Annotated in this window: 151 protein-coding genes, 1 tRNA gene, 4 pseudogenes and 3 other annotated features (1 of these 159 running past the window's edge); of the genes and pseudogenes, 57 read left to right on the forward strand and 99 right to left on the reverse strand. The window is 35.8% G+C overall.

The window, feature by feature from the left end; translation table 11 throughout:
• On the reverse strand, nucleotides 1-403 hold the 5' portion of the coding sequence (locus AAIE21_RS08335) for a response regulator transcription factor (protein ID WP_343266324.1). Its footprint begins 269 nt before the window's first position; the window shows 403 of its 672 coding nt (coding positions 1-403); its start codon is at nucleotides 401-403; the stop codon falls past the left edge of the window.
• Complete coding sequence (locus AAIE21_RS08340) at nucleotides 400-1,371, reverse strand: YncE family protein (protein WP_343266325.1); 972 nt, start codon at nucleotides 1,369-1,371, stop codon at nucleotides 400-402. Before AAIE21_RS08340 ends, AAIE21_RS08335 begins: the two co-directional genes overlap by 4 nt.
• A gap of 330 nt (nucleotides 1,372-1,701) precedes the next feature.
• On the opposite strand from AAIE21_RS08340, the gene AAIE21_RS08345 reads away from it, so the two are divergent.
• The 4 genes from AAIE21_RS08345 (at nucleotide 1,702) to AAIE21_RS08360 (ending at nucleotide 7,067) form a co-directional block, all read left to right on the forward strand.
• A complete protein-coding gene (locus AAIE21_RS08345; protein WP_343266326.1) occupies nucleotides 1,702-2,817 on the forward strand; it encodes a CdaR family transcriptional regulator in 1,116 nt (371 codons plus the stop codon).
• 256 nt (nucleotides 2,818-3,073) lie between these two features.
• The gene (glcD, locus tag AAIE21_RS08350; protein ID WP_343266327.1) at nucleotides 3,074-4,486 is read left to right on the forward strand and encodes a glycolate oxidase subunit GlcD; all 1,413 of its coding nucleotides are present in this window, start codon (nucleotides 3,074-3,076) and stop codon (nucleotides 4,484-4,486) included.
• Entirely contained in the window at nucleotides 4,483-5,811 is a 1,329-nt protein-coding gene (locus AAIE21_RS08355; RefSeq protein ID WP_343266328.1) for a (Fe-S)-binding protein, read from the forward strand. Before glcD ends, AAIE21_RS08355 begins: the two co-directional genes overlap by 4 nt.
• A gap of 458 nt (nucleotides 5,812-6,269) precedes the next feature.
• Complete coding sequence (locus AAIE21_RS08360; protein ID WP_343266329.1) at nucleotides 6,270-7,067, forward strand: CAP domain-containing protein; 798 nt, start codon at nucleotides 6,270-6,272, stop codon at nucleotides 7,065-7,067.
• A 218-nt stretch (nucleotides 7,068-7,285) separates the two neighbouring features.
• On the opposite strand, the gene AAIE21_RS08365 is transcribed toward AAIE21_RS08360, so the two are convergent.
• The 11 genes from AAIE21_RS08365 to AAIE21_RS08415 all read right to left on the reverse strand — a co-directional run bounded on the left by AAIE21_RS08365 (nucleotide 7,286) and on the right by AAIE21_RS08415 (nucleotide 21,113).
• Nucleotides 7,286-7,891, reverse strand: a complete 606-nt coding sequence (locus AAIE21_RS08365) for a DUF1648 domain-containing protein (protein ID WP_343266330.1) — start codon at nucleotides 7,889-7,891, stop codon at nucleotides 7,286-7,288.
• Nucleotides 7,892-7,981: 90 nt separating this feature from the next.
• A complete protein-coding gene (locus tag AAIE21_RS08370; protein ID WP_343266331.1) occupies nucleotides 7,982-8,905 on the reverse strand; it encodes an RluA family pseudouridine synthase in 924 nt (307 codons plus the stop codon).
• A 100-nt stretch (nucleotides 8,906-9,005) separates the two neighbouring features.
• Nucleotides 9,006-9,422 (reverse strand): histidinol dehydrogenase, encoded by a 417-nt coding sequence (locus AAIE21_RS08375; RefSeq protein ID WP_343266332.1) that lies wholly within the window; start codon nucleotides 9,420-9,422, stop codon nucleotides 9,006-9,008.
• Between the two features lie 339 nt (nucleotides 9,423-9,761).
• A complete protein-coding gene (locus AAIE21_RS08380; RefSeq protein WP_343266333.1) occupies nucleotides 9,762-11,957 on the reverse strand; it encodes an MMPL family transporter in 2,196 nt (731 codons plus the stop codon).
• A 130-nt stretch (nucleotides 11,958-12,087) separates the two neighbouring features.
• A complete protein-coding gene (locus AAIE21_RS08385; protein ID WP_343266334.1) occupies nucleotides 12,088-12,735 on the reverse strand; it encodes a phosphatase PAP2 family protein in 648 nt (215 codons plus the stop codon).
• A gap of 226 nt (nucleotides 12,736-12,961) precedes the next feature.
• Nucleotides 12,962-14,011, reverse strand: coding sequence for a polyamine ABC transporter substrate-binding protein (locus tag AAIE21_RS08390; RefSeq protein ID WP_343266335.1), 1,050 nt, complete (start codon nucleotides 14,009-14,011; stop codon nucleotides 12,962-12,964).
• 35 nt (nucleotides 14,012-14,046) lie between these two features.
• Entirely contained in the window at nucleotides 14,047-14,847 is an 801-nt protein-coding gene (gene potC / locus AAIE21_RS08395; protein WP_343266336.1) for a spermidine/putrescine ABC transporter permease PotC, read from the reverse strand.
• 6 nt (nucleotides 14,848-14,853) lie between these two features.
• The gene (locus AAIE21_RS08400; protein WP_343266337.1) at nucleotides 14,854-15,699 is read right to left on the reverse strand and encodes an ABC transporter permease; all 846 of its coding nucleotides are present in this window, start codon (nucleotides 15,697-15,699) and stop codon (nucleotides 14,854-14,856) included.
• On the reverse strand, nucleotides 15,696-16,679 hold the full coding sequence (gene potA / locus AAIE21_RS08405; protein WP_343266338.1) for a spermidine/putrescine ABC transporter ATP-binding protein PotA: 984 nt from the start codon (nucleotides 16,677-16,679) through the stop codon (nucleotides 15,696-15,698). Before potA ends, AAIE21_RS08400 begins: the two co-directional genes overlap by 4 nt.
• Nucleotides 16,680-16,913: 234 nt before the next feature.
• Nucleotides 16,914-18,281 (reverse strand): aldehyde dehydrogenase, encoded by a 1,368-nt coding sequence (locus tag AAIE21_RS08410; protein WP_343266339.1) that lies wholly within the window; start codon nucleotides 18,279-18,281, stop codon nucleotides 16,914-16,916.
• Nucleotides 18,282-18,725: 444 nt separating this feature from the next.
• Complete coding sequence (locus AAIE21_RS08415; protein WP_343266340.1) at nucleotides 18,726-21,113, reverse strand: immune inhibitor A domain-containing protein; 2,388 nt, start codon at nucleotides 21,111-21,113, stop codon at nucleotides 18,726-18,728.
• A 378-nt stretch (nucleotides 21,114-21,491) separates the two neighbouring features.
• Between AAIE21_RS08415 and AAIE21_RS08420 the strand changes: the two genes are divergently transcribed.
• Together AAIE21_RS08420 and AAIE21_RS08425 are read left to right on the forward strand one after the other, a co-directional pair.
• Nucleotides 21,492-21,623, forward strand: a complete 132-nt coding sequence (locus AAIE21_RS08420) for an anti-repressor SinI family protein (RefSeq protein WP_343266341.1) — start codon at nucleotides 21,492-21,494, stop codon at nucleotides 21,621-21,623.
• 82 nt (nucleotides 21,624-21,705) lie between these two features.
• Complete coding sequence (locus AAIE21_RS08425) at nucleotides 21,706-22,029, forward strand: helix-turn-helix domain-containing protein (RefSeq protein ID WP_343266342.1); 324 nt, start codon at nucleotides 21,706-21,708, stop codon at nucleotides 22,027-22,029.
• Between the two features lie 89 nt (nucleotides 22,030-22,118).
• Here AAIE21_RS08425 and calY read toward each other — a convergent pair whose 3' ends face one another.
• The 7 genes from calY to AAIE21_RS08460 all read right to left on the reverse strand — a co-directional run bounded on the left by calY (nucleotide 22,119) and on the right by AAIE21_RS08460 (nucleotide 27,677).
• Entirely contained in the window at nucleotides 22,119-22,712 is a 594-nt protein-coding gene (gene calY / locus AAIE21_RS08430) for a biofilm matrix protein CalY (RefSeq protein WP_343266343.1), read from the reverse strand.
• Nucleotides 22,713-23,098: 386 nt separating this feature from the next.
• A complete protein-coding gene (locus tag AAIE21_RS08435) occupies nucleotides 23,099-23,851 on the reverse strand; it encodes a DUF4047 domain-containing protein (RefSeq protein ID WP_343266344.1) in 753 nt (250 codons plus the stop codon).
• Nucleotides 23,852-24,019: 168 nt separating this feature from the next.
• Entirely contained in the window at nucleotides 24,020-24,607 is a 588-nt protein-coding gene (locus AAIE21_RS08440; protein ID WP_343266345.1) for a TasA family protein, read from the reverse strand.
• A 53-nt stretch (nucleotides 24,608-24,660) separates the two neighbouring features.
• Nucleotides 24,661-25,236, reverse strand: a complete 576-nt coding sequence (gene sipW, locus AAIE21_RS08445) for a signal peptidase I SipW (RefSeq protein ID WP_343266346.1) — start codon at nucleotides 25,234-25,236, stop codon at nucleotides 24,661-24,663.
• A gap of 134 nt (nucleotides 25,237-25,370) precedes the next feature.
• Nucleotides 25,371-26,639, reverse strand: a complete 1,269-nt coding sequence (locus AAIE21_RS08450) for a D-alanyl-D-alanine carboxypeptidase family protein (RefSeq protein ID WP_343266347.1) — start codon at nucleotides 26,637-26,639, stop codon at nucleotides 25,371-25,373.
• A gap of 156 nt (nucleotides 26,640-26,795) precedes the next feature.
• Nucleotides 26,796-27,023: a hypothetical protein gene (locus tag AAIE21_RS08455; protein ID WP_343266348.1), complete on the reverse strand. Its 228-nt coding sequence runs from the start codon at nucleotides 27,021-27,023 to the stop codon at nucleotides 26,796-26,798.
• 117 nt (nucleotides 27,024-27,140) lie between these two features.
• Complete coding sequence (locus tag AAIE21_RS08460; protein ID WP_343266349.1) at nucleotides 27,141-27,677, reverse strand: hypothetical protein; 537 nt, start codon at nucleotides 27,675-27,677, stop codon at nucleotides 27,141-27,143.
• Nucleotides 27,678-27,889: 212 nt separating this feature from the next.
• On the opposite strand from AAIE21_RS08460, the gene AAIE21_RS08465 reads away from it, so the two are divergent.
• From AAIE21_RS08465 to AAIE21_RS08480, 4 genes are all read left to right on the forward strand, one after another.
• The gene (locus AAIE21_RS08465; protein ID WP_343266350.1) at nucleotides 27,890-28,111 is read left to right on the forward strand and encodes a hypothetical protein; all 222 of its coding nucleotides are present in this window, start codon (nucleotides 27,890-27,892) and stop codon (nucleotides 28,109-28,111) included.
• Between the two features lie 243 nt (nucleotides 28,112-28,354).
• A tRNA-Val gene (locus AAIE21_RS08470) sits at nucleotides 28,355-28,418 on the forward strand.
• 299 nt (nucleotides 28,419-28,717) lie between these two features.
• Nucleotides 28,718-29,437 carry an AAA family ATPase gene (locus AAIE21_RS08475; RefSeq protein ID WP_343266351.1) on the forward strand — a complete coding sequence of 240 codons (720 nt, stop codon included), beginning with the start codon at nucleotides 28,718-28,720 and terminating at the stop codon, nucleotides 29,435-29,437.
• Between the two features lie 274 nt (nucleotides 29,438-29,711).
• Complete coding sequence (locus tag AAIE21_RS08480; RefSeq protein WP_343266352.1) at nucleotides 29,712-30,170, forward strand: epimerase; 459 nt, start codon at nucleotides 29,712-29,714, stop codon at nucleotides 30,168-30,170.
• A gap of 92 nt (nucleotides 30,171-30,262) precedes the next feature.
• Here AAIE21_RS08480 and AAIE21_RS08485 read toward each other — a convergent pair whose 3' ends face one another.
• The 12 genes and pseudogenes from AAIE21_RS08485 to AAIE21_RS08545 form a co-directional block, all read right to left on the reverse strand.
• Complete coding sequence (locus AAIE21_RS08485) at nucleotides 30,263-30,415, reverse strand: hypothetical protein (RefSeq protein WP_343266353.1); 153 nt, start codon at nucleotides 30,413-30,415, stop codon at nucleotides 30,263-30,265.
• A 68-nt stretch (nucleotides 30,416-30,483) separates the two neighbouring features.
• Nucleotides 30,484-30,825 carry a YolD-like family protein gene (locus AAIE21_RS08490; protein WP_343266354.1) on the reverse strand — a complete coding sequence of 114 codons (342 nt, stop codon included), beginning with the start codon at nucleotides 30,823-30,825 and terminating at the stop codon, nucleotides 30,484-30,486.
• Nucleotides 30,822-32,087, reverse strand: a complete 1,266-nt coding sequence (locus AAIE21_RS08495; RefSeq protein WP_343266355.1) for a Y-family DNA polymerase — start codon at nucleotides 32,085-32,087, stop codon at nucleotides 30,822-30,824. Before AAIE21_RS08495 ends, AAIE21_RS08490 begins: the two co-directional genes overlap by 4 nt.
• A 620-nt stretch (nucleotides 32,088-32,707) precedes the next feature.
• Nucleotides 32,708-32,952, reverse strand: a pseudogene (locus tag AAIE21_RS08505) (sensor histidine kinase); the annotation flags it as partial.
• A 37-nt stretch (nucleotides 32,953-32,989) separates the two neighbouring features.
• On the reverse strand, nucleotides 32,990-34,147 hold the full coding sequence (locus tag AAIE21_RS08510; protein ID WP_343266356.1) for a serine hydrolase domain-containing protein: 1,158 nt from the start codon (nucleotides 34,145-34,147) through the stop codon (nucleotides 32,990-32,992).
• A gap of 758 nt (nucleotides 34,148-34,905) precedes the next feature.
• Nucleotides 34,906-36,237 (reverse strand): erythromycin esterase family protein, encoded by a 1,332-nt coding sequence (locus AAIE21_RS08515; protein WP_343266357.1) that lies wholly within the window; start codon nucleotides 36,235-36,237, stop codon nucleotides 34,906-34,908.
• 657 nt (nucleotides 36,238-36,894) lie between these two features.
• Nucleotides 36,895-37,389, reverse strand: a pseudogene (locus tag AAIE21_RS08520) (Y-family DNA polymerase); the annotation flags it as partial.
• 369 nt (nucleotides 37,390-37,758) lie between these two features.
• Entirely contained in the window at nucleotides 37,759-37,893 is a 135-nt protein-coding gene (locus AAIE21_RS08525; RefSeq protein ID WP_343266358.1) for a hypothetical protein, read from the reverse strand.
• Complete coding sequence (locus tag AAIE21_RS08530; protein WP_343266359.1) at nucleotides 37,890-38,984, reverse strand: response regulator aspartate phosphatase; 1,095 nt, start codon at nucleotides 38,982-38,984, stop codon at nucleotides 37,890-37,892. Before AAIE21_RS08530 ends, AAIE21_RS08525 begins: the two co-directional genes overlap by 4 nt.
• A gap of 229 nt (nucleotides 38,985-39,213) precedes the next feature.
• Complete coding sequence (locus AAIE21_RS08535; RefSeq protein ID WP_343266360.1) at nucleotides 39,214-39,852, reverse strand: hypothetical protein; 639 nt, start codon at nucleotides 39,850-39,852, stop codon at nucleotides 39,214-39,216.
• Between the two features lie 59 nt (nucleotides 39,853-39,911).
• Nucleotides 39,912-40,361, reverse strand: coding sequence for a CDI toxin immunity protein (locus AAIE21_RS08540; protein ID WP_343266361.1), 450 nt, complete (start codon nucleotides 40,359-40,361; stop codon nucleotides 39,912-39,914).
• 124 nt (nucleotides 40,362-40,485) lie between these two features.
• Nucleotides 40,486-41,622 carry a 3D domain-containing protein gene (locus tag AAIE21_RS08545; RefSeq protein ID WP_343266362.1) on the reverse strand — a complete coding sequence of 379 codons (1,137 nt, stop codon included), beginning with the start codon at nucleotides 41,620-41,622 and terminating at the stop codon, nucleotides 40,486-40,488.
• A gap of 294 nt (nucleotides 41,623-41,916) precedes the next feature.
• Between AAIE21_RS08545 and AAIE21_RS08550 the strand changes: the two genes are divergently transcribed.
• Nucleotides 41,917-42,435 carry a zinc ribbon domain-containing protein gene (locus tag AAIE21_RS08550; RefSeq protein ID WP_343266363.1) on the forward strand — a complete coding sequence of 173 codons (519 nt, stop codon included), beginning with the start codon at nucleotides 41,917-41,919 and terminating at the stop codon, nucleotides 42,433-42,435.
• Nucleotides 42,436-42,592: 157 nt separating this feature from the next.
• Here AAIE21_RS08550 and AAIE21_RS08555 read toward each other — a convergent pair whose 3' ends face one another.
• From AAIE21_RS08555 to AAIE21_RS08565, 3 genes and pseudogenes are all read right to left on the reverse strand, one after another.
• Nucleotides 42,593-42,778: a DUF3976 domain-containing protein gene (locus AAIE21_RS08555; protein WP_343266364.1), complete on the reverse strand. Its 186-nt coding sequence runs from the start codon at nucleotides 42,776-42,778 to the stop codon at nucleotides 42,593-42,595.
• A 44-nt stretch (nucleotides 42,779-42,822) separates the two neighbouring features.
• Nucleotides 42,823-43,199: pseudogene (locus AAIE21_RS08560) on the reverse strand (permease).
• 19 nt (nucleotides 43,200-43,218) lie between these two features.
• On the reverse strand, nucleotides 43,219-43,425 hold the full coding sequence (locus AAIE21_RS08565; protein ID WP_343266365.1) for a helix-turn-helix transcriptional regulator: 207 nt from the start codon (nucleotides 43,423-43,425) through the stop codon (nucleotides 43,219-43,221).
• Between the two features lie 1,010 nt (nucleotides 43,426-44,435).
• On the opposite strand from AAIE21_RS08565, the gene AAIE21_RS08570 reads away from it, so the two are divergent.
• From AAIE21_RS08570 to AAIE21_RS08595, 6 genes are all read left to right on the forward strand, one after another.
• On the forward strand, nucleotides 44,436-47,321 hold the full coding sequence (locus tag AAIE21_RS08570) for a 2-oxoglutarate dehydrogenase E1 component (protein WP_343266366.1): 2,886 nt from the start codon (nucleotides 44,436-44,438) through the stop codon (nucleotides 47,319-47,321).
• Nucleotides 47,322-47,475: 154 nt separating this feature from the next.
• A complete protein-coding gene (gene odhB, locus AAIE21_RS08575; protein ID WP_343266367.1) occupies nucleotides 47,476-48,723 on the forward strand; it encodes a 2-oxoglutarate dehydrogenase complex dihydrolipoyllysine-residue succinyltransferase in 1,248 nt (415 codons plus the stop codon).
• 320 nt (nucleotides 48,724-49,043) lie between these two features.
• Nucleotides 49,044-49,478, forward strand: coding sequence for a hypothetical protein (locus AAIE21_RS08580; protein WP_343266368.1), 435 nt, complete (start codon nucleotides 49,044-49,046; stop codon nucleotides 49,476-49,478).
• A gap of 78 nt (nucleotides 49,479-49,556) precedes the next feature.
• Complete coding sequence (locus AAIE21_RS08585; protein ID WP_343266369.1) at nucleotides 49,557-51,491, forward strand: putative thiazole-containing bacteriocin maturation protein; 1,935 nt, start codon at nucleotides 49,557-49,559, stop codon at nucleotides 51,489-51,491.
• Nucleotides 51,491-53,440, forward strand: coding sequence for a TOMM precursor leader peptide-binding protein (locus AAIE21_RS08590; protein WP_343266370.1), 1,950 nt, complete (start codon nucleotides 51,491-51,493; stop codon nucleotides 53,438-53,440). The genes AAIE21_RS08585 and AAIE21_RS08590 overlap by 1 nt, the downstream gene beginning before the upstream one ends.
• A 24-nt stretch (nucleotides 53,441-53,464) precedes the next feature.
• Nucleotides 53,465-55,033, forward strand: coding sequence for a SagB family peptide dehydrogenase (locus tag AAIE21_RS08595; protein WP_343266371.1), 1,569 nt, complete (start codon nucleotides 53,465-53,467; stop codon nucleotides 55,031-55,033).
• Nucleotides 55,034-55,127: 94 nt separating this feature from the next.
• On the opposite strand, the gene AAIE21_RS08600 is transcribed toward AAIE21_RS08595, so the two are convergent.
• The 4 genes from AAIE21_RS08600 to AAIE21_RS08615 form a co-directional block, all read right to left on the reverse strand.
• Entirely contained in the window at nucleotides 55,128-55,538 is a 411-nt protein-coding gene (locus tag AAIE21_RS08600; protein ID WP_343266372.1) for a DUF3908 family protein, read from the reverse strand.
• Nucleotides 55,539-55,688: 150 nt separating this feature from the next.
• Nucleotides 55,689-57,023 (reverse strand): FAD-dependent oxidoreductase, encoded by a 1,335-nt coding sequence (locus tag AAIE21_RS08605; protein ID WP_343266373.1) that lies wholly within the window; start codon nucleotides 57,021-57,023, stop codon nucleotides 55,689-55,691.
• Nucleotides 57,024-57,269: 246 nt separating this feature from the next.
• Nucleotides 57,270-58,508 carry a TcaA 3rd/4th domain-containing protein gene (locus AAIE21_RS08610; protein WP_343266374.1) on the reverse strand — a complete coding sequence of 413 codons (1,239 nt, stop codon included), beginning with the start codon at nucleotides 58,506-58,508 and terminating at the stop codon, nucleotides 57,270-57,272.
• Nucleotides 58,509-58,524: 16 nt separating this feature from the next.
• Nucleotides 58,525-59,304, reverse strand: coding sequence for a zinc ribbon domain-containing protein (locus AAIE21_RS08615; RefSeq protein ID WP_343266375.1), 780 nt, complete (start codon nucleotides 59,302-59,304; stop codon nucleotides 58,525-58,527).
• A gap of 186 nt (nucleotides 59,305-59,490) precedes the next feature.
• On the opposite strand from AAIE21_RS08615, the gene AAIE21_RS08620 reads away from it, so the two are divergent.
• A complete protein-coding gene (locus tag AAIE21_RS08620) occupies nucleotides 59,491-60,324 on the forward strand; it encodes a hypothetical protein (RefSeq protein ID WP_343266376.1) in 834 nt (277 codons plus the stop codon).
• Between the two features lie 14 nt (nucleotides 60,325-60,338).
• On the opposite strand, the gene AAIE21_RS08625 is transcribed toward AAIE21_RS08620, so the two are convergent.
• Complete coding sequence (locus AAIE21_RS08625) at nucleotides 60,339-61,022, reverse strand: DUF2278 family protein (RefSeq protein WP_343266377.1); 684 nt, start codon at nucleotides 61,020-61,022, stop codon at nucleotides 60,339-60,341.
• Nucleotides 61,023-61,122: 100 nt separating this feature from the next.
• On the reverse strand, nucleotides 61,123-62,619 hold the full coding sequence (locus tag AAIE21_RS08630) for an L-lactate permease (RefSeq protein WP_343266378.1): 1,497 nt from the start codon (nucleotides 62,617-62,619) through the stop codon (nucleotides 61,123-61,125).
• 161 nt (nucleotides 62,620-62,780) lie between these two features.
• Between AAIE21_RS08630 and AAIE21_RS08635 the strand changes: the two genes are divergently transcribed.
• Nucleotides 62,781-63,341: a DUF4240 domain-containing protein gene (locus AAIE21_RS08635; protein WP_343266379.1), complete on the forward strand. Its 561-nt coding sequence runs from the start codon at nucleotides 62,781-62,783 to the stop codon at nucleotides 63,339-63,341.
• 307 nt (nucleotides 63,342-63,648) lie between these two features.
• Here the strand turns inward: AAIE21_RS08635 and trpA are convergent, their stop codons facing one another.
• Genes trpA through trpE form a run of 7 tightly spaced genes read right to left on the reverse strand, consistent with a single transcriptional unit; the run spans nucleotide 63,649 to nucleotide 70,001 of the window.
• On the reverse strand, nucleotides 63,649-64,410 hold the full coding sequence (gene trpA, locus AAIE21_RS08640; RefSeq protein ID WP_343266380.1) for a tryptophan synthase subunit alpha: 762 nt from the start codon (nucleotides 64,408-64,410) through the stop codon (nucleotides 63,649-63,651).
• Between the two features lie 3 nt (nucleotides 64,411-64,413).
• Nucleotides 64,414-65,607 carry a tryptophan synthase subunit beta gene (gene trpB, locus AAIE21_RS08645; protein ID WP_343266381.1) on the reverse strand — a complete coding sequence of 398 codons (1,194 nt, stop codon included), beginning with the start codon at nucleotides 65,605-65,607 and terminating at the stop codon, nucleotides 64,414-64,416.
• Between the two features lie 2 nt (nucleotides 65,608-65,609).
• Complete coding sequence (locus AAIE21_RS08650) at nucleotides 65,610-66,218, reverse strand: phosphoribosylanthranilate isomerase (RefSeq protein ID WP_343266382.1); 609 nt, start codon at nucleotides 66,216-66,218, stop codon at nucleotides 65,610-65,612.
• Entirely contained in the window at nucleotides 66,215-66,976 is a 762-nt protein-coding gene (gene trpC, locus AAIE21_RS08655) for an indole-3-glycerol phosphate synthase TrpC (protein ID WP_343266383.1), read from the reverse strand. The genes AAIE21_RS08650 and trpC overlap by 4 nt, the downstream gene beginning before the upstream one ends.
• Nucleotides 66,977-68,002 carry an anthranilate phosphoribosyltransferase gene (gene trpD, locus AAIE21_RS08660; RefSeq protein WP_343266384.1) on the reverse strand — a complete coding sequence of 342 codons (1,026 nt, stop codon included), beginning with the start codon at nucleotides 68,000-68,002 and terminating at the stop codon, nucleotides 66,977-66,979.
• Nucleotides 67,999-68,586: an aminodeoxychorismate/anthranilate synthase component II gene (locus tag AAIE21_RS08665; RefSeq protein ID WP_343266385.1), complete on the reverse strand. Its 588-nt coding sequence runs from the start codon at nucleotides 68,584-68,586 to the stop codon at nucleotides 67,999-68,001. Before AAIE21_RS08665 ends, trpD begins: the two co-directional genes overlap by 4 nt.
• Nucleotides 68,583-70,001, reverse strand: a complete 1,419-nt coding sequence (gene trpE / locus AAIE21_RS08670; protein WP_343266386.1) for an anthranilate synthase component I — start codon at nucleotides 69,999-70,001, stop codon at nucleotides 68,583-68,585. Before trpE ends, AAIE21_RS08665 begins: the two co-directional genes overlap by 4 nt.
• Before the next feature lie 52 nt (nucleotides 70,002-70,053).
• Nucleotides 70,054-70,294: a binding site (T-box leader), on the reverse strand.
• A 49-nt stretch (nucleotides 70,295-70,343) separates the two neighbouring features.
• Nucleotides 70,344-70,582, reverse strand: a binding site (T-box leader).
• Between the two features lie 306 nt (nucleotides 70,583-70,888).
• Here trpE and putP point away from each other — a divergent pair.
• Nucleotides 70,889-72,355 (forward strand): sodium/proline symporter PutP, encoded by a 1,467-nt coding sequence (gene putP / locus AAIE21_RS08675; protein WP_343266387.1) that lies wholly within the window; start codon nucleotides 70,889-70,891, stop codon nucleotides 72,353-72,355.
• Between the two features lie 177 nt (nucleotides 72,356-72,532).
• Complete coding sequence (locus tag AAIE21_RS08680; protein ID WP_343266388.1) at nucleotides 72,533-72,931, forward strand: Ig-like domain-containing protein; 399 nt, start codon at nucleotides 72,533-72,535, stop codon at nucleotides 72,929-72,931.
• Nucleotides 72,932-73,048: 117 nt separating this feature from the next.
• Here the strand turns inward: AAIE21_RS08680 and AAIE21_RS08685 are convergent, their stop codons facing one another.
• The 4 genes from AAIE21_RS08685 to AAIE21_RS08700 all read right to left on the reverse strand — a co-directional run bounded on the left by AAIE21_RS08685 (nucleotide 73,049) and on the right by AAIE21_RS08700 (nucleotide 75,707).
• Nucleotides 73,049-73,465 carry a PH domain-containing protein gene (locus tag AAIE21_RS08685; protein ID WP_343266389.1) on the reverse strand — a complete coding sequence of 139 codons (417 nt, stop codon included), beginning with the start codon at nucleotides 73,463-73,465 and terminating at the stop codon, nucleotides 73,049-73,051.
• Nucleotides 73,466-73,893: 428 nt separating this feature from the next.
• Entirely contained in the window at nucleotides 73,894-74,283 is a 390-nt protein-coding gene (locus tag AAIE21_RS08690; protein ID WP_343266390.1) for a cupredoxin domain-containing protein, read from the reverse strand.
• 177 nt (nucleotides 74,284-74,460) lie between these two features.
• Nucleotides 74,461-74,625 carry a hypothetical protein gene (locus AAIE21_RS08695; RefSeq protein WP_343266391.1) on the reverse strand — a complete coding sequence of 55 codons (165 nt, stop codon included), beginning with the start codon at nucleotides 74,623-74,625 and terminating at the stop codon, nucleotides 74,461-74,463.
• Between the two features lie 170 nt (nucleotides 74,626-74,795).
• Nucleotides 74,796-75,707, reverse strand: coding sequence for a DMT family transporter (locus AAIE21_RS08700; RefSeq protein ID WP_343266392.1), 912 nt, complete (start codon nucleotides 75,705-75,707; stop codon nucleotides 74,796-74,798).
• 293 nt (nucleotides 75,708-76,000) lie between these two features.
• On the opposite strand from AAIE21_RS08700, the gene AAIE21_RS08705 reads away from it, so the two are divergent.
• The 5 genes from AAIE21_RS08705 (at nucleotide 76,001) to AAIE21_RS08725 (ending at nucleotide 80,542) form a co-directional block, all read left to right on the forward strand.
• Entirely contained in the window at nucleotides 76,001-76,732 is a 732-nt protein-coding gene (locus AAIE21_RS08705) for an alpha/beta hydrolase (protein ID WP_343266393.1), read from the forward strand.
• Nucleotides 76,733-76,824: 92 nt separating this feature from the next.
• Nucleotides 76,825-77,343 (forward strand): YjcG family protein, encoded by a 519-nt coding sequence (locus tag AAIE21_RS08710; RefSeq protein WP_343266394.1) that lies wholly within the window; start codon nucleotides 76,825-76,827, stop codon nucleotides 77,341-77,343.
• A gap of 1 nt (nucleotide 77,344) precedes the next feature.
• Nucleotides 77,345-77,767 (forward strand): GNAT family N-acetyltransferase, encoded by a 423-nt coding sequence (locus AAIE21_RS08715; protein WP_343266395.1) that lies wholly within the window; start codon nucleotides 77,345-77,347, stop codon nucleotides 77,765-77,767.
• 100 nt (nucleotides 77,768-77,867) lie between these two features.
• Nucleotides 77,868-79,931 carry an ATP-dependent helicase gene (locus tag AAIE21_RS08720; RefSeq protein ID WP_343266396.1) on the forward strand — a complete coding sequence of 688 codons (2,064 nt, stop codon included), beginning with the start codon at nucleotides 77,868-77,870 and terminating at the stop codon, nucleotides 79,929-79,931.
• A 143-nt stretch (nucleotides 79,932-80,074) separates the two neighbouring features.
• Nucleotides 80,075-80,542 (forward strand): CotY/CotZ family spore coat protein, encoded by a 468-nt coding sequence (locus tag AAIE21_RS08725; protein ID WP_343266397.1) that lies wholly within the window; start codon nucleotides 80,075-80,077, stop codon nucleotides 80,540-80,542.
• Nucleotides 80,543-80,791: 249 nt separating this feature from the next.
• Here the strand turns inward: AAIE21_RS08725 and AAIE21_RS08730 are convergent, their stop codons facing one another.
• Together AAIE21_RS08730 and AAIE21_RS08735 are read right to left on the reverse strand one after the other, a co-directional pair.
• Nucleotides 80,792-80,998, reverse strand: a complete 207-nt coding sequence (locus tag AAIE21_RS08730; RefSeq protein WP_343266398.1) for a cytochrome C oxidase subunit III — start codon at nucleotides 80,996-80,998, stop codon at nucleotides 80,792-80,794.
• A gap of 64 nt (nucleotides 80,999-81,062) precedes the next feature.
• Complete coding sequence (locus tag AAIE21_RS08735; protein ID WP_343266399.1) at nucleotides 81,063-81,422, reverse strand: DUF1360 domain-containing protein; 360 nt, start codon at nucleotides 81,420-81,422, stop codon at nucleotides 81,063-81,065.
• A 127-nt stretch (nucleotides 81,423-81,549) separates the two neighbouring features.
• Between AAIE21_RS08735 and AAIE21_RS08740 the strand changes: the two genes are divergently transcribed.
• Nucleotides 81,550-82,197, forward strand: a complete 648-nt coding sequence (locus tag AAIE21_RS08740) for a CotY/CotZ family spore coat protein (RefSeq protein ID WP_343266400.1) — start codon at nucleotides 81,550-81,552, stop codon at nucleotides 82,195-82,197.
• Between the two features lie 67 nt (nucleotides 82,198-82,264).
• Here AAIE21_RS08740 and AAIE21_RS08745 read toward each other — a convergent pair whose 3' ends face one another.
• Nucleotides 82,265-83,209 (reverse strand): CotO family spore coat protein, encoded by a 945-nt coding sequence (locus AAIE21_RS08745; protein ID WP_343266401.1) that lies wholly within the window; start codon nucleotides 83,207-83,209, stop codon nucleotides 82,265-82,267.
• 513 nt (nucleotides 83,210-83,722) lie between these two features.
• On the opposite strand from AAIE21_RS08745, the gene AAIE21_RS08750 reads away from it, so the two are divergent.
• Entirely contained in the window at nucleotides 83,723-84,367 is a 645-nt protein-coding gene (locus tag AAIE21_RS08750) for a hypothetical protein (protein ID WP_343266402.1), read from the forward strand.
• Between the two features lie 126 nt (nucleotides 84,368-84,493).
• Here the strand turns inward: AAIE21_RS08750 and AAIE21_RS08755 are convergent, their stop codons facing one another.
• From AAIE21_RS08755 to rfbC, 9 genes are all read right to left on the reverse strand, one after another.
• A complete protein-coding gene (locus AAIE21_RS08755; RefSeq protein ID WP_343266403.1) occupies nucleotides 84,494-85,582 on the reverse strand; it encodes a CgeB family protein in 1,089 nt (362 codons plus the stop codon).
• Nucleotides 85,583-86,036: 454 nt separating this feature from the next.
• A complete protein-coding gene (locus AAIE21_RS08760; protein ID WP_343266404.1) occupies nucleotides 86,037-86,732 on the reverse strand; it encodes a glycosyltransferase family protein in 696 nt (231 codons plus the stop codon).
• 212 nt (nucleotides 86,733-86,944) lie between these two features.
• Complete coding sequence (locus AAIE21_RS08765; RefSeq protein ID WP_336453963.1) at nucleotides 86,945-87,568, reverse strand: cephalosporin hydroxylase family protein; 624 nt, start codon at nucleotides 87,566-87,568, stop codon at nucleotides 86,945-86,947.
• Between the two features lie 185 nt (nucleotides 87,569-87,753).
• Nucleotides 87,754-88,524: a TylF/MycF family methyltransferase gene (locus AAIE21_RS08770; protein WP_343266405.1), complete on the reverse strand. Its 771-nt coding sequence runs from the start codon at nucleotides 88,522-88,524 to the stop codon at nucleotides 87,754-87,756.
• A gap of 508 nt (nucleotides 88,525-89,032) precedes the next feature.
• Nucleotides 89,033-90,016 (reverse strand): methyltransferase domain-containing protein, encoded by a 984-nt coding sequence (locus AAIE21_RS08775; protein ID WP_343266406.1) that lies wholly within the window; start codon nucleotides 90,014-90,016, stop codon nucleotides 89,033-89,035.
• Nucleotides 90,017-90,316: 300 nt separating this feature from the next.
• The gene (locus AAIE21_RS08780) at nucleotides 90,317-90,985 is read right to left on the reverse strand and encodes a glycosyltransferase family protein (protein ID WP_343266407.1); all 669 of its coding nucleotides are present in this window, start codon (nucleotides 90,983-90,985) and stop codon (nucleotides 90,317-90,319) included.
• 456 nt (nucleotides 90,986-91,441) lie between these two features.
• Nucleotides 91,442-92,302, reverse strand: coding sequence for a dTDP-4-dehydrorhamnose reductase (gene rfbD / locus AAIE21_RS08785; protein ID WP_343266408.1), 861 nt, complete (start codon nucleotides 92,300-92,302; stop codon nucleotides 91,442-91,444).
• Nucleotides 92,303-92,317: 15 nt separating this feature from the next.
• The gene (gene rfbB / locus AAIE21_RS08790; protein WP_343266409.1) at nucleotides 92,318-93,295 is read right to left on the reverse strand and encodes a dTDP-glucose 4,6-dehydratase; all 978 of its coding nucleotides are present in this window, start codon (nucleotides 93,293-93,295) and stop codon (nucleotides 92,318-92,320) included.
• Nucleotides 93,292-93,858: a dTDP-4-dehydrorhamnose 3,5-epimerase gene (gene rfbC, locus AAIE21_RS08795; RefSeq protein ID WP_343266410.1), complete on the reverse strand. Its 567-nt coding sequence runs from the start codon at nucleotides 93,856-93,858 to the stop codon at nucleotides 93,292-93,294. Before rfbC ends, rfbB begins: the two co-directional genes overlap by 4 nt.
• A gap of 679 nt (nucleotides 93,859-94,537) precedes the next feature.
• Between rfbC and AAIE21_RS08800 the strand changes: the two genes are divergently transcribed.
• Both AAIE21_RS08800 and AAIE21_RS08805 read left to right on the forward strand, forming a co-directional pair.
• Entirely contained in the window at nucleotides 94,538-94,777 is a 240-nt protein-coding gene (locus AAIE21_RS08800; RefSeq protein WP_343266411.1) for a CGEA protein, read from the forward strand.
• 28 nt (nucleotides 94,778-94,805) lie between these two features.
• Entirely contained in the window at nucleotides 94,806-95,771 is a 966-nt protein-coding gene (locus tag AAIE21_RS08805) for a CgeB family protein (RefSeq protein WP_343266412.1), read from the forward strand.
• Nucleotides 95,772-96,304: 533 nt separating this feature from the next.
• On the opposite strand, the gene AAIE21_RS08810 is transcribed toward AAIE21_RS08805, so the two are convergent.
• The 3 genes from AAIE21_RS08810 to AAIE21_RS08820 form a co-directional block, all read right to left on the reverse strand.
• A complete protein-coding gene (locus tag AAIE21_RS08810) occupies nucleotides 96,305-97,045 on the reverse strand; it encodes a sugar phosphate nucleotidyltransferase (RefSeq protein WP_343266413.1) in 741 nt (246 codons plus the stop codon).
• A gap of 483 nt (nucleotides 97,046-97,528) precedes the next feature.
• A complete protein-coding gene (locus tag AAIE21_RS08815; protein WP_343266414.1) occupies nucleotides 97,529-98,764 on the reverse strand; it encodes a surface carbohydrate biosynthesis protein in 1,236 nt (411 codons plus the stop codon).
• A gap of 252 nt (nucleotides 98,765-99,016) precedes the next feature.
• Nucleotides 99,017-101,713: a glycosyltransferase gene (locus AAIE21_RS08820; protein WP_343266415.1), complete on the reverse strand. Its 2,697-nt coding sequence runs from the start codon at nucleotides 101,711-101,713 to the stop codon at nucleotides 99,017-99,019.
• Between the two features lie 699 nt (nucleotides 101,714-102,412).
• On the opposite strand from AAIE21_RS08820, the gene pseB reads away from it, so the two are divergent.
• From pseB to pseI, 6 genes are read left to right on the forward strand one after another with little or no spacing between them, the layout of a single operon-like run.
• Complete coding sequence (gene pseB, locus AAIE21_RS08825) at nucleotides 102,413-103,378, forward strand: UDP-N-acetylglucosamine 4,6-dehydratase (inverting) (RefSeq protein WP_343266416.1); 966 nt, start codon at nucleotides 102,413-102,415, stop codon at nucleotides 103,376-103,378.
• A 55-nt stretch (nucleotides 103,379-103,433) separates the two neighbouring features.
• Nucleotides 103,434-104,627: a UDP-4-amino-4,6-dideoxy-N-acetyl-beta-L-altrosamine transaminase gene (gene pseC, locus AAIE21_RS08830; RefSeq protein WP_481858665.1), complete on the forward strand. Its 1,194-nt coding sequence runs from the start codon at nucleotides 103,434-103,436 to the stop codon at nucleotides 104,625-104,627.
• Between the two features lie 20 nt (nucleotides 104,628-104,647).
• Nucleotides 104,648-105,385, forward strand: a complete 738-nt coding sequence (locus tag AAIE21_RS08835) for a cytidylyltransferase domain-containing protein (protein WP_343266417.1) — start codon at nucleotides 104,648-104,650, stop codon at nucleotides 105,383-105,385.
• Nucleotides 105,386-105,390: 5 nt separating this feature from the next.
• Nucleotides 105,391-106,476, forward strand: coding sequence for a UDP-2,4-diacetamido-2,4,6-trideoxy-beta-L-altropyranose hydrolase (gene pseG / locus AAIE21_RS08840; protein WP_343266418.1), 1,086 nt, complete (start codon nucleotides 105,391-105,393; stop codon nucleotides 106,474-106,476).
• Between the two features lie 17 nt (nucleotides 106,477-106,493).
• On the forward strand, nucleotides 106,494-107,072 hold the full coding sequence (locus AAIE21_RS08845) for a formyl transferase (protein WP_343266419.1): 579 nt from the start codon (nucleotides 106,494-106,496) through the stop codon (nucleotides 107,070-107,072).
• A gap of 15 nt (nucleotides 107,073-107,087) precedes the next feature.
• Complete coding sequence (gene pseI / locus AAIE21_RS08850; RefSeq protein ID WP_343266420.1) at nucleotides 107,088-108,137, forward strand: pseudaminic acid synthase; 1,050 nt, start codon at nucleotides 107,088-107,090, stop codon at nucleotides 108,135-108,137.
• 252 nt (nucleotides 108,138-108,389) lie between these two features.
• Here pseI and AAIE21_RS08855 read toward each other — a convergent pair whose 3' ends face one another.
• Complete coding sequence (locus tag AAIE21_RS08855) at nucleotides 108,390-109,532, reverse strand: glycosyltransferase (RefSeq protein WP_343266421.1); 1,143 nt, start codon at nucleotides 109,530-109,532, stop codon at nucleotides 108,390-108,392.
• Nucleotides 109,533-109,781: 249 nt separating this feature from the next.
• On the opposite strand from AAIE21_RS08855, the gene AAIE21_RS08860 reads away from it, so the two are divergent.
• Nucleotides 109,782-110,012 carry a CGEA protein gene (locus AAIE21_RS08860; RefSeq protein ID WP_343266422.1) on the forward strand — a complete coding sequence of 77 codons (231 nt, stop codon included), beginning with the start codon at nucleotides 109,782-109,784 and terminating at the stop codon, nucleotides 110,010-110,012.
• A 567-nt stretch (nucleotides 110,013-110,579) separates the two neighbouring features.
• Here the strand turns inward: AAIE21_RS08860 and fabI are convergent.
• Complete coding sequence (fabI, locus tag AAIE21_RS08865) at nucleotides 110,580-111,356, reverse strand: enoyl-ACP reductase FabI (protein ID WP_001050746.1); 777 nt, start codon at nucleotides 111,354-111,356, stop codon at nucleotides 110,580-110,582.
• A gap of 312 nt (nucleotides 111,357-111,668) precedes the next feature.
• Between fabI and AAIE21_RS08870 the strand changes: the two genes are divergently transcribed.
• Both AAIE21_RS08870 and prpE read left to right on the forward strand, forming a co-directional pair.
• A complete protein-coding gene (locus AAIE21_RS08870; RefSeq protein ID WP_343266423.1) occupies nucleotides 111,669-112,829 on the forward strand; it encodes an FtsW/RodA/SpoVE family cell cycle protein in 1,161 nt (386 codons plus the stop codon).
• A 78-nt stretch (nucleotides 112,830-112,907) separates the two neighbouring features.
• Nucleotides 112,908-113,648, forward strand: a complete 741-nt coding sequence (prpE, locus tag AAIE21_RS08875) for a bis(5'-nucleosyl)-tetraphosphatase PrpE (protein WP_343266424.1) — start codon at nucleotides 112,908-112,910, stop codon at nucleotides 113,646-113,648.
• Between the two features lie 110 nt (nucleotides 113,649-113,758).
• On the opposite strand, the gene AAIE21_RS08880 is transcribed toward prpE, so the two are convergent.
• The 5 genes from AAIE21_RS08880 to AAIE21_RS08900 form a co-directional block, all read right to left on the reverse strand.
• Nucleotides 113,759-116,542, reverse strand: coding sequence for a dynamin family protein (locus AAIE21_RS08880; protein WP_343266425.1), 2,784 nt, complete (start codon nucleotides 116,540-116,542; stop codon nucleotides 113,759-113,761).
• A 346-nt stretch (nucleotides 116,543-116,888) separates the two neighbouring features.
• Nucleotides 116,889-117,776 (reverse strand): RluA family pseudouridine synthase, encoded by an 888-nt coding sequence (locus tag AAIE21_RS08885; protein WP_343266426.1) that lies wholly within the window; start codon nucleotides 117,774-117,776, stop codon nucleotides 116,889-116,891.
• Between the two features lie 15 nt (nucleotides 117,777-117,791).
• Complete coding sequence (locus AAIE21_RS08890) at nucleotides 117,792-118,589, reverse strand: NAD kinase (RefSeq protein ID WP_343266427.1); 798 nt, start codon at nucleotides 118,587-118,589, stop codon at nucleotides 117,792-117,794.
• Nucleotides 118,590-118,607: 18 nt separating this feature from the next.
• Nucleotides 118,608-119,246: a GTP diphosphokinase gene (gene yjbM, locus AAIE21_RS08895; protein ID WP_343266428.1), complete on the reverse strand. Its 639-nt coding sequence runs from the start codon at nucleotides 119,244-119,246 to the stop codon at nucleotides 118,608-118,610.
• A gap of 30 nt (nucleotides 119,247-119,276) precedes the next feature.
• Nucleotides 119,277-119,648 carry a UPF0738 family protein gene (locus AAIE21_RS08900; protein ID WP_174099340.1) on the reverse strand — a complete coding sequence of 124 codons (372 nt, stop codon included), beginning with the start codon at nucleotides 119,646-119,648 and terminating at the stop codon, nucleotides 119,277-119,279.
• A 143-nt stretch (nucleotides 119,649-119,791) separates the two neighbouring features.
• Between AAIE21_RS08900 and AAIE21_RS08905 the strand changes: the two genes are divergently transcribed.
• The 4 genes from AAIE21_RS08905 to AAIE21_RS08920 all read left to right on the forward strand — a co-directional run bounded on the left by AAIE21_RS08905 (nucleotide 119,792) and on the right by AAIE21_RS08920 (nucleotide 122,252).
• Nucleotides 119,792-120,370 (forward strand): CYTH domain-containing protein, encoded by a 579-nt coding sequence (locus AAIE21_RS08905; protein ID WP_343266429.1) that lies wholly within the window; start codon nucleotides 119,792-119,794, stop codon nucleotides 120,368-120,370.
• A gap of 187 nt (nucleotides 120,371-120,557) precedes the next feature.
• The gene (locus AAIE21_RS08910) at nucleotides 120,558-120,956 is read left to right on the forward strand and encodes a globin domain-containing protein (protein WP_343266430.1); all 399 of its coding nucleotides are present in this window, start codon (nucleotides 120,558-120,560) and stop codon (nucleotides 120,954-120,956) included.
• Nucleotides 120,956-121,849 carry a ClpXP adapter SpxH family protein gene (locus tag AAIE21_RS08915; RefSeq protein ID WP_343266431.1) on the forward strand — a complete coding sequence of 298 codons (894 nt, stop codon included), beginning with the start codon at nucleotides 120,956-120,958 and terminating at the stop codon, nucleotides 121,847-121,849. Before AAIE21_RS08910 ends, AAIE21_RS08915 begins: the two co-directional genes overlap by 1 nt.
• A gap of 229 nt (nucleotides 121,850-122,078) precedes the next feature.
• Complete coding sequence (locus tag AAIE21_RS08920) at nucleotides 122,079-122,252, forward strand: hypothetical protein (RefSeq protein WP_343266432.1); 174 nt, start codon at nucleotides 122,079-122,081, stop codon at nucleotides 122,250-122,252.
• Nucleotides 122,253-122,298: 46 nt separating this feature from the next.
• Here AAIE21_RS08920 and pepF read toward each other — a convergent pair whose 3' ends face one another.
• Together pepF and AAIE21_RS08930 are read right to left on the reverse strand one after the other, a co-directional pair.
• Nucleotides 122,299-124,125 carry an oligoendopeptidase F gene (pepF, locus tag AAIE21_RS08925; protein ID WP_343266433.1) on the reverse strand — a complete coding sequence of 609 codons (1,827 nt, stop codon included), beginning with the start codon at nucleotides 124,123-124,125 and terminating at the stop codon, nucleotides 122,299-122,301.
• A gap of 48 nt (nucleotides 124,126-124,173) precedes the next feature.
• Nucleotides 124,174-125,415, reverse strand: coding sequence for a competence protein CoiA (locus AAIE21_RS08930; RefSeq protein WP_343266434.1), 1,242 nt, complete (start codon nucleotides 125,413-125,415; stop codon nucleotides 124,174-124,176).
• Between the two features lie 434 nt (nucleotides 125,416-125,849).
• Here AAIE21_RS08930 and AAIE21_RS08935 point away from each other — a divergent pair, with 434 nt between their 5' ends.
• Entirely contained in the window at nucleotides 125,850-126,320 is a 471-nt protein-coding gene (locus tag AAIE21_RS08935) for an NUDIX hydrolase (protein ID WP_343266435.1), read from the forward strand.
• Nucleotides 126,321-126,573: 253 nt separating this feature from the next.
• Here AAIE21_RS08935 and cls read toward each other — a convergent pair whose 3' ends face one another.
• Both cls and mecA read right to left on the reverse strand, forming a co-directional pair.
• Nucleotides 126,574-128,118 carry a cardiolipin synthase gene (gene cls, locus AAIE21_RS08940; protein WP_343266436.1) on the reverse strand — a complete coding sequence of 515 codons (1,545 nt, stop codon included), beginning with the start codon at nucleotides 128,116-128,118 and terminating at the stop codon, nucleotides 126,574-126,576.
• Between the two features lie 83 nt (nucleotides 128,119-128,201).
• On the reverse strand, nucleotides 128,202-128,879 hold the full coding sequence (gene mecA / locus AAIE21_RS08945; protein WP_343266437.1) for an adaptor protein MecA: 678 nt from the start codon (nucleotides 128,877-128,879) through the stop codon (nucleotides 128,202-128,204).
• Between the two features lie 401 nt (nucleotides 128,880-129,280).
• Here mecA and AAIE21_RS08950 point away from each other — a divergent pair, with 401 nt between their 5' ends.
• The gene (locus AAIE21_RS08950) at nucleotides 129,281-129,952 is read left to right on the forward strand and encodes a TerC family protein (RefSeq protein ID WP_343266438.1); all 672 of its coding nucleotides are present in this window, start codon (nucleotides 129,281-129,283) and stop codon (nucleotides 129,950-129,952) included.
• Nucleotides 129,953-130,198: 246 nt separating this feature from the next.
• On the opposite strand, the gene spx is transcribed toward AAIE21_RS08950, so the two are convergent.
• Entirely contained in the window at nucleotides 130,199-130,594 is a 396-nt protein-coding gene (gene spx / locus AAIE21_RS08955) for a transcriptional regulator Spx (RefSeq protein WP_000258267.1), read from the reverse strand.
• Between the two features lie 610 nt (nucleotides 130,595-131,204).
• Between spx and AAIE21_RS08960 the strand changes: the two genes are divergently transcribed.
• Nucleotides 131,205-131,408, forward strand: a complete 204-nt coding sequence (locus AAIE21_RS08960; protein ID WP_343266439.1) for a hypothetical protein — start codon at nucleotides 131,205-131,207, stop codon at nucleotides 131,406-131,408.
• A gap of 32 nt (nucleotides 131,409-131,440) precedes the next feature.
• On the opposite strand, the gene AAIE21_RS08965 is transcribed toward AAIE21_RS08960, so the two are convergent.
• The gene (locus tag AAIE21_RS08965; RefSeq protein WP_343266440.1) at nucleotides 131,441-133,087 is read right to left on the reverse strand and encodes a peptide ABC transporter substrate-binding protein; all 1,647 of its coding nucleotides are present in this window, start codon (nucleotides 133,085-133,087) and stop codon (nucleotides 131,441-131,443) included.
• 875 nt (nucleotides 133,088-133,962) lie between these two features.
• On the opposite strand from AAIE21_RS08965, the gene AAIE21_RS08970 reads away from it, so the two are divergent.
• Nucleotides 133,963-135,354, forward strand: a complete 1,392-nt coding sequence (locus AAIE21_RS08970) for an MATE family efflux transporter (protein WP_343266441.1) — start codon at nucleotides 133,963-133,965, stop codon at nucleotides 135,352-135,354.
• A gap of 321 nt (nucleotides 135,355-135,675) precedes the next feature.
• On the opposite strand, the gene AAIE21_RS08975 is transcribed toward AAIE21_RS08970, so the two are convergent.
• From AAIE21_RS08975 to AAIE21_RS09000, 6 genes are all read right to left on the reverse strand, one after another.
• Nucleotides 135,676-136,611 carry an ABC transporter ATP-binding protein gene (locus AAIE21_RS08975; RefSeq protein WP_343266442.1) on the reverse strand — a complete coding sequence of 312 codons (936 nt, stop codon included), beginning with the start codon at nucleotides 136,609-136,611 and terminating at the stop codon, nucleotides 135,676-135,678.
• Nucleotides 136,604-137,647: an ABC transporter ATP-binding protein gene (locus AAIE21_RS08980; RefSeq protein WP_286116273.1), complete on the reverse strand. Its 1,044-nt coding sequence runs from the start codon at nucleotides 137,645-137,647 to the stop codon at nucleotides 136,604-136,606. The genes AAIE21_RS08975 and AAIE21_RS08980 overlap by 8 nt, the downstream gene beginning before the upstream one ends.
• A 20-nt stretch (nucleotides 137,648-137,667) precedes the next feature.
• Nucleotides 137,668-138,684: an oligopeptide ABC transporter permease gene (opp3C, locus tag AAIE21_RS08985; RefSeq protein ID WP_343266443.1), complete on the reverse strand. Its 1,017-nt coding sequence runs from the start codon at nucleotides 138,682-138,684 to the stop codon at nucleotides 137,668-137,670.
• Nucleotides 138,681-139,610, reverse strand: coding sequence for an oligopeptide ABC transporter permease (opp3b, locus tag AAIE21_RS08990; RefSeq protein WP_174099324.1), 930 nt, complete (start codon nucleotides 139,608-139,610; stop codon nucleotides 138,681-138,683). Before opp3b ends, opp3C begins: the two co-directional genes overlap by 4 nt.
• Before the next feature lie 128 nt (nucleotides 139,611-139,738).
• Nucleotides 139,739-141,373, reverse strand: a complete 1,635-nt coding sequence (locus tag AAIE21_RS08995) for a peptide ABC transporter substrate-binding protein (protein WP_343266444.1) — start codon at nucleotides 141,371-141,373, stop codon at nucleotides 139,739-139,741.
• Nucleotides 141,370-141,582 (reverse strand): hypothetical protein, encoded by a 213-nt coding sequence (locus tag AAIE21_RS09000; RefSeq protein ID WP_343266483.1) that lies wholly within the window; start codon nucleotides 141,580-141,582, stop codon nucleotides 141,370-141,372. The genes AAIE21_RS08995 and AAIE21_RS09000 overlap by 4 nt, the downstream gene beginning before the upstream one ends.
• Before the next feature lie 110 nt (nucleotides 141,583-141,692).
• On the opposite strand from AAIE21_RS09000, the gene AAIE21_RS09005 reads away from it, so the two are divergent.
• A complete protein-coding gene (locus AAIE21_RS09005; RefSeq protein WP_343266445.1) occupies nucleotides 141,693-142,073 on the forward strand; it encodes a DUF3899 domain-containing protein in 381 nt (126 codons plus the stop codon).
• A 223-nt stretch (nucleotides 142,074-142,296) separates the two neighbouring features.
• Nucleotides 142,297-142,514: a binding site (T-box leader), on the forward strand.
• Nucleotides 142,515-142,871: 357 nt separating this feature from the next.
• On the forward strand, nucleotides 142,872-143,861 hold the full coding sequence (trpS, locus tag AAIE21_RS09010) for a tryptophan--tRNA ligase (RefSeq protein ID WP_343266446.1): 990 nt from the start codon (nucleotides 142,872-142,874) through the stop codon (nucleotides 143,859-143,861).
• 234 nt (nucleotides 143,862-144,095) lie between these two features.
• Here the strand turns inward: trpS and AAIE21_RS09015 are convergent, their stop codons facing one another.
• From AAIE21_RS09015 to AAIE21_RS09045, 7 genes are all read right to left on the reverse strand, one after another.
• On the reverse strand, nucleotides 144,096-144,842 hold the full coding sequence (locus AAIE21_RS09015; RefSeq protein ID WP_343266447.1) for a YjbA family protein: 747 nt from the start codon (nucleotides 144,840-144,842) through the stop codon (nucleotides 144,096-144,098).
• A gap of 242 nt (nucleotides 144,843-145,084) precedes the next feature.
• On the reverse strand, nucleotides 145,085-145,873 hold the full coding sequence (locus AAIE21_RS09020) for a DUF2268 domain-containing putative Zn-dependent protease (protein WP_343266448.1): 789 nt from the start codon (nucleotides 145,871-145,873) through the stop codon (nucleotides 145,085-145,087).
• Between the two features lie 748 nt (nucleotides 145,874-146,621).
• The gene (fabF, locus tag AAIE21_RS09025) at nucleotides 146,622-147,860 is read right to left on the reverse strand and encodes a beta-ketoacyl-ACP synthase II (protein ID WP_343266449.1); all 1,239 of its coding nucleotides are present in this window, start codon (nucleotides 147,858-147,860) and stop codon (nucleotides 146,622-146,624) included.
• Between the two features lie 29 nt (nucleotides 147,861-147,889).
• Nucleotides 147,890-148,822 carry a beta-ketoacyl-ACP synthase III gene (gene fabH, locus AAIE21_RS09030; RefSeq protein ID WP_343266450.1) on the reverse strand — a complete coding sequence of 311 codons (933 nt, stop codon included), beginning with the start codon at nucleotides 148,820-148,822 and terminating at the stop codon, nucleotides 147,890-147,892.
• Nucleotides 148,823-148,940: 118 nt separating this feature from the next.
• On the reverse strand, nucleotides 148,941-149,114 hold the full coding sequence (locus tag AAIE21_RS09035) for a ComZ family protein (RefSeq protein ID WP_003195910.1): 174 nt from the start codon (nucleotides 149,112-149,114) through the stop codon (nucleotides 148,941-148,943).
• A 250-nt stretch (nucleotides 149,115-149,364) separates the two neighbouring features.
• On the reverse strand, nucleotides 149,365-150,225 hold the full coding sequence (locus AAIE21_RS09040; protein WP_343266451.1) for an NAD-dependent epimerase/dehydratase family protein: 861 nt from the start codon (nucleotides 150,223-150,225) through the stop codon (nucleotides 149,365-149,367).
• Nucleotides 150,226-150,282: 57 nt separating this feature from the next.
• The gene (locus tag AAIE21_RS09045; RefSeq protein WP_343266452.1) at nucleotides 150,283-151,017 is read right to left on the reverse strand and encodes a lipase family protein; all 735 of its coding nucleotides are present in this window, start codon (nucleotides 151,015-151,017) and stop codon (nucleotides 150,283-150,285) included.
• 156 nt (nucleotides 151,018-151,173) lie between these two features.
• Here AAIE21_RS09045 and AAIE21_RS09050 point away from each other — a divergent pair, with 156 nt between their 5' ends.
• Nucleotides 151,174-151,356, forward strand: a complete 183-nt coding sequence (locus tag AAIE21_RS09050) for a YjzD family protein (protein WP_343266453.1) — start codon at nucleotides 151,174-151,176, stop codon at nucleotides 151,354-151,356.
• Nucleotides 151,357-151,390: 34 nt separating this feature from the next.
• Here the strand turns inward: AAIE21_RS09050 and clpB are convergent, their stop codons facing one another.
• Nucleotides 151,391-153,991: an ATP-dependent chaperone ClpB gene (gene clpB, locus AAIE21_RS09055; protein ID WP_343266454.1), complete on the reverse strand. Its 2,601-nt coding sequence runs from the start codon at nucleotides 153,989-153,991 to the stop codon at nucleotides 151,391-151,393.
• Between the two features lie 197 nt (nucleotides 153,992-154,188).
• Complete coding sequence (locus AAIE21_RS09060; RefSeq protein WP_343266455.1) at nucleotides 154,189-154,368, reverse strand: YjzC family protein; 180 nt, start codon at nucleotides 154,366-154,368, stop codon at nucleotides 154,189-154,191.
• Nucleotides 154,369-154,862: 494 nt separating this feature from the next.
• On the opposite strand from AAIE21_RS09060, the gene AAIE21_RS09065 reads away from it, so the two are divergent.
• From AAIE21_RS09065 to AAIE21_RS09075, 3 genes are all read left to right on the forward strand, one after another.
• Nucleotides 154,863-155,672: a Cof-type HAD-IIB family hydrolase gene (locus tag AAIE21_RS09065; RefSeq protein ID WP_343266456.1), complete on the forward strand. Its 810-nt coding sequence runs from the start codon at nucleotides 154,863-154,865 to the stop codon at nucleotides 155,670-155,672.
• Nucleotides 155,673-155,772: 100 nt separating this feature from the next.
• A complete protein-coding gene (locus AAIE21_RS09070; RefSeq protein WP_343266457.1) occupies nucleotides 155,773-155,913 on the forward strand; it encodes a competence protein in 141 nt (46 codons plus the stop codon).
• Nucleotides 155,914-156,111: a DUF3813 domain-containing protein gene (locus AAIE21_RS09075; protein WP_343266458.1), complete on the forward strand. Its 198-nt coding sequence runs from the start codon at nucleotides 155,914-155,916 to the stop codon at nucleotides 156,109-156,111. It begins immediately after the preceding gene.
• A 26-nt stretch (nucleotides 156,112-156,137) separates the two neighbouring features.
• On the opposite strand, the gene AAIE21_RS09080 is transcribed toward AAIE21_RS09075, so the two are convergent.
• Nucleotides 156,138-156,995, reverse strand: coding sequence for a YitT family protein (locus AAIE21_RS09080; RefSeq protein ID WP_343266459.1), 858 nt, complete (start codon nucleotides 156,993-156,995; stop codon nucleotides 156,138-156,140).
• A gap of 107 nt (nucleotides 156,996-157,102) precedes the next feature.
• Here AAIE21_RS09080 and AAIE21_RS09085 point away from each other — a divergent pair, with 107 nt between their 5' ends.
• On the forward strand, nucleotides 157,103-157,234 hold the full coding sequence (locus tag AAIE21_RS09085; protein WP_343266460.1) for a DUF3941 domain-containing protein: 132 nt from the start codon (nucleotides 157,103-157,105) through the stop codon (nucleotides 157,232-157,234).
• Nucleotides 157,235-157,741: 507 nt separating this feature from the next.
• The gene (gene prsA, locus AAIE21_RS09090; RefSeq protein ID WP_343266461.1) at nucleotides 157,742-158,593 is read left to right on the forward strand and encodes a peptidylprolyl isomerase PrsA; all 852 of its coding nucleotides are present in this window, start codon (nucleotides 157,742-157,744) and stop codon (nucleotides 158,591-158,593) included.
• Nucleotides 158,594-158,772: 179 nt separating this feature from the next.
• On the opposite strand, the gene AAIE21_RS09095 is transcribed toward prsA, so the two are convergent.
• Entirely contained in the window at nucleotides 158,773-159,639 is an 867-nt protein-coding gene (locus tag AAIE21_RS09095; RefSeq protein WP_343266462.1) for a CvfB family protein, read from the reverse strand.
• A gap of 143 nt (nucleotides 159,640-159,782) precedes the next feature.
• Between AAIE21_RS09095 and AAIE21_RS09100 the strand changes: the two genes are divergently transcribed.
• Nucleotides 159,783-160,274, forward strand: coding sequence for a YajQ family cyclic di-GMP-binding protein (locus AAIE21_RS09100; RefSeq protein ID WP_001040142.1), 492 nt, complete (start codon nucleotides 159,783-159,785; stop codon nucleotides 160,272-160,274).
• A gap of 223 nt (nucleotides 160,275-160,497) precedes the next feature.
• Here the strand turns inward: AAIE21_RS09100 and AAIE21_RS09105 are convergent, their stop codons facing one another.
• Nucleotides 160,498-161,772, reverse strand: a complete 1,275-nt coding sequence (locus AAIE21_RS09105; RefSeq protein ID WP_343266484.1) for an alpha-amylase family glycosyl hydrolase — start codon at nucleotides 161,770-161,772, stop codon at nucleotides 160,498-160,500.
• A gap of 247 nt (nucleotides 161,773-162,019) precedes the next feature.
• On the opposite strand from AAIE21_RS09105, the gene AAIE21_RS09110 reads away from it, so the two are divergent.
• A complete protein-coding gene (locus AAIE21_RS09110) occupies nucleotides 162,020-163,282 on the forward strand; it encodes an ammonium transporter (protein WP_343266463.1) in 1,263 nt (420 codons plus the stop codon).
• A gap of 239 nt (nucleotides 163,283-163,521) precedes the next feature.
• Here AAIE21_RS09110 and AAIE21_RS09115 read toward each other — a convergent pair.
• Nucleotides 163,522-163,677: pseudogene (locus tag AAIE21_RS09115) on the reverse strand (IS4 family transposase); the annotation flags it as partial.
• Nucleotides 163,678-163,796 lie beyond the last annotated feature (119 nt).

Genomic DNA, 163,796 nt, shown 5'->3' on the forward strand with positions numbered 1-163,796 from the left:
TTGGACCAAATTGAAGCTCTTCTTGTTGTTCTTGCTTTGTATATCTTCTTAATACAGCTTCCATACGAGCGATTAGTTCTCCAGGACTAAATGGCTTTACAATATAATCATCTGCTCCCATCCGTAAGCCATTCACACGGTTCCATTCTTCTCCTTTTGCTGTTAAAAAAATAATCGGTACATCGGAGGTTTTTCGGATTTCTTTACAAACTGAAATCCCATCCATCTCCGGCATCATAATATCTAAAATAACAAAATCGTAATGAGCCGTCTCAAGCATATGAAGGGCATCTTTTCCGTTCTCTGCTTCTCCCCATTCATATCCGAAATTATCTAAATACATGCCTACAAGCTGCCTCATATCACTTTCATCATCTACAAGTAACACTTTATGTTTGTTCATTTCTCTCTCCCTTCTCTGTGCTTAAGTTGAAATGGTCCCTTTCCAACTGCAATCGTTTGTTTTATTTTCATATTCTCTATATCAATTACATACACTTCATTACTATCATAGCTTGCTATATAGCCTTCTTTCTCACTTTTCAAAAAAGCAAATGGATTAGATCCTACCTCAAGAGCTCCTACTTCTTGATATGTTCGTGTATCAAATTTTCTTAATGTATTTGATCCATGACTTAAAGCATACATCAATCTTTCATCACCCGAAATACTAACTGGCATAAATGGTGCATGTAAAGAACGAACCATCTGTCCATTTTCTAAAGAATAGACCAATACTTTCTCATTCACTTGCGTACCATCACCATGCCCACCAATCCATATTTCCTTTCCATCAGCGCTAACCATGGCCCCAGTTGATGCTGGTGGTACCATAAATGAATGCACAACTTTCTTTTGGTCTAAGTCAATCGTGGATAGCTGCGTATCATAAAAATTCAATACATGTAATTGTTTATCATGCTGCACCATTGTTAACGGGCCTTTCCCTACCGAAACACTTCCGGTCTCTTTTCCATTGATCGTAAAGAAGCGTACTTTTTGTTCATTTTGATCAGCCATAAACAATTGTTTTCCATCATTTGCTACAATGACATTCGTAATTCCTTTTCCTGTCTTCCATTTGTTCACTTGATTTCCTTCTGTTAACGAGTATATATATGCATATTCTAACTGCTTACCATATACAACCATGTCTTCCCCACTTGGAAGCAGCGCAATTCCTGTAATAGGTTCTTTTAATTCCCATGTTGTTACTATTTTTTTAGATTTTTCATCAATAAAACTAACGCTACCTTCTTTAATATTGGCTGTTATAAGGATACTTTTATTTTTAGCAATCGGTGTATATGAATTACCTTGACATCCTGCTAATAGAAACAAAAAACATAGAAGAAAAAAGTATTTCTTCAAAAGATTCCCTCCATCTTTAAATGATTTCGTTATAATTGTAAAATAGCAAATATTTGTGAGGAAAGTGTGAAATCTTCCTATCTTAATAAAACTACATATATATAAATACATTTTGATTTTTCGACATATTAGCTGCGGTTATGAAAACAAAAACAGTCCTCCACTTATTTCCTCTTTTTGTTTTCTCACGGCATGGGGCGAAAAAAGGCACTGACCGCTTCTATGCATGGCCGGATGCTCTCGCCCACCTAAAAAGAATGGTTTGATGTTAGTTTTTCAACTTGGATTTATATATAATGTACAACAAATAGAAATAGAGGTGTGCAAATTATGCTTTTCCCTGATTTGGCAAATAAGATTGTCCGTAAAGTTCGAAGGCTAATTACTGAGAATATTATTATTATTGATATAAAAGGTACAATTATTGCTAGTACAGACTTCGAGCGAATTGGAAAATTTCACGAGGGCGCTCTTCGTTGCGCGAAAGAAAAGAAAACAGTCATTATTACAAAAGAAGATGAACAGTATTTACAAGGAGTAAAGGCTGGAATGAATCTTCCCCTTCTTTTCCATGATGAAGTCATCGGTGTAATCGGTATAACAGGAGAACCCGAAAACATTTCACAATATGGAGAAATACTAAGAAAGATGACCGAATTATTAATTCATGAAAATTATTTTCTAGAACAACTAGAACTCGAACAACGCTCATATGAGGCATTTGTTTTTGATTGGCTTCAAAGCAACGATTGGTCTGCGAGTTTTCTCGACCGAGCAAAGACACTGGGCATTGATTTACATAAGAAAAAACAACTCATTTTATTTTCCTTTGATCAAGATGATACGATGCTACAACGAAAAATTTGGCAGCATATGCGTAACTTGTTAACAAAAGAGGAATTATTTGTACGCTGGGGAAATGACCGTTTTATCTTATTTACAACAACGGAAACAAAGAAAAGGACCTTTCAATTTTTAAAACGACTAAAACAAGATTGTGAAGCTTTATTTCCTATTACGCTATATATCGGTATCGGACAAACTGTTATGCCAAGCGAAATGCATCTATCCTATGAACAAGCATTACGTGCTCTTTCAGTTGCCTTTGAAACAAAGGGGATTATATTTAATGAAGATTTACGTTTAGAAATGTGTTTACAAGATATTACTGCTGAAACTCGTCAGGAATTTCTCCAGCGCACGATTTATAACTTATTATCTGCAACTGAGCTCATGCAAACACTACGCTTATTTATTGATTATAATCAATCCTATAAACAAACAGCAGAAAGATTACACATTCACATTAATACATTGCATTACAGACTAAAAAAAATCGAGGAACATACAGGACTCGATCCAAAACACTTTAAAGATTTAATTGTTTTATACTTCGCTCTCCTTTTATTAGATAATCATACAAAAAAAGATATTAAAACCAATTAATCTTCAGTTATTCATACATAGAAAGAAATCTCCTACTTTTTTATGATTATAATGAAAACACTGTTACAACGCTTTTATTCTTATTTTCTTTCATCAGCTATATGCTTTAACTATTCACGGACAATACAAGCATTATTAGCGTGAGGTAAAAATTCCACTGATGGAGATTTTGATTTATATCACAGGACTAAATGATGAAATAAACCAAATTCTTATGGATAGGATAAATAAGTTAACAGTTAAAGGGGGATTTCTAATGTTAGAACAGCGTATTATTGATTCATTCGTATCCATTGTTGGTCAAGATAATGTAGATACATCCAACATGGGACGTTTAACGTATAGTTACGATGCAACTCCAAATTTCCAAGCGATGCCAGATGTGGTTGTCGCACCACGCGATACAAACGAAGTAGCTGAAATATTAAAAGTATGTAATGAGCATAAAGTTCCAGTTTACGTTCGTGGCTCTGGAACAAACCTTTGCGCAGGAACATGTCCACTTGAAGGCGGAGTTGTTCTGATTTTCCGCCATATGAATCATATTTTAGAAATAGATGAAGAAAACTTAACAATTACCGTGCAAGCTGGTGTCATTACACTTGATATTATTAAAGCAGTGGAAGAAAAAGGGCTATTTTACCCGCCAGATCCAAGCTCCATGAAAATCTCTACAATTGGCGGTAACATTAATGAAAATTCAGGTGGCTTACGCGGTTTAAAATACGGTGTAACACGAGATTATGTGATGGGTCTTGAGATTGTCTTGCCAAATGGTGATATCATTCGCACAGGTGGTAAATTAGCAAAAGATGTCGCTGGCTATGATTTAACTCGTCTATTCATCGGCTCTGAAGGCACACTTGGTGTTGTAACTGAAGCCATTTTAAAACTTGTTCCAATGCCTGAAACAAAGAAAACAATGCTTGCATTATATCAAGACATCAATGAAGCTGCTCGTGCTGTTTCAGCAATTATTGCAAATAAAATCATTCCAGCAACACTTGAATTTTTAGATCAGCCAACAATTGAAGTGGTAGAAGAATTTGCACAAATTGGTTTACCAACAGATGTAAAAGCAATTCTCCTGATCGAACAAGATGGCTCTCCTGAAGTTGTTAACCGTGATATTGAAAAAATGGCTGAAGTTTGCCGTTCTATGCATGCGGTTGATGTTCGCGTTGCAAAAGATGAAACGGAAGCAGATGCACTTCGCACAGCACGCCGTAGCGCTCTCTCTGCTTTAGCAAGACTGAAACCTACCACAATTTTAGAAGATGCTACTGTACCACGCTCTCAAATTGCTCCTATGGTTGAAGCAATTAATGCCATCGCTAAAAAATATGATATTTCTATTTGTACATTTGGGCATGCCGGTGATGGAAACTTACATCCAACATGTATGACTGATGCTCGTAATGCAGAAGAAATGCATCGTGCTGAACAAGCCTTTGCAGAAATCTTCGAAAAAGCAATTGAACTTGGCGGTACTATTACAGGTGAACATGGCGTCGGTGCCATGAAAGCTCCTTATTTAGAGTTGAAGTTAGGAAAAGAAGGCATCGCTGCTATGAAAGGCATTAAACAAGCTTTCGATCCACATAACATTATGAACCCTGGAAAAATGTTTGCCAAGGACTCTCGTAAAAGAGTGGTGGTAGAAAAATGACAACACTAAATAAGGAACAGATTCAAAAAGAATTTAAAGAACGCCTGAATGAGGATGAATTATTAAACTGTATGCGATGTGGGTTTTGCCTGCCGACTTGTCCTACCTATATTCAATCTGGATATAAAGAGTCCCATTCTCCCCGCGGTCGTATCGCTTTAATGAAGGGCGTTGTTGACGGCTTAATTGAACCGGATGAAGATGTTGAAAATACATTAAATGTTTGTCTTGGCTGCCGCGCTTGTGAACCTGTTTGTCCATCTGGCGTAAACTACGGGCATTTATTAGAAGAAACGCGAGATATTATTAATCAAAATAAAAAGTTTTCTATGCCAGTCAAAGCTGTTCGCAAAATTGTATTTGAAGGGTTATTCCCTCATCAAAATCGCATGAGAACATTAACAGGACTAATCGGCTTTTATCAGCGCTCTGGTTTACAAACATTAACACATAAAACAGGCATTATGAGGTTGTTCCCTGACACACTTGCAACAATGGACCTCGTCTTGCCAAAAGTACCGAAGATGAAAGAAATGAAAAACCGACCTGAGTTTTTACCAGCTGAAACAACAAAGAAAAAACGTGTTGCTTTCTTTACCGGTTGTTTAATGGATACTATGTTTTTAGAAACAAATAACGCTACAACAAAGCTTCTTCAGCTTGCTGGTTGTGATATTGTAATTCCAAAAGAACAAAGTTGTTGCGGAGCACTTCATGGTCATGCCGGAGAAAAAAGCGGTGCAAAAGAGCTTGCAAAAAGAAACATCCAAGCCTTTGAAGATTTAAAAATTGATTATATTATTACAAACGCCGGCGGTTGCGGCGCATATCTCGTAGATTATGACTACTTATTAAAAGATGACCCTGAATGGGCAGAGCGTGCAAAACATTTTGTCGCAAAAATAAAAGATATTACAGCTATTTTAGTAGAATTAGATTTTCATAAAAGAACTGATCTACGCCTTCCTCCACAAATTATTACGTATCAAGATTCTTGTCACTTGCGTAATGTCATGCGGACATCTTCTCAGCCACGTATGCTGCTGCAAGCAATTCAAGGTGTAACCTATCGTGAAATGAAAGAAGCAGACCGCTGCTGCGGTTCTGCCGGTATTTATAATATTGTACACTCTGAATTATCCATGGAATTTTTAGATTACAAAATGGAGCGTGTCAGTGAAACTGACGCGGCAACCATTGTCACTGCGAATCCTGGTTGCTTATTACAAATGAAACTCGGCATTGAACGAGAAAAACTCTCTCATAAAATGAGAGGCATTCACATTGTAGATTTATTGTTAGAAGCAATTGAATACAATTCGTAATATATGTAACAATATGAAAACGGCTATCTCCTTCTTCTATGTAAAGAGATAGCCGCTTTTTTATACGCTACAAGATTAAAAATATGTTACTGTCTATAAAAAAAGAACAACAAAAAGATTACAGTTTTGTAAAAATACATCCATTATATTCCTCGAAAAAACAGAGAAACCCTTGATATAATAGGTTTCTCAAACTTCCATAAAGGTAATTTCAACCAAATTATCCCCTTCATTAGCAAGGCAGAAAATGCTGAAAATTCCTGTTACAATCTAGTTTTCTCCTATTTTATCTCTTATTTCATTCTAGGATAAAATAGGTAATTTTATAGTCTATGTATTTTTTTCCATCTTTTTTCCGGCAATTTGTATGCTACGATGAATTTGTCAGTCAGACAGGCTGTCAAAAACAAATCTGTGTGAGAACAGTTAAAAAACTTTTATATAGGGGGACACATGTCATGAAAAAACGTGTTTTATTATCTGTAGCAGCAGCAACTGCATTTACATTCGGAGCATCTACTCTTAATGCAGAAGCGTCAACAGTACAACCATCTACAACAAAGGTTCAAAATATTCAGCAAGCTAAAGTCTTTATGCAACATATGAATCAAGAAGAATTACAAAAATACTTACAATCTATGGGAATTAACTCTCTAGCACAATTCCAGCAAGGTAACTGCTTCATTCCTGGTCAACAACCAAATGTACCAGCGCCAGAAACTACGAAACCTGTAGAACAAAAACCAGCTGAAAACAAGCCTGCTGAAGAAACAGCGAAACCAGAAGCACAAAAGCCAGCTGAAAACAACAACAATACTAATAACAACGAAACACAAAAACCGGCTGAAAATAAGCCTGCTGAAGAATCAAAAGGTTCTTTAAGCGAATTTGAACAACGCGTTTTTGAATTAACAAACGCAGAGCGTACAAAACAAGGCTTACCAGCATTAAAAGTTGACGCTGAGTTAAGTAAAGTTGCACGCGCTAAATCTGAAGACATGCAAAAAAATAACTACTTCGATCATAACAGCCCAACATACGGATCTCCATTCGATATGATGAAGAAGTTTGGTATTTCTTATAAATCTGCAGGTGAAAACATTGCACAAGGCCAACGTACACCAGAAGAAGTTGTACAAGCTTGGATGAATAGTGAAGGTCACCGTGCGAATATTTTAAATAGTGGTTATACTCACATCGGTGTTGGTTATGTTGAAAGTGGAAACTACTGGACACAACAATTTATTACGAAGTAAGTATAAAAACTGATAGAAAACCTTTCTTTTTAGAGGGGAGAGAGGATCTGGCCGTGCATAGAAGCGGTCAGATCCTTTTTCTGCCTCATGCCATATGAGAAACCAAAAGGAGACAGTGAGTGCAGGTCTTCTTTTGTGCTTCATAGCCATACAACTTCTATGTTGGAACGTCAACATAGATTTATATAAAAGGAGTCTCCTATTACGGAAGACTCCTTTTATGTTTCATAATTTTCTAGTATATATGAATACAAAATACAAAACAGAAAAAAAATCGATCCGAGGCTAATCACACCAATTAGTAGATAAAATCCCCATTGTAGCCTTAAGAACAAACAAATTAATATGATAAGCGACATGCATTGAAAAATACGTTGACTAAACAAGCGTATTTTCTGTAACACAATCGGCTCCTCTTCTTTTTTTCTTCCTTTTTTAAATCCTTTACTAACCATAAAAAGAAACGCACTAATACCTATTATAAGACCGGTTTGAAATGGTATATCTATGCCCGTACCAATGGCAAGAATAAGCATATGAATAAATAATAAAAATAGCGATATATTCTCTTTAAATCTCATTACAATATAGTGATCATTCTCATTAAACTTATATACGTAACGTGAGAGTATATACAACAGACCATGAAAAAAAACAATAAGACAAGGAATAAATAATACAACAACTTGCTTCCTCGCATATTCATTTGGTTCACCAGCCTGATTCCAATGCACCGCTAGATAGTTCGGTAAATTTGGATATAGAAACAACGTAAATAGAAGGCCAGCAAGAAATATACCCATCATATATTTATATCTTACCAAGTAATCTTCACCTCTCTTTTCTATTTACGGCTTCGATTTTCACAAAAAATTTCCTGCAAAAAATATCTTTCTCAACTAAACAGAAAAACTTTATTTATTCGACATTTTAAAAGATTCCATGAGGTTATTTAAATAATTAGGAAGTGATACCTCTACTGTTATCTCTTCTTTTGTAATTGGATGTAAAAAAGCAATCCGCATAGCATGTAAGGCTTGATGAGACATATATGTTGCTTGTCCACCATATAACGTATCACCAATTAGAGGATGACCACTATGACTCATATGAACGCGAATTTGATGTGTTCTTCCTGTCTCTAATTGTAACGTTACAAGCGTTACATCTTGCTTCTTAAAGTATTTCTCTACTCTATAATGCGTTACAGCATGATCACCTTTTGGAGACACACGACGCCTCGTTGCATGATGTCGATCTCTTCCAATCGCTTCGTCAATCATTCCTTGCTTCTTTTTTACTTTCCCTTCTACCAATGCCAAATATGTTCTTTTAATGTTACGCTCCATTAATAACCGGTCCATAATAGCACCAGCTATCCCATGTTTCGCAAATACAACACCACCTGTTGTATCTTTATCTAATCGATGAATATGACGTACTTTCGTCTCTACACCTTGCATTTGTAAATGAAAAGCAACGAGGTTCGCGAGTGTTCCTGTTCCACCTTTGCTAGAAGGATGCGTATCCATATGCGCAGGTTTATTTACAATTAATACGTGGTCGTCTTCAAATATCACTTCTAAATCACCGAACTCCGGCTGGACACCATACTCTTCCTGGATAAACATATGAACTTGCAGTTTATCTCCTTCTTGTAAAGGTTCACTCCACCCTTTTCGTTCTCCATTGACGATGATACCTTTTTCCATACGAAGCCTGTGTAATAGTTTTTTTGGGACGCCCCATTCTTCTTCTAACAAAGAATCAATGCTGATATCGCTCCATTTAGCAGGAACCGTAATTTCGCACCATTCTCCCTTTCTTTTCATTTCCATACTTGATCCACCTTATTTCTATTGATTCTACTATTGTAACGGAAAATGATTCATTATGCATTGTTTAACGCAAAAGACAGTCTACATAATAGACTGCCCGCTAAGCACGTAATTTCTTCATTTCTTGTAACATCTCTTCCGCTTTCTGCTCATAAGATAAATCTTTAAAAAAGTCTGCTAGTCGCTTATAGTCGTTGTAAGCATCTAATAAATCATCTATCGTTTCTTCCTGAGGAACTTTTGGCTTTGATTTCATTTTTACTGGGTACCGATAACCGGACATCTCATGTATTTTATAATACTCTTCCTCTACTTGAATTACTTTCACAAGTTCCTCTTCTTCAGCATCCATTGTATACCCATCAAATTCCCTCAGTAGTTCATAAATAATATGAGTCCATTCATCTTTTGGGTAAAATCCTTTTTCTAGCCTATAGCCGACAATGCGATACATGTGCCCATCATTTTCTGCAAACTGTACAGTATCATTTAACTTAAATTTAAAATAGCGAAACATTGTCTTCACCTGCTTTTATATGTATTGTTCTTACCACATACTATTTGCAAAAAGAGGGTAATGCTATTCATGAAAAAAGCATTCATATATAAGAGAAACTGCGAAAAAACTTTTCTTTTTGGGTGAGAGAGAATCTAATCATGTGTAGAGGCGGTCAGTGCCTTTTTTCGCCCCATGCCGTGTGAAAACAAGGGAATGAAATGAGAGAAGATCCGATTTTGTGTTCATAGCCGCGACTGATATGCAAATAAATATATATGAAACAAATGATAGATCAAGAAAAAGCCACTGAAAAACTTCCGTTTTTCAGTGGCTTTTCTAGAAGATTAGCGCTTTTTTTCAATCCGATGATTTTACTTTTTTCTTTCGAAACGGCAGCCACCAGTTCCAATCTCCGAACATTTTCATTAAACTTGGTACAAGCATGAGCCGAATAATCGTTGCATCAAGAAAAATAGCAAGTGCCACACCAAGCCCCATCTGCTTTACTGGTAAAATATCAGTAAATGCGAATGCTCCTGTTACCACAATCATAATAAGAGCAGCTGATGTAATAATACGACTTGTTGATACAAGTCCTTCTAACGTTGCCGTATCATTATCTCCCGTCTCTTCATACAATTCATGGATACGAGAAATAAGAAATACTTCATAGTCCATACTTAAGCCGAACACAAGACCGAATATAAAGATTGGTAACACGAATAAAACTGAGCTTTCTTCCAATCCAAAATGTCCACCTTCAAATAACCAAATCACAATACCGATGGTTGCACTTAAACTAAGTACATTCATCACAATCGCCTTGATTGGAATAAGTATAGAACGGAATGCAAATAGCAAAATAAAGAAAGTAGAACCGAATATGACAGACATCCCAATCACAACTTTATCTTTAATTTCATCCTCTAATTCTTGTTGAAATGTTGTCATACCACCTAAATAATATGTAATGCCCTCATCTTTATAAGTGTCTTTAAAATCACGCACCCATTGCTTCGCCGTTTCCGTTCTTGGCTTTGTATCCAAGAAGATTTGGAGTGTTGTTTTGTTTCCTTTTGTATATGCTTCCAGTACAGGCTCCACTTGCGTACGCTGCGGAGATTGTAACAATGTAGCGAGCTGTTCGGATTTCATACCATTTAGCTCATCATATAGACTTTTTACTTTATATACATGCTTATCTTTTTTCAGTTTTTGAATAACATCTTCTAACTTCTGTAAATTTTCTTTCTCCATGACATTATTTTTCATCTCTAGTACTAGAGTAACATCAGCATGTGTTTTTACAATTTTGTTGAACGACTCTTCATACTTTTCATATGCAATTCGTGTATCACTTTTCTCTGGCAATGCTTCTACACCAGGAAATTGCAGATTAGCGGTACGGAGCGGTAACAAACAGACAATAATAAACAAAGTTACAACGATAATCATCATAATAGGATGCTTCATAACAAATTGAGCGAACTTACGCCACATATTTGAAGTGCGAGGTGCAGTTTGATTCTTTTTCAATATTCGCCTCCCTATTAACGATAACAACGCTGGAAGAAGTGTAAGCGAAAATAGAATACTCATTACAACAACAATCATTCCACTAATCGCAACAGATTGAATATAATCAATTTCAAAGAAAAACAAACCAGATAAACCAACAAAAACACATAATCCGGAAAATACAATAGCGCGCCCCGCTGTTTGATATGTGACAGCTATGGCCTCTTTTACAGTTCGATGTGCTACTTCCTCACGAAATCGATTTACAAATAACAATGCAAAATCAATTGACAACGCAAGGCCAATCATAGGTGCAACATTTAATACAAAAATCGATAACTCTTTATCTACACCAATAAAATATAAAATCCCCATTGTACTAATAACGCTAAGCGCCCCGTTGACAATCGGCAAAATCGATGCAAGCAAACTACCGAATGAAAATAGTAGTACAAGAAAGGCAATTGGCAATCCAATCATTTCTGCTACTTTCAAATCATTTTGTGTCCGCTCATTAATTTCTTCATTGATTTTTGGAAAACCTGTTGGTGATACTTTCAAAGTATCGTTACTTTCCTTTTTTATTTCTTCTGCAAATTGTAATGTCTTTTCATTCCGTTCTTTACTTGTTTTCCCGGAAAATAAAATCGTCGCATACGCAATATCGTCTCGTGACATTTCCTTATTTTCTAATGGATGATGGAATGAATCATACGTTTCTTTCGTTTGAATGTTTGTTACAATGTCTTCTATTCGTTTTTGAAACTCTTCTTTTGAAGTTCCTTTATTCTTTTGAAATACGAGAAGGAGCGTATCTTGAGACTGTTTAAAATCTTTATCTAAAATTGCTTTTGTCGTTTGATAGTCTCCTTTTGTTTGAAAACCATCCCCCCCTAATACACCTGGAAGTTTTGGTGCAAAAATACCGAGTGCTATCGCTAACACAACTAATAAGGCAATAACTGTATAGCGAAATCGATAAAGAAAAGTACCCAGTTTCCCCCATTTATCTATTTTATGTACACTTGTCTTCACACATCTTCACCTACTTTATATAATTAGTGAATCCATCTATATTTTAGCACATCTTACCATAACCAATGATAGCACATAATATAAAAAAACATCCGAAATCCCCAGTAATCTAGGACTTTTCGGATGCTTCTCACCTTTCTTGATTTGTTCCAAATCGCTCTGAAAGTAAGCGATGAAAATAAATAGCCATAATCAATAAAATACCACTTAAACAATAGCCAGCTAAAATATCAGTCGGATAATGTACAGATAAAATAACTCTACTTAATCCAATCCATATAATTAGTAGTGCCATAGCAATCGTGATAACAACTTTCGCTGCCACATTTTTTACGTTTGCAGCAATGATATAACCAAGAAACCCATATGTAATAATAGACAGCATGGCATGCCCACTTGGAAAGCTATATCCAAGAGCATCAAGTGCTTCATTTAAGCTTGGACGATCTCTTTGCACAATTTCTTTTATTCCTTTATTTATAAGGTGTGTGATTAACACAGCCGTAGGATAAACAACCATCGCTACATAATAACGCTTCTTCCAAAAAACGAAAAGACTAAGAGCAAGCGTGCTTATAATTCCAATTGCAGATCCCAGCTTTGTAAAATTTGAAAAAAATGAAAGTGAACTTTCTGTTTGTAATCCTCTTACAAGTCCTTGTACATATGTATCCATTATGGTCACACCACCAGCTTGTACCCTCCAAGCAATGATGCCAAATACAACAAGCAATAAAATACCACAAAACAACTCATATTGATGTAATTTTCGTTGCAACCTTTTTCCTCCTATTATGAAAAAATGCGATTTCTATTTAGAAACCGCATTTTATTATATATCCAATTTGTTTTTCCAACACATAAGTCACGCCCATGAAAACAAAAGGAGGTTTCCACTCATTTTCTACTTCTGTTTTCACATGGCATGGGGTTGAAAAAGGTTCTGACCGCTTCTATGCTCGGCCGGATCCTCTCTTCCACCTAAAAGATTAGGTTTTCTATCTTTATTTCCCCTTTGTTTTTAACTCCGTCCAGTAACGATCATACTCTTTTAACTTATTGTCTACATCAACAAGCCACTCTGTACGATTTAATTCATCTTGTGATAAGAAGATCATTTTATTATCACGGTATTCTTTACTGTGAAGTTCCCAAGCTTTTTCATTTGGATTACTATATCCAATGGATTCATAGTTTTTCACACTTACTTTTTCATCCATTAAATAGTTCATAAACTTCTCTGCAAGTTCTTTATGTTTCGCGCCTTTTGGAATCGCTAATGTATCCGCCCAAATTGTACCGCCTTCTTTTGGAACAACATATCCTACATCTTTATTATCTTTTGCAATAAACGCCGCATCTCCAGACCAGACTGTTCCAATCCATGCATCTTCTGTAATAAACTTTTGTTTAATATTATCTGTATCAAATGCAAGTAGGTTAGGAAGTAGCTTTTGTAAGTCAGTAGCTGCTGTTTTTAACTCTGCGTCATTTTGCGTGCTATTTGAAAATCCGTTCTTTTTTAGACCCATTCCTAATACTTCACGAGAATCATTTAATAAAGTAACATGCCCTTTATATTTCTCATTCCATAAATCATTCCAACTTGTTGGAGTTTCTTTTACATACTTTTTATTATATGCAATCCCTGTTACTCCCCAAGTATATACAAGTGAATATTTATTCTCTGGATCAAATGCAGGTGTTTTAAAGTTAGATACAAGATTCTTTACGTTCGGAATGTTGTTTTTATCTAACGGCTCTAATAAATCCATTTTCGCCATCGTTTTAACCATGTAGTCTGACGGTTGAATTAAATCATATTTTGCACCGCCAGCTTGTAATTTCGCAAGCATTTCTTCGTTACTTGCGTATTTATCATAATTAACTTTGACGTTATATTCCTTTTCAAAATCTTTTATTACTTGTTCATCAAAATTATCAGCCCAGCTATAAATATTTAACTCTTCCTTCTTTTCACCACATCCAGCTAATAGGCCCGCAGCAAGGCTGAAGCTAATCGCTGCGCCAGCTACTGTTTTCATCCATTTCATCGATTCATTACCTCCTCATTCTTTGTAATTCATTTTTATAACGGAAGATGTCCTCCGGAGTTTTCTTCACCATCGGCACCTTTATTACGGAAGATTTCTGATGCAACCATTAATCCAACAATCACAACAATTAATATTGTAGAAAGGGCATTAATTTCAGGTGTTACACCTCGTTTAACCATACTATAAATGTATAATGGCAATGTTGTTGATCCTGGACCCGATACGAAGAAACTAATCACAAAATCATCAATTGATAGTGTAAATGTTAATAATGCCGCTGAAACCACACCAGGTGCGATGCTCGGAAGCGTTACGTAACGAAACGTTTGCCACGGGGTTGCACCTAAATCATTCGCTGCTTCTTCTAAATCATGTCCCATACCAGAAAGACGTGCAGCTAAAATTACAACAACAAATGAAATACTAAATGTAATGTGCGCAATAATAATAGTAACTTGTCCAAGTTCCATTCCAAGTTGACTAAATAAAATAAGTAAAGATAATCCCATTAAAATATCAGGAATTAAAATTGGTAAATATACAAGACCATTAATTGCCCCTTCAAAACGATATTTATAACGATGTAATGCAACAGCGAAAATTACACCTAGAACCGTTGTTACAACAGTCGTCACAATCGCAATTGTAATACTATTTACAAATGCATCAATAACATCTTGCTTTTGAAATAAATCTGTATACCAATGGAATGTAAATCCTTCCCATTCTGCGTTAATACGAGAATCGTTAAAAGAATATACCATGAGAACCATCATTGGAAAATACAAGAACAATAAAATTAACCAAGAATAAGAGACTAAAAACTTCTTCATCTTCGTCTATTCCCCTCCGTTTCCGTATTTATATACTTTCGTTGCACGATAATATAAGTAAATTAACAGAACAGAGAACAGAACGACAATAATTGATAACGCTGACCCAAATGGCCAATCACGTGCACCTAGGAATTGGTTTTGAATCACGTTTCCGATTAACGCTACTTTTGATCCACCCATGACGTCTGAAACAACAAACATTCCAATAGATGAAACAAATACTAAAATCGAACCAGTAGCAACCCCTGACATTGTCATTGGCAATGTTATATGCCAAAATGCTTTCATCGGTGTCGCTCCTAAATCATATGCCGCTTCTAACTTACGTTTATCCAGCTGCTCAATTGCTGCGTACACTGGTAAAATCATAAATGGCAGTAAAGAATATACCATCCCTAATACAACAGATGGTGTATTATACAATAAATTTAACGGTTCATTAATAATTCCTAACTTGAGCAACAAGGTATTCACAAGACCTTGTGAACGTAAAATAACAATCCATGCATACGAGCGTACAAGAAAGTTAATCCAAAACGGAATCGTTGCCAATAATAAAAGAATAGAACGATATTTACGATCAACAATTGTAATTGTATATGCAAACGGATAGCCAATGAGTAAGCACAGTACCGTTGTAATAAACGCAATTTTTACTGTTTCCCATAATGTATTCATATACAGCGAGTCAAACACGCGGGATATATTATCTAACGTAAATTGCATTTCCACTGTTCCGTATGCTCCGCGCTGTAAAAATGCAAATGCTAATACGAATAAAAGCGGAAATAAAAAGAAGATTAGTAACCATGTAACTGTAGGTAATGCGAGTAGTTTCCCTTTTTTCAATTTAAGGTCACCTCATCCTCTTGTTCCCAGCCTACGTATACATTATCCCCAATACTCCACTGCGTTGCTTCTTCTGCAGTTTGGTATGCCATTAATAGTTCTGATGTTTTTTCATCACGTACATACAGCTTCTCCATATTTCCAACAAATTCGATATCTTCAATATGTCCAAGATGGTATTCTTTTAAAATTGGTTGCTCTACCGAACGTATTTTCACATTTTCAGGGCGAACTGCTACGTAGTTTTCCCCATTTTTAATAATATTATTTTCACCAATAAATGTCGCTACAAACAAAGTTTTCGGTTCTTTATAGATTTCTTTTGGCGTTCCGATTTGCTCGATATGCCCTTTATTCATAACGACAATACGGTCACTCATACTCATTGCTTCTTCTTGATCATGCGTTACATAGATGAACGTAATTCCTAAATCACGTTGCAGATTTTTCAATTCACGTTGCAAATCTTTTCTTAACTTAAAGTCTAGTGCTCCAAGTGGTTCATCTAGTAATAGCACACGTGGGTTATTAACAATCGCCCTTGCAATTGCAACACGCTGTTGTTGTCCACCAGAAAGTTTTGCTGGCTTACGATTACGGAATTCAAGAAGCTGTGTTAAACGCATCGCTTCTTCTGCACGTTCTTTTTGCTCCACTGCTGATACTTTTTGCATCTTCATACCAAAACAAATATTTTTCTCAACCGTCATATGTGGAAATAATGCATAATGCTGGAACACTAGGTTCATATGACGTTTATAAGGTGGTAAATCATTGATTCTTTCTTCATCAAGTAAAAGGTTACCTTTTGTAGGAGTTTCAAAACCTGCAATCATACGAAGTAACGTTGTTTTCCCACAACCGCTCGGTCCAAGAATTGTTAAAAATTCTCCTTCTTTAATATCTAAAGAAAGAGGTGGAATAATCACTTGATCTCCAAAATGTTTTTCTACCGCTTCAACTTTAATAATCTTTTTCATTTTCCCGTCCTATCTACCTCAAATTTTTAATCTTTATATTCATGAATAAATATTAGTTTTCTATAAACTCTTTTGTTTCGATCCAAACAAAAATGATTGTATAACAGCGCTCTTCTCTATTCTTTATGTAGTATGTTTGATTCATTTTCGCATGTACACATGTCGAACAGAAAAACCCCTTCAAGTGAGAAGGGGCTTTTATCATACGGCTACGCCTACTGATAAACACCATCATCATTTTAACAACTTTCGTATGAATTTTAAAGCACTTTTTGTAGAAGAATAACGAATTTTCATATCAAACACTGTAGATTGAGACAAAATGCTTTTATAGTGCGAAAATGTGCGAAAACTTTGTTTTCCATGATAACTTCCTAATCCACTACTTCCAACGCCACCAAAGGGTAAATATGGCGTTGCAAGGTGATACACAACATCATTTATACACCCACCACCATATGAGATATTACGTGTAATTTGTTTTTGAATGTCTTTACTCTCTGAAAATACATATAAAGCTAATGGTTTCGGCTGTCTCTGAATTCTTCCAATGATGTCTTCTACTTTCTCGTATTCTATAATCGGCAAAATGGGACCGAAAATTTCATCTTCCATAACAGAATCCTGCCATGTAATATTTGTTATAACGCTCGGCTCAATATGTAGCGTTTCTTCATTATATTTCCCGCCAATTTCAACCTTGCCATCTTGTAAAAACGAACATAACCTTTCAAAATGACGTTTACTAACGATCCGAACGTAATTTTCATTTTGCAGAGGTTTTTCTCCATATTGATTGTTAATTTCATTTCGCAGTGCTTCAACCAATTGTTCTTTTACAGAAGAATGAACATATATGTAATCCGGCGCAACACACGTTTGACCTGCATTTAAGAATTTCCCCCAAACAATGCGCCTTGCTGCTATTTCTAGTTTCGCATCATCATGCACAATACATGGGCTTTTCCCCCCAAGCTCTAACGTAAGGGGTGTCAAACTTTTAGCTGCTGCTTCCATAACAATTTTCCCTACTCCAACACTACCCGTGAAGAAAATATAATCAAACGGCTCTTTTAACAATGCTGTACTCTCATCAATACCGCCTTCAACAACCGCAACCAGTTCAACCGGAAATAACTCTTGTAACATATTTGCAAGGAGATTAGAAACATTAGGTGTCAACTCTGAAGGCTTTAATACAACCGTGTTTCCAGCGGCAATTGCCCCTACAAGCGGTGCAATCGCAAGTTGAAATGGATAATTCCACGGAGCCATTACAAGAGTAACACCGTATGGCTCTGGAACGACTTTCCCTTTCGAACCAACGTGTGTCAATGCTGTACGAACGCGCCTTGGCTTACTCCATGAAGAAAGGTGTTTTATTAAAAATGAAATTTCCTTTAATACGTATCCAACCTCTGTCGTAAATGACTCATGATCGGATTTATTTAAATCTAATTTTAACGCTTGAAAAATATCAGATTCAAAACGCTGAATCCCTTCATATAATCTTTTTAGATGTTGCTTTCTTACCTCTATATTTCTTGTGTGCCCTTTGTAAAAATATGATTTTTGCTCGTTCACAATAGAAGTCATATTCATCTGCTATCCCTCCTTCTACATTTACATTTCAATATATAAATCACTGCTATGAGAAAAAAAGTTACCTGCACTCATTCTCTCTTTTTGTTTTCACTTGGCATGGGCTAAACGCTTCTACACATAGACGGACCTCTCTTCCTTCTAAAAAGAAAGGTTTTCTATCCGTTCTTCAACTTATATAACTCTATTTTAATTTTCAACATACATGTCACTGCTATGAAAACAAAAGCAAATTTCCACTCATTTTCTCCTTTTGTTTTCACTCGGCATCGGGATAAAAAGGATCTGACCGCTTCTATGCATGATTGGATCCTCTTTCCCACCTAAAAGAAAAGATTTTCTATCCTTAAAGTTTCATTATATATGAGTTTTTATTTCATATAAAATACATTTGCTCATGAAAAAAAGCTGTTGAAAGGAAAACTTTCAACAGCTTCTTCAGAATTAACGATATAAGCGAACTGCACCTGCAGATTTATCATCAGCTTGGCCAACTACTTCAAATTTCAGGCCAAGTTTCGGTAAGATACGTCCTGCATCTGGAATTTGTTTGTTAATATAAGTTTTAGAATCGTCGAATTTCGCAACGCCTGGTAATCCATTGTATTCAAATGTTCCACGAGTTGGTGATACGACTTTCCAAGCTGGTGTTTGATCGAAAGAGAACGCAGCATCAGCAATTTGATAACGTGTGCTATCTTTAAATGTTGGCTTGCCATTTAAAGTTCCTGCAATTGCTTCAGGATGAGAGTCAACTACGCCAAGGAATCCGTATCCTGGATGTACGCCAACCCAGTTATCTGTATAGCTAGAGTCTGCATACCATACAACCATACCTGTGTTGTATACTGGACCACGAGCATGTTTAAGCGCTTCGTCCGAACCAGCATAGTTTCTCCACTCTACATAGTAGTTGTGCTTTTTCTGCTCAATTCCGTTAGAAACAACGAATCCATCTAGCTTAAATTGAGTTTCGCCTTCTGCATCATCAGAGAATACAACATTACCATCTACTGTTAGCGTTGCATTATCAAGAGTAAATCCATTTAATGCTAATCCACCATCAGTAATGTATTCAAATACAAGCTTCACTTTTTTGCCTTTGAATTGGCTTAAGTCATACGACTTGTCAACCCATTTTCCAAGAGTTGTATCTGCACCATCTTTTACATTCTTCTTACCAATCGTATCGATTAATGTTTTTGTGCCATCTTCTGCAACTGCATGTACTTCTAAGAAATCATAATCTGTTTCGATTTCATACAACGATTTGTAATCAAACTTTGCATTTGCTGCTTTTGTTAAATCAAATAAAGGTGTTTCTAATGTTGTATGAAGGTCGTCACCTTTTGTACTATAGTAGTACTTCTTACCAAATGCTGGCTCAATTCCTTTTACCTCTTTATCTGGTAAGTTAACACGAACCATGCCTGGTCGAGCTGTTTTTGTTACACTTTGATCTAAGTATGTTGCATAACCAATTCCTCGGTTTAACTTATCATAATCTACTTCCACAATATTCGCCCAGTTTCCACCAATTGTTTTTTGGAAGAACTCTTTGTTTTGTGGAGATAAACTTGTTGGTGTTGTTCCAGCAATTTTACCTGCCCAGCTACCACCACTCATAATAGACCATGATTGAACTGGTTCACCACCGCCAGAATACTTTGTATCATACTCATCTGGAAGACCTAAATCATGACCGTATTCATGTGCGAATACACCAACTGCTCCATCTTCAGGTTCAATTGTGTAGTCAAATGCTGCCATTTTACCATTCCAGTATGGTACTTTTGCTTGTGTACCTTCTATTTCATATGGTTTTTGGCCAATTGTCCAGCGGTGTGACCAAATTGCATCGTCACCTAATTTACCACCACCAGCTTCTTGTCCAACACCAGCATGGATAACCATTAAGTGGTCAATTAAACCATCTGCTTGATTTTTATTTCCATCTTGGTTTACATCATATTGATCAAATTGATCAAATTCTGATAAATCAAGGCCACTATCTACCGCAGCTTTTAACGCATCTTTGATCAGATCGCGAGGTCCTAATGGTCCTTTATTATCATGACCACCGTCTCCAGCATCTGCACCGTAATCAGCCGCTTTACCTGGAACTGTTAACCACTTTGTAACTGTTCCATCTACTGTATAGCTACCGCCAGATTGTTCTTCATAATATTTCTTAAATGTTTCAATGCTTGTCCCATCTTCTAATTTAAACGGTTCGTCACCAAATAACATTTTTTGATAATGTTCCTGATTAAAATCCTCAGAATACATATAACCAGGCTCTTTATCGATATTGTTATGTTTAAAGTCTGCATACTCTACTAGTAAAACTAGTACTTTATCTTTACGAACCTCTCCGTTATACTCTTTTGCTTTTGCAGGAGCCGTTGGTACTTTACCATTTAAGGCACCTCTAACTGGACCTGTCCCAGCACCATTTCCATTTGCTGGCTGTTCTAATTTTTCCTTTGTATCTGCCTTTGCATCTTTAACCTTCTTCAAGAAATCAGATGCTTCTTTTGTAACAGAATCACCAGTTGTTACTTCTTTCCCCGGGTTGTCACCCTTCTTTTTCTCTACATACTTTTCGACAGCTTTCTTTGTTTCTTCTTTTGAAGCTGATGAATCAATTACTCCACGTTTTTTCAGAGCATCCGCTAAACGCTCCTCTGGAATTAAATGATCATCAATTGGACTTGTAGGTGTTTTTGCAGGTGTTTCTGCATAAACAGACTGACTACCAGCCCCAAACGAGCAGCCTAGTACAGCTGCTAAAGCAAGTGTTGATAACACTTTGAATGGTTTCTTTTTCATCCCATTTCCTCCCCTAATAAGAATATGTACTAATATTTAGATAATAATAAAAATTCAGTAACTTTTCAATAATTTGTTTTATTTTGCGTTATTTTGTAAAATTCGTAATATTTTTGTAAAAATTACATATTATTCATAAAAATTTTTCTCAATGTGTCAGTCATTTCTGAAGATATTGATAATTTTTGATAAAACTATTACAATTTCTTTATAGAATGACGAAATTGTAACTTCTTTATTGGTTTTACCTACAAAATATACAATAAATTAACATTATTTTTACCAAATTAACTTTTCGAAATATTATAATGTGTTTAAAAGATTGTTTATTTTGTACGATTTATGACATGACAATTAGACATTAGGGAGGAATACACTTTGTACAAAGAAAAGACAGATACGCTAGATCAGGATTGGATTGATTTAATGCTCGAAGCTCTAGATGCTGGAATTGCGATTCAAGATATTGAACACTTTTTCCAACGTATGAACCAACCTACTGGAAACTAGCAGAGGTGTTCTTTTTAGCGAAATTTGTGTTATACTAATGACATCATAAGCCGATTACATACTTACAGAAAGGTGCGCAAAGATGATAGGAGAACGTATAAAACGCCTTCGTTTGCAAAGAGGGATTTCTTTAACAGAGCTTGCTGAAAAAGCCGGTGTGGCAAAGTCTTACATCAGCTCTATTGAACGTAATTTGCAAAAGAATCCTTCCATTCAATTTCTTGAAAAAATCGCAAATGTTCTACAGATACCAGTTGACACGCTCCTCCATGACAAAACAACATCCGAAAGCCAATTGGACTCGGAATGGACACATCTCGTCAAAGAAGCCATGAACTCCGGTGTTTCAAAAGAGCAATTCCGCGAATTTCTAGAGTTTACAAAATGGAAGCAAAACCAGAAATAGTGTATACGAGAAGGGGTGCATACTGGGGAGCACTCTTTTTTTATTTAAGAAAAAAGCGGGGAATCTCCCCGCTTTTCCGCTTAATTTTCTTATCTTTCTTCCCCATCTGTTTGGTTTGCATTAAATGTCCATTCTAGGTTTAATGCATCGCCTTGGAATTTATTTTGATCGTCTTTATTATCTACAAACTCAAATTGTACCCATAGGTAATCTTCTGTTCCAGCTTCTAAACCGCCATTTTCACCCCACTCTGGAGCAAAGATATCTTTCGCTAAAACATCTGGATCAACCTTTTGTAAATCTGCTAATGTTGTTTCATATACAGGTTCACTTTGTTTATCCCAGTTCCAAAGGAATTTCACTTTAATATGCTTACCGAAATCTTCCCCAGCATTATCGCCTTTTGCATCTTTCACTTCGTATTTCGTTGCTAATTTCACATCTTTAATTGCTAATGTACCGCTGTTCTTTAATAAGAACTCTTTCTTAACAGTATCACCTGGTTTTAAATCTTTAATGTCTACAAGTGTTTTAGGGTCCAAAGTAAGATCTAATGTACCCGCTGCAAACGTATTGTTTGATACTTCTTTGTCACTAAAGTAAGCGAATGTTCCCCCACCGATTAAAGATAATCCTAATGCTGCTGAAGCGACTCCCATACCTAATTTTTTCTTTAAACTCACTTTAAATTCCCCCTAAGCTTTTTTATTGTTATCTCTTAATGATTGGATAAGAGGTATAACTAATAGAACAACTGTTTTTTTTCTATGGTCAATGTATGTACAATACCCCTTGGATCTGTCTGTTCTTTAAAAAGCTACCTTATGTTCATTATAAAGAACACAGAGGTGTAATTGCAACCATAAAATAGATTAAATTTGTTTCTCAAATTTTTACATAATATTCAGAATAAATATCTTTTATAATGAAAAATTTCCACAATTGCCAATAGGTTCTTCCACTAATATGAAGTGAAACTTTAATCAATAGATTCCTATCACCAATCATGCTTTTACGGACAGTACTCCCTACTAAATTTTAAAATAGCAGTGTTACTGTCCGTGAATTGCTACTGTACTACTTTTGTCGATTGTTCCTTAGATTGCTCTTTTGGTTGTTGCAATACCGAATTTTCCGGTTCTACTTCTTGTGAAGGCTTTTTCTCTTCTAACTGATCCTTTTCTTGCACAGTTACTACTTCTTCTTTCTTTTCAGGCGGTACGATTTGTTCAGCTGGCTTTTCTACTTCTTTTGATTGCTCAAGTAGCTTTTGCTTTGCCTTTTCATCATCTATTTGCTTTTGGAACTCTTGAATTTGTTCATCTATTTTTTGCAAATTCACTTGCTTATCTACATTCTCACAAACTTTCTTAATAAACGCTAAACCAGCTTGTGTAGACTGAATGAGTTGTTGATTAGATTCCAAATGATTATTTTTTTCACTTTCTACTAATTGGTTATAATAACTCTCAATCTCTATGTATATATTTTGCAACGCCTCACGCTCAGGAGCAATCTTTTCACGCTGCCCTTTCCAGAGGTTCAGCTTTTTTTCAAGCGCTTCTACAGAAGTTGTTTCTGGCTCCTTCTTCATCTCATCATATGCATGCAAAATAGATTGTTCATGCTGCTGAGCATCGTTTTTTAATACATCAATTGTTTTCGGAAATACAGGTGCTGCGGAAATAACACCTTGAACCTGTTGCTCTTTTACAAAAGCAGCTTCTGTATGAGTAACGATTTGAGAGCCCATATAAAAAGCAGCCGAACACATACATGGTAATATGAGCATCGCTTTTATCCTCTTTGAAGTTTTTGACATTATACCCTCTCCCACTACGTGCATTTCACGTTCTTTATGAAGAACTTATATATTCATTATAATGAAGTTGTATTCAAATGAAAAGAAAAAGCTGTATCATTTTTCACTTCATCTAACTCTTATATCTATCAAAAAAAAGCTATCGTTTTTGATAGCTTTTTCCTCTGTTTATTTTTCCTCACCTTTTGTTTGCTGAGCATCGAATGTCCATTTCAACTCAAGTGTATCTCCTTGGAATTGATTTTGATTTTTTCCATTATCCATAAACTCGAATTTCACTTTAAATGTATCCTTGTTTCCCGCTTTAATTCCCTTCTCATCTACTCTCTCAGAAAGGGCATCGTCATTAACTGGTACCGATGGTTTTCCTGTTAATTGAGATAATTTCTTTTCTTTAATAATCGCATGCCCCTTGTCCATATTTCTTAAAATCGTCACTTTAATCTGGTCACCAAAATCTTCAGTATTGTCACCTTTCGCATCTTTCACGCTATATTCGGAGTATAATAAAACTTTTTCAATATCTACTGTTCCGCTATTTACCAATTCAAAATCGCGAATGATTGTATCACCAGGCTTAATATTATTAACATTAATAATTGCTGTCGGATTTGCAGTTAAATCAAGCGTACCTGCCGCAAATGTATTATTTGAGACTTCTTTATCGCTAAAGTACGCATATGTTCCTCCTCCAATTAACGCTGCTCCCAAAAGCGCTGATGTAATTCCCATTCCCATTTTTTTCTTTAAGGTCATGTCCATATCCCCCAATAATATTTATAATCTCAAAAATAGAGAAAATAACGGAATTACACAGATTGTCCAACATCTGTAGATTTATTTTTCTTTTCATTATCAATGCTGCGGATTGCACTAAAAATAGAAATGATAGAATACATAAGTAAGCATACGCCTGGAATAATTAAAAGTAAGGCAGCTCCTGCTTTTGAACTTGCATAATTCAACAAATATCCCACATATGGAATTGTAATATCATCATATTTTCCAATAACATTTTCCGCTAAGACTGGCTTTAAATCTGGGCCATTATTATTGTCACCTTTTGTTTCATACATAACTTTTCCGTTTACATCTTTCACGCCAATAATACGGTGAGTGACAATTTTTTTCTCATCTTCTTTAAAAGTAATTACATCACCTTTTTTATATTTAGATCCATCCTTCGTTGGTTCAATCGCAATAATTGAACCGGTTAAAAATGTTGGTTCCATCGATCCAGATAGTACCGTTTTAAATTGATATCCCATTACCGTTGGATCTCCGCCGCTCGCCTTTGATGAAATGACAACAAAGGCTAAACAAACCATGAGCGCAAATAAAACAAATGAGATAACGTTACTAATAATCTTCCAAACTAGTTTCATCCGTATCTCCTCCTTTTTATTATGTATATGCACGTAAAACTAGGATATCCGGAATTGTTCTTAACAGAGAACTTAAATCAATACTATAATGAACAATCAAAAAACGCAATAAAAAATAGGCAATTGCTCATTGCCTATTCTCCTTCTGAAACCGCATTCTTTTTAGCTCGTCTTACCATATATAAACCGATTATCATGAAAGCAATACATCCAATTCCGACACTTGCCATCAATCCAAATGGATACGTAGGCTCAGCTGGCTTTATGTTTTTTTTCGGCATTGCAAATGTAACATCTTCCTTAGAAAGAACATTAATGCTTTCGATTGTTTGATTATTTTTCGTCACATTTACTGTCCCAATGACATCTCCGCGGTGAATCCCTTTTTGATATAGTTTTTCATTATCAACCGGAGCCGCTTTAAAGACTGTTTTCACATTCTTTCCTTCATCTTTCTTTAACATCAATTCTGCACTTTTTTCAAGTTCACAGTCTATGTTTTTATCTAGATATGATGCTTTCTGATGCCAATTATTTTTATCTAACACCATTTGCTTTGTAAATTGCGCGAAGGAATGATCTGCAATTTGACGCATATCTTCGTAGATTTCTGGTCTTTGTGATGCCATCACCACATTAATAATACGATTACCATCTTTTTCATTTAATAATACAAGTGTATTGCGCGCTTCATTTGTAAAACCTGTTTTTCCCCCAATACTGTATGGGTTTTCAAAATAGGTAGCTTTATTAAAAATAGAAACCGTTTGTCTAGATGTTGTAACCGTTATCCTTTTTGTATTCATAGCTTGTAAAATCTCAGGATATTGCTGAATCCCTCTCGTAATCATTGCCATATCATATGCCGTCGTATAATGATTCGGGTCATGTAAACCATTTGGTGTTATAAAATGGCTATCTTTTGCTCCTAGTTGCTTTGCTTTCTCATTCATCATATTCGCAAAGTTCTCTATGCTTCCCCCAACACGTTCACCAATTGCATACGAAACATCATTTGCACTCAGCACCATTAAAATTGTGAGCGCTGTATTCCGATCGATCGTTTCCCCTACTTGAAATTCAAGTTGATAATTACTCTTCTCCTGATCTAATGCAGGTTGTGAAAACGTAAATTGCTCCTCCGGCTTCACATGCTCCATTAATAAAATAGCAGTCAATACTTTCGTCATACTTGCCGGAAATGCATGTTGATATGCATTTTTGTCGTACAACACATCCCCTGTTTTTGCATCGATTGAAACTGCAAACTGACCAAACACATTTGGACCTTGGCCAGGTGCCGGTACTGGTGCAGTGCTAGTTTCAGCATACAATGTCATAGGTGTTAAAAAGAATAAACAAATAACCATAATAAAAACCGAAATCTTCTTACAATTTACCATATGACTCTCCCTTTTCTATTTTCTTTTTCACCGTATGTACTAACCCTACCAATCCGGCAGGAAATTGGTATTAAAATGGAAAAATAATTACCATTTTTCACTATATCATAATTTTACAAGAAAGGACATAATCATATGTATAAAAATGAGAAGGACTCATTCTTTCTTATCCTTCTCATCAGCCAATAAATCTATTAAATTATTTCCAGCTTCCTCTTCTGTAATCTCATCAGTCATTCCCATAAAGGACCAGCCCTTTGAATCCACCCATTCAATAAACTCATCTAAAAACTCATCATGAGAAACATCAACATCAAGAATCGCGCCATTTATTGAAATTGTTCTATTTCTAGATACAAGCATCTTGAAAGATTTTCTTACCATTCGTATATGCTCCTTTAATCTATGAATATTTATAAATCTATTCTCTATTTCTGTTATATACTATTTCCATGAAATTGTAAAAAGAATATCCTACCAAAACAAATAGAAATGAAACATTTATTTGCTATATCGCTTAATATAATCATCATAAGTAGGAATTTCACTCGCATTACCAGCACCAGCTTTTGCGTTATTAAACACATCTTTCTCTTTCAATCTATTTTGTCCGATATCAAGATCATGGAAAATACGGTGAACATATAGTAAAGCTGTTGTATCATGATTTTGAACTGAAATAGCAAGCAATTTTCTAGCTCGCTCCAAATCTTCTTTCAAATCTCCTTTACATAAAGAAACCGCTTCATTTAACGTTGTATCAATTAATTTGAATCCCGATTCGTTTTTTTCCCAAGCTGGAGCATCCTTTTTCTCAAAATCCTCATACTTTTCCCAACCTGTAATCGTATTTAAATCACTATGCATTTCTCTTATCTTCATTCCAATATCTTTTGATTTATCTATCTCTTTCATTGTCTCAGTTTCTTCAACATTCATTTCTTGTTTATCTGTTTTATGAAACCACATTATGCCGCCGAGTAAAACTCCCAATAAAACAAGGCCTCCGATAACAAAACCAATCACTTTTTTAACCATTGTGATACTCTCCTTTTATTTATAGATCATAAGCTTATATCGATTTTTCAAATTAAACCGATATATATTATTTACAATAATACTGTATTACCGGTTCACACGTAATACATATAAACTTCTACCCGATTTCATTTACTCTAGTATTTATTCTGTATATAATTAAATGGAATATTTAGGAAAACAAAATGAACCAAAGGAAAAGGAGGCGTTTTATGACTCGTTGTACGAATTGTAAAGCGAAATGGAAAGCAAAAGATACATGGTCACTTCTCATGCAAAATGATGGTAAAGACTGCCCCTATTGTTTAGAAAGACAATACCTTTCAGATGATACATTTGAATTCGGTGCTCATGCTTTACCTTTTTTATTTCTTTTTCCCTTCTTTGTTGAATTAAGTAATACAAGTCCTTTATTAAAATTTAGGAAGAAATAATACAAGCGGACGTTCTTTTCTTTCATTTAAACACTTGCAATGATCACTTCTAAAAAAACCATATTCTATAAACCTTTCTGTCTTCTAACCCGTCCAACCTTTCCGTACACTTCTCATTTCCAAATAGTATATAACAGTTTACATATTACAATTAAAAACTATTGTAATGTGACACTTAGTTATGTATAATCTACTTAACAGAATTATCAGACATAAAACAACATCAATATTTATTACGACCCCGTAGCTCAGCAGGGAGAGCGCCACCTTGACAGGGTGGAGGTCGTGAGTTCGAGCCTCTCCAGAATCATACTGAACCCCCTTGATATTCAAGGGGGTTTCTTATATATAATAGTTTACTTTAATTGATGAAACAGTGCTTTTGGGGCAGAAATTTTTATTTTGTTCTTATCATGGCTTTATTCCTCCTAATTATTATTAGAGATTACTTTGTGATAATATTCTTTTTATTATTAACCTTACAAAAATGTAATTTGTTATGTAAGGTTAATAGATGGTTGATAATGATAGTAATTTGATATTATAAAACATAGAATTACACAACTGAAATTTTTATATTAAATACAGTCTTTGCGGGTGATTATAATGGGTTTAAAACGAATTACATTATTACGTGAAAATATTTCATCTTTTGATTGTTATCCTTTTTCAATACCTTCGATAAAAAATATTCATGAAATAGAGTTAGAAAGTAGTGTAACCTTCTTTGTTGGAGAAAATGGTTCTGGTAAATCTACTTTATTAGAAGCGATTGCAGATAAATGTGATTTCAATACTGCTGGAGGCGGACGAAATAATACTTATGATGTTCATGCATCTGAATCTGCTCTCAGTGATTATATAAGACTTTCTTGGTTACCTAAAATAACTGATGGGTTCTTTTTACGAGCAGAATCTTTTTACAACTTCGCCACTCATATTGATGAAATTGATAAAGAATTTAGAAGTTATGGTGGCCAATCACTTCACAAACAGTCTCATGGCGAATCTTTTTTATCATTATTTTTGCATCGTTTTAAGGAGAAATCCATCTATCTTTTAGATGAACCAGAAGCAGCTTTATCACCAGCAAGGCAGTTAACTTTATTGAGGATTATTTATGACTTAGCTTCTAAAGGTAACTCACAGTTCATAATAGCTACGCATTCGCCAATTTTATTAGGATATCCAGATGCAGATATTTTAAGTTTTGATGATGGTCAAATTTCAAAAATTGAATACGAAATGACTGATCACTATCAAATAACAAATTATTTTTTACAACATAGGGAAAAATTTTTGTTTGAAATATTCAAAGAAGATTGATATCGAAAGACCATACTAAGAACGCATAAAAGCGTTCTTTTTTATGTTACTAATATCAAAAATTAACACATAGAACCTGTATAGATTCTTATATATATCCTAACGAATAATCATTAGTTCCCTTTCTTTTATTATCAAGATCATTCACAATAAAGAAACATTTTGTTATCAGAATACACAATAAGCTCAATCCAATCACTTTATTGTGGTATTCTATATAAGATTTTTTTCAGGATATTCTTCCTTTTGATATTAATATTTTTTTGGAGGCTTTATGAATCAGCAAAATAATAACAAAACAAGTAATATTACAGCAGGATTGGTTATAGTCTCGGGATTAGTTTTACCTATTTTTCTCCCTGCATTTCTTATGCTAATATTAGAAAAATGGATGCCGGATGAAATTGTATACCCAGGTATACTGTCATTATTCATTTTATCATTCGAGTTGTTTATACTGGCGGGTATCTTCACTAAAATTTTAAGCTTTTTCGGTTTATCTGAGAAGAAGATAGACGAATTAGGATTTTTAGGTTTTACTATCTCAGGGGTTACTTCATTCCTTGCTATATATGTAGGATATTTTTTGATGTCGAACATTAAATTAACATCAGTAAAATTATCACCTAATAGCATTTTAATTATCGCTATTGTATCTACAATTGTTTTGATGATTTTATTAAAAATATTAAATTCTTTTGATATTTCGAATGAAGAAAAGATAAATGAATAACTTTTTCAATATAAAAGGAAGCTATTAACAAGGCTTCCTTTTCATTTTCCTCTTTATGAATAGTTACTTTTTCTAGAAATGCTTAACACCCATTAACCACTTAAAATAATAACTAATAGTTGTAAAAATCGTATCAAATAAATATTTGATACGGTTTTTACTTTTTCATCCCCAGCGTATCTCCCTCTATTTTCAAGTCTATATATATTTCTTTCTCTTTCATTTATCTCTTCACCAGCTCGCACAGAAGTTTTCACCAATTTCATATTCATCTAGTACAGCAAGTATGAAATCTCCTGTAGTTCAATAACGCTCATTCTACGTCAATTACATCTATAAATGTAAACCTCTTCTTATAATGAAATGCATCCGTACATATAACTTCCTTTTTTAAAGGATCGATATCGACAACGGTCATATAACTAGTAAGTAGGTAACCATCCTCATAGTATGTAATTAATAGTTCTTCTTCGGTTAATAACGAAGTTAGTAGACGATTCTCAATTCGTTCCTTGACGTCTTGCGTTACGATCGGTCGTGACACTTTTGCATTTTCCTTAATGATTTCGCGTATACCAATAAATTGTTCCGGCATACTTGCAAATGGCTGCCATTTTACCATACCTCTTCCTTTTGGCATATTTGCGTTATTCATGATTTGTGTCCCCCTAGTAGTATGTTTCGATATCTCGCAGTTGCATTTTCTGTATAGGAAACGCCTCGTAAAATGCTATTTTTTCCGAAACGTGTTCTGATTTCATCCATGACCTGCGTAAGTCTCATTTCTTTTTCTCGTTGTATTACGTTATCAAATAACGACATCTGTTCTTCACCTTCTGTGACTAGATTCGTTAGTGATATACGAACCGTTCGAATTGGCTCACCCGTGTATAGTTTATGTAAATAATATGTACAAACGTGATACACATCCATCGTTAAATTGGTCGGCCGACTGAACGTGTGCGTTTTTCTAAAGCCACCACCGTACCCTTTACTACTACCTATCGAAAGGTGGATTGTTCGAGCGAGTTTCTTTTGCATGCGTAATCGATAGCACACTTCTTCTGTATGCTCGAGCAAAATGATCGGAATCTCATCTATCATATAATCACGTAATAATATCTGGCTCTTAGCGATAGTTTTTTCCGCCTGGATATGTTTTTCCGATATACGACTGAAATCTATACCGTTACTATGTAAGTGTAATTCTTCTCCGAGTACCCCAAAGTTTTGTTTTAAATATTTCAGTGGATAGTTCGCTAGATCACCGATTGTATAAATTCCTTTTCGGTTTAACTTCGCTTCTGTTTTGTACGATATACCCCAAAATTTACTGAGCGGCCCTATACTCCATAACTTCTCGGGTATATCGTCGTACGTCCATTGTGTAATCCCGGTTTTGTTCCGCTTCGCCTCACTATCCAGTGCTACTTTACTCAATAATAAGTTCGGACCAATACCAATCGTACTTTCGATCCGTGTACGTTCATATATTTCTTGCTTGAACTTTAAAGCAAACTCGCATGGATTACTCGCAAACAAATGAATACTCGCAGTCATATCCATGAAAAACTCATCGATACTATATTGATGAAAATCTTCGGGCGCGACATACTGCAATGCTAAACTCGTTATGTAATTTGAACATTTCATATACGTATGCATAATTGGATTCACAATAATAATATCTGGTCGCTTCGGTATTTCGTACAACCTTGCCATCTTCTTTACTCCTAACGCTTTTAATGGCGGTGTTGCTGCTAATACGATTGATCCACTGCGGTTTACATCTCCTACGACAGCCAATTTTGTATATCGTGGATCAAGTCCTTTTTTAATGCAGGATACGCTTGCATAAAAGCTACGAAGATCTACACATAAAATAATCCGATTCGGTAAAAGAGAATAATCATACAAGGTTATCACTCCTAATAAAAGAACATTTGTTCTCATTGTATACGAACCTACGTTCTTTTTAAAGGTGTTTCTATGAAAATTTTGGTTAAAATAACCGTAATTTAAAACTCTTTCAAAAAACTCAAGGAACTTCCCCCTATATTCAAATTAATAAAATAAGGATATAAAAAATGAGCTTATTACCTATACACTAAAAACTATGTCTGTGGAACAGCTAGAAGTTCAAGTAACTCATGATCACTAAAAAAACATTAAATCTTTATTCTCAAGACATAATTTATATAAATTCCTTTGTTGCTTACATGTGTGAAGATAATAAAATCATTTAATTTTGTACCCAAAAATAAAACACCTGCCTATCAAATTTATAGATAGGCAGGTGTGAAAGTTATTAAAATAAAGTATGGTAATTTACTTCAGTTTTATTGTTTCTCATTCATATATTTCTCTAAAGTTAGTTTTTTCTTGTATATTTTTTCAGCAAAATCTCCTACATAGTGCATGTGCCAAGATTCATCCGCATAACCAGTTACATTCTTCTTTTTTCTATTTTTAATAGCTTCGTAATAAAAGCTATTAAACAGCAAAGGTGCGAAGTCTTAAATTAGACTTCACACCTTATACAAATTTACAATCAGTGATGGTACCAACACAAATGCAATAATATATACATAATAATCACTCATTATATCTGTTGCTTTTGTAATCGGCTGGAGAGAAGACAATGTATAAATAAATCCTTTTACTTAGCCATCTTTCATGATTGGTTTGATTGTCTCTAGATACTTAATCCCTTCTATACTAATTTCATTCTGTACCCATTCTTCTCCTTGTAATTTCAATCGGTAATCCATTCCGATTGAAATTACAAATGACAAAATTTATCCGTTTTTCCTTTTTTCCTACTTGCTAAATTCAGCAAGTAAAATATTTTTAAAAGGATCAGGATTATTAATGTTAAAACTGTTCAAATTGACGGCCAATGTATGCTTGCCTCCAAGTGTTCCACCAGCAAAAGTGGAAAACCCTAGAACGCCACCTTTGTGTCCCCATACCGAGACACCGTTCGGAAGCTTAGTTTCAAAGATTCCAAGACCATATCCGGTTCCTTCTCTTTCTGTAGGAACTGTAGTAAGCATTTGTTTTAGTTGCTGTTCCTTCAGTAATTTGCCACTGAGTAAGTAAGAGAAGAATTTGTTTAAGTCGTCAGCAGTAGAAATCATATCTCCATCCGAGCTACCTGGGTTAATATAAGTAACGTCTTTTAGCTCACTTGCTCCGTCTAGTTGGAAATAGCCACGGGCATGCTTGGTGCCTGGAATCACGCTTGAATTGCCAGGTAGGAATGTATTTGACAAATCAAGCGGTTCAATAATCCGATTTTCAACCTCTTCCGCATAGCTGTTTCCAGTTACTTTTTCAATAAGGATCCCCAGTACTACGTATCCTGTGTTTGAATAAGACCAACCCTTTCCTGGGGCAAAGTCTGGGGGAAGAGAAATCCCCATCTTTACGAATTCTTCAGCCGTATACGATTTTTTTGTATCCATAATATCAAAGTCTTTTGAATTTATATAGTCAGCAATACCACTTGTATGATTCAATATCTGCCGGATAGTAATCTGGTTACCATCATATCCGTTTCCTTGAATGACACCAGGCAACCATTTTTCAATGGAGTCGTCTAGATTCAAACGGTTCTCTCCAGATAATTGAAGTAGAACTGTTGCAATGAACGTTTTCGTCACACTGCCAATGCGAAAGCGAAAATCTGATTTCATTGGTTTCTTGATTCTCAGATCCGCTATCCCAGCGGCATAACTCCAAGTTTTACCACTCTTAGAAATTTTAGCGAGTATTCCCGGGTATCCAAGTTGCAGTGTATCCCGCATTGCTTCCTTAACGGAAGTACGATCTCGTTGAGTACTTGTTTGTAACGAACTAGATACATTTTGCGTGGGTTCTGCTTTTACAATTGAGGTTGGTGTTATGTATAACAGGGAACTTCCAGCTATTAAAATTGCTAGACTTGCACATGTAATTTTACTACGTGTTTTCATAAAGCATTCCTCTCCTCTATTTAAATTGTATAGATGGTTGATAGCTGTGTCATATACTAACCACACAGTTATCAACTCTACTAGTGACAAAAAGCCAACATTTTCCGTATGCATGTTAACCATAGAAATTACTTCTTTTCCTTAAAACACTCTTGTTACTGATTTGTTTTTCATATATAGGTCATACTTGTTTGCCCTTTCACGCCTCCTTATATTTTTATCATAAACAATGAAAATCTCTTTTTTCTTACCTATTCCTTACAAATTCCTTACATTCGAAATCGCTTCTATAATAGGGGCGCAGAAGTATCTATACCCAAAAGCGTAAAAAAAGAAACACCGAGGTTTTTCACTTCTGTGTTTCTTTTTTGCACTTTAAATATTGAAGATTAGCTTTACTCTTAACAGGTTAAATTGCGCGGATCTTTTCTAATGTAATTATTCTTCTTGCTATATCACACAAATGGAATTGTACTGTACGAAACATTCCTAATGTTGTTAAAACCACTTGTTTCTATGTTGAAATTTAACCTAGGGGATACTCATATCCAACAGTTTAAGAAAAAGAAATGCCCCTCAAAAACAAAAAATGAGCTGACTTCTCAAAATAACTAAATGTAGAGACAACAACTTTTCATTTAGGGGGTACTTCAAAACCTTAGCTTAATGGAATAATATGACTGACATTTTTAAACAACTCTATTAACGCTTAACACTACCATCAATACTACACTCCTTTGAGCAACATTATTACAAATTTATTGATGTAGTTGAGATGGACTCACTTTTTGAATTTGAACAAGTATATCAAACGATTTACCTAATGATATATCAACAGTTTTTGGTATATCAGGGCCTTCCATAGTTATTCCAGCGAAAATTGGATGTTGTTCGTTTAACCAAGTTTTTGTCACTCCGTTCGCCTTGCGTAAATCAATAAAAAATTGATCTTTTTTGACCTGTCCAAAGATGTAGTTATAACTGTTTGGATCATCTGATTTTAATGTTCCATATGGGCCAAATTCACCGTCACTATTATAGACATTATATCGGCCTTCGTAAACTGATGTTCCAATAGATACATACCGTTTCCCATAATATTCTGCTAAATGCTGCCCAGCTACTTTAGGGTATACAAAAGGAATCATATTTGTTTTCGAAACGTGCCCATTATGTCCCCAAACAATGGTTTTTCCTAAATGTTCTTCAGTCCACTTCGCATTTTCATACATTGCAATATCATGTTTCAAAAAGAGATCCGATGGTTTATCAGGAGGTGACGCTAACATTGTAGTAAACTGTTCAATAATACGAGCATTTTGTTTTATCCATGCGAACTCATTAGATTTCCCATTTAAATAACTTTTATTTTCTTCTAATAAAGCACTGATTTGTTTAGCATCTGAAATATACTTTTCTTTTTCTTCTTTCGTGAGGCTGCTAAAGGTATCCATATCCTTTGTTACAGGAATAAGACCTTTTATCTTCTCTTCTACTCTAGGTACAAGATCTGAATTGTTTCTTTTAATATATTCTATTATATTATTATAAACATTCTCGTTTACTGATTGAATATCCATCCCAATGACACGCACTTTAGATTTATGTTTTGGATTAGCATTATATTGCCGAATCCAACTGAATAGATCTAATATTTCTTTCGTCTTAAATGTAGGTGATAGATGTTGGCTTGGGTTTCCCTTACCAGTAAGAACATATCGATCAAGTTCCAAAGCTCTGTCCCATCCCTCTTCTAAAACTAAGTTGGTAAAGCCCTTTTCAGATACTAAATAATTAACAATACGGTGTTTCATTGTAAAAATTTCATGAGCCCCATGCGTAGCTTCACCTAAACCTACAATTGAAGCTGAACCTACCATATTCTTAAGTAGTTTTAAATCATTAAGAGATGCAGTTGGATTAGTTGTTTTTAAAGGCTTTGCATGCAATTCTAACCATCCCGCTATTTGATTTGTATTATAGGGAGCTGTAACAGAAACTTCTGTTTTCGAATCTGCATAAGTACTTCCTACAAAATTAGTCAGTATTATAGCAGAAGCACTAATTGCGATAATTATTTTCTTTTTCATAAAAACCTCCTGAAATACTTCTTTATTAATTTTTGACATGCTCTGCGAACTTCCGTTTAAACCATTCATTTTCTTATTACTGTTAAGATACATTTATTCTAGTTCCTAAAACTCACTTATTTCTTAATAGGTTCTTAAGAAATTCTTAATTCACTCATACCAATATAAAACCAAATAGCCTTCAATCCATAAATAAAGGAAGCTAGATATTTGGTTATTCATTCCTTAAGCTTAATGCTCAAGTTAGTCTTTTTTCACACGGTTAAACTAAAAAAGCATCATTCTTTCTAAATAAGCTAGCTTAGAAAAGATGATGTTTTTTGGTACTTAATTAAGGTGTTAAAATCTCTTAAGTTGATAGCGATGGGGCGATACCCCTTCAATAAAATTTCTACATTTTATTGGATATGAAATGGTAAATAAAAGCATCTTATAATCCCCTGTAATTAACAATTTCTTTTAAAATTCCCCTTAACTTTAAACCTACATATGGACTGTATTTTTAAAGAAATTAGAAAGAAATATACTTAGATATACAAAACTCTTCCCTATCTCATTACATATTAATGTACATAAATAATGTACACTCTATGATTAATCGCTAAATGTTGCTAACATGGGCTTTTTAATTATGTACAAATCAAATTTTAGTAGTCTCAGTGCTACCTTACTCATTATTAAATTGGGACCAATGCCGATTGTGCATATAATACGCGTACTGTCGTAGACTTCACGCTTAAAATTTAGTGCGAATTCGTACGGACTAGCCGCAAACAAATGAATACTGGCCGTCATATCCATAAAAAATTCATCTATTGAATACTGGTGAAAGTCTTCCGGTGCTACGTATTGTAGCGCTAGTTTCGTTATGCAATTCGAGCATTTCATATACATATGCATAATTGGATTAACGATAAGTATATCTGGTCGTTTAGGTATTTCGTATAATCGAGCCATTTTCTTAACACCCAATGCTTTTAGCGGTGGTGTCGCTGCCAGCACTATCGATCCACTTCGATTTACATCACCCACTACGGCAAGTTTTGTATATCTTGGATCTAGTCCTCTTTTGATACAACTGACTGATGCATAAAAGCTTTGTAAATCGACGCATAGGATGATTCGATTAGGCAAAAGAGAATATTCGTACAAGATAATCACTCCTAAAATTCAGAACACTAGTTCCTCTTATATGCGAACTTACGTTCCTTTAGAAGGGGTTTTTAAGAAAATATTGGTTAAACGAACTATTTTAGTTCTACACAAATGAAGATTATTACGTAATATTAGGTGTGGATGTGAATGGATTAGTTGGTTCTCCCACTTCAAAATATGAAACTATTCTTTAAATCTAAAATTGTATTGATTAAAGTACGACATCCCAAAGGGCTCCGTTGTCTAAATAAATACGATACATATTTTGTCATTTTTTATAAATACCCTCTTTTGTATTACTTCATATTTCCGTACAAAAAAAGCAAGGATTTCTCCTTGCTTTCATGTGTCCTTTCATTTAAAACATCAACCACCACCGTCTCCATCTGCCATGCTTTTCACTAAAGTAATAGTTTGTTCCTTATCTACTGAAGTATGTACTCCAAGTGTTAAAGTAAAAATCGTTACAATTCCCATTAAGCTAAGTAATGTCTTCTTCATTTTAACGCCCCCTTCCTATGAATTTCTTTTTTTGCCTCATAACTTAAATAAAAATACTTGCTACTCTGCTCAAAATTACCTTCATTATGATACTGAACAGCCACTACCTCAGTATATTCTTGGATATACTCCCATAATTCTTCTTTTTTGAAGTAGTCCATTCCTGCTAAAACTGCTTTTTCCAACTCCTGAGCTGAAACCTTTTTATTCATTTCCCTAAGGATTACAAAACGATATTGATATTGTTCATTCTCTAAATTCGTACAAATGCTTAACCCTTTTTCAATTAATTCTGATGCTATATTTGTTTCACCTAATTTAAAGTGTTCTCTAGCTTTAATAAAAATAGCTTTATAATGATTTGGTGAATTTTTGATTACCTCAGAAAGATAACGAATGGCTACTTCTGAAAGATCTTGACTTCCATACATTAAGCCAAGATTATGTTTCACCATCGTAATAAACTTCTTTTCACCTATCTTCTGGAAAGTGTTCATTGCAGAAGTCAAATACTCTTCAGCCAACTCATACTCTTTCAAATGTGTACAAGCTAGTCCTAAAAGGTTATTACAAAAAGCAATATTTGTTTCACAGCCAGTATGTTTTAAAAACATATCTTTTGCTTTATTTAAATACCTCATAGCTAGTACAGCTTGATAAGTATCGTAATAAGAATACCCTAGCTTATAATAAAACTCAGCATGTTCAAGTTCATCAGAAATATACTTCAAGAGACCTTCTGCATTCTCATAGTGCTCTTTCGCTAACTTATATTCACCAATTGCATCAGAGTGAATAGCTTTAAAGAAATGATAATAGTAAGCCAGTAAATTATTTGTTGGTACTCCTAAAAAGTCAATTTCATCAAAACTATCTTTAGATACTCCCAAATTATCCATTAAGTAATTATATCGAAAGTCTAGAAGTAAGTAATGCTGTAATAGCTCTGAGTTTTCTTTAATCTCATTAACTTTTGCAGCTATTTCTTGTTTTAAACTATTCGCTTTTTCCAAATGTCTAGAGCGAATCTCTAAATACCATTGGTTTAATAATTGAGTAACCTGTTCATTCCCCTTTGTGTGAACGTTCATAAATAACCTCCTCATCCTATTTTCTATAAAAGCTCCCTATAATAAACAATAGCAAAATTCAAAGAAACAAGGAGTATATATTTTTATTTCTCAAGAATATTCTGCTTTTAGAGAAAATAATATGGTAAATGAAATTTTATTGGTGATTTTTTAAATATATGAATCAACCGACAAATAAAGACGAAACAACACACTGATCCTTTTTTAAGAGGATTCCTCACTTAGATTACTATCTTTTCAACGTTCCCACCCAAACATCTCCTACATTTACGTTATAAAGAATGTCATACCCATCATTAAGTTTGATTTTTTCGTTTTTGTAAGATTGATTGATAATCTCATCGACCTCATCTTTCGTCTTAACCCCTAAATTCATATCTTTTTTTAACTCTTCCCCCCAATACACGTCCGCATCAATGTGAGCTTCCCATTCAAATAAAGCTAATTTACCTTTGAATGACTCATATTTATGAAATGGGAATGTTTTTTCATTTGTCTGTTTGTCAAATGTAGCATCATAAAATTTGACACAGTCTTTATACGCAACTACAATTTGTGATTTCATAAAGTCTGGTTCATATAACCAAATTTTTAAATAGAAGTTCTCATTTTCTTTCTCCATTTTTTTATACCAACTCAAATATACATCGATCATTTCGTTTAATAACAAACGTCTATACCAATTCGGTGGATTGATGCGGGCTAATGAATAAAAAGGATGAATCCATAGTTTGGCATAATCTCTCTGGTTCTCTCGTATATCGTTCATATCCAAGTCGATTACATTCCGTCTCCATTTATCTATTTTTCTCTTGTGTCGCTTCCATCCCCTAATTTTCTTCTTTTTGGAATGATAAAACCCCCTCATTCATACACATCCTTTTGTGATTTTGAAAAACTTTAAATGCTTAAGATAAACAAAATCTATTATAAAAAACCAATTTTCATCTTACCTTCATGGTGAATTTCCACTATGCATTTATCGGGAACATAAAGATACGTATCTGCACTCACTGCGGTAACATCCCAAAAAGCCTTAATTACTTTCTCAACTTTCACTTTCAATACCGGAAACTCCCCGTAACTCCAATAAATATTTATCTCCTCTTGATTTAAAAATGTAGCAATATCATTCAAATGAAGAATCGTCTTTTGATTATCAATTTTGTCCCAATCAACTCGGATATACGAAGTAAAAGGAACCTTTTCTTGAAACTCAACATATAGCTGTGCACTTTTTTCTTTTGAAAAGATGGTGACATTACTCCCAAGAGCTATCACGCATTCGTTAAATAAGACACCATAATCTTCTGCTTTCCCCATCTTCTGTTTTTCTAATAAAAATGCTAGTTTTTTCTTTCTTAAATTCTCTCCCATAACATATCTCCATAAAATAGTGTATTTATATGAAATGAAAAAGCTCCTCCAAGTCTATACTTGAAAAAGCCCTTTTTACTAAAAACTATCAATATAGCAATATGTACATAAACTACAATCAGTTTTAAGGTAATACATATACCTTTACTGTTCTAACTCCCCAGTTCCAAACATCCTGCTTGGAAGGAATGAATACATCTATTTTATTCCCTTTAATAGCTCCACCAGTATCCCTAGCTCCAGCTGGACCATATCCTTCTACATATACGTTTGATCCAAGTGGAATAACTTTAGGATCGACAGCAATCACTTTTAAATGTGGATTAGCTGTTAAATCATCTCCCATGCTCGTATAAACATGTTCGCCTGGTTTCGCACCATTTTCTGCCGGATCGTTTGAGTATGCTGTTGATCTAACCGTTAGTTCACGTGCATTTACCCATTGTCCACTACCTTTGAAATAATTCATTTTTGCGTCAATCTTATTCCAGCCTGTCTTCATTGCTCCACCAGCTGCTCCATCTAAATAATACCAACTACCCCATTCGTTTAACCAGCCTGTCTTCATTGCTCCACCAGTTGCTCCATCCAAGTAGTACCAACTAGCTCCGTACTTCAACCAGCCCGTCTTCATTGCTCCACCAGCTGCTCCATCCAAGTAGTACCAACTACCACCTGTTTTTAACCAGCTTGTTTTCATTGCTCCACCAGCTGCTCCATCTAAGTAATACCAACTAGCTCCGTACTTCAACCAGCCCGTCTTCATTGCTCCACCGGCTGCTCCATCTAAGTAATACCAACTAGCTCCGTACTTCAACCAGCCCGTCTTCATTGCTCCACCAGCTGCTCCATCTAAGTAATACCAACTAGCTCCGTACTTCAACCAGCCCGTCTTCATTGCTCCACCGGCTGCTCCATCTAAGTAATACCAACTAGCTCCGTATTTCAACCAGCCCGTCTTCATTGCTCCACCAGCTGCTCCATCTAAATAATACCAACTAGCTCCGTATTTCAACCAGCCCGTCTTCATTGCTCCACCGGCTGCTCCATCTAAGTAGTACCATTGATTATTTACTGCAATCCACCCTGTTTTTTTACTACCATTTTGATAATAAAACCATTTCCCATTTTGTAATTTCCATCCACTTTGCTGAGGGGCCGCTTGTGTTATCGTATTCGATGTTTCTGCTAAACTACTATTCGGTTGGAAACCGAGTCCTAGAGCCGCAGCTAAAGTAAGTGCTATAATTTGTTTTCTCATAAATCCCTTCCTTTTCCTAAATTTTATCATTGACTAAACATATGTACTATGTATAAGTATAGCTATTTCCAAGGTAAGTTTAAGAGTAGTAACACAATTGTAATGAAAATTAAATAGAATGAAATCCAAGTTCAAACTTAATGGATATATTTCTCAAGTTCCATACTCCTATTTCATTTCTTTCAACCAAAAACAATATATTAGTGTATTTTTCCATCCTTAAAATACCATATTATAGAATCACATATTTAAAGCCTATATAAATGTAATAAACCACTCTAGGAGGCCAATACAATGCCCAAATGCATTTCATGTAATAATGAAGTAAACCACATATATAACTACTGCAATACATGTGGAACAGAAGTAAAACACTCCATTCCAATATCTAAATCATCCGTGAAAGAGACTCCAATAAAAACGAACAAAAAAGTTCCCAAATACTTGTATTGGTTAGTTGGAATAATCGGCATCATAGTCGTTATCAATTTGCTTCATACTCGAAATGAAAATACACCCAAAAAAGTTGTCGAACATTTTTTAAAAGCTATTGAATCTGGTGATGCAGAGACAGCTGGTCAGTATATCCATCCAGACATCCCTTGGAATTCAGCAGCAGGTAAAAACATTGGTGTTCCTAAGAATGCATCTATTGCCATTCAAAATATTACAGAAGATACGAATGGAGATTACGCAAGACTACGTGTATCGATGATTATTTCTCCAAAACCTTTATATGGATCAGACCATACTACCATTACTATTAATTTAAGAAAACAAAATGGAAAATGGTTGATATACGATATGCAGTAACTTCTATTTATTTATCGCCCTATCCGCTCAATCAATTTAAATAGATTGAGTAGGGCTTAAAATATAGAAAAGGATAGATTAACTTTTACAAGTCAATCTATCCTTTTCTACAAACCTTAAAACTCTAGGTCAATGCCTATACCGCCCTACACCATCTCTAGAATTTCTTACTCACCAAAACAATCAACACAATAATCCCTATAAACATCACCGCTAAACACCCAATTAGTTTATAAAAACCTCTCTTTGTAAGAGTATTATCTTTCGTAATATCTTTACGAACGAAGAAATACATGAATAGAACTAAAATAATACTGATACCAAACGTATAAAGAAGTTGCATTTTTTCTCCTTCCTATATAAGACCTACTATTTATCATTTTCCACTTAATATCTTTTAGATAAAACAACAAACAAAATAAAAACTGTACTAATTGTTAAGGCAGCTAAAATATTAAGTAGTTCTCCAGCGGTCAATATAATGATCTCTAAATGTAATCCAAACGAAAGAACAATGAAATATATTAATAATGCGAAGAAAGAATAAAACATCCCTTTTGACGGATTAACTTCATCCTTTCGTCTTTCTCTTTAAATTGTGGATGAAGATAACTTAAACAAAAGCACATAATCATCATCGATACTAATGTATACGTCGGAATTGGAGGTGCAGAATGTGTCATAATCCCTGCCAATACCATGAATCCACTCATTATTAAAAATAAAATTCCAATAATTAAAAAGTATTTCTGTGAATAATTCATCAATATTCCCCCTTCTCTATCATTCCTGTTCTTTCCCTTCATAAAGAAACACACTCTCAATGGTTGTCTGAAATGTTTTCGCAATTTCAAATGCTAGAGGAAGCGATGGATCATATTTCCCTTTTTCAATTGAAATAATAGTTTGCCTAGACACCCCAAGCTTTTCAGCTAACTTCTCTTGAGAGAATCCAAATTTCTTTCGGTATTCTACCATTTTATTTTCCAAGGAAATTTATCCCTCCTTACTTACATACAGTATAAAAGTAAAGGACCCTTTACGTCAAGTTCCCTTTACATACATTGCAATTTTTATTAGTAAACGTTTTACTCTCTATTCCAAAGTTAGATTCTGTATTTACTGGAATGAACTCCTTATACTGACTATTTTTATAACCAAAGTGGTAAAGTATAACGAATGAATACAAACAAAACATTAGGTTTCTTACTTATTTCTGTACTCCGCTCTCTTTGTTTTCACTTGGAACGGGGCAGGAAAAGGCTCTGACGGCTTCTAGGCATGGACGACCTCTCTCCTTCCTAGAAAGGACGGTTTTATGTCTTTTTTAGGTGTGAAGTTTTCACTATATTAATCCTTCTCTAATTAGAAAAATTAGTATAGCTATATGCACGTTATTTTTTTTACATATACAAATTCTCTTCCTATTTGTATGAAATGAGCTACCGTTTTTAAGCAATTTTCTGCTATATTTGCAAAAACTAACGATTTATAGACCATTTTCAAATCATAATCATCACTTATAAGCAAATTTTTCTTTTTTTCTTTCAATAATTAACACTACTGAAATAAAGTTTACGGTAAATTCATAATTTTTTATTTTTTATACTATATTCCGTTATATTGTTGTATAATATTCCTGAAAGCGCTTATTATTTTAATATACATAATTCAAATGTATTTTTGACGAAAAATTCTAACAATTATCTTTGTACTTTCATCGAGATAATCTATTCCAATGATGAGTGTACCAGATGAAATCACCTATTTTTTCCCTAATTTTAATTTATAACATGAAAGATTAACTTAGGTGATAAGTAATTGTGAATGTTTTTTTACAAAACGGATAAGTAATAACATTTGGTATTATGTAAATTATTGTAATAACATAAGAGTAAAGATAACATTTACATTCATTAACGGTTCATCAATTATGAAAAGAGTGAAATGCATCCTTTTCACATGAAAAAAGGAATATATGCATTGGGAGGTTTAAACAAATGACGAGGAAGAATACAGCGACAAACCCTTGGGCCAAATTCCATGGTCCGAACCTTGGCTATGTTATTGAACAGTATGATCGTTACGTGACTAATGAAGGTTCTGTTGATCCGGAATTACAAGAGCTTTTTGAAACTTTTGGAGCTCCTACATTCCAAGCTGATGTCGTAACGGGGGACAACAAAGAAACAAATTTTTCTCCTCAAGGTACAGGAAACATTGAAAAAATTCTTAAAGTGGTGCAAGTTGTAGAAAGTATCCGTTCATTCGGGCATCTATCCGCTCATATTAATCCGATGGAAGATCCTACCGATGGACAATCCCTTCTTCATACAGCAATGCAGGACTTAAGCGATGAAGATTTGAAAGCGATTCCAGCGAAAACAGTATGGCAAGATGCACCAAATGGTATTCACACAGCTCTTGATGTAATTAATAGATTAAAAGATGTTTATACAAAATCTTTAGCCTATGAATTTTCTCATATACAAGATAGTGAAGAACGTGCGTGGTTGCATCAAATGGTGGAATCAAATTCCTTGCGTCAACCACTACCAAATAAAAAACGAACTGCTCTCTTAAAACGTTTAACAGCGGTTGAAGGTTTCGAGCAATTTTTGCATAAAACATTTGTAGGTCAAAAACGTTTCTCTATAGAAGGCGTTGATATGCTTGTACCTGTACTTGATGAAATTATTTCAGAAGGTGCTAAGGGCGGCGTAAATGACGTTATGATTGGTATGGCTCACCGTGGCCGTCTTAGCGTACTCGCACATGTATTAGAAAAACCATATAGTCACATGTTCGCAGAATTCAAACATGCAACTATTGAATCCGATAAATCACAAGATGTAATAAAAAGTAGTGTCGGCTGGACTGGCGATGTGAAATACCATTTAGGTAGAGAACAAGTTGTCGGATCTGAAGAAGCTAGCACACGCGTTACATTAGCAAATAACCCGAGTCACCTTGAGTTTGTTAACCCAGTTGTTGAAGGTTATGCGCGTGCCGCTCAAGAAAATCGTAAAAAAGCTGGTTATCCTGAACAAGACGTTTCGAAATCTTTCGTAATTTTAGTTCACGGTGACGCTGCATTCCCAGGGCAAGGTATTGTATCTGAAACATTAAACTTAAGCAGATTGAATGCATACCAAACTGGCGGAACTATTCATATTATTGCAAATAACTCAGTTGGTTTTACAACAGATAGCTATGATTCTCGTTCTACAAAATATTCAAGTGACCTTGCAAAAGGTTTTGATATTCCAATCGTCCATGTAAATGCTGACGATCCAGAAGCTTGTCTTGCAGCTGCTGACCTTGCAATTCAATATCGTATACTGTTCAAAAAAGACTTCTTAATCGATTTAATCGGTTACCGTCGCTATGGTCATAACGAAATGGATGACCCAGCAGTTACGCAACCACAAGTTTATAAAAAAATTAAAAACCACCCAACTGTAAGAGCCTTATATGCAAGCCAGTTAGAAGCTGCAGGTGTTCTAAATACAGATGAGGTTGAAACAATTACTCAGTTTATACAAGAACAACTAAAAGCTGAATATGCGCAAGTACCACCAGCAGATACGAGTGACGCAACAATTCATGTTAAAGTTCCAGACGTTGTTGCGAAAGGAATTCAACCGATTGATACGGGGCTTCCAATTGAAACACTTCGTGCAATTAACGAAGGGCTTTTATCTTGGCCAGAAGGCTTTAACGTATATCCTAAGGTGAAGAAGATTCTTGAGCGCCGTAAAGATGCTCTTGAAGAGAACGGTAAAATTGAATGGGCACTTGCTGAATCTTTAGCATTCGCTTCTATTTTACAAGAAGGTACGCCAATTCGTTTAACTGGTCAAGATTCACAGCGTGGTACGTTCGCACACCGTCATATCGTATTACATGATACAGAAACAAACGAAACATATTCACCGTTGCACCGATTACCAAATATCAATGCATCTTTCTCAGTTCATAACAGTCCGTTATCTGAGGCTGCTGTTGTTGGTTATGAATATGGCTATAACGTATTCGCTCCAGAAACTTTAGTTATGTGGGAAGCGCAATACGGTGACTTCTCAAATACTGCGCAAGCATTATTTGACCAATATGTTTCAGCAGGAAGAGCAAAATGGGGACAAAAGTCAGGTCTAGTTCTTCTATTGCCTCACGGTTATGAAGGTCAAGGACCAGAGCACTCTAGTGCACGTCCAGAACGTTTCTTACAACTAGCTGCAGAAAATAACTGGACTGTTGCAAACTTAACAAGTGCGGCACAATACTTCCATATCTTGCGCCGTCAAGCATCAATCCTTGGTACAGAAGCTGTTCGTCCATTAGTAATTATGACGCCAAAAAGCTTATTACGTCACCCACTTACAGCTTCATCAGGTGACAAACTAAGTGAAGGACGCTTCCAACCTGCGTTAGAACAAGAAAACCTTGGTACTAAACCAACGCAAGTAAAACGTCTTGTTTTAACAACTGGTAAAATGGCAATTGACTTAGCAGCAGAAATTGAATCTGGTAAACATGAGTACAATTTAGATGAAGTTCATATTGTTCGAATTGAGCAATTGTACCCATTCCCTGCTGAAAAAGTTCAATCTATTATGAAACGCTTTAAAAACTTAGAAGAAATCATTTGGGTACAAGAAGAACCAAGAAACATGGGTGCATGGCATTACATGGCTCCAATTCTGTTTGAACTTGCTGGAGATAAGGTAAAAACAGGTTATATTGGACGCCCAGACCGTTCAAGCCCTTCAGGTGGCGATCCACATGCGCACCGTGCAGAACAAGAACTTATCGTTGCACACGCATTAGATACAAAGTATAACTTTCGTCAAGATAAACAAGAAATAGAAGTTTTTAGTAACTAACAACGAAAGTACTGTACTCTAGCTCATTTGGGCAGAGTTCCTTACACTCAAAATCGTAAAGAATTTCTGCCCAATCAAGCTGGAAAACTGGAGATTACCGAAGAAAAAAGAAGACAAAACACACCGTTAGGCAAATAAGGGGAGGACATTTAAAATGATCGAAATTAAAGTACCTGAGCTTGCAGAATCTATTTCAGAAGGAACTATCTCGCAATGGCTTATCAACGTAGGCGACAAAGTTGAGAAAGGTGGCAGCGTTGTTGAGCTTGAAACAGATAAAGTCAATGTAGAAATCATTGCAGAAGATTCAGGTATTGTATCGAAGCTACTAGGAGAGCCTGGGGATACTGTTGAAGTTGGTGACATCATTGCAATTTTAGATGCAAACGGCGCTGCAGTAAGTACACCTGCTCCAGAACAACCTAAACAAGAAGTTACTGAAGCACCAAAAGCTGAGGCTCCAAGTGCTACGCCAAATAAAACAGCTTTACAAGGTCTTCCAAATACAGATCGCCCTATCGCATCACCTGCTGCTAGAAAAATGGCACGTGAATTAGGCATTGACTTAAATGAAGTACGCAGCACTGACCCACTTGGCCGTGTAAGACCACACGATGTACAAGCACATGCTGCCGCACCAAAAGCAGAGCCTAAACAAGAAAAAACAAGTCCAAAACCAGCTATGACGACTGAATTTGAAAAACCAGTTGAGCGCGTAAAAATGTCCCGCCGCCGTCAAACAATTGCAAAACGTCTTGTAGAAGTTCAACAAACATCTGCAATGTTAACAACGTTTAACGAAGTTGATATGACTGCAATCATGGAATTACGTAAAGAGCGTAAAGATGCATTCGAAAAGAAACATGATGTTCGTCTTGGCTTTATGTCATTCTTCACAAAAGCAGTTGTTGCAGCATTAAAACAATTCCCATTGTTAAATGCTGAAATTCAAGGTGACGAGCTTATCATTAAAAAATTCTATGATATCGGAATCGCTGTAGCAGCTCCAGATGGCTTAGTTGTTCCAGTTGTACGCGATGCAAACCAATTAAACTTCGCTGAAATCGAAAGCGAAATTCGTAATCTAGGTAAAAAAGCACGCGACAACAAACTTACATTAAAAGAACTACAAGGTGGTACATTTACAATTACAAACGGTGGTGTGTTCGGCTCCCTTATGTCAACACCAATCCTAAACAGCCCACAAGTAGGTATTCTTGGAATGCATAAAATTCAAGTAAGACCAGTTGCAATCGATGCAGAACGTATGGAAAACCGTCCGATGATGTACATTGCTCTATCTTACGACCACCGCATCGTTGATGGTAAAGAAGCAGTTAGCTTCCTTGTTGCTGTTAAAGAAATGCTTGAAGATCCAAAATCATTATTATTAGAAGGTTGATAAATTTTCTAAGTGCACGAAGCTGTAGAAAGAGTCGATACATTCGACCTTTCTACAGCTTTTTTTTAACAGACAATTTATACCTATGCTGCCCCCCTCTCTTTCTCCTCTTCTAATCAATGCTTGGTGTATTTAAAGTCACACCCTCAGGCTAGAATTCATAGGTTGATGAGGAGAGTAATACCAAAGAATTTTCTAGCTGCCTTTTACTATACAAATCTACTTTCTTCCACTCTTTTTTTGGCTTCTAAATAGCTTATATATGACTAGGAGGTTTAACATGTATAATTTTCAAAATGAAATTCAATCATTGGGCTTGAATGATTTTCAACCAGGCGAGGTCACTGTTTGGGACCCTCAAACTCAGTCCTATTACATTACGCGCCCACAAAACTGTGCTGGGCAAAACTGTGCTGGGCAAAACTGCGGTGGACAAAACTGTGGCGGGCATCACTGCGGTGGACAAAACTGTGGCGGGCATCACTGCGGTGGACATCACTGCGGTGGGCACCACTGCGGCGGACATCACTGCTGGAATGGACATCACTGCGGCGGACAAAACTGTGGCGGGCATCACTGCTGGAATGGACATCACTGCGGCGGGCATCACTGCTGGAATGGACACAACTGCGGTGGACATCATTGTGGTGGACACCAGGCTGGCGGCGGTGCTCGGTAAGATTGCTAAGCAGCATAGCTACTTAAAGGAAAAAGATTGCCTCTACAACATTCACTGTAGAGGCAACCTTTTCTAACTTATCATAAGGGACAAATCAAAGTACATACACTGATAATGTGCGCTTAGAACAAACTTACTGATAAGGAGGAATAAAATGAGTAATCTGCGGACTTCTACAAAGCTAAAGATGAACAAAGATACATTTTTCATTCCCGACCCAAATGGGGGTGTTTATTTTAGAAACAACTCCAGTTCATTTCGGATGCAAGGAAGCGATATTTACCAATGGATTGAAAAATTAATGCCTATGTTTAACGGAGAGCATACGTTGGAAGAATTAACAAATGGACTCCCCCTTCCTTATCAAAATAGGGTATTTGAAATTAGCGAGATTTTGCAACAAAACGGTTTTGTTCGGGATGTGAGCCAAGATGCCCCCCATGAATTAGGGAAGGCATTACTTGAGAGATATGCATCACAAATCGAATTTTTAGAGAACTTCTCTCAATCCAGTAGCCTGCAATTTCAAATGTATCGACAAGCTAAAGTCTTAGCAATTGGATCTGGATCTTTTTTTACTTCATTGGTTTCTTCCTTACTTGAATCTGGCTTACCTGAGTTCCATTGTCTTATTACGGATTCTTCAGCAACAGATGATACGCGACTTGTTGAGCTTGTACAAAAAGCCTATACTACCGATCAAAATGTATTTGTTCAAAAAATAGATACAACGGTAGATTGGTCTTTACGAGAGATTTTTCAACCATTTGATTGGATTCTATATGTATCTGAAAATGGTAATATCCAAAAATTAAAAGTGCTTCATGAGATTTGTAGGGACGAAAAGAAAAACTTTCTTCCAGCTCTTTATTTACAACAAGTAGGATTAGCAGGCCCTGTAGTTACTTCAGATTCTAACGTGTGCTGGGAATCAGCCTGGCGGCGCATACATGAGCCAGCTCTGGAAAAAGATTGGCCGCTAGAGCCTTTCTCACCAATCGCTGGAGCTATGTTAGCAAATATCATTGTTTTTGAGCTGTTCAAAAACGTTACAGGAGTTACAAAACGAGAACAACAAAACCAATTCTTTTTACTAGATTCCGAAACGCTAGAAGGCGAATGGCATTCTTTCATTCAACATCCACTTATCACGACTGAAAGCTTGCACAGAGACATCATCCAAGGACTTGACGAAGTACTCGGTCAGCACTCTGATCAAAATCGTTCGAATGAACTATTCCACTTTTTCGACCAGTTAACTTCAAATAAATCTGGAATCTTTCACACATGGGAGGAACAAGATTTAACACAATTACCTTTATCCCAGTGCCGTATCCAAGTTGCCAATCCATTATCAGAAGGACCTGCTGAGCTCCTACCTGCTATCATTTGCGGGGGTTTAACTCATGATGAAGCAAGACGAGAAGCAGGACTAACCGGAATCGAGACATATATATCACAAATGGTTGATTATCTTATCCCCTCTTCATTCAGTAGAGAACAAGACGAATGCATTGGAATTGGAGCGGGAGAAACAATGTTAGAAGGTGTATATCGGGGATTACAAAATTATTTAACAACCACTTTACAAAAACGACAATTTACTCAAGCAGAAAACGTTTTTCCTCTGCAGTTAACCGAAATAAACGACACACACTGTCAATTTTATTTAAATGCACTCTCAACAATGCATGAAACACCTAAAATTGGAATTGGTGAAGAAGTGTTCGGTTTTCCTGTCGTTTGGACCCGCATGAACAATCAGTGGTATGGTAGCACTGATTTAAATGTAACATTAGCGCTAAGAAACTCATTACAGCAAGCACTACTGCACGTGCAAAATCAACAGCTCCCTTCTAACTCTTATGTATTATCGGATTCATCTATTTTCGTGCAAGACACGGACTCATTTAGAGTTGAAATACAAAGCGAAGAGGAGATTCCTCAATTAGAAACCTTACAATCAGCCTTACAACACTTAAAAGAAAATAATCTTCATCCTATCGTCTTTGATTTAGCCGTCGAACCTTTTCTACAAGAAGGTTTGGGCAGTGTAGTTGGCGTGCTAATAAGTGAGGAGGAAAACTGATGGATACAAACGTATTGCTTGTAGGAAAAGGTCTCCTCGCAGATTATGTCGAGCAACAATTATCCGTTCACTATTCTGTTATTCGTCAAAATACTCTCGAAGAAACAGTCCCTGAAGATATCCACCTTGCTCTCGTATTACACGATGGTTGCTCCCCTTCTATTTATCATAAAGCAGAAGAAATATTTCGATCCGCTAACATCCCTTGGCTCCGGGGCTTTATTTCATTTGGCGAAGGTATCATCGGTCCTTACATTAGGCCCGATCAACCAGGGTGCTCTCATTGCGCTGATGCGAGGCGGCTCATAGCTGGTTATGATCGAAAAGAAATGTGGGAACTACAGCGGAAACTTTTAACGGAAAGCGATGAGGGTATAGAGCGGGATATATATGCAACACAAAACGGACTTTTACAAATGAGCCACCTCATTCATGCAGAAACAGAGAAAATATTGACAAAGCATCATGCAACTTTGCAAGAAGAGCTACTTTTATTTAACATGCAAACATTTCAATGCTCACGTCATTCATTTCTCCCCGATCCTCTATGCCCGTTGTGTAGCTCATTACCTGATGATACCAAAGCAGCTGCACCTGTATCACTACAACCCTGCTTCAAAACGAGCAGTGACAGTTATCGTTGTCGTTCCATAGACGATTTAAATACTTTTTTAACGAAAGATTATTTAGACTACCGAACCGGACTTTTAAACGGAAAAATGCAAAATTCCCGTTTACCATTCGCTGACGTCATTGTAAATATGCCTTTGCTTATAGGGAATGAAGGAGTTGCAGGCCGAACACATTCATATACAATTAGCGAGTCAACAGCGATTTTAGAAGGACTGGAACGATATTGCGGAATTGCTCCGCGCGGGAAACAGACAAAAATTCATAGTAGTTATCATGAGTTAGAAGACAAAGCTATCAATCCTGTTACACTTGGCCTACATACAAGTGAACATTATAACCAGCCTAATTTCCCGTTTAAGCCATTTCATCCTGATGATCCGCAAAATTGGGTCTGGGGCTATTCTTTATTACAAAATCGCCCAGTGTTAATACCAGAATCCGTTGCATATTACAGCTTAGGGCACAAAGACGGATTTGTTTATGAAACTTCTAACGGCTGTGCCATCGGGGGAAGTTTAGAAGAAGCGATTTTTCACGGTATTTTAGAAATAGTAGAACGCGATGCCTTTTTACTAACTTGGTATGCACAATTACCACTCTCTCGCCTTGATTTAGCTTCTGCGAACGATGCAGAATTACAATTGATGATTGAACGAATGCGCACAGTTACAGGCTATGATTTACATGTTTTTGATGCAACGATGGAACATGGAATTCCGAGTATATGGGCAATTGCTAAAAATACAAAACAGAACGGAATGAACCTTATCTGTGCTGGCGGAGCTCATATGGAACCAGTGCGAGCTGTAAAAAATGCGATTCATGAGCTAGCTGGTATGTTACTTACAATGGATGAAAAATTTGAAGAAAACCGGCAAAAATATGAACAATTTTTACATGATCCGTATCTTGTAACACAAATGGAAGATCATAGTATGTTATACGGTTTACCTGAAGCAGAAGAGCGTCTTCAATTTTTATTAAATAATGACCAGCCTTTACAAACATTTGATCAAATGAATCACCTTCCATCTAGTGATACCGACTTAACTGTAGACCTCAAGCACCTCCTAGATAGATTTGCTCGCTTAGGACTTGAAGTAATCGTCGTTGATCAAACAGCTCCTGCTATTCGAAAAAACGGCTTACATTGTGTAAAAGTCTTAATCCCTGGCATGCTACCAATGACATTTGGTCATCACCTTACCCGCATATCCGGACTACAAAGAGTAATGAACGTACCGATGGAACTTGGTTATACGGCTAATCCGCTAGCGTTTGAAGAACTGAATCCGCATCCCCATCCGTTTCCGTAATCCGCTTTGTAAGGAGGAAATTCCATGGAATTAGAGACATTTTTACACAATTTACATTTTTCTATCGATGAAATTATGCCTGTAAATGAAGATGTTAACTGGGAAGATTCACCACTTCCTTATAAACTATATCGCGGTCTACCTATCATTCCTCTTTCTCTTGAGGTGCCATTAACATTCCGAAATCAAAATGTGTCTACTGAGCCTACTCTAGAAAACATAGGGCATTTTCTTTGGTATACGTTCGGTTTGACTCAAATTTGCCAACCCTCTTTCCATTCAGATCAAGAGAAAACAAGAAATATATATCGAAGGTTTATTCCTTCAGGAGGAGCTTTGTATCCAAATGAATTGTATTTATATTTAAGAATGGAAACTATCCCATATGGCATCTACCATTACGACGTAGCACATCATCGTTTGATCTTGCTTCGGGAAGGAAATTTCGACTCTTATCTGATGCAGGCACTCGGGAATCGCTGTGATCTATCCGCTTGTTTCGGTATCTCTTTCGTATCAACTATGTTTTGGAAAAATTTCTTTAAATATAATAACTTTTCTTATCGGCTCCAAGGTCTAGATGCTGGCGTACTCATCGGTCAATTACTAGAAGTCACGAAACAATTCGGCTATACGTCTGGTGTATATTTTCAATTTCTTGATCGAGCTATGAATCACTTACTCGGACTATCTGAACAAGAAGAAAGTGTATACGCGGTTATTCCGTTATCTAGTAAACCTACAGCGGAATGGTTTCACCAGGGGGATACATTAGAAAAAAATATCTCATCACATGAACTATCTCAAGAACTCCCCCTTCTGCAACATGAACACTTTATTCGCTCACAAGACGTTACAAAGTATCCTATGTTAACAAAAATGAACACAGCTTCCATGCTAGAATCAACAGAGCACTTTCAAACTATAACAGAAGACGCAACTGCTTCACATCATACACAAACTTTAACGCTCCCTGAGGTGCAGCGATTATCATACGATTTTGCATCCGTTTGTCAAAAACGATATTCACCTGATCTAGACTTCATCTTACAAAAAATAAATAAAATGCAGCTCGCTACCTTACTTCAAGAAGCAAGTCTTTCCTTTCCTTATCAAAATGATTTAGACGGAAAACATACCAATCGTAAAGCACGCGTCTCACTATACGGATGCTTTTATAACATAGAAGGTTTGCCAAATGGGGCATATTCCTATGACAGTAGTGCTCATACATTAAAAGAAATTCAACCTGGAGATCTACGCCATTCTTTACAATCTGGTATGACAATGGATAATGTAAACCTCTTTCAAGTGCCACTCTGTTTACATGTAATGGGAAATAAAGATTATTTAAAAGACCATTTAGGTTATAGAGGATATCGGATTCAACAAATGGAAGCTGGAATGCTCGTACAAAAGCTCGTCTTAGCAGCCTCAGCTATGAATATGGGAGGACATCCGCTCTTAGGGTTTGACGCAAACTTATGTGACAAATTGTATGAGGTGGATACGACTCGAAAAACGACCCTCATTCAAATTCCGGTTGGTCCTTATCGGCCGCGCACTTGGCTTAAAGGATATTTGCATAGTTAAAACATCCGAACTGTTATGAAGAAAAGGGTTGCCTTTGTATAGTAGGGAGAAAATAATAGAAAAAAGCAGATCTTCTAAGATCTGCTTTTTTCTACTAGATTAATTTAAATATGCTCTTAATCTGTCTTGCAAATAACCAATTCTTTGCTCCGCAATTATCATTTAAGCTATCTAGCATAATAGAATTTCCATTAGAGAATTTCAACTCTAATGTTGTACTTTTATCATTTGTTTTTAGGCTTATGTCTGTAATGTTCTCATACTTTAATTTTTCAACTTGAATATATTCTTCTTGCGCTTGACCAATGACAACATGATCTTGGAAAAAGAAGAACACTTCAGCTTTCTTTCCAAAACAAAATACATGTTTCGGATAAATTAAAGTAGCGTTATCAATCGCAATGCATAGTTCTTTTACTTCTTGGACAATTTCTCCAAAGTCTTCCTCATGTCTTGCATTTGACTCTGCCATCCACTCTTCTACTGTTCTCATATTTATTGCCATTTCTTATCCTCCAGCGTCGTTCATTACTTACTCCTATGTATTTACATCATAATAAGATTTGTATTCCGATATTTGCGGCATCTATTTTTCAAGAGTGAATATTATATCATAGATTTTTCAGTATAAAAAATAGCACTTCTATAAAAAGTGCTATTCCGCTCGCCGTGCTGCTTGTTGAATCGGATCCCAAACACTGTTGTATGGCGGAGCATAACTTAAATCGACATCCTCTAAATCGTGGATACTCATTTTATGAAATAAGCCCATCGCAATGACATCAATTCGTTTATCCACGCCTTCTTCTCCGATTACTTGTCCACCAAGTAATTGTTTTGTATCCGCGCGATACAATAATTTCACATACAGTGGTGTGGCACTTGGATAATAACCAGCCATATTTGTTGAATCTACCTTCACCGTTTTATATGGTATTTTTAATCCATTCGCTTCTTTTTCACTTAAACCTGTTCTCGCTAATGTAAGTCCCATAAATTTGATAATACCCGTACCAAGAGTTCCTTTAAATGCTCTCCGTTTATCAATCATATTTAATCCAGCAAGACGTCCTTGTTTATTTGCAGTTGTACCAATTGGAATATGATCATGCGTTTCTTTTATGATATGGTAATGGGTTGCGCAGTCTCCTGCCGCATAAACATCTTCCACATTTGTTTGCATATAAGCATTTACTTCTATGGCACCTTTATGATTTACACGTATATTGGTTCCTTCAAGAAAATCTGTATTTGGCTTTACTCCAACTGATACTAATACAAGATCCGCTTTATACGTTCCTTTATCTGTTTCAACCCATTCAACTTTATCTTTCCCTTTAAAAGCTTTTACATTTTCATTTGTTAAAATTTCAATATGATGTTTGGCTGCTTCTTCATGTATATGTGCTGCCATATCCGCATCATAAATCGTGCCGATATGATCATTTCTTTCAATCATTCGTACCTTTTTCCCAAGCTCCACAAATGTTTCAGCCATTTCAAGACCAATTGCACCGCCGCCGATAATTGTTACTTGCTCAACATTTTGTTGCTGCAGTGTCTCCAATATTTTATGGGCATCCGGAATTGTTTTTAGAAGATGAATCCCTTTCAAATTCTTACCTTCCCAATCTGGCATAACAGGTCTAACTCCCGTCGCAATTAACAAGCGGTCATATTTATATTGAAATTCTATTTTTTCCTTCGTATGTATACCATGTACAGTTTTATTTTCAGTATCAATTTTTGTTACTTCATGATTTGTTTTCGCATCAATTCCATACTTATCACGAAATGTCTTCACATCTCTGGCAATTAATTTTTCAGTAGAAGCAATCGCACCACTAATCACATATGGAAGTCCGCACTGTGCATATGAGTATATTTCACCTTTTTCTAACGTAATGACTTTTGCACCTTTATCATTTCTAACGATTTGCATTGCTGCGCTCATACCAGCTGCGTCCCCGCCAATAATTACATAGTTCACCAAACCACTCCTTTGTTTCAACTCTACTATTTACATTCTCCAGATTCGCCATAAATAACTCCTTTTTTCTTTTTATATCATACATCCCTTCACATAATCTGGTTTTTATTCACATCCTTTACATTATATTTATACGTAATGAAATGATTCTCCTATCATTTCATTACATATAAATAAAGAAAGATACATCAGCATAATTGTTGATGTACCTTTCATCATTTTATTCTATCTGTACAATATACATTCTTATTCTCTCGCCTTTATCAGCTCAACATTATACGTCTCTACATCAGTCAACTCTCCTGTATAATACGGATTTTCTCTGTACCATGACTGTCTTAAAAAGTATGCTTGCATATCTTTTTTCTGAAAAATATGCCCATGCCGAGCGTATATTTCATTTCTCGCAATCCGTAATTGTTCTTTTGTTAAGAAGTTTAGCTCTGCATTTGTTAACTTACGAATATGACTATCAGGAAAGAAAAATCCGTTATATACATACTTCGTTGTTACTGGCGGTGAAGAAGGTGGTTTCTGTTGTTCTTCAGTTTTTTGTTGAAACGATAATGTATAGTGTTGGTCTGTTGATATAGGTTCCACCTTTGTTCGTTCTTTTCCGCTTGCGCCCTCTTTTTCTAAATAAATAGAGACGCTCCCATCCGTAGCTACCGGTCCCCACTTAAATTCTTCTCCTGTCAGCGTCGTAATCGGTTTCTGATTGGCATATAATGTTGCTCCCGCTGCATTTGTTTGAATCGTGATGTAATGGCCTTTTAGCGATAAATCTACCGTTACATTATTTTGATTTTGCTTTATAAGTACAACCTTTTCTTCACGCTTTAGCTTCACATAATCATTTTTAAACTCTGATTGAAACGTTTGAATCCCTGGAAAAAATGGTCCATATTGCTTTTCAAACATTTTATCAGTCGCCTTATCTAACTCTTTTCCATTTACTTTTAACAACGCATCTTTTTCATTTGTAAGAAGCGATGCGTAATACGTTTTTGCTTTCAATTTATATCGATCAAATAAAAATAAGTATTTTCCATCCTTCGTTAATACAAAGTCTACTTTTTCTACATCATTTTGCTTCTTCTTTTGCTGTTGTATAGAAGCTTTTAAATCATGAATATAGGAAGGGGATTCTTTTATATACGCAAATAACGGTGTTATACTCTCCCTATCTATTACAAATTGCGGATCATCTGTTGTCACAATCTCAATAAATTTTTCCGTATTTCTTTCTTGTAAGATTGTAATTATCCTATCAATTTGCGCCTCTGCAGAATAATAATTTGCCCCATACATGTATGCCCCGCCAAAGCTGAGAATAAGAAGAATGATAGCTCCAATCCATATTTTCTTTCCTGTACTCATCTTCCTTCGTATATGAGATTCCTCTTCGCTTCTTCTCGTTCCACAACTTTGACAGAACTGTACACCACCCATTAATTGTGAACCGCATTTTGTACACACGCTCATCCGTTCAGCCACCTTTTTAGTAGAAGCCTGAGAAACTTCCAGTTAAGGTATTAATGATTGTTTGTATATAAGACCAAAGGATAATCCAGCTTACAATTGAAATCAAAATATTTGCAACAATAAGTGTATATACTGGGTCTAATCCACCTCGGTCTAACTTTACTATTGAAACGATCATACATACGCTCATCCACGATACAGCAATCCCTAAAAAGAATGCCGCTAAAAAAATTGTTAAAAAGCTAAATAAAAGTGCGATAACAAGCACAGCGACAACTGGTGTCGATACTGTCCCCCAAACACCCAATGTTTCCAAAAAGGAAAAAGATGATTTCATCAGCTTTCCACTTACAAAAACAATAAATCCAACAAAGAGAACTAAAATCAATAAAAAGAGAAAAATTTTAACAGATTCTCCAAAAAATGAAGGCGCAGGTACTTCAGGTGCGAATCTCGTTGCCACCGATGTAGCCTGACTCATCATTCGATAAAACATACAAGCAAATAAAAAACAAATAAGAACAAGACTGATAATCCCATTTCTTACCTCAATATGTCCACTCTTCATAATTGCTGACGGAGCTTTCAATGCATTTTTAAAGAACTGAAAGTAACCACTTGCAAATTGCTTTGCTTGCTCTACCTTTTCATTCGAGGCTACTGCCTGCGTAGGTGCTGACCTGATCAACTGCTGTTCTGCACGATGTCCCGCGGCTTGTTCTGTCAGTGCATGCCCACAATTACCACAAAATTTCGCTTCACCTGTATGCTCAGTTTTACAATTTGGACACGTCATCCTACCATCTCCCCCTTAGCATGTATCTTCTAAGCTGCTACAAATTCAATATATGTACGAGGAGAGGAAACATGACTACAAGAATCTCGCCTTTCTTTCTAGTAACATTTTGACAAAAACCTTTCTATCTATATACAATATGAAAAAGCTTATACACCATAAAAAATAATAGATTGGACAAAAATTATGGAACTTGTACACTCACTTTTTCAAATCTTTATTACTAGTTTCGTGCAACTATTCTCTTTAATCGGTATCATCATTTTAGTTGGTTTTCTATTAGGTTATTTAGAATCTCTTACACGAACATATTGGACGAGAGCTTTTGGCAAGAAAGGCTTCCTTTTATCCGCATGGATCGGTGTCCCTATCCATGAACTTGGTCATGCTATTATGTGCGTCGTATTCAGACATCAAATTGCAGCAATGCAACTCTTTCCAACCAATACAAGTAACGGTTATTTAGGTTATGTAAGACATCAATATAATCAAGGAAGTATATATCAAAGAATAGGAAATTTCTTCATTGGAATTGCTCCTATTTTTTCAGGAATGGCCACCTTAATACTTTTGATGTATTATTTCGTACCACAATCTTATTCGGTATTTATACATGCTCTTGAAACAAATACACAAGTTACTTCTATAAATATCGATATGCTGCAAAATATTTTTGTATCATCATTTCTCTTATTAAAAAGCCTTTTTACGATTAGTAACCTTTCTACCCCTTCCTTTTGGCTGTTTCTTTTCATCGCGATTTGTATCTCTGCACACATTGCTTTGAGTAAACCAGATATAGAAGGTTCATTAGATGGTGTGATTACTATATTTATCGTCTTGTTCCTATTCAATACGGTAGCAGCGTTGTTTCATTATGATAGTAATCAGTTGATAGGGAATGTAGTGAAATATAATATGTATGTACTTGCTTTTTCTAGCATCGCGATACTATTTTCATGTATCGCTGTATGCATTAGCTTTATTTGCTATAAAATTAAAACAGCTAGTTCGCGATGAACTAGCTGTTTTGCTTAATTTCCCCCTTTATAATTACACTGCTCTACCGGAACACGAGCATGCCCCTCTTCATCTGTACACCAAGATTGCGACTGAAATGCAAGGAAAATCCCAACCCACTCTTTCTCTTTCTCAAAATGGATTAATATGCCGCCATCTTGCCACACACCATCGTCATTCTTCCACTCCTCCACATTTCCTTGGTTCATATGAATATCATGGATGCCGTTACCAGGAGTAAAATGGAAGTATCGATCAGGTCTATCATTTTCTGGGCCCCATCGTTCTCCAAATGCATAAATAATTGCCTTTTCCTCTATTGCACGCTTTATATAGTGTTCGATTTTTTCATTTAAATCATTATTTTGTCCTGGCTTTTCAGGTGGCAATGGAATCATCTGGTTTGAATCAAATAAATTTCCCCTCACGTAATCTAGTGCAATTTTCGGTTCATTATTTTTAATTTCTGTAAATCCAAATGGTAATGTCGGTAAAATACTAATGGCTTCCGACTTCATATTTTCACTTGCAAAATATAATACCTCGGATGGGTAACTTTGTGATTTTACATTAATTGCAATGCGATAATCTACTCCTGATTTGTCTTGCAAATGAACTTGATAATGAGGTGTTTTCCCTTTTCCAATCATAGATTGTAGTGCTATGCCTTTTAGAACTCCGTAGTTTTTTAAGGGCATGGGATCCTCTCCTCTTCATGAAATAGAAACACTTGTTCTTTTATAAATTATCCACTAACAAACGAAAATCCTCCTAAAGAGGAGGATTTCATCAAATATTTTATTGCAATACATACCATCCGGCAACTTCCACCAGCACAATCAACACTGCTCCCAAAATCATAAGTGTCGTCTTCTTTAACAATTCGTTCTCACGATAAGGAATATTACATAAATAAGCGCCGAGTGTAATCCGTGATGGACAAGCAATTGTCGCTACGGATGATGCTGTATTTTGCAGCGTCGTAACATATTGCCACGGAAGCCCCACATTCTGCGCTGTTTGCATTTGTAGTTTAATAAACATTGCATTTGATCCTGCGTTACTTCCCGTTAAAAAACCACCAATTGCACCGATGAACGGGGCAACAAAGACAAATAACGTTCCAAATGTATTTCCTGCTGCTTCTGCTAATAATGTGTGCATACCGGCGGCGCCCATTAATTCTGAAATGGCAATGAACATTGTCGTTGTAATCGCAAACGGTATCCATTGTTTTATCGTTTGCGATAAAGATTGTTTTATAATAGTAGAAGGAATACGGAAAAAAATGATGGTAAATAAACATGTAACTCCAAGCCAAAATCCAGGTGAATATAGTAATGCTAGTTTGTAAGAGTACGCCGGTAAATCAAGAACAGCATAAGACCCAAGCATATTATGTAGCGATGGAATGAGACGAGAAAGCAAGATACAAACTGTTAAAAATAAATACGGGCTTATAATTTTCACGATAGAAACTTCTCGCTGCGTCGTTGCAGCATGCTCTGATAAAAACTCCTTCCCTTGCCTCGCTGTCATTTTAATGATAAGAAAGCCAAATGTAATTGTTACAATGGAACTTAAAATCCCTGCTAGTTCAACACTTACGTATGCATTAGACAGATAGATTGATATAGAAAATAAGAGAAAAAAACCGAACCCTTCCTTCCATTTTCCCTTCACTGCTTGCCAACCGCCAACTACATACAAAGAGAGTAAGACAAAGTATGCAAAGAAAGGAATACTTAGTAAGGCTGTACGAGAACCTAAGTTTACTAATGGCATGTTGATAAGCTGTGATCCAATAATCGTTCCCGTTGCCATCGCTCCCCAGGAACTCGCCAACAAACCGATAAACGATAGTAAAACAGCCTGGAATGGCTTATAGCCGAGCGAAAGAAAAATTGGTGCGGCCACCATAAAACCAATTCCAAATCCGCTCACTGATTCAATAAGTGGACAAATTCCAAAACACATCAGGAGCATTTGTAATAATCGATCATGTGTAACTTGTTCGATAAAACGTGCAACTTGGTCGATATACCCCATTTTATTCATGAGGTGAAATAAAAAAATACCAAAAAACAAAACATAGCCAACAATAAAACAAATTAACCAGCCCTTAATAGTTGCATGCATTACCTCTCCTATTTGTAATCGAAACATTGGCATTAGTAAAACGATTCCACCGCATACAGCATAGGAAATTAGTGATGCTTTTAATGATGTTTGCTTAAATACAAATAAACAAATGAAAATCATCATAATCGGAATAAGGGCTAATAATACAGCCATACCATCACCTCATTTCTTATAAAATACAATTGTAACTATTATATAACAGACGTCAGAATATTCAATTCATTTCACAACAGTTTTTCGCTATCCTTTATCAAGTGAAGGATTGAAAAAATGTTACACTACAAACAAATACCGTTTTAAAAGGAGTGCTAATAATGAATAAAGAACAATTTTGGCAACTCATTTCAGAAATGAATGCAAAAGATGAAACGAGCGATTGGCTCATTGAACAATTAGCTTCGCGATCTACAGATGAAATCGCTGATTATGAAATCCATTTTCAAAATACTTTCAAAGAATCTTATACATCTTCTTTATGGGCAGCTGCCTATATTATTTTAGGTGGATGCTCTGACGATTCCTTTGATTACTTCAGAGGTTGGCTCATCGCATGTGGGCAAGAAACGTTTGAATCCGCCATGCAAAATCCTGATAATCTAGCAAACTTAATTCCTGATTTTTATGAAGAGGAAGAAATTATTCCGGAATTTGAAGAGATGTTAAGTGTAGCCCTTGAAGCTTTTTCTTTAAAAGAAACGGGAGATGTAGAATGGGACGATGATATTTGGGATAAATTTGACTCTTTATTAGATGAAAAAGGACAAGATTCATCTATGCCTGATATTGAATTCGATTGGGATGAAGATGATGAAGAAGGATTAGCAAATCGTTTCCCAAAACTTTGGAAACGATTTGGTAAAAATCCATTAGGTTAATAATAAAAGAGGCTCCTTTACAGGTAGCCTCTTCTTATATAAATTGAAATTTTAATTAGTGGGGGTTTTCTTCATCCCCCACTGATTATTAGCCTTCACCAATCGGGCTTTTACGGACAGTTAATGTGGGATAAATCCATTTTGATTTTCCACATATAATCTGCTATGAAAACAAAAGCGGATCTCCACTCGTTTTCTCCCTTTGTTTTCACCCGGCATGGGACTAAAAAAGGCACTGACCGATCCTATGAATGGCCGGATCCTCTCTCCCACCTAAAAAAGAAAAGTTTTTTCAACTTGTACTTATCTATTTCACCGCAGTAATCAACTCACAAATTTCTTCTTTCTTTTCTTTTTCTAACAACTCAATTACCTTACTCCCAACAACAACTCCATCACACACAGTAATCATTTCCTCAATGTGCTCAGTCGTTGAAATCCCAAATCCAGCAACTACCGGGAGATGGACATGTGCTTTTACTTTTTCTAAGTAGCTATGAATCTCTTGTTTAAAGTCCTGTCTAGCTCCCGTAACACCTGCAACTGTTACCGCGTAGACGAATCCTTGTGATTCTCTCGTAATTTTTTCAATCCGTTCAACCGGGCTCGTTACCGTAACAAGTGGAATCAAGGCAATATTCGCATCACGAAGGAGTGGTGCAATAATATCTTGCTCTTCATATGGCAGATTTGGAACGATAATTCCATCCACGCCAGCCTCCAGACAGCTTCCTATAAACCGTTCTTTTCCAAATGCTAAAATCGGGTTTAAATAGGTCATGAGTACAAATGGAATATTTACTTCCTGCCTTACTTCCGCCAATACTTGAAAGATTCCTCCGAGCGTTGTTCCACTATCTAATGCTCGTTTTCCTGCCCTTTGAATTGTAGGTCCATCTGCAACTGGATCAGAAAACGGGATGCCAATCTCAACAATGCTCGCTCCTGCCTCATCTAGAAAACGAATTTGCTCTTTTAACTTCTCTAGACCACCATCTCCTCCCATTACATACGGGATGAATGCTTTTTTTCCATTTTGAAACGCTGCCGTAATTCTTTCTACTCCCATCATTTACACCTCTTCCATATAGCGTTTTATGCTTTCAACATCTTTATCACCACGACCCGATAAACAAATAACAAGCCCTTCATCTTTCTTCATTGTAGGCGCAAGTTTTAATGCATATGCCACTGCATGCGAGCTTTCTAATGCCGGGATAATGCCTTCTTTTTTCGTTAGTAACTGAAATGCAGCCAGCGCTTCGTCATCTGTAATTGAGTTGTAAGAGACACGGCCAATATCTTTTAGCAAGCTATGCTCTGGCCCAACACCTGGATAATCCAGCCCTGCTGAAATAGAATGTGCTTCCTGAATTTGTCCTTCCTCATTTTGAAGGAGATACATCATCGAGCCGTGCAGAACGCCAACGCTTCCTTTTGTTAATGTTGCCGCATGCTTCTCTGTATGAACCCCTCTCCCTGCTGCTTCCACACCATAAAGGGCAACTTCTTCATCATGTACAAATGGATAAAACATCCCCATCGCATTGCTACCACCGCCGATGCACGCAACAACTGCTTCTGGTAACTTCCCTTCTAATGCTGTGTATTGCTTCTTCGTTTCTTTCCCGATGATACTTTGAAAATCACGTACAATTTGCGGGAATGGATGAGGTCCAAGAACTGATCCCATAATATAGTGCGTATCATGCACATGTGCAACCCAGTAACGAAGGGCTTCGTTTACTGCATCTTTTAATGTTCCACTACCAGCTGCAACGCTTTCCACTTTCGCTCCTAATAGCTCCATTCGGAAAACATTTAACTTTTGACGTTTCACATCTTCTTCTCCCATGAAAATGACGCACTCTAAACCAAGTAGGGCGCATACCGTCGCCGTTGCAACTCCGTGTTGTCCAGCTCCTGTTTCAGCTACAACCTTTTTCTTACCCATTCGCACTGCAAGAAGTGCTTGCCCAATTGTATTGTTAATTTTATGAGCTCCTGTATGATTCAAATCTTCACGTTTTAAATAAATTTTTGCCCCGCCGCAATACTTTGTCAGATTCTCAGCAAAATAAAGCGGTGTTTCTCTTCCAACGTATGTTTGTAAATAATGATCTAATTCCTTCTGAAACGCTTCATCTTGCATCGCTTCTTTATATGCTTCTTCTAATTCTAAAACAGACTGCATTAACGTCTCTGGAACGTAACGTCCTCCGTATATACCGTAGTGACCTTTTTCATCTGGGTATGCATATTGCATGTTTAACACTCCTTTGCTTTTCTAATAAATTGTTTTATTTTTTCGCTATCTTTCTTGCCATCTGTTTCTACTCCGCTGCTGACATCCACCATATATGGCTGAACCATTTCAATCGCTTCTGTAATATTTCCAAGGTGTAATCCACCAGCTAAAATACATTTTTTACGAATGGCATTTGGCATATGCTCTAGTAACTGCCATGAAAATGTTTTACCATTTCCACCATGAAACTTTTCTTTCGGGCTATCAAATAAGAGAAAATCTGCTTCATATCCTGGTGATTGTTCTATATTTTCACTCGAATGTACACCAATTGCTTTTATAGATGGAATATTCAATCTTCTAATATGATGATTCCCTTCATCCCCATGCAGTTGTACATGCGTTAAGCCACAATCATTTACGATTTTCTGGATGACTTCTATCGATTCATTTACAAATACGCCTACTTTCATTACATCAGCTGGAATATTCTCAATAATCTGTTTTGCCTTTTCAGGTGCAATTTCCCTTTTGCTTTTCGCAAACACAAATCCAATGGCATCTGCACCATATTCACAAGCAAGTTTTGCTGTTTCTACATCGGTAATGCCGCAAATCTTTACTTTCATATTGTCACCTTCAGTGATTGAAAAAAGTCTTGTACGGAAGGTGCAGTCATAAGTGCTTCTCCAACAAGAATTCCTTTGGCACCGGCTTTTTTGACACGTGTAATATCTTCCTTCGTATGAATGCCGCTTTCACTAATCCAAAGTTTATTTTCCTCATTTAATCGTTTCCCTAGCTTTTCAGTTGCGCTAAGATCCACTTCAAATGTTTTCAAATTTCGGTTGTTTATTCCGATCACATGAGGATTTAGTTCTAGTGCTACCTCTAATTCTGCTTCATCGTGAACTTCTACAATTGCCTCTAATCCGATTTCTTTTACGTATGCATATAACTCTTCTAACTTTTGCTTCGGTAGTGCAGCAACGATAAGTAAAATAAAATTTGCTCCCGCTTCATATGCCCGATCAATTTGAATGGTATCGATGATGAAATCTTTGCATAAAAGCGGAATATTACTATTTGCTCTCGCCGCTTCTAAATCATGAAAGGATCCTTTAAAAAACTGACCATCCGTTAAAACAGAAACAGCTCCTGCCCCGCACCGTTCATACGTCTTTACTTGTTTTGCTACATCTACATGTAAATTGATGTCACCTTTAGATGGCGACGCTCGCTTCACTTCTGCAATAACTGTAAATTGTTTCAGTGCTTCCACAAGTGAGTAAACCTGTCTTTTTTCTTTCACTGGTATATATGTTTTGTATAACTCTTCTACTTCTTTTTTCTTCTGCTCGACAATCTTGTCTAAAATGGTTTCCATTTAGTTCACCCTCTCTAATCTTTTATTACTCGCTGCAATTAATAAATTCAATTTCGATAATGCTTTTCCAGAATCAATACTTTGAGCCGCTAAATGAATTCCTTCTTCAATTGTCTCTGCTTTTCCATTCGCAAAAAGTGCAAGACCTGCATTGAGTAAAACCGTATCGCGGTATACACTCTTTTTCCCCTCTAGTATTTGCAGTGTAATATTTGCATTTTCTTTTGCATTTCCGCCTCGAATCTCTTCATTGCTCACCCGAGAAAATCCATACGTTTCTGGAGTAATGCTCTCTTCTATAATCTTGTTATCTTTTAAAATCACCACATGATTTTCTCCTTGCAGAGAGGCTTCATCTAAAAATCCACTTCCATTTACAACAAGCGCTTGTTTTCTGCCAAGCTTTTGCAATACCTCTGCTACCGGCAATAACATATCTCGTTTGTATATGCCAACAAACTGTGTTTCTAAATCAATCGGATTTGTAAGCGGGCCGATTAAATTAAAGACGGTTGGTACATTTAGCTCTTTTCTTATTTTCATAATTCGTTTCAGTGCTGGATGCATCGCTGGCGCAAATAGAAAAGCTATGCCTACCTTTTCTAATAAATAGTCAATTTCTCTCGGGGTACATGCAATATTTACACCCAGTTCTTCTAATAGATCCGCACTCCCTGTTTTACTAGACACAGCGCGATTCCCATGTTTCGCCACCTTCACACCAGCCCCGGCAAGCACGAACGCCGATGTTGTACTAATATTGAATGTTTGTGCTCCGTCTCCGCCCGTTCCGCAATTATCCATCGCTCCTTTTATATGACTTGCAAATGGTAATGCCTTTTCCCGAAGTGCACGAACGAGACCATATATTTCATCTGCTGTTTCACCCTTTGCTTTTAACAATGCTAAAAAGGCTGCAATTTCACTTTCTAAAATATCTTCACTTAATAAGAGAAGACCTGCTTCATACATTTCTTGTTCCGTTAAATTTATTCCATCTACTAATTTACGAAGGTACTGATTCATACTCTCTCCTCCTCTTTCACATTGGATAAAAATGCACGTATTAATTTTCCGCCCTCTTCCGTCGCAATTGACTCCGGATGAAACTGAAGTCCGAAGAGTGGATAATAATTATGGCGAACTGCCATGATCTCCCCGTCATCCATCGCTGTTGCTAATACATCAAAACACTTTGGAATCGTCTGCTTCGCTGCTACGAGCGAATGATAGCGCATCGCAGTTAACGGCTGCGCGATATATGAAAATATCGATGTACCATTATGTTTTACACGTGATGTTTTCCCATGTTTTATATGCTCTGCCCTTACAATTTCACCGCCGAACGCTGAAACGATCGCTTGATGTCCAAGGCAAATGCCAAGGATCGGAACATCTTTATAAAAATGCCGAATTACCTGGATGCAAATTCCTGCATCCTCTGGTTTTCCAGGTCCTGGTGAAAGAATAATTGCTTTTGGATTCATTTCCCCCAGTTCTTGAATCGTCACTTTATCATTGCGCAGTACAATAATTTCTTCCTCATATACTCCTAACAATTGATACAAGTTATAAGTGAATGAATCATAGTTATCAATGAGTACAATCATTTCATTACCTCCAGTAGCGCTCTCGCTTTATTTAACGTCTCCTCATATTCAGAGGTTGGATCTGAATCATAGACAATACCAGCTCCCGCCTGCACATATGCTTTCTGGTCCTTTACAACCATTGTGCGAATCGCAAGCGCCATATCAAGGTTTCCGGAAAAATCTATATATCCGACCGCTCCGGCATACACATTTCTTTTTTCCGTTTCTAATCCATTTATAATTTCCATCGCCCTAATTTTCGGTGCTCCAGATACGGTACCAGCTGGCAAACAATAAGCTAATGCGTCAAAAGAATCCATTTGTTTTCGCAATGTTCCGGAAACTTCGGATACAATATGCATAACATGCGAGTACTTCTCTACTTTCATATACTTATCTAGCTCAACAGAACCGACTTCGCTCACCCGTCCGATATCATTTCGCCCTAAATCTACGAGCATCATATGTTCCGCACGCTCTTTCTCATTGGCTAAGAGCTCCTTCGCAATTTCTTCATCCTCCTGCTTTGTTTTTCCGCGTGGTCTTGTTCCTGCAATCGGATTTGTCATCACTTTTTCATCTCGTACAGAAAGTAAGCTTTCCGGTGAAGAACCGAGTACAACATAATCTTGGAAATCAATATAAAACATGTACGGCGATGGATTCGCAATCCGAAGCTTGCGGTATAATGCAAATGAATCTCCTATAAATTCACTTTGCAATCGCTGAGATAACACAACTTGAAAAATATCACCGGCTCGAATGTATTCTTTTGCCTTCTCTACCATTTCACAAAACTTTTCTTCTGTTATTGAAGAAGTAAAGGATAGAGAAGACTGGATTTCTGTCACATGTTCTTCCGCTGCCTTTAAAACATTTTGTTTATATGCCTGCAATCTCTCGTGCACTTCTTCAAAAGAGCCCGTATCCTCTTCTCTGTATACATATACAAACGATAGTTTCTGGCGTAAGTGGTCGTATACAATAAACTCTCGGTACAGTAATACATGAACTTCTGGAATATCGATCGGGTCAAATAGTTCTTCCCCAATATCTTCATATTGCCGAATCACATCATAACCAATATATCCAACTGCTCCTCCGCAAAATGGAAATGGACTTTCCACTTTTGATGGCGCAAGTGTCCTTTTCAATACTTGTAATACATTTTCTTCTACCTTCTTTGTCCTACCATTTATCGTAATCTCTACTGCTTCGCCACTACTTTTGACTTCTCCGTATGGATCGCGTCCTAAATAAGAATAACGTCCTTTATCTTGATGAAGCTGGGAGCTTTCGAGTAAGAATTTTTTCTCACCTTTCATCTGGCGATATAAAGCAATCGGCGTCACACTATCTCCTTCTTCTTCATCGATTACTAAAAATGTCTTTCCTTGTTCCTTTTGCATGTTAAATTGTTCTTTCGTTATCATGACTGCCACCTCACTATTTAAAATAAAAAAAGTCCCCTACATATCGAAATATGTAGAGGACGATAAATTTACCGTGGTACCACCTCATGTTGGATGCAGAAGCATCCCTCTTTATTCAGGTACAAATATATACCTTATCCTTGTAACGGCGGAACCCGGGTTGCCTACTTCTTTCGGTTCAGCATACCTCTCGTAAGCCCATTCCGCATATGGCACCGCACCGGGCTCCCACCTATCCCCGGCTCTCTGGAACGTCTCCAATATACGTACTCTTCTTACTTAAACGATTTAGTTTATTTAGTTCATTTATTTTTATACACAAAAAGGGAGTACTCATCCTATAGAAAGGACGGGTACTCCCGTGGTGCCACCTTAATTCGTTACAAATGTAACGCACTTTGCCGTATCAAAAGTTAATACGTGTCTCTTGTATCGATGAGATCATGTCGCCAAAGCCTACTTCTTTCGGTTCGGTTTGGAAGCTCCGAAGGCCATTCCATATTAATTCCATACTGATTCGCACCAACCATCAGCTCTCTGACATGTTCATAATATGTACTCTTCTTCATCAACGCTTGCATTTTTTTAAGTTGAACTCATTATAGTCCCTTCTTTTTTCATAAGTCAATACTTTTTAAAAAATTTTATTTATTTCTTCATTCATTATTATATTGACAAAACAACTCGTTTCTATGTAAATATAATAAATACTCTATTAAAATTAAGGTTTTTTGTCAGAAAATTATATATTCTAAAAATAAAACAATGTCAAAAAACGCTTACATTTCAGAAAATTCGTATTTGTATATGGATTTTCTGAAATAATCATGATAGATTATAAATATGCAAAATTCATCAAAAGACATTACAAAAGGAAGGGGAACTACATGAGTACACAGATATTAATTCTAATTTCTATCTCTATTTACATGCTCGGGATGTTAATTATCGGCTATTTTGCCTATAAACAAACATCCAACTTAACAGATTATATGCTTGGCGGGCGTACACTAGGCCCCGCAGTAACAGCATTAAGTGCTGGAGCAGCCGATATGAGCGGCTGGCTTTTAATGGGCTTACCCGGTGCAATGTTTAGCGTTGGATTAAGTAGTAGCTGGATTGCGATTGGCCTAACACTTGGCGCCTACGCAAACTGGATCTATGTCGCTCCTCGCTTACGTACCTACTCAGAAATTGCAAACAACTCTATTACTATTCCAGAATTTTTAGAGCATCGTTTCCATGATGCATCTCATATGCTACGTCTTGTTTCTGGACTTGTTATTATGATCTTTTTCACATTTTATGTAGCTTCAGGATTCGTCTCAGGTGCAGTATTATTCGAAAATTCATTTGGACTAAATTATCATGTTGGACTACTTATTGTTGGAAGCGTTGTTGTAGCTTACACATTATTTGGCGGCTTCTTAGCTGTAAGTTGGACAGACTTCGTTCAAGGTATCATCATGGTAGTTGCTCTTATCCTTGTTCCAGTCGTAACAATTATGCATGTAAACGGCCTTGGACCAGCATTTGATACAATTAAATCTATTGACCCAGCACTATTAGATATTTTTAAAGGAACATCCGTATTAGGTATTATTTCATTATTTGCATGGGGTCTTGGTTATGCTGGACAACCTCATATTATCGTACGCTTTATGGCTATCTCATCTGTAAAAGAAATTAAAAGTGCACGCCGAATTGGTATGAGCTGGATGATTTTCTCTGTAGCAGGAGCTATGTTTACTGGTCTTATCGGTATCGCTTACTATTCAAAAGCGGGATTAAAGCTCTCTGATCCAGAAACAATTTTCGTTGAACTAGGTAACATTTTGTTCCATCCATTAATTACTGGATTTTTATTAGCAGCAATTTTAGCAGCGATTATGAGTACAATCTCTTCTCAGCTTCTTGTTACATCAAGTGCAGTAACGGAAGACATATATAGAACATTCTTTAAACGTTCTGCATCTGATCGTGAGCTTGTATTTGTCGGTCGTATGGCCGTTCTTGTTATTGCACTTATTGGTTGTGGATTGGCACTTAAACAAAACGACACAATCCTAGCTCTTGTTGGCTACGCTTGGGCTGGCTTCGGTTCTTCATTTGGCCCTGTCGTTTTACTAAGTTTATACTGGAAACGTATGACAAAATGGGGCGCACTAGCTGGTATGATCGCTGGAGCCGTAACTGTTATTACGTGGACACAATTTAAGTTTTTAAAAGACTTCCTATATGAAATGATTCCAGGATTTGCTGCAAGCTTACTTGCAATTATTATCATTAGTTTACTAACAAAACCTTCAAAAGAGGTTGAAAAGCAGTTTGAGGAATTTGAAAAAACTGTATAATATTTTTAAAAAAGGAACCACCGCTTTCATCATAAAAGCGGTGGTTCCTTTCTTTTATTCACCTTTCGACAATTTTCTCTTTGAAATTAACAATTTCTTTATGTTTCGTTAAATTTACTATAACACTACTCCTTTATAGTATTAATATCGACACTCATACAGAAAGGGGACTCCAACATGTTAGCATCTTTACAACAACGAAATATAAGAAAATTTTCACCTATCACAAACACTTCTGCTTCTTGTCTAAACATACAACCAAATCCACCTAAAATTTCAATCGCTCCTTCTGTTATTTCAGTAATCGGTGTTCATATGCAAAAACAGAAATTAAAAATAAAGACTGGACAAAGTATTGAATTATCAGCTTCTATTCTGCCAGAACGAGCAACGAACAAAGAGCTTATATGGACAAACATGCATTCTGACATCATCACAATATATCCAAAAGGTGATACAGTCACTATTACAGGGAAAACGTCAGGAAGAGCAATTATTATCGTAACAACTGCCGAAGGAAAATTTCGAGATTTATGCGTTGTCCATGTTCAGCCTTTTATAACAAATCCGAAGTAAGGTTCCTTGTTTCCGTTCATGTAATTCTTAATATAAAGTGAAACTTTAATCAATGAGAAGCTTACTACCGGCAAATAGCGGGATAAAAATAAGAGTGTTCCCAAGGGGCCACTCTCCTCATTCATGTATAATGTCATTTGCTACTTCAATTTGTGGATGGGTGCTTTTTATAAGAGAGACGAATCGCTTCGTATCACGCGGAGAAATAAGTTCTGTTTCAAATTGAGTACCATATAGTATTTCAAGCCTATCAAAGGACAGTGCTGGAGCTGCTAATGGATTTTTTGTTTTTGAAATTTTTCTTATCTCTTTGATTAAAATTCTCTTTTTCATCGGCCCATATCGAATGATAATTTGTTCATTTTCTACCTTATACCCTGTTGTGAACCAGCTCCAAACGAGAAGAAGGGCAAAAGGAAGCGTGAAGAATAGAAGAAAATAATCTCTCCCTGCAAGAAATGGAGCAAAACAAGCTGCGACTCCCTCTAAATAAATTGGATATAACCATGCATCTTTTTTTGATGGAAAGTACATATACAACCACCCCCACACAACCATTATATACCAATTACCATTAAAAAACTTTCGAAACTATATAAGTCCATTTTGATTTTTCAACATATAAGTTGATGCTATGAAAACAAAAATCTAAAATGGCAATAAAGTTATCTAATTTTAAAACCTAAAACACGTATAACCCCGTTCTGATTGTAAGAAGGGGTTAAAATAAAGTTGTTTAATTTTTGATGTGAAATACTTCATTTAAAAATATAACAATACAGTTGTTTAAATATAAGTGTTATTGAACAAATCTACCTCTTTCCTTTACAAAAAGTGAGCATTTATTTTTTCATAAGAACTTCTGTTTGCGGAGGAAAGCTAGCTGTTATAATGATGTCTGAGTAATAATAAGTAAGTTACCGTTGCTTATTAAACAAGCAAGGCCCGATTGGCCCTGCTTGTTATTTGACTATTACTTTTCCATCCATTCCTTTCTGGAAGTGGTACCGACATATCAGTTCATATGTACCGGGTTTTTTAGGGGTCACGGTAATGGTTTTTTCTTTTCCCGGTTGGACTTCGACGTCAATTCTGAGCTTTTCCACTGTGAAGGTGTGCCCTTTCTTACCTTGGTTCTTCAATATCAACGTTGTCGTTTTTCCAATCGGAATATTGATGACTTTCGGATTAAAGTAATCATCGTTCAACTCGACCTCAATCACTTTCACTGACTCAATAGGCTGTGTTACGACGCCGGATTCGGCAAATACACTGGGTGAGCCTGAAGTTGTCACACCCACAATCATCGCAAGCAAAACGACCAATCCAGTTAAGCACTTTTTCACAGACATTCGCAATCCTTCCTTTCCTAAGCACTATTGTTTTCCAATTCATAAAGTATTATTACTATAAATGTGGTTCCAACGTACTTCAGATAGTAACTCTTTTATCTGAAACAGTGACAAAGAAAAAAATCGACTCTAATGACGATCTTCTGGAATCCATTCTTCTTCAATTAATCTGCACTATTAGTTTAAGTGTAATACTTCCCATTCAAACAAAATATTTTCATCATCTTCAAGTTGATCTTCCACAATCTGGCCCTTTAATGAAATAACATGACTGACGTTTTTAAACATCTTGATTGTAAATGTAACGATTTTATTTATACTCAACAAAAAGGAGATTTCCACTCGTTTTCTCTCTTTGATTCCACTTAACATGGGGCTAAAAAAGGCGCTGACCGCTTCTATACACGGACGGATCCTCTCTCCCACCCAAAAAGAAAGGTTTTTATATCAATTTATATCGAAAAAAGCTGTTAGGATTCCCCCTAACAGCCTACTAATCATCTATAAACACACTACAGTTCTTGCGTACATGCTGCACTTTGCATCGGTTCCTTATGCACTCGCTTTTGCTGTTGCAACAAGAAAATAAACACACCGCATAATACGAGAACGCTGCCAATAATTTGCATACCATTCAGCTTCTCACCTAGTAAGAAGAATGCTAGTATCGACGCTCCAACCGGCTCTCCTAAAATACTCATTGAAATTGTGGTCGCATTCACATAATTTAATAACCAGTTATTAATCATATGTGAAGCAGTTGGTACAATCGCAAGCAAGAGGAAAATCCACCAGTCCCATGTAGAATATCCTGAAAACGGCACACTCATGATTACATTGTAAATAGCGATAAATATACCCGCAAATGCAAACACAGTAAAACTATATATCCAGTGCGAAACTTTTTTTACAGTTGTTTGCCCAATGAATAAATAACCAACGACTGCAATTACACTTAAAAAAGATAAAACATCTCCAATTACTGCCTGCTTACTTAATCCTAGATCTCCCCATCCGATACACATTACACCAAGAATGGCAATCCCCATTGTGGCAATCGCTGAATAAGTCGTTCTTTCTTTAAACAGAAAAAAACCTCCAACTAACGATACAATTGGCTGGAGCGCTAAAATGATAGTCGAGCTAGCAACAGTTGTAAACTTTAAAGACGCAAACCATAAAAGAAAATGCAGTGCTAAAAAGAATCCTGATCCTATTAGAAAATACCAATCTCGCGTTTGAATTCTGCGAAACTCTTCACGTTTTTTCCAAACGATTGGAAGCATCAAGATTACAATAATCCATAACCGATACATGCTTAAAATTGAAGATGGCGCTGAGGACATCTTTACGAAAACAGCTGCAAATGAAATGGCTATAATGGAAACTGCTAACGGTAGTGCAATTGATTTTTCTTGTTTCAAAGTTGTTTTACCCCTCTCCCTGTAAAAATCCCCACTTCATTATATATAAATCCAATTTAATCTTTCAACATATAAATCGTTGCTATGAAAAAAGGGAACCTGCACTTTCCTTCTCGCTTTGTTTTCATTTAGCACGTGGAATCCGCTTCTATCCATCAGCGGATCCTCTCTCCCCTCAAAAAAAGAAAGGTTTTCTTTCAACATATAAATACTAATTTTTTAGATTCTTCTTATCATTATGGTAAAATATAAAATGAGAAACACAGCATACTTTTTATTTAGGGGGATCACACATGAATCAAGCAATCGGGAGAATCGAAGAACTTTCATTTTACAGTACATCACTTCAAGAAGAGATTACACTTCTCGTCTATTTACCAGTTAATTATACGCCGCTGCATAAGCACACAGTTGTTATTGCACAAGACGGTAGAGACTATTTTCAGCTTGGTAAAGCGCACCGCGTAATTGAACGTCTTCGTGAAAATGAAGAAATTGACCGAACTATTATTGTCGGTATTCCATATAAAAACGTACATGATCGTAAAGAAAAATACTTCCCAAACGAGGTAAAAAATAGCGCATATATTCGTTTCCTAGCTCACGAACTTGTTCCATATATTGATGAAAATTATCCAACCTATCAAATGGGCAAAGGTCGTGTATTAATCGGGGATTCCCTTGGTGGTACAGTGTCCTTTATGACAGCACTTATGTATCCGCATACATTTGGAAAAGTTGTTATGCAATCTCCATTTGTCGATGAAACCTTACTTAGCCTTGCAAAAGATTTTACAGAACCGCAAGCATTGGAAATTTATCATGTAATTGGGACAGAAGAAACTGCTGTAAAAAGAACGGATGGACAAGTTTCTGATTTTGTAGAGCCAAATCGTGAACTGCATGCATTGCTGACAGAAAGAAACTTCATCACACATTACGAAGAATTTGAAGGAAATCATACGTGGAAATATTGGCAAACAGATTTACCAAAAGCATTTTCTCATATTCTATCAATGAAATAATAGGAAGCAGTATTCAGAATTCTTTGATATAATAAAAAAAGAGATTTGTTTTCTCAAAATCTAACTAGACTTACAAAGGGAGGAATATAAAGATGAAACTAGGCATTGTAATTTTTCCATCAAAAATGATTCAAGATAAAGCGAACGGATTGCGTAAGCGTTATGATCCGCATTATGCATTAGTTCCGCCACATATCACATTAAAAGCACCCTTTGAGGCACCAGATGAACAATTAGAATCGATTGTACAAGAACTGCATACAATCGCAAACAAAACAAATCCGTTTACCCTTCACGTAGGAAAGGTAAGCTCATTCGCACCTGTTAATAATGTTATTTATTTCAAAGTAGAAAAAACACCTGAACTTACATTCTTAAACGAAGAAATGCATAAAGGATTCTTTACACAAGAGCGTGAATATGCATTCGTACCACATTTAACAATTGGACAACACTTATCAGATGCAGAGCATGCTGATGTATTAGGTCGCTTACGTATGAAAGACTTTTATTACGAGCAACCAATCGACCGTTTCCACCTTCTATATCAATTAGAAAATGAAACATGGACAGTACATGAAACATTCCATATTGGAAAGGGGAACAACTAATTTGCAAGCACAAATCGTACAAACAGACGAACAACTAAGAGATGCATTCTCTGTACGTAAACAGGTTTTTGTTGAAGAACAACATGTATCTGCTGAAGAAGAATACGATGAATTTGAAGAAACCTCTAAACACGTTGTTATATATGATGAGGATACTCCAGTCGGCGCAGGTCGCTTTCGCATCGTTGATGGCATTGGGAAAATGGAGCGTATATGCGTTCTCGCTTCCCATCGCAAAAAAGGGGTTGGAAAAATCATTATGGACTCACTCGAGGCTTATGCCAAGGAAGAGTCGCTACCAAAATTGAAACTCCATGCTCAAACACACGCGGAATCCTTTTATAAGAAACTCGGATATCAAACTGTTTCTGATGTGTTTATGGAGGCGGATATACCGCACGTTGTGATGATAAAAGAATTATGATTTTCTAAGCAGGAGGTAACCCCTCCTGTTTTTTACATTGCTATTTTCTTTTTCTTCCGCTAAAGTTAAAAGTTGATGCTATAATTTTGAAGGTGAATGTATGACTCAAGAAAAATTCTCGCAAAAAACATTAACACACACTAGCGTTCCGCAGGCCACGTATCATATTCCAAAAACTTCTACTAGTTTAATCTTAGAAAAAGATAACGATGCGGCTTACTTTCGTGCCCTAGAGCAGCAAGGTGTTTATTTAAATGAAAAACAATTAGAAGCAGTGCGAACAACAGAAGGTCCCGTACTTACATTAGCGGGCGCTGGGAGCGGGAAAACATCCGTTTTAACAACTCGCGTTGGCTATTTAATCAATGTAAAAAATGTTCATCCACGCAACATTTTACTGCTTACGTTTACACAAAAAGCTGCTGAAGAAATTCGAAGCCGCGTGGCAGGCTTACCTGGTATGAATCACAGGGCAAGCCAGTATGTTGTCGCAGGCACATTCCATTCCGTCTTTTTAAAATTGCTTCGTAGCCAAGGGTATAACCAGCAAATTTTAGCAAATGAAAAACATAAACAAATTATGATAAAGAAAATCTTGAAAGAATTACGTTTAAAAGATGATTATGACGCAGAAACAATGCTCGCAATGATTTCACTCGAAAAAAACAAATTAAATCGTCCAAAAGATGTACAAACAAAAACACCAGTGGAACAAGAATTCCGTGAAGTGTATGAGCGTTATGAAGATGTAAAACAAAGATATGGGTATATAGACTTTGACGATATCTTACTAGAAACATTCTATATGCTTGAAAATAATGCACCTTTATTAACGCAATTGCAAAATAGATTCCATTACATTGAAGTCGATGAATTTCAAGATACGTCGTATGCACAATATGAGATTGTAAAACTATTAGCTTCGCCGCGAAATAATTTATTTATCGCAGGTGATGATGACCAGGCCATATACGGCTGGCGCGGCGCAAGCCATCAAATTATCTTATCATTTCCAAAAGAATTTGATGATACAACCATAATTGCTTTAAATACAAATTATCGTTCGAATCCATTTATCGTTGGACTTGGAAACGAAGTCATTAAACTGAATCAAGAGCGTTTTAAAAAAGAATTGTATTCGGTTCATGAAGAAGGCGTACAGCCATTTTATGCACGTCCTGCAACTACTCTTGATGAAGCAAATCAAATCCTGCAACTCATTCAAGATAAAGTAGCGAGTGGCGAACGCGAGTATAAAGACTTTTGTTTACTATATCGTACACACTCTGTAAGCCGTTCTTTACTTGATCAGCTTACAATTCATAAAGTCCCTTTTATAAAACACGGCGTAAGTCAATCGTTCTATGAACATTCTTTAATTAAACCAGTACTCGATCAACTGCGCCTAGCGTATGAACCGTTTCGAATCGAATCGCTCTCAAGCATATTACCAACGATGTATATTGGCCGTGATGAATGTATTTCATTTATTGAACGTGAACAGTGGAAATACGGTGAAGGAAGATTCCCGTCCCTCCTTCATTTCCTATTACTAAATCCGAGTTTAAAGCCATTCCAAGTCAAAAAAATAAACGACCGGATTGACTTCATTAAATTCATTAAAGAATTAGAACCAAAGAAAGCACTAAAAGAAATTATTAAGGGGAAAGGTAAATACTTAGAGTACTTACAAAGTAATGACCGTTCTTCCTTTACGATGCATAAAGACATACAAGAAGAAATGCTCGAAGAACTAATGGAATCAGCAAATCGCTTTACTGATATCCCTGCTTATTTAGAATTTGTTAGTACGGCTATTCAAAGCCAAAAAGAAATGGAAGCATTAAAAACAATGCAACAAAAAGATGCTGTTTCCCTTATGTCCATTCATAACGCAAAAGGACTGGAATTTCCATGCGTTTTTTTACTCGGAGCAAGCGACGGCATACTGCCTCATTCTTCTTCTTTAAAAGATGCAAATGACCGTGTGACCGATACTTCTGAAGCATTAGAAGAGGAAAGACGGTTAATGTATGTCGCGATCACACGAGCTAAAGAAGAGCTTTACATCTCCTCTCCGCAATTTTTTAGAGGGAAGAAATTAGATGTCTCACGCTTTTTATATATTGCTCGAAAAGATTTATCGAAAAAGTCAGCGCCTTAACATCATATGGCGCTGTTTTTTTGTATCTTTCTCAAACAATACTCAGACCCAGCTAAAAGAAATCAGCTTTGTCTCTCGTAATATCGCCTCTTCCCGACTCATATTCTATATAGTATAAACTTAAAAAGTAAGGAGTGAATCATATGGGCTGTAACTGTAACAATACACATGATTCAGATTATGATGCTGGTTGTGTATGTAACGTTGTTTCATTTATACATGAATTACAAGAATGTGCATCACCTACCCCTTCATTATATTATGACATCCCCTTCCTTGATTCCCATTATGAGACGAAAATTGCAAACACGCGCCCTTTTGTTTTGTTCACAAAATCCGGAAATCCATTTGAAGCATATGTACCTAGTATAACTACAAACTGTAAATCATCCATTTTTCGCGTCGAAAATATAGACGACTCTTGCTACGCTGTACTTCAACCATTGATTGTTGTCACAAACCGGGAAGAAGACGCTAATCCAAACCCTATTTGTACGTATCTAACTAGACCAGATGCTGTATTACACGCAACCTCTTCTTACATCACTGTTGATTTAACTTGCTTCTGTGGTATTCAATGTTTACGTGATATATATATTCCAAACTGCTAATTGAAGTTCCCTCCTTTCTAATTATTAGCAATCCTCTACCGACACATCTTCCAAATATTTAAGATGTAAGTACAAATCTCTTCTCCATGAATATCTTATAGAACAACGTTAAAAATGATTCAATAGCCCCCTAATGTTTGAAAATGGTTATAATCCCCCTTTTCTTCACTCCTCCTCTACCAAATACATCAAATCATATGTAATATTTGTGAACAAAACAAAAACACTCACGATAACATGAGTGTTTACTCAACCTCGACCTTGTTGATCTGACAAGAATTGTTTCTTCCCGCTACAATTACAGTTTTTCTTTTTCACATATCCTTGTTGTTCTAACAGCTGGTGCTGCTCTAATTGCTTTTGTGCTTGTTGATTCTTCATATGTTGCTGCATTTGATGCCAATATTGAATGTTATGATATGGATCCGGTTGCTGATAGTTTGTCATCGCAAACATCTCCTCTATTTTTTTACGCTCGATTTACTATATGAACAATCCCTCTGTTTCGTTCCCTCATTTCTTATTCTTCCATCAATCGACTAACAATCGTCTCAATAGTTGCTGCGACACCCGCAACTGCTAATAAGACAATAATCGGTTCCGTTATTTTTGGAATCCAATGATGACCTAACAATAAAAAGGCACTTATCCATACCCCTGTACACCAATGACAACTTAATAATTCCCCTATCCATTTCCTTAATCCCGTTCCCTTTATTTTCATATAGGTGGAAATATTACCATCAGGTTCTGTAATTTGTACCTCTTCAATAAAAGGTACCCGTAAAAATGATGTAATCTTATCATAAACAATGAGTCGTGTTAATCGAAACACAGCGCATGCAAAAATAAAGAAAGTAAGCCAACTTGTAAATAACATTTTCCTCTCCTACCTTTACATTACTTCTACCCATATAAAAAAAACTCAGTAAGAGGAGTAACCGATTTACCCCCGCTTCAATATCCTATTAATGTAAATCAAAACTCAATGATAAGGAGTGTAAAATATGAGCTGCAATGATGACAAAAAGCATTGTCATGATGTCAATTGTGTATGTGACGTCGTAAATTTTATCAACGAACTACAAGACGTACAACTTGATGGTTGCCCAACTGGTTGCGAAAACCCAATTCTAGGCGCAAACTGCGGTGGTACTTCTCCAATCGCTAATACTCGCCCTGTTGCAGTATTTAACAAAAAAGGTGACATTTTTCTACCAGCAAGCTGTTTTAACATTATTAATACAGGATCTATAACAGCTGATGCTTTTGAACTGCCTATCCCTATCCCTTCTCCATTTTTACGAGTGGAAAGTGTAGATGGCGATTGTTGTGCAGTCTTTAGAGTATTAACACCAGATGTTTCAAACCTTAGCCCTGGTGCATTAGATGATCTTATAAGAGAATTATCACTATTCTTACCAACTTCAGGACTTCCAGTAACACAGGCTGATTTCCAAGCAATCGCAAGAACTTTAATTTGTAAATATCAAAACGGCATTACATTCAGAGATACTGGCGGAGGTTCAGGAGTTGCTCCTAGACTAACAACAGAATTCTTTGGTTTAGCATCTACTAACTTCTGTATTACAGTTGACTTACGATGCTTCTGTGCAATTCAATGTTTCCGTGACACTTTCGTTAGCAGAGTGTAATTTTATTGTAAAACCAAAAAACTATGAGGTGACAGAGTATCTGTCACCTTTCTATATTTATTTGTTTCTATAAACCCATCATTTTAATGTGAACGATATCTTCGAATTTAACTTTAATTTCTTTTGTTTTCTCAATCATTTTGATCGCTACATATCCTTCTTTATAAGAAAGTACATATCCCGTCAATTTTTTTTCTACTGTGTTAATTTGACACCTTACTTTCGGAATATATTTAGGTTGATGTATTAAATAATAGATTTTTTCTTCATTATTCATGTCCTTGAAGGATTTTCTTTTTCGTACTCCTTTAGGTGAGCCTACTTCCTTAGCTTTTCCCTCATTTAAAGCTGGCCCTGCAAATTCTTTATTCTCTTTTTCAGCTATTACCTCTGTTTCTGGTTGTTTACCCTCATCTTGCAATTCTTTTTTTAATCCTTCCTTTATTTCTTTAATGCCTTCAGCTTTCGCTTTCACATCCACTTCTTCCTTTATGTTTATTACCTCTTTCTTTACTTTTTCAATGACTTCAGCTTCTACTTTTACATCCGCTTCTTCCTTTATGTTTATTGCCTCTTTCTTTACTTTTTCAATGACTTCAGCTTCTACTTTTACATCCGCTTCTTCCTTTATGTTTATTGCCTCTTTCTTTACTTTTTCAATGACTTCAGCTTCTGCTTTCACATCCGCTTCTTCCTTTATGTTTATTACCTCTTTCTTTACTTTTTCAATGACTTTAGCTTCTGCTTTCACATCCGCTTCTTCCTTTATATTTATTGCCTCTTTCTTTACTTTTTCAATAACTTCAGCCTCTGCTTTCACATCCGCTTCTTTCTTTATATTTATTATTTCTTCTTCCTTAGTATCTATTTCCTCTTCCCGTTCATATTCCACTTGTTTTTCCGGCTTTATAACAAATGTCTTTTGCATATTCAATTTAGCCTCATCAAATGTAGGTTGTGAAATATATATAATCGACCGCTTATCTTTTTTTTTGCTCGGTTTCCGCTTCAAATCCTTTCCCTCCTGTTCTTACAAACTCCTACTGTTAGATGTATATTCAGCGAGTACGAAAATTTGCGTTCTTTTTTTATATACAGACATCATATACAGTTTCATATACCTTTTAAAATATAGATTATTTATTAACTCACCTATCATATTTGGTAATATTATAAATCTTAAAATATAACACTTCGCCACACGATTATCATTGTAATAACCACTCTAAAAAAAGCAACCTTTTCGTACTTATATAATAAATAGAAAAGCAATAACTGTTTAATAAAGTGAAACTTTCATCAATGGTGTCTTCTCCATTTCCCCTAATGATCAGTCGGACTTTTACTGATAGTTATGGCACACAAATAGCAGGATAAATTTCGTTTGGTATTTCTAGTTTGAATTTTCAGATTAAAATATATTAGACATCTCCATCATTCACAAAAAAATAGGAATTTGTCCATTTCAACTTTATACCCATTTGCATTAAATATAATGTACTCTATAAGAAAAGAAGGTGAATATATGTTTAATCATTGTGGATCGAATCATCATGCTTTCCGGTCTCCGGATGCTGTTCCATGTCCTACTCCGGGACCTATCACTGTTCCTTTCCCTGGCCCTGCTGGTGACCAGAGTGCTTTTGCAGTCCAGGATGGTGTAATTCCTCAAGCAATTCTTGCGCTGGCTTTACTACCAGCAGGACCTGTCAGAACTGCTATCGCTTTTGACCGCTTATTACCCCCTCTTCCAAATGCAATTACTGTGATACCAGCAACTCCTACTCCTCCTGGACTCGCAGGAACACTCATTCCCCCTGCAGGTGCTTTTACTGCTGTAAGAGTAACTACAACCGGTATATTTGATATTACTGCTGGACTTTCAGTACTTGGTGCTGTTTTAGGGCTGCTTGGTGGAAATTTCACTGCTGAAGTAGTAAGGTTCCCAGGCGGAATCGGCACTGATACTCCGCAAACGATTGCTTCAATCCCTCTATCAGCAATTCTTAACATCGGTATTGTGGCTGCACCATTACTAAGAGGAACAATCCGCGTCCCTGATGTACCATTAAATGCTGGTGATGCAGTTCAAATTCAAATAATCCAAAATGCTACTGTTGTTGCAGCTTCAGTATTACTGGTCACTTATGCATTCTTAGAAATTGAATAACATTCACTCTCTAAAAAATAGCAATGTATAGAGAATCTTCTATACATTGCTTTCTCTTTTACTTCAAAATACAATATTTAACATTTACATAAATGTCCTCACCTATAATGTTTCTCTGTATCAACTCTATCTACTATCATTCCCATTTAGTTCTTTTTCAGGAAAAACTATGCCCAGTAATTCTAAGATTCTATGTGAAAAAGTGTGCTCATTTTGAACTCTGTTTAAAGCTCTTGAGGCTATCATTGTTCTTTCCTGTTCGTTGTTTAAATAATACTCTATCTTTTCTATAAGTTCCTGTGATGTATGATATGTGTCAATATCATAGCCCGGTCTATAAAACTTGCTTAAGTCTGATCGAATATCGGTTAGTTGAAAAGCACCGCAAGCAGATATTTCAAATGTTCGAGGATTTAGAGATAAAGCTTCTATCTTTTCGCTATTTTTATTAATAGTCGGGTCATCATGTGAACGATGTAGGTTGAGCACAATTTTCGCTCCATTGTAGTAGCTCGCGGTTTCTTCAGGAGACAGCCAATTATTTGCATTGATTCTTTGCTGCAGCAAATGATAATTCTGTAAACTGTTCCATCCGACGCCAGAAATTAGCGTGTTTTTACTTACCAAATAGTCGGCAATTTCATCAAAAAATGTTACACGATTTGAAAATGCAACCCCAATAAACAAAATATCTGTTTTATATTTTTCATCAACATCTTTCGGATGAAATACGTTAGTGTCTGCAGCAAGCGGCAGATGATAAACATTTTGACAACCTATTAATCTATAAAAAGAAATACAATTGATTTCTTGTGTAAAAACAAAATCGTAATTAGGCGCGATTTTTTTGCTTTGATCTATAACATACGGATCATCTGTCATCCAGACGGCTGTTTTTATACCAACGTTCTTCAGCATTTCTACTTGAGAAAAAGGCAGCTTAAATCCACTAAAAACAAGTACAAAATCTGGTTTTATTTTTTGTGCAACCCGCACTATATCCTGCTTTGGTGATACTACATGTAATTCCCGTACAGCCATTTTTAGACTATCGATAATTCCTCTTTCTAATGGCCAATATGGGACATCATATTCAGAGGATACAAATATGATGATGAGGTTTTTTAAATTTTTTTGTGAAATCGGATTGGAATTATTTTGAGAAGAATTTAGAGGATGATCATAAAAATTCCGATATCCATACTCTTCTTTCATGATACTTTGATACACTCCTTCCTTAGATCATAATTATTATAAAGTGCAACTTTAATCAGCCCTCACCTATCCTTCTTGTTTCTCTCTGAACTTGAGGTGGAGCCTTGCTACCCGTTGATGCGGGATACAAGCAAATATTTTTCACTTCAAACTAATAGAATAATTCCAGTTACAAAATAATCGAAACTACTACTTCCTATAATTACATATAAATACTTCATAGCTTTCTCTCAAAAAATACCCCCTTAATACCCTAAAGTTCTTCTCTATAAAAATAAGGTAGAATAATTACTATTCTACCTATTTGCCAAAAATAATTTATATTTATAAATCGTTTTCTTCTACTCATTATTTATATCTTTATAATCTAGAAAACCTGTATTCTTCTTAAACCATATTACTTGTTCATAAATACCGTTAGAAATATCTTCATCGTAGCAGGCGATTCACCAAACTATACATTCCAAAATAAACGCCACTGATTATTTTTAATATCATTACTATAACTCTGAAGAAAGATGTTTCTATTTTCTTCGTATCCTTCTATACTTATAATTCCACAGTCATGAAGACACCAAGGAATTACTTGTTTAACAACGCCTACTTCATATCCTGCTTTAACAAATTCTAAGCTTTGGGAAATATCATAAAAATGCCAACCTTGAAATATATCTTCTCTCCATGGGAGGTCGTACTGAGTAAACATGATGAAACCATCGACAGCTAACACTCTTTCATAGTCATTCTTTACAGTATGAAACCATAACAACTGTATTATTTCCTTGGTAGGCGCTTGATATAACCCTCCATACGTAAATCTACGTGGCCATCCAGAAAGACTCGGTATTCCTTTTGCCCCTAATACTCCAGCTACACCTAATTTGGGATTCTTTTTAAATAATGCAATGATATCGTATAGAAAGTCTTCATGTAAAATATAAGTATCCTGATGAATATATACCTTATACTTCGCATCACTTTTTTTCATTGCCTCATTATATCCAGATGTAAGACTAACTGCATTTTCGATAGCTATTGTATCTATTTCATAACCATCAGGAATCTTAAGGGATCGAATATACTGTAAAGCCGTATTGTACTCATCATAATTATTCACACAAGATATGAAACACACTTTTTTATTATTCATCAATTTGTCCCCTATTAGTTAAAAATTATAGTTACCTTTTCTTCATATTTTTAAGTCCTCCTTTTTAAAATATGCACTAACCTCCATTCGGTTAATTAAAAACGTGTGATTTCCATATCAGTTTATATGCATCCTCTCACTCTGACTTAAATGAAAGTCCTTTCTCTGCAGTAAAAAACTTGCAAACAGTTCAATTTAAGATACTACATTCCTCATCTCACCTTGTATAAAAATCCTTTAGGGTGGAAGGTTACAAAGAATTTATGCTTACTTTCATCTATGACAAACTCATTATTCTCCCTCAAAAATTCCTCTAGTGCTTCCATCGGCCCTGGTCCCCAATGCGGTAATACAGGATGACCATTTATATTTGTATCCTCAACAACTAAATAACTTCCTGTTGTAACAAATTTACTATATAATCTTAATTCATCAAGCACATGATTTTTACTGTGATCGGAGTCTAAAATCGCCATTACTACATCTCCGGGATTAATCATACTTTTGACTTTGTCTATCGCTTCAGGGGATGTTGAAGATGCTTGCAAATAAGTTAATCGTGGATGAGTAGGAAGATTAGGCTGAGGTGCTATATCAATGGAAATAATTTTCCCTTTTTGAACTAAATCCAGCATTGATGAAAAAAATAACGCACTTCCTCCACTGTGTGTCCCGCATTCAATAATAAGATCGGGCTTAATTCCATATATCATTTCCTGATATAAAAATAAATCTGAAGGCAATTTTTGAATCGGAACTCCTAGCCATCTCGTGCTCGTATCCCATACTAAGCTATTATAATAATGTTTGTGAAATTCTTCGATAAAGTTATACATATCGAACACCTCTCATCTACATTTTCGTTTTATTCTATAAAATATCCTAAGGATATAATATGTTTAAATGGTGGATTACACGCCATAAAAATCTAAACATCCAGAAAATTAATCTATAAAAACTAAGAATACATTCATAACGAATAAAGTAAAAAAATGGTGGGAAGAATCAACATCAAAAAGAATTAATCTTTTAATTTTCGCCAGTATACGGCATGATTGTCAATTCGAATAAGAGGCTCCGTAATATTGCGTTCTCTACGAAAATCCGTAACTGCTGGTTCACAAGTAGGCAACGCATAATCATCAATGATAATAAAACCACCCTTTGATACCTTATCATATAAATTTGTCAAGCTATCCATTGTAGATTCATAAAGATCACCATCCAATCGTAAAATTGCTAATTTATCAATTGGAGCAATAGGTAATGTATCCTTAAACCACCCTTGTAGAAATCGAACATTCCCATCAAGCAAGTCATACTTTTGAAAATTCCCCTGTACTTGCTCTAAGGATACACGTAAATAATCAAACGTATGAAATCCTGCACCTTTATCTCTCGGATACTTTATTTCATTTGGAGCTGGCAAGCCTTGAAACGAGTCCGCTAGCCATACTTTGCGGTCTTCAATTCCATGAACCTTTAAAAAACCACACATAAAGATACAGGCTCCTCCTCGCCACACACCAGTTTCAATAAAATCTCCTTCTATATTTTCATTCAGAACCGTTTCCATACACATCTGTAAATTATCCATACGCATACGTCCGACCATACTGTGAGCAAATTTCGGCCAGATTTCTCCCATTCTCTTTTTTTCGGGATCTGCAGGCATTTCTCGTTTAACAAACCACCCAACAAGAAGGTCTTGTTCATGCTCTTGCCAAATCTCAAACAAAATCGCCTTTTTTAGTAACTCAATATACATTTCTTTCCCGCGGTCTGTATACATAATCTCCTCCCCTTCATACGATATTGATATATCTTTGTTTTCATAATTATATAATCCGTCATTCAAAGTTCCTTGTTATTACAATGCTACTTTATCAACAAAAACACTCAATGAACATATTCACCCCAGACCACTTCCAATATATTCATAAAAAAATAAATAATTACTTTTACTTCCACACAATTTATAGCTATCACCAAAACTGTTAATACGGTTTAAAGTAAATTATAAAACCCATAAATTACATTTTAAGTAAAAATCCAACATGATATCCAACATTGTTATTAAAATTTCCCTTCATCTCTCTTTTTTCATCTTTCTATTTTTATCACAATAGATATCCTTTCGCTGTAAACTATGGTAATAGGTCATCCATTTCCAAATAGATAATCAATAAAAAAAAATATAAATATCATCCTTATTTAGTACAGCTAAATATTCTATTTACACCTTAATGCTCGACTACACATTGTTTCATTAAAATATATGAAGGGAATATGAAATCAATCTATTTTTTTCTTAATACAGTAATGATTTCTGCTGTGTTTTTTTCATATTTTTCAATATTAAAACTATTATTCAAATATACTGTCGTTTTAACTAAAAATTCATAAAAACTATAGCAATCCCATACATGGAAATGGATGTTTAATTCCTTTGTCATATATTCATTTGCTTCACTTATGATTTCTTCTTCAGGTACTTTATTAACAAGTTTAGCCCACTCAAGATAATGATTATATCTAGAGGTTTCCGGCCCCTGCAGATGATCTTGCACACAGTGTTCAAACGACGTTAATTCACGATCCTTATCAAAGCAAGATCGTTTATCAGGAATTACTAAATAAACCACTCCACCAACCTTTAACTTTTGCATAATGTTCTTAATTGTTCCAATCGGATCTTCGCAATGTTCTAACATATGATTACATATGATAAAATCTAACGAGTTGTCGTCTATTGTGGTTAATTTTTCTCCATCATCAATAATATCTACCATTACAAGATCATAATTATTTAACTCCGGATAATACTTACGTAAACTTTCTTTATCCATTCTATCGACATATTTGAGAGATTGGATGCCACCTAAACCTCTTACTGGTAATGGACTATGCAGCGCACCTATCTCAATACCTATTCCGTGTAAACAATCCCTTGCAACTTCAATACGTTGTTTTGTAAAAACATCATACTCTAATACTTTAGGACTTCCCATTACATGCATATTCGTTCCTGAAATTTTCACACTAATTACATGATCTTTACCATCTTTTAAATACCACGGAACTGGGTATAGAAAAGCATGATGGCCGTTTCCCTTTCCAAGTACTAATAAATCTTCACGGAATTGATCAGCAGGTACTGTTGCAATTAGTTGATCAAAATCATATATATCAAAATTTATAACTTGATCGTCTCTATCTTTATTCATTCCCCATCCTAGAAGCATATGGTGATTACAAACATCAAAGAATCCTTCAAAGTTCAAAATAAGCTACCTCCTATTTGAATTTAAATTTCTCTCTAGTTGATAAACTTATTTATTTTTCGAAAAATCAAAATTTATACGCGATTTTCCATGCTTTATAAGATGCGATATAATGCATTGTTTTAAATCCAATAATCTATTACTTTTCCCTGTAAAATTATCAAATAAACTATCCTAGTGACATTTGACAGTTATATCTAATAACATAGTAAATAAGCTATCCTTCACTGTGTAAGTTAAAACGTTACTTATCAATGTCGAGTTCTTATGAAACTATTACAAGGCTCATAACAATTGTTTTTAAAAAACATATTCAGGATAATTTTGAACAACGATATTCCTATTTTCCTCATAACCAGTAAAATCTAGAGGACCGGAATCATGAAAACACCAAGGACTAATTTGTTTCGCAACCCCTACCTCATATCCAGCCTTTGCAAACTCAAAACTATGGGAAATATCATAAAAATGCCACCCCTGAAATAAATCGTCTCTCCATCTAAGATCATACTGAGTAATCATTATTAGACCATCGATAGCCCTCACTTGCTCATAATCATTCATTACTTTACGATGCGCCAATAACTCTAAGTTACCTCTTCCTTTAGAACCATCATATACATCTCCGTATACTTCTGAACTCCCCCACCATAATCCATTTGGGGCTGTTTTTCCCCCTACTGCTCCAAGCATTCCTAGTTTAGGATAGTTCTCAAACAATCTAATTACATCATATATAAATTGCTCGTTCAGAATATAAACATCCTGATGAAGATAAACTTTATATTTCGCATCAATTTTTCTCATTGCTTCATTATATCCAGATGTAAGACTAGTAGCATTTTCGATAGCTACGGTTTCAATCTCATAACCATGAGGAACCTTCAAAGAATCAATATGGCGTAACGCTATCTTGTACTGTTCAAAATCATTAACACAAGATATAAAGCTTATTTTTTTACTATTCATCTAATCTTCTCCTATAAATTCAGAATTCGATTTATTTTCCATGCTGATTTTTTGCACATCTTTAAATCTTTTCTTTAAATTATGCGCCCCGCTTCTTTTGGTTATCAAAATGTTAAATTTCTTTATAATATATGAATTATATCTATAATAATGGAATTCACATGGATATTTATCTTTACCAACAAGATAATATTAAAGATCCGTTCCCTTCCCCGTTTTCACCATGTCATATACGTTTTACTACAGACATTCACCAACACTAGCGTACATGAAAATTAGATTTGTTAGGGATAGAGTAATTCCCCCTGTGATGTTTCATTAAATAGCTAAGTCTATCGCGATCATATCTTTCCTTTTACATTGAGAAGACCTATTGTCCTTCGCTCTTAAAACTACCATTAGAAGTTAGCATTATTTTTCGTGCAGCATACTTTGGGAACTAAGCAAATAAGAACTTTACAGTCTACCCGTTACCCTTTCTTTCAAATATTCCTCCAGCCCTTCTTGCCAAGGTTTCATTAAATTGAGTCTATTCAATCGCAGCGCACAAGGATTTAAAACCGAATAAGCAGGACGTGGAGCCCCCGCGCCAAATCCCTTCGTAGAAATAGGTGTTGTATTAACGCTTATATCACTTAAAGAAAATATCTCTCTAGCAAACTCATACCATGTACAAGCCCCAGCATTGGATGCATGATACGTTCCATATAGTTCTGTCTCCATCAATTCTTTCACACATTGCACTAAATCTTTTACATGTGTTGGAGATCCTGTTTGGTCATTCACTACTTTAATTCCAAGTTGAGATTTTGCCAGCTTCAACATCGTTTCAACAAAGTTATTTCCATACTTGCCGTAAAGCCAAGAAGTACGCACAATAAAATGGTGTGAATGAAAGTTCTTAACAAAGCTTTCTCCTGCATATTTTGAGGCTCCATACACGTTTATCGGATTAGGAGTATCAAACTCATCATAGCCAGTATCTTTTTTTCCATCGAATACATAATCCGAGCTAATATAGACAAGTTTAGCTGACATCTTCTCTGCTACTACAGCAACATTTCTTGTTCCAAAAGCATTTACAAGAAATGCTTTCTCTCTTTCAGTTTCAGCTAAATCTACCTTTGTGTATGCAGCACAATGAATAATAATGTTAGGATTTATTTTTCTTAAAATGAGATCAACTTTTGAAAAATCCGTTATATCCATATCTTCTCGGCTTAAAGCACAAACCCGATAACCTAAACCATGTAAATCTTCAGCAAACTGTCTGCCTAATTGCCCATTCGCCCCAGTAATCGCGATTACTTTCTTCATAACTCTCTCCCTCTACTAAGATGTACCGTATTTTAGAGGCTTCCACCAGGTTTCATTCCGTTTATACCATTGAATAACCTCCTGAAGGCCCGCTTCAAATGTATATACTGGCTTCCATCCAAGCTCTTTTTTAATCTTTTCAGCATCAATAGCGTAGCGCCAATCATGTCCTAGCCGATCCTTTACAAATGTAATTTGATCTTTAGAGGCGCCTAGCTGTTCAACAATGAGCTCTACAATTTCAATGTTGCGCTTCTCATTATTTCCGCCAATACTATATACTTCTCCTTTTTCCCCTTTATGCAGCACTAAATCAATAGCAGTACAATGATCGTATACATGAAGCCAATCTCGAATATTTCTACCCGTTCCGTATACAGGCAAAGGTTTATTCTCCAAGGCATTTGTAATCATCAGAGGAATCAACTTTTCTGGATATTGATAAGGACCATAATTGTTAGAACAACGGGTAATATTGACATGCAAACCATACGTTTTACAGTATGCCAATGCGATTAAATCCGCACTTGCTTTACTAGAGGAGTAAGGACTGTTAGGATTCAATGGCGTATCCTCTACAAAGAATCCAGTTTCCCCCAGTGAACCGTATACTTCATCAGTAGAGATTTGAATAAATTTTTCAATTTGATTTGCAAGAGCAACTTCTAACAATGTTGTTGTTCCTAATATATTTGTAGAATAAAAGATTTGTGGATTTTCAATACTGCGGTCAACATGTGATTCTGCGGCAAAGTTAATAATACTGTTAATTTCGTATTGATCTATTACATGATAAAGCAATTCTTTATTTTGAATATCTCCTTTAATAAACCCGTAATTCTTTTTTCCTTCTATCTCTTCTAAATTCAATAAATTTCCGCAATAAGTCAATGCATCGTAATTAATAATTTTATAGTGCGGATATTTCTGTACTAAAAATCTTATAAAATTACTGCCAATAAAACCGGCTCCGCCTGTTACTAAAATGTTCATGTGCGTTTCTCCCTAAAATGAAAATTATGATTACCATCTTGTAAAGACGGCAATTCCTGGTCTTTGTCGGACAAAATCGGGTATTTAACCGGCCAATCAATTTGCAATTCTTCATCATTCCAGCGTATTCCGCTATCATATTGGAAATCGTAATGTTCATCGACCTTATACAAGACAATTGTATTAGGGACTAATGTACAAAATCCATGTGCATATCCTTTTGGCACAAGTAATTGTCGATGATTATATTCACTTAATATAAATCCTTGCCATTTCTTATATGTGGGGGATTCTTTTCGCAAGTCTACGATAACATCAAATATAACTCCTTTCATCACTTGTATGAGCTTCGTTTGAGCTTTAGGATTTGTTTGAAAATGCAATCCTCTTATTGTTCCTGCTTCCACCGATTTTGATATATTGTCCTGAATAAATTGATATGGCACTTGTAATTGCTCAAAAACTTTTTTATTATAGCTTTCTTTAAAAAACCCCCTATGATCCTTATATACGTCCGGCTCTACAATGTGTACATTCTCGAATAAAGTTTCAATTACGTTCATTTCCGCCATCACCTCCATTATTCAGGTTTTTCATCAAATTCCTTTCCGAATTGGATTTCTTTTGAGAGTACATTGCTACGCCAAAGAGGATTATAAGCCTCTCCGTCACTTCATCACCCCCGAATACATATATAGGTCAGTATTCCTCGTTATTTTAATAGGTTATTTCTAATGGACCAACAGAAAGTAAATGATTACTTATTACTTTTGTCATGGGATATAGACTTGATCCTGTACCCTCAAAGTAAGAATCACTCCTCTTCTTGTACAATGCAGCTTTAATTCGGTCATTACTACCCATGAATAGCAGAATAAACTTACCTCTTTACTTATTTTACTTTTTAAACATGATATATATGCTGTTTATAACCACACGGTACTAGCTGAATCCTGTACAATTTTAATTTCTTCTTTACTTTATTACTGATTCAAAAGTGAAATGAAACGTCCGGTACTAAGCCTCATCTAAACTTGATACATACATAAAATGGATTCCTAATTTCCCCAGTCTGTTACACGATTTTTAAATATATGAAATTTATTAATCAAAAATGGATATTGAAATTGTTATAAAGGGTGTATTTATCGGACATTCTCTGCACAAAATCTATCTATTTACATATATTATAAGTGTTATTAAATATCAACTTAATTGATAAAAAGGAAGGAGCATTTGTCTATGGTTCTATTACTATGTAAAAGTAGCATCTGTCGCCAATTCTCCAACATACCACTCGGAACTATAATAACGGTCGTAGGTAAATCAGGTTTTGTTTATGGACCAGCCAAACTTATAGACTTTAATAACTGGACTGGCATAGTCACATTAGAAGAAGAAGATTTACCATCTCCAAGTGTGACGAACATTATAAAAATTAGTTGTAATAATGTTGAAAGCATCATAACAACAGAAGAATAGAAATCATTGCTACAATTGGTGATATATAATGAAGTTACTGTATATTTCTTCTGGTTATCACGGTATTTACGATTATTTAGATCACAGTATAAAAGCGGGGCTAAACGATAATGGTTGTGAATGGATCTCCTTTCATCCATTAGAACCTATAGAAAAGCTGCAATCTATTGTTGCCACGTTTCAACCACAGGTGGTTCTAAGTATATTAGGAGACTATCTTTCTGTACAAGCTATTCAATACTTTAAAGAAAATGGTATTAAACTAGCATGTTGGATGACTGAGGACCCTTATTATTTTGATAAGACTTATCAAATGATTAATAGATTTGATTATATCTTTACCATTGATACGGGGTCTTTAAAACACTATCAATTAGTCCATCCAAATGCCTATCATTTACCGTTAGGAACAGATTCTACAACTTTTAGACCTCTACTAGTGGGACACGCATACAAAAGCGATTTACTCCTTGTAGGATATCCATATCCCACAAGGATAAATCTCATCCATTTTCTCTTAAAAAATACAAACTATCACATTTGCCTAGTTGGAAAAGGATGGCGTAATAGACTACAAAAACTGTGGAGAAACAACCCCAGAGTTTTGATTAAAGATACATGGATGAATCCCAAAGCGGTTTCTTATTTTTACAACGGGGCCAGCATTGTATTAAATCCTCATCGAAGCCACAGTTTCTTGCATAATCAAAACACATTTGGAATTATTAGCGAAAGTATTAATAACCGAACGTTTGATATTGCGGCATGTGGAGCTTTTCAACTAATAGAGGAAAAACCTAATCTTCGTTCTTTCTTTACTGAAGAAGAAATGGTATCTTACCGGGATTATGAAGATTGTCTATGTAAAGTGGTTACCTATATGAATAATAAAGAAAAGAGGCAGGTTATTGCTCAAAAGGCTCAAAAACGAGTGATAAAGCAGCATACATTTGGTCAAAGAATAAAAGAAATGATGAATATTATTCAATCATAAAAATCGTATTCTATCACAAACATAATTTATCTAAAAAATAAAGTGAAACTTCCATCAGTGGAGTTCTTCTTCATCCCCCACTGATGGAAAGCCCTCATCAATCGGGCTTTTGCGGAATAAAATCTTAATAGCCATTCATTATGTTCCAAATAACTTATGTTTGAACTTAATCTTATTTGCAGCAAATTTTACTTTTCAAATTTGAACAAGAAAAAACATCGATATGATAACCGATGTTTTTTCTTGTTATAAAGCATTTCCTTACTCCGTCTTTCCAGGAACATACAGATGGGAAATTTCAGAAACAAAAAAGATGTTCCACAACGAAACTCACTCGTAGAAATCGAAAAAAGGTTGAATGTTATGTTGTTTCACTAAAAATTTCTTTTGCAGCTCCATATCTTGTTCGTTTCCACAAAGTCTATCTTTGTATAAATAATACAATGGATAACAATATCAAAATTTATTTCCTATGGAATAGCTATCACTTCAGCGATAGCTGCAATATGCATTTCTTTTTTATCTCCAACCTCTTAAAGAGTACTATCAAATCCATTCCCAAAATATAAATCTTTTGCCAGCGTATTTGCCCTATAGAGAGAATCATGAGTTCCAGCGTCAGTCCACCAACCCTCTAATACATCATAAGTTAAGGTACCTCTTTTAATATATTCATTGTTCAAGTCCGTTATTTCCAATTCTCCGCGGTTAGATGGACTTAACTTTTTGACCATCTTAAATACATCTGCATCATACATATAAATTCCTGTTACTGCATAAGGACTTTTCGGCTCCTTTGGCTTTTCCTCTATCTTTATAATATAATCATCCTGTATTTCAGGAACTCCGAATCTTTTAGGATCATCAACTTCCTTCAAAAGAATTTTCGCTCCTTCTTTTTGCTCCTGATACCCTTTTACATAATGAAATAATGTATCAGAAAATATATTATCACCTAGAATGACAACCATTCTATCATTACTGATAAATGTCTCACACAACCCTAAAGCTTGTGCAATTCCCCCTGCTTTTTCTTGTACTCTGTACGTAAATGAAACTCCAAAATCCGTTCCGCTCCCTAAGAAATTAACTACATTTCCCATATGTTCTTTTCCTGTTACGATAATAATGTCTGTAATCCCACATTCTTTTAACTTAAAAACCGAGTGATAAATCATTGGATAACGTCCTACAGGCAGCAAGTGCTTATTAGTCACCCTAGTAATAGGGTATAATCGTGACCCTGTACCTCCAGCTAAAATAATTCCTTTCATAAGGTTGCCCCTTTCCTCTATAAAAATCTAAAACGTAGCCTGATGTTTTAAGTAAGAGCAGAGAAATATCCATATTTCCAAAGCATCTAAAGGTACCCTTCTGTCTCTATCCTCAAATCCCACAATGTATCAATGAAATTTCTTTGTAGTATTAATACAATTCTTTAGGGTTCATTTTTATTCTTCATCTTTTCATAAATACGCTTCTTACTATGCTCATGACACATAAAGAATAAAATTTTTTTATTCTTTTCTCGGAAACCTTAAACTGCTAAAATGCTTTTGAAGAAAACACAGTGAAGTAACAATAGTAAATTTTTTTCATAACAATGACTTCAAAACAAAATGCTGCATAGGTTGATTTACTATAAAAAACACACGCTCTTTGAAAATTGATTTTTCATTCTATAAAACCATCCCCCCTTGATAACAAGGGGGGATTTAACTAAGGAATTTACCTTAAGCTTCACAGAAAGCAAGAACTCAACTTTTTGAAGATGTTATTTCAAATAAATCAGGAGCTAATGTTCGAATACTCACTTCATTTTTATTCATTTCTATTAAATCCAATTTTTTGAAGAAACTTTTTATTTCTTCCTCTGAAGTCAACGTATGGTCCCCTTTTATTGTAGAGAGTGCTCTTACAGACGATTCCTCAATAGAGCTTTCACCCGTTAAACTGATTTTATCTAATAAACTAATAATATTCTTATACGCATAGTTTTCTTCATCCATGGCCCCATAATAATTTTTTGATAGAATTTTTTTCCCTTCATTCATTTCCCCTTTAGATAAATAGAAGTCGATTAAGTTGAATACTTCATTACTATTTACTGATTTATGGGTAACTGCATTAGGTAAATATTTTCTCTCCTTTTCATAATCAATCGGCATATAAGCAATGACTGGTTTATCAAGTAACAAAGCTTCAATGCCCGTCGTACAACGATTGTGTATCACTACTTTCGAGGCTAAAATCCACATGACAACATTACCATCATGGGCCACAAACACATTTTTATAATCCGACAATTCTTTTCGATAACTATCCACATTTTCATGAATATGAGGACGAACAACAATATTAAGATTTGGATATTTCCCACTTAATTCTTTAATTAATTGGATGAAATGTTCATATACCTTCTTTATATAACGTTCATTAGGATTAAATCCTCTTAAAAAGTGATTATATTGAGTAAATCTTGTATTCACTAAAATAAAATCTTCAAACCGCTGTTCAATCATTTTAACTTCATCACTATATAAACCCCGGAACTTTTTCTTGAGTAGATCGAACCGTGGATGACCAGTTAAATGAAATTTCTGCTTAAATTCAGGAAAAGTATTTGTAACTATTTCTTTATGAGCATCTCCCCAGCAATATACATGCTCGAGTATTTTGACATACTTATCATCTTTTCCAAGACGGCTATAATTATTGCTATTAAGAAATAATCCTTCTTCTTCATCTAATTCAACGATAGAATAGCCTAGTTTGTATGCGTGATCCATATATTCTTTCCTTGCATCACCATAAGGAGTTCCCTTTGAACAAATAATCCCCTTAGGTAATAACTCCAAATGAGCGAGAATAGGCGTATGCGTTCCCAGAATAACTCGATAATTCCCTTTAATTGCATAATAGGTTAAGAGTAATTTTGCGTCTAATTCCCTTGTTTTTGATTCAATTGGTAAGTAGAGAAACTTTTGTGACATAATCATCACCCCTTCTTATTTTTTCAATCGAAAATAATCGTGCCTTTAGTAGCTTACATTATATTTCTCTTATAAAGTAAAACTTTAATTAGTGAAGGTTTTCTTTATTCCCCACTGATTACTAGTCCTCACTAATCGAGCTTTTACTGGGCGCTCCCCCCACCTAACTTCTTTCTTTTGTTGAACTTTGAGGTGGGGTCTTACTGCCCACAAATAGCGGAATAAGCCTACTGAATCCATTAATATTTACTATCATTCATCCCTTTCTTGAAAATTTTTTAATTTTGTTGCTTTCTCATTAATTTCTTCTCTGTTTTTTAATAATCTTTTTAATAAGTTTAATATTTCAGTACTAGTTACATTATCAATAATCCATCCACATTGGTATCTTTTCACTCGTTCAGCAGGAGCACCTAGATTAAATGTAATAATGGGGTAACCCGATAACATCGTTTCACTTGTTGTATATGAATACGTTTCAGGACAAATTGAAGGAGTAATCACCAATGCTATTTCTTTTTCAGCTAATATTTCTGATAAATTATCAACTTCATATCTTCCTGTTACTTCAAACTTACCTTCATCACTTTTGTATGGGTTAAAATGAATATTTGTTATACCAATCACTTTTAAGTTTATTGGCAAATTTTCTTCAACAATTAAATCCTTTAATTCATATATAATGCCTGATCCTTTCGGCAAATCGATTGCCCCCACAAAAGCAATATTCAATTCTTGTTTATTTAAAAAATCCTTATTAAAAGTGTATGCTACTTTTGAATCAATGGAATGTTCTCTTACTTCTATCTGGATATCTTTATAATATTTCAAAAGAATTTTTTTCGTGTTATAACTAGGCGTTATCACCTTTTTGGCCCCTACCAAAAAAGAATGAAACGCTTTTCTCCAATCTTCAATGTTAATAGTTTCTTTTGGATATAATTTTTCAATACACCCTTGACAGATTTCTGGGTTTGTTTCAGCATTACAATATTTCTTTTCGTGGTTAATTAAATTGTAACTTGGACAAATACAATAAAAATCATGAACAAAAAAATAATAATCCACCAGTGAGTGTTTTATTAAACTGAACATTTTTTCAATTGGATACTTAAATAAATGATTAATAAAAATTAGATCAATTCTTAAAGCACTTAATAATTTTTCAAAATTTATTTCATTTAGTTTACTTAGTTTAAGATGATAATGTATTGGTTCAGAATGATTATGATCAGTTAAAATTAAATAATCTGTCCCAGGTATTAGTGTGTATATCCTCTCATCATCGCCTAATGTTTTTATATGGTTAGCTTGATAGATTGAGGCACCACCACCTAAACCATGGTCGATAAATAATCTACCCTTTTTATAAGAATATTTATCTGCGGCCATTACACTTTTCATAAATTCTCGTATATTTTTCATTGGATCCAACTTTATAAATTTTTGTATTATCTTATTATAATTGGGGTATCGGTCAAGCAATTTTTTTAAATTACTTGACATTAACGCTTGTTTACTGCCATCTATTTGATTAAAACTTACACCATGTTTATGATAAACAAACACATTTGGGATCAATATATTTTTATATCCTTTATGCTGAGCTCTCATACACCAATCATTTTCCTCGCCATACCCTTTGCCAAAAACCTCATCATCAAAGATTCCGATATCATGAATAACATTTCTATTTAATGCCATACAGAAGCCTACACCTGTTGGGATTACTATCCCTTTGTTAAGGATATATTTTGAAAAATATGAATCGACTTCATTTGTATTCATATCGTACGGTAATTCATTATCTTGAAGAAAATTAGGATAGGAACAAATCGTAGCACTATTTGAGAAAGGGGTAACTGATGAAATTTTATTATTTACTAGAATAGGGTTAATTAAACGCCGAAAACAATGTGGTGGAATTTCTGTATCGCTATTTAATAAAATGGGGTGATTCGTTGTTAAAAGTAAGCCTTTATTAATACTTTGTACATATCCTAGGTTTCTATCATTGTGTATAACCACTAATTTTTTTAAGTTTTGAGATGATTTATCGGATTTCAAGTTTTCTAAAAAATGGTATATTCGCTCATCTGTACTAGCATCATTAATTAAAAATAAGTTAAATTTAAGATCTGCATTATCATATATACTTTCTATACATCTCTTCGTAAATTCATAACCATTATATATTGGTATAATCACATCTACTTCAGTATTCTGAAATAAGTTATTCTTATATTCAACATAATTTACTTCATTAAATGTTTCTAAACTAAATTGATCAAGAATAGAATCATTTAAAAAAGATGGTTCATCAACTCCTTCGTTTATATTCGAAATAGATTGGATATCCGTTGGTTTTTCGTAGTTCAAATTTAAAATTAATCCTTTGTCGTCACCATTTAAATATTTATCCATATAGAACTTAATCTCTTTTTCTTTTTTTGAATAATCCCAAATCCTCAGATGATTTACTTGTCCTTCAAAATATCCGTATCCTTCACATCCTCCAATATTTCCTGATGCAAAGATATTATTCTTCGTACTTTTTAATCCTTTTTTTACAAAACCTCCATTCACATATAAGTTTGGAGTTTGATTTTCATAAACAATGGCTATATGAGTCCAATCGTCTATTTTTATCTCACATTTGAGTAGAGCAAATACATCATTGTGGCTATGTTCATATACCGTTACACCATTCGTTCCAACTGATATCCCAGTGCCCGATTCATCTTTTTGCTCCATTGCAGATTTCCCCGGACTAATAATGAATCTTTGACCGGAAGTGCTATGCTTTCCTTCATCTAATTCCCAATTTAAGTTAAGTTCCTTTTGAGGCTTTACCCAAAACTCATAGGTGAAGTTATTTTTAATATTTTTAAATAAATCCTTTGTCAGTATCACTTCTTGCCCTTTGAAATTTAAAAATCCTTGCAACACATTGTTCACCCTCGCTTATATAATTCATTCTACAATTCAAAAAACAAAAATATTTAACTATTAAAATTACAAGATATATATACTTTTTTGCTAATTATTTAATAGCACTATCTAACGCCTATTTCAAAGTTCATTGAATTAAGTGTTTTTTATTAATGAAGATACATTTTTATTATTATTTGAGTTTTATAATCGACTAATTATACACGATCGATGTTTTTATTCATTACTAATTAGTGATATAAACTATGCACTCAAACAATAGAAATCGGACTTAGGCTTTTCCTTTTATCATGCTATGTTTTGTTTTTCTTTTTGTATAGTTACATAGTCTAGCTTGAAAAAAGATGGTGCATTATCCTCTATATTAAATAAAGAATTTTCTCTCTGAGTTTAAACAGCATATGATATGTAACACTTTTAGATTAGAAAATTTGAAGGTACCGCTTATATCTAAAAACGAAGATTTTGATTTCTAGCATTTCCATAATATAAAAGAAGCTATTAAACAGATTTATCATTTCCTGAACCAAGAAATAAAAAATGGTAAGGCACAATTACAAGTAAATTATAATCTAGGCTTATTTACTATTTCGGTAAAACTATAAGGAAATATGGAGATGATACCCAAACGTTTTTCCGAAATATTCATAGTAATAGATAAAGAAAATGTATTCAATAAAAAAGGCTGTGAATAAAATGGATTTAACAGGAAAAACAATTTTAGTTACTGGTGGAACAGGCTCTTTCGGAAAAAGATTTATAAAAAAAGCCCTGGAACTTGGTGTAAACAAGATCATTGTTTTTAGTCGTGATGAGTTGAAACAATACGAAATGGCTCAAGAATATACCGATTCGCGTATTCGTTTTTTTATTGGGGATGTACGTGATAAAACTCGTTTATATCGAGCATTTGCTGGGGTCGATATTGTAGTTCATGCAGCTGCTCTGAAGCATGTAGGTTCATGTGAGTACAATCCGTTTGAAGCCATTAAAACAAATATCTATGGTGCTCAGAATGTAATTGAAGCTGCTATAGATTGTGGAGTGCAACGTGTCATTGCTTTAAGTACAGATAAAGCTGCTTCTCCAATTAACTTATACGGTGCAACAAAATTAGCATCAGATAAACTTTTTGTTGCAGCAAATGCTTATGTAGGAAAAAAAAACACAAGATTTTCAGTTGTACGTTACGGAAATGTAGTAGGCAGCAGAGGCAGTGTAGTGCCATTTTTTAAAAGTATAAAAAATACCGGGAAGATTCCTATTACAGATGAACGTATGACTCGATTTTGGATAACACTTGATCAGGGAGTACAATTTGTTCTTGATAACCTTCAGCGAATGAAGGGCGGGGAAATTTTTATTCCTAAAATCCCTAGCATGAAAGTAACAGACTTGGCAAAAGTAATTGCACCTGAATGTAAAATTGAGTTTATAGGCATCCGTCCAGGAGAGAAACTTCATGAGGCTATGATCACTGAGGATGATGCCCGTCATACTTTGGAATTTGAAGATTATTATATCATTCAACCTGAATTCAATTGGTGGGATAAAGCAAATATAAGTGAAGGCAAGCCACTTCCAGAAGGCTTTAGTTATACAAGCGACAAAAATGAACATTGGTTAACAAAGGACGAGTTAAAAAGATTCATTAATGAATAAGATAACAGAATAACTAAAATGAATTAAAACAATCTATAAGGGAGTATTAATGATCATGAAACATCTTTTAGCGCTTCATGGAGGAAAACCCGTACGGGATCATTATTTGCCATACGGCAAGCAATCCATTGATGAAGATGATATCCAAGCCGTAATAAACATTTTAAAAAGTGATTTTATTACAACCGGTCCAACAATAAAACAATTTGAAGATCAAATGGCAGCATATGTAGGTGCAAAATATGCCGTAGCATTTTCAAGTGGAACAGCCGCCCTGCATGGAGCTTGCTTTGCAGCGGGGATCTCCACTGATGATGAAGTCATCACCACATCAATGACGTTCGCTGCCAGTTCTAACTGTGTCCTTTATCAAGGTGGAGTACCGGTATTTACGGATATTGAATCCGATACTTACAATATTGATCCTGCACTAATAAAAGATAAGATTACAAATAAGACAAAGGCAATTATACCTGTACATTTTACAGGACAACCAGCTGAACTTGAAGAAATCTCAAAAATTGCCCGAGAATATAACCTAACAGTAATCGAAGATGCAGCTCATGCATTAGGAGCTACTTACAAAAAGAAAAAAATTGGTTCAATTAGCGATATGGCCATGTTCAGTTTTCACCCCGTCAAACATATTACAACAGGCGAGGGTGGAATCATTACAACAAATAATGAGGACTACTATCAAAAACTTCTGCAGTTTCGAACACATGGAATCACCCGTCATCCTAACAACCTAACTGAGAATCATGGTCCTTGGTACTATGAAATGCAATTTCTTGGCTATAACTATCGGATGACAGATATCCAAGCCGCTCTTGGATTATCACAACTGCAAAAATTAGATTCTTTTATCACTAAAAGAAAACAATATGTAGCAATGTATGAGACGGAACTAAAAGATTTACCTGAAATTATTTTACCAAAACAATTAAACCATGTTGATTCAAGTTGGCATTTGTATATCATTCAGTTAAATTTATCAATGTTGAAAGTTGACCGAAAAGAAATCTTTCAAGCGTTACAGCAAGAAAATATTGGTGTCAATGTTCACTACATTCCGGTTCATTTACAACCCTATTATCAAAAATTAGGTTACCAAAAAGGAATTTGCCCCCATGCTGAAAAATTATATGAAAGTATCATTACGCTACCATTATTTTCACAAATGAGTGAACAAGACGCTAATGATGTCATTCATGCAGTTAAAAAAGTAATAAATTTTTATAAAAAATAAATGAATAAAAAGGTGATGAAATGAAAGTTGCCGCTATTATTCAAGCCCGAATGGGCTCAACTAGGCTTCCAGGGAAAATCCTGAAGAAAGTTCTTGATAAAACACTATTAGAATATCAAATTGAACGAGTAAAAAAAGCAAGAACAATTGACCAAATTATTGTAGCTACTACTACAAAGCTCAATGATAATCCAATCATTGAGCTTTGTAGGCAACTTTCTGTTCCTTATTATCGTGGATCAGAAGATGATGTATTATCACGCTATTATGAAACTGCAACGAAATTTTCTGTGGATGTTGTAGTTCGATTAACTTCAGATTGTCCCATTATCGATCCTAATATTATTGATAAAGTAGTTAATTGCTATTTAAAACATCAAAATGAATATGATTATATCTCTAATACACTAACCCGTACGTATCCGAGAGGACTAGATACAGAGGTTATACCCTATCAAATTTTAAAACGAACATACGAAGAAGCCAATGAGCCATCATATCGTGAGCATGTGACTGCTTATATATATAACAACCCCGGGAAATTCAAACTGTTAAATGTCCATCATAACTTAGATGAAAGTAAGCATCGCTGGACTGTCGACACGAAAGAAGACTTTATTCTTATTAAAAACATTATTACCAGATTATATCCAGTTAATAGTCAGTTTTCTTTCAGCGATATTTTAAATTTATTAAAACAAGAACCAGATTTGTTTTATATTAATAGTCATATAGAACAAAAGAAGATAGGTATGTAACTCAGATGAACATATTCATTCGAGTAGATGCTTCTATAGAAATTGGAACAGGTCATGTTATGCGATGTTTAACCTTAGCAAAGGAATTAAAAAATCTAGGACATCAGGTAGCTTTTATATCTAGGGAATTAAATGGCCATATGTGTAACTTTATAAAATCTAAAGGATACACAGTATATATGTTACCGAAAATGAAACTAGTGAATAGTAATTGTAATACCGCTCATGCTCACTGGCTTCAAACTAGCTGGGAAATAGACGCACAACAAACAATAAATATTATAAATCAGAACATTTCCCCTGTTGATTGGCTTATTGTAGACCATTACGCATTAGATAAAAAGTGGGAAGAAAAATTGAAGGAATTCACCCAATATATAATGGTTATAGATGATTTAGCAGATAAATCACATATGTGTGATATACTGCTTGATCAAAATTATTATACAAATATAGACCAAAGATATACAAAATTACTCCCTAAAAATTGTATAAAATTATTAGGTCCCAAATATGCACTGCTAAGGACAGAATTTTTAAAGAGACGGAAAAATGTAAGAAAAAGAACTGGTAATCTTAAAACAGTACTCATATTCTTTGGTGGAAGTGATCCCACTAATGAAACATTCAAAGTAATCAAAGCTCTAGAAGCACTAGATTGTACACAGCTTCTTATTCATGTAGTTATCGGTCAAGCAAATCCTCAAAAAGACTTCATCCAAAATTCATGCAAAAAACATTCAAATATGACCTTCCATTATAATATTGATTATATGTCCCGATTAATGAATGAAGCAGATCTGGCAATATGTGCTGGAGGTTCGACAACTTGGGAAAGATATTGTTTAGGGTTACCTGCACTATTAATCTCAGTGGCATATAATCAAATTGAAATATGTAAAGCAGTAGGAAATTTAGGTATTGATTTTTATATTGGAAAATCAGATGAAATTTATGAGAAAGATATTTGTAATTCCATTGAGATTGTTAGGAGCGGAAACTTTGATTTAGAGGAATCTTCTAGAAAAGCATTAGAAATGGTAGACGCTTTCGGGAAAACACGTGTAGTATCCGAGATTTTACAATATTAAATGTTAAGGAAGATATTATGAACATTCTATTATTAGGATCTAAATGTAATAACTTGTACAGTTTTCTTAAATCATATGGAGATCGTGTTGTTTTCTATGAAGATAAAATAGACATTCACTCACCTATTCTTACTCATATTGATTTTATTGTCAGCTATGGATATAGATATATGATTCCTCCTTCGATTATAGAGAAATTTAATAACAAGATTATTAACTTGCATATATCTTATCTTCCCTGGAATAAGGGGGCTGATCCCAATTTATGGAGTTTTCTTGAAGATACACCTAAAGGGATTACAATTCATTATATAGATAACGGATTAGATACAGGGGATATTATCGCTCAATTGAAAGTTCCCTACAAGGAAAACGATACACTAAAAACCTCTTATGATAGACTATGCCAAGAAATAGAACGACTTTTTATTGAGAATTGGGAGTTAATTCGTTCTGGAAAAGTTATGAGGAAACCACAATCTCTTGGCGGCAGTTATCATAGATTAAAAGATAAAGAAAAGTATTTGAATTTCCTTACTGATGGATGGGATACGTCAGTGAAAGATATAATAGGTAAAGCAAAAATGAACGGTTAGAAAGGAGAAGATAGAATGAAAGATGTTGAGATTAATGGAAGAAAAATAGGTCGTAATCAACAACCATTTATCATTGCCGAAATGTCTGGAAACCATAATCAGTCATTGGAACGTGCATTACAAATCGTTGAAGCTGCAGCAAAAGCTGGAGCACATGCTCTAAAAATTCAAACTTATACAGCTGATACGATGACACTCGATATAGATAATAAAGATTTTAAAATAGAAGATGCAGACAGCTTATGGAAAGGAAACACTCTTTATAAACTATATCAGCAAGCTTACACACCTTGGGAATGGCATAAACCGATTTTTAATAAATGTAAAGAACTAGGTATAACCCCATTTAGCACCCCATTTGATGAAACAGCAGTTGATTTTCTAGAATCCCTAAATGTTCCTTGTTATAAAATTGCTTCTTTTGAAAATACTGATATCCCTCTAATCTGCAAAGCTGCCTCTACTGGCAAACCACTTATTATCTCCACCGGTATGGCTACAATTTCAGAATTAGATGAGACTGTCAAGGCTGCCAAATCAGCAGGCTGTAAAGACCTTATTTTGTTGAAATGTACAAGTACGTATCCTGCTTCCCCGGAAAACACTAATATTTATACAATTCCTCATATGAGGGAATTATTCCAATGTGAAGTAGGTTTATCAGATCATACATTAGGAGTAGGTACTGCAGTCGCAAGTGTTGCACTGGGAGCAACTGTAATTGAAAAACATTTCACTTTATCTAGGGCTGATGGAGGAGTAGACTCCGCGTTTTCAATGGAAGCAGACGAACTAAAATCTCTTGTTATGGAAACAGAACGAGCATGGCAGGCACTAGGGAAGGTTTATTATGGACCGACTGAGATGGAAAAAAGCTCATTAAAGTTTCGTCGTTCTCTATATGTTGCACAAGATATGAAAGCTGGAGATCTTTTAACAACAGAGAATATAAAAGCCATTAGACCTGGGTATGGTTTGGCACCAAAATACCTTCCTATTTTACTAGGAAAGAAAGTGAAAAAAGATATTGTTAAGGGAACACCTGTAAATTGGGATTTGATTTAACGAAAAACTCCTTAAATGAAAAAACAAAATTCCTGTCTCTGTTAATCAAACTTCCCACATGAGTTTCAGCATTTTTTTATCTATGAAGTATTTTCTATCAGGGGCTATTGTCATTTTTTATCAAATAACCCCTCTTTCATTTTATATGGTTGAAAAAGCCTCTAAACAACTCTTTATCTGCAGTTGTTCTACAGATCTTTAAGAGTCACAATTACCATTTTAATCTTTCCTTTCTTTTCATTGATGAAAAGATTATAAAATCTCTTCATTTTGACAAGCTACCGATAAATTACGCGCTTTTTCCAAAATTTCACCGCGATTTGTTGAAAGATTTTGTAATAATTGTAAAACACTCTGGCTACTCACTTCTTTCAGAATCCATCCCCCTTTATATTTTCTTATTTGCTCCGCTGGGGCTCCCATATCAAATGCAATGACCGGATACCCCGAAAACATAGCCTCATTGGTTGTATAAGAAAATGTCTCTGGACATATAGAAGCCGTTATAACGATAGCTATTTTATGTATTGCTAAAAGATTAGAAATTTCCTTATTATCATATGGTCCTGTTACAACAAAATGTCCGCTTCGGCTAACAAATCTTCTTTTATGCCTGTCTGTTAACCCAATTACTTTTATACAAAAGGGTAGCTTTCCCCTTTCAATTTCCATTTTAAGTTTATATAAAATGTGCGATCCTTTATTTTTGTGTATATTTCCTACGAAGGCAACATTAAGCTTTTTTTCACTTGCGAATTCAGGGGTATATGCATAGTAGATATTAGGAGATAAAGGATGCTCCTGTACATCTATATCAATGTCAGGGAAATGTTTTTTTACAATTTCTTTTGTACTGTTACTTGGAGCGATTACCTTCTGAGCATTTGATAAAAAAGATTCAAATTTTTTTCTCCAAGTTTGAATATCTGTTTCCCTTCTCCCACTCAAACACGCCGTACATATATTTACATCTGTTTCATTATTGCAGTAAGGACCATTCCTTTTAATCAAATTAACGAGAGGACATATACAAAAAAAATCATGTATAAAATAGATGTAATCAATTCCAGAATGTTGAATGAATTTTATAAAATCAAATATAGGGAATTTAATGAGATGATTTATATAAATTAATTCAATATCCATTGACTTGAGTAGTAATCGGAAGCTATTTTCATCATAATTATGAAACTCGTATTCATCGTACAAAGGGCTTTTTTGATTTATATCTTCTATACGAAAAATTCCAGCTCTAAACGTCATCTTATAAATTCTATACTTATGTTTATTCTGCTCAATATACGTATTTTGATAGTATTCTACTCCCCCGCCTATAGGATTCATCACAAATAAAATGCCTTTCTTTTTTTGAGCACCGTCTCTTTCCAATAACATACTCCCACCTTTATATGAATTTTGCTATTTTACATTCTTTTTCATGTAAAATAGCAAAATAAGACTGCACTTTCCGCTTCAAGTAATCGCTACAATAAAATGAATGATTACTACAGTGTATTTCTTTCATTTCTAAAAAATCACTCATGTTTTATTTACCCAATCACTTTCTATTTCCATACATATATTAACTATATCTTTATTTAAAATACATGTATTCTAATATCAAATTTAAGGTAGGTGAAAAAAATGGCAAATTGCGAAGGTATAGTTTGTTTTTTATTTGATAGTTGGTCACCAGGAACTATTGTTACAATAACAACCAGATCTGGACAAATTATTGGGCCTGCTTCTCTTCTTGCATTTCATTCCAATCTTTGCCTAGTTATCTTAGAAGAAGAAAGTTCAATAACACCACCCTCTACAAATTTTATATTCATAAGTTGTGAAGATATAGAAAGTGTTACTCTCTCTGCTTAAATTCATGAACTGTAATTTTGTATTTTCAATTAACAAGAATCAATAACAGGATATTATAACTATCTAATCAAAAAAATAATTTTTTCTAACTCTAAAGACATACATGATAAATAAGCGCTATCGGATTTGATTGGTTACAATTAAACTACTATTGCACCAGGTATAGCATACTTTTAGGTAACACCTAGTATGTAAAAATTTTTTCTCATAAAGCTGCGACTTTCTTTCGCTTTTCTAACAAATGAAACTCGAAAAAAATCTTTATGTGTTCTTAAGTATTTCCTTGTATTACTCATAGCTTTATATTCAATTTGCTCTTTTTATTTCCCCTTAGTATTAGTTCTTCCATCCAAAGCATACTAGAAAAACAAATAAGATTTACAATTCGTCTTAAATTAAAATAGACATAAAAAACGCTATCCTTTCTGCACATTTTTGCAAAAGAATAGCGTTTTCTCTTTATATTATATAGATAAAAACTTAGCTTAAGGAACATGCTTGGTATTTTTCCCCAAAAAACATATACCTAATTTTAACACCTGTCCTACAGCTTAATAAGACTCTCCGTTATCCTAAAATATGATACCCAGAATCCACATGAATGTTCTCACCAGTAACTCCGCTCGCTAGGTCACTGAATAAGAATAACGCTGTGTTACCAACTTCTTCTTGTGTTACGTTACGACGAAGTGGTGCGCGTTCTTCGATTTGTTTTAGGATGCTGTTGAAGTCGCCAACACCTTTAGCTGATAGCGTACGGATTGGTCCTGCTGATACAGAGTTTACGCGGATGTTATGTTGTCCTAGGTCGTTTGCTAAGTATCTTACGCTTGCGTCTAGTGATGCTTTTGCAACGCCCATTACGTTGTAGTTTGATACTACACGCTCGCCGCCAAGGTATGTTAATGTAACGATGCTGCCGCCTTCTGTCATTAATGGCTTCGCAGCTCTTGCTACAGCTGTTAATGAGAATGAGCTAATGTTTTGTGCTAGTAAGAATCCGTCGCGAGATGTATCAACGAACTCGCCTTTTAAGTCATCACGGTTTGCGAATGCGATGCAGTGTGCTAATCCGTGAACAACTCCAACTTCTTCTTTAATAGATTGGAAACAACGTGCGATATCTTCATCGTTTGTTACGTCACATGGTAAAACAAGTGATTGTTGTCCTTCTAATGATTCTGCTAGGTCACGTACGTTTTTTTCTAGACGCTCACCTGCATATGTGAAAATTAAGTTTGCTCCTGCTTCATGTAATGAACGAGCGATACCCCAAGCGATGCTGCGTTGGTTCGCAACTCCCATTACAATAATGTTTTTTCCTTTTAAGTTGAGAAGATTCATTTGTTTATCCCCCTAAATTTATTAAATAACATCAGTTATTAGTACCTGGTAATATATTTATATCATATCACAAATTCGAAAGAAGGCAAAATAAAATTATTAGTATGACTGGTTCTTTAATTCTCTTTCGTTCTTTCACTTTCCTGCTATTATGAAGGCACGCTCTTTATTTCCTATATACAAGGTAATTATAAATCTAACATCTCTGCTCTAAAATCCAAACAACATATTTGCAAACCACTCAAAATCCGCTAATATGGTAATAGCGTCTTTTTTTCATTTTATAAAGAGCAATAGAAAGGACTACGTACGGTGAAAGATAAGAATTCCCAATATCGAATAGATTACATATTAATCCTGATTGTACTCGCAATTGCAATTGTTAGTTGTTTTGCTATTGCAAGTGCTCAGCCATCTTTACCACCAGCATTGCAAAAAGTAAACTTTGTAGCAAAACAAATTCAATGGTATGTCATTGGGACGATCGCAATTGTTGCGATTATGGTTATTGATTTTGACCGATATAAGCAAATCGCTTGGTATTTGTATGGATTTGCGATGGTTTTACTGATTGGACTTGAATTAAAAGTTCCTGGAGCTGTAACAATTAAAGGGGCTACTGCTTGGTATAGCGTGCCAGGCCTTGGTAACTTCCAGCCTTCTGAGATTATGAAATTATTTTTAATTATTGTTATTGGCCGCATTATCGTCAATCATAATGAAAAGTATTCATTTCGTTCGCCACGCGAGGATTTAATTTTACTCGGTAAAATATTCGCTGCGAGTTTACCACCACTGCTTTTAATTGCGAAAGAACCTGATTTAGGAAATACAATGGTTATTTCAGCAATGATTGCAGCAATGATTTTAGTTTCAGGTGTACGCTGGCGCTTTATTTTCGGTTTAGCTACTATTGTTATAGCAGCTGCTTCGACGCTAACGTATATTTATTTTGAACATACAGCATTCTTTAAAGAACATATTTTAAAAGAATATCAATTAGATCGTTTCTACGGCTGGCTAGCACCTTATGAATACGAAACGCAAGGATATCAGTTACGTCAGGCTGTTTTAGCAACCGGATCAGGTGAATTACATGGTAAAGGCTGGGAGAATGGTCAAGTATATTTTCCAGAACCGCATACCGATTTTATTTTTACAAACATTGCCGAGCAATTCGGATTTTTAGGAGCAAGTGTTGTCATTTCCCTGTTCTTCCTTCTAATTTATCGAATGATTCATATCGCTTTGGAAAGTAATGATCCATTCGGTAGTTATTTATGTGCAGGAACGATCGGAATGTTTACATTCCAAGTATTCCAAAATATCGGGATGACAATTGGATTGCTTCCGATTACAGGGATTACGCTTCCTCTTATGAGTTATGGAGGTAGTTCCTTACTAACCTATATGATTGCGATCGGCTTCATACTGAACGTACGATCACGAACGAAAACATTTATGTTTGACTAAACCATATCCACTTGGGTATGGTTTTTTCTATATCCACTTTAGGTATACTAAGAAAAAACTCGAGATGGAGGTTACAAAATGAAATACGACATTATCGGGGATATACACGGCTGTTTAGAAGAGTTTCAAACGTTAACAGCGCAGCTCGGTTATAACTGGGATAGCGGTCTTCCTGTTCATCCAGAGAAGCGACAACTTGCTTTTGTTGGAGATATTACCGACCGTGGGCCAGCATCCCTAAAAATGATTGAAATTGTATGGGAACTTGTGATGAATAAAAAAGTTGCTTATTATGCTCCCGGCAATCATTGTAATAAGTTGTACCGTTTTTTCATCGGACGTAATGTAACAATTGCACACGGATTAGAAACGACCGTCGCTGAGTATGAAGCGCTAAAAACTCGTGAGCAAAAAATCGTGCAGAAAAAGTTTATTGATCTTTACGAACAGTCACCACTCTATCACGTTCTTGATAACAAAAAACTCATCGTTTGTCACGCCGGTATTCGCCAAGATTATATTGGAAGGACGGATAAAAAAGTCCAAACTTTCGTATTATACGGGGATATTACGGGGGAAAAACATTCTGACGGCTCTCCTGTTCGCCGTGATTGGGCGAAGCATTATGAAGGAAAAGCGTGGATTGTATACGGTCACACCCCTGTCGCAGAACCTCGCTTTGTCAATCATACGGTGAATATTGATACAGGAGCTGTATTTGGCGGGAAACTAACAGGACTGCGCTATCCAGAGATGGAAACAATTTCTGTTCCTTCTTCTATGCCATTTGTTCCTGAGAAATTCCGTGCAATTACATAAGAAATAAGCTTCCCTCATACGAACTGCAACCCAATTGTTAGACACAGTGAAGTAATCAAAAAATAACTCCAAAATCAACTTTTATTGTAGATTTTGGAGTTACTTTACGTTTACTCTATGTTTGTTTCTAAAGTTACATCTGTATAGGAATTATCCTCACCTATATTTAGGATTACTTCACATTGACGTAATCTCAATTCAAAGAGCGTTATAGAATCATGATAAACTTCAGGATCTGATTTCATTTTATGCAGTGTATCTTGTTTTTCTTTTATTTCTAAATGAGTGTTTTCTACAGCTTGTTTCAACGCGCCCAATGGATTTCTAAAGAATATATTAATATCCCGCTCTAGTGCGTTTTCAAATAGCTCAAATTGCAAGAAAAATTTGCTCATAATAGAAGCCGTTACATCGGTATAATCTTCATTTTCTAAATACTGTTTGTATTTGTTATATAGCATAGCTTTATTTTTAGGAAGAACTCCAAATAATTTACCGGCGCTTTTCAGTAAAAATTGTGCTGGTGTAAATCGGCGTAAGATATTTACTTCTTCCATATGTATTCTAGTTGTCATTCTATCAGTATCTCTGCGCCAGTCATCAAGCACTTTAAAGTCACATTCTAACTGTATTCGATTTTCTCCACATAAAGAATTAAGCCCTTCACTGATTTCTTCTAAGTACGATTGACTTTGAAGGAACTCGTTATTAGAAGTTGCAATCCAATTTTGCATAGAGCGAGCAAAATTAGGTAACACAGTTTGTTCTAGATATTTTTGAACTCTTTCGTTCATCGCTGTGTTTAGTTCAATATCAATGTGTCCAAAATCACTTTCTTCACTAATTAAATCAGAACAACTCTGCAATAGTTTCGGAATATGTTCTGTAAGATCATTCGTAATTTCGTTTTTCATTGTACGATATGATTCTGTAATGAAATGAATTTTTTCCTTCTCAAAAGCAGTAAGGTTATTCATACAACCATTTAGTTTAACTACTATATCTTCATTCCAATTAATAGAATCCACTAGGTTGTTTTCCATCTCGACGCGTTTATCCAAAAGATAGGTAATTGTTTTTCGGATGAAAAACAATAGCTTTTCAGTACGTTCTGCATCGATATTTTTATGGTTAAAGTTAAACTGAATAAACTCAGTTAAATCGTTTAGCTGTTGACTATTTGTATATAACGAAGAGTAAGGGAAAATTCTCGCTTGCGGGAAATATCCGTTTATTCTTGCTTGCGTATCATGTATAACTCTTTTTGCTTCTGCTTCACTGTAAATGTTATCGATTTTATTTAATAAGAAATGAATTTGTAGATTTGGTATATGTTCTTGAATATTTAATAGAATGTCACGCTCTTTGTCAGTAAAAGGTGAATCCGCATTCAATACGAATAATAATTCATCTACAGAATTTAAATATTCGAATATCTCATCTCTAGTGTCATTGTTCCTATTAAAGCTAGGTGTAACAACGAATGTAAGTTTATTTTTACTTAAAAATCTACATGGTAATTTAAATTCAACACACGCTCTATCTCTATATGTTTGGCGGTGCAAGGACATCATGTTATGGAAATCAGAGAAATTCTCAGTTGTTGTAATTGCTGAATCTGTTATAGCGTTAATTTCTGTATGAGCATCATTTTTAAAGACAACTACATTTGAGATTGAGTTTTCTAATATATTTTCTCCTAGTATAGAGTTAATAAATGAGACTTTTCCGTTTCCTGAAGTTCCAGTTACTAAAATGCGATTTGTTCTTACATCTGCAAGCTCGCCAACTAACCATCTAAATCGATGACCAATTTCTAAATCCTGTTTTTGTGCCCACTGTGTAATAGATTCAAAAAGATGTAAGCTATACTCTAAGCCATCCACATGATTAACAGAATATGACAGTAGGCTTTCCGCATGTTCTATATTTGCTGAATCTATTCGGGAAGGGAAAATCTCATCCCATGCCAATACTGCTGCAGATGGAAATACAGAATGAGACGGATTAGCTACCTTTAACCAATTTGTTAAAAAGCTTGGAATGATATCGTGTAATTGTCTTAGCATATATTGACCTTGAATTAATTCAAAGTACGTTTCTTCATATAGAGAAGAAATTTTGTCCCATATATCGGACGAATGTATTTCGATATGTAAGAAAAATTCATTTATTGTTTTAAGCCATAATAAGTAATTTTGTTCATTTTTATAGCTGTGCCAAAGTGATGAAACAATTTGCGTAAACTGCACTTGATCTACATTATTTAATGTAACTAATACTTTATAAAAATAGTCTGGTGAAATATTTTTAGTAAATCCTTTATCGATATATTCTTTTAGAACCTCAAACCATGGGAAAGATTCTGTTCGAATTAATTCATTCACAGCAAGCTCTACTGCACTGTCAAAATCTTGCTGTTCTTCATAAAAGGAACGTGCAATTGTTGTAACGTTTGGATAATCGGGATTTAAAGAAACCGCTTCTTTAATAACAGCGAAAGCTGAATCAAGATTATTTTGCTCGATGTAAAGAGACAGCAATTGCAGTACAATTTCGGTCATAAGTATTTTGTTATCAGTAGTAATCGAGGTATAAACATTTTCAGCAACTGATAATTGGTTAAGTTCGAAGTAAGCATCCGCAATATTTTTTTGTGCCCATGGTGCTAATTCATTACTGACTTTCTCCCATTTAAAAACAGCTGTTTCAAAATCTTGATGATGATAATAAAATTCACCTTGTGCAAAACGAATATAAGATCCATCGGAAATCTCATTTTTTTGTTCGTTTACATATGCTGCTCCAAGTACTTGAAGAGGTGGATGTGTTTCATTCTCCATTAAGAATGTTTCATAATATATCTTTTTTATTAATTGTTTTTCTAATCTCATTTTTTTCCCTCACTATATCTTGAAAAAAGTACATTTTTCTCCATGTGTCAACACTTTTTTGTATTTATGCTTTTATTTTAACAAAGAATTTCTTTTGGAAAATTTCACTTTTCTTTCATTTTTTAAGTAAGATTGAATTTTAATGAGAAAGGTATCAGTTTTTTTTCAATTTCCTTTCAGTTGTGAAACAACATTAAATGTTCCTAATAATTTAATGCAACTATAAAAGAATTAAGACTAAACGAAAAGGGCATGGGCCCGGTACAATACCGGGCCCATGCCCAAGAAGTTGCCCAATGAAATAACCTGTCTAACTTTTGCGGGTCACTTCAATACTGGAGGCAGCTTATTTCAATAATTCTTTCATATCTTCCGGCACATCCGCATGAAATGTCATCTGTTTTTCTAACACCGGATGATAGAAGGTTAAACTCGTGCTATGAAGTGCTTGCCGCTTCATTTGCGACTTACTACCTCCATACAAGTCATCTCCTAACAACGGATGGCCTAAGTATGCCATATGTACACGAATTTGATGTGTTCTTCCTGTTTCTAATTGCAGTGAAACTCGCGTCTTATCAGGAGATCTATCTAGCACTTGAAAATGCGTAACTGCTTTTTGACCGTCTTCACATACCATTCGTTCAATAATGCTGTCACTCTTTCTTCCAATTGGTGCATCAATCGTTCCTGATTCTTCTAGCAATTGTCCATGAACAATTGCTTCATATGTTCGTTTCACTTGCTTTTGCTGATGCTGTTTCGATAAAAGGTGATGAATGAAACGGTTTTTCGCAATCAGCATCAGTCCTGACGTATCACGGTCGAGCCGCGTTACAATATGTACTGTACTTGCAAGGTTTTGCCTATCATAATGATATAGGAGTGCATTCGCAACACTTCCAGATGGATGTTCCCTAGACGGAATCGTTGACATGTATGGGACTTTATTCATTACGAGTACAGAGGCATCTTCGTATATAAGGTTCAAAGGAATATCTTCAGCAAGCATTCCTTCACTTCTTTCCTCAAGTGGAAAGAAGACTTGTAATTCTTCTCCAGTCTGTAATACGTGCCGCACTGTTGCATGCTTACCGTCAACTTCAATTGCTCCGCCCTGAAACTTTATATCTGTCAAAGCAGCTTTAGAAATTCCTTTCGTTTTTAGAAATTCCCGAATGAGCATTCCCTTCTCTGCTTCTGTCATACACCATTTTAATGTAAATCTTCTCACATGCATAAACCCTCTCTATTCATCCGCAACAAACGAATCACGAACACGTTTCCAAAATGGAAACGGACGAAAACGGACAAATCTCACCTTCTCGTTTGCGACGCGGTATTGAATTGATTTTACGTCTTGATGAACCATCGTTAAATGATCCACTGTAATTTGTAAATTCATTCTTTTCGTCGGCTTCAAAACACATGTATGATGCTTTGGTAAAACGAGGGGCGAACCTACTGTACGGAACACGCGGTTATTAATTGAAGCCATTTCCGCAATTTGAATCGCTTCAATCGAAGGATGAATAATTGCTCCGCCTAGCGCTTTATTGTAGGCCGTACTTCCAGAAGGAGTAGAAATACAAAGACCGTCCCCGCGGAATGTTTCAAAATATTCCCCGCGAATTTCTACCTCTGTTACTAATGTTCCTTCCAAGCTTTTTACTGTTGCTTCATTCATTGCTAAGTACTGTGATTCTTTACTGCCATTTACATAGCGAATAATGACTTCTAAAAGCGGGTATTCCACAACTTGAAACGGCGTTTTCGCAATCGCAATCACAAGTTTTTCTACCTCTGTTGGCAACCAATCTGCATAGAAGCCTAAATGTCCCGTATGCACACCAACAAACGCTGTCTCATCTAACCGATTATAATAGCGGTGAAACGCGTATAAGAGCGTCCCATCTCCCCCAACAGAAATTACAATATCCGGCTTTTTTTCATCCATTGTAAACCCGAAATCCTGCAAGTAGTCTGTCATTGTACTTGCAAGTGCGTTTGATGATTGATCTCCCTTTGACATAATTGCAAATTTCATCGCCCAACACCCTTTAGTTTATGATTCGGATTCTTTCGCTTCTTGTTTGCGCGAAAAAATCTTTTGTGCTTCCTGAATTTCGAGACGAATCGAAGACATTTCTTCATCTAATAAAAATGCCGCTTCTGCTGCACGCTGAAGACGAATTTTAATATCTTCTGGAAAACGCCCACTATATTTGTAATTTAAAGAATGCTCAATTGTTGCCCAAAAATTCATCGCTAACGTCCGAATTTGAATTTCAACTAATACTTTTTTCTCCCCGCGGATCGTTTGAACGGGATAACTAACGACTACGTGATACGAACGATAACCACTTTCTTTCTTCTGCGTCACATAATCTCGTTCTTCCACAATTTCAAAATCATTTCGTTTTCGAAGATATTCAACAACAGGCTTAATCTCGTCTACAAATTGACACATCATCCGAAGACCGGCGATGTCCTGCATTTCTTCTCCGAGCCGATCAAGCGGTACATTGCGCTTTTCCGCCTTATCAATAATACTTGCAACCGATTTTACCCTGCCGGTTACAAACTCAATCGGAGAGTGTTCTGTTAACATTGTAAACTGAGAGCGCATTCCTTTTAATTTCACTTTTAGCTCTGCCACCGCTTGGTGGTACGGCGCTAAAAATTCTTCCCAATTACGATTCATTTAAACCACCACCAAAGTCAATCCATTTGCTTATAAAAATACCTTTTCTACAGCCGTTACAAGTTCTTCTCCGTAATTTGCATTACCTTCAATATTTTCAATTAAATATTCCACTTCTTCTTTCAATTGCTCTAATTCAATTTCAGTATTATTTACGCGAACGAACATTGCTTTATCACTCTTCATTGCACCGTTCATTGCTTCCCAGCATGTATGCGGAATGCTTACATAAATGAAAGCTGATTCGTTTTCTAAAATATATAAAAATGATAAATGATCTGAGTCTACAAGTACGTGATTGCGTGCTTTTAACTCCTCCACTTGTATTTCAGTATTTTCCGCACAAAAAATAAGAGCATTTTCTCTTTCTTCTACGCTCTTAACTTGAATTTTATTTTGCATGCTCTAACTCCTCCATATCAACTTCCTGTCTTACTTCACATTAGTATTGTATCATAACATAGACGCAAACAAATAAAACATTGAACCAAATTTGTGAAAAAGCGATAATGTCTAAAGAATTACTTTAAGAAGGAGCCTATACAATGACACAAGAAATTGAAATTGAATTTAAAAATATGGTAACGCAAGCAGAATTTCAAATGTTATGCGATGCCTTTTCTATCCAATCATTTACAAAACAAGTGAATCATTATTTTGAAACACCTCATTTTTCTTTAAAAGCAGCAGGCTCTGCTCTTCGTATTCGTCATAAAGGTGGAGCTTATACATTAACTTTAAAACAACCGGCTGAAATTGGGTTACTGGAAACTCATCAATCTATAACAGAAGAAGAAGCACAGCAAATGATGAAAACAAATCAGATCATTGCAGGCTCTGTGCTAGATCAACTACATACACTTCAAATCCCTGTTTCTACTTTAACTTATATGGGAAGCTTAACAACAGAGCGAGCAGAAACTACATTTGAAGGCGGCACGCTTGTATTTGATCATAGTTTCTATTACAATCACGATGATTATGAACTTGAATATGAAGTACAAGATGAGGCAGCGGGCAAAGCCGCTTTCCTCAATTTATTAAACAAACATCATATACCTGTTCGCCATACAAAAAATAAAGTACAGCGCTTTTTTCTTGCAAAACAAAACGAAGAACGCTAAAGTGAAACTTCCATTAGCGAACGTTTTTTTCGCTAATGGTTAGCCCTCACCAACCGGGCACTTATACTTAACTTTATCTTAAGGAAGAAAGTGGGCAAAAGATTGCACGAGAGCTGTTTAGTTGCTCTTCGTGACAATCCATTGCTACAATAGATATACATTTGATGGAAAAAGGAGTTTATACAGGATGAACAAGCAACCGATGACACCATTTGAAGCAATTGGCGGTGAACAAGTCATTGCAACATTAGTCGATACGTTTTATTCCTATGTCAGTAAACACCCTGACTTATCTCCCATCTTCCCAGACGATTTGACAGAAACAGCCAGGAAGCAGAAGCAATTTCTAACGCAGTATTTAGGTGGGCCAAGTTTGTATACAGAAGAACATGGTCATCCTATGCTAAGAGCACGCCATCTCCCTTTTGAGATTACACCAAAGCGAGCAAAAGCCTGGTTAGCATGTATGGAGCAAGCGATGGAAGATACAGGAGTACATGGGCAGATTCGAGAATTTGTTTTTGAACGTTTAAGATTAACTGCGCAGCATATGGTCAATACTCCAAACGAAACAGGTGAAGCGTAATGGATAAACAGGAAGCAAAGCATATGCGCATTCCTTCTCTTTCCAAGTGCGAACATAAGTCTGTAGAAGCCTATTTGTTTATTGATCCACTTTGCATGGATTGCTGGGAAATCGAACCAGTTATGATAAAATTATGGCTCGAATACGGAAAATATTTTTCGATTCGGCACATACTAACCGGCAAAGTGGAAGGGGCAATCGCCTCCCCACACAAATGGAATAAGCCTGCTAATATTCGATTTGTGTGGGAAAAAACAACAAGTTTGCAAGGCTTTTCATGTGATGGAAAAGTGCATATGCAAGATGCCTCATCTACACCGTATTTAGTTTCTATTGCAATTAAAGCAGCTGAGTTACAGGGCCGAAAAGCAGGTTCGAATTTTTTGCGGAAACTTCAAGAATACATTTTTCTTGAAAATATATCAAAACCAGATTTGGAATTACTACTTGCATGCGCAGAGCAAAGCGGTATTGATGTAGAAGAATTTAAAAAAGATTTGCATTCGATTAGTGCAAAAAAAGCATTCCAGTGCGATCTAAAGTTCACAAATGAAATGCACATCACCGAAATCCCTTCTCTCGTATTCTTTCATGCAAATTCAGATGAGGAAGGTATTAAGATTGCGGGAATTTATTCATATGACGTATATGTACAGTTGTTAAAAGAAATTGTGAAGTGCAACATTGAGCCTGCTCCGTTACCACCACTAGAGGTATTACTAGAAATGGTTCAATTTATGTCGTCTAAAGAAATTGCATTTATCTATGACTGTTCGCAGCAAGAAATAGAACGAGAGCTAAAAAAATTGTCATTGAAAAGAAAAGTACGAATGATTGAAGTGAAATGTGAGCGTTATTGGAAATGGATTGCAAAAGAAAAAGACCTGGTGTAAACACCAGGTCTTTTTCTTTACGGCTTATAAAAATATTAAAGGGGATGGGAGAAATTTTCACGTTCAAACAAAGGGGTATATGTTTGTATGTGAATTCGTTCACGTCTATTATATTACATGGTTCGACATCAGATGACAACCCTTTTTGTCGAATTTCACATTTTTGTCACATTCTAAACGTTTTCATTACTGAATAGGCTATAAAAAGGCGTTCTTTAGGAGGGATTTCATGAAAAAAACACATATCTTCTTTCTACTTTTTTGTATTTGCATTTCTTTTTTCCTGTACATTCTTTCACTATTACAAGCCTTTCCAAAGATTATTGCGTTGCCGCTTTTATTCGCAATCATTGTCATTAGCCTCTCTTATTTCAATCATCGAAAGCGATTTAAAGGTTTTTAAAACAAAAAAGGCGAGAGTTTTCACTCTCGCCTTCTCTCTTCCTCTATTATTTACCTTCAAATAATAGCGCTTCTAATTCATTTAACTTTTCTTCAAATACTTGTAGTGCTTCTTTAACAGGCTCTGGTGATGCCATATCTACTCCTGCTTTTTTCAGCACTTCAATTGGATAATCAGAGCTTCCAGCTTTTAAGAATTCGTTAATATAACGCTCTACTGCTGGTTGTCCTTCTTCTAAAATTTGTTTTGATAAAGCTGTTGCTGCACTAAATCCTGTTGCGTATTGATATACATAATAGTTGTAATAGAAGTGCGGAATACGAGACCACTCTAAACCAATTTCTTTATCGATGACTAAAGCATCGCCAAAGTATTTTTTATTTAAGTCATAGTAGATTTCTGTTAACATATCCGGCGTAACCGCATGTCCTTCTTGTACCTTTTTATGAATGATATGTTCAAATTCAGCAAACATCGTTTGACGGAATACAGTCCCGCGGAATCCTTCTAAATAATGATTTAATAAATATAAACGTTCTTTCTTATCTTCTGTCGTTTTTAATAAGTAATCATTTAAAATTGCTTCGTTACAAGTTGATGCAACTTCCGCAACGAAGATGGAATAGTCACCATATACATGTGGTTGTGTTTTTCTTGTATAGTAGCTATGCACAGAATGACCAAACTCATGTGCAAGTGTAAATAAATTATTTACATTATCATGCCAGTTCATTAAAATATACGGATTTGTTCCATACGCACCAGATGAATAAGCTCCACTTCGTTTTCCTTTGTTTTCATATACGTCTACCCAGCGATTTTCATATGCTTCTTTCAAAATTTCAACATACTCATCACCAAGAACATTTAATGATTTGAGTAGAATGTCTTGCGCTTCTTCATATTTCACATTCATTTTCACTTCTGGTACAAGCGGTGTATATAAGTCGTACATATGCAGTTCATCAAGTCCTAATGCACGCTTACGAATATCAATATAGCGGTGTAATAAATGTAAGTTACCATTTACTGTCTCAACAAGTTGATCATATACTGTTTCAGGAATGTTATTATTGCTTAACGCCGCTTGACGTGCAGAATCATATTTACGAACACGTGCATTGAAATTATTACGTTTCACTGCACCACTAAGTGTGCTTGCAAATGTATTTTTATATTTTCCATACGTTTCGAAAACAGCATGGAATGCATCATGACGAACGCGACGATCATCGCTTTCTAAAAATTGAATATAACGGCCGTGTGTTACCTCTACTTCTTCCCCATTTTCATCTTTAATAGATGGGAATTTTAAGTCCGCATTATTCAGCATACCAAATGTACTACTTGATGCGCTCATAACTTCAGCTGCCTCTGCTAACAACGCTTCTTCAGCTTCTGACAATACATGCGGGCGCTGACGTGTAATTTCTTCTAACGCATGTTCATATACGCTTAATTCTTTATTTTCTTGTAAGAATGATTGTAATTTTTCTTCTGAAATTGTTAAAATTTCAGGAACGATATACGCCATGCTGCTAGATGCTTGCGAATATAAGTTTGTTGCTCGATCATTTAGCGCTTGATAACTAGAATTTGTTGTATCTTGATCGTAACGCATATGAGCATATGTATATAATTTTCCTAATCTCATTGAGACTTCATCTTCATATTGCAATGTTTCTAATAATGAATCAGCAGAGTCACCAAGTTTCCCCTTAAATTCAGCTAACTTTGGAAGTAATTCTTTCACTGCTTGAAATTCTTTTTCCCATTCTTCATCCGTTTGGAAAATGTCTTCTAATCTCCATGTGTTCATTTCTTCAATCTCACTGCGGTCTGGCAATGTTTTTGCTGTTGTTTGTTCAGACATAAAATATACCTCCTTTTAATTCTCTACCTAAGTAAAATTCGATTCTTTTTATGTAAATCCTTCCATGTACTCTTTTATTATATCCGTTTTTCCTTTTCCCATGTTGTACTTTATCTCAAACAGAGATAACGCATGCGACAAACAAATCGCATCATATTCTTTTATTTCTCCTTCTGTTTTCGGCATCGTAAATCGCCTTATTTTTCGGTACTTATGCACATCCACCTTTTCAATTATCCCCACTTTACATAAAAACGTGACATATTCTACGATCGCCCGTTTCCATACATTTTGCGAAAAATACGGTAACGTGCGTCTTTGAATACTACGCCTTTTATTTACATAGGAAAAAACAGCATGCAATGAAAAATAATCTCCAATTTCAAATTTGCCAATGAAGTCTATACAAAGGAAAGCCTGCCATACAAAAGGATGTGTTCGAAATGCAAATGCAGTTGGAAGAGGAACACCAATTTCAGATGGAAAACAAGAGGGTGAAAGATGATATTGATATAAGAGGTGTAAAAGTGATTTATGACTATAATTCCATATTCGAAGGACATTCGTTCGAAAGTAGTTCTTTTTATTCTGCCATTCCCGCTCCAATCGTTTTTTCGTAATTGACGCTTGACAAAAGAGTTCCTCAAAGGTAATGGTACGCAATGGGGAATGAATGATATGTGAGAAATAAACATTTGTAGAAAACGGGGTAAGAAATTCGCATTTCATAAATGACTTTTCATTTGGACAAAAAAAGAGAAGTGATGGCTGCGGATAAGATTGTATGCAGAGAAAGTGAAACGAGGATAATGAAATCCAATAAGCAGAATGCCTTTTCATTTGATTCCCACCTAATATCCAAATGATTTGTATTCCTGCTTTCCAATATGAAGAAGTTCGTTTTAATAACTGTTCAGCGGATAAAGAAGCACATTGATATTCAATTGCAATCTGTCTCCTATTCCTTTCGATAAAGAGGTCAGGCCTTTGCCGAATCGCTGGAAGATAATGTTCAATTTCTACATGGACACCTTGCGATTTGAACCATCTATACAGTTGTTCCTTTCCACGCATATGGTAGGCAGATTCATGTTCAGATGAAACATGGCACTGATCTGTTTTTCTATGGGCAAAATGCCACCTCTTTTGCTTCCCTAACTTGAGCTGCACCTCTCGCCTACAAATCGGGCAAAAAAAGCGTTCCTTCTTTCGCATGATTTGCAGCTTCTTTTCATCGTGGTTATGAAGAAGATGAACCTTTTCACCGTTCTCTCTCCTTGCGACAAACATCATACCACATCCTTTCTATACTGGTTTCTATTCTACAATTTGTTACAAATTCCTTTCAAAACAAAAAGAGGACGTCCTTGTTAGATAAGTAGTTCAGTTTTTGTGGAGAAAATCACAAATAACATCACAAATAGAGTGCTATATCTGTGTTTATGTGCTTTTTGGACTTAAATTGACACCAGAAATCGCACTGTAATTAGCAGAGTGACAATGGTTATTGTCACTCTGCTAATTGTTATTCTAGAAGGTTTGCTATTTTATATGCTACTTTTCGTAAGTTATAAGGCAATTCAAAATTTAAAAAGAAGTATGTTATAATGGATATAAAATTTTGTGAAAGAATGTTCTTAAACTAACGGTGAAGGTTAATTTAATAACTCTATTATCTTTATACTTTGTATAATTAGATAGAGGCTATAAATGGGAGGGAATTTATGACTACAAATAAGGACTACATTCGTTATATTCGGGGAAAAGTGGGGCACGATTTAATATTTCTTAATTTTGCTGGAGGTATTGTTTATAACGAACGAAATGAAATTCTTTTACAAAAACGGGGAGATAGAAATGAGTGGGGTTTTCCAGGTGGTGCTATGGAACTTGGAGAATCTCTTGAAGAAAGCGCTAAACGAGAAATACTTGAGGAGACAGGATTAAATGTTGAGGTTGAACATCTTATTGGTGTCTACTCTAAATATTCTGGTGAGTTTCCGAACGGAGATAAAGCTCAGACTATCACTCATTTTTTTCAATGCAAGCCAATTGATGGGGAACTTAACGCAGATGGTATTGAGACTTTAGATTTAAAATACTTCCCAATAGACCAAATACCGAAATTATTCACAAAACAACACGAAGATGCCTTAGAAGATTGGCTTTCCAAAAAAAAAGGTGTATTTAAATAAAAACAACTACAAAATAATTATCCATAATCTTTAACTAACGGGTGCGTTTGGTGCGTTTGGTGAAGATTACAATATGTAGAAGTGCTAAAGACCAACTTAATTAAGTCGGTCTTCTTTCTTGCTGATTTCACTGTTATTTAGTGTGCGATTATCATTGCTAATTGTTTTGTTTTTCTAATTGATTTGTTTTTCTAATTGATTTTTCGTATTTTCTCCACGTTATCTGAACTACTTACTTGTTAGAACATCCTCCTTATAATAAAGGTGATAATAAACGATATGTCGATTCCACAATCCGCTTATGAAGGCGGCGCTTATGAAAATGATCTACATGAATTTCACTGGATTCTTGTAAATCCTCCTTAAAATCCTTAACAAGCTTTCGAATACTATCCGTATCATATAAAAAGGCATTCACCTCAAAGTTTAAATGAAAGCTTCTCATATCCATATTCGCTGTCCCAATTGATGCTAAATCAGAGTCAACAATGACAATTTTACTATGAAGGAAACCTTTTTCATATTCGTATACTTTTACCCCTGCATCTAATAACTCCGGAAAATAAGACCTCGATGCATAAAACACCGTTCGTTTATCCGGTTTACTCGGCATCAATAAACGAACATCAATGCCAGCAAGAGCTGCCACTTTTAATGCAGATAAAATATCATCATCCGGAATAAAATAAGGTGTCGCGATCCAAATGGACTTTCTTGCTGAAGCAATCATTGCAAAATAAAGATGCTTAATTGTCTCCCATTTATTATCCGGTCCACCGGCAACAAGTTGTACCCCCCCCCAATGATCTCCATCTACCGCTTCCGCTTGTAAATATTCAGGTGCTAGTACAGCTTCACCCGTCATATAAAACCAATCTTGCAGGAATATGAGCTGCAGGCTTTGAACCGCCTCACCGCGTAAATATAAATGCGTATCTCGCCAAAATCCAAAATATTTATTTTTCCCTAAATATTCGTCACCAATATTGAGTCCGCCTACAAAGCCTTCATTTCCATCAATGACAACAATTTTCCGGTGATTCCGATAGTTAATTTTATCGTTTAAAATCGGAAACCTTACCGGAAAGAATGGAATCATCTCGACACCTGCATCGTTTAATTCATCAATATAGGCGTTTGACAGTTTAAAACTTCCAACCGCATCATATAAAAAACGGACGGCAACACCTTCCTGCACCTTCTGAATTAAAATGTCTTTAATTTGTGTGCCAAGCTTATCATCACGCACAATATAATATTCCATATGAATATGATGCTTCGCCTTTTGTAAACCTTGTAAAATGGCTTGAAACGTTTCATCACCATTCGTTAACACTTTCGTTTCTGTCTGAAATGAAATATTTAAAGCACCAAGCCGATCTGCGAGACGAAATAGCAGTTCTTGATGTTTATGATTCTTTAAAATGCGTTCTTGATAATCTTCATGTCCTTTGTACTGTAAGAAAGCTTGTTCATCCAAAAGAGCCTTCTTTTGAAACATTCGTTTTCTGCGAAAATTTTGTCCAAAGAGTAAATACGCAAAAAATCCAAATACAGGAAAAATACCAAGTACAATTAACCATGTCAACGTTTTAGATGGATGCCTGTTTTCCAAGAAAATAACACAGCCAATTAAAAATGCAGAAACAGTAAATAGAATGCTTATAATTCCTACAAACGAAATGTTTTTCATGCCTATAACATCCGAATAAAATGCTACATCAATAAACATTCGTAACGAAACAAACACTGCGAATAAACCTAGAAAAAAGAAAAGTAACTTTAATGTGTTTTTCATTCCTACCCCCCTTACTTACAAAGCTTTTCTACTATTATTATACCCATCATATAAAAAGCCGATTTCATAATATTGAAATCGGCCTATGTCTTAGAAGGAAAATGACTGCGAATCGTCTCAAGTGCATGTTCTTTAACAACTTGTTTGCCGTATTCACTCACGCGGTGAACCGTTAAAGTAGATTCTTCCCCATATTCTAAAATAATACTTAAAACACGGTCAATTTCTTCTTCATCGTGTAGCACTTCATCAAATTCAACATATACATAATAGCGGTCTTCAAACGAATATAGTTCATCTTTTATATCTTCAAATATAAGACGATGACTTAACGAAATGACGTCTTCAAAATCATCAAATTTAATTAAAAAGCCAAATGTTCCATCTTCGTTAAAGTTTGTTCCCGCTTCTATCTCATCCTCTAATTCTTGTTGAAATAGCGATTCGATTCGCTCATCTAGAGGGATATCAATAATTTTATCTACACCTATTGGTAATTCTAATTTTTGTCCATCTTTTGAAAGCTGTGCTTTCGTTACAAGTACTTCAATGCCTTTATCAAGCGCCTGTACTTGAATCCATAGTGGCCCATCAATAAAGAAATCATCGTGATCACGAGCTTCATCCATCATTTCCCAAAACAATTGCTCACTTCGTTCACGATTGTACCAAATCTCTTCTCGATTAAACCCTCTATCTTCTATATCAACGTACGTAATAAAAAATTTCATCGTATGATCGTTAATTCTTTCAATGTCCAAAATCCAACTCTCCCTTCCTATTTGGAATTGTTATGAAGGGATTCCCCACTCATATGACAAATCAATAGATTCTTGTACTTTCATTTTATGATAAGATTCTCCAGAATGGAAATAAAATCGTTTTATTTTATAAAAACAGTCATTCACCTAGATTATCTTGCACTAATAATCATAATTCCTTACCCTTATATATTGCAGTATATACACTTACGATATAAACCTCATCATTTCTCATTCATATAGTCAAATTTTAATCAGCTCACAAATAGCGGGATAAAAAATTGGACATACAATTCCACCTAGCACCGTACAATTGTAATAGAGCTAGTCAAGCTTTTTCATTTTATACATACATCTACACCTATATTACTGATTAAAACAGAATAAATGGAGGCAAAATGATGGAGTTAGATTTTTTGACATCTATACTAATGATTGTCGGTATCGATGTTGTATTAGGCGGTGATAATGCAATTGTAATCGCACTTGCAAGCCGAAACTTACCCGAATCTAAACGGAATAAAGCGATTTTTATTGGTACTGGCCTAGCCATTGTACTGCGAATTCTTCTCACAATACTTGCCGTCTACTTACTCGATATTCCTTTCTTACAGCTTATTGGTGGCATCTTACTCACACTTATTGCCGTAAATTTAATTACCGATAATAACAATGATCTTTCTTCTATAAAAGCGAAAACAACATTATTTCAAGCGATTCGTACAATTGTATTTGCCGATCTCGTTATGGGTTTTGATAATGTCCTTGCGATTGCTGGAGCAGCTCATGGAAACATCACACTCGTGATTATCGGATTATTAATTTCAATTCCCATTATCATTTGGGGCAGCAAGCTCATCTTAGTATTTATGGAGCGATTTCCCTTTCTCATTTATTGCGGGGGAGCAGTTCTTGCTTACACAGCTGGAAGAATGATTACCCATGAAATAAGACTTGTGAATTTTTTTCAACATAATCCAACCTTTGCAACAAGTATACCCTTCCTCTTTACTTTCACAGTATTAGCTATTGGGTTTATTGTTCAGCATATCAAATTAGGGAATGTAAAGTGAAACATGCAAAAACCCTTTCTTCTTGGGTGGGAGAGAGCGTCCGCTCACGCATAGTAGCGGTCAGGACCTTTTTTCGCCTCATGTCACGTAAAAACAAAAGGAGAAAATAAGTGGAAGACTCCTTTTATTTTCAAAGCTGTGATTTGTATGCGGAAAACCAAAATGAAGTTATATACAAACAATAAATATATATATGAAAACCTTCTACTGTAAGGTAGAAGGTTTTCATATACAAAACTTATATTATTAATTTACAAGACGCTGTGCTTCACGTAATTGAAATGTTCTTACTGTACGTGGTAAGAAGCGACGAATTTCATCTTCGTTGTAACCTACTTGAAGGCGTTTTTCGTCAATCATAATCGGACGGCGTAAAATGCCTGGATAGTCACGAATCATCTTATATAAATCTTGAAGTGGTAAAGATTCTAAGTTAACGTTTAACTCTTGGAAAACTTTCGAACGAGTTGAAATAATCTCATCCGTTCCGCTTTCTGTCATGCGTAAAATTTCTTTAATTTCCTCAATCGTTAATGGATCAGAGAAAATATTACGTTCTGTATAAGGAATATGATTTTCCTCTAGCCATAATTTCGCCTTTCTACAAGACGTACAACTTGGAGAACTATATAGTGTTACCATACAAGACTCACTCTCCTTAAAGAGTACAAATTCTGTACTAATTACAGTTTTAATTTCTATTTGGCAGCAATTCTTCACTATGACTTGTCTTACAGCAAAATGAAAAATTGCTTTTCATGTAAACAACAACTTTATAAGCAAGCAACTTCTATTAAACAACAATTACTTTAAATAAGTAACTTCTATAATCATTATACAATAGATTCTGAAAGAAATATACAGTAAATTTCCTTTCCAATAGGAAAACTCATCTTTCATTAAGCTGAAATTTTCATGGACTTTTCATAGAACAAACCCCTCTGTTTTATTACCATATATACCTTTAGTGCTACTTCTTAACATGTTTATAGAAGCTGTCCATCCAATCAATCCGTTGCTAAAGATAGCGTTTCCTTACTCTTTTCATCATAAAACAGCGGTTAAATGTAAGACATATCATTGATAAATCATCTCGCACAACAAGAACACTTGTTCTTTTTTTTAATTCTATCAAATCTCCTAGTTACTGTCTATACTATTTTTAAGTAAAATATTTGTTTTCAAACTTTTCTTTCTTTTTAACTTTTTTTCTCATACAATAAAAATATAGACAGGCAAAGGGGGATTCCATATGGTTGCTTTTTTTATTGATTTTGCCATTGTCGCTGCCCTCGTCATCGGAATCACAGCATTGATTGGCGTCATTACAAATGGTATTGGTGAAAATTTATTTGGTCGGAAAGAAAAAATGAAATTTGTTGATAAAAGTGCGGAAGTGCAATCTGGTTGGAAGCAAGTTGGCGGGAAAGGGATTTATAAAAAACGAACATACTAAAAAGAAGCAGGAATGTGCCTGCTTCTTTTTCATTATTTCCCTACTGATGCCCACTTGAAGCTTAAATCTCCGCCGTAATTATGCTTATAAATATCTTTAACTGTCCCTCTTTGTAAGTAAGCTGCACTACGTTGATATACAGGGGCAATTGCTGCATCATCCAGCAACATTTTTTCAGCTTCAAGTAAACTATTCCAGCGTGCCTTTACATCGCCGCCGTCTGTCTTTGCTTTCATAATAATTTCATCATATTTCGGGTTAGAATATTTCATTTTATTTTGCGCACCATCTGTTACAAACATATCAAGGTACGTTACTGGATCTGGGAAATCCGGGCTCCATCCAGCGAACGTCATGTCATAGTCTCCACTTTCTTCAAGTTTAAGCTTTTGCGCAAATGGCTGCTGCTTAATTTTCAATGTAAAACCAGGTAAGTTCTTTTCTAGCTCTCCTTTTAAGTACTCCCCTGTTCTCTTAGATAAATCTACATCTTCATTTAATAGTTCAATCTCAATCTGATCTTTTCCTAATTCTTTTTTACCAGCTTCCCAATATTTCTTCGCTTCTTTCACATTTGCTTTTACTAAATCTCCATTTTCAGCTCGGAAGTCTTTTTTATTTGGACCTGTAACAAATTTACCTGGAATCAGTCCTGTCGCCTCAGTAGAACCATTGTTTAAAATTGTATCCACAAATGGTTTACGCTCAAAAGCAAGAGAGATTGCCTTACGTATATTTTTATTTGCTAAAGCTTCATTTTTCTGATTGAAACGAAGGAAGAATACGGAAGCTTCATTTGCAGTTTTAAAATCTTTGTCCCCTTTATATTTATCAACAAACTCAGATCTCAAAATAACACGATCTATTGCTTTTGTATCATATAGGTTAATTGATGTTGCTAAGTCTTTTACAATATTAAAGTTCACTTCTTCTAGCTTCACTACTTTATTGTCCCAGTATGATGGATTTTTCTGTATTTGGAAACTTCTTTCATGCTTCCAGTCGCTTAATACAAACGGTCCATTATACAGTGTTGTGTTTGCCTCTAGACCAAACTTGGCCCCTTGCTCTGTTGCATATTTTTCATTTACTGGATAGAAGAGTGGATAAATCATTAAATTTTCAAAGTAAGGAACTGGATGTTCTAATTCTACTTCTAATGTATAATCATCAACGGCTTTTACCCCTAATTGATCTGGTGCCATTTCTTTCTTATTAATTTTTTGTGCATTCTTCACGTCAAACATGATATAGGCTGATACTGCTGCTTTATCTGGATTAATCGCGCGTTGCCAAGCGTATACAAAGTCTTTCGCTGTTACAGGGTCTCCATTTGACCACTTCGCATCTTCACGTAATTTAAAAGTATACTTTTTGCCATCTTCTGATTTTTCACTTGATTTTGCTACGCCTGGAACGAGCTTATCTCCTTTTTCAAGGCGATATAGTCCTTCCATCGTATTATTCATCACTCGCGATGATACTGCATCAGCTGATAATGCTGGATCCATTGTTGGAATTTCCTGTGTTTCAGTTAAATTGATGACTTGTTTCCCGTTAGCCTTTCCGCTATCCCCTTTTGCACTCGCCCCTGGCTCGTCCTTTTGATAACTACATGCACCTAAAATCATACTCATTGCTAATGTCGACGCTACAAAAACTGGTACTTTTTTCTTCATTCTGCTACCCCTCCTAAAAATGTTAGCCCTTTCATTTTAGAATAGAAAGAAATATATGTATGTTCTAATAATTCATATTATACATATAAATATATTCTTTGTATATTTATTTTTCTATCTTATTAAAATTTTCTGCTAATATTATACCTTTTGTAAACGTTTTATATTGCGTGTTTTCATAACTAAAATACTAAATTCAATCACTTTTATAATTATCTAAATTATCAGAGTATAATTAATTTTATATTATATAATATCTTTTGTATAATTATTCCCTCTAGCATGCACCATTTTTTCTTTTCAAATAAAGTGAAACTTTAATCAACGGAAGTGGTTCTTCCCCCCACTGATTATTAACCTTCGCCAATCGAGCTTTTACGGTATAAAATCAATCTGTAAAAACTCTATCGCTTTTATAAATCTATTTTAATTTTTCAACTCACGACTTTGAAAACAAAGAGAGATTTCCTCTCGTTTTCTCCTTCTGTTTTCACGTGGCATGGGGCCAAAAAAGGATCTGACCGCTTCTACGCTTGAGCGGATTCTCTCTCCCGCCCCCAAAAGGCGCTGTTTCGTTTTTCAACACACAAATCACGGCTTTGAAAACAAAAAGAGACCTCCACTCGTTTTCTCCTTTTGGTTTCACGCGGCATGGGGCGAAAAAAGGATCTGACCGCTTCTATGCTTGGACGGATTCTCTCTCCCACCTAAAAAGAAAAGGGTTTATTTCAAGGTTTCAATTCATACTTATATACTTAAAAAATACTGCTCTAATAAATAGTTGTTAACTGCGCTACAAAATAAATGCAAGTGTTGCTAAAGTGTGTTAAGATACATTTTGTTTCAAAAAGGATATCGGTAAAGTGGGGGATGATATGACAGAGGTTACATCCAAAAAAGGGCAAGAAGAAAAATTAAATTTATTCTTCTTAACATGGCCTATTTTCTTAGAGGTTTTTCTTTTTATGTTAATGGGGATTGCCGATACTTTTATGCTAAGTGCATTGTCAGATGACGCGGTATCAGGTGTTGGGGCTGCAAATCAATACCTTCATATCGCAATATTAGTACTAGAAGTAATCGGAAACGGTGCCGCGATTGTTGTTTCTCAATATCTTGGTTCCAAACGATATATGGAAGCATCAAAAATATCTGCATTAGCGGTTACATTAAATTTAGGGGTCGGGCTCATCATAAGCGCCGGTTTTCTTTTATTCTCAAAACATATGATGAGTGCAATGAACTTGCAAGGCGATGTATTAGTTTACGCACAAAATTATTTATCAATTGTCGGGGGAGCAATCTTTCTGCAAGCTATTATTAATTCCTTAGCAGCAATCATCCGTGTACATGGGTTTACGAAACAAGCGATGTTTATTTCACTCGGAATGAATATTCTTCATATTGCCGGTAACTATGTCCTTATTTTCGGCAAGTTCGGCATGCCTGAATTAGGTGTTGAAGGAGCAGCAATTTCCTCTGCTTTCAGTCGACTTATCGCACTAGTTGTCTTTTTCTGGCTACTATACCGCGTCATGGAATACCGTGTTAAATTGAACTACTATATTACATTATCAAAAGAATATATTAGCAAAATCTTAAAAATTGGTATCCCATCGGCTTTTGAGCAAGTGATGTACCAAGCGTGCCAAATTGTCTTCCTATACTACGCAACATACTTAGGAGCAGAATCATTAGCTGCAAGACAATATGCAACAAACATTTCCATGTTTACTTTCCTATTCGCTATTGCGATTGGAATGGGAACAGCGATCATCGTCGGACGTTTAGTCGGTGGAAATGAGAAAGAAGAAGCATATATACGTGTGTGGAAAAGTGTAAAGTGGGCCATCAGTGTTACGTTATGTATGGTCATTCTTGTCATAGCGTTCCGTACACAATTAATGGGGTTATTTACAGATAATCCTCATGTTATCGCTTTAGGAGCAACTGTTCTTTTATTAAGCGTACTACTTGAAACTGGACGCACGATGAATATCGTCATCATTAATTCACTGCGAGCAGCTGGTGATGCGAAATACCCTGTTTTAATCGGAGCATTTTCTATGGTCTTAATGAGCTTACCACTCGGTTACTTTTTTGTTTTTCATTTAGATATGGGACTCCCAGGCATATGGTTAGCGATTGCCATCGATGAATGGACGCGTGCTATCATCATGTTCTTCCGCTGGAGAAGTAGAGCTTGGGAAAATTATGCACTTGTTAAACCGGAGACTTCTGAAGAATCAGCGCCTGTTCAAGCCTAACATTCATGTTGATATTCAGAAAAAACAGGTTGGAGAAACTCTTCTCCAACCTGTTTTTCGTGTCGTTCTTTGTTGGAACACCGATATTATTTATCGAATCGCCGATAACATTTCATTTACTATTTTTCTATCATCCCACTCTATTGCTAAAATCTCTACTCTAACTTTTCCTTCTCTCCTTGCGTCTTTACCTGGCATGGCTCTGACCACTTCTATACATGAACGGATCCTCTCTCCCGCCTAAAAGAAAAGGTTTTCTATCAGTTTTCTAATTTGGATTTATATAAAAAAAGAAGCGACCTCTCCGGCCGCTTCTTTTTATTATTGATAGATTTCTTTATATTTCTTGTATTCTGCTTCAGAACAAAGAACGAAATGTCCTGGGCGAATTTCTCGCATCTTTGGCTCTTCATTTCCATATTGATGCTGAGATGGATCGTATACAATACGTTTACGATTGCGCTCGTAATCTGGATCTGGAAGCGGAATTGCTGATAATAATGATTTTGTATATGGATGAATTGGATTCTCATATAACTCGTCACTACTTGTTAATTCAACAATTTGACCACGGTACATAACACCGATGCGATCACTGATGTATTTTACCATTGATAAATCATGGGCAATGAATAAATATGTTAAGCCCTTTTCTCTTTGCAGTTGTTTCAATAAGTTTACAACTTGCGCCTGAATGGATACGTCAAGTGCTGAAATTGGTTCATCCGCAATAATGAATTCTGGTTCTACCGCAAGTGCACGAGCAATTCCGATACGTTGACGTTGTCCACCAGAGAACTCATGCGGGAAACGGTTGGCATGCTCTTTATTTAAACCAACTGTGTTTAATAATTCATGCACACGATCCATACGTTCTTTTTTACTTTTTGCTAAACCGTGAATATCAATGCCTTCTGCAATAATATCTCCAACTGTCATACGAGGGTTTAATGAAGCGTATGGATCTTGGAAAATCATTTGCATTTTACGGTTAAACTTCTTTAATTCTGTACGTGATTTTTTACCATGTACGTTTTCACCATCGAACAACACTTCACCAGCAGTTGCATCGTATAACCTGATAATCGTTCTTCCAGTTGTTGATTTTCCGCAACCAGATTCTCCTACAAGTCCAAATGTTTCACCGCGGTAAATATCAAATGAAATATCGTTAACCGCTTTTACAACACCGCCACTCACGCTAAAGTGTTGCTTCACATTTTTCACTTCAATTAATTTCTCACGTTGCTTAGTCATGTTGTTCACCTGCTTTCATTTGAAGAATTCGTTTTTGAACAACTTCTGGCGGTTGTACTTCTGGTGCTTGCTCATGAAGTAACCATGTTGCCGCATAATGTGTGTCACTTACTTTAAATAATGGTGGTTCCATTTCAAAATCAATTTTTAACGCCTGTGGGTTACGTGGTGCAAATGCATCCCCTTTTGGCGGTTTTAATAAATCAGGAGGCGTTCCAGGAATTGCATATAACTCTGCTTCTGAACCATCTAAACTTGGCATAGATGCGATTAGTCCCCATGTATATGGGTGTTTTGGATTGTAGAAAATTTCATCAACCGTACCAATCTCAACAACTTTACCTGCATACATAACCGCAACTCTGTCGGCAACGTTTGCCACTACGCCTAAATCATGCGTAATGAAAATAATCGCTGCTTCTGTTTTCTGTTGAATATCCTTCATAAGCTCTAAAATTTGCGCTTGAATTGTAACGTCAAGTGCTGTTGTCGGCTCATCTGCAATCAATAATTTCGGATTACAAGCTAGTGCCATCGCAATAACAACACGCTGTCTCATACCACCAGAGAATTGGTGCGGGTATTGCTTTAAGCGTGCTTCTGGGTTTGGAATTCCAACAAGATCAAGAAGCTCTAAAGCAACTTTACGAGCATCCGCTTTGCTCATTCCTTGGTGTTTAATAAGACCTTCCATAATTTGATTACCGATTGTCATCGTTGGGTTTAATGATGTCATCGGATCTTGGAAAATCATTGCAATTTCTTTCCCGCGCACTTGCTGCATTTCTTTTTCCGATAATTTTGTTAAATCACGACCATCAAATACAATTTCTCCATTTTTAATACGTCCTGGGGGATTTGGGATTAGTCCCATTAGCGCTTTCGAAGTAACTGATTTCCCAGAACCAGATTCTCCTACAATCGCTAATGTTTCTCCCTTTTTCAAATCAAATGTAACTCCGCGAACAGCTTGTACTTCACCAGCATGTGTATCAAAGGAGACTTGTAAATCTTTTACCTCTAACAATGTTTTCATTTTTACTTCTCCTTCCTCGTTTACTTACGCATTTTTGGATCTAACGCATCGCGTAATCCATCTGCCACTAAGTTAAATGCTAAAATTAACATACTGATAACAACCGCAGGGATGAACATCATATGTGGATACGTTTGAATTGATTTATATCCATCATTTACAAGAGAACCAAGTGATGCAGTTGGCGGCTGAATACCTAGCCCGATGAAACTTAAGAACGCTTCACCAAACACCGCTGTAGGAATTGTAAACATTGTCATAACGATAATCGGTCCCATTACGTTCGGAATTAAGTGCTTCACAATTAATTGTGTATTTGTTGCACCTAATGTACGAGATGCTAATACATATTCTTGGTTTTTCAATTTTAATACTTGTCCACGTACAATCCGCGACATTCCAATCCAACCTGTAATTGCCATCGCGAATGTGATTGATAAAATACCCGGATCCATAATGATTACCATTAAGATTACAATGATTAAATACGGTATACCGTTAATAATTTCCATAATACGTTGCATGATATTATCTACTCGTCCACCATAGAACGCTGAAATACCTCCGTATGCAACCCCAATTACTAAGTCAATTGCCGCTGCTAAAAGAGCGATATATAATGATACGCGTGTTCCTTCCCATGTTCTTGTCCAAAGATCACGACCAAGATCGTCTGTACCAAACCAGAAATACTCTTTAATATCACGTTTCTCATATTGATCGACGCCATATTGATCTGTACCATCAAATGGTAACCAATGAATGTTCTCAATCACCGGAATTTTAGGTGGCATTTTTGCACGGCCTAAATCTTGATCTTTATAGGAATGTTTACTTACCATCGGCCCAAAGATTGCTAAAAGCGCAATGATGATAAGTAATACAAAACCAAACATTGCTCCTTTATGTTGAAACAAACGTCTTCTTACATCTTGCCAAAACGTTAAGCTTGGACGGGCAATGACTTCATTATCAACATTACTTTGATTGGCTGGTTGAAATAAATCTGGAGATAATTTTTGTAAATCTTTCATCATTTTTTCCCTCCCGCTAAACGAATACGAGGATCAATAATTCCATATAAGATATCCACGATAAAGATAACTAAAATAAAGATTGCACTATAGAAAATTGTTGTTCCCATAATAACTGTATAATCATTCAATTGGATTGATTTAACGAATTGTTCCCCAAGGCCAGGTACAGCATAGATTTGCTCAATAACAAGTGTTCCTGTAATTAACCCTGCAACCATTGGTCCTAAAATTGTAACAACTGGAATCAATGCATTACGAAGTGCATGTTTTATAATAATGACACCTTGACTAATTCCTTTTGCTTTTGCTGTTAAAATGTAATCAGCTTGCATAACTTCGATTAACTCTGCACGAGCAAAACGCGCGATTGTTGCAGTAACAGCCATTGATAAAGCAACAGTAGGCATAACTGTAAATTCAGGCCCTTTCCAGAATGCTACTGGGAACCAGCCAAGTTTTACCCCTACAAAGTATTGTAGTAATGCTGCGAATACGAATGATGGTACCGACATTCCGAGTACAGAAATAATGGTTGCCCCATAATCGACCCATGTATTATTACGAAGTGCTGCAATAATCCCTAAGATTAAACCGATAAATGTTCCTAACATGATTGCCTGTAAACCAAGCTGTGCTGATGGTCCGATACGATCGACAATCATATCCGTTACAGGACGGTTATCGTACTGGAATGATACTCCTAAATCACCTTTTGCTAAGTTTCCTAAGTAGCGTGCATATTGCACTGGTACTGGATCATTCAAACCATATTTCTCCAAGATGATTTCTTTTTGCGCCGGAGATAATTTCTCTTGGTTCTTAAGTGGAGAACCCGGCAGTAATTTCATTAGAAAGAATGTCAGCGTAGTAATTAAAAATAATGTCAAAGCCATGTACACGAAACGTTTTAATGCATAACGTCCCATCGTCAAGCACCTCCCCATTTTTCTCAAAAGCAATAAGATAGTTTGAAATATTCTTACTTTTATATTTTTTAAAATAAGAGTATCTGCCCATCATAGGCATATACCCTTATTCATGATGGAAACCATTTTTATTTTTTGACTTCAACCCATTTGTAGCTAAATTCGCCACCATATTTATGTTCTAACAACCCTGTAATAGAGCCGCGTTGTAAATATGCTTTTCCTGGTTGGTATACTGGAGCAATTGCTGCATCATCCAGCAATTGTTTTTCAGCTTTTAACAGTGCATCCCAACGAGATTGTACATCTGTCTCTACTTTTGCTTTCTTAATTAATTCGTCATATGCTGGATTTGCATAGTTTACTTTGTTTTGTGCATTTCCTGTTGTATACATATCTAGGAATGCCATCGGATCCATATAATCTGGGCCCCATCCTGCATACGACATTGCATATTCTCCACTTGCTTCAAGTTTTAATTTTTGTGCAAATGGCTGCATTTTCATTGAAATTGTTAAGCCTGGTAAATTCTTTTCGAATTGCCCTTTTAAATACTCACCGATTTTCTTAGCATCATCTGTATCAAAGTTCAGCAACTCTAAATCTACTTTATCAACACCAAGTTCTTTTTTACCAGCTTCCCAATATTTTTGAGCCTCTTTTATATCTTCTTTGATCAGCTTACCGTTTTCTTCACGGAAGTCTTTTCCATTTGGTCCTTTCGCTAAACCATTCGGAACAAAACCGTATATCCCCTGTGAACCATCATTTAAAATAACTTTTCCGATGTTTCCACGTTCAAAGGCCATCGATATTGCTTTACGGATATTCTTATTTGCTAAGAACTTGTTCTTTTCATTTAAACGAATAAACTGTGTAGAAGGTTTCTTAATTGTCTTAAAATCAGAATCTTTTTTATATTTATCTACAAATTCTGATGTCAATACGACACGATCAATTGCTTTTGTCTCATATAAATTTATTGCAGTTGAACGATCTTTTACAATATTGAAGTTTACTTCTTCCAACTTCACCACTTTATTTTCCCAATACTTCTCATTTTTCTTAAGCTGGAAACTTTGTTCATGTTTCCATTCACTTAAGACGAACGGGCCGTTATAAAGCGTCGTATTAGATTCTAATCCAAACTTATCCCCTTGTTCTTTTACGAACTTTTCATTTAATGGGTAGAATGTTGGATATACTGTTAAGCTAACAAAGTAAGGAACAGGGTTGTCTAACTCCACTTCTAGTGTGTAATCATCAATTGCTTTTACGCCAAGTTCTTCGACTGGCAACTCTTTTTTATTAATTTTTTCGGCATTCTTTACATCGAATAATATGTAAGCAAATTTCGCACCTGTATTTGAATCAACAGCTCGTCTCCAAGAATAGACGAAATCTTTAGCTGTTACAGGTTCCCCATTAGACCACTTCGCATCATCGCGTAATTTAAATACATATTTCTTGCCATCTTCCGTTTTCTCGTAGGACTTTGCCACACCTGGAACGAGTTTATCGTCTTTCCCAAGGCGATATAATCCTTCCATTGTGTTATTCATTATGTTGGAAGATGCTGCATCAGTTGATAATGTCGTATCCATTGTCGGAATTTCAGCAGTTTCAGTTAAATTTAACACTTGTTTCCCCGAAGTACTGGATCCTTTTGCACTTGCTTTCGTATCTTCTTGTTGATAGCTGCAAGCGCCAAGCATACTGACCGTCAATGTCGATGCAAGTAATAGCGGTATCTTTTTCTTCATGTTGTACTGCCTCCCCTATTTGCACTTCCTGTACCCTCACTTGTTAAAAGATAGAATTGAAAGAATAATCTCCAAGTTTCTACAATTTTCATTATACATATAATACGACGATTGTGAATATAGTTTTTTGTTTTTTTGTTAAAATTTTTAATAAAATATTTATTTTCTTTATTTTTTGTAAAGGGATTCCTTAACATTGCTCCCATCATATTGAAATAAAATGCAGAATTGTGTATAATTTTCAAATAATTATTCCTAGTACTCATTATAACTTTTATAGTATAATAATTCTAGTAATATTTTGACGGAGGGGAACATTTTGAATAGACTTTATTTTCGTACTTGCATATTAATAGCATTGGCATTAATCGCTTCTAGTATTGGCGCACTCCTATTTCCAGTGCAATATTTGTTGAATTTTGTCAATATTATGTTTTATATTGCGTTATTTTTCATTATTTTAGGCGGTTTTTTATTTCTATTTCAAAGTGGATTTTTCAACATAACGATGTACGCTTTCCAAAAAGTATTTGGAACAAATAAAAAAGTAGAGTCTTTAATTGAAGAAGAAGAATCCGCAATAGATAAAAAAGAAAGAATATATAAAACGTATTCTTTCGCATGGACATACCCGATCTGCATTACAGGTGTTCTTTTAGGCCTCGCCTCTACAATCATTAGCTTTACTATTTTGATGTAGTTTGCAAACGATTTTTCATATGATATAATACAACAAAAAGCGCAGGCGGCTCATTTAGAATGTGAGGGGGATGGAGCTCCTGACGTAGAGGCGCTTTTGGCCTCACAGGAAGGCGCGAAGCCACCGATCATTCTTGCCGCCGGAGCTGGATTACAACAAAAAGCGCAGGTGACTGCTTAGCCGCGAAGGGCTAGGAGCCGGAGCTAGATTATAATGAATTCATATGTATGCGATGAAAAAGAAGAGTACATATTGCAACAATTTCAGAGAGCTTGTGGTTGGTGTGAACAAGTAATTGTACAGTATGGAATGGGCTTTTGAGCACCAAACCGAACCGTAAGAAGTAGGCTTTGGCGTTACATCCAGACGTTATAATGGAGAAAAGAGATTTCACAATTTGTGAAATAATTAGGGTGGTACCGCGGTCCATTCGTCCCTAGATATATAGGGATGAATGGGCTTTTTTGTATATATAAAAAGCGGAAGCGGCTCGTTCAGCTCTGACTGGCTAAGGTTCTTTCGCATAGAAGGCGCTCTTTTCCTTCTTATGCGGAAGGTTCTTAGACACGAAGAGCTTGCCGCTGGAGCTAGATTATATATAAAGCGGAAGCGGCTCGCTCAGAATGTGAGGGGGATGGAGCTCCTGACGTAGAGGCGTTCTTTGCCTCGCAGGAAGGCGCGAAGCCACCGAACATTCTTGCCGCTGAAGCTGGATTATATATAAAGCGGAAGCGGCTCATACAGACCTACTTCCCCCACTCTTCAACAATACATACAAATTTCAAGGAGGAGTTATTTATGTCAGTTATTTTTTCTGGTATTCAGCCAAGCGGAACAATTACGCTTGGAAACTATTTAGGAGCAATGAAGCAATTTACAGAATTGCAAAACGAACACGATTGTTATTTCTGCATTGTAAACCAGCATGCAATTACAGTCCCTCAAGATTCTGTACAGCTTCGTAAAAACATCCGCAGCCTTGCTGCACTATATGTAGCTTGTGGCATTGACCCTGAAAAATCAACTTTATTTGTGCAATCAGAAGTGCCAGCACACGCTCAACTAGGATGGATTATGCAATCTATCGCATATGTTGGAGAATTAGAACGTATGACGCAGTATAAAGATAAATCAACTGGTAGAGATTCAGTTCCAGCAGGATTACTTACGTATCCACCGTTAATGGCAGCTGATATCTTACTTTATAATACTGAGATTGTGCCAGTTGGCGACGATCAAAAACAACATATGGAATTAACTCGTGATTTAGCAGAGCGTTTCAATAAACGTTTCCGTGAAATTTTCACAATCCCAGAGATTCGTATTCCAAAAGTAGGTGCACGTGTTATGTCATTAACAGAGCCTACGAAAAAAATGAGTAAATCTGATCCAAATCCAAAATCAATGATCAGTATGCTTGACGATCCAAAAACAATTGAAAAGAAAATTAAAAGTGCCGTAACTGATTCTGACGGCATTGTAAAATATGATAAAGAAAACAAACCTGGTATTTCCAACTTACTAACAATCTACTCTTCATTCTCAGGCAAAACAATTGAAGAATTAGAAGCTTACTATGAAGGAAAAGGATACGGTGATTTTAAAGGTGATTTAGCTCAAGTAGTCGTAGACGCAATTCGTCCAATTCAAGAAAAATATAATGAACTCATTACCTCTCCTGAATTAGATGAAATCCTTGACAAAGGTGCAGAAAAAGCCAACCGCGTTGCCTTCAAACAACTACGCAAAGTAGAAAATGCAATGGGATTGAGTAGAAAGCGTAGGTAATATAAAAAGCGCAAGCGGCTCGTTTAGAATCGCAGGTTGTTGGAGCTCCTGACTGAGAAGTGCTTTTTACTTCGACTGAAGGGGCGAAACAGCCAGAGATTCTTGCCGCTGGAGCTAGATTGCATAAAAAGCGGAGGCGACTGCTTAGCCCTGACTGGCTAAGGTTCTTAGACACGAAGAGCTTGCCACTGAAGCTAGACGAAATTAAAAAACCCGCCAAATTTGGCGAGTTTTTTAATTTACCTTTTGTTCATTTTCCATTTCCCATAACTTTTCAAAGAATGGTTGCCCTTTTACCAGGCGTTCACATAGCTGTTCATGCTTCTCTGACCAGCCATATTGCGCTTCCTCATAAAGGCGCTTCCAGACATCTTCAAATTTCATATGTTGAACAGTCCCATATGCAGATGGATCCCATTCTGTATACCAATAACGAATTTCAGCTGGATTTTTCGTTGTATGTAGTTGATCTAACGCCATAAAAAGCAATTGTTTTAATTGTCGTTCTTTACGAGTTAAGCCATTCATAATATATGGCGATGGCGATAAAATATGATGTTCTTTTTGTGATTCTTCCATTTGAAACTCATACTTTTCTGCTTGGACATTTTCCACCATCTCATATACCATCTGCTCTTGACGAGGAATAAGCCTACTTTTTCGAATCGGTACATTGTACCCAATTGAATCTACTGCAATAATTCCTTTTCCATCTGTGACAACAAAACAATACTCTTGTTGCAAACGCTCGTGATTTTTACGAATATACGCCTTATGATGTACGTCTTCCAATAGTTTTTGCGGAAGTTCCAATAATTCGTTCTCGATGTAATGATATAATGTGGAATCTACTTTTAATAATGGCACTTGATCTAATAATTCGATCGTATCATCCTTCCGCCATTCGTAAAAATGACAAACGTTATACCCATTTTCCTCACCTTCAAACCAATTTACCCATACATCATGCAGATATAACATTTTCTACCCCTCACTTCACTACTGTTTGTACATCTCATTATGTTCATTTTTTGTAAATTTTATTCCATCAAAGGAAATATATTCTACACATATATTTATTTTTGATTTCACTTAGTACCTTGACTACTTCTATACTTAATCGAATGATTCATGTCGTTATATATTATTTCTTCATGACTCCTTACTTCCATTTTGATTACACAAAAAAACTTGGCAGCGCCAAGTTTTTTATTTATCACCTATTAAGAAATAAAAGCATTCGCTTTATCTAATATACGCATAGCATCCAAAGACAATAAAGAAAGCGTATTATCTTTCTCAACTTCTACACAATCTTTGACAATATGAAATCCGATGCCATACCCAAGCATCTTCGGGTACATTTGCATTCCATTTAGTAAACAATCATGCTCCCTTGTTCCTCTCTTTATATCTATTCTCTCTTTTACAATCTCCTCCCAATAATGAACCGCTTCCTCTTTTGAAAAGTATGAAGTCCACGGCGCATAATCCGTTTCTGTATGTCTTTCATACACAGCTTGCTCTGCCAGCCCCTCCATAATGATTGTATCAAGCAATGTATAGTCTCTTTCTTTCTTTCCAATTTGATATAACCGACATATATGATGATATTCATGCGTAAGTAACGCTTTTAGTTCCTTCACTGAATTTCGGCCACTTACAAACAAAAAAATAACATGCCGCATGGTTAAACCAGCTTTTCCGTTATATTCCACTTGCACAGTCCGATTATATGAATCAGATAATAAAATAAAGACAGGGACATCTGGACCTTGCAACCAGTTCTTTAGTTCTGCATACTCCTTAGCAAGCTCTTTCCAAATCTGTTTTTCTTCTAGCTGCTCAATTTCTTTTTGTCCTTCCATCACCGGACGATACATACCTTTAGAAATTAAAAAACGGTACAACCTTTCCTTTGGCAATGGAATGTATTTTGTAAACTTCTCACAAAGCTTTTCGGGACGTCCATAATAAAGGTGCAACCAATCTGCCGTTTGAATAACCCCCATCTTCACTCCTCCCTTTTCTTCTATATATATGCAAGAAAAGAGGCGAACGCGAAGTAATGAAATGAAACTTTTATCCCGCATTAACGGGATTTTTTCAACATATCTCACGCGGCCATGGAATCAAAAGCTGACCTGCTCTCATTTCCTACTTCTGGTTTCACATGGTATGGGGCAAAAAAAAGGCACTGATCGCTCCTACGCATGGACGGACGATCTCTCCCATCCCAAAAAGAAAAGGTGTTTTAAGAAATAGCTCCTCTGCTACCTCCCAAAACACCCTCTCACTACTTATGCTTTAAATATTACTACTGCGTTACGATCACCGAACCTTAGTTACGGCTATGAACACAAAAACTGACCTACACTCACTTTCTACTTCCGGTTTCACTCGGCATGGGGCTCAAAAAGGCACTGACCGCTCCTACCCATGATCGGATGCTCTCTCCCATCTAAAAAAAGGGTGTTTTGAAAGACAGCTCATCTGCCACTTCCCAAAACACCCTCTCACTACAATATACTATTGATATTTTTTAAATACTAACACTGCGTTATAACTACCTAATCCTAATTACGGCTATGGACGAAAAAACTGACCTACTCTCACTTTCTACTTTTGTTTTTACATGGCATGGGGCTCAAAAAGGCACTGACCGCTTCTACGCATGATCGGACGCTCTCTCCCACCTAAAAAAGGGTGTTTTGAAAGACAGCTCATCTGCTACCTCCCAAAACACCCTCTTACTACATATTATTGATATTTTTTAAATACTAACACTGCGTTATGACCACCGAAACCTAATGAGTTACTTAAAACCGTACGCACTTCTTGATGTCTCGCTTTGTTTGGCACATAATCTAAATCACATTCTGGATCTGGTGTTTCATAGTTAATTGTTGGCGGAATCACTCCATCTGTAATTGATTTAACAGAGAAAATTGCCTCAACAGCACCAGCTGCTCCTAATAAGTGTCCAGTCATTGATTTTGTAGAACTAATCGCTACTTTATATGCATGTTCACCGAATGTTTCTTTAATTGCCATCGTTTCGTATTTCTCATTCGCATCTGTACTTGTACCATGCGCATTAATGTAATCGATATCCTCAGGCTGAAGATCTGCATCTGCTAATGCTTGACGCATCGCACGAACACCGCCCTCACCGCCAGGAGCAGGCATTGTAATATGGAACGCATCACCTGTTGCACCATATCCAACAAGTTCAGCATAAATACGCGCACCACGTGCTAATGCATGTTCTAACTCTTCCAGTATAAGAATACCTGCGCCCTCTCCCATTACAAATCCACTACGATTTTTATCAAATGGACGACAAGCAGTTGCTGGGTCTTCATTAAATGTCAATGCTTTAGCTGAACTAAATCCTGCAAAAGCCATACTTGTTAATGGCGCTTCTGCCCCGCCTGTAATCATCGCATCTGCATCACCACGCTGAATCACTTTAAAAGCATCACCGATTGAATTTGCTCCTGATGCGCAAGCTGTTACAGAGCAAGTATTAATTCCTTTTGCACCTGTTGCAATCGATACTTGCCCAGCAGCCATATCAGGAATCATCATTGGTACGAAAAACGGACTAACGCGGCGTGGCCCTTTTTCTGTAAAGATTTTAAATTGTTCCTCGTATGTTTCCATACCACCAATACCAGATCCTACCCATACACCAATGCGCGGGCCATTTTCTTCTGTAATTTCTAATTTCGCATCTTCAACGGCCATTTTTGCTGCTGCTACAGCATATTGCGTAAAGCGGTCCATACGGCGCGCTTCTTTTTTATCTATATATTTCTCGACTTCAAAGTCGTTAATTTCTGCTGCTACTTTTGCAGGAAATAATTCTGGATCTATGCGTGTAATACGTCCGATTCCAGATACACCATTTTTAATGTTATTCCAAGCCGTTTCAACATCCGTTCCAATCGGTGTAACAGCTCCTAATCCTGTAATTACGACACGCTTCTTTCCCATACAAAATACACTCCTTTTTCTCTCAGTCCTTATTTACCCCAACGAAGAGCAACTGCTCCCCAGGTTAATCCGCCACCAAAACCAACTAAAACAATTAAATCGCCATCTTGAATACGCCCATTTTGTAATTCCTCTACGATAGCAAGTGGAATTGAAGAAGCTGACGTATTCCCAAACTTTTCAATTGTTGTACTCATTTTTTCTTGTGGCAAATCTAATCGTTCCCTTGCCGATTCCATAATGCGAATATTCGCTTGATGTGGAACTAAAAAGTCCACATCTTCTTTCGTAAAACCGGCTTTTTCAACGACTCGAAGACAAGATTCACCAAGTTGGCGAACAGCAAATTTAAAGACTTCTCTGCCATTCATCATAACATATTCATCTTGATAAAGGTGCTTGCCACCACTTCCATCTGCCCCTAATTCAAACGAAAGAATACCTTTCCCTTCTGAAACAGCTCCCATTACAACAGCACCCGCTCCGTCTCCAAATAATACTGCTGTATTGCGGTCATTCCAGTCCACAATTCTAGATAATTTATCACTACCAACTACTAATACATTTTTATAAGTTCCAGTTTGAATAAATTGCTGCGCTGTAATCATTCCGTACATAAACCCAGCACATGCCGCACTTAAATCCATCGCAGCTGCATGCTTTGCACCAATTTGTTCTTGAATCACGCAAGCAACCGCGGGAAAAGAACGATCTGGCGTTACCGTCGCAACTAAAATAAGATCAATCTCTTCTCCGCTAATCCCTGCATCTTCAAGTGCTTTCTTGGCAGCTTCTACCGCCATATATGAAGTATCTATTGTATCATCGGCAATGCGTCTCTCTGCAATTCCCGTTCTCGTACGAATCCATTCATCGGATGTATCCATGATTTTCTCTAAATCGTGATTAGTGACTACTTTTTCTGGCACATATCTACCGATCCCTAAAATGCCTACGTTCACATCGCAGCCCTCCGTTTTATATCAATTATTATGACTTGGTACTAATTCTAAAACATAAATGTTTATTTGTCTAGAATATATTTCTAAGTAAAAAAATAAGGCCGACATATTGTCGACCTTATTTTCCCGCTTTTCCAAGCTCATATGCTTCATTCATTACTTTCATTAATAACTCTAGTACTGGCTGCGCTTTTTCCATATCAAGTGCAATCCCGTTATCATCCAAAATAGCCTTTGCTTCCGGCAAATGCTTCATAGCGATTTGTAAAAACTGCATATTTTTTTCGTTCATAGTTCTTCATCCTTTCCATACACGGAGCTATACACTCCTTATCTCTACAACTATATATATCCACTTTGATTTTCCAACATATTAAGTACTTGCTCCGAAGAACAACAGGTGACCTACTTCCATTCTCTCTCTTTGTTTTAACTTGGCATGGGGCAGGAAAAGGATCTGACCGCTTCTATGCATGGCTGGATGCTCTCTCCCACCTAAAAGAATGGGTTTCTGCCGATCTTTCAATGGATATTTATATAGTTTAACACGTGTTTTGCCCTTCGTATAACTCTTTATAACGTTTTATATGTGTTAATTGCTTATTTAAACCAAATTCTAACGGAGTGTTTTTTATTATACAAATACTTTTTATCTCTTTTTTCTTCACTTCTTTAAAGGGTTTCTCCACCTTATCCTTAGCATTTAACAGGATCATTCCTTTTTCCCATAAACCTTTTTTACCACTGACCATATTATATACACCTAAATTCTCTTCACTTTTACCTTTTTCCCACAAATATTCACACACATCTTCTACATAAAGAAGATCCGCTCTATTTTCATTTTGAACAAGCTGATATTCCCTTTCCATAATTTCAGAAAGGATAAGTCTGTGGTACATCATAAAAGAAGGTTGCCATGGGCCATATAAAGTTGGAACACGAAGTATACTATAGCGAATATGTGCTTTCTCAACTTCTTCCTCTATTTTCATAAATAATCTTTTATTTTCAGACTGATCTTCTACATTCGCTATTTCAATAGAAGAAAGTACATTTAACTTTACTTGTTTCTTTTCGCACATATGAATCACACGCTTTAAATATTGTAAAATGATTCGTTCGTTCCGGAATCCATTTTGCCTATTCGGTTCACATAAACAAAAGTAAGCTACATCAAACTGCCCCGTTTCTATCCGCTTCCACCCGTTCTCATCTCTTATAGATGAATATGCAAACAAACTATTCCTACCAATTAAAAATAACTTTTCTTCACTTATTTTTGACATACTTTCTAGATCATCAAAATCAAGGCCATATACTTCCACTTCTTCTTCAATCATTTTATTTACAAGATGATAGCCTACAAATGAAAGTGCCCCTATAATAAGTACACGCTTCATGTCACCAGCCCTTTCTCACTCTAAACAAATAGCTCCTCATCTATGTATATGGGAGCTTCATAATTCTTCTTCATACTTTTTAAAGAAACGACATGTATGTTGAACCATTTTATATTTTACATGTTGTAAATGAAACGATAGTGATGTCTCACAATTTTCATTTATTCGTTTTTTTTCATATTCACGTAATAACTGCTTACGCGCTTTTTGTTCTTGTGTGGATACAAATATTTTCACAGGCACACAAGAAGGTAAATAAGAAAAGGATTTCTTAGAAATCTTCGCTTCTAACTCCGCTTCCTTCACATCATACGCAAGCGATAATTCTTTCACTAACCTTTTATAAAAAAATTTATGCTCTTTTTCAAATTCCACATGCGCGGGCAAATCTAAGCATGGGGTCAGCATCACGACAGATCGAATACATTCTGGATAACGAGTCATCATTTCAAGAGCCACAAGCGCCCCCATTCCATCTGCAACAATATGAATTTGTTCGTTTAGTGTTTCTTTTTTCATCACAACATGATACAAACGCTTCGCTAAACGAACTGCTTGATCATTCCCCCAATGTCTTCCGTATAAATTGGATGAAAAAACTGTATATCCATTTTCTATCAGCCCATTTAAAAAATGAGCTCGCCCCGCATGCTGCGTCCATAAACTTGTACCATTCTCAATAAAATAATTGTAATCACCAAGAAGCATAACACCGAATCCATTCGGCTTCTCTGGCAAATAAATTACACATGGTTCTTGTTCTAAGTAAAAAAAACGTTCCGTAACACTCATTATTCTCCCGCCTTATTTTCTAAACATAAAAGCTACTCTTTTATAATGTATGAACAGAATACAAATTTGCGTTGAAAAATCCACAAATATTTTTCTATATTCTGTTTTCAATTGTGTTACAATATAGACAGATTGTACGAATAGGGGTGTGAAAAGATGCGTGTAATTTGGGCCTTTATTTGGTCGTTTATGCTTGTACATATGATGAGCTACGTAATTAGCTCTATGACTGGCGGTGTATACGATTTCGCGCTAGCGTCTAAATTCTCAATTGTTCTCGCTATACTTGTAATGACAATTGCAGCAGCAATTCCAAACGAACCAGTAGAACAGCACTAATAAAAAAGAGTCCGGATTGAATCCGAACTCTTTTTTATTTAACATGAACAACTAGTTCATTATTTTCCACATCAACAACGACATGACTATTATCAGTAATTGTCCCTGCGATTAATTCTCTTGCTAATTTCGTTTCAATTTGACGCTGTACATATCTTTTTAACGGACGTGCCCCGTACATCGGATCGAATCCAGATTCTACAACAAACTCTTTTGCAGAGTCCGTTAATTCCACTGTAATATGACGGTCTACTAAAAGTCCTTGTAACTCTTTGACAATTTTATCAACGATGCCTTTAATTTCAGTTGTTGTAAGTGGTTTAAATAAAATAATTTCATCCACACGGTTTAAAAACTCCGGACGGAAATGACCTCTTAGTTGCCCCATCACAAGTTCTCTTGATTCTTCTTTAATTGTTCCATCTTCTTGTAAACCTTCTAACAAATACCCTGAACCAATATTAGATGTCATAATAATAACGGTATTTTTGAAATCTACTGTTCGCCCTTGTGAATCTGTAATACGTCCATCATCTAACATTTGCAGTAAAATGTTAAATACTTCTGGATGCGCTTTTTCAATTTCATCTAATAAAATAACGGAATACGGTTTACGACGTACCGCCTCTGTTAATTGTCCACCTTCCTCATAACCTACATATCCAGGAGGAGCTCCAATTAAGCGAGACACGGCATGTTTCTCCATATACTCAGACATATCAATGCGGATGATTTGTTCTTCACTATCGAATAAAGATTGTGCTAATGTTTTTGCAAGCTCTGTTTTCCCCACACCTGTAGGTCCTAAGAAAATGAACGAACCGATTGGACGATTTGGATCTTTAATACCCGCGCGAGCACGAAGAACCGCATCTGCTACAAGACTCACTGCTTCCTCTTGCCCAATCACACGCTCTGATAAAATTTGCTCTAAACGAAGCAGTTTTTCACGTTCACCTTCTACAAGTTTCGCAACTGGAATTCCTGTCCAACGTGAAACAATATTGGCAATCTCTTCTTCACTTACTTCCTCGCGAAGCAAACGGTTCTCTTGCCCGTTATGCGTTCCCGCCTCTTCAGCTTCTCTTAACTCTTTTTCCATTGCTGGAATTTTACCATGACGAAGCTCAGCTGCTTTATTTAAATCGTAATTTCCTTCTGCTTCTTCTAACTCACGGCGCAGGCGTTCCAGGTGTTCTCTTAAGTCACGAACTTTATGGATTTCTTCTTTTTCTTTTTGCCACTGCGCTCGCATTCCATGTGCAACTTCTTTTAAATCAGATAATTCACGTTGCAATGTTTTGAGTCGTTCTTGACTACCACGGTCTGTTTCTTTTCCTAAAGCAGCTTCTTCAATCTCTAGCTGCATAATGCGGCGCGTTACTTCATCTAATTCTGTTGGCATGGAATCAATTTCTGTTCGAATTGTTGCGCACGCTTCATCAACAAGGTCAATTGCTTTATCTGGTAAAAAGCGATCAGATATATATCGATCTGATAATACAGACGCCGCTACAATCGCGCGATCATGAATATTTACACCATGATAAATTTCAAAACGCTCTTTTAAACCACGTAAAATAGAAATTGTATCTTCGACAGTCGGTTCTTCAGCTAACACTTGTTGGAAACGACGCTCTAATGCTGGATCTTTCTCAATATATTTTCGGTATTCATCTAAAGTAGTCGCCCCAATACAGTGAAGTTCACCGCGCGCAAGCATCGGTTTCAACATATTCCCTGCATCCATTGCTCCTTCTGTTTTACCAGCACCAACAATTGTATGGAGCTCATCAATGAATAAAAGAATACGACCTTCGCTTTTTTTAATTTCATTTAATACAGCTTGTAAACGTTCCTCAAACTCACCACGGAATTTCGCTCCAGCTACAAGCGCACTCATATCTAATGCAAAAATTGTTCGATCTTTTAATCCTTCCGGTACATCTTTTCTTACAATCCGCTGCGCTAATCCTTCCACAATCGCTGTTTTACCAACCCCAGGTTCACCAATTAATACAGGGTTATTTTTCGTTTTACGCGAAAGAATGCGGATAACACGGCGAATTTCGCTATCGCGTCCAATGACAGGATCAATTTTTCCTTGTCTTACTTCTGCCACTAAATCACGGCCATACTTTTCTAATGCTTCATATGTTACTTCTGGATTTTGACTAGTCACTCTTTGATTCCCCCTAACTTCCATTAACGATTGTAAGAGCTCATTCTTTGTTATCTGGAACGTTGTAAATAAACGTTTTATATCGCTGTTCTCTTCACAAAAGGCAAGTAGTATATGCTCCACTGAAATATATTCATCTTTCAATTTTTTCGCTTCAGCTTCTGCCTTAACAAGCAATTGCTGCAAAGCATTTGTCACATATACTTTGCCAGCTTCTACACCACTCCCTGTAACCGACGGCTTTTTTCGAACGAGTCTTTCCACTTCTTTCGTAAATTGTTCTATATTAACATTCATTTTTTGAAAAATACGTACTGCCAATCCATCTTGCTGCTCCAGTAATGCAAGTAATAGATGAACAGTGTCTACTTCTTGATGATGATGAGATACCGCTAAAGACTGGGCACTCATAATCGCTTCCTGTGTTTTCGTCGTCATTTGATTTAAGTCCATCTTCACAAACCTCCAAACATTGAAATCCCCTTGGTATCTGACCTTTTTTGATTTTTTGACTTTCTTTGACCTTTGATTTGATTATACGCCAATTGTCTTTTTTATACAATAAATTTGATTATGAAATTTGTTTCCAAAAAAGTATGTATACCTTTGCTCTCCAATCACAAAAGCCGCAATATAAATTGCGGCTTCTCTTACGGTTTTCTTTTATATGTCCACTGACGATTCTGATTTGTATTTTCAGGAAATCTTTCACCAGCAGTTAATTTTACCATTTGCGGATCTTTCACCATACTCCCTGTTTCACCAATTTCTACATATATTCCATCATTCGGTGCTTTCTGCCCAGAATGAAACCTACGATTTTGTCCCATCTTCATTCTCCTTCCATGACATCTTTACACCGTTAGTATGCCCATTTTAAAAAAAGCTTTTCTGTTATGTTTAGGAAACGAGTCATATTTTTGATTACCGTTCATATGTATGGATTTACATATGAACGCAGGAGAAAAAGCAGCTTTTGTTGAAAAAAAAGAAACCGACCTATTCCAGGCCAGTTTCAAAGGAGAGTCAAACATATACGAGAAGATTACATTTTTATTATACGTCTTGCTACGTGCGTAATGTAACCCTTTTCACAATTTGTACAAAATGAAAGAAACATTATTTGAACTTTCGAAAAAATCATTGACTTTTCTGATTTTTGGTAGGAAATAGTGGACACTAACATGTTTCCGGGCGTAAGATGAATATATAACGAAACTTCCATTCATGGTCTTTTCGTTATACACTTTCCAACCTCTTATTTCTGCATATTACAACGGAAATACAGATAGAAACAAAAAAAATTTTCATAAGAGGTGAAAACATGAAAAAACAACATTTAATCGCATTAGATTTAGACGGCACTTTACTTACTGACAATAAAATCATTTCTGTACGAACAAAGAAAACAATTGAAAAAGCAAAAGAACAAGGACATGTTGTTGTCATTTCAACAGGACGTCCATTTCGTGCTAGTCACGCTTATTATAAAGAACTTGGTTTAAATACACCGATTGTTAACTTTAATGGCGCTTATGTTCATCACCCTCTTGATGCAAATTGGGGAACACACCATTCTCCTCTTGAACTTTCCACTGCACAAGAAATCGTTCGCGCTTGCTTTGATTTTGGCGTAAAAAACATTTATGCGGAAGTAATTGATGATGTATATGTTCGCGAAATTGATGAGGATAAAAAACATATATTTGAATTTGGCTCTCCAAATATTTTTACAGGAGACTTACTAAACATCTTACAAGATCATCCAACATGTTTATTAATTGATGCACTGGATGAACAATCAACTGCTATTCGTCAGCATTTAACAGATATGCATGCCGAAGTAATTGATCACCGTAAATGGGGTGCTCCTTGGCCGATTATCGAAATTGTAAAAAGTGGTCTTAATAAAGCAATTGGACTTCAAAAAGTTTCTAGTTATTATAACATTCCAAAGGAACGAATCATCGCTTTTGGTGATGAAGATAATGATTTTGAGATGATCGAATATGCAGGTCACGGCATCGCCATGGGAAATGCTATCCCTGAATTAAAGTCACTCGCAAACCATACGACATTAACAAACGAAGAAGACGGCATTGCTCTTTATTTAGAAGAGGTTCTTGGATTGTAATCTAAAAATTCCCTACTTATAGTTTACCGCAAAACGCTCATACTATAATCAGACGCATCAATGCGTCAGTCATTTTCTGCTAAATAAGGGGGAATTACGAATGGGTAAAAAGAACAAATCAAAACGTTTCACCCAACAAGGGGCCGATGCTGTCATGCAGCATGCTGCAAGATTCCCGTACCGCGGTACATTAGCTGATGCAGAAAAAGAACGAAACAACTCTTCTCTCGGAGGGGTTTAAATGGGTAACTTATTATTTCAGCAAGCGCGAGATGCTGTTTCTAGTGCCGTTTCTTGTTCTAGCGGTGCTGAACAAGAAGAGCTTGTTTATCGAGCAAAAAACGCTTTGCAGTCTGCTTATGCAAACTCTTCAACAGCTGAAAAGGTTCAGCTGCGCGAAATGCAACAGCAACTACAAGACATTACGAACACGCATTAAAACAAGAGGACCAAAATTGGTCCTCTTTAATCTTTTCTAAACAATCCAAACACCCCAACGGTTTGGACTATATTTGTAAACGCTCCTGGATCTACTTGTTTAATAATCCGTTCTAATTCATATAATTCATAACGCGTAATCACCATCATTAACATTTCTTTATTTTCATTTGTATATGCCCCTGTAGCTGGCACAGTTGTAATCCCCCTTACTAAACGAGATTGTATCGCCTTCCTTACATCGACACCGTTTTTCGTAACGATAAACGCTGTGATTTTCACATGACGTGTATGAATCGCATCGATAATTCGTGTTGACACATACAACGTTACTAATGTATATAACGCTTTTTCCCAACCGTACATATAGCCAGCTGCAATGATAATAATTGCATTAAAGAAAAAGAAATACGTTCCAACCGGCTTATCTTTCACTTTTGATAAAATCATTGCGATGATATCTAAACCACCTGTGGAAGCCCCCCATTTCAAAGCAATTCCGACTCCTATCGCTGAAATAATCCCTCCGAAAATGGCGTTTAATATAATATCATTTGAGACAGCCCTCACTGGCACAATTTCTAAAAACAGTGTCATAAATACAACACATAAAAAACTAAATAACGTAAACGCTTTCCCGACCTTTTTCCAAGCTAAAATAACAACCGGAATATTGAATAAAGCAAAAAGTACCCCAGTTGATATGTGAATCGATGCAAAATCGTTTAATACTTGCGAAAGCAATTGAGACAATCCCGCAAAACCGCTCGCATATACTTTTGCTGGTGTTAAAAACAAGTTCATTCCAATCGCATTTAATAAACCTGCAATAATAACAACAATTAGTTTCTTTATTAATTCAGCATAATTTAATTTCAAATCCATATTCCATCCACCTTTATAGATCATGAGTTCACCACTACCTGCATACATAGTCTTTACGAAAACGGAAATGATAAACGTACAACCGTTTAGAAATGGAGTTGATACGTATGCCACACACGAGCGATAACGACAAAAAAGCACGCGATAATAATGCAAAGCGCACGCTAAAAAATGAACAGGAACAAAAAAATATCCAGCAAGGAAAACGTACCTATTCTAAAAAAACAGATCACCTTTAATTATTAAGAAACCGACAGAAAACCTTCCTTTTTAAGTGGGAGAGAGCATCCGATCTTGCATAGACGCGGTCAGGGCCTATTTTTGCCCCATGCCACGCTAAAACAACAAGAGATTATGAGTGCAAGTCTGCTTTTGGTTTCACAGCCGCAAATAGACTTTGCTGGTTATAACTGTATGTAAATAAGAGGGTGTGTTGGGCAGTAACAAAAAGATTACTTCTTAACATACCCTCTTTTTAGGCAGGAGAGCGCATCCAGCTACGCATAGAAGCGGTCAGATCCTTTTTCTGTCCCATGCCATGTTAAAACAAAAAGAGAAAGCAAATAGCGATTACCTTTTGTTCTTCATAGCAGCGGATTATATGCCGGAAAATCAAAATGGATTTATAAAGTACATCAACAATCTTGTTGATGTACTTTTTCATTTCACGAAAAACATCTCAATTTCACTTCATGTTCACTTCACTATTTTACAATAACAACAACATAATTAGATGAGGTGTTAGTATGAAAGGAAAACAATTATTGATGGCCACAGCTGCGCTTGGAACGTTAATGCTATCTGCTTGTGGCTCAAAAGATAGCTCAGAGGCAATTGCAACATCAAAAGTTTCAACCATTACAAAAGGTGATTTTGACAAACAATTAAAAGAACGGTACGGGAAAGATACGTTATATGAAATGATGGCACAAGATATCATTACCAAAAAATATAAAGTATCTGATGATGAAGTGAATAAAGAATTAAAAAAGGCAAAAGAACAATTTGGTGATCAATTCAAAACGGTACTAGAAAGTAACCGTTTAAAAGATGAAGATGACTTTAAAAATCAAATCAGGTTCAAATTAGCAATGAACGAAGCCATTAAGAAAAGCATTACAGATAAAGATGTAAAAGCAAACTATAAACCTGAAATTAAAGCTAGTCATATTTTAGTAAGCGACGAAAAAACAGCCAATGACATTAAGAAACAACTAGATGAAGGTGCGTCATTCGAAGAACTAGCAAAACAAAAGTCTGAGGATCCAGGTTCAAAAGAGAATGGCGGAGACCTTGGATACTTTGGTCCAGGTAAAATGGTATCTGAATTTGAGGACGCTGCTTATAAATTAAAGGTCGGTGAAATTAGCAAACCAATCAAATCATCAAACGGCTACCACATTATTAAACTGACTGATGAAAAAGAGTTAAAACCATATGATGAAGTAAAAGATTCTATTCGTAAAACTCTCGAAGAACAGCGCTTAGCAGATCAAACTGCTGGCCAAAAAATATTGTTAGACGAATTCAAAAAAGCTGATATTAAAGTAAAAGATAATGATTTGAAAGATACATTCTCTCGTCTTTCAGGGCAATGAAAAATCTAGCGACAAATTAGGTTAGTATCTATTGGTAATATTTAGTAAATAGAATTCCATCGGCGATTCGACAAAGGATATCGACGTTCCGACACATAACAACAAAAAACAGGAGCTTGCTGACTCCTGTTTCCCAACACTCTGAAAATCAGAACAAGCTACACGCTTGTTCTGATTTTTTATTTCTTAAAGTAAGTCCAACCTTCTTCTTGATAAACTTTTTCTTCTTTCATCAACTTACCAAGTGCACGTTTAAATGCTGCTTTACTCATATTGAAACGTTCTTTAATGTCTTCTGGATGACTCTTATCCCAAAACGGCATTGCGCCTCCGCGCGTCTCCATATACTCATAAACCACCGCAGCATCATCTTCCATTCCCTCTTCTTTACGCGGAAGAAGTGAGATATTAATCGTACCATCATCTTTCACATCAATAATACGACCTGTTACACGTTCACCAATACGAACTTGCTCTTTTCTTTCTGTATGGTGCAGGAAGGCACGGAAATGCTCATCCGTTAATACAAATGAACCAACTTGAAGCGAGCGATACACGCGTCCATTCACATTTTTATTACGCATAGATGGCGTTGCATCTACAATGATTTCCTGCATATCTGAATCTCTTGCTGGAAGAGCGATCAGACGGCCGCGATTTGTCAATTTTAATGTACAATATAATTCGTCGCCCTCTTCTGGCCAAACTGGCATATAAATCGGAAACTCATCAGCTGGGATTAAGATATCTTTAGAAACACCGATATCAACGAATACACCTAGATCAGGTTTTACTTCTACAACTTTCACCCAGTTCCAGTCATGTACTGTAATTACCGGCGTCTTCATTGTGGCAGAAATTCGTTCTTTATGATCAAGGTATAAAAATACATCAATCTCATCGCCTTCTTCGATTTCTCCTGCTACTTCGTTTTTATGTAGAAATACTTCTTCATAGCCCTCTTCATCATCAAATCCGACCATATATCCAATTTCCGTTTCACGTAAAACAGTTACCTGTTCAATCGATCCTGGTTGTAAATACATATATTTTTAATTCCCTTCTATATATAAAGTATATTTTTATCATTCCAAAGAAAGCTTCATTATAACACGATTTTTCCTTTATTTGTCCAACTGCCCAAATTTAACTATAATAGAAGGTGGAATTTAATTTGGAGGTGCTTATTATGGCAAAAGATAGTTCTTTTGACATCGTTTCAAAAGTAGAATTACCAGAAGTAACAAATGCTATTAACATCGCATTAAAAGAAATTCAAAATCGCTATGATTTTAAAGGAAGCAAAAGTGATATTAAATTAGAAAAAGAAGTACTTATTTTAACTTCTGATGATGAGTTTAAATTAGAACAAGTAAAAGATGTTCTTATTTCAAAACTAGTTAAACGCGAAGTACCAATTAAAAACTTGGACTACGGAAAAGTGGAAAGTGCTACTGGTAACACAGTACGTCAACGTGCAACACTGCAGCAAGGTATCGATAAAGACAACGCAAAAAAAATCAACAACATCATTAAAGAGCTAAAATTAAAAGTGAAAACACAAGTACAAGATGACCAAGTACGTGTAACAGCGAAAAGCCGTGATGACTTACAAGCAGTAATCGCAGCAGTTCGTAGTGCAGATTTACCAATTGATGTACAATTCATTAACTATCGCTAAAAGAAAAAAATCCTCTATTCGGAGGATTTTTTTCTTTTAGCATTTAAAAAACTGATTGAAACCTTTTTTTGGAGAGAGAGCGTCCACCTATGCATAGAAGCAGTCATGGTCTTTTTTAGCCCCATGCTGCATGAAAGCAAAAGGAGATAATGAGTGGAGACCTCCTTTTGCTTTCATAGCAATAGCTATACACAATATACGACGCACAAAAATATGCCCACCCTTATGATTTCTTCCGCTTCTTTACAGCAATTAAAAATGCAATAAATAAAACATTTACTAAAACTAGTAAAGATACAAACACCCAGTTAATCCCCGTTTTTTCTCTCACTTGATATACATTTGCTTCTTCTCGCTTCAATACGAGATAATAATTCCCGTCTTCTTCTCTAATGATTTCATCTTCCAACAATCCCTTTAATTCTCGATCTTTCCCTACCTCGTTAGCAGAAAATGAAACTTTCTGCGTCTCTTTTGTATTATTAATCGCAACAAGTGTCACTTCATCTTTATACTTTCTTTTTAGTACGCTCATTCCAGCCTTATCGTATAACAACTCGAATGTCCCGCGGCGGAGAGATGGAAAATCCTGACGAATACCCCCTAATTTCGTGACATATTGTAAAAACTTTTCATCCGTTTTAAAATCCATTAACTGCCGATTATCCGGTACATCCCCGCCATCAAGCGCGATTTCCGTTCCATAATAAACAATCGGTATCCCTGGTGATGTATATAAATACGCAAGCGCTAATTTTAAACGCGATGGCGGATAGTTTGCGTTCTCTTTCGCAATTCTGACAAATCGCTTCGTATCTTGACTATCTACAAAAGCACTTGTCACTTTACCATTTTCTATTAAACTAGCGTCATAAAGCGGTTTAATAGACGTGTCCGATTTCGCGAAGACATCTGTTATGTGCTTATAATACTCATTATGTATATCCGCTTCCCCATCAGTCATAACGAGGAAATCTTTCTTCATTCCTTGAACACTTTGTTTTACTTCATTTAAAGAAATACGAGATATTTCTTTACTGCGGAGAAGATAAATTCCATCTATATCCGCTTCTTTCGTCCACCACTTGATCGAATCAATAAGACTTTCTTTCTCTTTTTCTGCAACAAATTGAAATACAACTTTCATATCTCGTTTATGTGCTTCTTGCACGAGTTGTTTCACATCTTGCACTGATCCAAAATGTTCATTCACTTTTTGAAAATCAACCGTACCATGTCCATCATACGTTTCACTTTTAAAAACTGGCGAAAGCATAATCGCGGTGAATCCCATGTCCTTTATATAATCTATTCGCTTTATAATTCCTTGTATATCTCCCCCTTGGTATCCTTCTAAATTCCCGACATCAAGCTGTTTATCATTTTTTGCATCTCCATTATTAAAACGATCCACCATAATAGAATAGATTACTTCATCTTGCCACTCTCTTTTTTCTTCCGCTAATGTATGCATAGGCGCCAAAAAAGCAAATATCATACAAAAACAAATCAACACTCCTCTTCTCCACATCTTCTTCACAGAATATCCCCCAACTTCTTTCTAATTGTAAGAATAGTATATCAATTTTTCGAACAAACCGCACTTACATAAAATTCATGTTAGATTTCCTAACATAAAATTTAAAATTTTCTGAAAAATAGGTTGATTTTTTATTAATTATTGAATATGATATGAAACATAACATTAAATGTAATATTTTATAACATTGTAGGAGGGGAAAAGAATGAATATGGGAGATACTGTGTTTTTATTTTTAGCGACGGTAATGGTTATGATTATGACGCCAGGTTTGGCACTTTTTTACGGCGGGATGGTTCGCAGCAAAAATGTACTGAGTACAACAATGCATAGCTATAGTGCAATGGCGATTATTTCAATTCAGTGGATCTTTATCGGCTATTCTTTATCATTCGGCCCAGATTGGAACGGCATCATTGGTACATTAGATTGGTTCGGCTTACAAAACGTAACCTACGCACCAAATCCAGACTACTCCGCTACTATTCCACACAATTTATTTATGATGTTTCAACTTATGTTTGCAATTTTAACTCCAGCGTTAATTTCAGGAGCTTTCGCTGAACGAATGCGATTTTCTGCTTTTCTTATTTTCATTCTTTTATGGACGACAATTGTCTATAACCCTGTTGCGCACTGGGTATGGGGCGTTGGCGGTTGGCTTCGCGAACTCGGTGCATTAGATTTCGCTGGGGGTAACGTTGTCCATATCACATCAGGGGTTGCTGGACTTGTATTAGCCATTTTCCTAGGGAAACGAAAAGACATAAACGGCCCTTCCCCTCACCATCTACCATTTACACTTCTAGGCGCAGGCTTATTATGGTTTGGTTGGTTCGGATTTAACGTTGGTAGTGCCCTTACACTAAACGATGTAGCACTAACTGCATTCATTAATACAAATACCGCAGCAGCAGCTTCTGCTTTAACATGGATTTTAGCAGAATGGTTCTTCCAATCAAAACCAACTGTAATGGGAGCCGCTTGCGGGGCAGTATCAGGTCTCGTTGCGATTACGCCAGCTTGCGGATTTGTCACTCCATTCTCCGCCCTTTTAATCGGAGCGATTGGAGGGGTTCTATGTTTCGGAGCTGTCTTCTTTTTAAAACATAAACTTGGATATGATGACGCACTTGATGCATTCGGATGTCACGGCATCGGTGGTACATGGGGCGGTATTGCAACTGGACTATTCGCAACCACTTCTGTAAATAGCAGCGGTGCTGACGGATTATTTTACGGAAATGCCGCGCTACTTTGGAAACAACTTGTCGCAATTGGAGCAACATACGCTTTTACAATCGTAATGACATACGCCATTATTAAAGCGATTAACTTTTTCCTTCCTGTTCGCGTGCATGAGCATGAAGAGCAAATGGGACTCGATATTTCGATGCATGGGGAGAAAGCTTATGAGTATAGTGAGAAATCACTGGGTGAGGTGGCAATGCAGAAAAAGGCTAAGTGAGGCATTTTATCAGTATATAACTTGTACAATAGAAAAGGTTTATCTCTTTTTTAATACGAGATAAACCTTTTTACTTAGCTTAAGATTTTTCTAATTTGCTGGTAGCACCCCATCACCATCAAGCTAAGCTTATACAAAGTCAATTTTAGGCGAGATTGTTTCTTTTTTCTAAAGGGCAAATTTAGTTGATTGAAAGATTTGCATACGAAATAAACCCTAACGGGTTTCACTTTTTTGAATTAAGCGGCTTGATTATCAGACATGGTACAATTGTAAACGACACCTAATATATCAAAGACCGTTTTTTTCTCATATCGATGAGATTTCCGCCCGTTTTGCTGTATGAGATTGAACAGGCGAAGTAACACCTTTGATAGCTCTTGGGTGTTTTTCTTACGATTAGTCAACCTGTATTTTTAGGTTTTTACTGGAGTGAATATCAGAATGAACAAGTACTTGTTATCATGCATACCAAAGACCCCTAATATATACTCGTTTTTTTACTAGGGGTGAG

Origin of the sequence: Paenibacillus sp. 102 (genome assembly GCF_039549175.1) — a bacterium.
Taxonomy (GTDB): domain Bacteria; phylum Bacillota; class Bacilli; order Bacillales; family Bacillaceae_G; genus Bacillus_A.

What these genes read in the sequence shown, in the direction of transcription:
- AAIE21_RS08345 (WP_343266326.1), top strand. Translation starts at nt 1,702, where the DNA reads ATGCTTTTCCCTGATTTGGCAAATAAGATTGTCCGTAAAGTTCGAAGG.
- glcD (WP_343266327.1), top strand. Translation starts at nt 3,074, where the DNA reads ATGTTAGAACAGCGTATTATTGATTCATTCGTATCCATTGTTGGTCAA.
- AAIE21_RS08355 (WP_343266328.1), top strand. Translation starts at nt 4,483, where the DNA reads ATGACAACACTAAATAAGGAACAGATTCAAAAAGAATTTAAAGAACGC.
- AAIE21_RS08360 (WP_343266329.1), top strand. Translation starts at nt 6,270, where the DNA reads ATGAAAAAACGTGTTTTATTATCTGTAGCAGCAGCAACTGCATTTACA.
- AAIE21_RS08370 (WP_343266331.1), bottom strand. Translation starts at nt 8,905, where the DNA reads ATGGAAATGAAAAGAAAGGGAGAATGGTGCGAAATTACGGTTCCTGCT.
- AAIE21_RS08375 (WP_343266332.1), bottom strand. Translation starts at nt 9,422, where the DNA reads ATGTTTCGCTATTTTAAATTTAAGTTAAATGATACTGTACAGTTTGCA.
- AAIE21_RS08390 (WP_343266335.1), bottom strand. Translation starts at nt 14,011, where the DNA reads ATGAAATGGATGAAAACAGTAGCTGGCGCAGCGATTAGCTTCAGCCTT.
- potC (WP_343266336.1), bottom strand. Translation starts at nt 14,847, where the DNA reads ATGAAGAAGTTTTTAGTCTCTTATTCTTGGTTAATTTTATTGTTCTTG.
- potA (WP_343266338.1), bottom strand. Translation starts at nt 16,679, where the DNA reads ATGAAAAAGATTATTAAAGTTGAAGCGGTAGAAAAACATTTTGGAGAT.
- AAIE21_RS08410 (WP_343266339.1), bottom strand. Translation starts at nt 18,281, where the DNA reads ATGAATATGACTTCTATTGTGAACGAGCAAAAATCATATTTTTACAAA.
- AAIE21_RS08415 (WP_343266340.1), bottom strand. Translation starts at nt 21,113, where the DNA reads ATGAAAAAGAAACCATTCAAAGTGTTATCAACACTTGCTTTAGCAGCT.
- AAIE21_RS08425 (WP_343266342.1), top strand. Translation starts at nt 21,706, where the DNA reads ATGATAGGAGAACGTATAAAACGCCTTCGTTTGCAAAGAGGGATTTCT.
- AAIE21_RS08435 (WP_343266344.1), bottom strand. Translation starts at nt 23,851, where the DNA reads ATGTCAAAAACTTCAAAGAGGATAAAAGCGATGCTCATATTACCATGT.
- AAIE21_RS08440 (WP_343266345.1), bottom strand. Translation starts at nt 24,607, where the DNA reads ATGACCTTAAAGAAAAAAATGGGAATGGGAATTACATCAGCGCTTTTG.
- sipW (WP_343266346.1), bottom strand. Translation starts at nt 25,236, where the DNA reads ATGAAACTAGTTTGGAAGATTATTAGTAACGTTATCTCATTTGTTTTA.
- AAIE21_RS08450 (WP_343266347.1), bottom strand. Translation starts at nt 26,639, where the DNA reads ATGGTAAATTGTAAGAAGATTTCGGTTTTTATTATGGTTATTTGTTTA.
- AAIE21_RS08455 (WP_343266348.1), bottom strand. Translation starts at nt 27,023, where the DNA reads ATGGTAAGAAAATCTTTCAAGATGCTTGTATCTAGAAATAGAACAATT.
- AAIE21_RS08460 (WP_343266349.1), bottom strand. Translation starts at nt 27,677, where the DNA reads ATGGTTAAAAAAGTGATTGGTTTTGTTATCGGAGGCCTTGTTTTATTG.
- AAIE21_RS08465 (WP_343266350.1), top strand. Translation starts at nt 27,890, where the DNA reads ATGACTCGTTGTACGAATTGTAAAGCGAAATGGAAAGCAAAAGATACA.
- AAIE21_RS08475 (WP_343266351.1), top strand. Translation starts at nt 28,718, where the DNA reads ATGGGTTTAAAACGAATTACATTATTACGTGAAAATATTTCATCTTTT.
- AAIE21_RS08480 (WP_343266352.1), top strand. Translation starts at nt 29,712, where the DNA reads ATGAATCAGCAAAATAATAACAAAACAAGTAATATTACAGCAGGATTG.
- AAIE21_RS08490 (WP_343266354.1), bottom strand. Translation starts at nt 30,825, where the DNA reads ATGAATAACGCAAATATGCCAAAAGGAAGAGGTATGGTAAAATGGCAG.
- AAIE21_RS08510 (WP_343266356.1), bottom strand. Translation starts at nt 34,147, where the DNA reads ATGAAAACACGTAGTAAAATTACATGTGCAAGTCTAGCAATTTTAATA.
- AAIE21_RS08515 (WP_343266357.1), bottom strand. Translation starts at nt 36,237, where the DNA reads ATGAAAAAGAAAATAATTATCGCAATTAGTGCTTCTGCTATAATACTG.
- AAIE21_RS08525 (WP_343266358.1), bottom strand. Translation starts at nt 37,893, where the DNA reads ATGAAGAAGACATTACTTAGCTTAATGGGAATTGTAACGATTTTTACT.
- AAIE21_RS08530 (WP_343266359.1), bottom strand. Translation starts at nt 38,984, where the DNA reads ATGAACGTTCACACAAAGGGGAATGAACAGGTTACTCAATTATTAAAC.
- AAIE21_RS08535 (WP_343266360.1), bottom strand. Translation starts at nt 39,852, where the DNA reads ATGAGGGGGTTTTATCATTCCAAAAAGAAGAAAATTAGGGGATGGAAG.
- AAIE21_RS08540 (WP_343266361.1), bottom strand. Translation starts at nt 40,361, where the DNA reads ATGGGAGAGAATTTAAGAAAGAAAAAACTAGCATTTTTATTAGAAAAA.
- AAIE21_RS08545 (WP_343266362.1), bottom strand. Translation starts at nt 41,622, where the DNA reads ATGAGAAAACAAATTATAGCACTTACTTTAGCTGCGGCTCTAGGACTC.
- AAIE21_RS08550 (WP_343266363.1), top strand. Translation starts at nt 41,917, where the DNA reads ATGCCCAAATGCATTTCATGTAATAATGAAGTAAACCACATATATAAC.
- AAIE21_RS08555 (WP_343266364.1), bottom strand. Translation starts at nt 42,778, where the DNA reads ATGCAACTTCTTTATACGTTTGGTATCAGTATTATTTTAGTTCTATTC.
- AAIE21_RS08570 (WP_343266366.1), top strand. Translation starts at nt 44,436, where the DNA reads ATGACGAGGAAGAATACAGCGACAAACCCTTGGGCCAAATTCCATGGT.
- odhB (WP_343266367.1), top strand. Translation starts at nt 47,476, where the DNA reads ATGATCGAAATTAAAGTACCTGAGCTTGCAGAATCTATTTCAGAAGGA.
- AAIE21_RS08580 (WP_343266368.1), top strand. Translation starts at nt 49,044, where the DNA reads ATGATTTTCAACCAGGCGAGGTCACTGTTTGGGACCCTCAAACTCAGT.
- AAIE21_RS08585 (WP_343266369.1), top strand. Translation starts at nt 49,557, where the DNA reads ATGAGTAATCTGCGGACTTCTACAAAGCTAAAGATGAACAAAGATACA.
- AAIE21_RS08590 (WP_343266370.1), top strand. Translation starts at nt 51,491, where the DNA reads ATGGATACAAACGTATTGCTTGTAGGAAAAGGTCTCCTCGCAGATTAT.
- AAIE21_RS08595 (WP_343266371.1), top strand. Translation starts at nt 53,465, where the DNA reads ATGGAATTAGAGACATTTTTACACAATTTACATTTTTCTATCGATGAA.
- AAIE21_RS08600 (WP_343266372.1), bottom strand. Translation starts at nt 55,538, where the DNA reads ATGGCAATAAATATGAGAACAGTAGAAGAGTGGATGGCAGAGTCAAAT.
- AAIE21_RS08610 (WP_343266374.1), bottom strand. Translation starts at nt 58,508, where the DNA reads ATGAGCGTGTGTACAAAATGCGGTTCACAATTAATGGGTGGTGTACAG.
- AAIE21_RS08615 (WP_343266375.1), bottom strand. Translation starts at nt 59,304, where the DNA reads ATGACGTGTCCAAATTGTAAAACTGAGCATACAGGTGAAGCGAAATTT.
- AAIE21_RS08620 (WP_343266376.1), top strand. Translation starts at nt 59,491, where the DNA reads ATGGAACTTGTACACTCACTTTTTCAAATCTTTATTACTAGTTTCGTG.
- AAIE21_RS08625 (WP_343266377.1), bottom strand. Translation starts at nt 61,022, where the DNA reads ATGCCCTTAAAAAACTACGGAGTTCTAAAAGGCATAGCACTACAATCT.
- AAIE21_RS08630 (WP_343266378.1), bottom strand. Translation starts at nt 62,619, where the DNA reads ATGGCTGTATTATTAGCCCTTATTCCGATTATGATGATTTTCATTTGT.
- AAIE21_RS08635 (WP_343266379.1), top strand. Translation starts at nt 62,781, where the DNA reads ATGAATAAAGAACAATTTTGGCAACTCATTTCAGAAATGAATGCAAAA.
- trpA (WP_343266380.1), bottom strand. Translation starts at nt 64,410, where the DNA reads ATGGGAGTAGAAAGAATTACGGCAGCGTTTCAAAATGGAAAAAAAGCA.
- trpB (WP_343266381.1), bottom strand. Translation starts at nt 65,607, where the DNA reads ATGCAATATGCATACCCAGATGAAAAAGGTCACTACGGTATATACGGA.
- AAIE21_RS08650 (WP_343266382.1), bottom strand. Translation starts at nt 66,218, where the DNA reads ATGAAAGTAAAGATTTGCGGCATTACCGATGTAGAAACAGCAAAACTT.
- trpC (WP_343266383.1), bottom strand. Translation starts at nt 66,976, where the DNA reads ATGGAAACCATTTTAGACAAGATTGTCGAGCAGAAGAAAAAAGAAGTA.
- trpD (WP_343266384.1), bottom strand. Translation starts at nt 68,002, where the DNA reads ATGAATCAGTACCTTCGTAAATTAGTAGATGGAATAAATTTAACGGAA.
- AAIE21_RS08665 (WP_343266385.1), bottom strand. Translation starts at nt 68,586, where the DNA reads ATGATTGTACTCATTGATAACTATGATTCATTCACTTATAACTTGTAT.
- trpE (WP_343266386.1), bottom strand. Translation starts at nt 70,001, where the DNA reads ATGATAACGAAAGAACAATTTAACATGCAAAAGGAACAAGGAAAGACA.
- putP (WP_343266387.1), top strand. Translation starts at nt 70,889, where the DNA reads ATGAGTACACAGATATTAATTCTAATTTCTATCTCTATTTACATGCTC.
- AAIE21_RS08680 (WP_343266388.1), top strand. Translation starts at nt 72,533, where the DNA reads ATGTTAGCATCTTTACAACAACGAAATATAAGAAAATTTTCACCTATC.
- AAIE21_RS08685 (WP_343266389.1), bottom strand. Translation starts at nt 73,465, where the DNA reads ATGTACTTTCCATCAAAAAAAGATGCATGGTTATATCCAATTTATTTA.
- AAIE21_RS08690 (WP_343266390.1), bottom strand. Translation starts at nt 74,283, where the DNA reads ATGTCTGTGAAAAAGTGCTTAACTGGATTGGTCGTTTTGCTTGCGATG.
- AAIE21_RS08705 (WP_343266393.1), top strand. Translation starts at nt 76,001, where the DNA reads ATGAATCAAGCAATCGGGAGAATCGAAGAACTTTCATTTTACAGTACA.
- AAIE21_RS08710 (WP_343266394.1), top strand. Translation starts at nt 76,825, where the DNA reads ATGAAACTAGGCATTGTAATTTTTCCATCAAAAATGATTCAAGATAAA.
- AAIE21_RS08720 (WP_343266396.1), top strand. Translation starts at nt 77,868, where the DNA reads ATGACTCAAGAAAAATTCTCGCAAAAAACATTAACACACACTAGCGTT.
- AAIE21_RS08725 (WP_343266397.1), top strand. Translation starts at nt 80,075, where the DNA reads ATGGGCTGTAACTGTAACAATACACATGATTCAGATTATGATGCTGGT.
- AAIE21_RS08730 (WP_343266398.1), bottom strand. Translation starts at nt 80,998, where the DNA reads ATGTTTGCGATGACAAACTATCAGCAACCGGATCCATATCATAACATT.
- AAIE21_RS08735 (WP_343266399.1), bottom strand. Translation starts at nt 81,422, where the DNA reads ATGTTATTTACAAGTTGGCTTACTTTCTTTATTTTTGCATGCGCTGTG.
- AAIE21_RS08740 (WP_343266400.1), top strand. Translation starts at nt 81,550, where the DNA reads ATGAGCTGCAATGATGACAAAAAGCATTGTCATGATGTCAATTGTGTA.
- AAIE21_RS08750 (WP_343266402.1), top strand. Translation starts at nt 83,723, where the DNA reads ATGTTTAATCATTGTGGATCGAATCATCATGCTTTCCGGTCTCCGGAT.
- AAIE21_RS08755 (WP_343266403.1), bottom strand. Translation starts at nt 85,582, where the DNA reads ATGAAAGAAGAGTATGGATATCGGAATTTTTATGATCATCCTCTAAAT.
- AAIE21_RS08760 (WP_343266404.1), bottom strand. Translation starts at nt 86,732, where the DNA reads ATGAATAATAAAAAAGTGTGTTTCATATCTTGTGTGAATAATTATGAT.
- AAIE21_RS08765 (WP_336453963.1), bottom strand. Translation starts at nt 87,568, where the DNA reads ATGTATAACTTTATCGAAGAATTTCACAAACATTATTATAATAGCTTA.
- AAIE21_RS08770 (WP_343266405.1), bottom strand. Translation starts at nt 88,524, where the DNA reads ATGTATACAGACCGCGGGAAAGAAATGTATATTGAGTTACTAAAAAAG.
- AAIE21_RS08780 (WP_343266407.1), bottom strand. Translation starts at nt 90,985, where the DNA reads ATGAATAGTAAAAAAATAAGCTTTATATCTTGTGTTAATGATTTTGAA.
- rfbD (WP_343266408.1), bottom strand. Translation starts at nt 92,302, where the DNA reads ATGAAGAAAGTAATCGCGATTACTGGGGCGAATGGGCAATTAGGCAGA.
- rfbB (WP_343266409.1), bottom strand. Translation starts at nt 93,295, where the DNA reads ATGAACATTTTAGTAACAGGCGGAGCCGGTTTTATTGGCAGTAATTTT.
- rfbC (WP_343266410.1), bottom strand. Translation starts at nt 93,858, where the DNA reads ATGAACGTAATTGAAACTTTATTCGAGAATGTACACATTGTAGAGCCG.
- AAIE21_RS08800 (WP_343266411.1), top strand. Translation starts at nt 94,538, where the DNA reads ATGGTTCTATTACTATGTAAAAGTAGCATCTGTCGCCAATTCTCCAAC.
- AAIE21_RS08805 (WP_343266412.1), top strand. Translation starts at nt 94,806, where the DNA reads ATGAAGTTACTGTATATTTCTTCTGGTTATCACGGTATTTACGATTAT.
- AAIE21_RS08810 (WP_343266413.1), bottom strand. Translation starts at nt 97,045, where the DNA reads ATGAAAGGAATTATTTTAGCTGGAGGTACAGGGTCACGATTATACCCT.
- AAIE21_RS08815 (WP_343266414.1), bottom strand. Translation starts at nt 98,764, where the DNA reads ATGTCACAAAAGTTTCTCTACTTACCAATTGAATCAAAAACAAGGGAA.
- pseB (WP_343266416.1), top strand. Translation starts at nt 102,413, where the DNA reads ATGGATTTAACAGGAAAAACAATTTTAGTTACTGGTGGAACAGGCTCT.
- pseC (WP_481858665.1), top strand. Translation starts at nt 103,434, where the DNA reads ATGAAACATCTTTTAGCGCTTCATGGAGGAAAACCCGTACGGGATCAT.
- AAIE21_RS08835 (WP_343266417.1), top strand. Translation starts at nt 104,648, where the DNA reads ATGAAAGTTGCCGCTATTATTCAAGCCCGAATGGGCTCAACTAGGCTT.
- pseG (WP_343266418.1), top strand. Translation starts at nt 105,391, where the DNA reads ATGAACATATTCATTCGAGTAGATGCTTCTATAGAAATTGGAACAGGT.
- AAIE21_RS08845 (WP_343266419.1), top strand. Translation starts at nt 106,494, where the DNA reads ATGAACATTCTATTATTAGGATCTAAATGTAATAACTTGTACAGTTTT.
- pseI (WP_343266420.1), top strand. Translation starts at nt 107,088, where the DNA reads ATGAAAGATGTTGAGATTAATGGAAGAAAAATAGGTCGTAATCAACAA.
- AAIE21_RS08855 (WP_343266421.1), bottom strand. Translation starts at nt 109,532, where the DNA reads ATGTTATTGGAAAGAGACGGTGCTCAAAAAAAGAAAGGCATTTTATTT.
- AAIE21_RS08860 (WP_343266422.1), top strand. Translation starts at nt 109,782, where the DNA reads ATGGCAAATTGCGAAGGTATAGTTTGTTTTTTATTTGATAGTTGGTCA.
- fabI (WP_001050746.1), bottom strand. Translation starts at nt 111,356, where the DNA reads ATGAATCTTCTCAACTTAAAAGGAAAAAACATTATTGTAATGGGAGTT.
- prpE (WP_343266424.1), top strand. Translation starts at nt 112,908, where the DNA reads ATGAAATACGACATTATCGGGGATATACACGGCTGTTTAGAAGAGTTT.
- AAIE21_RS08880 (WP_343266425.1), bottom strand. Translation starts at nt 116,542, where the DNA reads ATGAGATTAGAAAAACAATTAATAAAAAAGATATATTATGAAACATTC.
- AAIE21_RS08890 (WP_343266427.1), bottom strand. Translation starts at nt 118,589, where the DNA reads ATGAAATTTGCAATTATGTCAAAGGGAGATCAATCATCAAACGCACTT.
- yjbM (WP_343266428.1), bottom strand. Translation starts at nt 119,246, where the DNA reads ATGAATCGTAATTGGGAAGAATTTTTAGCGCCGTACCACCAAGCGGTG.
- AAIE21_RS08900 (WP_174099340.1), bottom strand. Translation starts at nt 119,648, where the DNA reads ATGCAAAATAAAATTCAAGTTAAGAGCGTAGAAGAAAGAGAAAATGCT.
- AAIE21_RS08905 (WP_343266429.1), top strand. Translation starts at nt 119,792, where the DNA reads ATGACACAAGAAATTGAAATTGAATTTAAAAATATGGTAACGCAAGCA.
- AAIE21_RS08910 (WP_343266430.1), top strand. Translation starts at nt 120,558, where the DNA reads ATGAACAAGCAACCGATGACACCATTTGAAGCAATTGGCGGTGAACAA.
- AAIE21_RS08915 (WP_343266431.1), top strand. Translation starts at nt 120,956, where the DNA reads ATGGATAAACAGGAAGCAAAGCATATGCGCATTCCTTCTCTTTCCAAG.
- AAIE21_RS08920 (WP_343266432.1), top strand. Translation starts at nt 122,079, where the DNA reads ATGAAAAAAACACATATCTTCTTTCTACTTTTTTGTATTTGCATTTCT.
- pepF (WP_343266433.1), bottom strand. Translation starts at nt 124,125, where the DNA reads ATGTCTGAACAAACAACAGCAAAAACATTGCCAGACCGCAGTGAGATT.
- AAIE21_RS08930 (WP_343266434.1), bottom strand. Translation starts at nt 125,415, where the DNA reads ATGTTTGTCGCAAGGAGAGAGAACGGTGAAAAGGTTCATCTTCTTCAT.
- AAIE21_RS08935 (WP_343266435.1), top strand. Translation starts at nt 125,850, where the DNA reads ATGACTACAAATAAGGACTACATTCGTTATATTCGGGGAAAAGTGGGG.
- cls (WP_343266436.1), bottom strand. Translation starts at nt 128,118, where the DNA reads ATGAAAAACACATTAAAGTTACTTTTCTTTTTTCTAGGTTTATTCGCA.
- AAIE21_RS08950 (WP_343266438.1), top strand. Translation starts at nt 129,281, where the DNA reads ATGGAGTTAGATTTTTTGACATCTATACTAATGATTGTCGGTATCGAT.
- spx (WP_000258267.1), bottom strand. Translation starts at nt 130,594, where the DNA reads ATGGTAACACTATATAGTTCTCCAAGTTGTACGTCTTGTAGAAAGGCG.
- AAIE21_RS08960 (WP_343266439.1), top strand. Translation starts at nt 131,205, where the DNA reads ATGGTTGCTTTTTTTATTGATTTTGCCATTGTCGCTGCCCTCGTCATC.
- AAIE21_RS08965 (WP_343266440.1), bottom strand. Translation starts at nt 133,087, where the DNA reads ATGAAGAAAAAAGTACCAGTTTTTGTAGCGTCGACATTAGCAATGAGT.
- AAIE21_RS08970 (WP_343266441.1), top strand. Translation starts at nt 133,963, where the DNA reads ATGACAGAGGTTACATCCAAAAAAGGGCAAGAAGAAAAATTAAATTTA.
- AAIE21_RS08975 (WP_343266442.1), bottom strand. Translation starts at nt 136,611, where the DNA reads ATGACTAAGCAACGTGAGAAATTAATTGAAGTGAAAAATGTGAAGCAA.
- AAIE21_RS08980 (WP_286116273.1), bottom strand. Translation starts at nt 137,647, where the DNA reads ATGAAAACATTGTTAGAGGTAAAAGATTTACAAGTCTCCTTTGATACA.
- opp3C (WP_343266443.1), bottom strand. Translation starts at nt 138,684, where the DNA reads ATGATGAAAGATTTACAAAAATTATCTCCAGATTTATTTCAACCAGCC.
- opp3b (WP_174099324.1), bottom strand. Translation starts at nt 139,610, where the DNA reads ATGGGACGTTATGCATTAAAACGTTTCGTGTACATGGCTTTGACATTA.
- AAIE21_RS08995 (WP_343266444.1), bottom strand. Translation starts at nt 141,373, where the DNA reads ATGAAGAAAAAGATACCGCTATTACTTGCATCGACATTGACGGTCAGT.
- AAIE21_RS09000 (WP_343266483.1), bottom strand. Translation starts at nt 141,582, where the DNA reads ATGATGGGAGCAATGTTAAGGAATCCCTTTACAAAAAATAAAGAAAAT.
- trpS (WP_343266446.1), top strand. Translation starts at nt 142,872, where the DNA reads ATGTCAGTTATTTTTTCTGGTATTCAGCCAAGCGGAACAATTACGCTT.
- AAIE21_RS09015 (WP_343266447.1), bottom strand. Translation starts at nt 144,842, where the DNA reads ATGTTATATCTGCATGATGTATGGGTAAATTGGTTTGAAGGTGAGGAA.
- AAIE21_RS09020 (WP_343266448.1), bottom strand. Translation starts at nt 145,873, where the DNA reads ATGGGGGTTATTCAAACGGCAGATTGGTTGCACCTTTATTATGGACGT.
- fabF (WP_343266449.1), bottom strand. Translation starts at nt 147,860, where the DNA reads ATGGGAAAGAAGCGTGTCGTAATTACAGGATTAGGAGCTGTTACACCG.
- AAIE21_RS09035 (WP_003195910.1), bottom strand. Translation starts at nt 149,114, where the DNA reads ATGAACGAAAAAAATATGCAGTTTTTACAAATCGCTATGAAGCATTTG.
- AAIE21_RS09040 (WP_343266451.1), bottom strand. Translation starts at nt 150,225, where the DNA reads ATGAAGCGTGTACTTATTATAGGGGCACTTTCATTTGTAGGCTATCAT.
- AAIE21_RS09045 (WP_343266452.1), bottom strand. Translation starts at nt 151,017, where the DNA reads ATGAGTGTTACGGAACGTTTTTTTTACTTAGAACAAGAACCATGTGTA.
- AAIE21_RS09050 (WP_343266453.1), top strand. Translation starts at nt 151,174, where the DNA reads ATGCGTGTAATTTGGGCCTTTATTTGGTCGTTTATGCTTGTACATATG.
- clpB (WP_343266454.1), bottom strand. Translation starts at nt 153,991, where the DNA reads ATGGACTTAAATCAAATGACGACGAAAACACAGGAAGCGATTATGAGT.
- AAIE21_RS09060 (WP_343266455.1), bottom strand. Translation starts at nt 154,368, where the DNA reads ATGGGACAAAATCGTAGGTTTCATTCTGGGCAGAAAGCACCGAATGAT.
- AAIE21_RS09065 (WP_343266456.1), top strand. Translation starts at nt 154,863, where the DNA reads ATGAAAAAACAACATTTAATCGCATTAGATTTAGACGGCACTTTACTT.
- AAIE21_RS09070 (WP_343266457.1), top strand. Translation starts at nt 155,773, where the DNA reads ATGGGTAAAAAGAACAAATCAAAACGTTTCACCCAACAAGGGGCCGAT.
- AAIE21_RS09075 (WP_343266458.1), top strand. Translation starts at nt 155,914, where the DNA reads ATGGGTAACTTATTATTTCAGCAAGCGCGAGATGCTGTTTCTAGTGCC.
- AAIE21_RS09080 (WP_343266459.1), bottom strand. Translation starts at nt 156,995, where the DNA reads ATGGATTTGAAATTAAATTATGCTGAATTAATAAAGAAACTAATTGTT.
- AAIE21_RS09085 (WP_343266460.1), top strand. Translation starts at nt 157,103, where the DNA reads ATGCCACACACGAGCGATAACGACAAAAAAGCACGCGATAATAATGCA.
- prsA (WP_343266461.1), top strand. Translation starts at nt 157,742, where the DNA reads ATGAAAGGAAAACAATTATTGATGGCCACAGCTGCGCTTGGAACGTTA.
- AAIE21_RS09095 (WP_343266462.1), bottom strand. Translation starts at nt 159,639, where the DNA reads ATGTATTTACAACCAGGATCGATTGAACAGGTAACTGTTTTACGTGAA.
- AAIE21_RS09100 (WP_001040142.1), top strand. Translation starts at nt 159,783, where the DNA reads ATGGCAAAAGATAGTTCTTTTGACATCGTTTCAAAAGTAGAATTACCA.
- AAIE21_RS09105 (WP_343266484.1), bottom strand. Translation starts at nt 161,772, where the DNA reads ATGATATTTGCTTTTTTGGCGCCTATGCATACATTAGCGGAAGAAAAA.
- AAIE21_RS09110 (WP_343266463.1), top strand. Translation starts at nt 162,020, where the DNA reads ATGAATATGGGAGATACTGTGTTTTTATTTTTAGCGACGGTAATGGTT.